This window comes from Brevundimonas sp. EU05-FHT14B11 (assembly GCF_058790835.1).
Genome location: NZ_JBYTCY010000002.1, coordinates 218,772 through 441,151 on the forward strand (window position 1 = coordinate 218,772; position 222,380 = coordinate 441,151).

218 protein-coding genes and 6 tRNA genes (2 of these 224 cut by a window edge) are annotated in these 222,380 nt (G+C 69.3%); 156 read left to right on the plus strand and 68 right to left on the minus strand.

From position 1 onward, the window contains the following. Positions 1-758, plus strand: partial view of a LytR/AlgR family response regulator transcription factor gene (locus AC3WRV_RS08495; protein ID WP_492312900.1) — the 3' portion only. 676 nt of this gene lie to the left of the window's left edge; only the last 758 of its 1,434 coding nucleotides appear in the window; the start codon falls outside the window, past its left edge; the stop codon is at positions 756-758. A gap of 21 nt (positions 759-779) precedes the next feature. Here the strand turns inward: AC3WRV_RS08495 and AC3WRV_RS08500 are convergent, their stop codons facing one another. After that, entirely contained in the window at positions 780-2,258 is a 1,479-nt protein-coding gene (locus tag AC3WRV_RS08500; protein ID WP_492312901.1) for a S41 family peptidase, read from the minus strand. 183 nt (positions 2,259-2,441) lie between these two features. On the opposite strand from AC3WRV_RS08500, the gene AC3WRV_RS08505 reads away from it, so the two are divergent. The 5 genes from AC3WRV_RS08505 (at position 2,442) to gmk (ending at position 7,367) form a co-directional block, all read left to right on the plus strand. Next, entirely contained in the window at positions 2,442-3,332 is an 891-nt protein-coding gene (locus AC3WRV_RS08505) for a dihydrodipicolinate synthase family protein (RefSeq protein ID WP_492312902.1), read from the plus strand. A 102-nt stretch (positions 3,333-3,434) separates the two neighbouring features. After that, positions 3,435-4,715 carry a beta-ketoacyl-ACP synthase II gene (fabF, locus tag AC3WRV_RS08510; RefSeq protein ID WP_492312903.1) on the plus strand — a complete coding sequence of 427 codons (1,281 nt, stop codon included), beginning with the start codon at positions 3,435-3,437 and terminating at the stop codon, positions 4,713-4,715. Beyond that, entirely contained in the window at positions 4,716-5,855 is a 1,140-nt protein-coding gene (mltG, locus tag AC3WRV_RS08515) for an endolytic transglycosylase MltG (protein WP_492312904.1), read from the plus strand. A 14-nt stretch (positions 5,856-5,869) separates the two neighbouring features. Continuing rightward, positions 5,870-6,736, plus strand: a complete 867-nt coding sequence (locus tag AC3WRV_RS08520; protein WP_492313594.1) for a YicC/YloC family endoribonuclease — start codon at positions 5,870-5,872, stop codon at positions 6,734-6,736. Next, on the plus strand, positions 6,726-7,367 hold the full coding sequence (gene gmk, locus AC3WRV_RS08525; RefSeq protein WP_492312905.1) for a guanylate kinase: 642 nt from the start codon (positions 6,726-6,728) through the stop codon (positions 7,365-7,367). Before AC3WRV_RS08520 ends, gmk begins: the two co-directional genes overlap by 11 nt. A 3-nt stretch (positions 7,368-7,370) precedes the next feature. Here the strand turns inward: gmk and AC3WRV_RS08530 are convergent, their stop codons facing one another. Both AC3WRV_RS08530 and AC3WRV_RS08535 read right to left on the minus strand, forming a co-directional pair. Beyond that, a complete protein-coding gene (locus AC3WRV_RS08530; protein ID WP_291837319.1) occupies positions 7,371-9,032 on the minus strand; it encodes a response regulator in 1,662 nt (553 codons plus the stop codon). Between the two features lie 32 nt (positions 9,033-9,064). Then, positions 9,065-10,564, minus strand: a complete 1,500-nt coding sequence (locus AC3WRV_RS08535; RefSeq protein ID WP_492312906.1) for an ATPase domain-containing protein — start codon at positions 10,562-10,564, stop codon at positions 9,065-9,067. Between the two features lie 521 nt (positions 10,565-11,085). On the opposite strand from AC3WRV_RS08535, the gene AC3WRV_RS08540 reads away from it, so the two are divergent. Next, positions 11,086-12,048, plus strand: coding sequence for a TraB/GumN family protein (locus AC3WRV_RS08540; protein ID WP_492312907.1), 963 nt, complete (start codon positions 11,086-11,088; stop codon positions 12,046-12,048). A 47-nt stretch (positions 12,049-12,095) separates the two neighbouring features. On the opposite strand, the gene rsmA is transcribed toward AC3WRV_RS08540, so the two are convergent. After that, on the minus strand, positions 12,096-12,974 hold the full coding sequence (rsmA, locus tag AC3WRV_RS08545; RefSeq protein WP_492312908.1) for a 16S rRNA (adenine(1518)-N(6)/adenine(1519)-N(6))-dimethyltransferase RsmA: 879 nt from the start codon (positions 12,972-12,974) through the stop codon (positions 12,096-12,098). Positions 12,975-13,078: 104 nt separating this feature from the next. On the opposite strand from rsmA, the gene AC3WRV_RS08550 reads away from it, so the two are divergent. Beyond that, positions 13,079-14,842, plus strand: coding sequence for a response regulator (locus AC3WRV_RS08550; RefSeq protein ID WP_492312909.1), 1,764 nt, complete (start codon positions 13,079-13,081; stop codon positions 14,840-14,842). A 4-nt stretch (positions 14,843-14,846) separates the two neighbouring features. On the opposite strand, the gene pdxA is transcribed toward AC3WRV_RS08550, so the two are convergent. The 5 genes from pdxA to AC3WRV_RS08575 form a co-directional block, all read right to left on the minus strand. Continuing rightward, positions 14,847-15,851, minus strand: coding sequence for a 4-hydroxythreonine-4-phosphate dehydrogenase PdxA (gene pdxA / locus AC3WRV_RS08555; RefSeq protein ID WP_291837327.1), 1,005 nt, complete (start codon positions 15,849-15,851; stop codon positions 14,847-14,849). Further along, positions 15,848-17,191 (minus strand): peptidylprolyl isomerase, encoded by a 1,344-nt coding sequence (locus AC3WRV_RS08560; protein ID WP_291837329.1) that lies wholly within the window; start codon positions 17,189-17,191, stop codon positions 15,848-15,850. Before AC3WRV_RS08560 ends, pdxA begins: the two co-directional genes overlap by 4 nt. A gap of 81 nt (positions 17,192-17,272) precedes the next feature. Then, positions 17,273-19,717, minus strand: a complete 2,445-nt coding sequence (locus AC3WRV_RS08565; RefSeq protein ID WP_492312910.1) for an LPS-assembly protein LptD — start codon at positions 19,715-19,717, stop codon at positions 17,273-17,275. Between the two features lie 46 nt (positions 19,718-19,763). After that, positions 19,764-20,894, minus strand: a complete 1,131-nt coding sequence (gene lptG, locus AC3WRV_RS08570; RefSeq protein WP_291836871.1) for an LPS export ABC transporter permease LptG — start codon at positions 20,892-20,894, stop codon at positions 19,764-19,766. Beyond that, positions 20,891-21,979 carry an LptF/LptG family permease gene (locus AC3WRV_RS08575; protein WP_492312911.1) on the minus strand — a complete coding sequence of 363 codons (1,089 nt, stop codon included), beginning with the start codon at positions 21,977-21,979 and terminating at the stop codon, positions 20,891-20,893. Before AC3WRV_RS08575 ends, lptG begins: the two co-directional genes overlap by 4 nt. 178 nt (positions 21,980-22,157) lie before the next feature. On the opposite strand from AC3WRV_RS08575, the gene AC3WRV_RS08580 reads away from it, so the two are divergent. The 6 genes from AC3WRV_RS08580 to AC3WRV_RS08605 all read left to right on the plus strand — a co-directional run bounded on the left by AC3WRV_RS08580 (position 22,158) and on the right by AC3WRV_RS08605 (position 26,881). After that, the gene (locus tag AC3WRV_RS08580; RefSeq protein WP_291836875.1) at positions 22,158-23,633 is read left to right on the plus strand and encodes a leucyl aminopeptidase; all 1,476 of its coding nucleotides are present in this window, start codon (positions 22,158-22,160) and stop codon (positions 23,631-23,633) included. A 121-nt stretch (positions 23,634-23,754) separates the two neighbouring features. Beyond that, a complete protein-coding gene (locus AC3WRV_RS08585) occupies positions 23,755-24,213 on the plus strand; it encodes a DNA polymerase III subunit chi (RefSeq protein WP_291836876.1) in 459 nt (152 codons plus the stop codon). Then, a complete protein-coding gene (locus tag AC3WRV_RS08590) occupies positions 24,171-24,530 on the plus strand; it encodes a hypothetical protein (RefSeq protein ID WP_492312912.1) in 360 nt (119 codons plus the stop codon). The genes AC3WRV_RS08585 and AC3WRV_RS08590 overlap by 43 nt, the downstream gene beginning before the upstream one ends. Before the next feature lie 26 nt (positions 24,531-24,556). Continuing rightward, on the plus strand, positions 24,557-24,847 hold the full coding sequence (locus tag AC3WRV_RS08595; protein ID WP_492312913.1) for an I78 family peptidase inhibitor: 291 nt from the start codon (positions 24,557-24,559) through the stop codon (positions 24,845-24,847). Next, positions 24,838-25,116 carry a peptidase inhibitor I78 gene (locus tag AC3WRV_RS08600; protein ID WP_291836882.1) on the plus strand — a complete coding sequence of 93 codons (279 nt, stop codon included), beginning with the start codon at positions 24,838-24,840 and terminating at the stop codon, positions 25,114-25,116. Before AC3WRV_RS08595 ends, AC3WRV_RS08600 begins: the two co-directional genes overlap by 10 nt. Before the next feature lie 67 nt (positions 25,117-25,183). Continuing rightward, positions 25,184-26,881, plus strand: a complete 1,698-nt coding sequence (locus tag AC3WRV_RS08605) for a hypothetical protein (RefSeq protein WP_492312914.1) — start codon at positions 25,184-25,186, stop codon at positions 26,879-26,881. Between the two features lie 3 nt (positions 26,882-26,884). Here the strand turns inward: AC3WRV_RS08605 and AC3WRV_RS08610 are convergent, their stop codons facing one another. The 3 genes from AC3WRV_RS08610 to AC3WRV_RS08620 all read right to left on the minus strand — a co-directional run bounded on the left by AC3WRV_RS08610 (position 26,885) and on the right by AC3WRV_RS08620 (position 31,848). Next, on the minus strand, positions 26,885-27,673 hold the full coding sequence (locus AC3WRV_RS08610; protein WP_291836885.1) for a DsbA family protein: 789 nt from the start codon (positions 27,671-27,673) through the stop codon (positions 26,885-26,887). A 22-nt stretch (positions 27,674-27,695) separates the two neighbouring features. Further along, on the minus strand, positions 27,696-29,105 hold the full coding sequence (locus AC3WRV_RS08615; protein ID WP_492312915.1) for a M48 family metalloprotease: 1,410 nt from the start codon (positions 29,103-29,105) through the stop codon (positions 27,696-27,698). 64 nt (positions 29,106-29,169) lie between these two features. After that, on the minus strand, positions 29,170-31,848 hold the full coding sequence (locus AC3WRV_RS08620; RefSeq protein WP_492312916.1) for an Rne/Rng family ribonuclease: 2,679 nt from the start codon (positions 31,846-31,848) through the stop codon (positions 29,170-29,172). A 522-nt stretch (positions 31,849-32,370) separates the two neighbouring features. Between AC3WRV_RS08620 and AC3WRV_RS08625 the strand changes: the two genes are divergently transcribed. From AC3WRV_RS08625 to prfB, 4 genes are all read left to right on the plus strand, one after another. Beyond that, a complete protein-coding gene (locus tag AC3WRV_RS08625; protein WP_492312917.1) occupies positions 32,371-33,534 on the plus strand; it encodes an N-acetylmuramoyl-L-alanine amidase family protein in 1,164 nt (387 codons plus the stop codon). A gap of 44 nt (positions 33,535-33,578) precedes the next feature. Next, positions 33,579-34,313 carry an exonuclease domain-containing protein gene (locus AC3WRV_RS08630; protein WP_492312918.1) on the plus strand — a complete coding sequence of 245 codons (735 nt, stop codon included), beginning with the start codon at positions 33,579-33,581 and terminating at the stop codon, positions 34,311-34,313. Positions 34,314-34,322: 9 nt separating this feature from the next. After that, positions 34,323-36,773 (plus strand): penicillin-binding protein 1A, encoded by a 2,451-nt coding sequence (locus tag AC3WRV_RS08635; protein WP_492312919.1) that lies wholly within the window; start codon positions 34,323-34,325, stop codon positions 36,771-36,773. Positions 36,774-36,992: 219 nt separating this feature from the next. Continuing rightward, a protein-coding gene (gene prfB, locus AC3WRV_RS08640) for a peptide chain release factor 2 (protein WP_492312920.1) occupies positions 36,993-38,115 on the plus strand; the annotation gives its coding sequence in 2 pieces (ribosomal slippage) (positions 36,993-37,061 and positions 37,063-38,115; 1,122 coding nt in all). A gap of 127 nt (positions 38,116-38,242) precedes the next feature. Here prfB and AC3WRV_RS08645 read toward each other — a convergent pair. The 4 genes from AC3WRV_RS08645 to tyrS all read right to left on the minus strand — a co-directional run bounded on the left by AC3WRV_RS08645 (position 38,243) and on the right by tyrS (position 41,847). After that, positions 38,243-38,791: a bactofilin family protein gene (locus tag AC3WRV_RS08645; RefSeq protein ID WP_291837163.1), complete on the minus strand. Its 549-nt coding sequence runs from the start codon at positions 38,789-38,791 to the stop codon at positions 38,243-38,245. Beyond that, complete coding sequence (locus AC3WRV_RS08650) at positions 38,775-39,926, minus strand: M23 family metallopeptidase (protein ID WP_492312921.1); 1,152 nt, start codon at positions 39,924-39,926, stop codon at positions 38,775-38,777. Before AC3WRV_RS08650 ends, AC3WRV_RS08645 begins: the two co-directional genes overlap by 17 nt. A 197-nt stretch (positions 39,927-40,123) precedes the next feature. Beyond that, the gene (locus tag AC3WRV_RS08655; RefSeq protein WP_492312922.1) at positions 40,124-40,591 is read right to left on the minus strand and encodes a peroxiredoxin; all 468 of its coding nucleotides are present in this window, start codon (positions 40,589-40,591) and stop codon (positions 40,124-40,126) included. Continuing rightward, positions 40,591-41,847 (minus strand): tyrosine--tRNA ligase, encoded by a 1,257-nt coding sequence (gene tyrS, locus AC3WRV_RS08660; RefSeq protein WP_492312923.1) that lies wholly within the window; start codon positions 41,845-41,847, stop codon positions 40,591-40,593. The genes AC3WRV_RS08655 and tyrS overlap by 1 nt, the downstream gene beginning before the upstream one ends. A gap of 228 nt (positions 41,848-42,075) precedes the next feature. On the opposite strand from tyrS, the gene AC3WRV_RS08665 reads away from it, so the two are divergent. From AC3WRV_RS08665 to AC3WRV_RS08675, 3 genes are read left to right on the plus strand one after another with little or no spacing between them, the layout of a single operon-like run. After that, positions 42,076-42,609: a DOMON-like domain-containing protein gene (locus AC3WRV_RS08665; RefSeq protein WP_492312924.1), complete on the plus strand. Its 534-nt coding sequence runs from the start codon at positions 42,076-42,078 to the stop codon at positions 42,607-42,609. Then, the gene (locus tag AC3WRV_RS08670; RefSeq protein ID WP_492312925.1) at positions 42,606-43,811 is read left to right on the plus strand and encodes an exo-beta-N-acetylmuramidase NamZ family protein; all 1,206 of its coding nucleotides are present in this window, start codon (positions 42,606-42,608) and stop codon (positions 43,809-43,811) included. Before AC3WRV_RS08665 ends, AC3WRV_RS08670 begins: the two co-directional genes overlap by 4 nt. Then, complete coding sequence (locus AC3WRV_RS08675; protein WP_492312926.1) at positions 43,808-44,764, plus strand: DMT family transporter; 957 nt, start codon at positions 43,808-43,810, stop codon at positions 44,762-44,764. Before AC3WRV_RS08670 ends, AC3WRV_RS08675 begins: the two co-directional genes overlap by 4 nt. Positions 44,765-45,016: 252 nt before the next feature. Here the strand turns inward: AC3WRV_RS08675 and AC3WRV_RS08680 are convergent, their stop codons facing one another. Continuing rightward, entirely contained in the window at positions 45,017-45,667 is a 651-nt protein-coding gene (locus AC3WRV_RS08680) for an alpha/beta hydrolase (RefSeq protein WP_291839330.1), read from the minus strand. A 161-nt stretch (positions 45,668-45,828) separates the two neighbouring features. On the opposite strand from AC3WRV_RS08680, the gene AC3WRV_RS08685 reads away from it, so the two are divergent. From AC3WRV_RS08685 to AC3WRV_RS08740, 12 genes are all read left to right on the plus strand, one after another. Further along, on the plus strand, positions 45,829-46,305 hold the full coding sequence (locus AC3WRV_RS08685; protein ID WP_291839328.1) for an Rrf2 family transcriptional regulator: 477 nt from the start codon (positions 45,829-45,831) through the stop codon (positions 46,303-46,305). Beyond that, positions 46,302-47,438: a cysteine desulfurase family protein gene (locus AC3WRV_RS08690; RefSeq protein WP_492312927.1), complete on the plus strand. Its 1,137-nt coding sequence runs from the start codon at positions 46,302-46,304 to the stop codon at positions 47,436-47,438. Before AC3WRV_RS08685 ends, AC3WRV_RS08690 begins: the two co-directional genes overlap by 4 nt. A 3-nt stretch (positions 47,439-47,441) precedes the next feature. Next, the gene (gene sufB, locus AC3WRV_RS08695; RefSeq protein ID WP_492312928.1) at positions 47,442-48,908 is read left to right on the plus strand and encodes a Fe-S cluster assembly protein SufB; all 1,467 of its coding nucleotides are present in this window, start codon (positions 47,442-47,444) and stop codon (positions 48,906-48,908) included. A 104-nt stretch (positions 48,909-49,012) separates the two neighbouring features. Beyond that, positions 49,013-49,231 (plus strand): hypothetical protein, encoded by a 219-nt coding sequence (locus tag AC3WRV_RS08700; RefSeq protein WP_492312929.1) that lies wholly within the window; start codon positions 49,013-49,015, stop codon positions 49,229-49,231. Continuing rightward, positions 49,231-49,980, plus strand: a complete 750-nt coding sequence (gene sufC, locus AC3WRV_RS08705) for a Fe-S cluster assembly ATPase SufC (RefSeq protein WP_492312930.1) — start codon at positions 49,231-49,233, stop codon at positions 49,978-49,980. Before AC3WRV_RS08700 ends, sufC begins: the two co-directional genes overlap by 1 nt. Next, a complete protein-coding gene (gene sufD / locus AC3WRV_RS08710; RefSeq protein ID WP_492312931.1) occupies positions 49,977-51,131 on the plus strand; it encodes a Fe-S cluster assembly protein SufD in 1,155 nt (384 codons plus the stop codon). Before sufC ends, sufD begins: the two co-directional genes overlap by 4 nt. Further along, positions 51,110-52,348, plus strand: a complete 1,239-nt coding sequence (locus AC3WRV_RS08715; RefSeq protein WP_492312932.1) for an aminotransferase class V-fold PLP-dependent enzyme — start codon at positions 51,110-51,112, stop codon at positions 52,346-52,348. Before sufD ends, AC3WRV_RS08715 begins: the two co-directional genes overlap by 22 nt. Then, positions 52,345-52,743 (plus strand): SUF system Fe-S cluster assembly protein, encoded by a 399-nt coding sequence (locus AC3WRV_RS08720; RefSeq protein WP_291837950.1) that lies wholly within the window; start codon positions 52,345-52,347, stop codon positions 52,741-52,743. The genes AC3WRV_RS08715 and AC3WRV_RS08720 overlap by 4 nt, the downstream gene beginning before the upstream one ends. A 7-nt stretch (positions 52,744-52,750) precedes the next feature. Beyond that, entirely contained in the window at positions 52,751-53,140 is a 390-nt protein-coding gene (locus AC3WRV_RS08725; RefSeq protein WP_291837948.1) for a HesB/IscA family protein, read from the plus strand. A 1-nt stretch (position 53,141) separates the two neighbouring features. After that, positions 53,142-54,146 (plus strand): methionine ABC transporter ATP-binding protein, encoded by a 1,005-nt coding sequence (locus AC3WRV_RS08730; RefSeq protein WP_492312933.1) that lies wholly within the window; start codon positions 53,142-53,144, stop codon positions 54,144-54,146. Further along, positions 54,146-54,802: a methionine ABC transporter permease gene (locus tag AC3WRV_RS08735; RefSeq protein WP_492312934.1), complete on the plus strand. Its 657-nt coding sequence runs from the start codon at positions 54,146-54,148 to the stop codon at positions 54,800-54,802. Before AC3WRV_RS08730 ends, AC3WRV_RS08735 begins: the two co-directional genes overlap by 1 nt. A gap of 24 nt (positions 54,803-54,826) precedes the next feature. Further along, positions 54,827-55,633 carry a MetQ/NlpA family ABC transporter substrate-binding protein gene (locus tag AC3WRV_RS08740; protein WP_492312935.1) on the plus strand — a complete coding sequence of 269 codons (807 nt, stop codon included), beginning with the start codon at positions 54,827-54,829 and terminating at the stop codon, positions 55,631-55,633. An 18-nt stretch (positions 55,634-55,651) separates the two neighbouring features. On the opposite strand, the gene AC3WRV_RS08745 is transcribed toward AC3WRV_RS08740, so the two are convergent. From AC3WRV_RS08745 to AC3WRV_RS08760, 4 genes are all read right to left on the minus strand, one after another. Beyond that, positions 55,652-55,825: a hypothetical protein gene (locus tag AC3WRV_RS08745; RefSeq protein ID WP_492312936.1), complete on the minus strand. Its 174-nt coding sequence runs from the start codon at positions 55,823-55,825 to the stop codon at positions 55,652-55,654. A 56-nt stretch (positions 55,826-55,881) separates the two neighbouring features. Next, on the minus strand, positions 55,882-56,673 hold the full coding sequence (locus AC3WRV_RS08750; protein ID WP_492312937.1) for a lysophospholipid acyltransferase family protein: 792 nt from the start codon (positions 56,671-56,673) through the stop codon (positions 55,882-55,884). 38 nt (positions 56,674-56,711) lie between these two features. Then, entirely contained in the window at positions 56,712-57,767 is a 1,056-nt protein-coding gene (locus AC3WRV_RS08755; RefSeq protein WP_492312938.1) for a GGDEF domain-containing protein, read from the minus strand. Positions 57,768-57,880: 113 nt separating this feature from the next. After that, positions 57,881-59,515 carry a DEAD/DEAH box helicase gene (locus AC3WRV_RS08760; RefSeq protein WP_492312939.1) on the minus strand — a complete coding sequence of 545 codons (1,635 nt, stop codon included), beginning with the start codon at positions 59,513-59,515 and terminating at the stop codon, positions 57,881-57,883. A gap of 239 nt (positions 59,516-59,754) precedes the next feature. Here AC3WRV_RS08760 and AC3WRV_RS08765 point away from each other — a divergent pair, with 239 nt between their 5' ends. Beyond that, entirely contained in the window at positions 59,755-60,114 is a 360-nt protein-coding gene (locus AC3WRV_RS08765; protein ID WP_492312940.1) for a hypothetical protein, read from the plus strand. A gap of 119 nt (positions 60,115-60,233) precedes the next feature. Here AC3WRV_RS08765 and AC3WRV_RS08770 read toward each other — a convergent pair. After that, positions 60,234-60,310: transfer RNA gene (locus AC3WRV_RS08770), tRNA-Asp, on the minus strand. A gap of 95 nt (positions 60,311-60,405) precedes the next feature. Beyond that, entirely contained in the window at positions 60,406-62,037 is a 1,632-nt protein-coding gene (locus AC3WRV_RS08775) for an AbgT family transporter (RefSeq protein WP_492312941.1), read from the minus strand. A 209-nt stretch (positions 62,038-62,246) separates the two neighbouring features. Between AC3WRV_RS08775 and AC3WRV_RS08780 the strand changes: the two genes are divergently transcribed. The 39 genes from AC3WRV_RS08780 (at position 62,247) to AC3WRV_RS08970 (ending at position 97,018) form a co-directional block, all read left to right on the plus strand. Further along, complete coding sequence (locus AC3WRV_RS08780; protein WP_492312942.1) at positions 62,247-62,624, plus strand: NADH-quinone oxidoreductase subunit A; 378 nt, start codon at positions 62,247-62,249, stop codon at positions 62,622-62,624. Then, positions 62,594-63,247 carry a NuoB/complex I 20 kDa subunit family protein gene (locus tag AC3WRV_RS08785; RefSeq protein ID WP_492312943.1) on the plus strand — a complete coding sequence of 218 codons (654 nt, stop codon included), beginning with the start codon at positions 62,594-62,596 and terminating at the stop codon, positions 63,245-63,247. Before AC3WRV_RS08780 ends, AC3WRV_RS08785 begins: the two co-directional genes overlap by 31 nt. Further along, positions 63,244-63,867 carry an NADH-quinone oxidoreductase subunit C gene (locus AC3WRV_RS08790; protein ID WP_492312944.1) on the plus strand — a complete coding sequence of 208 codons (624 nt, stop codon included), beginning with the start codon at positions 63,244-63,246 and terminating at the stop codon, positions 63,865-63,867. Before AC3WRV_RS08785 ends, AC3WRV_RS08790 begins: the two co-directional genes overlap by 4 nt. An 89-nt stretch (positions 63,868-63,956) precedes the next feature. Next, positions 63,957-65,135 carry an NADH-quinone oxidoreductase subunit D gene (locus AC3WRV_RS08795; RefSeq protein WP_291839461.1) on the plus strand — a complete coding sequence of 393 codons (1,179 nt, stop codon included), beginning with the start codon at positions 63,957-63,959 and terminating at the stop codon, positions 65,133-65,135. Further along, positions 65,132-65,794: an NADH-quinone oxidoreductase subunit NuoE gene (nuoE, locus tag AC3WRV_RS08800; RefSeq protein WP_492312945.1), complete on the plus strand. Its 663-nt coding sequence runs from the start codon at positions 65,132-65,134 to the stop codon at positions 65,792-65,794. The genes AC3WRV_RS08795 and nuoE overlap by 4 nt, the downstream gene beginning before the upstream one ends. Further along, complete coding sequence (locus AC3WRV_RS08805) at positions 65,791-65,970, plus strand: hypothetical protein (protein ID WP_492312946.1); 180 nt, start codon at positions 65,791-65,793, stop codon at positions 65,968-65,970. The genes nuoE and AC3WRV_RS08805 overlap by 4 nt, the downstream gene beginning before the upstream one ends. Next, positions 65,967-66,236 carry a hypothetical protein gene (locus AC3WRV_RS08810; RefSeq protein WP_492312947.1) on the plus strand — a complete coding sequence of 90 codons (270 nt, stop codon included), beginning with the start codon at positions 65,967-65,969 and terminating at the stop codon, positions 66,234-66,236. Before AC3WRV_RS08805 ends, AC3WRV_RS08810 begins: the two co-directional genes overlap by 4 nt. Before the next feature lie 76 nt (positions 66,237-66,312). Then, positions 66,313-67,626 carry an NADH-quinone oxidoreductase subunit NuoF gene (gene nuoF / locus AC3WRV_RS08815; RefSeq protein ID WP_492312948.1) on the plus strand — a complete coding sequence of 438 codons (1,314 nt, stop codon included), beginning with the start codon at positions 66,313-66,315 and terminating at the stop codon, positions 67,624-67,626. 6 nt (positions 67,627-67,632) lie between these two features. After that, the gene (locus AC3WRV_RS08820; RefSeq protein ID WP_492312949.1) at positions 67,633-68,118 is read left to right on the plus strand and encodes a hypothetical protein; all 486 of its coding nucleotides are present in this window, start codon (positions 67,633-67,635) and stop codon (positions 68,116-68,118) included. Positions 68,119-68,138: 20 nt separating this feature from the next. Further along, positions 68,139-68,612: a hypothetical protein gene (locus tag AC3WRV_RS08825; RefSeq protein ID WP_492312950.1), complete on the plus strand. Its 474-nt coding sequence runs from the start codon at positions 68,139-68,141 to the stop codon at positions 68,610-68,612. Further along, on the plus strand, positions 68,612-70,657 hold the full coding sequence (nuoG, locus tag AC3WRV_RS08830; RefSeq protein WP_492312951.1) for an NADH-quinone oxidoreductase subunit NuoG: 2,046 nt from the start codon (positions 68,612-68,614) through the stop codon (positions 70,655-70,657). Before AC3WRV_RS08825 ends, nuoG begins: the two co-directional genes overlap by 1 nt. A 3-nt stretch (positions 70,658-70,660) precedes the next feature. Continuing rightward, the gene (nuoH, locus tag AC3WRV_RS08835; RefSeq protein WP_492312952.1) at positions 70,661-71,851 is read left to right on the plus strand and encodes an NADH-quinone oxidoreductase subunit NuoH; all 1,191 of its coding nucleotides are present in this window, start codon (positions 70,661-70,663) and stop codon (positions 71,849-71,851) included. Beyond that, a complete protein-coding gene (locus AC3WRV_RS08840; protein ID WP_492312953.1) occupies positions 71,848-72,093 on the plus strand; it encodes a hypothetical protein in 246 nt (81 codons plus the stop codon). The genes nuoH and AC3WRV_RS08840 overlap by 4 nt, the downstream gene beginning before the upstream one ends. Further along, entirely contained in the window at positions 72,090-72,305 is a 216-nt protein-coding gene (locus tag AC3WRV_RS08845; protein WP_492312954.1) for a hypothetical protein, read from the plus strand. The genes AC3WRV_RS08840 and AC3WRV_RS08845 overlap by 4 nt, the downstream gene beginning before the upstream one ends. Beyond that, a complete protein-coding gene (nuoI, locus tag AC3WRV_RS08850; RefSeq protein ID WP_492312955.1) occupies positions 72,305-72,796 on the plus strand; it encodes an NADH-quinone oxidoreductase subunit NuoI in 492 nt (163 codons plus the stop codon). The genes AC3WRV_RS08845 and nuoI overlap by 1 nt, the downstream gene beginning before the upstream one ends. Before the next feature lie 74 nt (positions 72,797-72,870). Continuing rightward, entirely contained in the window at positions 72,871-73,497 is a 627-nt protein-coding gene (locus tag AC3WRV_RS08855; RefSeq protein WP_492312956.1) for an NADH-quinone oxidoreductase subunit J, read from the plus strand. Further along, positions 73,497-73,805, plus strand: coding sequence for an NADH-quinone oxidoreductase subunit NuoK (gene nuoK, locus AC3WRV_RS08860; RefSeq protein ID WP_291839400.1), 309 nt, complete (start codon positions 73,497-73,499; stop codon positions 73,803-73,805). The genes AC3WRV_RS08855 and nuoK overlap by 1 nt, the downstream gene beginning before the upstream one ends. An 8-nt stretch (positions 73,806-73,813) precedes the next feature. After that, the gene (nuoL, locus tag AC3WRV_RS08865; RefSeq protein WP_492313595.1) at positions 73,814-75,898 is read left to right on the plus strand and encodes an NADH-quinone oxidoreductase subunit L; all 2,085 of its coding nucleotides are present in this window, start codon (positions 73,814-73,816) and stop codon (positions 75,896-75,898) included. A gap of 2 nt (positions 75,899-75,900) precedes the next feature. Beyond that, complete coding sequence (locus AC3WRV_RS08870) at positions 75,901-77,388, plus strand: NADH-quinone oxidoreductase subunit M (protein ID WP_492312957.1); 1,488 nt, start codon at positions 75,901-75,903, stop codon at positions 77,386-77,388. Positions 77,389-77,395: 7 nt separating this feature from the next. Then, positions 77,396-78,841: an NADH-quinone oxidoreductase subunit NuoN gene (gene nuoN, locus AC3WRV_RS08875; protein ID WP_492312958.1), complete on the plus strand. Its 1,446-nt coding sequence runs from the start codon at positions 77,396-77,398 to the stop codon at positions 78,839-78,841. A gap of 2 nt (positions 78,842-78,843) precedes the next feature. Further along, positions 78,844-79,593 carry a biotin--[acetyl-CoA-carboxylase] ligase gene (locus AC3WRV_RS08880; RefSeq protein ID WP_492312959.1) on the plus strand — a complete coding sequence of 250 codons (750 nt, stop codon included), beginning with the start codon at positions 78,844-78,846 and terminating at the stop codon, positions 79,591-79,593. Beyond that, a complete protein-coding gene (locus AC3WRV_RS08885; protein WP_492312960.1) occupies positions 79,594-80,373 on the plus strand; it encodes a type III pantothenate kinase in 780 nt (259 codons plus the stop codon). It abuts the gene before it with no gap. Further along, positions 80,370-82,043, plus strand: a complete 1,674-nt coding sequence (locus tag AC3WRV_RS08890; protein WP_492312961.1) for a ribonuclease J — start codon at positions 80,370-80,372, stop codon at positions 82,041-82,043. Before AC3WRV_RS08885 ends, AC3WRV_RS08890 begins: the two co-directional genes overlap by 4 nt. Positions 82,044-82,149: 106 nt before the next feature. Next, on the plus strand, positions 82,150-82,893 hold the full coding sequence (gene pyrH / locus AC3WRV_RS08895; RefSeq protein WP_291840567.1) for a UMP kinase: 744 nt from the start codon (positions 82,150-82,152) through the stop codon (positions 82,891-82,893). 30 nt (positions 82,894-82,923) lie between these two features. Then, entirely contained in the window at positions 82,924-83,481 is a 558-nt protein-coding gene (gene frr / locus AC3WRV_RS08900; RefSeq protein ID WP_291840570.1) for a ribosome recycling factor, read from the plus strand. A 30-nt stretch (positions 83,482-83,511) separates the two neighbouring features. Next, positions 83,512-84,270, plus strand: a complete 759-nt coding sequence (uppS, locus tag AC3WRV_RS08905) for a polyprenyl diphosphate synthase (RefSeq protein WP_492312962.1) — start codon at positions 83,512-83,514, stop codon at positions 84,268-84,270. Further along, positions 84,270-85,097 carry a phosphatidate cytidylyltransferase gene (locus tag AC3WRV_RS08910; RefSeq protein ID WP_492312963.1) on the plus strand — a complete coding sequence of 276 codons (828 nt, stop codon included), beginning with the start codon at positions 84,270-84,272 and terminating at the stop codon, positions 85,095-85,097. Before uppS ends, AC3WRV_RS08910 begins: the two co-directional genes overlap by 1 nt. Continuing rightward, a complete protein-coding gene (gene dxr, locus AC3WRV_RS08915) occupies positions 85,094-86,290 on the plus strand; it encodes a 1-deoxy-D-xylulose-5-phosphate reductoisomerase (protein WP_492312964.1) in 1,197 nt (398 codons plus the stop codon). The genes AC3WRV_RS08910 and dxr overlap by 4 nt, the downstream gene beginning before the upstream one ends. Before the next feature lie 22 nt (positions 86,291-86,312). Then, complete coding sequence (locus tag AC3WRV_RS08920) at positions 86,313-87,527, plus strand: M50 family metallopeptidase (protein WP_492312965.1); 1,215 nt, start codon at positions 86,313-86,315, stop codon at positions 87,525-87,527. A gap of 32 nt (positions 87,528-87,559) precedes the next feature. After that, positions 87,560-90,007, plus strand: a complete 2,448-nt coding sequence (gene bamA, locus AC3WRV_RS08925) for an outer membrane protein assembly factor BamA (protein WP_492312966.1) — start codon at positions 87,560-87,562, stop codon at positions 90,005-90,007. A 34-nt stretch (positions 90,008-90,041) separates the two neighbouring features. After that, complete coding sequence (locus AC3WRV_RS08930; RefSeq protein ID WP_291837274.1) at positions 90,042-90,635, plus strand: OmpH/Skp family outer membrane protein; 594 nt, start codon at positions 90,042-90,044, stop codon at positions 90,633-90,635. Positions 90,636-90,649: 14 nt separating this feature from the next. Continuing rightward, positions 90,650-91,660 (plus strand): UDP-3-O-(3-hydroxymyristoyl)glucosamine N-acyltransferase, encoded by a 1,011-nt coding sequence (lpxD, locus tag AC3WRV_RS08935; protein WP_492312967.1) that lies wholly within the window; start codon positions 90,650-90,652, stop codon positions 91,658-91,660. Positions 91,661-91,664: 4 nt separating this feature from the next. Beyond that, complete coding sequence (fabZ, locus tag AC3WRV_RS08940) at positions 91,665-92,132, plus strand: 3-hydroxyacyl-ACP dehydratase FabZ (protein WP_291837278.1); 468 nt, start codon at positions 91,665-91,667, stop codon at positions 92,130-92,132. Further along, entirely contained in the window at positions 92,132-92,920 is a 789-nt protein-coding gene (gene lpxA / locus AC3WRV_RS08945; protein WP_492312968.1) for an acyl-ACP--UDP-N-acetylglucosamine O-acyltransferase, read from the plus strand. The genes fabZ and lpxA overlap by 1 nt, the downstream gene beginning before the upstream one ends. Further along, positions 92,917-93,750 carry a UDP-2,3-diacylglucosamine diphosphatase gene (gene lpxI / locus AC3WRV_RS08950; RefSeq protein ID WP_492312969.1) on the plus strand — a complete coding sequence of 278 codons (834 nt, stop codon included), beginning with the start codon at positions 92,917-92,919 and terminating at the stop codon, positions 93,748-93,750. The genes lpxA and lpxI overlap by 4 nt, the downstream gene beginning before the upstream one ends. Then, complete coding sequence (gene lpxB, locus AC3WRV_RS08955) at positions 93,747-94,916, plus strand: lipid-A-disaccharide synthase (protein WP_492312970.1); 1,170 nt, start codon at positions 93,747-93,749, stop codon at positions 94,914-94,916. Before lpxI ends, lpxB begins: the two co-directional genes overlap by 4 nt. Positions 94,917-94,920: 4 nt before the next feature. Further along, entirely contained in the window at positions 94,921-95,616 is a 696-nt protein-coding gene (locus AC3WRV_RS08960; protein ID WP_492312971.1) for an alpha/beta fold hydrolase, read from the plus strand. Between the two features lie 2 nt (positions 95,617-95,618). After that, positions 95,619-96,611, plus strand: a complete 993-nt coding sequence (locus AC3WRV_RS08965; protein ID WP_492312972.1) for an FUSC family protein — start codon at positions 95,619-95,621, stop codon at positions 96,609-96,611. Positions 96,612-96,682: 71 nt separating this feature from the next. Further along, positions 96,683-97,018 carry an EF-hand domain-containing protein gene (locus AC3WRV_RS08970; protein ID WP_291837290.1) on the plus strand — a complete coding sequence of 112 codons (336 nt, stop codon included), beginning with the start codon at positions 96,683-96,685 and terminating at the stop codon, positions 97,016-97,018. Positions 97,019-97,023: 5 nt separating this feature from the next. Here AC3WRV_RS08970 and lepB read toward each other — a convergent pair whose 3' ends face one another. The 3 genes from lepB to gltX all read right to left on the minus strand — a co-directional run bounded on the left by lepB (position 97,024) and on the right by gltX (position 100,709). After that, on the minus strand, positions 97,024-97,791 hold the full coding sequence (lepB, locus tag AC3WRV_RS08975) for a signal peptidase I (RefSeq protein WP_492312973.1): 768 nt from the start codon (positions 97,789-97,791) through the stop codon (positions 97,024-97,026). Between the two features lie 127 nt (positions 97,792-97,918). Next, positions 97,919-99,220 (minus strand): citrate synthase, encoded by a 1,302-nt coding sequence (gene gltA / locus AC3WRV_RS08980; RefSeq protein ID WP_492312974.1) that lies wholly within the window; start codon positions 99,218-99,220, stop codon positions 97,919-97,921. Positions 99,221-99,284: 64 nt separating this feature from the next. Next, on the minus strand, positions 99,285-100,709 hold the full coding sequence (gltX, locus tag AC3WRV_RS08985) for a glutamate--tRNA ligase (RefSeq protein WP_492312975.1): 1,425 nt from the start codon (positions 100,707-100,709) through the stop codon (positions 99,285-99,287). A gap of 61 nt (positions 100,710-100,770) precedes the next feature. On the opposite strand from gltX, the gene AC3WRV_RS08990 reads away from it, so the two are divergent. After that, positions 100,771-102,885, plus strand: coding sequence for a ComEC/Rec2 family competence protein (locus tag AC3WRV_RS08990; protein ID WP_492312976.1), 2,115 nt, complete (start codon positions 100,771-100,773; stop codon positions 102,883-102,885). On the opposite strand, the gene lexA is transcribed toward AC3WRV_RS08990, so the two are convergent. Beyond that, a complete protein-coding gene (lexA, locus tag AC3WRV_RS08995; RefSeq protein WP_291839955.1) occupies positions 102,866-103,558 on the minus strand; it encodes a transcriptional repressor LexA in 693 nt (230 codons plus the stop codon). The genes AC3WRV_RS08990 and lexA overlap by 20 nt on opposite strands. A gap of 161 nt (positions 103,559-103,719) precedes the next feature. Between lexA and AC3WRV_RS09000 the strand changes: the two genes are divergently transcribed. After that, positions 103,720-104,217 (plus strand): DUF805 domain-containing protein, encoded by a 498-nt coding sequence (locus AC3WRV_RS09000; RefSeq protein ID WP_492312977.1) that lies wholly within the window; start codon positions 103,720-103,722, stop codon positions 104,215-104,217. Here AC3WRV_RS09000 and trpC read toward each other — a convergent pair. From trpC to AC3WRV_RS09015, 3 genes are read right to left on the minus strand one after another with little or no spacing between them, the layout of a single operon-like run. Next, on the minus strand, positions 104,214-105,005 hold the full coding sequence (gene trpC / locus AC3WRV_RS09005; RefSeq protein WP_492312978.1) for an indole-3-glycerol phosphate synthase TrpC: 792 nt from the start codon (positions 105,003-105,005) through the stop codon (positions 104,214-104,216). The two genes, AC3WRV_RS09000 and trpC, sit on opposite strands and share 4 nt — an antisense overlap. Next, entirely contained in the window at positions 105,002-106,039 is a 1,038-nt protein-coding gene (gene trpD / locus AC3WRV_RS09010) for an anthranilate phosphoribosyltransferase (RefSeq protein WP_492312979.1), read from the minus strand. The genes trpC and trpD overlap by 4 nt, the downstream gene beginning before the upstream one ends. 1 nt (position 106,040) lies before the next feature. Then, positions 106,041-106,631, minus strand: a complete 591-nt coding sequence (locus AC3WRV_RS09015; RefSeq protein ID WP_492312980.1) for an anthranilate synthase component II — start codon at positions 106,629-106,631, stop codon at positions 106,041-106,043. A gap of 119 nt (positions 106,632-106,750) precedes the next feature. Between AC3WRV_RS09015 and AC3WRV_RS09020 the strand changes: the two genes are divergently transcribed. After that, complete coding sequence (locus tag AC3WRV_RS09020) at positions 106,751-106,948, plus strand: peptidoglycan-binding protein (protein WP_291839937.1); 198 nt, start codon at positions 106,751-106,753, stop codon at positions 106,946-106,948. Here the strand turns inward: AC3WRV_RS09020 and trpE are convergent. After that, on the minus strand, positions 106,924-108,444 hold the full coding sequence (gene trpE / locus AC3WRV_RS09025) for an anthranilate synthase component I (RefSeq protein ID WP_492312981.1): 1,521 nt from the start codon (positions 108,442-108,444) through the stop codon (positions 106,924-106,926). The two genes, AC3WRV_RS09020 and trpE, sit on opposite strands and share 25 nt — an antisense overlap. After that, a complete protein-coding gene (locus tag AC3WRV_RS09030) occupies positions 108,441-110,399 on the minus strand; it encodes a peptidylprolyl isomerase (RefSeq protein WP_492312982.1) in 1,959 nt (652 codons plus the stop codon). The genes trpE and AC3WRV_RS09030 overlap by 4 nt, the downstream gene beginning before the upstream one ends. A 140-nt stretch (positions 110,400-110,539) precedes the next feature. On the opposite strand from AC3WRV_RS09030, the gene tpiA reads away from it, so the two are divergent. The 3 genes from tpiA to pyrG all read left to right on the plus strand — a co-directional run bounded on the left by tpiA (position 110,540) and on the right by pyrG (position 113,674). Continuing rightward, complete coding sequence (gene tpiA / locus AC3WRV_RS09035) at positions 110,540-111,289, plus strand: triose-phosphate isomerase (RefSeq protein ID WP_492312983.1); 750 nt, start codon at positions 110,540-110,542, stop codon at positions 111,287-111,289. Between the two features lie 157 nt (positions 111,290-111,446). Continuing rightward, positions 111,447-111,875, plus strand: coding sequence for a preprotein translocase subunit SecG (gene secG, locus AC3WRV_RS09040; protein WP_492312984.1), 429 nt, complete (start codon positions 111,447-111,449; stop codon positions 111,873-111,875). A gap of 146 nt (positions 111,876-112,021) precedes the next feature. Beyond that, the gene (pyrG, locus tag AC3WRV_RS09045) at positions 112,022-113,674 is read left to right on the plus strand and encodes a CTP synthase (RefSeq protein ID WP_492312985.1); all 1,653 of its coding nucleotides are present in this window, start codon (positions 112,022-112,024) and stop codon (positions 113,672-113,674) included. On the opposite strand, the gene AC3WRV_RS09050 is transcribed toward pyrG, so the two are convergent. The 6 genes from AC3WRV_RS09050 to AC3WRV_RS09075 all read right to left on the minus strand — a co-directional run bounded on the left by AC3WRV_RS09050 (position 113,671) and on the right by AC3WRV_RS09075 (position 121,006). Beyond that, entirely contained in the window at positions 113,671-113,838 is a 168-nt protein-coding gene (locus AC3WRV_RS09050; protein WP_492312986.1) for a hypothetical protein, read from the minus strand. The genes pyrG and AC3WRV_RS09050 overlap by 4 nt on opposite strands. An 89-nt stretch (positions 113,839-113,927) precedes the next feature. After that, the gene (locus AC3WRV_RS09055) at positions 113,928-114,935 is read right to left on the minus strand and encodes a DUF2891 domain-containing protein (protein ID WP_492312987.1); all 1,008 of its coding nucleotides are present in this window, start codon (positions 114,933-114,935) and stop codon (positions 113,928-113,930) included. Between the two features lies 1 nt (position 114,936). After that, on the minus strand, positions 114,937-115,902 hold the full coding sequence (locus AC3WRV_RS09060) for a DUF979 domain-containing protein (protein ID WP_492312988.1): 966 nt from the start codon (positions 115,900-115,902) through the stop codon (positions 114,937-114,939). Then, entirely contained in the window at positions 115,899-116,630 is a 732-nt protein-coding gene (locus tag AC3WRV_RS09065) for a DUF969 domain-containing protein (protein WP_492312989.1), read from the minus strand. The genes AC3WRV_RS09060 and AC3WRV_RS09065 overlap by 4 nt, the downstream gene beginning before the upstream one ends. A 61-nt stretch (positions 116,631-116,691) precedes the next feature. After that, positions 116,692-120,321 (minus strand): hydantoinase B/oxoprolinase family protein, encoded by a 3,630-nt coding sequence (locus AC3WRV_RS09070; protein ID WP_492312990.1) that lies wholly within the window; start codon positions 120,319-120,321, stop codon positions 116,692-116,694. Between the two features lie 34 nt (positions 120,322-120,355). After that, positions 120,356-121,006 carry a prepilin peptidase gene (locus tag AC3WRV_RS09075; protein ID WP_492312991.1) on the minus strand — a complete coding sequence of 217 codons (651 nt, stop codon included), beginning with the start codon at positions 121,004-121,006 and terminating at the stop codon, positions 120,356-120,358. A 294-nt stretch (positions 121,007-121,300) separates the two neighbouring features. Between AC3WRV_RS09075 and AC3WRV_RS09080 the strand changes: the two genes are divergently transcribed. From AC3WRV_RS09080 to AC3WRV_RS09140, 13 genes are all read left to right on the plus strand, one after another. Next, positions 121,301-122,839 (plus strand): beta-helix domain-containing protein, encoded by a 1,539-nt coding sequence (locus AC3WRV_RS09080; RefSeq protein WP_492312992.1) that lies wholly within the window; start codon positions 121,301-121,303, stop codon positions 122,837-122,839. A 78-nt stretch (positions 122,840-122,917) separates the two neighbouring features. Further along, entirely contained in the window at positions 122,918-125,551 is a 2,634-nt protein-coding gene (locus AC3WRV_RS09085; RefSeq protein WP_492312993.1) for a TonB-dependent receptor domain-containing protein, read from the plus strand. Between the two features lie 193 nt (positions 125,552-125,744). Continuing rightward, positions 125,745-126,608 carry a type II secretion system protein N gene (locus AC3WRV_RS09090; RefSeq protein ID WP_492312994.1) on the plus strand — a complete coding sequence of 288 codons (864 nt, stop codon included), beginning with the start codon at positions 125,745-125,747 and terminating at the stop codon, positions 126,606-126,608. Between the two features lie 5 nt (positions 126,609-126,613). After that, a complete protein-coding gene (gspD, locus tag AC3WRV_RS09095; RefSeq protein WP_492312995.1) occupies positions 126,614-128,686 on the plus strand; it encodes a type II secretion system secretin GspD in 2,073 nt (690 codons plus the stop codon). Positions 128,687-128,693: 7 nt separating this feature from the next. After that, on the plus strand, positions 128,694-130,205 hold the full coding sequence (gene gspE / locus AC3WRV_RS09100; protein WP_492312996.1) for a type II secretion system ATPase GspE: 1,512 nt from the start codon (positions 128,694-128,696) through the stop codon (positions 130,203-130,205). Beyond that, complete coding sequence (gspF, locus tag AC3WRV_RS09105; protein WP_492312997.1) at positions 130,205-131,419, plus strand: type II secretion system inner membrane protein GspF; 1,215 nt, start codon at positions 130,205-130,207, stop codon at positions 131,417-131,419. Before gspE ends, gspF begins: the two co-directional genes overlap by 1 nt. 14 nt (positions 131,420-131,433) lie before the next feature. Next, positions 131,434-131,928, plus strand: a complete 495-nt coding sequence (gspG, locus tag AC3WRV_RS09110) for a type II secretion system major pseudopilin GspG (RefSeq protein ID WP_492312998.1) — start codon at positions 131,434-131,436, stop codon at positions 131,926-131,928. After that, the gene (locus tag AC3WRV_RS09115) at positions 131,897-132,364 is read left to right on the plus strand and encodes a GspH/FimT family pseudopilin (RefSeq protein ID WP_291833816.1); all 468 of its coding nucleotides are present in this window, start codon (positions 131,897-131,899) and stop codon (positions 132,362-132,364) included. Before gspG ends, AC3WRV_RS09115 begins: the two co-directional genes overlap by 32 nt. After that, positions 132,357-132,713 (plus strand): type II secretion system minor pseudopilin GspI, encoded by a 357-nt coding sequence (gspI, locus tag AC3WRV_RS09120; RefSeq protein ID WP_492312999.1) that lies wholly within the window; start codon positions 132,357-132,359, stop codon positions 132,711-132,713. The genes AC3WRV_RS09115 and gspI overlap by 8 nt, the downstream gene beginning before the upstream one ends. Then, positions 132,710-133,297 (plus strand): type II secretion system minor pseudopilin GspJ, encoded by a 588-nt coding sequence (gene gspJ, locus AC3WRV_RS09125; protein WP_291833810.1) that lies wholly within the window; start codon positions 132,710-132,712, stop codon positions 133,295-133,297. Before gspI ends, gspJ begins: the two co-directional genes overlap by 4 nt. Continuing rightward, positions 133,294-134,277 (plus strand): type II secretion system minor pseudopilin GspK, encoded by a 984-nt coding sequence (gene gspK, locus AC3WRV_RS09130; RefSeq protein ID WP_291833807.1) that lies wholly within the window; start codon positions 133,294-133,296, stop codon positions 134,275-134,277. Before gspJ ends, gspK begins: the two co-directional genes overlap by 4 nt. Continuing rightward, on the plus strand, positions 134,274-135,377 hold the full coding sequence (gspL, locus tag AC3WRV_RS09135; protein ID WP_492313000.1) for a type II secretion system protein GspL: 1,104 nt from the start codon (positions 134,274-134,276) through the stop codon (positions 135,375-135,377). The genes gspK and gspL overlap by 4 nt, the downstream gene beginning before the upstream one ends. Then, positions 135,374-135,871: a type II secretion system protein M gene (locus AC3WRV_RS09140; RefSeq protein ID WP_492313001.1), complete on the plus strand. Its 498-nt coding sequence runs from the start codon at positions 135,374-135,376 to the stop codon at positions 135,869-135,871. The genes gspL and AC3WRV_RS09140 overlap by 4 nt, the downstream gene beginning before the upstream one ends. 9 nt (positions 135,872-135,880) lie before the next feature. On the opposite strand, the gene AC3WRV_RS09145 is transcribed toward AC3WRV_RS09140, so the two are convergent. The 3 genes from AC3WRV_RS09145 to AC3WRV_RS09155 all read right to left on the minus strand — a co-directional run bounded on the left by AC3WRV_RS09145 (position 135,881) and on the right by AC3WRV_RS09155 (position 139,637). After that, positions 135,881-136,984 (minus strand): DUF2855 family protein, encoded by a 1,104-nt coding sequence (locus tag AC3WRV_RS09145; protein WP_492313002.1) that lies wholly within the window; start codon positions 136,982-136,984, stop codon positions 135,881-135,883. Between the two features lie 102 nt (positions 136,985-137,086). Then, a complete protein-coding gene (locus tag AC3WRV_RS09150; protein ID WP_492313003.1) occupies positions 137,087-138,937 on the minus strand; it encodes an LVIVD repeat-containing protein in 1,851 nt (616 codons plus the stop codon). A gap of 40 nt (positions 138,938-138,977) precedes the next feature. Next, complete coding sequence (locus AC3WRV_RS09155) at positions 138,978-139,637, minus strand: DUF305 domain-containing protein (RefSeq protein ID WP_492313004.1); 660 nt, start codon at positions 139,635-139,637, stop codon at positions 138,978-138,980. Between the two features lie 368 nt (positions 139,638-140,005). Here AC3WRV_RS09155 and AC3WRV_RS09160 point away from each other — a divergent pair, with 368 nt between their 5' ends. Further along, positions 140,006-140,626: a helix-turn-helix transcriptional regulator gene (locus tag AC3WRV_RS09160; RefSeq protein WP_492313005.1), complete on the plus strand. Its 621-nt coding sequence runs from the start codon at positions 140,006-140,008 to the stop codon at positions 140,624-140,626. Positions 140,627-140,742: 116 nt separating this feature from the next. Here AC3WRV_RS09160 and AC3WRV_RS09165 read toward each other — a convergent pair whose 3' ends face one another. Both AC3WRV_RS09165 and AC3WRV_RS09170 read right to left on the minus strand, forming a co-directional pair. Further along, positions 140,743-142,386, minus strand: a complete 1,644-nt coding sequence (locus tag AC3WRV_RS09165) for a hypothetical protein (RefSeq protein WP_492313006.1) — start codon at positions 142,384-142,386, stop codon at positions 140,743-140,745. A gap of 73 nt (positions 142,387-142,459) precedes the next feature. Continuing rightward, positions 142,460-142,549, minus strand: a tRNA-Ser gene (locus AC3WRV_RS09170). Positions 142,550-142,646: 97 nt separating this feature from the next. On the opposite strand from AC3WRV_RS09170, the gene AC3WRV_RS09175 reads away from it, so the two are divergent. The 6 genes from AC3WRV_RS09175 to AC3WRV_RS09200 are packed head-to-tail and all read left to right on the plus strand — an operon-like array spanning position 142,647 to position 147,763. Continuing rightward, positions 142,647-143,444 (plus strand): septal ring lytic transglycosylase RlpA family protein, encoded by a 798-nt coding sequence (locus tag AC3WRV_RS09175; RefSeq protein ID WP_492313007.1) that lies wholly within the window; start codon positions 142,647-142,649, stop codon positions 143,442-143,444. A gap of 37 nt (positions 143,445-143,481) precedes the next feature. Then, positions 143,482-144,108, plus strand: coding sequence for a dTMP kinase (gene tmk, locus AC3WRV_RS09180; protein ID WP_492313008.1), 627 nt, complete (start codon positions 143,482-143,484; stop codon positions 144,106-144,108). Further along, complete coding sequence (locus AC3WRV_RS09185; protein WP_492313009.1) at positions 144,105-145,085, plus strand: DNA polymerase III subunit delta'; 981 nt, start codon at positions 144,105-144,107, stop codon at positions 145,083-145,085. The genes tmk and AC3WRV_RS09185 overlap by 4 nt, the downstream gene beginning before the upstream one ends. Next, positions 145,082-145,870, plus strand: a complete 789-nt coding sequence (locus AC3WRV_RS09190) for a TatD family hydrolase (RefSeq protein ID WP_492313010.1) — start codon at positions 145,082-145,084, stop codon at positions 145,868-145,870. Before AC3WRV_RS09185 ends, AC3WRV_RS09190 begins: the two co-directional genes overlap by 4 nt. After that, positions 145,867-146,670 carry an MBL fold metallo-hydrolase gene (locus tag AC3WRV_RS09195; RefSeq protein WP_492313011.1) on the plus strand — a complete coding sequence of 268 codons (804 nt, stop codon included), beginning with the start codon at positions 145,867-145,869 and terminating at the stop codon, positions 146,668-146,670. Before AC3WRV_RS09190 ends, AC3WRV_RS09195 begins: the two co-directional genes overlap by 4 nt. A gap of 16 nt (positions 146,671-146,686) precedes the next feature. Further along, complete coding sequence (locus AC3WRV_RS09200; RefSeq protein WP_492313012.1) at positions 146,687-147,763, plus strand: alpha/beta fold hydrolase; 1,077 nt, start codon at positions 146,687-146,689, stop codon at positions 147,761-147,763. Here the strand turns inward: AC3WRV_RS09200 and AC3WRV_RS09205 are convergent. From AC3WRV_RS09205 to AC3WRV_RS09220, 4 genes are all read right to left on the minus strand, one after another. After that, on the minus strand, positions 147,760-148,608 hold the full coding sequence (locus tag AC3WRV_RS09205; protein WP_492313013.1) for a carbonic anhydrase: 849 nt from the start codon (positions 148,606-148,608) through the stop codon (positions 147,760-147,762). The two genes, AC3WRV_RS09200 and AC3WRV_RS09205, sit on opposite strands and share 4 nt — an antisense overlap. A 95-nt stretch (positions 148,609-148,703) precedes the next feature. Beyond that, positions 148,704-149,708, minus strand: a complete 1,005-nt coding sequence (gene hemB / locus AC3WRV_RS09210) for a porphobilinogen synthase (protein WP_291836010.1) — start codon at positions 149,706-149,708, stop codon at positions 148,704-148,706. Between the two features lie 99 nt (positions 149,709-149,807). Next, positions 149,808-150,230, minus strand: a complete 423-nt coding sequence (locus AC3WRV_RS09215) for a hypothetical protein (protein ID WP_492313014.1) — start codon at positions 150,228-150,230, stop codon at positions 149,808-149,810. A gap of 1 nt (position 150,231) precedes the next feature. Then, positions 150,232-151,011, minus strand: a complete 780-nt coding sequence (locus AC3WRV_RS09220) for a hypothetical protein (protein ID WP_492313015.1) — start codon at positions 151,009-151,011, stop codon at positions 150,232-150,234. Between the two features lie 109 nt (positions 151,012-151,120). On the opposite strand from AC3WRV_RS09220, the gene AC3WRV_RS09225 reads away from it, so the two are divergent. The 20 genes from AC3WRV_RS09225 to AC3WRV_RS09320 all read left to right on the plus strand — a co-directional run bounded on the left by AC3WRV_RS09225 (position 151,121) and on the right by AC3WRV_RS09320 (position 168,146). Beyond that, on the plus strand, positions 151,121-152,260 hold the full coding sequence (locus AC3WRV_RS09225; protein WP_492313016.1) for an isobutyryl-CoA dehydrogenase: 1,140 nt from the start codon (positions 151,121-151,123) through the stop codon (positions 152,258-152,260). Positions 152,261-152,267: 7 nt separating this feature from the next. Next, on the plus strand, positions 152,268-152,726 hold the full coding sequence (locus AC3WRV_RS09230) for a hypothetical protein (protein WP_492313017.1): 459 nt from the start codon (positions 152,268-152,270) through the stop codon (positions 152,724-152,726). An 83-nt stretch (positions 152,727-152,809) separates the two neighbouring features. Next, complete coding sequence (locus AC3WRV_RS09235; RefSeq protein ID WP_492313018.1) at positions 152,810-153,211, plus strand: hypothetical protein; 402 nt, start codon at positions 152,810-152,812, stop codon at positions 153,209-153,211. Between the two features lie 10 nt (positions 153,212-153,221). Continuing rightward, positions 153,222-154,274: an enoyl-CoA hydratase/isomerase family protein gene (locus tag AC3WRV_RS09240; RefSeq protein ID WP_492313019.1), complete on the plus strand. Its 1,053-nt coding sequence runs from the start codon at positions 153,222-153,224 to the stop codon at positions 154,272-154,274. A 64-nt stretch (positions 154,275-154,338) separates the two neighbouring features. Then, positions 154,339-155,130: a class I SAM-dependent methyltransferase gene (locus AC3WRV_RS09245; RefSeq protein ID WP_492313020.1), complete on the plus strand. Its 792-nt coding sequence runs from the start codon at positions 154,339-154,341 to the stop codon at positions 155,128-155,130. 26 nt (positions 155,131-155,156) lie between these two features. Further along, on the plus strand, positions 155,157-155,930 hold the full coding sequence (locus tag AC3WRV_RS09250) for a class I SAM-dependent methyltransferase (protein WP_492313021.1): 774 nt from the start codon (positions 155,157-155,159) through the stop codon (positions 155,928-155,930). A 56-nt stretch (positions 155,931-155,986) separates the two neighbouring features. Continuing rightward, entirely contained in the window at positions 155,987-156,910 is a 924-nt protein-coding gene (mmsB, locus tag AC3WRV_RS09255; protein ID WP_492313596.1) for a 3-hydroxyisobutyrate dehydrogenase, read from the plus strand. A gap of 172 nt (positions 156,911-157,082) precedes the next feature. Then, positions 157,083-158,324 (plus strand): 5-aminolevulinate synthase, encoded by a 1,242-nt coding sequence (hemA, locus tag AC3WRV_RS09260; RefSeq protein ID WP_492313022.1) that lies wholly within the window; start codon positions 157,083-157,085, stop codon positions 158,322-158,324. 27 nt (positions 158,325-158,351) lie between these two features. Continuing rightward, positions 158,352-158,534 (plus strand): DUF6898 family protein, encoded by a 183-nt coding sequence (locus tag AC3WRV_RS09265; protein WP_291835669.1) that lies wholly within the window; start codon positions 158,352-158,354, stop codon positions 158,532-158,534. A gap of 98 nt (positions 158,535-158,632) precedes the next feature. Continuing rightward, the gene (locus AC3WRV_RS09270) at positions 158,633-159,034 is read left to right on the plus strand and encodes a GFA family protein (RefSeq protein WP_492313023.1); all 402 of its coding nucleotides are present in this window, start codon (positions 158,633-158,635) and stop codon (positions 159,032-159,034) included. 108 nt (positions 159,035-159,142) lie between these two features. Then, positions 159,143-160,426 carry a serine hydroxymethyltransferase gene (gene glyA, locus AC3WRV_RS09275; RefSeq protein ID WP_492313024.1) on the plus strand — a complete coding sequence of 428 codons (1,284 nt, stop codon included), beginning with the start codon at positions 159,143-159,145 and terminating at the stop codon, positions 160,424-160,426. 7 nt (positions 160,427-160,433) lie between these two features. Continuing rightward, positions 160,434-160,904, plus strand: a complete 471-nt coding sequence (gene nrdR / locus AC3WRV_RS09280; protein ID WP_291835677.1) for a transcriptional regulator NrdR — start codon at positions 160,434-160,436, stop codon at positions 160,902-160,904. Beyond that, positions 160,904-161,551 (plus strand): RibD family protein, encoded by a 648-nt coding sequence (locus tag AC3WRV_RS09285; protein WP_492313025.1) that lies wholly within the window; start codon positions 160,904-160,906, stop codon positions 161,549-161,551. The genes nrdR and AC3WRV_RS09285 overlap by 1 nt, the downstream gene beginning before the upstream one ends. 103 nt (positions 161,552-161,654) lie before the next feature. Continuing rightward, the gene (locus AC3WRV_RS09290; protein ID WP_291835684.1) at positions 161,655-162,245 is read left to right on the plus strand and encodes a riboflavin synthase; all 591 of its coding nucleotides are present in this window, start codon (positions 161,655-161,657) and stop codon (positions 162,243-162,245) included. Next, positions 162,245-163,378 carry a 3,4-dihydroxy-2-butanone-4-phosphate synthase gene (ribB, locus tag AC3WRV_RS09295; protein WP_291835686.1) on the plus strand — a complete coding sequence of 378 codons (1,134 nt, stop codon included), beginning with the start codon at positions 162,245-162,247 and terminating at the stop codon, positions 163,376-163,378. The genes AC3WRV_RS09290 and ribB overlap by 1 nt, the downstream gene beginning before the upstream one ends. Next, the gene (ribH, locus tag AC3WRV_RS09300; protein WP_291835706.1) at positions 163,372-163,836 is read left to right on the plus strand and encodes a 6,7-dimethyl-8-ribityllumazine synthase; all 465 of its coding nucleotides are present in this window, start codon (positions 163,372-163,374) and stop codon (positions 163,834-163,836) included. The genes ribB and ribH overlap by 7 nt, the downstream gene beginning before the upstream one ends. Next, entirely contained in the window at positions 163,833-164,357 is a 525-nt protein-coding gene (nusB, locus tag AC3WRV_RS09305) for a transcription antitermination factor NusB (RefSeq protein WP_492313026.1), read from the plus strand. Before ribH ends, nusB begins: the two co-directional genes overlap by 4 nt. A gap of 4 nt (positions 164,358-164,361) precedes the next feature. Continuing rightward, positions 164,362-165,351, plus strand: coding sequence for a thiamine-phosphate kinase (thiL, locus tag AC3WRV_RS09310; protein ID WP_492313027.1), 990 nt, complete (start codon positions 164,362-164,364; stop codon positions 165,349-165,351). A 37-nt stretch (positions 165,352-165,388) separates the two neighbouring features. After that, positions 165,389-165,817, plus strand: a complete 429-nt coding sequence (locus tag AC3WRV_RS09315) for a hypothetical protein (protein ID WP_492313028.1) — start codon at positions 165,389-165,391, stop codon at positions 165,815-165,817. Between the two features lie 178 nt (positions 165,818-165,995). Further along, positions 165,996-168,146 carry a sodium-translocating pyrophosphatase gene (locus AC3WRV_RS09320; protein WP_492313029.1) on the plus strand — a complete coding sequence of 717 codons (2,151 nt, stop codon included), beginning with the start codon at positions 165,996-165,998 and terminating at the stop codon, positions 168,144-168,146. A gap of 233 nt (positions 168,147-168,379) precedes the next feature. Here the strand turns inward: AC3WRV_RS09320 and bamE are convergent, their stop codons facing one another. Further along, on the minus strand, positions 168,380-168,856 hold the full coding sequence (gene bamE / locus AC3WRV_RS09325) for an outer membrane protein assembly factor BamE domain-containing protein (protein ID WP_291837731.1): 477 nt from the start codon (positions 168,854-168,856) through the stop codon (positions 168,380-168,382). Between the two features lie 87 nt (positions 168,857-168,943). Between bamE and AC3WRV_RS09330 the strand changes: the two genes are divergently transcribed. The 7 genes from AC3WRV_RS09330 to AC3WRV_RS09360 all read left to right on the plus strand — a co-directional run bounded on the left by AC3WRV_RS09330 (position 168,944) and on the right by AC3WRV_RS09360 (position 173,072). Next, on the plus strand, positions 168,944-169,474 hold the full coding sequence (locus tag AC3WRV_RS09330; RefSeq protein ID WP_492313030.1) for a ubiquinol-cytochrome C chaperone family protein: 531 nt from the start codon (positions 168,944-168,946) through the stop codon (positions 169,472-169,474). Continuing rightward, on the plus strand, positions 169,471-169,983 hold the full coding sequence (locus tag AC3WRV_RS09335) for a YceD family protein (RefSeq protein WP_291837737.1): 513 nt from the start codon (positions 169,471-169,473) through the stop codon (positions 169,981-169,983). The genes AC3WRV_RS09330 and AC3WRV_RS09335 overlap by 4 nt, the downstream gene beginning before the upstream one ends. A gap of 126 nt (positions 169,984-170,109) precedes the next feature. Next, on the plus strand, positions 170,110-171,156 hold the full coding sequence (plsX, locus tag AC3WRV_RS09340) for a phosphate acyltransferase PlsX (protein WP_492313597.1): 1,047 nt from the start codon (positions 170,110-170,112) through the stop codon (positions 171,154-171,156). Further along, entirely contained in the window at positions 171,153-172,130 is a 978-nt protein-coding gene (locus AC3WRV_RS09345) for a beta-ketoacyl-ACP synthase III (protein ID WP_291837743.1), read from the plus strand. Before plsX ends, AC3WRV_RS09345 begins: the two co-directional genes overlap by 4 nt. 73 nt (positions 172,131-172,203) lie before the next feature. Then, positions 172,204-172,506 (plus strand): integration host factor subunit alpha, encoded by a 303-nt coding sequence (locus AC3WRV_RS09350; RefSeq protein ID WP_291837746.1) that lies wholly within the window; start codon positions 172,204-172,206, stop codon positions 172,504-172,506. Positions 172,507-172,514: 8 nt separating this feature from the next. After that, positions 172,515-172,940: a MerR family transcriptional regulator gene (locus tag AC3WRV_RS09355; protein ID WP_291837748.1), complete on the plus strand. Its 426-nt coding sequence runs from the start codon at positions 172,515-172,517 to the stop codon at positions 172,938-172,940. 55 nt (positions 172,941-172,995) lie between these two features. Further along, positions 172,996-173,072, plus strand: a tRNA-Pro gene (locus AC3WRV_RS09360). Positions 173,073-173,140: 68 nt separating this feature from the next. Here AC3WRV_RS09360 and AC3WRV_RS09365 read toward each other — a convergent pair. Further along, complete coding sequence (locus AC3WRV_RS09365; protein ID WP_291837750.1) at positions 173,141-173,341, minus strand: DUF2842 domain-containing protein; 201 nt, start codon at positions 173,339-173,341, stop codon at positions 173,141-173,143. After that, a complete protein-coding gene (locus tag AC3WRV_RS09370; RefSeq protein ID WP_291837753.1) occupies positions 173,341-173,592 on the minus strand; it encodes a transglycosylase in 252 nt (83 codons plus the stop codon). Before AC3WRV_RS09370 ends, AC3WRV_RS09365 begins: the two co-directional genes overlap by 1 nt. 137 nt (positions 173,593-173,729) lie before the next feature. On the opposite strand from AC3WRV_RS09370, the gene AC3WRV_RS09375 reads away from it, so the two are divergent. Then, a complete protein-coding gene (locus AC3WRV_RS09375; RefSeq protein WP_492313031.1) occupies positions 173,730-174,800 on the plus strand; it encodes a COX15/CtaA family protein in 1,071 nt (356 codons plus the stop codon). On the opposite strand, the gene AC3WRV_RS09380 is transcribed toward AC3WRV_RS09375, so the two are convergent. Further along, a complete protein-coding gene (locus AC3WRV_RS09380) occupies positions 174,801-176,213 on the minus strand; it encodes an alkaline phosphatase PhoX (protein WP_492313032.1) in 1,413 nt (470 codons plus the stop codon). It lies immediately after the preceding gene. A gap of 304 nt (positions 176,214-176,517) precedes the next feature. Here AC3WRV_RS09380 and rplM point away from each other — a divergent pair, with 304 nt between their 5' ends. The 5 genes from rplM (at position 176,518) to msrB (ending at position 179,409) form a co-directional block, all read left to right on the plus strand. After that, complete coding sequence (gene rplM / locus AC3WRV_RS09385) at positions 176,518-176,994, plus strand: 50S ribosomal protein L13 (protein WP_291840623.1); 477 nt, start codon at positions 176,518-176,520, stop codon at positions 176,992-176,994. Positions 176,995-176,996: 2 nt separating this feature from the next. Continuing rightward, a complete protein-coding gene (rpsI, locus tag AC3WRV_RS09390) occupies positions 176,997-177,491 on the plus strand; it encodes a 30S ribosomal protein S9 (RefSeq protein WP_291840627.1) in 495 nt (164 codons plus the stop codon). 79 nt (positions 177,492-177,570) lie between these two features. Then, positions 177,571-177,939, plus strand: a complete 369-nt coding sequence (locus AC3WRV_RS09395) for a hypothetical protein (RefSeq protein WP_492313033.1) — start codon at positions 177,571-177,573, stop codon at positions 177,937-177,939. After that, on the plus strand, positions 177,936-178,868 hold the full coding sequence (argC, locus tag AC3WRV_RS09400; RefSeq protein ID WP_291840633.1) for an N-acetyl-gamma-glutamyl-phosphate reductase: 933 nt from the start codon (positions 177,936-177,938) through the stop codon (positions 178,866-178,868). Before AC3WRV_RS09395 ends, argC begins: the two co-directional genes overlap by 4 nt. A 49-nt stretch (positions 178,869-178,917) precedes the next feature. Then, the gene (msrB, locus tag AC3WRV_RS09405) at positions 178,918-179,409 is read left to right on the plus strand and encodes a peptide-methionine (R)-S-oxide reductase MsrB (protein ID WP_492313034.1); all 492 of its coding nucleotides are present in this window, start codon (positions 178,918-178,920) and stop codon (positions 179,407-179,409) included. 109 nt (positions 179,410-179,518) lie between these two features. Here the strand turns inward: msrB and AC3WRV_RS09410 are convergent, their stop codons facing one another. The 3 genes from AC3WRV_RS09410 to phaC are packed head-to-tail and all read right to left on the minus strand — an operon-like array spanning position 179,519 to position 183,082. Then, positions 179,519-180,679 (minus strand): serine hydrolase domain-containing protein, encoded by a 1,161-nt coding sequence (locus tag AC3WRV_RS09410; protein ID WP_492313035.1) that lies wholly within the window; start codon positions 180,677-180,679, stop codon positions 179,519-179,521. A gap of 31 nt (positions 180,680-180,710) precedes the next feature. Next, the gene (locus AC3WRV_RS09415; protein WP_291841128.1) at positions 180,711-181,091 is read right to left on the minus strand and encodes a hypothetical protein; all 381 of its coding nucleotides are present in this window, start codon (positions 181,089-181,091) and stop codon (positions 180,711-180,713) included. Continuing rightward, on the minus strand, positions 181,088-183,082 hold the full coding sequence (phaC, locus tag AC3WRV_RS09420) for a class I poly(R)-hydroxyalkanoic acid synthase (RefSeq protein WP_492313036.1): 1,995 nt from the start codon (positions 183,080-183,082) through the stop codon (positions 181,088-181,090). The genes AC3WRV_RS09415 and phaC overlap by 4 nt, the downstream gene beginning before the upstream one ends. 90 nt (positions 183,083-183,172) lie before the next feature. Between phaC and AC3WRV_RS09425 the strand changes: the two genes are divergently transcribed. The 7 genes from AC3WRV_RS09425 to AC3WRV_RS09455 all read left to right on the plus strand — a co-directional run bounded on the left by AC3WRV_RS09425 (position 183,173) and on the right by AC3WRV_RS09455 (position 188,257). Then, a complete protein-coding gene (locus AC3WRV_RS09425) occupies positions 183,173-183,613 on the plus strand; it encodes a hypothetical protein (RefSeq protein WP_492313037.1) in 441 nt (146 codons plus the stop codon). Positions 183,614-183,673: 60 nt separating this feature from the next. Continuing rightward, positions 183,674-184,633, plus strand: coding sequence for a class II fructose-bisphosphatase (glpX, locus tag AC3WRV_RS09430; RefSeq protein ID WP_492313038.1), 960 nt, complete (start codon positions 183,674-183,676; stop codon positions 184,631-184,633). Then, positions 184,633-186,453: a single-stranded-DNA-specific exonuclease RecJ gene (gene recJ, locus AC3WRV_RS09435; RefSeq protein WP_492313039.1), complete on the plus strand. Its 1,821-nt coding sequence runs from the start codon at positions 184,633-184,635 to the stop codon at positions 186,451-186,453. Before glpX ends, recJ begins: the two co-directional genes overlap by 1 nt. A gap of 77 nt (positions 186,454-186,530) precedes the next feature. Next, a tRNA-Glu gene (locus AC3WRV_RS09440) sits at positions 186,531-186,605 on the plus strand. A 457-nt stretch (positions 186,606-187,062) separates the two neighbouring features. Further along, positions 187,063-187,626, plus strand: a complete 564-nt coding sequence (locus AC3WRV_RS09445; protein ID WP_492313040.1) for a cold-shock protein — start codon at positions 187,063-187,065, stop codon at positions 187,624-187,626. A 33-nt stretch (positions 187,627-187,659) separates the two neighbouring features. Further along, positions 187,660-188,130 carry a DUF192 domain-containing protein gene (locus tag AC3WRV_RS09450; protein ID WP_291832448.1) on the plus strand — a complete coding sequence of 157 codons (471 nt, stop codon included), beginning with the start codon at positions 187,660-187,662 and terminating at the stop codon, positions 188,128-188,130. Between the two features lie 50 nt (positions 188,131-188,180). After that, positions 188,181-188,257: transfer RNA gene (locus AC3WRV_RS09455), tRNA-Pro, on the plus strand. Between the two features lie 370 nt (positions 188,258-188,627). On the opposite strand, the gene AC3WRV_RS09460 is transcribed toward AC3WRV_RS09455, so the two are convergent. Then, on the minus strand, positions 188,628-188,957 hold the full coding sequence (locus AC3WRV_RS09460; protein WP_492313041.1) for a hypothetical protein: 330 nt from the start codon (positions 188,955-188,957) through the stop codon (positions 188,628-188,630). Between the two features lie 144 nt (positions 188,958-189,101). Between AC3WRV_RS09460 and AC3WRV_RS09465 the strand changes: the two genes are divergently transcribed. Further along, a complete protein-coding gene (locus AC3WRV_RS09465) occupies positions 189,102-189,410 on the plus strand; it encodes an ETC complex I subunit (protein WP_291832445.1) in 309 nt (102 codons plus the stop codon). 126 nt (positions 189,411-189,536) lie between these two features. Next, positions 189,537-189,613, plus strand: a tRNA-Arg gene (locus AC3WRV_RS09470). A 6-nt stretch (positions 189,614-189,619) separates the two neighbouring features. Here the strand turns inward: AC3WRV_RS09470 and AC3WRV_RS09475 are convergent. After that, positions 189,620-189,865 carry a hypothetical protein gene (locus AC3WRV_RS09475; RefSeq protein WP_492313042.1) on the minus strand — a complete coding sequence of 82 codons (246 nt, stop codon included), beginning with the start codon at positions 189,863-189,865 and terminating at the stop codon, positions 189,620-189,622. A 115-nt stretch (positions 189,866-189,980) separates the two neighbouring features. Beyond that, positions 189,981-191,162 carry a cystathionine beta-lyase gene (gene metC, locus AC3WRV_RS09480; protein ID WP_492313043.1) on the minus strand — a complete coding sequence of 394 codons (1,182 nt, stop codon included), beginning with the start codon at positions 191,160-191,162 and terminating at the stop codon, positions 189,981-189,983. An 86-nt stretch (positions 191,163-191,248) separates the two neighbouring features. Here metC and AC3WRV_RS09485 point away from each other — a divergent pair, with 86 nt between their 5' ends. Together AC3WRV_RS09485 and AC3WRV_RS09490 are read left to right on the plus strand one after the other, a co-directional pair. Beyond that, positions 191,249-192,367 (plus strand): amino acid ABC transporter substrate-binding protein, encoded by a 1,119-nt coding sequence (locus tag AC3WRV_RS09485; RefSeq protein WP_492313044.1) that lies wholly within the window; start codon positions 191,249-191,251, stop codon positions 192,365-192,367. 32 nt (positions 192,368-192,399) lie between these two features. Next, positions 192,400-193,713: a dicarboxylate/amino acid:cation symporter gene (locus AC3WRV_RS09490; RefSeq protein WP_291832441.1), complete on the plus strand. Its 1,314-nt coding sequence runs from the start codon at positions 192,400-192,402 to the stop codon at positions 193,711-193,713. Positions 193,714-193,768: 55 nt separating this feature from the next. Here the strand turns inward: AC3WRV_RS09490 and sseA are convergent, their stop codons facing one another. Genes sseA through AC3WRV_RS09505 form a run of 3 tightly spaced genes read right to left on the minus strand, consistent with a single transcriptional unit; the run spans position 193,769 to position 197,339 of the window. After that, on the minus strand, positions 193,769-194,602 hold the full coding sequence (sseA, locus tag AC3WRV_RS09495) for a 3-mercaptopyruvate sulfurtransferase (RefSeq protein WP_492313045.1): 834 nt from the start codon (positions 194,600-194,602) through the stop codon (positions 193,769-193,771). A gap of 22 nt (positions 194,603-194,624) precedes the next feature. Continuing rightward, entirely contained in the window at positions 194,625-195,845 is a 1,221-nt protein-coding gene (locus tag AC3WRV_RS09500; protein WP_291832439.1) for an SAM-dependent methyltransferase, read from the minus strand. Between the two features lie 33 nt (positions 195,846-195,878). Further along, complete coding sequence (locus tag AC3WRV_RS09505; RefSeq protein ID WP_492313046.1) at positions 195,879-197,339, minus strand: cryptochrome/photolyase family protein; 1,461 nt, start codon at positions 197,337-197,339, stop codon at positions 195,879-195,881. A gap of 110 nt (positions 197,340-197,449) precedes the next feature. Here AC3WRV_RS09505 and kdsA point away from each other — a divergent pair, with 110 nt between their 5' ends. From kdsA to AC3WRV_RS09525, 4 genes are read left to right on the plus strand one after another with little or no spacing between them, the layout of a single operon-like run. After that, positions 197,450-198,310, plus strand: coding sequence for a 3-deoxy-8-phosphooctulonate synthase (gene kdsA, locus AC3WRV_RS09510; RefSeq protein ID WP_291832437.1), 861 nt, complete (start codon positions 197,450-197,452; stop codon positions 198,308-198,310). An 18-nt stretch (positions 198,311-198,328) separates the two neighbouring features. Beyond that, complete coding sequence (gene rfaE2, locus AC3WRV_RS09515) at positions 198,329-199,780, plus strand: D-glycero-beta-D-manno-heptose 1-phosphate adenylyltransferase (RefSeq protein ID WP_492313047.1); 1,452 nt, start codon at positions 198,329-198,331, stop codon at positions 199,778-199,780. Then, positions 199,780-200,781, plus strand: a complete 1,002-nt coding sequence (rfaD, locus tag AC3WRV_RS09520) for an ADP-glyceromanno-heptose 6-epimerase (RefSeq protein ID WP_492313048.1) — start codon at positions 199,780-199,782, stop codon at positions 200,779-200,781. Before rfaE2 ends, rfaD begins: the two co-directional genes overlap by 1 nt. Continuing rightward, positions 200,778-201,887 carry a DUF3089 domain-containing protein gene (locus tag AC3WRV_RS09525; protein ID WP_492313049.1) on the plus strand — a complete coding sequence of 370 codons (1,110 nt, stop codon included), beginning with the start codon at positions 200,778-200,780 and terminating at the stop codon, positions 201,885-201,887. Before rfaD ends, AC3WRV_RS09525 begins: the two co-directional genes overlap by 4 nt. Here the strand turns inward: AC3WRV_RS09525 and recG are convergent. Beyond that, a complete protein-coding gene (gene recG / locus AC3WRV_RS09530; protein ID WP_492313050.1) occupies positions 201,884-203,971 on the minus strand; it encodes an ATP-dependent DNA helicase RecG in 2,088 nt (695 codons plus the stop codon). The two genes, AC3WRV_RS09525 and recG, sit on opposite strands and share 4 nt — an antisense overlap. A gap of 84 nt (positions 203,972-204,055) precedes the next feature. Between recG and AC3WRV_RS09535 the strand changes: the two genes are divergently transcribed. The 3 genes from AC3WRV_RS09535 to AC3WRV_RS09545 are packed head-to-tail and all read left to right on the plus strand — an operon-like array spanning position 204,056 to position 208,313. After that, the gene (locus AC3WRV_RS09535) at positions 204,056-204,373 is read left to right on the plus strand and encodes an FAD assembly factor SdhE (protein WP_291832429.1); all 318 of its coding nucleotides are present in this window, start codon (positions 204,056-204,058) and stop codon (positions 204,371-204,373) included. Further along, positions 204,373-207,822, plus strand: a complete 3,450-nt coding sequence (gene mfd / locus AC3WRV_RS09540) for a transcription-repair coupling factor (protein WP_492313051.1) — start codon at positions 204,373-204,375, stop codon at positions 207,820-207,822. Before AC3WRV_RS09535 ends, mfd begins: the two co-directional genes overlap by 1 nt. Beyond that, positions 207,819-208,313 carry a GNAT family N-acetyltransferase gene (locus AC3WRV_RS09545; protein ID WP_492313052.1) on the plus strand — a complete coding sequence of 165 codons (495 nt, stop codon included), beginning with the start codon at positions 207,819-207,821 and terminating at the stop codon, positions 208,311-208,313. The genes mfd and AC3WRV_RS09545 overlap by 4 nt, the downstream gene beginning before the upstream one ends. 7 nt (positions 208,314-208,320) lie before the next feature. On the opposite strand, the gene AC3WRV_RS09550 is transcribed toward AC3WRV_RS09545, so the two are convergent. From AC3WRV_RS09550 to AC3WRV_RS09565, 4 genes are read right to left on the minus strand one after another with little or no spacing between them, the layout of a single operon-like run. After that, a complete protein-coding gene (locus tag AC3WRV_RS09550; RefSeq protein ID WP_492313053.1) occupies positions 208,321-208,860 on the minus strand; it encodes a GNAT family N-acetyltransferase in 540 nt (179 codons plus the stop codon). Between the two features lies 1 nt (position 208,861). After that, positions 208,862-209,590 (minus strand): hypothetical protein, encoded by a 729-nt coding sequence (locus AC3WRV_RS09555; protein WP_492313054.1) that lies wholly within the window; start codon positions 209,588-209,590, stop codon positions 208,862-208,864. A gap of 5 nt (positions 209,591-209,595) precedes the next feature. Continuing rightward, a complete protein-coding gene (locus AC3WRV_RS09560; RefSeq protein ID WP_492313055.1) occupies positions 209,596-210,192 on the minus strand; it encodes an ArsR/SmtB family transcription factor in 597 nt (198 codons plus the stop codon). A gap of 36 nt (positions 210,193-210,228) precedes the next feature. Beyond that, the gene (locus AC3WRV_RS09565) at positions 210,229-211,545 is read right to left on the minus strand and encodes a diguanylate cyclase domain-containing protein (protein ID WP_492313056.1); all 1,317 of its coding nucleotides are present in this window, start codon (positions 211,543-211,545) and stop codon (positions 210,229-210,231) included. Positions 211,546-211,743: 198 nt separating this feature from the next. Between AC3WRV_RS09565 and AC3WRV_RS09570 the strand changes: the two genes are divergently transcribed. Further along, entirely contained in the window at positions 211,744-212,682 is a 939-nt protein-coding gene (locus AC3WRV_RS09570) for a YihY/virulence factor BrkB family protein (RefSeq protein WP_291832414.1), read from the plus strand. On the opposite strand, the gene AC3WRV_RS09575 is transcribed toward AC3WRV_RS09570, so the two are convergent. Further along, positions 212,645-212,878 (minus strand): sulfurtransferase TusA family protein, encoded by a 234-nt coding sequence (locus AC3WRV_RS09575; RefSeq protein ID WP_291832412.1) that lies wholly within the window; start codon positions 212,876-212,878, stop codon positions 212,645-212,647. The genes AC3WRV_RS09570 and AC3WRV_RS09575 overlap by 38 nt on opposite strands. Continuing rightward, the gene (locus AC3WRV_RS09580; RefSeq protein WP_291832410.1) at positions 212,875-213,366 is read right to left on the minus strand and encodes a CinA family protein; all 492 of its coding nucleotides are present in this window, start codon (positions 213,364-213,366) and stop codon (positions 212,875-212,877) included. The genes AC3WRV_RS09575 and AC3WRV_RS09580 overlap by 4 nt, the downstream gene beginning before the upstream one ends. A 74-nt stretch (positions 213,367-213,440) precedes the next feature. Here AC3WRV_RS09580 and AC3WRV_RS09585 point away from each other — a divergent pair, with 74 nt between their 5' ends. After that, a complete protein-coding gene (locus tag AC3WRV_RS09585) occupies positions 213,441-215,735 on the plus strand; it encodes a fused MFS/spermidine synthase (protein WP_492313057.1) in 2,295 nt (764 codons plus the stop codon). Here AC3WRV_RS09585 and AC3WRV_RS09590 read toward each other — a convergent pair. Then, positions 215,732-216,886: a bifunctional 2-C-methyl-D-erythritol 4-phosphate cytidylyltransferase/2-C-methyl-D-erythritol 2,4-cyclodiphosphate synthase gene (locus AC3WRV_RS09590; RefSeq protein WP_492313058.1), complete on the minus strand. Its 1,155-nt coding sequence runs from the start codon at positions 216,884-216,886 to the stop codon at positions 215,732-215,734. The genes AC3WRV_RS09585 and AC3WRV_RS09590 overlap by 4 nt on opposite strands. Before the next feature lie 64 nt (positions 216,887-216,950). Between AC3WRV_RS09590 and dusB the strand changes: the two genes are divergently transcribed. The 4 genes in view from dusB to AC3WRV_RS09610 are tightly spaced (at most 10 nt apart) and all read left to right on the plus strand, a layout consistent with a single transcriptional unit that may run on beyond the window. Then, on the plus strand, positions 216,951-218,003 hold the full coding sequence (gene dusB, locus AC3WRV_RS09595) for a tRNA dihydrouridine synthase DusB (protein ID WP_492313598.1): 1,053 nt from the start codon (positions 216,951-216,953) through the stop codon (positions 218,001-218,003). Then, positions 218,000-220,288 carry a sensor histidine kinase gene (locus tag AC3WRV_RS09600; protein ID WP_492313059.1) on the plus strand — a complete coding sequence of 763 codons (2,289 nt, stop codon included), beginning with the start codon at positions 218,000-218,002 and terminating at the stop codon, positions 220,286-220,288. The genes dusB and AC3WRV_RS09600 overlap by 4 nt, the downstream gene beginning before the upstream one ends. Positions 220,289-220,298: 10 nt before the next feature. Then, a complete protein-coding gene (gene ntrX / locus AC3WRV_RS09605) occupies positions 220,299-221,714 on the plus strand; it encodes a nitrogen assimilation response regulator NtrX (RefSeq protein WP_492313060.1) in 1,416 nt (471 codons plus the stop codon). Beyond that, positions 221,711-222,380: the 5' portion of a D-amino-acid transaminase gene (locus tag AC3WRV_RS09610; RefSeq protein ID WP_492313061.1), read on the plus strand. Its footprint extends 194 nt past the window's final position; 670 of the gene's 864 nt are visible here — the first part of the coding sequence; the start codon lies at positions 221,711-221,713; the stop codon falls past the right edge of the window. The genes ntrX and AC3WRV_RS09610 overlap by 4 nt, the downstream gene beginning before the upstream one ends.

A 222,380-nucleotide genomic window follows, 5' to 3' on the forward strand; every position in this document is an offset into this window, starting at 1 on the left:
GGCTGGTCGGCATCTGGGTTCTGACCGCCGTCTTCGCGGTGCTGCTGGCGACCTATGTGGTGTCGCGCTTCCAGCCCCAGGCGCGGCGCCCGGTGGTCGCTCTGGCGATGGCGGCGGTGGCGGCGACCTGCTTTGCTCCCGGATTCGACAGCAAGACCATGCTGGCCCTGATGGCCGGGGTGGTGCTGTCCACCGCGGTGGCCGCTTTCGCGGTCTACCGCCGCATGCCGGGGGCGCGCCTGACCCTGGCCTATCTCGCCGTCTTCCTGGCGATCTGCGCGCTGTTCCCCGGCTGGGTCGTCGACCTGTCCTACTTCCTGTTCGCCGTCGGTCTGGTGCTGACGCTGCTGATGACCGAGGTCGTGCGGCTCGGCCGCGACGATCAGGAGCGGGAGGTCGCGCTGACCCGCGCCGCCGCCCGCCCGAACTGCCTGACGGTGGCGTCGTCACGCGGTGTCGAGCGGGTGCCGCTGGAGGACATCGTGGCCATCGTCGGGGCGGACGACTATGTCGAACTGCGGCTGACGGGCGGCCGGCGGTTGCTGCACGCCGCCCGCCTCGACCGGCTGGAAGAGGACCTGCCGGCCAGCTTCCTGCGGGTCCACCGCTCGGTGATCGCCAACCTGGCCCATGTCCGCGGCTTCGAGCGGGACGGCGGCCGGAGCCGGCTACTGATGGACGAAAGCACGCCCCTGCCCATCAGCCGAAACCGCCTCCCGACCGTCCGCGAGGCGCTGGACGAACCTGAATTGCTCTAGGTCGACCAGGCCAGCGGCGCCTCAATCCTGGCCGGCCAGCTGTGCGATCCAGCGCTCGAGGCCGGCGGTGTCGGTCAGGGCGCCTGTCCAGGCGTGTCGGGGAACGGCGGTCTGATTATTGGCGCGCGCGCGGTTCCGATAGACCTTCATCGGCACATAGGCGGTGGCGCGTCCGCTGGGCAGCGGCACGTAGCGGATCTCCATGTACAGGGTGTCGGCGGAAGTCTCCTGTCCGACCTGAACCGCGCCCAGAGCGGTCAGGGTGTCGACCGCGTCCAGGCAGGCGGAGGCGCAGCCGTAGTCCGTCAGCACATAGACCTTCCCCGCGACCGGGTTCGCGGGCGCCGCTCCGCGCTTGGGTTCGGCATCGTCCGCTTCATGGAACAGGGGGCTGCCGGCGGCCATCGCCGCCGACATGCCGTCGATGAGCCGGTTCACATAGGCCAGGGTGTCGGGCTGGCTGCTGAACTGGGTCCGATACTCTTCCAGCTTGGCCAGGTTATCCGGCGAGGCGCGCCAGTCGATGCTGGAGGAGTCCGCGGTGTGCGCGTCGGCGTAGTCCGCCCCCCAGATCGTCCGCGCCAGGGTGCTGAGCCAGGTCGAGGATCCGCCGTTGTTGCCGCGCAGGTCGAAGACCAGGACGGGCGCGGCGCGCAGATCGGCGACCCGCGTCTCGGCCTCCGCGAGCAACGCCGTCAGCTTCTGGCCTTCGGGCGTGCGCGGGTCGGCGCCGAAATCGCCCAGTTCGATCCAGAGCCCGGCGTCCCATGGCCGGAGCGCCGTGGAGGCCGTGAACCTCTGGCCGCTCGCGGCTGCGATTCCGGCGTCGCGGTCGGCGGGGTCGAGCGGACGCCAGGACAGGGCATGGCGCGTGGTCCGGCCGTTGACGGTGAAGTCGCACCGCTCAGGGCGCCGGACATAGGGGTTGCCCGTATCGACCAGACTCCAGACCGCATGGCTGACCCGCGTAGAGCGCAGGGACCAGCGGCCTGCCTCGCGTCCGATCATTTCCTGGGCGAGGGCCTCGGCCGGGCGGCCGTCGCAGGAGACCAGCACCGCACCGACCGGGGGCGCGGCTGGATCGCGATTGAACGCCACCTCATAGTGATCGCCGCCGGGCGCCGACCGCAGTCCGACCAGGAAACCGGGCCAGTTGATGGGCGCCGGCGCCGGGTTGTCCTTGATGTCCTTCAGGCCCAGATGGCCGTCATTGAAGGCAGCCGCGTACTCGGCCAGCGCGGCGCGCCAGGCGGAATAGCTGTCGGCGGTGCGGGCGCGGTCGAGGGCGAGGGCCAGCCCTTCTTCCAGCGAGGCGTTGAAGGTCGGGTTCTGGTCGTCGACCGGTCCCGGGTGGTTTTCGGCGACCAGATCGTGGAACGCCTTGGCGTCCTCGCGCAAGGCCTGGCCCCATGAGGCGGGCTCCGTTCCATCCTGCGCCAAGGTCGACTGGGGCGCCGCGAGGTCGAGCCCGAACAGGATGGTTATGATCGCAAGTCGCATGAACGCCCCTCAACTGAGGTCAAAGGGTGAAACGGCGATGGTGGCTGGGCTACTTAACTTTCGGTCATGCCGCGGCGAAGGTGCCAGCCTTCATCGACTTCGGTCGTCACAAATCGAAGCCAAGCCTGATTTGAGACTCGCGGCGAACCCGGCTTCACCAGAGCGGCGTTCTGGAGGTGAAACATGGCGTTGTTTTCGGGGCTTTCGGCCTTTCCCATCACACCGATGACGCCGGAGGGCGGCGTCATCGTCCCCGATCTTCAGCGGCTCGTGCGCCGGATCGAGGCGGGCGGGGCCGATTCCATCGGCCTGTTGGGCAGCACGGGGACCTATATGTTCCTCAGCCGCAATGAGCGGCGTCGGGCCGTGGCGGCGGCCGTCGAAGCGGCGGCGTCGATCCCCGTCATGGTGGGGGTGGGCGCGCTGCGGACGGATGAGGCGGAAGCCGTTGCACGCGACGCGGCCGCGGAAGGGGCCGCGGGCCTCCTGCTGGCGCCGGTCAGCTACAACCCGCTCACGGAGGAGGAGGTCTTCCAGCATTTCGTCGCCGTGGCCATGGCCAGCGATCTGCCGCTCTGCATCTACAGCAACCCGGGAACCACGAACTTCACCTTCAGTCCCGAATTCGTCGCGAGACTGACGGCGATTCCCGCTGTGGCCGCCATCAAGCTTCCCCTCCCGTCGTCCCGCGACATGGCGGCGGACCTGGCGGTTTTCCGCCAGGCGGCGCCGGGCCTGTCCGTGGGCTACAGCGGTGACTGGGGGTGCAAGGAGGCGCTGCTGGCGGGAGCGGACTGCTGGTACAGCGTGGCCGCCGGCCTGTTTTCGGAGCCTGTCGCGGCCTTGGCGGCGGCGGCGATGAGGGGCGATCGCGCGGTCGCGGAGCGTTGCGACGCCGACTTCGCCGGCCTGTGGGACCTGTTCCGCGCGCATGGCGGCCTCAGGGTGATGTACGCCGCAGCGAACATGCTGGGGCTCACCGAGGCGCAGCCGCCGCGACCGCTGCTCCCGCTGATGGAGGACGTGAAGAGACGGCTGGCCTCGACGCTGCCTGCCGGAGCCGCCGACGTCTGACGGCGCGCGGCCGCTCCGGTCAACCAATTCCTTCCCCGCCTAGCGGTGCAGCCTTCGCCTCACTATTGTCCTGCGCGAGATTCACTGTGAAGGAACGCAGGAATGCGTCGTGTCGTCGTTACCGGCCTTGGCCTCCTGACCCCGCTCGGCTGGGGTGTAGAGCACACCTGGAAAGGGATCGTGGAAGGCCGGTCCGGCATCGGGCCCATCACGGCGTTCGACACCGAGGGGTACGGCTGCACCATCGCCGGCGAGATTCCGTCGGTGGACGGGCGCGGCGGCGGCGTGGCGGGCGAGCCCGGCGTCTTCGACCATGAGAAGATCATGTCGCCCAAGGATCGCAAGCGGGTCGACGATTTCATCGTCTACGCCATCGCCGCGGCCGACGAGGCGCTGGCCGACGCGAACTGGAAGCCGGAAACCGACGAGCAGAAAGAGCGGACCGGGGTGATGGTCGGCTCGGGCATCGGCGGCCTGGGTCCCATCGCGGACACCGCCATCATCCTGAAGGAACAGGGCCCGCGCCGGGTCAGCCCCTTCTTCATCCCGATGTCGCTGATCAACCTGACCTCAGGCCAGATCTCGATCCGCCACGGACTGAAGGGGCCGAACCACTCGGTGGTGACGGCCTGCGCCACCGGCGCCCACGCCATCGGCGACGCGGCCCGCATGATCGCCCTGGACGACGCCGACGTGATGGTCGCGGGCGGGGCGGAAAGCTCCATCGTGCCCATCGGCATCGCCGGCTTCCTGGCGTGTAAAGCGCTGTGCACCGCCTTCAACGACACGCCCGAGAAGGCCAGCCGTCCCTACGACAAGGACCACGCCGGCTTCATCATGGGCGAAGGCGCCGGCATCATGGTGCTGGAGGAGTACGAGCACGCCAAGGCGCGCGGCGCGAAGATCTACGCCGAGGTCGTGGGCTACGGCATGAGCGGCGACGCCTATCACATTACAGCCCCGTCCGAGGACGGGGAGGGCGGCCTGCGGGCCATGAAGGCGGCGCTGAAGCGCGCGGGCTTGCAGCCCTCGGACCTCGACTACGTCAACGCCCACGGCACCTCGACCATGGCGGACTGGATCGAGCTGAAGGCCATCGAGGGTCTGGTCGGCGATCACGCCAAGGATCTGGCGGTGTCCTCGACCAAGTCGATGACCGGCCACCTGCTGGGCGCCGCGGGCGCCATCGAGAGCATCTTCTCGGTGCTGGCCATCCGCGACCAGATCGCGCCGCCGACCATCAATCTGGACAATCCGGAGATGGAGACGCCCATCGACCTGGTGCCGCACAAGGGCAAGCCGATGAAGATCGATGTCGCCATGTCCAACAGCTTCGGCTTCGGCGGCACCAACGCCTCGGTCATCTTCAAGAAGGTGTCCTGAGTGTTCCGTCGGGGGGTGGAGAAGGGATCACCGGGCCGCAAGACGGCCTTCCTGGCCGCCTCGGCGACCTTCAGCCTGTTCCTGATCGCGGCCTTGGTGGCGGCGTGGAGCGTCTTCTACGCCCCCGGGCCGACGGCGCGGGAAGGGGATACGACCGTCGTGACCCTGCCCAGCGGGGCCGGGGTCAGCGCCATCGCCGCCAATCTGAAGGCGGCGGGGGTGATCCGCTCGACCGACATGTTCAAGGCCGCCGCCAGCCTGACCGGCGCCGACCGCCGCCTGCGCGCGGGAGAGTATGAGGTGCCGTCCAGGGCCTCGCTGCGCTCGGTCCTGACCCTGCTGGTCTCGGGCAAGGTGGTGCGCCACTACGTGACCCTGCCCGAAGGCTGGAGTTCGGCCCAGGCGGTCGACATCCTGATGCGTCAGCTGATCCTCGACGGCGCCGTGGACGCCGTGCCCGAGGAGGGCAGTCTGTGGCCCGACACCTATGAGGTCTCGCGCGGCGAGACCCGGGCCTCGGTGATCGCGCGCATGCAGCGGGCGCACGACGACAACATGACCCGGCTGTGGGCCACGCGCGGTCCCAACAGCGTGGTCCGCACCCCGGAAGAGGCGTTGATCCTGGCCTCCATCGTCGAGAAGGAGACCGGCGTCGCGGCCGAACGGCCCCGTGTCGCGGCGGTGTTCTCGAACCGTCTGCGAGCCGGCATGCGGCTGGAGAGCGACCCGACCATCGTCTACGGCATCACCAAGGGCCGTCCGCTGGGCCGCGGCCTGCGCCGGTCCGAGATCGACCAGCACACCGACTGGAACACCTACCAGATCGACGGTCTGCCCCCGACGCCCATCGCCAATCCGGGCCGTGACGCCATCGCAGCGGTGCTGAACCCGCCACAGAGCGGCGACCTGTTCTTCGTCGCCGACGGCAGCGGCGGACACGCCTTCGCCCGGACCTATGACGAGCATCTGGCCAATGTCGCCCGCTGGCGCGCCATCGAACGCCGCCGTCAGGGCCTGCCGCCCGAGCCGGCGGCGCCGGTGCTGCCGCACGCCACGCCCAACGGCCTGCCCCCGGGCGTCAAGGTCCCGCCCGGCGCCCAGGTGATCCGCGTGCCCCAGCAACCGGCGGCCGCTCAGTGAGCCGCCTTTCCGGCATGACCGGCTTCGGCCGCGCCGATGGGGCGGAGGGGGATTGGAGCTGGTCGGTCGAGGCCCGCTCGGTCAACGGCCGCAATCTGGAGGTCCGCTTCCGCGGCCCCCCGGGCTTCGACAATCTGGAACGTCTGGCCAAGGCTTCGGGTCAGGCGCGCCTCAACCGGGGTCAGGTCACCCTGGGCGTGCAGGTCAAACGGGCCGAGCCCGGCGCCGCCGCGCTGAAGGTCAACGAGGACATCCTGGCCCGCTATCTGCAGCTGGCCAATCAGCTGGCCGAGGACGGCGCCACGCCCCCTTCGGCCGACGGCCTGCTCAGCCTGCGCGGCGTGCTGGAGGCCCCTGAGGAGGCCGACGACGCCGAGGCCCGCACGGCGGTGGAGGCGAAGATCGCCGCTAGCATCGACGCCGCCATCGACGCCCTGAAGCTGTCACGCGAGCGGGAGGGCGAACAGCTCGCCCCGGTCATCACCGGCTTCATCGACCGCATCGAGACCCTCGTCACCGAGGCCGAGACCGAGGCCGGCGCCCAGGTGGCGGCCATCCGCGAGCGGTTCACCCGCCGCATCACCGAACTGGCTCCCGACGCTCCGGGGCTTGAGGACCGCATCTTCCTGGAAGCCGCCGCCCTGGCGACCAAGGCGGACGTGCGCGAGGAGCTGGACCGGCTGGCCGCCCACGTCGCCTCGGCCCGCACCCTGTTGCAGCAACCCCCCGCCGGGCGGAAACTCGACTTCCTGATGCAGGAATTCATGAGGGAGGCGAACACCCTCTGCTCGAAATCGGCTACCACGCCGCTCACCGGAATCGGCCTTGAGCTGAAGGCGGTGATCGAACAGCTCCGCGAACAGGTCCAGAATGTCGAATGAACGTACGCCCCGTCGGGGTGTCCTCCTGATCGTCGCCAGCCCCTCGGGCGCCGGCAAGACGTCGCTCTGCCGCCGGCTGATGGCGGATCACAAGGGGCTGGAGCTGTCGGTCTCGATGACCACACGCGGCATCCGTCCGGGCGAGGTCGCGGACCGCGACTACCACTTCGTCGACGACGCCGAGTTCCAGCGCCTGATCGACGCCGACGCCTTCCTGGAATGGGCCGACGTCCACGGCGCCCGCTACGGCAGCCCGCGCGGCCCCATCGACCGCGCCCTGGCGGAGGGTCGCGACGTGCTGTTCGACATCGACTGGCAGGGCGCCCGCGACATCGCCGAGAAATGCCCCGGCGACGCCGTCCGCGTCTTCATCCTGCCGCCCAGCCTGGAAGAACTGCGCCGCCGCCTGGTGACCCGCTCGCAGGACGCCGAGGAAGTCATCGAGCGCCGCATCCAGAACGCCAAGGGCGAGATCGAGCACTGCGGCCAGTTCGACTACGTCTTCGTCAACGACGACTTCGACCGGTCCTATGCGGAACTGGCGCATATCTACCACGCCGAACGCAGCAAGCGCGGCCGCAACACCTGGGTCGAGGCCTACAAGGACGCCCTGCTGAACGAGGCGGTTTGAGCCTCAGGCGCTGACGGCCTGGCTGGGCGTCACCAGCATGTTCGACAGTTTCTCGGCCAATTCCGCCTGTTCGAACGGCTTGAGGATCAGTCTGTCTTCCGGCGCCGAGGCGAGGGCGTCGGCGTCGGCGTAGCCGGTGGCGAACAGGATCGGCACGCCGGGGCGGCGGCTCTGCATCTCCCGGGCGAGGTCCGCGCCGTTGAGGCCGGGCATGGCGAAGTCCAGAACCACGGCGTCGATGTCCTCGCGATGCTCGAAAATCTCCAGCGCCGCGCCGCCGCTGCCCGCTTCGATGGCGGTGTAGCCGAGGTCTTCCAGATAGCCCGAGGTCACCTCGCGCACGGCCTCGTCGTCATCGACGACCAGAATGACGACGTGGTCGGCGTGGGCCGCGGTCAGGTCCAGGTATCGGGACACGTGGGGGACGGGCGCGGAATCGGCGCGTGGCAGGAAGATCTTGATGGTCGTGCCTTGGCCCACCGCCGTCTCGATGGCGACGCCGCCGCCGGACTGTTTGGCGAGACCGAAGACCTGACTGAGCCCCAGGCCCGAACCCTTTCCGACGTCCTTGGTCGTGAAAAAGGGCTCGAACGCCCGGGCCAGCACCTCGTCGGTCATGCCGGAGCCGTTGTCGGTCACCGAGACCATGACGAACTGTCCCGCCGGGGGCGCTTCCGGAGATGTCGAGGCGGTGGTCTCCACATTCTCCGTCCGGATCAGCAGGGTGCCGCCGACATTCATGGCGTCGCGGGCGTTGATGGCCAGGTTCAGGATCACCAGCTCGAGCTGGGTCGGGTCGATCATGGCCGGCCACAGGCTGTCGGCCAGTTCGGGCTCGAGGATCTGGACGCTGCCGCCGATGGTGCTCTGGAGCAAATCCCTCATGCTCCGGACCGTGTCGTTCAGATCGACGGCGCGCGGCTCGAGTTTCTGACGCCGCGAGAAGGCCAGCATCTGCGCGGTCAGTCGGGCGCCGCGGCGCGAGGCCTCGCCCATCATGTCCAGGCGGCGGATCAGGGCCGGATCGCTGACCCGTTTCTGCATCTGCTCCACATTGCCAATGACGACGGTCAGCAGGTTGTTGAAGTCGTGGGCGACGCCCGAGGTCAGCTGGCCGACGGCTTCCAGGCGTTGCGCCTGACGCAGGGCGGTCTCGACCTTTTCGCGCTCCGTGATCTGCGAGGCCAGTTGCCGGTTCGCCGCCTCGAGTTCGGCCGTACGTTCAGCGACCCGGCGCTCCAGCAAGGATTCGCCCTGCCGAATGGCGGCGATGAGTTCTCGCGCCTCATACTGTCTCAGTCGCCCTCGCAACGCGGTACGCACGGCGCTGACGAGGGTGGTGGGGTGGAAGGGGCGCTCCAGAAAGCTGACGTTGCCGAGCGCCTCCGACAATCGCCGGGCCGCCGGATTGCGCTCGACGCTGCCGCCCCGCTGGGTCAGCAGCAGGAAGGGAAAGTCCGACCACGAGGGTTGCCGGTCGACCCAGTTGGACAGCGGGGCGATGTCGCTGTTGCGCAGGGCCTCATCGGCGATGACCGCCAGGCCCGCGCCTTCCTCCATGCGCTGCTGAAGCGTCGCGAGGTCGGGACAGGCGACGGCCGGCACTCCGGCCTCTTCCAGGATCGCGGCGGCGATGGCCCCGTCGCGCCCGTTGGGCGCGAGCACCAGGGCTCTTTGGGAAAGGTCGCCGCCACCACTCATGCAGCGGATTCGCCCAGCAGGCCGCTGCCCTGACCGACGAAGTTCGGAACGCCGCGCAGGACGCCCTGGAACCCGGTCAGGGGCTCGCCCAAGGTCAGCCCGTCTTCACCGATATTGTACTCGCGAATGGTCTTCTCGTGGCGGCCGGACCGTTTCTTGATCACCGAGACCGCGCGGCGGACATTGCCCAGGGCCTCGAAATAACGAAGCAGGATTACCGTGTCGGCGAGGTAGGTGACGTCGACCGGCGCCTTCATTTCCCCCACCAGCCCGTGTTGGGCGACGGTCAGGAAGGTCGAGGCGCCCTGGCGGTTGAGATACTGCAGCAGCTCGTGGATGTGCAGGACCAGGAACTGCTCCTGCGGCATGGCCGCCTGATAGCCGTTCAGGCTGTCGATCACGACGGTCTGGATCTTCTGGTCCGACACGCAACGCCGGACCCGGGCGGCGAATTCGCCCGGCGAGAGCTCGGCCGCGTCGATCTGCTCGATGATCAGCCGGCCCTCATCGCGCATGACTTCAAGTTCGATGCCTAGCTGCTTCATCCGGTCGAACAGAAGGCCCAGTTCCTCGTCGAAGATGAACAGGGCGGCGCGCTCGCCACGATGGACGGCGGCCATGGCGAAGTTGATCGCGAAGAGGGATTTTCCGGTGCCGGCGGGGCCGAGAATCAAGGCGCTGGACCCCCGTTCCACCCCGCCGCCCAGAAGCGCATCGAGTTCGGTGACGCCGCTGGACACCGGCGTGCGGTCGAAGGTGGTGCGATGCTCGGACGCGATGATGCGCGGATAGACCTCGAGCCCGCCGGTCTTGATGGTGAAGTCGTGGTAGCCGCCCCGGAAGCGTCGGCCGCGATATTTGATGACCCGGACCCGGCGGCGCTCGGCGCCGTATTCGGGGGCCAGTTCCTGCAGCTGGATCACGCCGTGCGCCACGCTGTGCACTGTCTTGTCATTGATCTCGGTGGTCAGGTCATCGAGCAGCAGAACGGTGGCGCTGTTCTTGGCGAAGTAGTGCTTCAACGCCAGGACCTGGCGGCGGTAGCGAAGCGAGCTTTGCGCCAGCAGCCGGATTTCCGAGAGACTGTCGATCACTACGCGCCGGGGCTTCCTGGCCTCCACGGCTTCGAAGATCATCCGGGTGGTCTCGCCCAGTTCCAGGTCGGACGAATAGAGCAGGCTCTGCTGCTGCTGCTCGTCGAGAAGGCTCTCGGGCGGCACGAGTTCGAAAATGTCCATGCCGTCCAGCGACCAGCCGTGCGAACGCGCGGTCGCGCGGAGCTCATCCTCCGTTTCGGACAGGGTGATGTAGAGTACGCCCTCTCCGAGGCGCGCGCCTTCCAGCAGGAAGCTCATGGCTGCGGTGGTCTTGCCGGTGCCCGGCGCGCCTTCGAGCAGGTAGACGCGATCGCGCTCCAGCCCTCCGGCCAGGATGTCGTCGAGGCCCTGAAGGCCGAATGCGGCTTGCGTAGACCCGTCGGCGCTATGGTCGACCATCACTCTCCTCATGCGTTAGCTGGGCCGTAACGCGCCGACGAGGACTTGGTTACATGCGGACGATTTTTGCGAACGTCTTGAAAGTATGGGGGCGATCCCCAAATCGAGTCTGCTGTTTCAACAATCGAAAGGAGGTGTCGAATGTCTCATTGTCTCACGCCGTATACGGCCCGGATGAACGCGACTTACGCCCTCTCGGGGGTTCGCGCCTGATCCAGCCGACAGGCTGAACAATGGAAGGGCCGCTCCGGAAGGGGCGGCCCTTTTTGCTGGCTGGCGGGCGGCCTCCGTCGGCCTGGTGGAAAGTTTCATTGTCCGAATGTAAAAGGTGCTTGACGTCTCCGGAACCTGAGAAGTAAAGGTTGCTTGTCACAAAGACATAGGAGCTTGTCATGACCGGACGCGCCGACCCCTCGGTCGAGACTGTTTTCGCCCTCTGATCCCGACCGGTCGCCGACCGGTTCTCGCCGGCGCCGCATTCCGCGGCCCCGGATGCAGCCTTCCTCAAAAGGATATCGACCATGACTCTCCAGGCCGTTCTGGGGCGCGCCGCCTCGCGCCTTGAATCCACCGCCGCCGGCATCGCCCTGAGCCTGGCCGCCTGCGCCGTGCTGTTCGCCGGCGACGCCCATGCGACCGAGGCGCAGGCCGCCGCTCCGCCGCCCATCGCCCGCGCCGCCGGCGACGGTCCGCCCCTCTGGGTCGTTCGCGACGCGGATTCGACCATCTATCTGTACGGCACGGTGCACATGCTGAAGCCGGGCACGGCCTGGGGCTCGGACAAAGTTGACGCCGCCTTCGACAGCGCCTCGGACCTCTGGCTCGAGATCGCCGATCCGAACGACCAGAGCGAACTGGGGCCGTTGATCCGACAGTACGGCGTCCAGCCCGGCCAGCCGCTGTCCAGCTGGCTGACCCCCGAGGAGAAGACGGCGCTCGACGCCGCCGTGCGCGCCACCAGCATGGAGCCCGCGCAGATCGATCCATTCCGTCCGTGGTTCGCCGCCCTGATGATCGCCACCGGTCCGTTGACCGCGGCGGGCTTTGATCCGGCGCTGGGCGTCGAACTGAACCTGCGCGCCCGGGCCATGGCGGCGGGCAAGCCGATCCACGGCCTCGAGACGGTGGGCCAGCAGATGCGCGGCCTCGCGCTGATGAGCGACGACAATCAGAAGGTCTATCTGCGTCACTATCTGAAGACCTGGAACGCCGTCGCGGGCGATCTCGATCGCCTCGTCGCCGGTTGGATCGCGGGAGACGAGACCGCCCTGGCGGAGTTCGCGCTGGAGAACGGTCGTGCGATCTCGGAAGAGACGCACCAGACCTTCCTAGCCCGCCGCAATGCCGACTGGGCCGGTCAGATCGAGACCCTGCTCAAGGGTTCGGGCGTCAGCTTCATCGCCGTGGGAGCGGGACACCTGGCCGGCGACGACAGCGTGCAGGAGATGCTGGCCGCGCGCGGTGTGACCGTGACGCGCGAATAGGAGCGGACGTCAGGGCGGGGCCGTTCCGGTACGAGCGGCCCTTTCGCCTAGGCGCGTTTGCGCCGCGCCAGCGTGGCGCCGCCGTCCGTCGGCGGTGTCAGTTGCGTCTGTCCGGAGGCGGCGCGGGCCAGGCGCAGGAAGCCGTCCAGGTCGATGACCTCGGCGCGGTCCTCGGGGCTGATGCCGGCGGCTTCGCACAGGTCGGCGCCGCCCAGCGGCTTCAGGCTGGAGCGCAGCATCTTGCGGCGCTGACCGAAGGCGGCGGCGGTGACCCGTTCCAGCGCCTTCAGCAGAGCGGCGTCGGGGCGATCGGCCCTGGGGACCAGATGCACCACGGCGCTGGCGACCTTGGGCGGCGGGGTAAAGGCGGCGGCGGGCAGGTGCATGACCAGCTTGGCCTCGGCCACCGCCTGCGAGATCACCGCCAGCCGGCCGTAGGCGTCCTCGCCGGGCTTCGCCACCACGCGCTCGGCGACCTCCTTCTGGAACATCAGGGTCAGGGACAGCGGCGTCCACGGCCCGGTCAGCCATTTGATCAGCAGCGGCGTGCCGACGTTGTAGGGCAGGTTGGAGACCAGGTGGGCGGGGCCGTCGACCAGTTCGGCCTCCTTCACCTTCAGCGCATCGGCCTCGACGATCGTCAGGCGGCCGTCGCCGTCTTCCAGTTCGTTCAGCAGGGGGATGAAGCGGGGATCCTTCTCGACCAGCACCACCTTGCCGGCGTCGCTCTCCAGCAGGGCGCGGGTCAGGCCGCCGGGCCCTGGCCCGACCTCGATCACCGCGCGGCCCTCGAACGGTCCGGCCAGCCGCACGATCTTGCGCGTCACATTGAGGTCGAGCAGGAAATGCTGGCCGAAGCTCTTCTTCGCCGCGAGGCCGTGCGCGTCGAGGTGTTCGCGGAGGGAAGGAAGGTCGTCGGGCGTCATCGGCCCTTCTTACGTGACCTTGGCCGCGCCGTCATGCGGAGCGAGGACCATCCGCCGCTGGCGGCGGGCTCGCGCGGAGGTTATGCATCGGGAGCGGGGGAGTTATGACGAGCCGAATCCTGGTCGTTGACGATATCGAGGCTAACGTTCGTCTGCTCGAGGCGAAGCTGACGCTCGAGTACTACGAGGTCGTGGGCGCTCAGGACGGCCTCTCCGGCATTGAGGTCGCGCAATCCGGCAAGACCGATCTCATATTCCTCGATGTGATGATGCCCGGCATCGATGGTTTCGAGACCTGCCGTCGATTGAAGGCGGATCCCCGAACCCGGGATATTCCCGTGATCCTGATTTCCGCCCTGGATGGGCGGGAGGATCGCATTCAGGGCCTGCAGGCGGGCGCCGACGACTTCATCACCAAGCCGATAGACGACGTGATCATGTTCGCGAAGATCAAGAGCCGTCTGCGGGGGAAGTCCTTGATGGACACTCTTCGCATCGGCCGGCCCGCGACGGTCCAGGCCGCAGGCGGTCCGCGACCCGGGCAGGTGGTCATTATCGATGATGACGAGCGGCAGGTGGAGAGTTGGCGAAGCCTTCTCGGCGACCGGAATGTCGTGGTGGTTCCCGAGGCGGGGCGGGTGGGCGGCGACGCCCGCGCGGACCTGTTCATCGTCAATGGGTCGTCCGGGGCGTTCGACGGCCTCAGGGCGCTGTCCCAACTGAAGTCGGGGGAAAGGACCGCGCGGACGCCGGTCCTCATGGCGGTGGATCCGGCGGACCGGTCGCGCCTGATCAAGGCTTTGGATTTGGGGGCGGACGATCTGATCGCCCGCCCGATCGATCCGGAGGAAGCTGGGATCCGGGCAGCCCGCCTGATTGAACGCAAACGGACCATGGACGGGTTGCTCGCGCCGTTCGGCGCCGCGCCGGCGCTGACCCCCTCCGGCGATCCGGAAGAGCTCGCGCAACGACCGGCGCCGCATCGCTTCTCTTGGGACGGGAGTCAGATCCGGAGTGCGCCGACGCTGGCGGACCCGTCTCGACCCGAAGTCACCGAAGAAGTGCTCGATGAACTGCGGGGCAAGGTTCAGACCGCCCTGGAGGGGCTGGTGGGCAACCACGCGGACCCTCGTCTCGAACGCTCTATGGAGGCGTTCAAGGAGGTCATATCGGCGCCGGCGGGGAAGGTCCGCAGCGGACGCCTGTTGATGCGCTACCGAAGCCTCCAGGCGGATGTCGAGGCCTATGGAGACCCGATCTCGGAGCGGGACTGGACGGTCAAGGCCCTGGTCGAAGACGTGTCGGCCAGCGCCTCGGACCTGATCGTTCTATACCCGGACCTGCGGGCGATCGAGGACGCGAGGTTGTCGCTTGAGCTGTCCAGCGTCGCCGGGGTGAGAGAAGAGTTGGCGGCGATCGCTGATGCGGCCGGTCAGTCGCCGGTCGTGAGCGCCGAGGTGATCGAGGCGCTCACGGAGATGACGGCGGAGAGCGATGCTGCGGCCTTCGACGCGCCGCTGACCCTCGAGCCGTCGTGGCGACGGGCGCAAGAGAAGAGGTCCACGGTTTCGATCGGCCTGCAGCTGCTGACGGTTCGAAACTTCTGCGCGGCCGCGCTCAAATCGATCAGCCGGGAGGTCGGCAGCCTGGCGGCGGATTCCGCGCGGGAAGCGCGTGCGGCCATTCCTCGGGGAGTCGGCGCCGGGGTGGAGCGTGTGGTGTCCGGCTCGATCGTTCTCGCCCTTGTGACGATGGTTGCGGCGCTGGCGGGGCCGCTGGCCGGGTTGGCCGCCATGGCCGTGACCTTCCGGCCGCTGGCCGAACGCGCGAAAAAAATCCGCGACGCGATCGAGCCGGAGGCGAACTAGCCCTTCAGCCCGCCGCGCGCGCCGCCGCCATCATTCCGGCGAGGCGGATGGCGGCGATCAGGCTGTCGGCGCGGGCGACGCCCTTGCCGGCGATCTCGAAACCGGTGCCGTGATCGGGAGAGGTGCGGACCACGGGCAGGCCCAGCGTCGCATTCACCCCGCCCCAGAAGTCCAGCGTCTTCACCGGGATCAGGGCCTGGTCGTGATACATGCAGATGGCTGCGTCATAGGCGGCGCGGGCCTCGTCATGGAACATGGTGTCGGCGGGCAGGGGGCCGGCCACGTCCATCCCCTCGGCCCGCAGGATCTGGATCGCCGGGGCGATGACCTCGATCTCCTGCAGCCCCAGGGCGCCGCCTTCGCCCGCGTGCGGGTTCAGGGCGGCGACGGCCAGGCGCGGGCGGGCGATGCCGAAGTCGCGCTTCATCGACTCGTGGACCACCCGCGCGGTGCGCAGGATGCGTTCGGCGGTGACCAGCTCGGGCGCCTCGGCCAGGGGCACGTGGATCGTCACCAGGCAGACGCGAAGGTCGGCCGCCGTCAGCATCATGACCGGGCCGCGCGTGCCGGCGTAGGGCGCGTCGGCGGTCAACTCGGCGATGAACTCGGTGTGGCCGGGGAAGCGGAAGCCGGCGGCGTACAGCGGCGCCTTGGCGATGGGGGCGGTGACCACGCCCGAGGCTTCGCCGGACAGGGCCAGGTTGACCGCCTGCTCGATCCAGTCGGCGACGGGACCGGCGTTGGCGGGCTCGGGCCGGCCGGGGCTGACCGGAGCGGGCAGGGGCTGGTCCAGCACCGGGACGGCGCGAGCGAAGACGGCGGCGGCCTCGCTGAGGTGTGGAATCGACTGGACCGGCTGCCCCTGCGCCCGCAGCAGGGCGGCGTCGCCGATGACGGCGAAGACCGGCCCCGTCTCGCGCAGGGCGGCCCAGGCGCGCGCGATGATCTCGGGCCCCACGCCCGCCGGTTCTCCCATCGAGAGAGCCAGCGGCGCGGGCGCCGCGGTCACTGCTTGTACTCGATCAGGGCGTCGTTGCGCAGGTCGCGCATGTAGCGTCGGCCCAGGGTGGCGATGTTCTGGCGGAAGATCTGGTTCTCGACCGTCCGGGCGTCGGGCGCCTCGCTGCCGCCCACGCGACGGCCGCAGACGGCCAGCAGGTGAACGCCCAGCGGGGTGCGCACCGGCGAGCTGATCGTGCCGATTTCGGCCGAGCGGGCGACCTGCTGGAACTGCGGCGCCAGGTTCTGGACATCGGATTCGCCCAGATCGGAGCCCAGCAGACCCTGTTCCGAGCTCGCCCGGGCCTGGATGTTGTCGCAGGTCAGCTGGCCGCGGATGGCCTCCAGCCGTTGCGTCGCGGCGGCCACGTCGGCCTCCGACGCCGTTTCCGGCAGTTCGATCATGATCTGCTTCATGGCGACCAGGCTGGTCGAGGCGCCGTCGCGCTTGTCACGCATGTAGATGATGTAGACGCCGCCCTCGACCGGGATGGGACGCGACAGCTGTCCGGCGTCCAGCTGGTCGAGCGCCTGCTGCAGGGCGGGCTGGACAGTGCCCTCGACGACCCAGCCGGCGTCGCCGCCGCGGGTGGCCGACGGGGCGGCCGAGAACTGCTGGGCGACGTTCTGGAAGGGCGCGCCCTGGACCATCTGGGCCACCAGCTGGTTGGCGCCGTTGAGCGCGGCCTGCTGACCGCCGACGCGGCTGGCCTCGATGTAGATCTCACCGATCAGATACTGCTTCTTGGCCGCGGCCTCGTTGACCTGACGCAGGGCCGCGTCGATGGCGGCGCGGCTGGCGCGGGCGCGGCTCTGGAAACGACCGCCGACCAGCCGGGACCACCCGATCTGGGTGCGGAGCTGGTCACGGAAGGTCGAGGTGCGGATGCCGCCCTGGGCCAGATACTGGAGGTAGTTTTCGGGCGTGGTGCCGACTTCCCGCGCCATGTCCGCGATCTCGGAGTCCACGTCCGCGTCGGGGACCTTCAGGTCCTCGTACTTGGCCAGTTCCTGATTCTGCAGGCGTTCGTCGATCAGGACGCTCATGGCCTGCTGCTGGATCGCCGGAAGGTTTTCGGCGGTCGGCTGCACCTGGGTCATGGCGATCAGCAGCAGCATGCGCTGGCGCAGATCGAAGCCGGTGATGACGCTGTCGTTGACCGTGACCAGAATGCCGTCGGCGAGCTGGAACTGCGGCGCGGCGGCCGGAGCGGCCGGCGGAGCCTGCTCGGCCGCTGGATTCAGCGTGCCCGCGGCGGCGGGGGCCTGTCCCGGAGCGGTCTGGGCCACGGCCGAACCGGCCAGCAGGGCGGCCAAAGCCACGCCCGTCAAATAACGCTGCAAACGCATGTCAGTCCTGGTTCCTCAAGCGGCGCCGTCCGGTTCGACCGCGGGAATTGCACGCTTCGCGCAGCCCGAGTCGCGCGTCGGTCAGCGCCCGTCGCCCTGTCCATAACCTGTACCGCCGAAAGTGGCGAGGTTTAGGCGGATATAGATGCCCTCGGACGGTCCGCTCGGCCGTACGCTCGTGTTGTCGCGGCGCCACCCGATCTCGAAACGGAAGCAATCGTCGTCGAACAGCAGGCCGACTTCGGACCGTGTGATGATGTTGCGCTCCAGATCGGCGACGCCAGCGGCGGCCACCCCCCAGTTGCCGTAGACGAACTGCTGCCCCGCGACCTGAACGAATTCGTAGTTCCGGTTCTCGGGTCCCGCGAGCGGGTTGGAGCGATCGACGACGTAGCTCATCGTCCCCTGGTTGCGCAGGCCCCAGCGGCCGTCGACGGCCAGTTCGGCGCGGCGGATGTCGCCTGAGGAATCGACGGTGGCGTGGCCCCAGCCGCGAATGCGGTCCGACGGCGAGAAGCTGCCCTGCACGACCCAGTCCGAGGTATCGGCCGACAGACCGGTGGGGTCATAGAGGCGGGTCGGCGCGTCCGGCACCGGGACCAGGAATTCCGTCTGTTCGCCGTCCCGGAAGCTGCGGCCGACGAACAGGCTGGCCTGGCGGCTGTCGCCCCAGCGCACGGTGGCCTTGGCGCCGGTGGTCAGGCGCAGGCCGCCCTCCACCAGGTCGTAGCCGGGGAAGCGGTCGATCCGGAACAGCGAGCTTTCATCCAGCTCCACGGTCGCGCTGTCCTCGTTGGGAATGCGGACGTCGAGGTCGGGATCGGTCGACATCGACAGCTGGGCCATCGGCTCGATGATCAGGTCGGCGCCCGGCCCCAGGCGGCGGATCAGCGGATAGGAGACGTCCAGCCCCACGGTGGCGCGCGTCCGGCTGATGGTGTCGCCCTCGATGCCCAGCACCGGCGGCAGGTCGCTGACCGAATAGACATCGGCGCGCACGTCGACGAAGGGCTCCCAGCGCAGGCCGATCGGCGAGATCAGGACCCGGCGCCATTCGGCCTGGCCGGAGATCCGGCGGCTGTCGACGCCGGGATAGCCGAGGGTTGGGCCGGCCGGGATGACGCCGGGGCGCAGGACCGGGCTGCCGATATAGTCGTCGCGCGACAGGGACACGGCCGAACCGCGCAGGCGCAGGCGTCCGCCCAGCACCGGACCGTCAGGCTCCCACCGGGCTTCGATCAGCGGCGCCACATAAGGCAGGTCGCCGTCGCTCTCGAACACGTTCAGCGCCGGCGTGATGAGGCTGAATTCCTTCACCCGCAGGCTCTGGATCGAGAAGGCGGCGATGGACAGGTAGGACCGCTCGGTCTGATGCTCGGCGTAGATCTGCGAGATCAGGCGGCGTTCGTCGCCGTAGTAGAGACCGTTGTCCTGATAGGGCGAGCGGACGTCGTAGCGGTCGAACAAGGTCTTGTCCGAGGTGCGCTCGGCCGTGAAGCCCCACCGCCAAGGACCCGCCGGGTCGAAGGCGCCGTAGCCCAGGAAGTAGCTGCGGCTGGTCAGGTCGCCGAAGCGCACGTCGTTCTCGACGGTCCCGTCGCCGTCGAGGTCGAAATTGCCGAAATTGCGCTCGTAGGTGTAGCCGCCGCGCAGGACCAGCGTGCCGTCAGCGAAACGGCGGCGCCATTGCAGGTTCACGAACGGTGCGACGTCGGTGTTGAACTGCGGGCTGATCAACCAGTCTTCGGACGGCGATATGACCTGCAGATAGGGAACCTCGACGCTGACGCCCCGGCCTTCGTCATAGCTGGGGATCGGGACCAGGAAGCCCGAGGCGCGGTCGACCGTCGGGTCGGGGTGCGAGAAGACGGGCAGGTAGAAGACCGGCACCCCGCCGATCCGGAACACGGCGTTGCGGTACAGGATGGCGCGCAGGGCTTCGTCCTGGACGACCTTCTCGGCCTGGATCGAGATGCTGGGCTGTTTGGTGTTCCCCTCGGCGTCGCAGATCGGGCAGGGGGTGAAGATGGCGTAGTTGAGCTCGTTGACGTTCTGGCTGCGGCGCACCGCCGTGGCCGCCATCAGGCTGGCCCCGTTGCGGAAGCGGGTGGCGAAATCGACGGCGACGCCCGCACGCAGGTCCGAATCCATCTGAAGCTGGCTGGCGTAGACGATGTTGCCGTCGGGGTCGGTGAATTCGACCCGGTCGCGCGCGCTGCCGACGCCGAGTTTCAGGTCGTAGCTGATCTCGCCGGCCCGCACGGTGGTGTTGCGGAACCGGGCCAGCACCCGCTCCGGGCTGCCGGTGGCGGTGATGACGTCGCCGGTCCGCGTGGTCGAATCGGATTCGATATAGATGGCGTCAGGGATCAGGCCGTCGGGGCCGGGCTGCTGGGTCGGCTGCGGAGCAGGGGCCTGCTGGGCGAAGGCCGCGCCGCCCGAGGCGGCCAGCGCCACCGCGCCCGCCCCGGCGAGGAGCCGGCGGCGCAGGACTGCGGTACGGGGCCAGCGGCGGTCACGCTGCATGCAAGCTCACTTCAAGAAAAGGCCGGGCAGGGGGGCGACGGATCGCTTAGCCGTCCTCGGTATAGAACAGCAAGGTGAACGCGGCGAGCGCCGTCAACAACGGCGGCAGCCAGGCGGCGAGCCACGGCGGGATGACCTCGGCCGAACCGAAGGCGGAGGCGGCCTGGTTGACGAAGAAGAAGCCGAATCCCAGCACGACGGCGGCGGCGCTCATGCGGGCCAGATCGCCCAGCCGCATCAGCCTCAGCGAGAAGGCGGCGGCGAGAATCGACATGGCCGCGAACATCAGCGGCGTCGCCAGAAGCTGCTGCAGGCGCAGGTCGTAGGCGGTGGCCGAGAAACCTGCGTTCTTGACCCGGGCGATCTGGGCCGGAAGGGACCAGAAGGGCGTCGATTGCGGGCGGGCGAAGCGCTCGAACGCCTCTTCGTCGGCCAGGCTGGAGGGCAGGTCGAGGGTGGCGTAGCGCACGGCGCGCTGGCCGATCTGGGCCCCGACCGCGTCGATCAGGCGCCAGCGCCCGGCGCTGAGCGAGGCCGAAGCGGCGTCGATTCGCTCGGAGAAGCTGCGCAGGCCCTCCCCGTCGTTGGTGTAGATGAAGAAGGTCACGCCCAGCAGGCGGCCGCCCGCGCGGTCCTGCCGGTCGGCGCGGATGACCATCTGGCGGCTGTCGTCGCCTTCGCGGATCCAGACGGCTTCGGGCGCGCTCGATCCGGCGACGGACCCGGACAGGCGGCTGCGCTCGCGCTGGAACAGGCCGTCGGCGGCCGACGCCGCGGGTCCCAGCGCCGTCACCGTCAGGACGCCAAACAGGAAGGCCGCGCCGGCCGCGGGCAGGACGAAGCGCCAGGCGGAGACCCCGGCCGCCCGCATCGCGATCAGCTCGCTGCGCCGGTTCAGGCCGACGAAGGCCGCCAGGGTGCCGAACAGGAAGACGAACGGCAGCAGCTGGATGATCACCTGCGGCGACTTCAGCAGCATCAGCCCGAGGATGCGCAGGCCCGACAGGTCCACATCGGACCCGACGCCGCGCGAAATCTCGACGAAGTCGATCAGCATGATCAGGGCCGCGATGACCCCCAGCGCGATGGCCAGGGCGCGGGCCTGCTGGACCAGGATGTAGCGTTCGATGCGGCCGAGGCGCAGCCAGGGGGCGCGCAGGGAGGTGCGGCTGGTCATGCGAACCTCGCCTTCAGCCGGTCCAGCACCGGCCAGCGGCGCCGGCGGCGCGGCTTGAGCGCCCGGAACAGGACGCGAAGGGCGATGGCCGTGGCGAGGATGGGCAGAATATACTGCAGGATGTTGAGCCAGCCGTTCCAGGCGCTGGCGGCGACGACGCCATAGCCGATGATGCGGACGATCAGGAAGGCCGCGGCGGCCTTGGCGATGCGCAGGCCGTAGCCGGTGCGGCTGAACGAACCGCCCATCAGCGCGGCCAGGGCCATGGCCATGGCGGCCAGCGCATACAGGGGGGCGGACAGGCGCGAATGGCCCTCAGCGGCCAGTTGGCCCGCGGATCCGACGCGTTCGAGATCGCGCGGAGACGGATTGAACAGCTGGGGCAGATAGAGGTCGGACGGCTTGTACCGGACGGTCTCGTTCACATCGATATATTGCGCGAGCGGCAGGTCCTGACGGCCGAACGACAGATACTCCAGCACCCCGCGGGACGAGAACCGCTGCCAGGATCCGTTCAGAAGGGTCAGGTAGGGCTGGCCGTCGATACGGCTGAAACGGGCCTCGGCGGCGTCCCAGGTCGTCGTCTTGTCGCCGTCCTGAACATAGACGAACAGGTTCTTGAGCAGGCCGTTCTGCTCAATCTGCTGCACATAGACGGTCAGGCCCTTGGGTCCTTGGACGAAGCGGCCCTCCTCGACCAGCAGGGCGGCCAGGTCGGTGCGGACGGCGAAGGTCTCGTTGCGTGCCTGCCGCTGGGCCCAAGGCTGGGCCACCGTGGTGATGAACAGGGTCAGTACGGCGGCGATGACCGCCAGCCGCACGGCGGGCCGGATCGCCTGCCAGCGCGTCACGCCCGAGGCGAAGACCGCGGTCAGCTCCTGCTCGCGCTGCAGGCGGGTCAGGGCCGTCAGGGCGCCGACGAATAGGCCGATGGGAATGATGACGGCCAGCAGCTGCGGCAGCGCCAGCAGGGTCAGCTTGACCATCACCCAGACGCTCTGGCCGCGTTCGACGATGAACTCCAGCTGGTCGAGGCTCTGGCTAAGAATGCCGATTCCGGCCAGCGCGGCGCACGCAGCCAACACGGGGCGGCCGATCTGCCGGAAAAGGTAGCCTTGGATCAACGTCATAAGGGAACGGAAATCGCCCGTTGCAGCCGGAGGCGAGGGAGAGCATCTAATACACACCCGTTTGCACCGGTGAAACCGCGCGAACAATCCCACTCGCACAAGACCGGGGCGTACATCCCGGCGGGAGCAGTAAATGAAGATCGAATTCGTCGCCTCGGCCGACGCCGCCGAGGTTTTGGCCGTTCTCGTCCACGATGGGCGCGCCTTCGCCGGCAATGGCCAAGCTGTGGATAACGCCACCTCCGGCGCCCTGACGAAGGCCATGACGGCTAGCCGCTTCACCGGCGGATCGAACAGCACCCTGATCGTCGCCGCCCCCGCGGGCGTGAGCGCCGGGACCATCGTCCTGACGGGCGCGGGCGATCCCGCCAAGTTCGACGACCTGGCGCTGGAAGCCGCCGCCGGCGCCGCTTATCACGCGGTGAAGCTGTCGGGCGCGGCCTCGATCACCATCGACGTCAGCTACCTGTCGGCCGACCAGGCCGCCCGCGCGGCCTTCGCCGCCCGTCTGGCCGCCTACCGCTTCCTGAAATACCGCACCACGCTGAAGCCGGAGAAGACCCCGTCGATCGAGACGATCAAGGTCGTCGCCGCCGACGTGAAGGCCGCCCAGGCCGCCTATGAAACCTATTCGGCCGTGGCCGGGGCGGTCGAGTTCGCGCGCGACCTGGTCGCCGAACCGGCCAACGTCCTGTACCCGGAAGAGTACGCCAAGCGCGTCAAGGCGCTGGAGAAGCTGGGCCTGGAGGTCGAGGTTCTGGGCGAGAAGGAGCTTGAGAAGCTGGGCTTCCGCACCCTGCTGGCCGTCGGCCAGGGCAGCGTGCGCGACAGCCAGGTCGTCATCATGAAGTGGAACGGCGGCGCCAAGGGCGAACAGCCGATCGCCTTCGTGGGCAAGGGCGTCTGCTTCGACACCGGCGGCATCTCCCTCAAGCCGGCCGACGGCATGGAAGACATGAAGTGGGACATGGGCGGCTCGGCCGCCGTGGTCGGGCTCATGCACGCGCTGGCGGGCCGCAAGGCCAAGGTCAACGCCATCGGCGTCATCGGCCTGGTCGAGAACATGCCGGACGGCAACGCCCAGCGTCCGGGCGACGTGGTCGTGTCGCTGTCGGGCCAGACGGTCGAGGTGCTCAACACCGACGCCGAGGGCCGCCTCGTTCTGGCGGACTGCCTCTGGTACACCCAGGAGCGCTTCAAGCCGAAATTCATGCTGGATCTGGCCACCCTCACGGGCGCCATGATCGTGGCTCTGGGCCTGGAATACGCTGGCGTCTTCTCCAACTCGGACGAGCTGGCGAACAACTTCCTGGCCGCCGGTCCCAAGGTCGGCGAGAACGCCTGGCGGATGCCGATCCCGGCCTTCTACGAGCGTCACATCGACACCCCGATCGCCGATGTGAAGAACACCGGCAACGGCCGCGCCGGCGGCTCGATCACCGCAGCCCTGTTCCTGCAGCGCTTCACCAACGGTACGCCGTGGGCGCACATCGACATCGCGCCGACCGCCTGGGTCAAGGACAGCCGCAACCCGACCGTGCCGGACGGCGCCGTCGGCTGGGGCGTGCGCACCCTCGACCGGATGGTGAAGGACTCGTACGAGTCCTGAACCTCGCCGTGACCCTGCCCCGGCGACGGGGAGGGGGCGCTCGGCTCATATTCTCTTCAAACTCGACGACCCCGTCCGCTGTCACTGGATAAGCGGGCGGGGTTTCGTCATTCTGGCCGACATGACCACAGGTCCCGAAATCTGGTTCTACCACCTCGAGCGGTCGAGCCTGGGGCAGGTGCTGCCCGGGCTGCTGGAGAAGACGCGCGAGCGGGGCTGGAAGGCCGTCGTGCGCGCCTCCAGCCCGGGCCTGCTGGACGATATCGACGATCACCTGTGGACCTACCGGGACGACAGCTTCCTGGCCCACGGTCGGGCGTCGGAGCCGAACGCGGACCGTCAGCCGGTGCTCCTGACCGAATCGCTTGAGAACCCGAACGCCGCTCAGGCGCTGTTCATCCTGGACGACGCAGAGCTTGGCGATACGAAGGGCCTGGAACGATGCTTCATCATCTTCGACGGACGCGACGAGGCGTCGCTGACCGGCGCGCGGGGGCGATGGAAGGCGTTGAAGGACGCCGGGGCCAACCTGGCCTATTGGAAACAGTCGCCCGAGGGACGCTGGGAAAAGGCGGCCTGATCGCTGTCTCCCTGCTGGCGGCCTGTTCGTCGACGCCGGCCGGCGACGTTCCGGCGGCGCGTGCGGTCGAAGCCGCGCAACTGAACCAGCCGGTCGGCAGCCGCAATCCGCAGAACCCCACGGCCGACCTGTGCCGCGCCGGCGATCTGCAGTACCTCGTGGGCAAGCCGAAGACGGACATTCCCGTCCCGGTCGACGTGGTGAACCGGCGCGTGACCTGCACCACCTGTCCGGTGACCGAGGACTTTTCGCCTTACCGCCTGAACATCTTCTTCAACGAGCGGACCCAGATCGTCGAACAGGTCCGTTGCGGCTGAACCGAATTTCCAAGGGAGAGACGCCGATGAAAATCCTGATGCTGAGCCTGGCCGCCGCCGGACTGCTGTCCGCCTGCGCGCCGACCAGCGGGAGCGATCCCGCGACCCCGCCGATGGACGGTCTGCGCGCCTGCAAGGCCGACCAGTACCAGCGGCTGGTGGGGACCAACCGGTCGCAGCTGCCGGCGGCTCCGGCGGGCGAGACCTGGCGCGTGACCTGCACCACCTGTCCGATGACCATGGACTACAATCCCCGCCGCCTGAACATCACGTTCGATCAGGCCAGCGGCGTGATCCGCGAGGTCAAATGCGGCTGACGGCGGCGGCGGTCGCCGCCGTAACGGTGCTGGCCGGAGCGTGCGCTCCGGTCACGCCGCCCACCGGGCCCGGCGCCCCGCAGCGCTGCGACGCCGCCAACGCCCGCTCGCTGATCGGCAAGCATGTCGGCGCGGTGGACTATGCGGCCGGGGCCAATGTGCGCATCGTCTGCACCACCTGCGCCGTGACCTTCGACCACCGGCCCGACCGGCTGAACATCCGCTTCGACGAGGCGACGGGGATCATCAAGAGCGTCGACTGCGGATAGGCGCTCCCCCGCCCGGCTTGGCGAAGCCGGTTCGACCGGTCAGGATGCGTGGAACGGGGAGACGACCATGAAACGCATTCTGCTGGCGGGCGCGACGCTGGGCGCGATGATGTTCGGCCCGGCGGCCGTGGCCGATGCGACCGCGGACAGGGCGGTGCGCGACGCCATCGAGCGGCCGCAGGTCTGCGGACCGGCGACCTCGGCCCTGTCCGGCACGCCGGTGGCCGACATGGTCATGGTCGACGGCTTCGGGACCGGCGGCTTCGCCATCGAGACGGTCAATCCCGAGGCCCAGGCCTGGTTCAACCACGGCGTTCGTCTGCGCTGGGCGTTCGAGCACAAGGAATCGGCGCGAGCCTTCAGGAAGGCGCGGCTGCTGGATCCCAGCTGCGCCATGTGCGCCTGGGGCGAGGCCTGGGCCCTGGGGCCGAACCTGAACGGCGGCGGCAATGACGACGAGAGCCAGGCGGCGGCGCTGAAGGCGGCGCGCGACGCCCGCCGCATGGCCCGCCGCGCCACGCCGATGCAGCGCCAGATGATCGACGCCCTGGTGCAGCGCTATTCCGGCGCCAAGGCCACCCGCGAGCGCCGCTTCGCCCAGGCGATGGACCGCATCGCCCGCCGCAATCCGCAGGACGTCACCGTTGCGGCCATCACCGCCGACGCCTGGATGTTGAAGGCCGACCGCTGGTGGGACGAGGACGGCAAGGCCGCGGATCCGGCCATCACCCGCGCCCTCGGCATTCTGGAGCAGACGCTGGCCTTCGCGCCCGACGATCCCGGCGCCATCCACCTCTACATCCACCTGACCGAATGGTCAGACGATCCGCACAAGGCGATCCCGTATGGCGAACGGCTGGCCGCCCTGGCGCCGGGCGCCAGCCATCTGGTGCATATGCCGTCGCACACCTTCTACCGGGTGGGACGCTACCGCGACGCCATGATGTCCAACGTCAACGCCGTGGCGCTGGATCGGCGCTACGACGGGCTGGCGCGGCCGCCCGGCGGCGTGCCGGGCATGCCGCTGCACGGGCACAACATCCATTTCGGCATGGGCGGCGCCCTGATGGCGGGCGGGGGCGAGCAGGGGCTGCTGCTGGCCGACTGGTTCCTGGCTACCTGTCCGGACATCGAGGCGACCAACGTCTGGCGCCAGATCGTGGCCAACAACGCCTACGCCATCTACGGCCGCTTCGGGACGCCGGAGCAGGTGACGGCGCTGAAAGAGCCCGGCGCCGACCGTCCGATGCTGCGCGTCAGCTGGCGCTACGCCCGGGGCGAGGCGGCGGCGCGGGCCGGCGACGCCGCGGCCGTTCGCGCCGAGGCCGAGGCGATCAAGGCGATCCGCGAGGCCGACAGCTTCAAGGCCGGGCCGATGGCCAAGCGGCGCAACGACTTCACCGAACTGTCCCAGAGGGTGCTGGAAGGCCGGGCCGCCATGCTTGAGGGCAATGCGGACGCCGCCGTGGCGGCCTTCACCCGCGCGGCCGAGATCCAGGCGCAGGGCGACGAGGGCGGCGATCCGCCCGCCATCTGGTATCCGACCCGCCGCAGCCTGGCCGCCGCCCTGCTGGCCGGCGGCGACGCCGCCGGAGCCAAGGCCAAGGTGCTGGAGCTGCTCGAGGACTGGCCGAACGACCCCTACAGCTACTTCGTGCTGTCGCGGGCCGAGGCGGCGCTGGGCGACACGGCGGCGGCGGCCGAAGCCCTCCGCCGCGCGCAGGTCGAATGGATCGGCGGCGCCATGGACCTGAAGCTGGCCTGAGGTCTAGCGGCTCTTGGCTTCCCGGATCGCCGCTTCCAGCGCGGCGGGCTGGATGCTGGCCACGGCGCGCCCGTTGATGATGAAGGTCGGCGTGCCCTGAAGGCCCAGGGCCGAGGCGGCCGTGTGGGTGTCGGTCAGGTGCCGGGTCATCTCGGGGCTGCCGATGGCGGCGTGGGCGGCTTCAAGGGTGACGCCGTTGGCGACCATGATGGCGTCCACCGACTCGGGCGTCAGGTCGCCTTCGGACATCAGGGCGCGGAACACCGGCAGGTATTTGCCCTGGTCATGGGCGGCCTGGGCGGCGCGCGCGGCGTAGTGGGACGGACCGGCGGGATCGCCGCGATCCAGGATCGGCCAGTCCTTGAACACGAAGCGCACGTCCGGATGGGCCTGCATCATGCGCAGGACCTCGGGCGCGGTCTGTTTGCAGCCAGGGCAGCGGAAGTCGAAGAATTCGATCACCGTCACCTTGGCGTCGACCGGGCCGAACGCGGGGTCGCGGGCGTCGACGGTCAGCAGGGACGGGCTGGCGGCGGCGCGGCGCGTGATGCTGTCGGCCAGTTGGGAATCGGACTTGATCTGCAGGGCGGTGCTCATCTCCTGCATCACTTCGGGATTGTTGAGCAGGTAGGCGCGGATGCGGGCGTCCGAGGTCCCGCCGCCGAAATAGGGGAAGGCCGCCAGCGCCAGGGCCACCACCGAGACCGCGAGGGCCGCCTTTCCGGTGCTCAGGCCGCTCAGGAACGGGCGCGGCGCGGGGACTTCGGCCTGGGGCTCGGGCGTATCGGTCATGCGGTCTTCCGTGAGAAAAGAATCAGCCGGCGGCGGGAACGACGACCGGGCGGTTGCGGCTGTTGCGGCGGTCGACGTCATCGACGTCGTCCTGGGTGGCGCCCGAGGCGAAGACGATGTCCATCGCCCGGGTCCATTCGTTGCTGCCCGGCGTTAGCATGTCGCGCGCGCGCAGGGCGAACTGGGTCGCCTGCGTCTTGGCGCCGAGGGCGAAATACATCTCGGCCGATGCCAGGCGGGCCTCGCCCTCCTTGCCCTGGCTGGCGTAGGCCTGGGACAGCAGGCGCCAGCCCATGGAGTTGTCGCTCTCCAGCGCGGTGGCGCGCTTCAGCTGGTCGACGGCGAGCTCGATCTGGGCCGGGTCCCGGGTCTCGAGCATGGCGTGGGCCAGGTTGATGCGGAGCAGGGGGGCGTCGGGCTTCAGATCGACCGCGCGCTGGTGGGCGCCGATGGCCTCGGCCGGGCGGCCTTCCTCGAACAGGATCTGGCCCTTCAGCTCCCAGAAATAGGGGTTCTGGGGCTGTTCGGTCAGCAGGACGTCGACCGCGGTCAGCGCCTTCTCGGTCTGACCGTCGCGATACCAGGCGATGACGCGGGCGTAGCGACCCGGCAGGCTTTCGTCGGTTTCGGGATAGGCGCGCAGGGTCGTGTTGGGCGCATCCATGAAGGCGTGGATCTTGGCCAGGATCAGGGCGTGCTGGGCGACGCGCTCGGGGCTGTCCTGATGGTTGTAGTGGGGCTGTTCGGCGACCAGGCGGCGCAGGTTCTCGATCCGGTCCGACGACAACGGGTGGCTGCGGAAATAGGGATAGCGGCGGGCATCGGAGAAGACTTCCTGCGAGCGGAAATTCTCGAAGAAGGTCAGCAGCCCCCGGCCCGATTCGCCGGCCCGTTCCAGCGCGCGGGCCCCGCTGTTGTCGGCCTCGCCTTCCTGGTGGGTCATGTAGCGCAGGGCGCTGAGGGTGCCGAAATACTGGCTGTTGCCCAGCAGGACCGCGCCCGCGTCCGGCGCGCCCGCGGCGATGGCCAGGGCGCCCAGGGCCATGGTCATCAGCATCGGCTGCATGCCCGCGTTCTGGGCGCCGTCCCGCAGGGTGTGGCGGTTCTTCACGTGCCCGGCTTCGTGGGCGATCACGCCCAGCAGCTCATTGGCGTTGCGGGTGCGCAGGATCAGGCCGGTGTTGACGCCGATGATCCGCCCGCGCGTGGCGAAGGCGTTCAGGTCGTTCTCGTTGATCAGCAGGATCTCGACCTCGTCCGGCTCCAGCCCCATGGCCGTGAACACGGGGGCGGACCAGTCGTGGATGATCGCCTCGATCTCGGTGTCGCGAATGGCGCTCTGGGCGGCGGCGGGGGAGGCCGCCGTCAGCACGAGGCCGACGGCGGTCGCTGCGCCGATCAGGCGGGCGGCGTTTCGGGACAGCCAGGACATGGCGAACTCCTCAAGACCCGGACGCCCCCGTCCGTTGTGATGCTCACAATCTAATCGCGGCCTTTCAGCGGCGCCACCATCCACGCTTCGGCTTTTCGGGCGGAGCCGCGATCTGGGCGGGATCTTCCGCGATCAGGGCGGCCACATCGACTTCGGGCTTGGGCGGTTCGACGCGTTCGACGACCGGGGCCGGAACCGGCTCGGGCGCGGCGACCGGCTCGGGGGTGACGATCGGCGCGTCCGGCTCGATGTCGAGAACGGCGGGTTCGCCTTCCGGCTCGGCCTCGTTCGGCTCGACGGCCGAGACCGGCGCGACGTCCGAATGCTCGGTGGCCGAGGCGGAGACCTTGCGGCGCACGCGACGGCGCTTGGGCTCTTCCGGGATGGCGACCGGCGCGACCTCGGCCTCGATCTCGGCGTCCGGGATGATCACGGCCGACGGGGTGTCGGGCGAACCGTCGGCGGGCATGCCTTCGTTGGTGGCGCGGGTCTCGACCTTCACCTCGTGGGTCAGGCCGGCTTCCGAACCGCGATCCCGGCCGCGGCCGCGGCCGCGACGACGACGCGAACGTCCGCCGCGCTCGCCGCCGATTTCGCCCTCGGGACGTTCACCGACCACTTCGTCGACGTCGGAGGCCTCGGTTTCAGCGCCCGAATCCTCGGTGCGCGGCGCGCGCTCGGGGTTGATGGGGTCGAACCAGACATAGGGGTCGTCCAGCGACGGCGTGCGGCCGCGAACCCAGAAGAAGGAGTCGCGCTCGGCGGCGGCGCCGCCTTCCTCGCGCATCCGGCGACCGCCGCGGCGGCCGCGGCGGCGGCGGCGTCCGCCCTCGCCGTCGTCCTCGTCATCGGCCAGGGCGACCGGCGCGCCGTCTTCGGCGTCAGCGGCGGCGGGGGCGTCGGCCTCGTCACGGCGACCGCCGCGACGGCGGCGGCCACGGCCGCGGCCGCGCTCGCCGTCGTGGCGCTCGGCGCGCTCGCGCGGCTCGTCGTCGTCGCTGTCCTCGCGGTCCAGGTCTTCGGCGTCGTCATCGTCCTCGATGATCTCGTCGTCGTCCTCGTCCTCATCGGCGTAGGCGCTGTCGTCGAAATCGTCGTCCAGGTCGATGAAGGGCTCGGCGCCTTCCGGCGGCGAGAAGTCCTCGTTGGTCTCGGTCCGCTCGATCGTGCTTTCGCCCTGGCCCAGGGTGTCGTCGATCAGGATCACGACGTTCAGGCCGCGCTGGATCAGCAGGCTCTGCAGATAGTCGCGCTTGTGGTTCAGGATGTAGAGGGCGACCGCGGTGCAGACGCGCAGGTTCACCGAACCCGCGCCGTTCTTGCCGGCCTCGATGTCGACGGCGCGCAGGGTGACCAGCGCGGCGCTCTCAGCCGAGCGGATGCGGCCGGCGCCCTGGCAGTGCGGGCAGACTTCGGTCGCGCCCTCGATCACGCCGAGGCGGCGACGCTGGCGGCTGATCTCCATCAGGCCGAAGCCCGAGATGCGGCCCATCTGGATGCGGGCGCGGTCCTTGGCCAGCGCGTCCTTCAGCACCTTCTCGACGGCGCGGTTGTTCTTCGACTCCTCCATATCGATGAAGTCGATGACGATCAGGCCGGCGAGGTCGCGCAGGCGTAGCTGGCGGGCGGCCTCGGCGGCGGCCTCCATGTTCGTCTTGAAGGCGGTGGCCTCGACGTTGCGCTCCTTGGTGGCGCGGCCGGAGTTGACGTCGATGGCGACCAGCGCCTCGGTCTGGTTGATCACCAGATAGCCGCCCGACTTCAGCGGCACGGTCGGCTGGTGGATCTGGGTCAGCATCTCCTCGATGCCGTTCGAGGCGAACAGCGGACGCGAGCCCTGGTACAGGTGCACCTTCTTGGCCTGCGAGGGCATCAGCACCCGCATGAAGTCGCGCGCTTCCTTGAAGCCCTGCACGCCCTCGACCTGGATGCCGTCGAAGTCCTTGTCGAACATGTCGCGCACGGCGCGGCGGACGAGGTTCTCTTCCTCGTAGATCAGGGCCGGGGCGTTGGAGGCCAGGGTGGTCTCGCGGATCGTCTCCCACAGGCGCAGCAGGTACTCATAGTCGCGCTTGATCTCGGCCTTGGTGCGCTTGGCGCCGGCGGTGCGGATGATCAGGCCCATGCCCTGCGGCACGTGCAGGGCGGCCGCGGCGGCCTTCAGGCGCTTGCGGTCCGACGCCTGGGTGATCTTGCGGCTGATGCCGCCGCCCTTGCCGGTGTTGGGCATCAGCACGCAGTAGCGGCCGGCCAGCGACAGCCAGGTGGTCAGGGCCGCGCCCTTGCCGCCGCGCTCGTCTTTCACGACCTGCACCAGCAGGATCTGGCGGCGCTTGATGACGTCCTGGATCTTGTAGCGGCGCATCAGGCGGCGCTTCAGGCGCTCCTCGTCGGCCAGACCGCCTTCGTGGTCGCCGTCGTCGCTGTCGCGGCCCAGGTCGTCGTGGTCGTCATCGTCCGAGTGGGCCTCGGCCATGATGGCTTCACGGTCGGCGACCGGGATCTGGTAATAGTCGGGGTGGATCTCGTTGAAGGCCAGGAAGCCGTGGCGGTTGCCGCCGTATTCGACGAACGCCGCCTGCAGGCTTGGCTCTACGCGGGTGACCTTGGCGAGATAGATGTTGCCCCGAAGCTGACGCTTCGAGCGGGATTCAAAGTCGAATTCCTCGACCTGGCGGCCCTCGACGATCGCGACGCGCGTTTCTTCCGCGTGCGCCGCGTCGATCAACATGGTCTTTGACATCAGTAGTCTCTCTCTGGCGCGCTCGGGCCGGTCCGGTCAGCGCGTGGCTGAGGGACGCGGCGGCTCGCCGAATGGGTAGGGGGAGGGGGGCGCAGGCAGGCGCAGCCTCGTCGCCACGGCGGACGCCGCGGGCGAAGTCGGTCGATGCTGACCGGAGGTTGAGGCTGGCGTATGCGCCCATGGGTCGGTTCGGTCCTGGACCCTTCCGCGCCTGTCTATAAGGCGGCGATGCGGATCCGGTTCGTCGGGTCGTCGGCGCCTTGTGGCCGGGCGACCCTCGGATTCAGTGAAAGCAGCGCTGTGAGGAGGGCGCATCCCGGTTCCGTCAAACGGGGGGACGCGATCATTTCGCCAGCGCACAGAGCATAGTCACTGGAAATGTGAATTAAAAGCGGACTTCGCCTTAACCCGTTGGCGACGACGTTCGTGCATGGTCACGGCAACCATAATGGTGGGTCATTCGTCGCAATGGGCGCTTTCGCGCGTATCAGGCTGTCGCAGTGGGGCGTCCGCGAGTGGGCCATGACGGCGCTCGCCTTCGTCGTCTTCTGCGCCGCCGTGCTGATCGCCGGGCGCGGCCTGGCGTCGGGCGCCGTGGGTGAAGTGATGCGCGTCCGCTTCGGCGGCGACGCCGAACGCACCCGCGTGGTCGTGGATCTGGACCGCACCTCGCGCGGCGAAGTGATCCGGCCGGGCGGCGACGGGCGGGTGATCGTGGCCCTGTCGGGCGTGGCGCCGCAACGCGGCCTGTCCGGGACCGGCGTGGGCCTGGTGCGCGGCTATCGCGTGGCGGGCTCCGGCGCCTCCTCGCGCGTCGAGCTGGACCTGGCCGTCAGCGCCGAGATCGAACGCCGCTTCCTGCTGCCGCCCGGCGACGGGGTGCAGCACTATCGCTATGTCATCGACCTGAAGGCCACCGGCCGCGCCCCGACCGCGCCGCGCCGTGCAGCTCCCGCCGCGCCGCGTCCGGCAGAACGCCCCCTGATCTTCATCGACGCCGGCCACGGCGGCCGCGACCCCGGCGCGCGCGGCGCGCATGCCGAGGAAGCCGACGTGACCCTGGCCGCCGCCCTGGCCCTGAAGCAGGAGCTGGAGCGCTCGGGCCGCTATCGGGTGCGCATGACCCGGGACACCGATGTCTATGTGGGACTGAACCGCCGGGTGGCCATCGCCCGTCAGGCGGGGGCGGACCTGTTCATCTCCCTGCACGCCGACGCCCTGGCCGATCCGGCCACGCGCGGCGCCAGCGTCTACACCCTGTCGGAACAGGGCGCGGGCCGGGCCGTGCGCGAGATCACCCGCGACGAGAACTGGCACCGCAGCCTGAACCTGCCGGGCCGCGACGCCTCGGTGGACCGCATCCTGCTGGACATGACCCAGCGCGCCACCCAGAACCGCTCGGCCGTGCTGGCCCGCACCCTGCTGACCGAGATCGAGAGTTCGGACCGTCCGCTGCTGCGCCGCAGCCACCGCGACGCCGGCCTGGCCGTGCTGCTGGCCCCCGACGTGCCCGCCGTCCTGCTCGAGATGGGCTACATCACCAATCCCGAGGATGAGCGGCTGCTGACCGACGTCCGGGCGCGCCGCCGCCTGATGCGCGCCGTGGCGTCGGGCATCGACGCCTATTTCGCCGCTCCGACCGGCGCGCTGCAGGTCGCCTCGGCCAGCGAGGCCGGGCGACCCTGACGGCCAGGCTCGCGCCCGGGCGCTGAACCGACTATCTGGAATTCATGCGCCTGCGTGTCGTGGATCTGGAAACCTCCGGCGGAGACCGGACCGCCGAAATCATCGAGGTCGGCATCGTCGACGTCGTGCCGGACGGGGCGGAGTGGAAGGCCCTGCCGCCGGTGACGAAGCTGTTCCGGCCGCGGGGCGAGATCTCGGTGCACGCCATGGCGGTGCACCACATCACCCCCGACGACTTCCACGAGGCCGACCCGCACTGTGACGAGTACGCCCTGCGCGCGATGTTCGCCGAGCCGGCGGACGTCATGGTCGCCCATGCGGCCAATTTCGAACGCGGCTTCATCGCCGACACGGCCCACGGCGGCCTGCCGTGGATCTGCACAGTGCGCTCGGCCAAGGCGGTGTGGCCGCAGGCGCCGGGTCATTCCAACCAGGTGCTGCGCTACTGGCGGCAGCTGAAGCTGGACCCGGCGCTGGCCAATCCGGCCCACCGGGCGGGGCCGGACGCCTGGGTCACGGCGCATCTGCTGATCGATCTGCTGAAGGAGGCGACGGTCGAACAGATGATCCAGTGGACGCGCGAACCCCGCCGTCTGGACAAGATCCCGTTCGGCAAACATCGCGGGAGCCGCTGGACCGAGGCCCCCGCCGACTATCTGCGCTGGATGGCCGGGCAGTCGGACATGGACGCCGATGTCGTGGCCGCCGCGCGACAGGAACTGGAGCGTCGTGCAACGGCGGCGACGGGTGCTCTGGCGAACGCGACCGACGCGGGCTAAAGCGGTTTCATGCCGCAAGCGCGCTTTCCGAACATCACGGGCGTCAAGATCGCCGAACGCTGGTTCGTCCTGGCGGGCGTGGCCCTGCTGGGCGCGATCACGCTCGCGGGCCTGATCGTCACCGTCTACGCCGCCTGGCTGTTCCACGACCTGCCCGACGCGTCCGAACTGGCGGACTACCGCCCGGCCACGGCGACCCGGGTCTACGCCGGCGACGGCACCCTGATCGGCGAGTTCTCGGACGAGCGCCGCATCTATGTGCCCTATGAGCAGATCCCGCTGCCGGTGATCCAGGCCTTCCTGTCCGCCGAGGACAGCCGCTTCTTCGAACACGGCGGCATCGATGTGTCGGGTCTGGGCCGGGCGATGTTCAAGAACGTCTTCAACGCCGCCACCGGGCGGCGTCTGGAGGGCGGCTCGACCATCACCCAGCAGGTCGCCAAGAACGTCCTGTTGACCAACGAGAGCAGCATCAACCGCAAGGTCAAGGAAGCCATCCTGGCCAACCGGCTGGAAGCGACCCTGTCCAAGCAGCAGATCCTCGAGTTGTATCTGAACGAGATCTTCCTCGGCTATCGCTCCTATGGCGTGGCCGCGGCCGCCTACAACTACTTCGGCAAGTCGCTGGACCAGCTGACGCCGGACGAGGCGGCCTTCCTGGCTTCCCTGCCCAAGGGGCCGAACAACTACCATCCCAAGCGCCACCCCGGCGCGGCCAAGGGCCGCCGGGACTGGGTGCTGGGCGAGATGGGCGAAAACGGCTTCCTGACGCCGGAACAGGTGGCGACCGCCCGCGCCCGCCCGCTGGTCGCCCAGGACGCCCCGCGCCGGGCCCAGTACGCCGACGCCGACTTCTTCGTCGAGGAGGCGCGCCGCCAGGCTATCCGCCGCTTCGGCGCCGAGGAGGTCAACCGCGGCGGCTACTACCTGCGCACCACCCTGGATCCCAAGCTGCAGTCGGCGGCGCGCGACGCCCTGATGAAGGGGCTCGAGAACTACGACCGTCGCCACGGCTGGCGCGGCGCCTGGGGCACGACCGATTTCGCCGAGGGCTGGCAGCGCACGGCCCTGGCCGGCACCCGCCCGCCCGAGCGCCGCAGCTGGGAAGCCGCCGGGGTCGAGAATGTGGCCGGCAACAGCGTGCGCATCCGCAGCGCCAAGGACGACCGCGTCGGCTATCTGCTGACCGGCGACGCCGCCTGGGCCAACGCCAACCGCCCCCTGAAGCGCGGCGACCTGATCTTCGTCGAGCGCGAAGGCGGGCAGTACGCGCTCAAGCAGGTACCGCGGGTGAACGGCGCCCTGGTGGCCATCGAGCCGCAGTCGGGCCGGGTGCTGGCCATGGTCGGCGGCTATTCCTACGCCCTGTCCAGCTTCAACCGGGCGACCCAGGCCCGGCGTCAGCCGGGTTCGGCCTTCAAGCCCTTCGTCTATGCGACGGCGCTGGAGGGGGACTACACCCCGGTCTCGATCGTGCTGGACGCGCCGATCAGCTTCGCCGGCGGCCCCAACGGCACCCGCTGGAGCCCCGAGAACTACAGCCGCGAGTACTATGGCCCGCAGACCCTGCGCCGCGGCCTGGAGCTGTCGCGCAACGTCATGACCGTGCGCCTGGCGCAGGACATCGGCATGAAGAACGTCGTCTCGCTGGCCGAGAAGATGGGCGTGGCCGACGACCTGCAGCCGAACCTGTCGGTGTCGCTGGGGGCGGGGGAGACCACGCCCTACAACCTCACCGCCGCCTACGCCGCCTTCGTCAACGGCGGGCGCCGGGTCAATCCCTACCTGATCGAGCTGGTCCAGAACCGGGACGGCGAGACCATCTTCCGCGCCGACGACCGCCGCTGCCGCGAATGCGGACGGGCGTTCAGCGGGCAGGAATCGCCGCGGCTGGAAGCGCGGGGCGAGCAGGTCATCGACCCGATCACCGCCTATCAGGTGAGCTCCATGCTCGAAGGCGTGGTCCAGCGCGGCACCGGCGCCGCCGCGCGCGGCCTGGGGCGCTGGGTCGGCGGCAAGACCGGCACGACCAACGAGTACCGCTCGGCCTGGTTCGTCGGCTTCTCGTCGGACATCGTGGTCGGCGTCTTCATCGGCTTCGACGACAACCGGCCGCTGGGCTCGGGCGAGACCGGCGCGACCGGCCCTGTGCCGGTGTTCACCGACTTCATGCAGGTGGCCCTGCGCGAGCGTCCGGCGCGGCCTTTCGTGCGGCCCAAGAACGCCATCTTCCGCACCGTGAACGGCATCGAGGAAGCCTTCCGCCCCGGCACCGAGCGCCGCCGCGAGGAGGAACAGGCCCCCGCTCCGGAGATCCCGCTCGGCCCGCAGAACTACAACGAGGTGCTGCGCCGCGAGCAGGAGGAGGCCGCCGGCCTGCCGCCGCCCACCACGCCCCAGGCCACCATTCCGCCGCCGCCCAAGAAGGAACCGGCGCAGGATCTGGATGGGCTGTACTGAGCGGTGGCGCCGGAACGACGAGTGGTTAGTGGATAGTGATTAGTGGGTGGCTGGGGCCGCCGTCAGTTCTTCCCTGGTGAGCGCTGCTATCGCCGCGAGCGATCCACTAATCACTATCCACTAACCCCTTCCACAGGCCGCCGCCTGTCGTTAGCCCCTAGCCACAGTGCGCGACGCGCTCTATGTCCGCGCCTCACTTTTGGATCGCAGGAGATTGCGATGAGACCGGATGTCGAGGCCATGAAGGCCGACATCGAGCAGAGCATCGCTCTGCTCAGGAGGCGTCTTTGACTGGGATGTCGCGCTTCGAAAGCTCGATGAGCTGAACGCCCGCGTCGAGGATCCGACGCTGTGGGACAATCCCGAACAGGCCCAGGCCGTCAGCCGCGACCGCTCGCGCCTGGAAGCCCAGATCAATACCGTCAAGGAGATGGAGCAGGGCCTCGAGGACGGGGTCATGCTGGCTGACATGGCCGACGAGGAAGGCGACGAGGCCGCCCTGGACGGCGCGCGCGCCGACCTGAAGGCGATCAAGGACCGCGCCGCCCGCGCCGAGCTGGAAGCCCTGCTGTCCGGAGAGGCCGACGGCAACGACGCCTATCTGGAAGTGAACTCCGGCGCCGGCGGCACCGAGTCCAACGACTGGGCCGGCATGCTGCTGCGCATGTACAGCCGCTGGGCCAAGGCGCACGGCTACGAGGTCGAGATCGAGGCCGAGGAATCGGGCGAACAGGCGGGCATCAAGTCCGCCACCATCCTGATCACCGGACCGAACGCCTATGGCTGGCTGAAGTCGGAATCGGGCGTCCACCGGCTGGTGCGCATCAGCCCCTATGACGCCGCCGCCAAGCGCCACACCTCCTTCGCCTCGATCGGGGTGTCGCCGGTGGTGGACGACGCCATCGAGATCGACATCAATCCGTCGGACGTGCGTACCGACACCTACCGCGCCTCGGGCGCGGGCGGTCAGCACATCAACAAGACCGACTCCGCCGTCCGCCTGACCCACATCCCGACCAACACGGTCGTGGCCTGTCAGGCCGGGCGCTCGCAGCACCAGAATCGCGAACAGGCGTGGAAGATGCTGCGCGCCCGCCTGTACGAGCTGGAGCTGCAGAAGCGCGAAGCCGCCGCCCAGGCGCTGGCCGACGCCAAGACCGACATCGGCTGGGGCCACCAGATCCGCTCGTACGTGCTGCAGCCGTACCAGATGGTGAAGGACCTGCGGACCAACGTCGAAACCTCGGACACCCAAGGGGTGCTGGACGGGGACCTCGACGACTTCATGGGGGCCGCCCTGGCGGCTCGCGTGGGTGAGACGCGGGGCAGCACGGTCGAGTAGGGGCCGTGCGGCCGGCGGACTGCCGGGAAGTGGTTAGTGGCTGGGCGCCGCCGTTCGTGGCGGCCCGCCAAAGCAAAAGGCCCCGGAGCGATCCGGGGCCTTTCGTCTTTCAGAACCTTGAGGCGCCTCAGGCGGCCGGCGGCTTCATGTCGATGATGTGCGGCGCGGGCTCGACCGGGCGCGGGGCCGGAGCCGGTGCGGTGGCCTGCGGGGCTTCGCGGCGGCCTTGCAGGACGCGGCCCTGGAAGTAGGCGCCGATATCGATCGACAGCTGCTCGGCGGTGATGTCGCCGTCCACATAGGCGGTGGCGATCAGCTTGACCTGCTTGCCCGAGACGGCGCCGACGACGCGGCCGCGCACCTCGACATAGTCGGCGGCGACATTGCCTTCGACCGCGCCGGTCTCGCCGACGATCAGACGACCGACCTTCACGTCGCCCTTCACCTGACCGTCGATCTGCAGGTCGCCGGCGCCGCCGACGTTGCCTTCGAACTGCAGGTCCGACGACAGGGTCGACAGGCCGCGCGAGGCGACGGCCGGCGCTGCGGGCCGCGGCGCGGCGGCCGCGGCGGACGAACCGCCCGGCGCGGGCAGGTCGGGCAGCGGCGGAATGGAGGAACCGCTGTCCGAACGCGACAGGGGCTGCGGGGCGGGGGATTTAGTCTTGTTGAACAAGTTGGTCTCCGGCTCTCATGAAGCGGGCTGGGTTTTGCGGGCGGCCGTTCATCCACACCTCATAGTGCAGGTGAACGCCGGTGGAGCGTCCTGTCGTTCCCATGGCGCCGATGCGTTGGCCAAGCGCGACACGCTGGCCCGCTTGCACGGCCATGGAGTTCAGATGAGCGAAACGGGTCTTGAAACCGCGACCGTGGTCTATCTCAACGACGTTGCCATACCCTGAACGGATACCGACAAAAGACACGATTCCGGGAGCGGTGGCGTAGATGGGGCTGTTCAGGGGCGCGGCGAAATCCTGGCCCTGGTGCAGGGCGGGGCGGCCGTTGAAGGGGTCGAAGCGGACGCCGTAGCCCGAGGTGGTCCGCGCGCTGGTGGGACGGCGGAACGGCAGCCCCTGGGCCGCGTCGGCCAGCTGGCGCATGTCGGACAGGTTGTCGGCCGCGTTGCGGATGCGGACGGCGAAGGCCTCGTCCACGTCCAGCACGGCCCCCAGCGCGCGGGGATCGCCGGCGTCGACCAGCGGCCCGCCCAGGGCGGCGTTGTGCGGGGCGTAGGCGGCGGGGTTCAGGCCGGCGAGGCGGAAGGCCAGGCGCAGCCGTTCGGCGCGGGTGCTGGCCACGCTTTCGGCGCGGGCGATCAGCCGCTCCTGGTCCATGCGCACGGCGATCATGCGCTGGACGGGGGTGTTGCGGTCGGCGTTCAGGGCCGGGGCGGGGGCCAGGGCGGCGGGAGCGCCCTCGACGCCGCGGAACATGGTCATGACCCGGGTCAGGGCGGCGTGGCGGCGCTCGACCATCTCGGCCATTTCATCCAGCGAGCCGGTGGTGGCGGTCATGCGCACCACGGCGCTGTCCAGGCGGGCCTGCAGGTCGGCGTTCAGGCGTTGGGCCTCGGCGCGGCTACGGGCCACGGTGCGGTCGGCGTTGCTCTGGCGGACCATGTCCAGGGCGAAGCCGCCCGAGGCGACCAGGAACCAGCCGCCGATCAGGACGGCGCCGGCGGCGCCCAGGATTTGACGGCCGGGCGTCAGCGCCCAGGCTTTCACGTCGTCGCCGTCGCGAAGATAGAGGTAGCGCGTCGGGAACCAGCGCCCGATCAGCGACCGTCTGACTTCAGCCTCGTGCTCGGCCATACTCAAACGCCCCCACGCCCGGCTGGGTATGAGCCACGACTGGGGGACGACGGCAAGTCTCTTTACGTCTCGTTAACCACGCCGAAGCGTCTTCAGGCGAAGAACGACGGTAATCGCGTCTGATTTTCGCCTGTCAGGCGTATGCGCGAACCTTGGAAGGCCCGCCCGAATCTGGTTTCGGGCGTTTTGATCCGTGGTCAGAGCGACTTTGCGGCCGCGAGAACTTCGGCCGCGTGGCCCTTGACAGAAACCTTGCGCCAGACCCGGCGGACGACGCCCTGGCCGTCGATCAGGAAGGTGGCGCGCTCGATGCCCATGTATTCGCGGCCATAGAGCTTCTTCTGGACCCAGACGCCCCAGGCCAGGGTGACGTCCTCCGGCTCGTCCGAGGCCAGCACGACCTTGAGGTCGTACTTGGCCTGGAAGCGGGCCAGCTTCTTCACCGGATCGCGCGAGACGCCGATGACCACGGCGTTGGCCGCGTCGAACTCGCCGGTCAGGGCCGAGAAGTCCTGGCCCTCGCTGGTACAGCCGGGGGTGTCGGCCTTGGGATAGAAGTAGAGGACGACCGTCTTGCCCTTCAGCGCCGCCAGCGTGGTCCGGCCGCCGTCGGCGGTGGCCATGTCGAAGGCGGGGGCCTTCATGCCTTCGGTGATCTCGGTCATCAGACGGGCCTCACCAGCACGATCTTCTTCTTGCCCGCCGCCAGCTTCAGCACGCCGTCGGCGTTGACGTCCGAGGCCTCGATCAGGCGGGCGCCGTCGGCGATCGCCTCGTCGTTCAGGCGCAGGCCGCCGCCCTGGGCCAGGCGCCGGGCCTCGCCGTTGGACGCGGTCAGGCCGGCCTTGGTCGTGACCGCGGCGACCATCGCGCCGATGACCTCAGCGGTCGGCAGTTCGACGGTGGGCAGATCGGCGGACAGGGTGCCGCGCTCGAACGCGCCCTCGGCGGCCGCACGGGCGGTCGCGGCGGCTTCTGCGCCGTGCAGCATGGTGGTGGCGGCGTCGGCGAGGGCCTTCTTGGCGTCGTTGATCCGGGCGCCTTCCAGCGCTTCGAGCGCGGCGATCTCGTCCAGCGACAGGTCGGTGAACAGGCGCAGGAACCTGCCCACGTCGGCGTCGTCGGCGTTCCGCCAGAACTGCCAGTAGTCGTAGGGGCTGAGCTGGTCGGCGTTCAGCCAGATGGCGCCCTGCGCCGTCTTGCCCATCTTGCCGCCCGAGGCGGTGGTCAGCAGCGGCGTGGTCAGGCCGAAGGCGGCCTTCTGGTCCACGCGGCGGACCAGGTCGACGCCCGAGGTGATGTTCCCCCACTGGTCCGAACCGCCCATCTGGAGCGTGACGTTGCGGGCGCGGTTCAGCTCCAGGAAGTCCACCGACTGCATCAGCATGTAGTTGAACTCGAGGAAGGTCATCGGCTGCTCGCGCTCGAGGCGCAGCTTGACCGAGTCGAACGCCAGCATCCGGTTCACGGTGAAGTGGGTGCCGAAGTCGCGCAGGAATTGGATGTAGCCGAACTGGGACAGCCATTCGTCATTGTTGACCATGACGGCGTCGGTCGGGCCGTCGCCGAAGGTCAGGAATTTGGCGAAGACCTGCTGGATGCCGTCGATGTTGGCCTGGATGTCGGCGTCGGTCAGCTGGGGGCGCGAGGCGTCCTTGCCGGTCGGGTCGCCGACCTTGGTCGTGCCGCCGCCCATCAGGACGACCGGCTTGTGCCCGGCCTGCTGGAGGCGGCGCAGCATCATGATCTGGATCAGGCTGCCGACGTGGAGCGAGGGCGCCGTGGCGTCGAAGCCGATGTAGGCCGTCACCACGCCGGTGGACGCCGCCTCGTCCAGTTCGACGGGGTGGGTGATCTGATGGATGTAGCCGCGGTCCCGCAGGGTGCGCAGGAAGTCGGACTTGAAATCTTGGTCGCTCATAGGCGGCTCCGTTAGCAGGGAAGCCGGCGGGCGTCTTGGGGGTTTGCGCGCCGGGGAAGGGGCGGCGCAGGGGTTCGCTGGCCGCTCGTCAGATCGAGAGGCGGTAATACAGGCCGGTGCGGGGCGTGCGGGCGAACATGGCGTCTGGATAGGCTGTTCGCCGTGGAAGGGTCAAGGCGACCTGGAGCGCCAAGTGCAATCCGGCGACAAATCGGGCTATCGACAGACATGATCTTCCAGCGCGCGCTTGTCCCATATTCCGCCACCGGAGCCGCCCGGGGGCGGATCGACGTTGAGGTCGACTGGGAGGGGCGGAGCTGGATCCATGTCGTGTTCCGAGCCTCGGGTTTCGGCTCGACGATCATTCTCCCGACCGGAGAGGGCGGTCGCCGGGACGAGCTGTGGAAGCACACCTGCTGCGAGGTATTCGGGCTGCGGACCGAAGGCGGCTATGTCGAGTTCAACCTGTCGCCGTCCAGCGCCTGGGCGGCCTATGCCTTCACGGGCTACCGGACCGGCATGGCCGATCTGGAGGCGCCGGAGCCGCGGATTTCCTGCCTGGCCACCGAGGACGGCTTTGAGCTGACGGCGATCCTGTACGGGTCGGAATGGCCCCATCTGGAGGCATTGGGCGCGTCGGTGGTCATCGAGACCACGGACGGCGAGAAAACCTATTGGGCACTGGCCCATCCCTCGGATAAGCCGGACTTCCACCATCCGGAATCGTTCACGCTGCGGTCGCCCGCGCTGGAGCTGCCATGAAGTTCGGTCTCGACCGCCTGCTGTCCGATCCCTCCTTGAGCGCGCCGCTGAAGGGGCGGCGCGCAGCGCTGGTGGCCCATCCGGCGTCGACGACGCAGGACCTGACCCATGCGGTGGACGCCCTGGCGGCGCATCCGGACATCCAGCTGACGGCCGCCTTCGGCCCGCAGCACGGGATGAAGGGCGACCTGCAGGACAACATGATGGAGAGCCCGGACTATACGGATCCGGTGCACGGCATCCCCGTCTTCAGCCTGTACGGCGAGGTGCGCCGGCCGCACGGGCAGTGGATGAGCACCTTCGACGTGGTGCTGATCGACCTGCAGGACGTGGGCTGCCGCATCTACACCTTCGTGACGACGCTTCTGTACATGCTCGAGGCCGCCGCCGAGCACGGCAAGGAGGTCTGGGTGCTGGACCGGCCCAACCCCGCCGGGCGGCCCGTGGAAGGGACCATCCTTCGCGAGGGCTGGGAGAGCTTCGTGGGCGCCGGGCCGATGCCGATGCGCCATGGTCTGACCCTGGGCGAGATGGGCCTGTGGTTCATCGACCACTTCAAGCTGGATGTGGCCTACCGCGTCATCGAGATGGAGGGCTGGAAGCCCGCCGAGGGCCCGGGATACGGCTGGCCGCTGAGCCAGCGCAGCTGGATCAACCCCAGCCCCAATGCGCCCAATGTCTCGATGACGCGGGCCTACGCCGGGACGGTGATGCTGGAGGGGGCGACCCTGTCGGAAGGGCGGGGGACGACCCGGCCGCTGGAGCTGTTCGGGGCGCCCGACATCGACGCCCGCGCCGTGATCGCCGAGATGAAGGCCTTCGCGCCGCAGTGGCTGAAGGGTTGCGTGCTGCGCGACATGTGGTTCGAGCCGACCTTCCACAAACACGTGGGCAAGCTGTGCGCGGGCGTTCAGATCCACGTCGACGACCCGGCCTACGACCATGAGGCGTTCCAGCCGTGGCGGGTGCAGGCGCTGGGCTTCAAGGCGATCCGGCGGCTGTATCCCGACTACGACCTGTGGCGCGACTTCCCGTACGAATACGCCTTCGGCAAGCTGCCGATCGACGTGATCAACGGCGGGCCGGAGCTGCGCCAATGGGTCGATGATCCGGCTTCGACGCCGGACGCCCTGGACGCCCTGACCCGGCCCGACGAGCAGGCCTGGCTGGACACCCGCCGGCCCTTCCTGCTGTACCGGTGAGCGCGTCCCGGGACCGCCTGATCGGGGTCGCCTGCGGCCTGGGGGCCGGGGCCATGTGGGGGCTGGTCTTCCTGGCGCCCAAGGTCGCACCCGACGCCTCGCCCATGCTGATGAGCGCGGGCCGCTACCTGGCTTACGGGATCATCGCCGCCCTGTTGCTGGCGCCGCGCTGGAAGCGGGTCGCGGCCCTGCTGGACGCCAGGGCGTGGCGGGCGCTGGCCTGGCTGAGCCTGGCGGGGAACATCGTCTACTACCTGTTCCTGGTGGTCAGCGTGCATTTCGCCGGGGTCGCGGCCTCGGCCCTGATCGTGGGCATGGTGCCGGTGGTCGTGGCGGTCTGGGGCCTGCGCGATCCGGACGCGCCGCCGCTGAGGAAGGTCGGGCCGCCGATCCTGCTGGCGGCCTTCGCCGTGGCCCTGATCGGCTGGGAGAGCCTGTCGCGGGACGCCGCCGCCGGGCGGGACGCGGTCTCGGTGCTGATCGGACTGGGCTGTGGCCTGGCGGCCCTGCTGTGCTGGTCGGCCTATGCGGTCGGAAACAGCCGCTGGATGGCGCGGCTGCCGCAGGTGGGGGCGCATGACTGGTCGCTGCTGACCGGCGTGGTGACCGGCGCCTTCGCCCTGTTGCTGGCGGTGCCGGCTCTGCTGGGCGCGGGCGAAGCGACGGCGGAACAGTGGGCGCGGCTGGCGGCGGTCAGCGTCGGGGTGGCGGTTCTGGCCTCCATCGTCGGCAACGCCTTCTGGAACCAGGCCAGCCGCCTGCTGCCGCTGTCGATGCTGGGCCAGATGATCGTGTTCGAGACCCTGTTCGCCTTCCTGTACGGCTATCTGTGGGAAGGGCGCGGGCCGACGGTGGTGGAGATCGTGGCCATGATCCTGATGATCGTCAGCGTGGTCTGGTGCCTTCGGGCGCACCGGACATCCGCCGTAGCGGTAGTGGAAGGCGACCACTGACACGCGTCAGGCGGGAAAAAGTGCACTCCGAAAAAATGGAGTGCACATCGTGCACTTTTTCTCGTGTGGCGGGGTGGCGGCGAGCGGGTTCTACCGCAGGCGAGCGAGACGGACGGCGATGTCAAAGACCGGGATCAGTCTGGCACGGGCGTGCGTCAGAAACGGACGTGACGCCTGGGGTCCGGAACGGGAAACGCCGCCGGGCGGACCCGGCGGCGTTTGATTGTTCGATGATCCGTGATCCGTTCGAGATCAGGCCGGCTTCTCTTCCAGGCGCTTGTCCAGATAGGCGCCGACGCGGCGTTCGACGGCGCCGATGTGGTCCTGCCAAAAGTGGGTCGCGCCCTCTTCCAGTTCGTAGTCGATGATGATGCCCTTCTGGGTGCGCAGCTTGTTGACCACGCGCTCAACCTCGACCGGCGGGACGATGGTGTCGGCGGTGCCGTGCAGGAACAGGCCCGAGGCCGGGCAGGGGGCCAGGAAGCTGAAGTCGTACATGTTCGACGGCGGCGAGACCGAGATGAAGCCGTCCGTTTCCGGGCGGCGCATGAGCAACTGCATGCCGATGTAGGCGCCGAACTGGTAGCCGGCGACCCAGGTCTGGGTGGCGGCGGGATTGTTGGCCTGGAGCCAGTCCAGGGCGGTGGCCGCGTCGGCCAGCTCGCCGATGCCCGAGTCGAACTCGCCCTGCGACTTGCCCACACCGCGGCTGTTGTAGCGCAGGGTCGCGAAGCCGCGCTTCACGAAGAGCTGGTACAGGGTCACCGCCACCGGGTTGTTCATATGCCCGCCCGCCTTGGGGTGCGGGTGCAGGATCAGGGCGATGGGGGCGTTCGGACGCTTGCCCGGGGAATAACGGCCTTCGATGCGGCCAGATGCGCCGGGCAGGATGACTTCAGGCATGGGCGGAGCGAATTCCCGTGTTCAAACATCATTTCGCAGCTGCGTAATACTTGACCACGGGGGTAGGACTTTCTAAGTCCGCCTTGCGTGCCGCCGCTTTTGCGAAGGCGCGGGTTCTAGCACAGGACCCTCGTAAAGCGCGCAAATTTTGAAGGTGCGCGATGCGACTGTCGACCAAGGGACGTTACGCCGTGATGGCGATGGCCGATCTGGCCCGGAACGGACGCGCCGTGAGCGGCGAGACGCGGGCCGTTTCGCTGGCCGAAATCGCCACTCGGCAGGAGATTTCACTCAGCTATCTGGAGCAGCTGTTCGCGCGCCTGCGCAAGAGCGGGCTGGTGCAGAGCGTGCGCGGTCCGGGCGGCGGCTACCGCCTGGCGCGGGGCCCCGAGGCGACCATGGTGGCCGAGATCGTGCTGGCCGTGGACGAGCCGATCCGGGCCACGCGCTGTTCGGGCCTGGGCACGCCGCGCGGCTGCATGATGGGCGGCGAGCGCTGCATCACCCACAATCTGTGGGAAGACCTGGGCGCCGAGATCCACGCCTATCTGGCGGCGGTGTCGCTGGAGGACGTGGTCCTGAACCGCACCGGCGCGCGCCGCCGGTCGCAGGCCCCGGGCATGGAGGCGGCGGCGTGAGCGTCTATCTGGACTACAACGCCTCGGGCCTGGTGCGTCCGGAAGTGCAGGAGGCCATGGCCAAGGCCCTGGCCGACAACGGCAATCCGTCGGCGGTGCACGCCGCCGGACGCCGGGCGCGGGCGCGGATCGAGACGGCCCGGGCCCAGGTGGCCGATCTGGTCGGGGCCGATCCGACGGCGGTCATCTTCTCGTCGGGCGGCACGGAATCCAATGCGCAGGCCATCGTCAGCGCGCTGGCGGGCGGCTGCGAGCGGCTGATCGTCGGCGCGACCGAGCATCCCTGCGTGGCCGAGGCCGTCATGGCCTCTGGCGCGCCGGTCGAGGTGCTGCCGGTCGATGCGGACGGCGTGGTCGACCTGGCCTGGCTGGCCGAGGCGCTGGCGCGGCCGGGCAGGGCCGTGGTGGCCATTCATCATGCGAACAACGAAAGCGGCGTGATCCAGCCGATCGCCGAGGCGGCGAAGCTGGTGCGGGCCGCCGGCGGCTGGCTGCATGTCGACGCCATCCAGTCGGCAGGCAAGATTCCGGTCGACATGCGCGCCCTGGACGCGGACACCCTGACCCTGTCGGCGCACAAGCTGGGCGGACCGCAGGGCGTCGGCGCCCTGGTGCTGAAGCCGGGCCGCGAGGGCGTGCGCATCCTGCACGGCGCCGGACAGGAGCGCGGCCTGCGCGCGGGCACCGAGAATGTGCCGGGCCTGACCGGCTTCGGCGTCGCGGCCGACTGCGCCGCGCGCGACCTGGACGACGCCATCGCCCACGTCAGCTGGCGCGACGCCGCCGAGGCGCGGGTGAAGGCCGCCGGCGCGACCATCATCGGCGGCGCCGTGGCGCGCCTGCCCAACACCCTGTTCATGGCCGTCGAGGGCTGGGACAGCCCGCAGCAACTGATCACCCTGGATCTGGCGGGCGTGATGATCTCGGCGGGCAGCGCCTGCTCGTCGGGCAAGACCAAGCCGTCCAAGACCATCAGCGCCATGGGGCTGGATCACCTCGCCACGGGCGGGGTGCGCGTCTCGGGCGGCTGGGGCACCACCGAACAGGACTGGATCCGTTTCGCCGACGCCTGGATCGCGGCGTACGAAAAGCATGTCGCCCGCGTCAGTGAGCGGGCGAGGGAAGTCGCGTAAATCATGGCCGCCGTTCAGGAAACCATCGACGCCGTCGCCGCTCTCGAGAAGTACGAGCACGGCTTCAGCTCGGACATCGAACAGGAGTTCGCGCCCAAGGGCCTGAACGCCGATATCGTGCGCTTCATCTCCGAGAAGAAGGGCGAGCCGGAGTGGATGCTGGAATGGCGGCTGGCCGCCTTCGAGCGCTGGCAGGCGATGGAAGAGCCGACCTGGGCGGCGGTGAAGTACACGCCGGTCGACTATCAGGACCTGTATTATTACGCCGCGCCGAAGACCAAGGAGGGGCCCAGGAGCCTGGACGAGGTCGATCCGGAGCTGCTGGCCGTCTACGCCAAGCTGGGCATCCCGCTGAAGGAGCAGGAGGTGCTGGCGGGGGTGCAGGGCGCGCCGCGGGTGGCGGTGGACGCGGTGTTCGACAGCGTCAGCGTGGTGACGACCTTCAAGGCCGAGCTGGCCAAGGTCGGCGTGATTTTCATGCCGATTTCCGAGGCCTTGCGCGAACATCCTGAGCTGGTTCGCAAATACCTGGGCTCGGTCGTGCCGGTCTCGGACAACTATTTCGCGGCGCTGAACAGTGCGGTCTTCAGCGACGGGTCGTTCGTCTACATCCCGCCGGGCGTGAAATGCCCGATGGAGCTGTCGACCTATTTCCGCATCAACGCGAGCCAGACGGGCCAGTTCGAGCGGACCCTGATCATCGCCGACAAGGGCAGCTACGTCTCGTACCTCGAGGGCTGCACCGCCCCGATGCGCGACGAGAACCAGCTGCATGCGGCGGTGGTGGAGATCGTGGCGCTGGACGACGCCGAGGTGAAATACTCGACCGTCCAGAACTGGTACCCCGGCGACGCCGAGGGCAAGGGCGGCATCTACAACTTCGTCACCAAGCGCGCCGACTGCCGGGGCGACCGGTCGAAGGTGTCGTGGACGCAGGTGGAGACCGGCTCGGCCGTCACCTGGAAATACCCTTCCTGCATCCTGAAGGGCGAGGAGAGCTCGGGCGAGTTCTATTCCATCGCCATCACCAACGGACATCAGCAGGCCGACACCGGCACCAAGATGATCCACCTGGGCAAGAACTCGAAGAGCCGGATCATCGCCAAGGCGGTGTCGGCGGGCAAGTCGGACTCGACCTATCGCGGCCTGGTGTCTGTGCACCCGAAGGCGACGGGCGTGCGCAACTTCACCCAGTGCGACAGCCTGCTGATCGGCAAGGAGTGCGGCTCGCACACCATCCCCTACATCGAGGCCCGCAACGGCTCGGCCCAGCTGGAGCACGAGGCGACGACGACGCGGCTGAGCGACGACCAGATGTTCTACGCCCAGCAGCGCGGGCTGTCGCAGGAAGAGGCGGTGGCCCTGCTGGTCAACGGCTTCGTGCGCGACGTGCTGCAGCAGCTGCCGATGGAGTTCGCCGTCGAGGCGCAGAAGCTGGTGGCGATCAGTCTGGAAGGGAGCGTGGGGTGAGCGCCGCTACACGCGATCAGCTTGTCGGACGGGCTCGTACGATCCCCCGAGACATCTCCGGAGCGGCGTCGGTCGTCGGATTCCTGTTGTCGATCCTGGGACTGGTGCTGCTGATCGCCAGCCTGCCCGGCCTGTCCGGAACCCTTCGGCCCGACTGGCGCCTGGCCCTGGTCCTTCTGGTCGCCGGCGCCGCCTTGATGTGGTGGGGCGGGAGCGTCATCCAGCGCCGCTTCTCAGCCGCGGCGACGGCCGCTGGTTTCTCGCCTGTTCAAATCCGCGAAATTGAAGATGAGGCCGAGCGCCTCAACGAAGAAGAAGACTGATGCTCTCCATCTCCAACCTCCACGTCTCCGTCGGCGACAAGCCGATCCTCAAGGGGCTGACGCTCGACGTTCCCGCCGGTGAGGTGCACGCCATCATGGGGCCGAACGGGGCCGGCAAGTCGACGCTGGGCTACGCCCTGTCGGGCCGGCCGGGCTATGAGGCGACCGAGGGCGCCGTGGCGTGGAAGGGCGACGACCTGCTGACGCTGGACCCCGCCGAGCGGGCGGCCAAGGGCGTCTTCCTGTCGTTCCAGTATCCGCTGGAGATCCCCGGCGTGCCGGCGATGACCTTCATCCGCACCGCCCTGAACGCCCAGAAGCGGGCACGCGGCGAGGAGGAGGTCTCGGCCCCCGCCTTCCTGAAGCTGGTCCGGGCGGCGTCGGCGGCGCTGAAGATGGATTTCGACATGCTCAAGCGGCCGCTGAACGTCGGCTTCTCGGGCGGCGAGAAGAAGCGGATGGAGATCCTGCAGATGGCCCTGCTGGAGCCGTCGCTGCTGATCCTGGACGAGACGGATTCGGGCCTGGACATCGACGCCCTGCGCATCGTCGCCGACGGGGTCAACGCCATGCGCTCGCCGGAACGGTCGATGCTGGTGATCACCCACTACCAGCGCCTGCTGGACTACATCAAACCCGACCGCGTCCACGTGCTGGTCGGCGGCCGCATCGTCGCCTCGGGCGGCCCGGAGCTGGCGCACCAGCTCGAGGCGGACGGCTACGACCAGTATATGGTGCAGGCGGCGTGAACGCCCCGGTGCGCATCGACCTGAAGGCTGTCGAGACGATCCCGTCGCGGCGGACCGAGGCGTGGAAATATTCCGACCTGCGCCGCTGGCTGCGGGACGAGCCGCCGCTGTCGCCCGCCTTGCCCGAAGGCGAGCCCAATGCCGGGCCGTTCAAGGCGTTGACGCGCAATGAGGTGCTGATCGCCAACGGCCGCCTGAACTGGTGGTCGGAAGGCGAGATGGAGCCGGGCATCGAGGTCAGCCACCACGCCGGCCCGGACGCGCCGCGGATGGCCGACGAGATGCCGATGGGCGCGCTGGCCGCGGCCAAGGCGCTGGAAGGCGTCTACATCATCTCGTTCAAGGCCGGCGCGCCTCGCACCCTGGCACTGCGTCTGCTCAGCGACGCGGTGAAGACCGGCCACCACGCCCGGATCGGGGTGGTGGTCGAGGCCGGCGCCCACGCCACCCTGCTGGAATCCCACGAAGGCTGGGGCGAGGCCTATCTGTCCAACACCCTGCTGGAGATCACGGTCGAGGAGAGTGCGACGCTGGAGCGGGTCGTCCTGGTCGACGAGCCGCACGACGCGATTTCGGTGGCGTCAGTCGAGGTGCGGCTGTCGAAGCAGGCGGCCTATCACCAGACCATCGCCGCCTCGGGCGCGAAGCTGCAGCGTCTGGAGACCCGCATCGCCCACGCGGGCGAGGGCGCGACGGTGCGTATGGACGGTCTCTACGCCCTGTCCGGCGACCGCCACACCGACCTGACCAGCGTGGTCGATCACCTGGGCCCCGACGGCCTGACCAGCCAGCTGACCAAGGGGGTGGTGCGCGACACCGCGCGCGGGGTCTTCCAGGGCAAGATCATCGTCGAGCGCGGGGCCGACGGCACCGACGCCCGCATGGGCCACCACGCCCTGATCCTGGGCGAGCGCGGCGAGATCGACGCCAAGCCGGAGCTGATCATCTACGCCGACGACGTGCAGTGCGCGCACGGCAATACGGTTGGCAATCTGGACGAGAGCGCCCTGTTCTACATGCAGCAGCGCGGCATTCCGGCCGAGGAGGCGCGGGCGCTGCTGACCCAGGCCTTCCTGATCGAGGTGGTGGACCGCATCGCGCACGAGGGCGCGAGAGAGGTGGCGAGGACGTGGCTGACGGAACGCTTGTGAAGACCTTCGACGCCTACGCCGCCCGCGCCCAGTTCCCGATCCTGTCGCGGACGGTGAACGGCAAGCCGCTGGTCTATCTGGACTCGGCCGCCTCGGCGCAGAAGCCGCGGGCGGTGATCGACGCCCTGACGGCGGCGATGGAGGGCAGCTACGCCAACGTCCACCGCGGCCTGCACACCCTAGCCAATGAGACGACCGAGGCGTTCGAGGCCGCGCGCGAGAGCGTGGCGCGGTTCCTGAACGCCGAAAGCCCCGACAACATCGTCTGGACCAAGGGCGGCACCGAGGCGATCAACCTGGTCGCCAACGGGATCGGCCAGTCGATCCAGCCGGGCGACGAGATCATCGTCAGCCAGATGGAGCACCACTCCAACATCGTGCCGTGGCACCTGCTGCGCGAGCGGCGCGGGGCGGTGCTGAAGTGGATTCCGCTGCTGGACGACGGGTCGCTGGACATGGCGGCCTACGCCGATCTGCTGGGACCCAGGACGAAGGTCGTGGCCGTCACCCACATGTCCAATGTGCTGGGCACCATCAATCCGGTGGCCGAGATCACCCGCATGGCCCACGCGGTCGGCGCCAAGGTGCTGATCGACGGTTGCCAGGGCGCGGTGCATGGCCTGCCGGACGTGCAGGCCATCGGCTGCGACTTCTACGCCTTCACCGGCCACAAGCTGTACGGCCCCACCGGCATCGGCGCCCTGTACGGCAGGACGGATGCGCTGGAGGCCATGCCGCCCTACCAGGGCGGGGGCGAGATGATCGAGACGGTCGAGATGGACCGGGTGACCTACGCCAAGCCGCCGCACCGGTTCGAGGCGGGCACGCCGCCGATCCTGGAGGCCATCGGCCTGGGCGCGGCGATCGAGTGGCTGAGCCAGTATGACAAGGCGGCCATCGACGCCCACGAGCGGGCGCTGTACGCCCACGCCCGGGCGCGGCTGGACGGCGTGAACTGGCTGAAGGTGATCGGCGAGGCGGAAGGGAAGGGGGCCATCCTGACCTTCACCGTCGAGGGCGCCCACGCCCATGACATCGCCCAGGTGATGGACCGCTACGGCGTCGCCGTGCGCGCGGGCCTGCACTGCGCCGAGCCGCTGGCGAAAAGGTTCGGCCTGACGTCGAGCGCCCGGGCCAGCTTCGCCCTATATAATACGACCGAGGACGCCGACGCGTTCGCCGACGCCCTCATCAAGGCGCGTGAGTTCTTTGCATGACCGACCCGATGACCTCTGAAGCCCCGACACCGGACGATGACGGCGGCCGCGCCGCCGCGGTGGAATCCGGCAAGATCAGCCAGCAGGAACTGGACAAGCTGACCGACGACATCATCGAGGCGCTGAAGACGGTGTTCGACCCGGAAATCCCGGTCGACATCTATGAGCTGGGCCTGATCTACAAGGTCGACCTGTCGGACGAGCGCGATGTGCAGGTCGAGATGACCCTGACCGCCCCCGGCTGTCCCGTGGCCGGAGAGATGCCGATCTGGGTCGAGCAGGCGGTGATGAAGGTCGACGGCATCCGCTCGGCCCGCGCCGACATCGTCTTCGACCCGCCGTGGGATCCCTCCAAGATGAGCGACGAGGCCAAACTCGCGCTCAACATGTTCTGAGGACCGGATGAGCGAACTTTCGACCACCACCCGTCCGCGCCGTCCCCGTCCCAAGGCGATCAGCCTGACGGACGCCGCCGCCGCGCGCGTGAAGGACCTGATGGCCTCGGCCGAGGGCTCGGTCGTGGGCCTGCGCGTCGGCATCAAGAACGGCGGCTGCGCGGGTCAGGAATACACCTTCGCCTTCGCCGACAGCATCCAGCCGCTGGACGAGGTGGTCGAGGACAAGGGCGCCACCGTGCTGATCGACGGCAAGGCGGTGCTGTATCTGATCGGTTCGGAGCTGGACTTCGAGACCTCGAAGCTGGCCTCCAAATTCGTGTTCCGGAACCCGAACCAGACGGACGCCTGCGGTTGCGGCGAGAGCGTCACCATCGTTCCGGTAAAGGCCGACTGAGATGATCCGCCTTGAGGGGGTGACCCGGCGCTATCGCAGCGCGGCGGGCGAGCGCGTGGCGCTGGACAGCGCCGACCTGCATGTCGCCAAGGGCGAAGTGTTCGGCGTGGTCGGCCGCTCGGGCGCCGGCAAGTCGACCCTGATCCGCACCATCAACCGGCTGGAGACGCCGGACGCCGGCAAGGTGTTCGTGGACGGGCAGGAGATCACCGCCCTGAACCCGGCCGAGCTGCGCGCGGCACGGCGTCGGATCGGCATGATCTTCCAGCATTTCAACCTGCTGAACGCCAAGACGATCGCCGAGAACGTGGCCTTTCCGCTGCGGCTGGAAGGGCGGCCCGAGGCGGAGGTGAAGGCGCGGACGGCGGAGCTGCTGGAGCAGCTGGGCCTGTCCGAGCACGCGAACAAGCATCCGGCCCAGCTTTCGGGCGGCCAGAAGCAGCGCGTCGGCATCGCCCGCGCCCTGGCCTGCGGCCCCGGCGTCCTGCTGTGCGACGAGGCGACCAGCGCCCTGGATCCCGAGACGACCGAGGAGATCCTGACCCTGCTGGACGGGCTGAACCGCGACCTGGGCCTGACCATCGTGCTGATCACCCACCAGATGGAGGTGGTGCGCCGCGTCTGCGACCGGGTGGCGGTGCTGAAGGACGGCCGGATCGTGGAGCAGGGCGCGACGGCCGACGTCTTCCTGCATCCGCAGCATCCGGTGACCCGCGCCATGCTGGCCGAGGGCGAGGAGGCGTTCGACGCCTCGGTCGTGCCCGCCGGGGCGCGGCTGGCCAAGCTGACCTTCCGCGGCGCCTCGACCTATGAGCCCGAGCTGAGCCGCGTCGCGCGCTCGGTGGGCGTGGACTATTCGATCCTGTCGGGCCGCATCAGCCGCATCCGGGGCGAGCCCTACGGCCAGCTGGTGGTCGCCTTCACCGGCGGCGACGCCGAGGCGGCGGTGGCGCAACTGACGGCGCGCGGCGTTTCGGTTGAAAGCGTCCTGGGGGAGGCCGCCTGATGTTCGACAACGTCGACTGGAGCGAGATCGGCCGCGCCACCGTGGACACCCTGCTGATGCTGGGTGGGTCGCTGGTGCTGACGGTGATCCTGGGCGTGCCGCTGGGCGTGCTGCTGTACCTGTCGGGCAAGGGGCGGCTGGCGGCCAATCCGGTGCTGAACGCCGTGCTGTCCTTCGTGGTCAATGTGCTGCGCTCGGTACCCTTCATCATCCTGCTGATCGTCATGCTGCCGGTGACGGTGCTGCTGGTCGGGACCTCGCTGGGCGTGGCCGGGGCCATCCCGCCGCTGGTCGTGGGCGCGGCCCCCTTCTATGCGCGCCTGGTCGAGACGGCCCTGCGCGAGGTGGACAAGGGCGTGGTCGAGGCGACCCAGGCCATGGGCGGCTCCACCTTCCAGATCGTCACCCGAGCCCTGCTGCCCGAAGCCCTGCCAGGCGTCATCGCCGGCGCGACCGTCACGGCCATCGCCCTGGTCAGCTACACCGCCATGGCGGGGGTGGTCGGGGCCGGCGGCCTGGGCGACCTGGCCGTGCGTTTCGGCTATCAGCGCTTCCAGACGGATGTCATGGTCGTGACCGTCGTCCTGCTGCTGGTGCTGGTGCAAATCCTCCAGATGATCGGCGACCGCGTGGTCGCCGCCGTCTCCCACCGCTGATCGCTCCCCCCGAAAGGCCCTGCCATGATCCGTCGTTCGCTCCTGCTTTCCGCCGCCGCCGTCCTGACGCTCGCAGCCTGCGGCGCGGGCGGGGAGAAGAAGGGCGCCGAGGGCGGCCCGCTGATGGTCGGCGCGACCGCCGTGCCGCACGCCGAGATCCTGGAGGTCGTCAAGCCGATCCTGGCCGCCGAGGGCGTGCCGATCGAGATCAAGGTGTTCAACGACTACGTCCAGCCGAACGTGCAGCTGGCCGAGCGCCGGCTGGACGTGAACTATTTCCAGACCAAGCCCTATCTGGACGAGTTCAACGCCGCGCGCGGGACCAGCCTGATCACCGTGGCGGGCGTGCACGTCGAGCCGCTGGGCCTGTACTCGCGCAAGCATACCGCGCTGGCCGCCCTGCCTACGGGAGCGCAGGTGATCCTGCCCAATGACGCGTCCAACACCGGCCGCTCGCTGCTGCTGCTGCAGTCGGCGGGTCTGATCACCCTGCGCGACGGCCAGAACCCGCTGCAGACGGTGCGCGACATCACCGGCAACCCGAAGGGCCTGGTCTTCCGTGAGGTCGAGGCGGCGACCATCCCGCGCATCCTGCCGCAGGTCGATGCGGCGGTGATCAACACCAACTACGCGCTCGACGCAGGCCTGAAGCCGCGCGCCGACGCCCTGGTGCTGGAGGGGGCGAACAGCCCCTACGTCAACTATCTGGTCGCGCGCCCCGACAACCAGAACGACCCGCGCGTGCAGGCCCTGGCCCGCGCCCTGCGCAGCCAGGCGGTGAAGGACTTCATCGCGCAGAAGTACGAAGGCGCGGTGATTCCGGCGGCGTGAGGGGCGAGGGAGTAGGGCTTAGGAACTAGGGGGGAGGCGACGCTTCCCCTCGCTGATCAGCCACTCCACCACCTCAAGCGGGATTTCAGGTTCGAAGGCCGAGAAGGTCATCGAGCCGTCCCGGTCGCTGCGGAAGACCTCGGCGATCGAGTTCTCGTGCTCGTGCCCGTCGTAGAAGAGTTCGAGATACATCCCGTCTCGCGGGACATCTGAGCCCATCGTAACAGCTATGGTTCGACCACGGAGCTTCATGCGGCGGCGGCCTTCGCCGCCGCCTCAGCCTTCTTCACCTCGTCCGGCGTCGGCACCTGAACCGCCGGCGTCACGGGATTGCCCGTGGCCTCGGCGATCAGTTCGGCGGTGCGGCCTTCGACGGCGGCCTCCAGCCGGGCCAGGAACTCGTCTTTCGGCAGGCCGGTGGGGATGGGGTCGAGGAACTCCAGCGTGGCCGTGCCCGGGTTCTTGCGGAACGCCTCCTGCGGCCAGAACAGGCCCAGGTTGGTCGCGACCGGCACCACCGGCATGTCGAAGTCGCGGTACATGTGCCAGACGCCCGAGCGGTAGCGATACTTCTCGCCGACCTTGGCCAGGTTGCCTTCCGGATAGATCAGGATCTTGCGGCCCTCGGCGTGGGCGTCGGCGGCGCGGTGCTTGAGAGCGTCGCGCGCGGCGCGGCCGCCGCAGTTGTTGACCACGATAGCACCCAGCTTGCGCAGCACTGTGCCGAGCAGCGGAAACTTCTCCAGGTGGTCGCCGGTGACGAAGGCCAGGTCCTGGAAGCGGTCGTAGGTGGCGAAGCCGTCGCCCCAGCTCTGGTGCTTGGAGGCGATGATGAAGGCGCCCTGCGGCAGCCGGTCCTCGCCGCGATACTGGATGCGGATGCCCGCCAGCACGCGCATGGCCTGCACCATCCGCTTCACATAGCGGCGGATGATCCAGCCGGTGGCCCCGCGGCCGGGCGCCAGGGCCGCGATACAGGCGGCCAGGGTGTAGACGATGGACAGCGACCAGTAGGCGATCGCGAAGGCGAAGCTGCGCATGGGGGGACTATGCCCTGTTCTGACGGCAGGCCAACCGATCAGGCGGCGATGTCGAGCGATTCGGCCGAGGTGACCCGGTTCCGCCCGGTCCGCTTGGAGGCGTAGAGGGCCGCGTCGGCGCGTTCCAGCAGGGTCGAGCCCGTCTCGCCCGGACGGCGCACCGCGAAGCCGGCGGAGATGGTCACCGCGCCCAGTTCGTCATTGGTGGAGCGGCGTCGCAGCGAGCGCGACGCGATCTCCTTGCGGATGGCCTCCAGCGCGACCTCGACCTGCTTGCTGCTCTCGCGCGGGAAGATGATGGCGAACTCCTCGCCGCCGTAGCGGGCGGCGATGCGGGGCAACTGGCCGTAGCGGCCGATGACGCTGGCGACATAGCGCAGGACCTGGTCGCCGGTCTGGTGGCCCCAGGTGTCGTTGAAGCGCTTGAAGTGATCGACGTCGAGGACGGCCAGGACCATCGGTTCGCCGTCGGCCTCGACCTGCTGGCAGGCGGCGGCCAGATGTTCGTCGAAGGCCTTGCGGTTGGCCAGGTTGGTCAGGGCGTCCGTCATCGCGTCGCGGCGCACCTGTTCCAGGTGTTCGCGCAGGCGGGCGACCTCCTTGGTGGAGGCGTCGAGCTTCTTCTCCAGCGTCTCGTTCTCGCGCTGGACCCGGCGGGTGGCGGTGCTCAGGCCGCCGACGATGGTCTTCAGGGTCTCGCCGTCGCCGGCGGCGTCGATGCTGCTGGCAGCCTTGTCCAGGGTCTGGCCGTAGGCGGCCTGGGACCTGTGGGCCCGGGATATGGCGTCGGCGACGCTGGACAACTCGCGGTCCAGCACCCGGCCGGCGTCGCGGATCTCTTCGGTCAGGCGTCCGCGCGGCAGGTATTCGGCCGCCAGCATGTCGGCGGTGGCCTCGGTGAACGGCTCTTCGGCGGCCAGGATGCGCTGGATCTCACGGCCCAGGGCCCCATCGGGGTCCCCGAGATAGTGGAGCCACAATTCGAAATTCAGCGGGGTGGGCCAGACGCCCGCCGCCTCCATCTCATCGATCACCCGACGCGACAGGCTATAGGCTTCCGGTCCCCGGAGCGTGGTCTCGACCGACGAGGTCATGCGGAATTCTTCCCCATGCATCCGCCCCTGACGAACGGATACAGCGGCAAGACGCTAGAACGCCGATCGGTAACGCCGGGTTAAGCGTAACCGTAAGAAGGCCGGAAAAACCGTTAGTTTTTGATCGTCACCGGGCGGCGCAGGAAGGCCGGGATATCGGCCTCGCCGAACGGACGGCCGTTGCCGGCGCGCGCGTCGTCCGCCGGAGCGGCCTCGCGGCGGTCGGCGTTGCGGTCCCGATCACGATCCCGGCCACGACCCCGCTCGCGGCGCGGTTCGCGGGGTTCGCGAGGTTCGGAAACGGGGGCGGCTTCGGCCACGGGCGCGACGGCGTCCGGCGCGGCCTCAGTGACCGGGGCGGCCTCGACCGGCGCATCCACGGCGGGCTTGGCGCCGCGACGGCTGCGGGTGCGGCGGGCGGGAGCGGCTTCTTCGGCGGCGGGCGCGGCGACTTCAGCGGCGGGCTGTTCGACCGCGGCCTCGACCGATGCGTCCTCGGAGCGGGCGCGGGCAGGGCGTTCGCTGCGGGTGCGGCCGCGCTTGTCGCCGCGGCCCCCATCACGACCACTGTCACGACCGCCGTCACGGCGCGGCTGGTCCTTGATGGCGGCGAAGTCGATGCCGTCCAGCGTCAGCTCCTGCGGGTCCATCTTGATCAGCTTGAGCACCTTATCCAGCGACTTGTCGTCGGAGGGGGTGACGATCATGAAGGCCTGGCCCAGCTTGCCGGCCCGGCCGGTGCGGCCGATGCGGTGCACATAGTCGTCGGCGTGGTGCGAGACGTCGTAGTTGAAGACGTGGCTGACGTCCGGGATGTCCAGGCCGCGCGCGGCGACGTCGGAGGCCACCAGGATCTTCAGCGCGCCCGAGCGGAAGTCCGCCAGGGTCTTGGTGCGCAGGGATTGGTCCAGGTCGCCGTGGATCGGCGCGGCGTCGAAGCCGTGCAGCTTGAGCGACTTGGCGACGATGTCGACTTCCGACTTGCGGTTACAGAAGACGATGCCGTTCTTCACGTCGTCGCGGCCGACCAGGGCGCGCAGGGCGGTGCGCTTGGCCTTGGGGTCCGAGGTCGGGATGCGGACGATGTACTGGGTGATGGTGTCGGCGGTCATGGCCGGACGCGAGGCCTCGATCCGGGTCGGATCCTTGAGGAACTGCGTGGTCAGGCGCGTGATCTCGGGCGGCATGGTGGCCGAGAAGAACAGGGTCTGGCGCTTGGGCGGCGTCAGTTTGAAGATCTTCTCGATGTCCGGGATGAAGCCCATGTCCAGCATGCGGTCGGCTTCGTCGACGACCATGATCTCGACGCCGTTCAGCATCATCTTGCCGCGCTCGAACAGGTCGATCAGGCGGCCCGGGGTGGCGATCAGCACGTCCACGCCCTTGTTCAGGGCGGCGACCTGGTCGCCCATCGACACGCCGCCGATCAGCAGCACCCAGTTCAGCTTGGTGCCCTTGGCGTATTTGGCGAAGCTTTCAGCGACCTGGTCGGCCAGCTCGCGGGTCGGGGCCAGCACCAGGGCGCGCGGCATGCGGGCGCGGGCGCGGCCGGACTGCAGCCGGTCGATCAGGGGCAGGGTGAAGGCGGCGGTCTTGCCGGTGCCGGTCTGGGCGATGCCCAGGACGTCGCGGCCGGCGAGGGCCACCGGGATGGCGGCGGCCTGAATGGGGGTGGCGGTCGTATAGCCGGTATCGGCGACCGCTTGCAGGGTCGTGGGCGAGAGGCCCAGTTGCGAGAATTCTGTCATGGGTCCTTGGGACTGTGGAAGGACGCCCCGCGCATCGGGCCGTCGTGCGATGTCTCGGAACCGCCCTGTGCCGTGGGCGAGCGGGCGGCGCGAATTCGCCAGTCCTGTCCCGTAACGTGGGCCGCATATAGAAGCCCCTGCGCGATAGTCAACTATTCGTGTGACGGCGTTCGGGGGTTGGCAGAACCTTACACGATGTTAATGTCCGTCTCGGGAAGGGTCTTTGTGAGGGTATCTGTATGCTGCGTGCGCTAGCCGTGGCGACCGTTGCGGTCGCCTGTCTCGCCGCCGGCCCGGGTCGGGCCGATATGAATTCCGCCTTCGGCAACACCGTCATGTCCCGGTATCCGGACGGCGGCTGGGTCAAGCACTGGTTCAATCCGGACGGCAGCTACGCCGCCCAGTTCTCGGACGGCCGCCGCCTGGCCGCGCGCTGGAGCGTGCAGGGCGAGCGAATCTGCCTGACGAACATGCGCCCCAACATGCTGATCCCGCGCTTCTGCACGGCGCTGATCGAGGCCGATGTCGGCGACACCTGGCAGTCGCGCGATCCGCTGGGCCGCCGCGTCCAGAACGTGCTGCTCGCCGGACGGCAGTAGGGCCGCTCAACCCGCCGCCTGAGGCGCAAAGACAAACGGCCGCTCCGAAGGGAGCGGCCGTTTTGTTGTCATCGGTATCGATGGAGGGGGGCGGTGCGCCATCCCTTCAGAAGAAGGAATGGCGCGAGTGACGGGGCTCGAACCCGCGACCTCCGGCGTGACAGGCCGGCACTCTAACCAACTGAGCTACACCCGCGTTTCCCGACCGAAGCGCTGGTGCGCCGCGGCGAGGGGCGTCGTTTAGGCGGGCTCGCCGGGCGCGTCAAGCACGTCGGATGAGGAAAATCCGGATCAGCGGTTGGCGACCCCCGGACCCGCCACCGCGGCGGCTTCCGGAGGCGCGACGGGGCCCGCCACGCCGCCGTCCGCGGGCAGCTGGGCGGCCACGGCGGGCGGGGGTGGTTCATAGTGGACGCCGACGCCGGGGCCGACCGGCAGGTCGAAGGCGACCCAGGCGGCGACCATGGCCAGCCCGGCGACCAGGAAGGCCCCCGCGTAGGGCAGCATGGTCGACATCAGCGATCCCAGGCCGAATTTCGGGTCCCAGCGCTGGGCGAAGGTCAGAATCAGCGGGAAGTAGCTCATCAGCGGCGTGGCGATGTTGGTGACGGAATCACCCATGCGGTAGGCGGCGGTGGTCATCTCCGGGCTGATGCCCAGCAGCATGAACATGGGCACCACGATGGGCGCCAGCGCGGACCATTTGGCCGAGGCCGAGCCGATGAACAGGTCGAAGAAGCAGGACACCAGGACCACGCTGATGAGCAGCAGCGGGGCGGGCAGGTTGATCTGCTGCAGGCCGGCCGCCGCGTTGATGGCCAGAATCGGTCCCAGCCCCGACCAGTTGAACATGGCTACGAAGTGGGCGGCGAAGAAGGCCAGCACGAGGTAGGGCGCCAGCTGGGAGATGCCCTCGCGCATCATGCGCACCAGGTCGCGATGGTTGGTCACGGTGCGCGAGCCGACGCCAAAGGCCGCGCCGGTGACGAAGAAGGTGACGGCGAAGAAGGCGGCCAGCGACTTGTAGAGCGGGTTGAAACGCTGGGCGGCCTCGGCGTCCGGATCGACGAAGGGCGAGCCGGGCAGGAGGGTGATCAGGGTCCACAGGGCGATCATGCCCAGCACCGTCAGGCCGGCGAAGCGCAGGCCGCGCTTTTCGTCGGCGGTCAGCGGCGTCTTCTCGTCCGCGGCGGGCGCGTTGACGCCGGCGGCGGGCTTCCACGGCCCCAGGCGCGGCTCGATGACCCGATCGGTCAGGAACCAGACGATGGGGGTGAAGACGGCGACGACGCCGATGATGAAGAACCAGTTGCCCGCGATGTTCACCGAATAGGACGGATCGATCAGGTGGGCGGCCGGCTCGGTGATGCCCAGGATTAGGGCGTCGCTGGCGCCGGGGAACAGATTGCCGGCGTAGCCGCCCGAGACGGCCGCGAAGCCGGCGGCGAGACCCGCCAGCGGGTGACGGCCCGCCGCGGCGAAGATGACCGCGGCCAGCGGGATGACCACGACGTAGGAGGCGTCCGAGGCGTGGTGCGAGACCATGCCGGTGATCACCACGATGGGCGTCAGGATGGATTTGGGGGCGTTCAGCAGGGCGCTGCGGATGGCGGTGGAGAACAGTCCGCTGCGCTCCGCGACCGAGGCGCCGTAGATGATGGTGATGACGATGCCCAGCGGCGGGAACTCCGCCAGGGTGCGCGGCATGCCGATGATCAGCCGCTCCAGATTCTCGGGCGCGAGCAGGCTGACCGCCTTCAGGGTGTCGCCGGTGACCGGATTGACCGCCGCCCAGCCCAGGCCCGAGCCGATCAGGCTGAGCACGATCAGCCCGCCGATGAGCCAGAGGAAGAGGAAGACCGGGTCGGGCAGGCGGTTGCCCACCCGTTCGACGGCGTTCAGGACCCGTGCGCCAATGGCCATCCGCGTATCTCCCCCGGATTGTTTCGCGAACTTCCATAGGCGTGAAGCGGCGGTTCGGGACAAGACGCGGGCCCTGCGACATGTCGCCCGCAAATCTGCGAACCGTTCGCAAGAAAAACCTTTCACCATATGGGTTTGAACCCCGGCAGTTCCGGGGCTAGAAAGCGCCGAATCCGCCCCTCCCTCTGTGGCGGACGAGGTCCCTCCGGATGAATGCATTCCTTCTCGAATATCTGCCGATCGTGATCTTTCTCGGGATCGCGGCGGTGCTCGGGCTCGGCTTCATGCTGGCCGCCTGGGTGCTGGCCCCCAAGAACCCCGACTCGGAGAAGCTGTCCGCCTATGAGTGCGGGTTCAACGCGTTCGACGACGCGCGCATGAAGTTCGACGTGCGCTTCTACCTGGTGTCGATCCTCTTCATCATCTTCGACCTGGAAGTGGCCTTCCTGTTCCCGTGGGCGGTGTCGATGTTCGACCTGTCGCACGCGGGCATGATCTTCGCCTTCTGGTCGATGATGGTGTTCCTCGGCGTGCTGACCGTCGGCTTCATCTACGAATGGAAGAAGGGCGCGCTCGAATGGGAGTGACGACCAACAACGTGCCGCTGATCGGCATGGGCAACTCCGGCGCGTCGCCGGTGGGGCCGGGCGCCTCGTCGCCCGTCGCTTTCGGGATGGGCGCGCGCTCGACCGTCGAGGGCTATGACCCGGCGATCCACGACAAATTCTTCGAGGCCGTGAACGCCGAACTGGGCGAGCGGGGCTTCATCACGACCTCGCTGGACGACGTCATCAACTGGGCGCGCACCGGCTCGCTGATGTGGATGACCTTCGGTCTGGCCTGCTGCGCCGTGGAGATGATGCAGGCCTCGATGCCGCGCTTCGACATGGAGCGCTTCGGCATGGCCCCGCGCGCCAGCCCGCGTCAGTCCGACCTGATGATCGTGGCCGGCACCCTGACCAACAAGATGGCTCCGGCCCTGCGCAAGGTCTACGACCAGATGCCGGACCCGCGCTATGTGCTGTCCATGGGCAGCTGCGCCAACGGCGGCGGCTATTATCACTACAGCTACAGCGTTGTTCGTGGTTGTGACCGGGTGGTCCCGGTCGACGCCTATGTGCCGGGCTGCCCGCCGACGGCGGAGGCGCTGCTGTACGGGCTGCTGCAGCTGCAGAAGAAGATCCGCCGCACGGGGACCATCGACCGATGACCTCTCTGGTGAAGCAACAGGAACTCGAGACCGCCCTGACGCCGCTGGGCGCCGAGATGGTGGCCGAGCTGGGCGTGCAGGCGCAGGTGGCCTTCGGCGAGCTGACGCTGGTCGCGGACCGCGAGAAGATCGTCGAGGTCCTGACGGTGCTGAAGGACCGCTTCGGCTTCCAGCAGCTGCTGGATCTGTGCGGCGTGGACTTCCCGGACCGGGAAGAGCGGTTCGAGTTGGTCTATCACCTGCTGTCGCTGACCCGGAACGCGCGCATCCGCGTGAAGGTGACGACGGACGAGGTCCAGCCGGTGCCGAGCGCCGTGTCGGTCTTCCCCTGCGCCGACTGGTTCGAGCGTGAGGCGTTCGACATGTACGGCATGCTGTTCGAGGGCCATCCGGACCTGCGCCGGCTGCTGACCGACTACGGCTTCCAGGGACATCCGCTGCGCAAGGACTTCCCGATGACCGGCTATGTCGAGGTCCGGTACGACGAGGAGCAGAAGCGGGTGGTCTACGAACCCGTCAAGCTGACCCAGGAGTTCCGCAACTTCGACTTCCTGTCGCCGTGGGAAGGCGCTGAGTATCCCGCCCCGGTCCTGCCGGGCGACGAGAAGGTGAAGGGCTGATGGCTGATTCCAACACCATCCCGGCCCCTGTCGGCACCGACGTGTTCGACGACCTGCCGCACGACGGGCGGACCGACCACGCCCGGGCGATGGACGACCGCAAATTCACCATCAACTTCGGCCCGCAGCACCCGGCCGCGCACGGCGTGCTGCGCCTGGTGCTGGAGCTGGACGGCGAGCTGGTCACCCGCGTCGATCCGCACATCGGCCTGCTGCACCGCGGCACCGAGAAGCTGATGGAGGCGCGCACCTATCTGCAGAACGTGCCGTACCTGGATCGCCTCGACTACGTCGCGCCGATGAACCAGGAGCACGCCTTCTGCCTGGCGATCGAGAAGCTGCTCGGCGTCGAGGTGCCCTACCGCGCCCAGCTGATCCGCGTCCTGTACTCGGAAATCGGCCGCATCCTCTCCCATCTTCTGAACGTGACGACCCAGGCCATGGACGTCGGCGCCCTGACGCCGCCGCTCTGGGGCTTCGAGGAACGCGAGAAGCTGATGGTGTTCTACGAGCGCGCCTGCGGGGCGCGTCTGCACGCCAACTACTTCCGCCCGGGCGGCGTCCACCAGGACCTGCCCAGCGACCTGATCGACGACATCGGCCGCTGGTGCCAGACTTTCCCGGCGGCGCTGAAGGACATCGAGAGCCTCGTCACCGAGAACCGCATCTTCAAGCAGCGCAACGTCGACATCGGCGTGGTGTCGAAGCAGCAGGCCCTCGACTGGGGCTTCACCGGCGTGATGATCCGCGGCTCGGACATCCCGTGGGACCTGCGCAAGTCGCAGCCGTACGAGTGCTATGCCGACCTGGAGTTCGACATCGCCGTCGGCAAGAACGGCGACTGCTGGGACCGCTACCTGTGCCGCATCGAGGAGATGAAGCAGTCGGTGCGGATCATGGAGCAGTGCATCCACAAGCTGCGCAACTGCCCCGGCGAGCCGGTGATGATCGAGGACAACAAGATCGTCCCGCCCAAGCGTGGTGAGATGAAGCGCTCGATGGAAGCGCTGATCCACCACTTCAAGCTCTACACCGAGGGCTTCAAGACGCCCGAGGGCGAGGTCTACGCCTCGGTCGAGGCGCCCAAGGGCGAGTTCGGCATCTATCTGGTGTCGGACGGCACCAACAAACCCTATCGCGTGAAGATCTCGGCGCCGGGCTTCCGCTCGCTGCAGGCGATGGACTGGATGAACCGCGGCCACATGCTGGCCGACGTGTCCGCCATCCTCGGTTCGCTCGACATCGTTTTCGGAGAAGTGGACCGATGAGCGTTCGTCGTCTCGCCAAGGAACAGCCGGCCTCGTTCGCCTTCTCGAAGGCGACCAAGACCAAGTGCGACTGGTGGATCGCCAAATATCCCGAGAACCGTCGCCAGTCGGCGGTGATCCCGATCCTGTGGCTGGTCCAGAAGCAGGAGGGCTGGGTCTCCGAGCCCGCCATCCGCGCCATCGCCGAACTGCTGGGCATGCCCTTCATCCGGGTGCTGGAGGTCGCGACCTTCTACACCATGTTCATGCTGGAGCCGGTCGGCTCGGCGGCCCTGATCCAGGTGTGCGGCACGACGCCCTGCATGCTGCGCGGCGCCGGCGACCTGATGGACGTCTGCAAGAAGAAGATCGGGCCCAAGCAGACCCTGAGCGCCGACGGCCGCTTCACCTGGGAAGAGGTCGAGTGCCTGGGCGCCTGCGCCAATGCGCCGATGGCGATGATCAACGACTACTATTTCGAAGACCTGACCGCCGAGAACATGGCGCAGATCATCGACGACTTCGCCGCCGGCAAGAAGCCCAAGCCCGGCTCGCGCGTCGGCCGCGCCAGCTCGGAGCCGGAAGGCGGGGCCCTGACCCTGACCGACGCCAAGCTGTATGACGGCTCGGCGGCCAAGCCGATCAAGAAGCTGCCCAACAGCGATCCGGTGACGGCATGACCCACAAGCCGACTCTCAGCCCCCAAGTCGCCTCGGGCCTGTTCATCGCCGCGGGTGCGATGTGGTGCCTGGCTGCCTGGATGGGTAAAGAGGCGGCGTTCTACGGCGTCGGCGCGATGTTCGTGCTTCTCGGGATCGCCAACCTGGCGCGGGCGCGCAGGGGCGGGGCGTCATGAGCCTGCCGGATCTCGACACCGAGGAAGGCCGCGCGGCCTACCGCAAGGAACTGATGGCCGTGGGCCGTCCGTACCGGCTGGGCGGGCTGGCGCTGGTCGTGGCCGGCGCCGGCTATGTCCTGGGCACCCGTTACGCCGGCCTGCCCGCCGATCAGACGCTGACGGTGGTCGCCTTCGGCGCCGTGGCCGCCGGCTGGGTGCTGTTCCTGGCCGGCCGGTTCATGCGCACCCAGCACCACAAGCGCCGCCTGAGGGAGGGCCTGTGATGGCCGGGCAGTATCCCAAGACGTCGGGAAACCAATTGAGCAACGCCGGTGGCCGGCGTGGAGATCTGAACTGACCATGGTCGGAATCCTCGAAGACAAGGATCGCATCTTCACCAACCTCTATGGTCTCCAGGATTGGGGCCTTGAGGGCGCGAAGAAACGCGGCGCGTGGAACGCGACGAAGGACATGCTCGACCTGGGTCGGGACTGGATCATCACCAACGTCAAGAACTCGGGCCTGCGCGGACGCGGCGGCGCCGGCTTCTCGACCGGCCTGAAGTGGTCCTTCATGCCCAAGGAGGTGAAGGATCGTCCTCACTACCTGGTGGTCAACGCCGACGAATCCGAGCCCGGGACCGCCAAGGACCGGGAGATCATGCGCCACGATCCGCAGCTGCTGATCGAGGGCTGCCTGATCGCCAGCTTCGCGATGCAGGCGCACGCCTGCTACATCTACCTGCGCGGCGAATATGTGCTGGAGCGCGAGCGCATGGAGGCGGCGGTCAAGCAGGCCTACGAGGCCAAGCTGATCGGCAAGAACAACGTCCACGGCTGGGACTTCGACGTCTACATCCACCATGGCGCGGGCGCTTACATCTGCGGCGAAGAGACCGCCCTGCTGGAGAGCCTGGAAGGCAAGAAGGGCCAGCCGCGCCTGAAGCCGCCGTTCCCGGCCGGCGCGGGCCTATACGGCTGCCCGACCACGGTGAACAACGTCGAGTCGATCGCGGTCGTCGGCACCATCCTGCGCCGCGGGGCCGAGTGGTTCGCCGGCTTCGGCCGGCCGAACAACACGGGCACCAAGCTGATGACCATCAGCGGCCACGTGAACCGGCCGTGCAATGTCGAAGAGGCGATGTCGATCCCGCTGAAGCAGCTGCTGGAAGAGCACTGCGGCGGCGTGCGCGGCGGCTGGGACAATCTGAAGGCCGTGATCCCGGGCGGCTCTTCCGTGCCGCTGATCACGCGCGAGATGTCCGAGACGGCGCTGATGGACTTCGACTCCCTGCGCGATATGCGCTCGGGTCTGGGGACCGCGGCGGTCATCGTCATGGACGAGTCGACCGACCTGGTGAAGGCGATCGCCCGCATCAGCTATTTCTACAAGCACGAGAGCTGCGGCCAGTGCACGCCGTGCCGTGAAGGCACCGGCTGGATGTGGCGCGTGCTGGAGCGGATGGCGATCGGCGATGCCGACCCGTCCGAGATCGACCTGCTGCTGGACGTGGCCGGCCAGGTGGAAGGTCACACCATCTGCGCCCTGGGCGACGCCGCGGCGTGGCCGGTGCAGGGGCTGATCCGCCACTTCCGCCATGAGATCGAGGACCGCATCGCCCAATACCGCAGCCGCCGCGCGAACTTCGCCGGCCATGCGATCGCGGCGGAGTAGGGGAAGATGTCCACGCGTCTTTCAATCCTGATGCTGTCGGCGGCGGCGCTGGTCGCCTGCTCGCTCAAGCCCGCCGAGGCTCCGGCCAAGGCCGAGACCCCCGCGCCTGCGGCCGCTCCCGCCGAGCCGGCCGCCCCGGCTGCTGCGCCCGCGACGTCGGACGTGACGCCCAAGGCCGGTGAAAGCTACTGGACCGTGCGCGCCCGGCTGGTCGCAGCAGGCTTCACGCCCGTGGACACCAATGACGAGGAGTTCACGGTCTGTCCGGACGCGATGCAGCAGCAGCGCGAGATTTCCGTCCGCGAATGCCCCAGCACCGTCGAGGTGCTGCCGGAAGTGAACAGCTGCGCCGGGACCGGTATGGGCAACTGCCTGACCAACTGGCGCAGCCCGGACGGCCGTTTCCTGAAGATCTTCACCGTCGACGGCCCCCAGCCGGGCGTCGTGCAGTCCATCGAATGGTCCAACACCCGCCCCGCGTTCGAAGAGTGAAACACGCTGTCGCGCCTTTGATGCTGATCCTCTCCCTCGCCGCCTGCGGCGAGCGGACGGACGCGCCTGCCGCGACGCCGGCGGAGAAGGTCTCGGCCGTGAACCCCGCGTCGGACGCCGAGGCCAGCGTGCCGGCCGTGCTGACCGCCGCCGACCTGCGCCGCGTCTGTCAGGCCGGTCTGGCCGCGATCCACGGACAGGACTTGTCGGCCATCCAGATCGACGGGCTGGAAGGCCCGGTGGTCAACGCGTCGTGGCGTGCGCCGGTCGACGGCGGACGTCGTCGGGCGCAATGCCGGGTCGACGGCGACATGGTCACCTGGAAGCCGGTCGATGCGAGCAATCCCGAACAGAACCGCTGGATGAACCAGTCCGGCGACCCGGCGGTGCGCTTCGTCCTTGACGGCGACGCCATCACCATCAACACGACGCTCCCGGATGGGAGCACAGCCACGGAACGGTATTCCGTCGCTGCTGAGCAAGAGGCCCGCTGATGCCCGTCGCCAAGGTCAACGGCGTAGAAACCGAGTTCGAGCCCGGGATGACCGTGCTCCAGGTCGCCGAAAAGGCCGGCCATGAGATCCCGCGTTTCTGCTACCACGAGCGCCTGTCCATCGCCGGCAACTGCCGGATGTGCCTGGTCGAGGTGAAGCCCGGACCGCCGAAGCCGCAGGCGTCGTGCGCCCTGCCGGCCGCCGAGGGCCAGGAGATCTTCACCGACACGCCGATGGTGAAGAAGGCCCGCGAAGGGGTGATGGAGTTCCTGCTCATCAACCACCCGCTGGACTGCCCGATCTGCGACCAGGGCGGCGAATGCGACCTGCAGGACCAGGCCGTCGGCTACGGCCGTGACGGCTCGCGCTACGCCGAGAACAAGCGCGCGGTCGAAGAAAAGAACATGGGTCCGACGGTGAAGACCTTCATGACGCGGTGCATTCAGTGCACGCGTTGCGTCCGCTTCATCACCGAAGTCGCCGGCGTGCCGGACATCGGCATGATCTCGCGCGGCGAAGACGCCGAGATCACCACCTATCTGGAAAAGAACATCGACAGCGAGCTGTCGGGCAACGTCAACGACCTGTGCCCGGTGGGCGCCCTGACGCACCGCCCGTGGCAGTACCACTACCGCCCGTGGGAGCTGAAGAAGACCGAGACCATCGACGTCATGGACGCGCTGGGCTCGAACATCCGCGCCGACTTCAAGGGCTCGGAAGTCATGCGCGTGCTGCCGCGCGTGAACGAGGGCATCAACGAGGAATGGCTGTCGGACGTGAGCCGCTACGCCGTCGACGGCCTGCAACGCCAGCGCCTGGACCGCCCCTATGTGCGTGAGAACGGCCGCCTGCGCGCCGCCTCGTGGGACGAGGCCCTGGGTGTCGTGGCCGCCAAGCTGAACGCCGCGCCGGCCGATCGCATCGGCCTGGTCGGCGGCGACCTGCAGGACGCGGAATCGATGAAGGCGGCGCTGGACCTGTTCCGCGCCCTGGGTTCGGCCCACACCGACTGCCGCCAGGACGGCGCCGCCCTGGGCGTCGGTCCGCGCGAAGGCTGGCTGTTCAACACCGGCCTGCAAGGCATTGAAAACGCGGACGCCGTCCTGATCGTGGGGGCCAACCCGCGCACCGAGGCGCCGCTGCTGAACGCCCGCCTGCGCAAGGGCTGGCTGGCCGGCAAGAGCGAGATCGGCCTGATCGGCGAACAGGCCGCCCTGACCTTCGACTACAGCTGGCTGGGCGCCGGCTCCAAGACCCTGGCCAAGCTGCCCAAGGCGGCGATGGACTTCCTGACCAAGGCCGAGCGTCCGGCGATCATCGTCGGCTCGGGCGCCCTGACCGGCGCGAACGGCCCGGCCGTGCTGAACGCCCTGGGCGCGCTGGCCAAGAAGGTCGGCGTGGTCACCGAAGGCTGGAACGGCTTCAACGTCCTGCACACCGCCGCCTCGCGCGTGGGCGGCCTGGACATGGGCTTCGTCCCGGGCGAGGGCGGCAAGACCGTCGCCGAGATGATCAAGCCGGGCGCGCTGGACGTGCTGTTCCTGCTGGGCGCCGACGAGATCGAACTGGGCGGCTCGGACGCCTTCCGCGTCTACCTGGGTTCACACGGCGACCGGGGAGCCCACGGCGCCGACGTGATCCTGCCGGGCGCCGCCTACACCGAGAAGTCGGGCCTGTATGTGAACACCGAAGGCCGGGTGCAGATGGCCGAACGCGTCGTCTTCCCCAAGGGACAGGCCAAGGAAGACTGGGCCGTCCTGCGCGCCCTGTCGGCCCTGGTCGGCCAGACCCTGCCGTACGACACGCTGGACGCGCTGCGCGCCAAGCTGATGGCGGACCATCCGACCTTCGGCCGCATCGACTACCTGCCGACGCCGGCGTCGTTCGACGTGGCGGCGCTGGGCAAGAAGGGCGACCTGGGCGACGTGGCCTTCGCCTCGACGGTGCGCGACCCCTACCTGAACAACCCGATCACGCGCGCCAGCGTGACGATGGCCGAGCTGTCCGCCCAGCGGATCGCCCCGGTCGCGATGGCGGCGGAGTAACCGATGACCGACGTCGTTTCCCCCAAGTCCAAGCCGAACGTCCTGGCGGTGCTGTTTCTGACCGTCGTCGGTCTGGCCGTCGCCGCGGGCCTCGTCGCCCTGGCCGTCTGGGCCTGGGGCCTGATCCCGCCGGCCTTCTGGGCCGGTCCGGTGGGCTGGACCCTGATCACCGCGGGCGGGATCCTGCTGGTCACCGTCGGGATCCTGATCTCGCTGGCCTTCCTGCTGCTGGCCGACCGCAAGATCTGGGCGGGCGTGCAGATGCGCAAAGGCCCGAACGTGGTGGGCCCGTTCGGCCTGCTGCAGTCGTTCGCCGACTTCTTCAAATTCGTGCTGAAGGAAATCGTCGTCCCGGCCGGCGCCGACAAGGTCGTCTTCCTGCTGGCGCCGCTGCTGACCTTCATCCTGGCCTTCATCGCGTGGGCGGCCATTCCGTTCGCGCCGGGCTGGGTCGTCTCCGACCTGAACGTCGGCATCCTGTACATCTTCGCGATCAGCTCGCTGGGCGTGTACGGCATCATCATGGGTGGCTGGGCTTCGAACTCGAAGTATCCGTTCCTCGGCTCGCTGCGGTCCGCCGCGCAGATGGTTTCGTACGAAGTCTCCATCGGCCTGGTGATCATCAACGTCATCCTGCTGGCCGGGACGATGAACCTGACCTCGATCGTCACCCAGCAGCAGGGCATGATCTGGAACTGGTTCGCCTTCGGCGGCGGGGCAGGGACCTGGCCGACGATCCTGGTGATGTTCCCGATGGCGATCATCTTCTTCGTCTCGGCCCTGGCCGAGACCAACCGCCCGCCGTTCGACCTGCCCGAGGCGGAGTCCGAACTGGTGGCCGGCTATCAGGTCGAATACTCCTCGACCCCGTACCTGCTGTTCATGATCGGCGAGTACGCCAACATCGTCTTCATGTGCGCCATGATCAGCCTGCTGTTCTTCGGCGGCTGGAACCCGGGCGTGCCGCAGGACTGGCTGGACGCCCTGCCGGGCTGGCTGGAGCAGGCGGTCTATCTGGTCACCTTCCTGGCCAAGATCGTCTTCTGGTTCTGCATGATCGCGCTGGTGAAGGCCTTCGTGCCCCGCTACCGCTACGATCAGCTGATGCGCCTGGGCTGGAAGATCTTCCTGCCGACCTCGCTGGTCTGCGTGGTCGCCGTCGCCGCCTGGCGCGTGTTCGCGGTGGGTTCATGATCCGCACCCTCGCCCTTTCCGGACTGATGCTGGCGGCGCTGGTCGCCGGCGGCTGCCAGACGGTCTTCAAGCCGATCCAGCCCGAGGTGATCTCGCCGATCGACCGCATGGATCGCGCCGAGGGCGCCCGCCAGCGCGGCGCCCAGACACATCCGGACTGCAGGATCGAGCCTCGGGGCGGAAGCCAGGAGGACCAGCGGCGCCGGCGCGAGGCCTGCGAGCGGATGGAGCGCGGCCAATGATGCGCGTCCTGACCCTTCTCGTGGCCGCGGCCACGCTGACCGCCTGCGCGGGCCAGCCCTACGAACCCCTGCCGGTGTCGCCCCATCAGTGGCAGCAGCGCCAGGAACGCATCCAGCGTCAGGAGGCCGAGCGCCTCCAGCGTTGCGAGGCGATGGATAAACAGAGCGAGCGTTACGCCCGCGAGTGCCCGCGTACCGGAGGCGCGCAATAATGCTGAACCGTCTCGTCCAGGCCGCGAAAGGCGCTCTGCTGCTCGACGCCGTCGGCGCCATCGGCCTGTCGCTGAAATACATGGCCCGACCCAAGGCCACGGTGAACTATCCGTTCGAGCGCAATCCGCAGTCGCCGCGCTTCCGCGGGGAGCATGCGCTGCGCCGCTATCCGAACGGCGAGGAACGCTGCATCGCCTGCAAGCTGTGCGAAGCCATCTGCCCGGCCCAGGCCATCACCATTGAGGCCGAACCGCGCGCCGACGGCAGCCGCCGCACGACCCGCTACGACATCGACATGGTCAAATGCATCTACTGCGGCCTGTGCCAGGAGGCCTGCCCGGTGGACGCCATCGTGGAAGGTCCGAACTCGGAGTTCACCACCGAGACCCGCGAAGAACTGCTCTATGACAAGGATCGCCTGCTGGCGAACGGCGACCGCTGGGAACGGCTGATCGCCAAGAATCTGGAACTCGACGCGCCTTACCGCTAAGGCGCAATCGCTGAACGGGGAGGACGATTCCACCAGGGATCGCCGCCCATAACCGAAAGGGGCTGAGGCCTCCGATGTTGCAAGGCATTGCCTTCTATCTGCTGTCGACGGTGGCCGTCGTGGCCGGCCTTCTGGTCGTCACGGCGAAGAACCCCGTGCACAGCGTGCTGTGGCTGATCCTGGCCTTCTTCTCGTCGGCGGGGCTGTTCGTCCTGCTGGGGGCGGAGTTCCTGGCCATGCTTCTGATCGTGGTCTACGTCGGCGCCGTGGCGGTGCTGTTCCTGTTCGTCGTCATGATGCTGGACGTCGACTTCCTGCGGCTGCGCGAAGGCTTCGCGCAGTACCTGCCGCTGGCGGTGATCGTCGCGGGTGTCCTGCTGGCCGAGATGGTCATGATCTCGCTGACCGTGGTGAACCGCGGCGCCGCCGCGGACGCGGCCTCGCCGATGGTCGCGACGGCGGACGCCTCGAACGTCGAGACGATCGGCCGGGTGCTCTATACGGACTTCGTCTACTTCTTCCAGGCCGCAGGCATCGTGCTGCTGATCGCCATGATCGGCGCCATCGTCCTGACCCTGCGCCACAAGCCCCACATCAAGCGCCAGAACGTCGCCGACCAGGTCGGTCGCGACGCCAAGACGGCCATGGAAGTGAAGTCGGTCACCACCGGCGCGGGCGTCACCCCCGAGGATCTGGTCTGATGGTCGTCACCCTGCAGCACTATCTGGCGGTCGCCGCCATTCTGTTCACCATCGGGGTGTTCGGCATCTTCGTGAACCGCAAGAACGTCATCATCATCCTGATGTCGATCGAGCTGATCCTGCTGGCCGTGAACATCAATTTCGTCGCCTTCTCGAGCTACCTCAACGACGTGTCGGGGCAGATCATGGCCATGTTCGTGCTGACCGTGGCCGCCGCCGAGGCGGCCGTGGGCCTGGCCATCCTGGTGACCTTCTTCCGTAACCGCGGCGACATCGCCGTGGACGACGCCTCGGTCATGAAGGGCTGATCGTGAATATCCAGCTCCTCGTCACTCTCGGGATCTTCGCCCCGCTTCTGGGCGCGACCATCGTCGGCCTGTCGGGCCGCCGACTGGGCAACGTCGTCTCCCAGGCCATCACCACGGGCCTGCTGTTCTTCTCGTGCGTCATCGCCTGGATCGTGTTCAGCCAGTGGACCTGGGGCCATCTGGAGCCGTTCACGCTCACCCTGGCGCCCTTCATCCACGTCGGCGACTTCGTCTCCAACTGGTCGATCCGCATCGACGCCCTGTCGGCCACGATGCTGGTGGTCGTGACCAGCGTGTCGTCGCTGGTTCACCTGTATTCCTGGGGCTACATGGCCGAGGACCCGGACAAGCCGCGGTTCTTCGCCTACCTGTCGCTGTTCACCTTCGCCATGCTGGCGCTGGTCACCGCCGCCGACTTCATGCAGCTGTTCTTCGGCTGGGAAGGGGTGGGCTTGGCGTCCTATCTGCTGATCGGCTTCTGGTACAAGAAACCCACCGCCAGCGCCGCCGCCATCAAGGCCTTCGTGGTCAACCGGGTCGGCGACTTCGGCTTCGCCCTGGGCATCTTCACCGTCTTCTGGATGTTCGGCACTATCCAGTTCGCCGAGTTCTTCCCGATGATCGCCGCCAAGGCCGGCACGGGCTGGGAGTTCCTGGGCCACACCTGGTCGGGGCTCGATCTGGCGGCCTTCCTGCTGTTCATCGGCGCCATGGGCAAGTCGGCCCAGTTCTTCCTGCACACCTGGCTTCCGGACGCGATGGAAGGCCCGACCCCGGTGTCGGCCCTGATCCACGCGGCGACCATGGTCACCGCCGGCGTCTACATGGTCTGCCTGCTGTCGCCGCTGTTCGAGTACGCGCCGACCGCTTCGGCCATCGTCGCCACCATCGGCGCGGTCACGGCCCTGTTCGCCGCGACCGTCGGCCTGGCCCAGAACGACATCAAGCGGGTCATCGCCTATTCGACCTGTTCGCAGCTGGGCTACATGTTCTTCGCCGCGGGCGTGGGCGCCTATGAGGCGGCCATGTTCCACCTGTTCACCCACGCCTTCTTCAAGGCGCTGCTGTTCCTGGGCGCCGGCTCGGTGATCCACGGCATGCACCACGAGCAGGACATGCGGAAGATGGGCGGCCTGTGGAAGCTGCTGCCCGTGACCTATGCGGTCATGACCATCGGCACCATCGCCATCACCGGCCTGGGCATCCCCGGGATCGGCGGCCTGGCCGGCTTCTATTCCAAGGACGCCATCATCGAGAGCGCCTTCGCCGCCGCGGCGTCGGGCCACTCGCCGATCGGCCTGTTCGCCTTCTTCGTCGGCATCTTCGCCGCCGGCCTGACCGCCTACTATTCGTGGCGCCTGGTGTTCATGACCTTCCACAACAAGCCGGTGTGGAAGGACGAGCACCACGACGATCATGCGCACGCGCATGACGACCACGCCTCGCACGCCCAGCTGGAGACCCACTCCGAGCCGGACGCGCATGACGATCACGCTCATGACGACCATGGCCACCACGGCCCGCTGAAGCCGCACGAGAGCCCGTGGATCATGCTGGTTCCGCTGCTGGCCCTGTCGGTCGGCGCCGTGGCCGCCGGTTTCGTCTTCGCGCCCTTCTTCATCGGGCACCACGAGGGCGAGTTCTGGAAGGCCGCGATCTTCTCGGGCCCGCACAACCACGTCCTGCACGACGCCCACTCGGTTCCGACCTGGGTGAAGTGGTCGCCGCTGGTCATGACCCTGGTCGGCACCTTCGCCGCCTTCTGGCTCTATGTCCTCAAGGAGGGCATGGCGCGCCGGATGGCCGATCGTGGCGGCGTGGTTCACGCCTTCCTGTACAACAAGTGGTACTTCGACGAGCTGTACCAGTTCGTGTTCGTCAAGGGCGCCAAGGCGCTGGGCGACTTCTTCTGGAAGATCGGCGACGTGAAGATCATCGACGGAGGAGGGCCGAACGGCTTCGCCTGGCTGTCGCGTAAGTTCGCCGGCGGGCTCGCCCGCTTCCAGTCCGGCTATGTCTACTTCTATGCGTTCGTGATGCTCATCGGTCTCTGCCTGTTCCTGGCCTTCGCCATCTCCGCGTGGGGAGCCTGATCATGCCTCAGATCCCCTACATCCTGAGCGTCGTCACCTTCCTGCCGCTGGTCGGCGCGGGCCTGCTGTTGCTGACCCGCCTGCTGGGCAAGGGTTCGGTGGACAGCGCCGCGCGCTGGATCGCCCTGGTCACCACCCTGGTGACGCTGGCCGTCTCGGTCGTGCTGGTCGCGAACTTCGACCAGTCCAGCGCCGCCTATCAGTTCGTCGAACGCTACGTCTGGTTCGCGGGCGCGCAGTATCACCTGGGGGTGGACGGGATCTCGATCCTGTTCGTCCTGCTGACCGCCTTCCTGATGCCGATCTGCATCCTGGCCAGCTGGAACTCGATCAAGGACCGCGTCAGCGACTATATGATCGCCTTCCTGGTGCTGGAGACGCTGGTCATCGGCGTGTTCACGTCGCTGGACCTGTTCCTGTTCTACATCTTCTTCGAAGGCACCCTGGTCCCGATGTTCATCATCATCGGGGTGTGGGGCGGGGCGAACCGCATCTACGCGGCGTACAAATTCTTCCTGTACACCCTGCTGGGATCGGTCCTGATGTTCCTGGCCATGCTGTGGATGGCGCATACCGCCGGCACCACCAGCATCCCGGCGCTCAAGGAATTCGCCTTCTCGCCGACCGCGCAGCCGATCCTGTGGCTGGCCTTCTTCGCCTCGTTCGCGGTGAAGATGCCGATGTGGCCGGTGCACACCTGGCTGCCCGACGCCCACGTTCAGGCGCCGACGGCGGGCTCGGTCATCCTGGCCGGCATCCTGCTGAAGCTGGGCGGTTACGGGTTCATCCTGTTCAACCTGCCGATGTTCCCGGACGCGTCCAAGATGTTCGCGCCGCTGGTCTTCACCCTGTCGGCCATCGCCATCGTCTACACCTCGCTGGTCGCCTTCCGTCAGACCGACATCAAGAAGCTGATCGCCTATTCGTCGGTCGCGCACATGGGCTTCGTGACCATGGGCATCTTCGCCGGCAACGATCAGGGCGTGCAGGGCGCGGTCTTCCAGATGCTGAGCCACGGCCTGATCTCGGGCGCGCTCTTCCTCTGCGTCGGCGTGGTCTATGACCGGATGCACACCCGCGAGATCGCCTTCTACGGCGGTCTGACCAGCCGGATGCCATGGTTCGCCGCCATCTTCCTGATGTTCACCATGGCCAACGTCGGCCTGCCGGGGACCTCGGGCTTCATCGGCGAGATCCTGACCATGACCGGCGTCTACCAGGTCTCCACCTGGACGGCCCTGTTCGCCGCCTCGGGCGTGATCTTCTCGGCGGTCTACGCCCTGACGCTGTACCGCAACGTCATGTTCGGCGAGATCACCAATCCGAAGCTCAAGGACATCCTGGATATCGACAAGCGCGAGCTTCTGATCTTCACGCCGCTGATCGTCGGCACCCTGCTGCTGGGCGTCCAGCCCGGGCTGGTGCTGGACTACACCAACGCCTCGGTCGGGGCCCTGACGTCCGCCTATCAACTCGCGATCGGTGGCTGAGACCATGATGCCTGATCTGATTTCCGCCCTCCAACTCTCGGCCCCCGAGATCACGCTCGCCGTCGGCGGCCTTGTGCTGCTGATGGTCGGCGCCTTCTCGGGCGAGCGCAGCGCCGGCCTGGTGTCCTGGCTGTCGGTGCTGCTGCTGATCGCCGCCACCGCCGTCACCGTGACGGGTCCGCTGGGCCAGGCGTTCAACGGCGCCTATGTGGCCGATCCGCTGGCCGTCTACGGCAAGGCCGTGATCTTCCTGTCCAGCGCCGCCGCCATCGTCTTGGGCAACGGCTGGATGCACCGGTCCAAGATCGCGCGCTTCGAATTCCCGGTCCTGATCGTGCTGGCCTCGGCCGGCATGGGCATGATGGCCTCGTCGGGCGACCTGATCTCGCTCTACGTCGGCATCGAGCTGCACTCGCTGGCCCTGTATGTGCTGGCCGCCTTCCACCGTGACGACCTGAAGGCGTCCGAGGCGGGCCTGAAGTATTTCGTCCTGGGCGCCCTGTCGTCGGGCCTGCTGCTGTACGGCGCCAGCCTGATCTACGGCTTCACCGGCTCGATGCGGTTCGAGGACATCGCCGCCTACGCCGCGGCCAATCCGTCGACCGGTCTGATCTTCGGCCTGGTGTTCCTGATCTCGGGCCTGGCCTTCAAGGTCTCGGCCGCGCCGTTCCACATGTGGACGCCGGACGTCTACGAAGGCGCCCCGACCCCGGTCGTGTCCCTGTTCGCCACGGCCCCCAAGGTCGCGGCCATGATCCTGATCGCCCGCACCCTGGAAGGCGGCTTCGCCGGCTCGCATGACCAGTGGTCGCAGGTGCTGATCCTGATCTCGCTGATCAGCTTCGCGGTGGGCGCCTTCGGCGGCCTGGCGCAGAAGGACCTGCAGCGCCTGCTGGCCTATTCGTCGATCGCCAACATCGGCTACGCCCTGCTGGGCATCGCCGTGGGCACGACCCTAGGCATCCAGGCCATGCTGATGTTCATGACCCTGTACGTCATCGACCAGTTCGGTTTCTTCGCCATCCTGCTGTCGCTGAGCCGCGGCGGCCGTCCGATCCGCAAGATCGCCGACCTGGCGGGCCTGCGGAAGGAGCGTCCGCTGACCACGATCGCGCTGACCGTCCTGTCGCTGTCGGTGCTGGGCATGCCGCCGCTGTCGGGCTTCTGGGCCAAGTACTACGTCTTCGGCGCCGCCGCCGAGGCGGGCTACTGGATGGTCGGCGCCGCCGGTCTGGTGGCTTCGGTCGTGGCCGGCTTCTACTATCTGCGCATCATCAAGCTGATGTGGTTCGATCCGGCTCCGGAAGGCACCGCGCCGACCGACGCCGCGCCGGTCGAGGCCCGCACCATCGCCATGGCCTGCGCGGCCTTCAGCTTCCCCGTGGTCATCGTGGCCTTGCCGTGGCTGGTTCCGCTGGCCGCTCGCGCCGCGGCGGGCTTCGGGGTCGGATAGGGGTGGCGACCGCCCCCGTCCTGCTGCTCGACCACACCGATTCCACCAATGCGGAGGCCCGTCGCCGGGCCGAGGCCGGCGAGGCCGGACCGCTGTGGATCGCCGCGCGCCGTCAGACCGCCGGCCGCGGTCGGCGGGGGCGGGCGTGGGAAGCCAACACGGGCAATCTGTTCACGACCCTGCTGACGACCACCCGCAAGCCGCCCGCCGAGGCGGCGCAGGTGACCTTCATCGCCGCCCTGGCCGTCGCCGACCTGCTGGACCGGTATGCGCCGCCGTCGCTGGTGACGATCAAATGGCCCAATGACGTGATGCTGGCGGGCCGGAAGGCCTGCGGCATCCTCGTGGAATCCGGCGCCCATGCGAGCGGCGGCCTGTGGCTGGCCGTGGGCATCGGGGTCAATCTGGCCGAGGCGCCGGCGGGGACTGAGCGTCCCGCAGCCGCCCTGTCGCACCATCTGTCCGCCGAACATATCGCCCCGCCGAAGGTGGAGGTCGCGGCCGAGCAACTGGCCGAGACCTTCGGGGTCTGGATCGACCGCTGGGAGACGCTGGGCTTCCAGCCGATCCTCGACGCCTGGGCGGCGCGGACGCCGGGCCTGGACGGACCCGCCGTCGCCCGGCTGGGCCACGAGACCGTCGAGGGCCGCGCCGAGGGCGTGGAGGCGGACGGGGCGCTGCGGCTGAGACTGGCGGACGGGAGCCTGCGCCTTATCTCGGCGGGTGACGTGTTCTTCGGGGAGGGCGGCTGAATGTTGCTGGCGATCGAACAGGGCAACACCAACACGCTCTTCGCGGTGCATGACGGCGCCGACTGGATCGCCCAGTGGCGCGCGGCGACCGATTCCCAGCGCACGGCGGACGAATACGCCGTGTGGCTGACCCAGCTTCTGACCATGCGCGGCCTGACCCTGGGCCAGCTGGACGGCTGCATCATCTCCAGCGTGGTGCCGCAGTCGATCTTCAACCTGCGCAACCTGTCGCGGCGCTATCTGAACGTCGAGCCGATGGTGATCGGCGACAATGTCGAACTGGGCATTCCGGTGCGCATCCTGAAGCCCAGCGAGGCGGGCGCCGACCGGCTGGTCAACGCCATGGGCGCGCACCTGATGTATCCGGGCGACCTGATCGTCATCGACAGCGGCACGGCCACGACCTTCGACGTCATCGCGGCGGACGGCGCGTTCGAGGGCGGCGTGATCGCGCCCGGCGTGAACCTCAGCCTGCAGGCGCTGCACGAGGCGGCGGCCATGCTGCCGCGCATCGCCATCCAGAAGCCCGGCAAGGTGATCGGCAAGGACACCGTCACCAACATGCAGTCCGGCGTGTTCTGGGGATATATCGCCCTGATCGAAGGCCTGGTGGCCCGGATCAAGGCCGAGTGGGGCAAGCCCATGACCGTCATCGGAACCGGGGGCGTGGTCTCCCTGTTCGAAGGCGCGACCGACAGCATCGACCGGTTCGATCCGGACCTGACCATCCGCGGCCTGCTCGAAATCTGGCGGCGGAACACCCATCTCAAGGACAAATGAAAAAACAAGCTGACGACGAATTCGTCTTCCTGCCGCTAGGCGGGTCGGGCGAAATCGGCATGAACCTGAACCTGTACGGCTACGGCCCCGAGCGTGATCGCCAATGGCTGATCGTGGACGTGGGCGTGACCTTCGGCGACCTGTCGACGCCCGGCGTCGATGTGATCGTGCCCGATCCGGCCTTCCTGGAAGGCGAGAAGATCCGCGGCATCGTCCTGACCCATGCGCACGAGGACCATATCGGCGCGCTGGGCTGGCTGTGGACGCGGATGAAGGCTCCGCTCTACGCCACGCCGTTCACCGCCTATCTGATCCGCGAGAAGCTGCGCGAGGCGGGCATCCTGGACCAGGTCGAACTGATCGAGGTGCCGCTGGGCGGCTCGATCAACCTGGGGCCGTTCGACGTCACCTTCGTCACCATGACCCACTCGATCGCCGAGCCGAACGGCCTGGCGATCAAGACGCCGCTGGGCACGGTGCTGCACACCGGCGACTGGAAGATCGACGACGATCCCATCATCGGCGGCGTCACCGACGCCAAGGCCATCAGCCAGCTGGGCGACGACGGCGTCCTGGCCATGGTCTGCGACTCGACCAACGTCTTCGTCGAGGGTTCGGCCGGGTCCGAGGGCGGGGTGCGCGACGCCCTGACCGAGTTGATCGGCGGGCTGAAGGGCCGCATCGCCGTGGGCTGTTTCGCGTCCAACGTGGCCCGGATGGACAGCGTGATCCGCGCCGCCGAGGCCGCGGGACGCCGCGTGTCGCTGGCCGGCCGGTCGATGCACCGCATCACCGCGGCGGCCAAGCACGTGGGCATGCTGCACGACATCAAGCCGTTCCTGAGCGAGCAGGAGGCCCGCATCTGGCCGGCCGATGAGATCCTGTACCTGTGCACCGGCAGCCAGGGCGAGGTTCGCGCCGCCCTGTCCCGGGTCGCCGAGGGCACCCACCCCTATGTGAAGCTGAGCAACGGCGACCACTGCATCTTCTCGTCGCGGGTCATCCCGGGCAACGAGCTGTCGGTCGGGCGTCTGCAGGACAAGCTCGCGGACCGCGGGGTGCGCCTCTACACCGAGAAGGATCACCGCGGCATCCACGTCTCGGGCCACCCGTGCCGGGACGAACTGAAGCAGATGTACGAATGGGCGCGGCCGAAGATCGCCGTGCCGACCCACGGCATGCGCCGCCACCTGGCCGAACACGCCAACCTGGCCAAGGACATGGGCGTTCCGGAAACGGTGACGCCGCGCAACGGCGACATGGTGCGCCTGGCCCCCGGACCCGCCGCCATCATCGACGAAGTGCCCTCGGGCCGCCTGTACGTCGACGGCGGGCGTCTGGTGACCGAACAGGGCGAGGCCCTGCACGAGCGGCGTCACGCCTCGACCAACGGCGTGCTGATCGTCAGCTTCGCCATGGACCGGCGCGGCAAGATCGTCAGCGACATCGACGTGCGGGCCATCGGCCTGCCGGGCGATGAAGAGGCGCCGCTGGGCGACGCCCTGGACGATTTGGCCGAACGGGTCGAGCAGACGGTCCTGAAGCTCAAGGGCCCGGCGCTGGAGGACGAAATGGTCATCGAGCAGGCCATCTCGCGCGTGCTGAAGAAGGCCAGCCAGCAGATCTGGGACCGCCGTCCGATCGTCGAGACGATCATCCTGCGGCTCTAGGAAGCGGGCCGGAACCGCGATCATCCGGGGTCTGTATGTCGCCGGGGCTTTGAAGCGGGCGGTGAGGTTCCTATAAGGAGCCGAATCCCCCGCCCAAGGTCTGCCCATGCCCGACGTTCCGTCCGAGTTCCGCTACAAACGCGTCCTGCTCAAGGTGTCGGGCGAGGTGCTGATGGGCGATCAGGGCTACGGCATCGACATGAAGACCGTGGCCTCGGTGGCCGGGGCCATCGCCGACGTGGCCCGCGAGGGCGTCGAAATCTGCCTGGTCATCGGCGGCGGCAACATCTTCCGCGGCCTGTCCAAGGCGGCGGGCGACATGGATCGCGCCTCGGCCGACTACATGGGCATGCTGGCGACGGTCATGAACGCCCTGGCCATGCAGGCCGCGCTGGAGAAGATCGGGGTCCAGACCCGGGTGCAGAGCGCCCTGACCATGAACGCGGTGGCCGAGCCCTATGTGCGCCGCCGCGCCCTGCGCCACCTTGAGAAGGGACGTGTGGTGATCTTCGCCGCCGGTGTCGGCGCGCCCTTCTTCACCACCGACTCGGGCGCCGCCCTGCGCGCCGCCGAAATGGGCTGCGACGCCCTACTGAAGGGCACCAGCGTGGACGGCGTCTACACCGCCGACCCGAAGAAGGACCCGACGGCGACCCGCTACGACACCCTGACCTACCACGACGTCCTGGCGCGCGACCTGAAGGTCATGGACGCCTCGGCCGTGGCCCTTATGCGTGACTCGGGCATTCCGATCGTGGTCTTCTCCATCCGGGAAGACGGGTCGTTCCGGAACGCCCTGACCGGGAAGGGCCACTTCACCGTCATAAGCGCCGACGGCAAGGCCGCCTGACAACCTTATAAGAAGACGAGAGAAACGATCATGGCCAAGCCCGATCTGAAGACCTACCGCGATCGCATGGACAAGGCGGTCGCCGCCCTGAAGGAAGAGTTCAACGGCCTGCGCACCGGCCGCGCCCACGCCGGCCTGCTGGATCCGGTGCAGGTGGAAGCCTACGGCTCGACCTCGCCGCTGAACGCCGTCGCCGCCATCAGCGTGCCCGAGCCGCGCCTGCTGTCGGTCAGCGTCTGGGACAAGGGAATGGTCGTCGCGGTCGAGAAGGCCATCCGCTCCGCCGGCCTGGGCCTGAACCCGATCCTGGACGGCCAGATGCTGCGCATCCCGATCCCGCCGCTGACCGAGGAACGCCGCAAGGAGTTCGCCAAGCTGGCCGGCAAATACGCCGAGCAGCAGAAGATCGCCGTCCGCAACGTGCGCCGCGACGCCAACGACGACCTGAAGAAGGCCGAGAAGGCGGGCGACATCAGCCAGGACGAGCAGAAGAAGATGGAAGCCGAGGTCCAGAAGGACACGGACGCGGCCATCAAGCGTGTCGACGAGGCCTTGAAGGCCAAGGAAGTTGAGATCATGCAGGTCTGATGGCGCGATCTGCCATAGGATAGCCGACGCATGAGCGCCGAACCTCTCAGTCCTGAGCCCCCAAGTCCTGCGTCTCCGGGGCCGCGCCATGTCGCGTTGATCATGGACGGCAACGGCCGCTGGGCCGAGGCGCGGGGCCTGCCGCGCGCCCTCGGGCATCGGGAGGGCGTGCAGGCGCTCAAGCGCACCATCCAGGCCGCGCCCGCGCTGGGCATCACCTGCCTGACGGTGTTCGGCTTCTCGACCGAGAACTGGCAGCGCCCGGCCGAGGAGGTCTCGGACCTCATGGGGCTGGTGCGCACCTATGTCGGCAGCGACCTGAAGCGGCTGGAGCGGGAAGGGGTGCGCCTGCGCATCCTGGGCCGCCGGCAGGGCCTGCCCGCCGACATCGCCGAGATCGTCGACCGCGCCGAGGCGACGACGGCCCACAACACCAAATTCACCCTGCAGGTCGCCTTCAACTATGGCGGCCGGGCCGACATCGTCGACGCCGCGCAGCGCTACGTTGACCGGGTCAGGGCGGGCGAGGCCGTCGAACCGCTGGACGAGGCCGCGCTGGGCGCAGGCCTGTCGACCGCGGGAGGACCGCCGGTGGATGTGATCGTGCGCACCTCGGGCGAATACCGGCTGTCGAACTTCCTGTTGTGGGAAGCCGCCTACGCCGAGCTGATCTACCAGGACATCCTGTGGCCCGACTACGGCGAGGCCGCCCTGGCTGACGTGGTCGCGCAGTTCCGCAGCCGTGATCGCCGTTTCGGCGGTCGTCCCGCCGCCCGCGTGGCCGGCTGATGGCGGTTCGGGCCGGCGACATCGGACTGAGAGCCGCTTCGGCCCTGGTGCTGGCGCCCGCCGCCGTCCTGGCCATCTGGGCGGGTGGCCTGTGGTTCCTGGGCCTGATGCTGCTTGCCTGCGTCCTGCTGTCGATCGAATGGGCGATGATGAGCGCCGCGGCCGCCTGGCGGCTGATGGCGGGCGCCGTCGGCTTCGGCCTGTTCGCGGCGGTGATCTCGGCCCACGTCGGCCAATTGTCCCTGGCCCTGGTGATGCTGGTGTTCTGCGCCGCCGCGGCCGGGATGTTCGCCCGCAGCCGCGGGCAGGAGGCGCTGGATGCCGCCTATGGGGTGCTCTACCTCGGCTGGCCCGCCGTTCTGCTGATCTGGCTGCGCGGTGCGGACACCGAGGCGGGACCGCATGTCGGCCTGTACTGGACCGTCTTCGCCTTCGCCGTGGCCTGGGCCTCGGACATCATGGCCTATCTGGCCGGCTCGACCATTGGCGGGCCCAAGCTGTGGCCGCGCTTCTCGCCCAACAAGACCTGGTCGGGCTTCATCGGAGGACTGGCCGCGGGGACCGTGGCCGGCGCCCTGATGGGCGTCTACCTGGACATGGGCATCGGCCTGTGGGGCGGCCTGCTGGGGCTGGCGGCCGCGATCGCCACCATGGCCGGGGACCTGTGGGAGTCCGCCCTCAAGCGCCGCTACGGGGTCAAGGACGCGGGCAATCTGATTCCCGGACACGGCGGCCTGCTGGATCGGGTGGACGGCCTGATGTTCGCCGCGGTGGTGGTGGCCTGCGGACGTCTGATCGCCGTCATGATGGGCGGAGGCGGAGCATGATCCGTCGCCGCATCACGGTGCTGGGCTCCACCGGCTCGGTCGGCTGCTCGACCCTGGACCTGATGGAACAGGCCGAAGCGGGCGGGGCGGGGGCCTTCGAGGTCGAGGCCCTGACCGGCGGCGCCAACATCGCCCGGCTGGCTGAACAGGCCCGCCGCTGGAAGCCGAAGGTTGCGGTGACCGCCGACCCGGCTCGCCTGGATGAATTGCGCGACGCCCTCTCCGGCAGCGGCGTCGAGGCCGCCGCGGGCGAGGCGGCGATCACCGAGGCGGCCTCGCGGCCCGCCGACTGGGTGATGGCCTCGATCGTCGGCGCGGCGGGGCTGAAGTCGGCCTGGGCCGCCGCCTCGACCGGGGCGACGCTGGCCCTGGCCAACAAGGAAAGCCTGGTCTGCTGCGGTCCGGCCCTGATCGAGCGGGTGCGCCGGTCCGGCGGACGTCTGATCCCGGTCGATTCGGAGCATTCGGCCATCTTCCAGGTCTTCCCGCACGACGCGCCGGAACAGGTCTTGAAACTGACCCTGACCGCGTCGGGCGGCCCGTTCCGCACCACCCGCGCCGCCGACATGGCCGCGATCACGCCGGAACAGGCGGTGGCTCACCCCAATTGGAGCATGGGCGCAAAGATTTCCGTCGACAGCGCCAGCATGGCAAACAAGGGCCTGGAGATGATCGAGGCGGCCTATCTGTTCGACATGCCGGCCGAGCGGATCGACGTCGTCGTGCACCCGGAATCGATCATTCACAGCTTGGTCGAATACATCGACGGCTCGACCCTGGCCCAGATGGGGCCGCCGGACATGAAGACGCCGATCGCCTGCGCCCTGGCCTGGCCTGACCGGATCGCCTGGCCGGCGCCGCGGCTGGACCTGGCCGCGCTGGGTCGGCTGACCTTCGAGGCGCCCGACGAGGCGCGCTTCCCGTTGCTGGGGCTGGCGCGCCGGTCGCTGCAGGCGGGCGGTGCGGCCCCGATCGTATTCAACGCCGCCAACGAGGTCGCGGCCCTGGCTTTCCTTGACCGCCGACTGGGCTTTCTCAATATTGCCGCAGTCGTCGCCGACACCTTGTCGCGCATAACGGCTTCGGGGGTGGATTCCGGTTCCCATAACGCTTGTGACGCGGCCCTGGCCGTGGACGCGGAGGCGCGACGGGTGGCGGAATCGATCGTTCGGGGTCTCGCGGCGGCGGCCTGAACGGCGGAGGACCCTTTTCGGCATGACGGGCTTTTTAGGCCAGGCGCTTATCTACATCGTGCCATTCCTGCTGGTGCTGACGTTCATCGTCACCATCCATGAGCTGGGCCATTTCCTTGTCGCGCGCGCCTTCGGCGTGAAGATCGACCGGTTTTCGATCGGCTTTGGCCGTTCACTGCTGAGCCGCGTCGATCGCCGGGGCGTCGAATGGCGCCTGGGCTGGATGCCGCTGGGCGGCTACGTGAAGTTCTCGGGCGATCTGGACGCGTCCAGCGTGCCGGACCAGGCCGGACTGGCCGAGCTTAAGTCGCGGGTGATCGCGGAGCATGGTCCGGGAGCCGAGCGCGACTATTTCCATTTCAAGCCGGTCTGGCAGCGCGCCCTGATCGTGGCGGCGGGCCCGGCGGCGAACTTCGCGCTGGCGTTGGTGCTTCTGACCCTGCTGTTCAGCGTGGTGGGCGAGCAGATCGCCGCGCCGCGCGTCGCCGAGGTGGAGCCCGGCGGCCCCGCCGCCGCCGCCGGTTTCCAGCGGCTCGACCTGATCACGGCCATCGACGGACGCCCGATCCGGGACAGCGGGGAAGTCACGCGCACCATCGTGCTGTCGGCCAATGACGCCCTGACCTTCACCGTGGAGCGGGGCGGGCGGACGCTGCAGCTGACCGCCACGCCCCTGCGCCGCCTGGAGAACGATCCCATCGCCGGCCGGATCTGGGTGGCGCGCACCGGGATGACGCTGTCCTCGCTGCCGCAGGACATCCACTACAACCGCCTGAATCCGATCGAGGCCGTGGGCAAGGGCGCCGACACCATGGTGTCTGTGGTCAGCAGCACCTTCCGCTACATCGGCCGGATATTCTCCGGCAAGGAATCCGGCGACCTGCTGAACGGTCCGCTGGGCATCGCCAAGGCCGCCGGGGGCGTGACCCAGCAGGCTGTCGCCTATGAGGCGCCGCCCGCCATCCTGATGCTGAATCTGATGCTGACCTATTTGCAGTTCGCCGCCATAGTTTCGATCGGAATGGGTATTGTTAATCTGTTGCCGATTCCCGTTCTGGATGGGGGCCACCTGGTGTTCTACGGCTATGAGGCTGTGGCGCGCCGGCCAGTCCCCGCCCGTGTTCAGGAGGTCGGCTACAGGGTCGGTCTTGCTTTGCTGGCGGGATTGATGTTGTTCGCAACCTGGAACGATCTCCAGAAACTGAGTTTGTTCAAATTCCTCGGCGGGCTCGCCTGATGAGCCAACGCCAGCCCCCGATGGTTCCCCGTATGATCCGACAAGACGCGTCCGCCCTTCGTTTCGCTCGCGCCGCGAGCCCCAGCCTGCTGGTGCTGGCGATCGCCGCCGGCCTGGCGGGACCGGCGCTGGCCCAGAGCGCGCCGCCCGCCGCGCCGGTCCTCCAGCCGGGCCCTCCGATCGAGGCCGCGCCCGCCGCCGCCCAGGCCGCCCCGGCGGCTCCGGCTCCCGCGGACCGGGTGCAGGTTTCCCGCATCCTGGTGCGCGGCAACCAGCGGATCGACCAGACGACGGTCCTGTCCTACCTGCCGATCCAGCCGGGCGACGTCGTCGACGCCGCCGTGCTGGACGTGGCGGTCCGGACCCTGACCCGCACCCAGTTGTTCGCCGACGTCCAGTTGGGCGTCCAGCCGAACGGCGACCTGATCGTCGAGATCGTCGAGAACCCGATCATCAACCAGGTGGTGTTCGAGGGAAACAGCGCGCTCGGCCAGGAGAAGCTGACCGAGGAAGTCACCCTGAAGCCGCGCGGCATCTACACCCGCGCCCGCATTCAGGAAGACGTCGGCAAGATCGTCGAGCTGTACCGCCTGTCGGGCCGTATCGGCGCGACCGTCACGCCCAAGATCGTCCAGCTTGAACAGAACCGCGTCGACGTGGTGTTCGAGATCAACGAAGGCCCCGAAACGGGCGTGCGCGCGATCACCTTCCTGGGCAACCAGGCCTTCTCGGACAACGACCTGCGCGAGGTCATGATCACCAAGCAGTCGCAGTGGTGGCGCCTGTTCTCCAGCACGGACAACTACGATCCGAACCGCCTGGACTACGATCGTGAGCAGCTGCGGAAATTCTACACCAACCGCGGCTACTACGACTTCCGCGTCCTTTCGGCGGTCAGCGAGCTGACGCCGGACGACTCCAACTTCGGCATCACCATGACGGTGGACGAGGGCGACCGGTACAATTTCGGGACGATCAACATCGTCACCGAGAACGACCGCCTGAACCCCGAATTCCTGCAGCTGCTGCTGCCGATCCACGAAGGCGACCTCTACGAGAGCGACAAGATCGAGACGGCCGTCGACGCCCTGACGTTCGCCGCCGGTTCGGCCGGCTACGCCTTCGTCGAGATCGAGCCCGAGTACCGCGCCAATCCGGAGACCGACAAGGTCGACGTGACCTTCAACATCAAGGAAGGCCAGCGCGTCTACGTCGACCGGATCAACGTGGTCGGCAACACCCGGACCCTCGACAACGTCATTCGCCGCGAAATGATGCTGAGCGAAGGCGACGCCTTCAACCGCACCCTGCTGGAGCGGTCGCGCAACAATCTGCGCGCCCTGGGCTTCTTCAAGGACGTGACCGTCGAGGAAGCCCGCGGCTCGGCTCCGGACCGGTCGATCGTCAACGTCACCGTGCAGGAACAGCCCACCGGCGAACTGTCGGTCGGCGCCGGCTTCAGCTCGGTCGACTCCTTCGTGCTGAACCTGGGCATCACCGAGCGCAACTTCCGCGGACGCGGCCAGAACGTGGTCGCCCGTCTGGAGTGGGGCTCGCTGCGCCAGCAGATCGACTTCCGCTTCACCGAGCCGAAATTCCTCGGTCGTGACCTGCGCGCCGGCTTCGACGCCTTCCACTCGCGCTACGACCTGAGCGAATATTCGTCGTACGACTACCGCTCGACCGGCGGCGGCGTGCGCCTGTCCTATCCGCTGAACGGCTTCACCCTGCTCAGCACCCGCTACTTCCTGAAGTCGGACGAGATCATCGTTCCGTCGGGCTATTGCAGCAGCAGCGGCTCGGGCTCGAACGCCCTGTGCGACCAGGTCGGCTCGTACATCAACTCCTCGGCCGGCTACACCATCCTGGTCGACCGCCGGAACGACCCGGTCCGCCCCACGCGCGGCTGGACGGGCACCCTGCGTCAGGACTTCGCCGGCATCGGCGGCGACGTGAACTATGTGAAGACCGAAGCTGAAGTGTCGGCCTACTGGGGCTTCTCCCCCGCCTGGATCGTCACGGCCCAGGCCTCGACCGGCTATGTCGCCGGCTGGGGCGGGGATCCGATCCGGATCAACGACCGCTTCTTCAAGGGCGGCAACAGCTTCCGCGGCTTCGAAACCGCGGGCATCGGTCCGCGCGACCTGAACACCACCGACGCGCTGGGCGGCAATTTCTACGTCATCGGCACGCTGGAGCTGACGGTTCCCAACTATCTTCCGGAAGAATACGGCATCCGGACCTCGCTGTTCACCGATGTGGGCACCCTGGGCGCGCTGGATGATCGTTACACGGTCACCTCGGCGGGGCTTCCCGACGCCAAGATCGTGGACGAGCTCGAACTGCGTGCGTCGGCCGGCATCAGCATCCACTGGCGTTCGCCGATGGGTCCGATCCGCTTCGACCTCAGCAAGATTATCGGCCAGGAAGACTACGACAAAACCGAAACCTTCCGCTTCTCGACTTCAACCCAGTTCTAACCGCGGGACGACGTCCCGCTCCAAAGGCCTGACCATGAAACTGTTCGCTATCGGCGCCTTCGCCGTCGCCACCCTCGCCGCCGGAACCGCCTCGGCCCAAGCCCAGGCCCAGCAGCCGGCTCCGCTCACGCACGGACCGGTCCTGGCGGGCGTCTGCATGTACAGCCCGCAAGCCCTGATCACGAACAGCACCGCCGGCCGTTCGCTGGCCACCGGCCTGCAACGCCTCGGTGAAGAAGTGCGTGGCGAGCTGGCCCCGTACGCCGCGACCCTGGAAACCGAAGCCACGGCGCTGCAACAGGGCGGCCAGGCCGCCGATCCGGACGGCTCGCGCGGCCGCGCCTGGCAGACCCGTCTGCAGGAAGCCCAGCAGCTGGAAGAGACCCGCACCAACGAGCTGCGCTACACCGAGCGTCTGCAAACCCAGACGATCGTCAACGCCGCCCGCCCGATCATCACCGCCCTTTATCAGGAGAAGGGCTGCAGCATCCTGCTGGACGGCGGTTCGGTTCTGGCCGTGAACCCGCAGATGGATCTGACCGAAGCCGCGATCCAGCGCCTGAACCAGGCCCTGCCGTCGCTGCCGCAGTTCACGCGCAGCGCCGTGCCGGTCCAGCCGCAGCAATAAGCCTGCGATCCGGAATGCCTGACCCGCGATTTTTCGAGAGCCTGCCGACGCTGGACGTCGCCGGGCTGGCCGAACGGATCGGGGCCGAAGTCTCGCGCGGCGGGGACCGAAAGGTCTCCGCCGTTGCGCCTTTGGGGACCGCCGGTTCGACCGAGGTCGCCTTTCTCGGCGACCGCAAATTCGCTGAACAGCTGAAGGCCACCGCGGCCGGCTGCGTGATCGTTCCGGCCGCCGCCGCCGACCTGGCGCCGGCCTCCGCCGCCGTGCTGGTGTCATCGACGCCCCAGGCCGCCTGGGCGGCGGCGTCACTGCTGTTCCACCGCCCGCATGCGCTCGACAAGGCCGCCGACCCTGTCTTCGCCGTCGAGGACGAGACGGTAGTGCTGGAGCCCGGCGTGGTGCTGGGTCACGGCGCCCGCATCGGCCGCGGCACCCGCGTCGGCGCCAATACGGTGATCGGCCCGGGCGTGCAGATCGGCCGCGACTGTCACATCGGTTCCAACGTCACCATCGGCTTCGCCCTGATCGGCGACCGGGTGAAACTGTATTCCGGCGTTCGCATCGGCGAGCCGGGCTTCGGCGCGGCCGGATCGCGCGTCGGACCGGTCGATGTGCCCCAGCTGGGCCGGGTCGTCATCCAGGACGGAGTCACGGTGGGCGCGAACACCTGCATCGACCGCGGCGCCTATGACGACACGGTCATCGGCGAGAACACCAAGATCGATAATCTGGTCATGATCGCGCACAATTGCACGATCGGCCGCAACTGCCTGATCGCCGCCCACACGGGGATTTCCGGGTCGGTGACGGTCGGCGACGGCGTCATGTTCGGCGGCAAGGCCGGCATCGGCGACCACCTGGCCATCGGCGAAGGCGCCCGGGTCGCGGGCGGCGCCGGGGTGCTGGCGAACATCCCGGCGGGGGAGACCTGGTCCGGTTATCCAGCGAAACCCATTCGACAATTCTTGCGCGAAACGATCTGGGTGTCCAAACAGGCGTCGAAGAAAAAGGACGACAGGGAGTAGAGCCATGGCCGACGAGAACGGCAGCATCGATTACGCCGAGGTGATGCGGCGGCTCCCCCACCGATATCCCTTCCTGCTCGTCGACAAGGCCGAGAATTTCGTGCCCGCGACCTCGATCACCGGGATCAAGAACGTCACGCATAACGAGCCGTTCTTCCCGGGGCATTTCCCGATCGATCCGGTCATGCCGGGCGTGCTGATCGTCGAGGCGATGGCCCAGACGGGCGCCTTGCTGATGTCCAAGACCATGGATGTCGCGGTGGCCGACAAGGTCATCATGTTCATGTCGATCGACGGCGTGCGCTTCCGCAAACCGGCCCGGCCGGGCGACCAGCTGCGCATGGAGGTCAGGGTGACCCGCGCCCGCGGCGACGCCTACAAGTTCCGGGGCGAGACCTTCATCGACGGCAAGCTGGCCGCTGAGGCCGAGTTCATGGCGATGGTCGTGACCGTCGATCAGCCGGCGACCTGATGGCCATCCACCCCACAGCCCAGGTCGATGCGTCGGCCAGACTGGCCGATGGCGTCGATATCGGCCCGTGGAGCATCATCGGGCCGAACGTCGTGCTGGCCGAGGGCGTGCGCGTCGCCAGTCACGTGGTGATCCAGCAGGACACCGCGATCGGCGCCGGCACGACGATCCACCCGTTCTGCGTCATGGGCGGGGACCCTCAGCACGGCGGCTACAAGGGTGAGCCGGTTGCGCTGGAGATCGGCGAGAACAACACGATCCGCGAGCACGCGACCTTCAACCGGGGCACGCCGGGCGACCGCAAGCTGACCACCATCGGCTCGAACAACCTGTTCATGACCGGTGCCCACGTCGGGCACGACTGCATCGTGGGCAGCAACGTGACCTTCGCCAACAACGCCACCCTGGGCGGTCACGCCCGGGTCGGCGACAAGGTCTTCCTCGGCGGACTGGCGGCGGTGCACCAGTTCGGGCGGATCGGGCAGGGCGCCATCGTCGGCGGCCTGTCGGCGGTGACGCGCGACGTGATCCCCTACGGCTCGGCCTGGGGCAATCACGTGCGCCTGCACGGGCTGAACCTGATCGGCCTGAAACGGAAGGGCTACGGCAAGGACGCCATTCGCCGCCTGCTGGCCGCCTATCGCGACATCTTCGAGGGCGAGGGCCTGTTCTCCGAGCGCCTGACCGAGGCGGCGGCGACCTATGCCGACCTGCCGGAGATCCAGGAGATCGTCGCCTTCATCCGCGAGGACACGCGGCGACCGGTCGCTCTTCCGGAACGCGGATGAGCGGCAAGCTGGCCCTGATCGCCGGAGGCGGGGCCTTGCCCGTCTCGGTGGCGGCGCGCTGCGAGGCCGAGGGCCGGCCGGTGTTCGTGATCCGGCTGGCGGGCTTCGCCGACCCGCATCTGGCCCACTATCCGGGCATCGACGCGGGCATGGCCGAGATCGGCAAGATCCTGTCGGCGATGAAGAAGGCCGGCTGCAAGGCGGTCTGCCTGGCCGGGACGGTCAGCCGGCCCGATTTCAAGACCCTGAAGCCTGACTTCAAGGGCGCGACCGTCCTGCCGGGCATCATCGCCGCCGCGACCAAGGGCGACGACGCCCTGCTGCGCAAGATCCTGTCGGTGTTCGAGGCCGACGGCTACCTGGTCGAGGGCGCCGACGACATCCTGGGCGGAGAGACCCTTCCGGCCGGAGCGCTGGGCCGGGTCCAGCCGAGCGAAGACCAGCTGACCGATCTGCGGAAGGCGCTGTACGTCGCCGAGAAGTCGGGCGAACTGGATATCGGCCAGGGCGCGGTCGTCTGCGACGGCCTGGTGCTGGCCGTGGAGGCCCAGGAGGGCACGGACGCCATGCTGATGCGCGTCGCCAGCCTGCCCGCCGACCTGCGCGGCTCGGCCTCCATCCGCAAGGGGGCGCTGGGCAAGGCGCCCAAGCCGATCCAGGACCTGCGCGTCGACATGCCGGTCATGGGCGCGCACACCATCGAGATGGCCGCCGCCGCCGGTCTGGCGGGCGTCGGCGGGGTGGCGGGCAAGCTGATCGTCATCGACCGTCCGTCCCTGATCGAGGCCGCCGACCGGCTGGGGCTCTATGTCTGGGGCGAGGACCGATGAGCCGTCCGCTGAAGATCATGCTGGTCGCCGCCGAGGCGTCTGGAGACGCGCTGGGCGCCGGTCTGGCGCAGGCGCTGAAGACCCGGCTGGGCGCGGACATCACCTTCGTCGGCGTGGGCGGGCCCAAGATGGCCGCCGAGGGGGTGGTCAGCCCCTTCGACATCGCCGAACTGTCCATCCTCGGCTGGATCGAAGGCCTGAAGGCCTATGGCGTGGTCAAGAAGCGGGTAGCCGACACCGTGGCCCATGCCGTGGCGGAGAAGCCCGACGCGGTCGTGCTGATCGACAGCTGGGGCTTCACCATCCGGGTGGCCAAGGCGCTGAAAGAGGCGCTGCCGGGCGTGCCCCTGATCAAATACGTCGGGCCGCAGGTCTGGGCCTCGCGGCCTGGCCGGGCCAAGACCCTGGCGCAGTCCGTGGATCACCTGCTGGCGCTGTACGCCTTTGACGCGCCGTGGTTCGAGCGCGAGGGGCTGGCGACGACGGTCGTCGGCTCGCAGGCCCTGCATGTGGACATGAGCGCGGCGGACCCCGCCGCCTTCCGCGCCCGCCGGGGCATTGCGCCGGACGCCGACCTGCTGCTGGTCCTGCCGGGCAGCCGCCCGTCCGAGATCCGGCTGATGACGCCTGTCTATGAGGGCGCGGTGGGGCGGGTGAAGCGCCAGAATCCGGCGCTGGAAGTCGCCGTGGTCGCCGCCGGCACCGTCGCCGAGGACGTGACCGGACGGATCGCCGCCTGGCCCTTCCGCGTGCACCTGGTGTCCGAGGCCGAGAAGTACGATGCGATGAAGGCCGCCACGGTGGCGCTGGCGACCAGCGGCACGGTCTCGACCGAGCTGGCGCTGGCCGGCGCGCCCATGGTCATCGGCTATCGCTTCCAGCCGCTCAGCTACGCGATCATGAAGCCCTTCTTCACGGGCAAGTACGCGACCCTGTTCAATCACGCGGCGGACGAGGAGATCGCCCGCGAGCTGATCCAGAACGACGCCACGCCGGAGAAGGTCGCCGCAGAGGTGGAGCGGCTGCTGGCCGATCCCGAGGCGCGCCGGACGCAGGCCGAGCGGCAGACGGCGGCGCTGGATCTGATGGGTCGCAATGCACCGGACCCGTCCAGCCTGGCGGCCGATGCGGTGCTGCGCGTCATCGCGGCCAGGGCGGGACGCTGAGACCGTGTCGCCGGCGCCCCTGATCCTGATCCCGGGGCTGCTGAACGACGCGGACCTGTGGCGGGACCAGGTCGCCGCCCTGTCGCCGCGCTTCGACGTGCGGGTCGCGGACATCACCCGGGGCGAGACGATGGCGGCGCTGGTCGAGGCCGTCTTCGCGCTGGCCGAGGGACCGGTCGCGGTCGCGGGCTTCTCGATGGGCGGCTATGTGGCCCAGGCCATGCTGATGCACCGTCCGGAGCGGATCGAGCGGCTGGCCCTGCTGGACACCGGGATTCGTCCCGACACGCCCGAGCGCGCCGCCGAGCGGGCGACGCAGACCCGGTTGGCGACGGCGTCCGGCCGGTTCGTCGGGATCGGGGACCGTCTGCTGAGGACCTATATGGCCCCCGACCATGTCGCGAACCCGGACATGGCCGAGCGGGTCAAGGCGATGACCCAGCGGCTGGGAGCCGAGGTCTTCATCCGCCAGAGCGCCATCGTTCGCGGGGACGGCGAGGCGGCGCTGCGGGCGTATCGCGGGCCGACGCTGGTGTTGTGCGGGGAGGTGGACCAGATCACCCCGCCGGCGGGTCACCGCGAGATCGCCGGGCTGGTCCCGGACGCCGAACTGGTCATCGCGCCGGGTTGCGGCCACCTGACGCCGATCGAGGCGCCGGAGCTGGTCAGCGGGGCGCTGGCCCACTGGATGGAGCGCTGAGCATGGCGCGCGCGCTCAGCCCCCGCCGGGCGGCCGAGGTGCGCGCCGCCGTGCAGATGGCGGTCGGGGCCGCCGCGGCCTTCTATCTGGCCACCGCGCTGGGCCTGCCGCATCCCTACTGGAGCGTGATCTCGGCCATCGTGGTCATCCAGACCAGCGTCGGCGGCGGGGTGGTGGCCGTGGCGCGCGACCGGACCGTCGGCACCATCGTCGGGGCCCTGATCGGCGGAGCGGTGGCCTTCGTGCGGCCCGAGGGCGTCAGCGCCATGGTCGGAGCCCTGGCCCTGTCGACGGCGGGCCTGGCCTTCTTCGCCGCGGGTCGGCCCTGGCTGAAGATCGCGCCGGTGACGGCCGCCATCGTCATCGCCGGCGGCGCGGGGCCCGAGGGACCCGCCTCGCTGGCGCTGGACCGGGTGATGGAGATCCTGACCGGCAGCGGGGTCGGCGTCATCGCCATCCTGCTGCTGTTTCCCCGGCATGCGCGCCAGACCTTCCGGCTGCAGGCGCGGGAGGCGGCGGGCAAGGCCGCGGCCCTGCTGGCGCTGGTCATGCGCGGGGACGCCGCCGACGCGGGCGACCTGGCCCGCAGCCACGCGGACATGAAGAAGCGGCTCGATGCGCTGGGGCAGGCGGCGACCAATGTCATCGACCTGCCGGGCAGCCAGAAGGAGACCGCCGACCGCGCGGCCCTGGTGCGGGCCTTCTGGCGGGTGCGCAGCGACATCGTCATCCTGGGGCGCGGCTTCCAGGCCTCCGGGGCGCTGGACCGTCTGGAGCCGTGGATTCACGCCGCCACGGCCGCGGTGGTCCGTCTGGAGGCGCTGTCGCGGGGCGAGGCGGGGGAGCCGCTGGGCGATCCCGATCCGGTGCTGGCGCTGGGCGGCGGCGAGTCCGACGGCGATCTGGCCCGAGGAGCGGCGGCCATCGGCCTGGCCCACATGCACCGCGACCTCGACGACCTGGGCGAACGTTTCCGCGACCTGCGTCTGGTCTAGACGCGGCGGGGCCGAGGCCACATTCTGGTCCGGAGATCGGGGCTTGCTGAGCCCTCGAAGAGGATTGAGCGATGACCCGCCAGAAAGCCCCCAAGAAGAGCGAGACCATCGAGGTGCGCGTGCCCTACGGCGCCAAGACCGCCTTCGCCGAGCGCTGCCGCGAGAACGGCCAGACGGTCAGCGAAGCCGTACGGGCCTTCATGGAGCGCGAGATCGGCGGCGAGAGGCGGTCGGGGCGGGGTCGGACCCGCCTGTGGCACGCGGTCGCGGCGCTGGCGGCGGGACTGGCCCTGGGCTCCATCGCCGCTCCGTCGCTGGCCCAGAGCGCGCCTGCGTCCCGCGCCGCCTTCGAGCGGCTGGACCGTAACCACGACGGCGTCGTCAGCTATGACGAGTTCCGCCGCTAACGGGTCTAGCGGACCGGCTTGAAGAGCCGTCCGCCGCGCAGGTTCAGCCAGGTCCAGGGCTTGAACAGGCCGGCGCCGGGCTTCCACGACGCGACCACGATCTCGGCCTTGCCGACGATATTCTCGGCCGGCAGCAGGCCGACGCCGACATCGCCGGGCCAGCGGCTGTCCAGCGAGTTGTCGCGGTTGTCGCCCATCATGAAATACTGGCCCTCGGGCACGACATAGACGCCGGTGTCGTCGCCCGGCAGGCCGGACCCGCGGTCATAGGTGAGGTACTGGCGCCCCTCCGGCGTGGTCTCGCGCACTCGCAGCACCTGGACGCCGGAATCATCCTGGTCCTGGACCAGGTTCAGCGGCGTGCGGGGGATGGCGCTGCCGTTCACGAACACCGTTCCGCCCATGACCTGCACCCGGTCGCCCGGCAGGCCGATGACGCGCTTGACCCAGGTCTGCTGCGGCGCGCTGGGGCGGCGGAAGACGACCACGTCGCCCCGCTCGGCCGTACGTCCGAACAGGCGGCCGTCCGGCAGCGGCGGGTTAAAGGGCAGGGAGGCCCGGCTCCAGCCGTAGGCGAATTTCGACACCACCACATAGTCGCCGATCACCAGCCCCGGCTCCATCGAGGACGAGGGGATGGTGAAGGGCTGGTACAGGGTCGTCTGGATGGCGGTGGCGGCCAGCAGGCCGATCGCGACCACGCGGACGGTGTCGATCAGTTCGCGGACAGGCCCCTGGGAGGGGCGGGGAGCGGTTTTGGCGTGTTGGGTCATGGGCTCAGCAGACGGCGCCCCACGGGCGGCTTCAACGGCGAAGGCGTCCGGACGCCGGGAAATCGTGTCCGGACAAAGAAAAACGCCGGGGCGCGGGGCCCCGGCGTTCTGTCCGGTCGGGCGTGGATCAGCCGCGGTTTTCGATCGGCACGTAATCGCGCTCGGTCGGGCCGGTGTACAGCTGGCGCGGACGGCCGATCTTCTGGCCCGGGTCGGCCATCATTTCCTGCCACTGGGCGATCCAGCCGACGGTGCGGGCCAGGGCGAACAGCACGGTGAACATCGAGGTCGGGAAGCCCATCGCCGACAGGGTGATGCCCGAATAGAAGTCCACGTTCGGGAACAGCTTGCGCGAGGTGAAATACTCGTCCTGCAGGGCGACCTTCTCCAGCTCCTTGGCGACGACGAACAGCGGATCGTTCTCGCGGCCCGTGGCGGCCAGCACTTCGTAGGCCGACTGCTGCATGACCTTCGCGCGCGGATCGTAGTTCTTGTAGACCCGGTGGCCGAAGCCCATCAGCTTGAATTTGCGGTCCTTCACGCCCTGGATGAACTCCGGGATCTTGTCCGGGGTGCCGATCTCCTTGAGCATGTTCAGCGCCTCTTCGTTGGCGCCGCCATGCGACGGGCCCCACAGGCAGGCGATGCCGGCGGCGATACAGGCGAAGGGATTGGCGCCCGACGAGCCGGCCAGACGGACGGTCGAGGTCGAGGCGTTCTGCTCGTGGTCGGCGTGCAGGGTGAAGATGCGGTCCATGGCGCGAACCAGGCGCGGATCGACGTGATAGTCCTCGGCCGGAACGGCGAAGCACATGCGCAGGAAGTTCTCGGCGTACGACAGGTCGTTGCGCGGCGAGATGAAGGGCTGGCCGACGTGGTACTTGTACGCACGGGCCGCGATGGTCGGCATCTTGGCGATCAGACGGATGGCCGAGATATTGCGCTGCACCGGATCATGGATGTCCAGGCTGTCGTGGTAGAAGGCCGACAAGGCGCCGACGGTGCCGACCATGATCGCCATCGGGTGGGCGTCGCGGCGGAAGCCTTCGAAGAAGCGGTCGAACTGGGCATGCAGCATGGTGTGCATGGTGATGTTGCGCTCGAAGGCCTCGTATTCCGCGGCCGTCGGCAGTTCGCCGTGCAGCAGCAGGTGGCAGACCTCGATGAAGTTCGACTGCGAGGCCAGCTGGTCGATCGGATAGCCGCGGTGCAGCAGCACGCCGGCGTCGCCGTCGATGAAGGTCAGGGCCGACTCGCAGGCCGCGGTCGAGGTGAAGCCCGGGTCGTAGGTGAAAGCGTCCGTGCCCGCATAGAGCTTGCGGATGTCGATGACGTCGGGGCCGGTCGAACCCGACAGCACCGGCAGATCCACGGTCTTGCCGGCGTAGTTGAGGGTCGCCGTCCCGGCGGGTTTGGCTTGTTCGGTCATTTCAGCCCCTTGTCAGCGGCAGCCTCGCGCGGGGAGGCGGCGGGCCGCGTTTTGTTTGTAAACGTCACTTAGTCTGTTGCAGCGCATCATCCAAGCGCCCGAGGCTTTCTTCGCGTCCCAGAGCCCCCAACGTTTTCGCGATGTCGGGCGATGCGGCCCCGCCGGTCAGGGCCGCGCGCGTGGCCGGACCGATCTTTCCGAAGCCCACGGCCTCTTCCTCGGCGAAGGCCTTCAACTCGGCCTCAAGGGCGAAAACGTCCCAGCTCGCGAATAGCTTCAGCCGGTCGCGCAGGCGTCCGATGCGCTCGCCGGACTCGCCGGACAGCAGGCCTTGGCCCTTTTCGTCGATGGCGAGGGGGCGGGTCTTCAGCACGAAGGCGGTCTGGTCGGCCAGCTCCAGCGTGGTTCTGGCGCGGTCCTTCACGAAGGGCATGGCGCGCAGCAGGCGGACTTCGTCATCGGGGCCGAGCGTGTGGCCGCGCGACAGGTGGACGTCCAGGGTCAGCTTGGCCAGCCGGTCGTCCTGGGCGAGCCGGATCCAGTGGCTGTTGACGTGGGCCAGCTTGTCGAAGTCCAGCCGCGCGGGCGCCTTGCCGACGCCGCCCAGGTCGAACCAGGCCTGGGCCTGTTCATCGGAGAACAGCTCGTCGTCGCCGTGGGCCCAGCCGAGGCGGGCCAGGTAGTTGCGCATGGCCTCGGGCAGATAGCCCATCTCGGCGTATTCGTGCACCGCCTGGGCCCCGTGCCGTTTGGACAGCTTGGCGCCGTCCGGGCCGTGGATCAGGGGGATGTGGGCGAAGGTCGGCCGGGTCCAGCCCAGGGCGTCATAGATCAACGATTGACGAGCGGCGTTGTTGAGGTGGTCGTCGCCGCGGATGACGTGGGTCACGCCCATGTCGTGGTCATCGACCACCACGGCCAGGTTGTACGTCGGGGCGCCGTCCGACCGCAGGATGACCAGATCGTCCAGCGATGCTGTCTCCCAGCGCACCGAACCCTGCACCGCGTCGTCCACGACGACGGGCGCGTCCGCCGGGCGGCGGAAGCGGACGGTGTGCGGCTTCAACAGGTCATCGACCGTGGGCGTCCGGTCGCGCCACGGCGACTCGAAGGGGCGGCCCTCGGCCTTGGCCTGGTCACGCAGGGCGCCGGTCTCTTCGGCGGTCAGGAAATCCCGGTAGGCGTGGCCGGTCTCCAGCAGGATGTTGGCGACCTCGCGGTGACGGTCGGCGCGCGCGAACTGAAACACCGGCTCCTCGTCGGCGAACAGCTCCAGCCAGGCCATGCCGTCGAAAATGGCCTTCACGGCCTCGTCGGTCGAGCGCTCGCGGTCGGTGTCCTCGACGCGCACGAGAAACTTCCCGTTGTGTCGCCGTGCATACAAATAGTTGAAAAGCGCCGTCCGGGCGCCCCCTATGTGCAGGAAGCCGGTGGGCGAGGGGGCGAAGCGGGTGACCACTTCGGAAGTCGGGGCGGAAGAGGAGGTCATTTCAGGTCGGTCCGATCGGGCCGCCCTTATACCCCCGCCTGCCGCAAAGCCTAGCGCCCGGGTGAGGATCGCGGGTTTCCTGCGCGCCCAGATCAAGGCGCAGACCCTGCGCTGGCGACTGTGGACGCCGGTGGCGTTCGGCGCGGGCTGCGCGACCTATTTCGCCTTCAAGGCCGAGCCGCCGCTGTGGCCGCTTCTGGCCTTCGCGGGTCTGGCTTCGCTGGCTTGGCTCATGGGGCGGCGGCTGCATGCGGCGCGGGTGGTCAGCCTGTGCCTGCTGATGCTGGCCTGTTTCGCCCTCGGACTGGCGGCCGCCAAGCTGCGCACCGACGCCGTCAGCGCGCCCATAGCGCCCGCCATGGACGGGCCGACGGTGATCGAGGGCTGGGTGGTGGATGTCGACAGCCCCGGTGCGGCGGGCCCGCGCATCATCGTCGCCCCGGTGCGCATCCGTGGGCTTGAGCCGGAGCAGACGCCCGTGCGCATCCGCGCGACGGTGAAGGGCGTGGCGCCCGAGCCCGGCGAGGCCGTGCGCCTGTTCGCCATCCTCAATCCGCCGCCCGCGCCCGCCAGCCCCGGGGCCTATGATTTCGGCCGCACGGCCTTCTTCCAGCGGATCGGCGGGGTGGCGTTCGCGCTCGGCGAGACGCGGACGGCGGTCCTGTCCGAGGCCCCGTGGCGGCTGCGCCTGGTGATGTGGGTCAACGCCATGCGCTTCGACCTGGCCCAGCGGCTCGTGGCCCGGCAGGGCGAGCGCGCGGGCGGGGTGGCGGCGGCCATGACCACGGGCCACGAGGCCTGGCTGGATCCCGCCGAAGTCGACGTCATGCGCGATTCCGGGCTGGCGCACATCCTGTCGATCTCGGGCCTGCACATGGCGGTGGTGGGCGGCTTCACCTTCTTTCTGGTGCGGCTGCTGATCGCGGCCTGGCCGTGGCTGGCGCTGCGCGTGCCGGGCAAGAAGGCGGCGGCCGTCGCGGGCCTGCTGGCGGTCGGGACCTATCTGGTGGTGTCCGGCGCGCCGCCGCCGGCGGAGCGGGCCGCGGTGACCGCCTCCATCGCTTTCCTGGCGGTCCTGCTGGACCGGCAGGCGATCACCATGCACGCGCTGGCGGTGGCGGCCCTGGTGGTCCTGCTGCTCCAGCCCGAGGCCATCGTCACGCCCGGCTTCCAGATGTCCTTCGCGGCCACGGCGGCGCTGGTCGCCCTCGTGGAGGCCTGGCCGCACCGTCCCAGGGAGATATCGACGCCATGGCCGATCCTGATGGTGCAGCGGACGGGCGCCTGGGTCGGGGCGGCGGTGCTGGCCAGTCTGGTGGCGGGCGCGGCGACGGGACCGTTCGCCATGCAGCATTTCAACCGCTCGGCCATGTACGGGCTGGCGGCCAATCTGGCGACGGCGCCGCTGTCGGACTTCCTGATCATGCCCGCCCTGGCCCTGGGCGCCCTGCTGGAGTCGATCGGGCTGGGCGCGCCCTTCCTGTGGCTGGCGGCGCGGGGCATCGACCTGATGCTGGCCATCGGTGAACGGGTTGCGGGTTTGCCGGGCGCAGTGCGGACCATCGCCAGCGCGCCGGACATCGTCCTGCCCATCGCCTTCCTCGGGGTGCTGTTCTGCTGTCTCTGGAGAGGGCCGCTGCGGTGGCTGGGCCTGCCGTTGGCCTGCGCGGTGCTGATCTGGCCGCGCGACCCGGCGCCGGACCTGTGGATCGGCGACGCCGGCACGCAGGCGGCCTTTGTTCAGGACCGGCAGGCTGTGATCGTCCGGCCCGGCGTGCGCCAGTTCGCGGTCGATGTCTGGACCCGGCGGCGGGGGCTGCAGGCGGTGGATCGGCCCGCGGAACGCTGGACCTGCGGCCGGTTCTCCTGCGCGCCGGAGACCTCCGGTCCCGTAGCCTTGTGGTGGGGCCGCCGCGCGCCGTCGGCGGAGCAACTGGACTCCCTGTGCCGGTCAGCGCCGGTCGTCAGCGTGCGGGGCGAACTGGCCGCGCTTCCGCCGTCCTGCGAAGGGCGGCTGGTGCTGGACGGGCTGGACTACGCCCGGGGCGGGGCGGTGGAGCTGAAACGCGAAGGGCCCGCCGCGGCGAACCGCTGGCGAGCCCTGTGGGTGTCAGATGTGCGTGGCGATCGGCCGTGGAGCCGGTTCGGCGACGCGCTTAGTGATACCGGCGGATGAGGCCGACCAGCTTGCCTTGCACGGCGACCTGGTCCGAGCCGTAGATCTTGGTCTCGTAGTTGCGGTTGGCGGGCTCCAGCGCGATGGAGGCGCCCTTCTTGCGCAGGCGCTTCAGCGTGGCCTGTTCGCCTTCGACCAGGGCCACGACGATCTCGCCGGACGAGGCGTTCTCGGTCGATTTGATGATCACCAGATCGCCGTTGAGGATGCCGGCCTCGATCATCGAGTCGCCCTCGATCTCGAGCAGATAATGCTCGCCAGAGCCCAGCATGGCCTCCGGCACCGGATAGCGGGCGGTCTCGTGCTCGATGGCGTCGATGGGCGTACCCGCCGCAATCTTGCCCATCAGCGACAGTTCGCGGGTGTCGTTGGCCGGTTCGGCGGCCTGCGGACGGCCGCCGCCCTCGATCACGCCCGGCTTGAAGCCCGCGTGGCCGCGCGGGGCGCCCTGCGTCGCCTGTTCCGGCAGCTTGGTGACCTCCAGCGCCCGCGCCCGGTGGGCCAGGCGACGGATGAAGCCGCGTTCCTCCAGCGCCGTGATCAGGCGGTGGATGCCCGACTTGGACGCCAAATCCAGCGCCTCCTTCATCTCGTCGAACGAAGGAGACACGCCGGTCTCCTGAATCCGCTCGTGGATGAACATGAGCAGTTCGTGCTGTTTGCGCGTGAGCATGACGTCCTCGAGGCGAATCCGGTTTCCAGAACGCTAGCGGAACAAACCGCAAACGTCCAGAAACTGTTCCTGAGGTGTTCCGGTTAAGGCAGGGTTACCGTCAAGCCGGCGTTGCCCGCGAAACGATGGGACGTCATGGTGCGGACAAGAGGGAGGACGGCTTGGACACATTGCTCGCGGGGGTCGGCGACCGGCTCAAGGCTCTGGCCGGCGAACTGGTCAGCTTCAGCGGCCGCGCGAGGATCGTGGATGTGATCTACATCTACATCCTGCTCTTGATCCCGTCGCTCCTGCTGAGAATTCCGCTCAACGCCCTGCAGTGGGACGCTGAATGGTACGGTCGGGCGTTCGTGGACGTCGCTTTGTGCGTTCCATTCGCCGCCCTGTTCGTCCGACGCCTCCATGACCAGGGCCTGTCGGGATGGTGGGCCCTGTTGGTGCCGCCGTTCCCCGTGATGAACCTCTACGAGTCATATCGGGTGGTCTTCGCGGTGCGGAATCCCGAATGGCTGTTTCAGCCTGACCCGCTGGAGTCGTGGAAGGTGCTTCTGTTTCCGGTCGCCTTGATCGTCCTGGTGCTGCTCCTGCGCCCTGGCCAGCAGGGGCCAAACCGCTACGGGCCTGATCCGCGGGCCGCCGTTGCGGTGGTCCCGGCCTAGGCCAGCAGCGCCCGCGTCGCCGCTTCCACGTCATCCTGACGCATCAGGCTTTCGCCGACGAGGATGGCCTGGGCGTGGGCGTCGGAGACCTGTTGCACGTCGTCCGGGGTGAAGATGCCGCTCTCGGCCACCAGCAGGGCGCGGACGGGGCTGAGCATGGCGAGGCGTTCGGTGGTCTCCAGATCGACCTCGAAGGTGCGCAGGGAGCGGTTGTTCACCCCGACCAGATCGCCGCCCAGCTTGCAGGCGCGGGCCATCTCGGCCTCGTCGTGAGTTTCGATCAGGGCGTCCATGCCGAAGCGCTCGGCCTCCGACAGCAGTTCGGCGGCCAGCCTGTCGTCGATCATGGCCAGGATGACCAGGATGCAGTCGGCGCCCAGGGCCCGGCTCTCGGCCACCTGCCACGGATCGACAAGGAAGTCCTTGCGCAGGCAGGGCAGGGCGACCGCGTCGCGGGCGGCGGCCAGATAGGCGTCGTCGCCCTGGAAGCTGGGGCCGTCGGTCAGCACGGACAGGCAGGTCGCACCGCCGCGCTCATAGGCCTTCGCCAGCGCCGGCGGATCGAAATCGGCGCGGATCAGGCCCTTGGACGGGCTGGCCTTCTTGATCTCGGCGATCAGGGCCGGTCGGCCGGTCTCCACGACGTGGTTGTCCAGCGCGGCGCGGAAGCCGCGCGGGGCGGAGGCCAGGGCGGCGCGCGCCTCGACCGCGTCCTGTGACAGGGCCGCCTTGCGGGCGGCGACGTCCTCGCGCTTGTAGGCGGCGATGCGGTCCAGCACGTCGGTCACGCCGGCTCCTCTTCCTCGATGGGGGTGTTGGTGGCGGCGACCAGTTCGGCCAAGGCCCTGGCGGCGCGTCCGTCGTCGATGACGGCGGCGGCCTGGGCCGCGCCCTCGGCCAGGTCGGCGGCCTTGTCGGCCACCACCAGCCCGGCGGCGGCGTTCAGCAGCACCACGTCGCGATAGGCGCCCTTCGCTCCGTCCAGTAGGGCGGTCAGGGCGGCGGCGTTCGCCTCGGCGTCGCCGCCGCGGATGGCAGAGAGGTCGTGGCGGGCCAGTCCGGCGTCCTCGGGCGTGACGGTGAAGCGGCGCACGGCGCCGTCCTTCCATTCGGCCACCTCGGTCTCGCCGGTGACGGTCAGTTCGTCCAGGCCCTGGCCGTGTACGGTCCAGGCCCGCACGGCGCCCAGGCGGCCCAGCACCTCGGCCAGCGGCTCCAGCAGGCGGGGATCGTAGACGCCCATCACCTGCCGCTTCGCCTGGGCCGGATTGGACAGCGGGCCCAGCAGGTTGAACACGGTGCGGAAGCCGATCTCGGCCCGCACCGGCCCGACGTGGCGCATGGCGCCGTGGTAGGAGGGGGCGAACAGGAAGGCGATCCCCGCCCGGTCCAGCGCGCGCAACTGCTGGGCCTGGCCGGCCTGTAGATTGACCCCCAGCACCGCCAGCACGTCGGAGGAGCCGGACTTCGAGCTCAGCGCCCGGTTGCCGTGCTTGGCGACCTTCAGGCCCGCGCCCGCCAGCACCAGCGCCGCCGCCGTGGATATGTTAAAGGTGTGTTGGCCGTCGCCGCCGGTGCCGCAGGTGTCGATGACGTCCCACGGATGGTCCAGCGTCAAGGCCGCCTCGCGCATGGCGGTGGCGAAGGCCGCGATCTCGCCCACCGTCTCGCCGCGGATGCGCAGGGCGGTGACGGCGGCGGCGACCTGGGCCGGGGTCGGCTCGCCGCGCAGGCAGGCGGCGAAGAAGGCGTGCGCCTCGGCGTCCGACAGGGTCTTGCCGTCGACCAGCTTGGCCAGCAGGGGCTTGAAGGTGTCCGCCACCTCAGACCATCGCCCGGCGCTTCACGCCCGCGAGGTCCAGGAAGTTGGCCAGCAGGTCGTGGCCGTGCTCGGTGGCGATCGATTCCGGATGGAACTGCACACCGTGGATGGGGCGGGTCTTGTGGGCCAGGCCCATGATCTCGCCGTCGGCGGTCCAGGCGGTGACCTCCAGCACGTCCGGCAGGGTCTCCCGCTTCACCGCCAGCGAGTGGTAGCGCGTGGCCGTGAACGGCGAGGGCAGGCCGCGGAACACGCTCTTGCCCTCGTGAAGGATCGGCGAGGTCTTGCCGTGCATCAGGGCCTTGGCGCGGATCACATCGCCGCCGAACGCCTGACCCATCGCCTGATGGCCCAGGCAGACGCCGAAGATCGGCATGTCCAGCGGCGCGGTGTCGAGCAGGGCCAGGCAGACGCCGGCCTCGTTGGGCGTGCACGGACCGGGCGACAGCAGCACGGCCTCGGGCTTCAGCGCCCAGGCCTCCGCGGCGGTCAGGTCGTCGTTGCGCACGACGCGCGTCTCCGCGCCCAACTCCGCCAGGTAGTGGACGAGGTTGTAGGTAAAGCTGTCGTAGTTATCGACGACGAGGATCATGACTTGGCTTCTAGGGACTACGGCCCGCCGCGCCAAGCGCCCAAGGCGTCTCAGGAGGCCGGTAAGACTGCGTTAACCGTATTGGATCGAATTGGGACTCTTCGAACGGGGAGGCTCGAATGGCCGACGGCATCCAGAAGGCGCGTATCCTGCTGACCGATCCCGCGGCGACGCGGAGCAGCCCATGGCCCGCGCTCGGCGCGGCGGCCCTGGCCGCGACGGCGGCGGTGCTGATGGCCGGGGTGATGATCCTCGGGCCGGGCGTCCGCTTCCAGGACGCGCCGCCGATCGATCAGGCCCTGTTGCCGAACGGATAGCGCCAGGCTTCGTCCGCCGCCCGCATGGGCGCGCGCGCCTTGGCCCGGGTTTCGGCATATTCCGCCGCCGGATCGCTGTCGGCGACGACGCCGGCGCCCGCCTGCACATGGATCTGGCCGTCGGCGAACAGGGCGGTGCGCAGGACGATGCAGATGTCCGCCTCGCCGCCCGCCGAAATATAGCCCACGCCGCCGCCGTAGCCGACGCCGCGCTTCACCTCTTCCAGCTCGTCGATGATCTCCATCGCCCGCACCTTCGGCGCGCCCGACAGGGTGCCGGCGGGCAGGGCGGCCAGCAGGGTGTCGACCGCGTCCAGTTTGGGATCCGCCATGCCCTGCACATCCGAGACGATGTGCATGACCGAGCTGTAGCGTTCGACCTTGAAGCTCTCGGTGACCTCCACGGTGCCCGGCGCGGACACGCGGCCCACGTCGTTGCGGCCCAGATCCAGCAGCATCAGGTGCTCGGCCCGCTCCTTGGGATCGGCCAGCAGCTCGGCCTCCAGCGCCCGGTCGGCCTCGGGCGTCTCGCCGCGCGGACGGGTGCCGGCCAGCGGACGGATGGTCACCCGGCCGTCCTTCAGCCGGACCAGGATCTCCGGGCTGGACCCGGCCAGCTGGAAGTCGCCGAAGTCGAGGAAGAACAGATAGGGCGAGGGGTTCTGACGCCGCAGGGCGCGGTAGAAGGCCAGCGGGTCCGCGTCCCACGGCGCCGAGAAGCGGTGGCTGAGTACGACCTGGAAGATGTCGCCGGCGGCGATGTACTCCTTAGCCCGGGCGACCATAACGCCGAAGGCCGCCTCGTCGACCGGCGAGACGAAGGCGGGGCCGGCGGCCTCGACCGGCGCGGGCAGGGCGGGCAGGGGCGTGCGCAGGTCGGCCTCGAACCGGTCCAGACGTTCGACGGCGGCGTCCCAGGCGGCGCGGGCGTCCTGTCCGCTGTCCGGATAGGCGGCCGAGACCAGGACGATCTCGTGCTTCACCGAATCGAAGATGCCGACGATGGCGGGACGGGTCAGGACCGCGTCGGGCAGGTCCAGCGGGTCCGGATTGGGCGCGCCCAGCGGCTCCAGCAGGCGGACCATGTCGTAGCCGAACACCCCGAACAGGCCCGCGGCCATGGGCGGCAGGTCCTCGGGCAGTTCAAAGCGCGAGGCGGCCATCAGGGCGCGCAGCGAGGCCAGCGGATCCTCGCCGTCGGAAGCGTAGCGGTCGGCCGCGATATCCGCGCCGCGGGCCGTCTCCGGCCGGCGGTCGCGGCAGCGCCAGACGACGTCGGGCTCACGCGTGATGATCGAGTAACGGCCGTTGACGGCGCCGCCCTCGACCGACTCCAGCAGGAAGGCGTGGGACCGGCCCCGCCCGACCTTCAGAAAGGCGGAGACGGGAGTCTCCAGATCATCGACCAGCCGGCGGACGACCACCTGCGGCCGGCCCGAGGACCAGCCGTCGCGGAAGTCGGAGAAGGCGGCGGCGGAGAGGTCCGCCGTCGTCATTGCGCCGGGGCGGGGGCCGGACCGCGCGGAGCGGCGGCTCCAGCGGCGCCGCCGGCCGGGGTCGCCGGGGCGACTTCCGACAGGCCCAGGGCCAGGCGGGCCTGCGGTTCGCTGAAGGTGGCGTTCACGCGGGCCGCGGCGGCCTTGATGGCGGCCTCGCCGACGGCGTTCAGGTTGTCCCCGGCCATACGGGCCCGGAACTGGTCCGCGGGGCCGGCGGCCAGGGTCGGGTTGGGCGCCGTGATCGCGTCGGTACGGCCGATGACGAAGCTGTCGGCGGCCTGCTGCTGGGAGAAGACCTGGCCGCGCGGCGTGGAGAACAGGCCCTGGACGACGCCCTGGCCCGCGGACTGGTCCTGGGCGCCGATGTTGGCGGCGGTCTGCAGCGTGGCGCCGGCCGAGCGGGCGACGGCGGCCATATCCTCGCCGCCGCGGATGCGGCCGGCCAGGGCGTTGGCGCGGGCGTTGAGCAGGCGGTTGTTCTCGCGGGCGATCCAGTTGGCGGCCAGTTCGGAGCGGAAGCTGGGGTTGCTCAGCGAGGGCAGGGCCGGGGGCACGATCTCGTTGATCCGGACGACGAAATATTCGCCCTGACCGGCTTCCATGACTTCGCTCTCGCCGTTGCGGCCGAGCTTCCACATCGCTTCCAGCAGTTGGGGCGGCGCGCGGAAGTTCGGCTGCTGAATGCTGCGGCCGTCCTGGGTCACCTGCGGCACGGCGAGGATGCGGGCGCCGACCTCGGTGACCGCGGCTTCCAGCGTCTTGCCGTCCTTGCGCGCCTTGTCATAGGCCTCGACGCGCCGATAGACGGCGGCGCGGCGGTCTTCCTGGCGCAGTTCCTCGACGACCTGGGCGCGGACGTCCGCGAGCGTCGAGGGGCGGCCCGGCTTCACGCCGGTCAGCTTGGCGACGACGAAGCCGACGCGCGCCTGGACGGGGTCGGACACCTGGTCCGGGGTCATGCCGAACACGGCGGCGGCCACGGCCGGATCGGTCACGGCCGTGCGCGGGCGATCGGTGAAGGCCGAGGGCGCCAGGTTGTTCGCCTGGCCGACGGCTTCCGGCGTCTGGCCGGCGCGCAGGGCGGCGGCGATACGGTCGGCCACGGCCTTGTTCGGCGCCGTCAGGGTCACGAAGGTGCGGGTTTCCGGTTGCGACAGGGCGTCGCGGCGGAAGTTGAAGCGTTCCTGGATACGGGCGTCGGTGATCTCGCCCTGACCGTCGGCCGGGCTGTCGAACAGCACCACCGAGGCGCTGCGGAATTCCGGCAGGCGCAGCTGGGCGGCGTTCTGCTGGATGAAGGTGTTGAGCTGGGCGTCGGTCGGCGCGGCGGCCGAGCCGGCCATGGCCTGGGTCACGGCGAACCAGCGACCGTCGCGGGTCTCCAGCGCCTGGTTGGCCAGGACGGCGCCGTAGATGCGCGGCAGGCGCACGCCGGCGCCGATGGCCGAGCCGTAGTGGCGGGTCACGATCTCGTCGCGCATCTCGTTCTCGAAGCGCTCGGGCGTGGCGTTGTTCTGCTGCAGGGCGGCGACGTAAGCGCCCTGGTCGAAGCGGCCGGTGACCGAATCGAAGAAGGCGGGGACCTGACGAATCTGACGCAGGACCAGTTCCTTGCCGGGGCGGATGCCGACCTTGTCAGCCCACGACATGAAGCCGAGGCGCTCGGACTGCTGGGCCAGATAGGCCGGGAGCTGCCCGCCGCCGACCAGGTCCTCGAACGTCAGGGGGCGACCGGCCTGTTCCTGGGCCTGATTGCGGATGCGGTCCAGGTCGGCGCGGAACTCCGGCGCGTCGATGCTGCGCTCGCCCGCCGAAATCACATGCTTGGGCCCGAAGCTGGACAGCAGGTCCGGCATCTGCGAGCCGCCAGTGACCAGCAGGCCCACACCCAGCAGGACGAGCAGGCCGATGGCCCACTTGGACTTGGCGAATTTGCGGAACGCGGTGAGCATGGTCGGTCCTGAACGGAAGGGCGGCGAGAATGGCCACCTCGGCCTATAGGGCGTGAGGGGCCAGCACGGCAAGACGATGGCGACGCTTCGTCTGTTCGCGCATCTTGGCTTGGCCGCCGTCCCCGCCTAGAGAAGCGCGCATGAAACAATCCGTGAAGCTGGTCGCAGGAAACTGGAAGATGAACGGGCTGGGCGCGAGCCTGGCCGAGGCGGAGGCCCTGCGCAGCGCGCTGGAGGCCGAACCGGCGGCCTGCCGGGTCGCCCTGTGTCCGCCCGCCACCCTGGTCGATCGCCTGGCCGCCGTCTGTGCAGGCGGCCCCGTCGAGGTCGGCGGACAGGACTGCCGCGCCGAGACCTCCGGCGCCTACACCGGCGACATTTCCGCCGCCATGCTGAAGGACGCCGGCGCGAGCCTGGTCATTCTCGGCCACTCCGAACGCCGTCAAGGCCATGGAGAGACCGACGCCCTGGTGCTGGCCAAGGCCGAGGCGGCGCTGGCCGCTGGCCTGTCGCCGATCGTGTGCGTCGGCGAGACCCTGCAACAGCGCGAGGCGGGGCAGGCGGTCGCGGTCGTGCGCGACCAGGTCATCCATTCCCTGCCGCTGGCGCTGGCCGGTCAGGCGTTCGCTGTAGCCTATGAGCCCGTCTGGGCCATCGGCACCGGCCTGACCCCGACGCTGGAGCAGATCGAGGAGGTCCACCGGGCCGTCCGCGCCGCGATGATCGAACGCCTGGGCCTGGCCGCCGCCACGCCGCCGATCCTGTACGGCGGCTCGGTCAAGCCGGACAACGCCCGCGACATCCTGTCGACGCCCGAGGTCGGCGGCGCCCTGGTCGGCGGCGCCTCGCTGAAGGCCGCGGACTTCCTGGGCATCATCCGCGCCGCCTGACTGGAGGCGGGTGATCAGCGGGCGGCTGCGGCCATCGGCGAACCCCTCGTCCCTGGCCACCAACCCCATCCCTCGCGCCGTCGTTGCCCACCGCACACAACGATGATAGACGCCGCCGCTTGATCGGCGCGGGTTTGCGCCACACATATCGGCTGCCATGCTCCAGATCATTCTCCTCGTCGTCATGATCCTCATCTCGCTCGCGCTCGCGGGCGTGGTCCTGCTGCAGCGCTCCGAAGGCGGCGCGCTGGGCATGGGCGGAGGTCCCTCGGGCTTCATGACCGCGCGCGGAGCAGGCAATCTGCTGACCAAGACCACCTGGGTCCTGGCCTTCCTGTTCTTCCTCTGCGCCCTGTCGCTGACGATCCTGGGCAATGTCGAACGGTCGAACCGGTCGATCGTGGACGCCGACGCCGTCGGCGAACTGGCGGCTCCGCCGCCGTCGGCCACGCCGGGCGCCGCCGCCGCCGATCCGGCGACCCCGGCCCAACCGGCCGCCCCGTCGATGCAGGACCTCGAGTCGAGCCTGTCCGGCGCTTCGGCGGCCCCGGCTCCCGCCCCGGCCCAGCCGGCGCCCGCTCAGTAAGGATGGGCGGGGACCTTCTCCCCGCCTTCCTCTCCCGCCCTCAAAGTCTTCGCAGTTCAGGGTCGCGTTTCGCGCGACCCTTCTTCCACATGTTTGCGCGGTCGCCGCTGATCCGGCGGACCGAATCAGCGGTAAGGTGATCTCCCATGGCCCGTTACGTGTTCATCACTGGCGGCGTGGTTTCCTCCTTGGGAAAAGGCCTCGCTTCCGCCGCTCTCGGCGCGCTTCTGCAAGCGCGCGGCTACAAGGTTCGCCTTCGTAAGCTCGACCCCTATCTGAACGTCGATCCGGGCACGATGAGCCCGTATCAGCACGGCGAGGTCTTCGTGACCGACGACGGGGCCGAGACCGATCTCGACCTGGGCCACTATGAGCGCTTCACCGGGGTGTCGGCCGCCCGGTCCGACAACATCACGACCGGCCGCATCTATTCGACCATCCTCGAGAAGGAGCGCCGTGGAGACTACCTAGGCGCTACGGTGCAGGTGATCCCGCACGTCACCGACCAGATCAAATCCTTCTGCCTGACGCCGGCCGTGACCGATGACGGCGAGGATGTGGACTTCGTGCTGGTCGAGATCGGCGGCACGGTCGGCGACATCGAGGGCCTGCCGTTCTTCGAGGCCATCCGCCAGCTGGGCCAGGACCTGCCGCGCGGCCAGTCGTGCTTCGTGCACCTGACCCTGCTGCCCTTCATCAAGACCGCCGGCGAGATGAAGACCAAGCCGACGCAGCACTCGGTCAAGGAGCTGCGCTCGATCGGCATCCAACCCGACATCCTGCTGTGCCGCTGCGAATTCCCCATTCCGGCCGAGGAAAAGCGCAAGATCGGCCTGTTCTGCAACGTGCGCGAAAGCGGCGTCATCCAGGCCATGGACTCGGCCGACATCTACGCCGTGCCGCTGGACTATCACCGCGAGGGGCTGGACGCGGAAGTCCTGGCCCACTTCGGCATCACCGACGCCCCGGCGCCCGACCTGTCGCGCTGGCAGGAGATCGCCCGTCGCCGGCTGCAGCCCGACGGCGAGGTCACCGTGGCCGTGGTCGGCAAGTACACGGTCCTGAAGGACGCCTACAAATCCCTGATCGAGGCGCTGCACCACGGCGGCGTGGCCAACAACGTCAAGGTCAACATCGACTGGGTCGAGGCCGACACCTTCGAGGGCGACCCTGAGGCCTGCGAGGCCCGGCTGCAGGGCGCGCATGCGGTGCTGGTGCCCGGCGGCTTCGGCGAACGTGGCTCGGAAGGCAAGATCGAGGCGGCCCGCTTCGCGCGGGTGCGCAACATCCCCTATTTCGGCATCTGTTTCGGCATGCAGATGGCGGTGATCGAGGCGGCGCGGAACCTCGCCGGCTATCCCAAGGCCTCCTCTACCGAGTTCGGCCCCACGACCGAGCCCGTCGTCGGCCTGATGACCGAATGGACCCAGGGCAACCAGCGCGTCCTGCGCCAGCAGGGCGGCGACCTGGGCGGCACCATGCGCCTGGGCGCCTATGAATCGACGCTCAAGCCGGGATCGAAGATCGCGGAGATGTATGGTTCGACCACCATCAGCGAACGGCACCGCCACCGCTATGAGGTCAACATCAACTACCGCGAGGCGATCGAGCAGAAGGCCGGCCTGGTCTTCGCCGGCCTGTCGCCGGACGGCGTCCTGCCCGAGACCGTCGAGCGCACCGACCACCCGTGGTTCATCGGCGTCCAGTATCACCCGGAGCTGAAGAGCCGGCCGTTCGCGCCGCACCCCCTGTTCGCCGGCTTCATCGCCGCGGCTGTGGTGCAGAGCCGGCTGGTCTAGGCGTCGGACCGATCCAGCGGCGCCGGACCTTCGGCGGAGGCGGCCAGCTTCAGGCTCTCAAACGGCTGGCGGACGCGGCAACGGATGCAGGTCTGCATGCCGGGCAGCGCGCGGCTGTCGACGAAGATGTGACCCCTGATCCTGCAGCGTAGCGACTGGAACATGCTCTATCCCGGATTGGGATAACCATGTTTCGTCCGATGCGGAGCTACAAGAAAAACATAGATTTCAGACACTTATAGGTCGAATCTCGTCAAGCCTGCAACGCCAGGAGGGCGAAGCTGGCCAGCCAGTGCTCGCCCATGTAGTCGCCGGTGACGTGGGGCAGGGCGGCGTCCAGGTGGGTCGCGGCGGCCCGACCGGCGATGACGGCGCGGATGTCGTCTTCAGGAAGGGCCGAGGCGATCTCGCGCCAGCACCAGGCCCGGCTCAGGTTCAGTCCGTCCAGGTGGGCGATCTTCCCGTCCGACCGGTCGCTGACGCTGGCGGGCGTGAAGAGGGTCGCCGGCTTCTGTGATCCGACCTTCGGCAGGAAGGCGTTGAACCAGTCCCGGAAAGCCTCGGGCGCCATCACCCGCCGCATCAGGGCGGCCTCCATGAGGGCCGGGGACAGGAACTCGTCCTGCGACGGCTCCCACGCCTGACAGTCGCGGTCGTCCGCATGCCAGGCCAGCGCCTTCTCGCGGCACAGGGCCGCCAGCGCCGGATCGTTGGTCTCGGCCCAGTCCAGCGTCAGCCGCAAGGCGAAGGCGGTGTTGTAGTGGGTCCCGACCCGCACCGGATAGCCGGCGAGCGGCAGGAAGGCGTGGAAGCGGTCGGCGAAGGCCCGCGCCAGCGGACGCAGGGTGGCGGCGCGGCGGCGGCCGTCCTCGCTGTCGTGCCGGTCCATCTCGGCGGCCAGCATCAGCAGCCAGCCCCAGCCGTAGGGACGCTCGAAGCCCCGGCTGGACGGCTGGGCCAGATAGGCGACCTCGGCGGCGACGTTGTCCGGCGTGAACAGCTCGTTCGCCAGCGCCCAGATGCGCGGGGCCTCGGGATTGTTCGGGTACAGCCGCAGCAGGGTGAACAGGGTCCACCAGCCGTGGACGCAGGAATGCCAGTCGAAGCTGCCGAAGAAGATCGGGTGCAGGTCGCGTGGACCTCGCACGTCGCGCCTGCCGGTCATCACGTGATCCAGCTTGTTCGGATACTCGAGGGTGACGTGCCCCAGCGCGGCGGAGGCGAAGCGGGAGGCGGTGGCGGCGTCGAGGGTGTGAGTCATCTCAGAACCGGAAGGCGAGCGCATACATCAGCCCGATATTGACGATCAGCATGAGCAGGGCAGTGGGAAGCTGGGCCCGGATCACCCCGTTCAGGGCGGCGTTGCGGTCGGGCAGCTCCAGCAGGTTGGCGGGCACCACGTTGAAGTTGGCGGCCATGGGCGTCATCAGCGTCCCGCAGAAGCCGGCCAGCATGCCGATGGCGCAGACGATGGCCGGATTGCCCCCGAACTGGTGCACCACGATGGGCAGGCCGATGGCGGCGGTCATCACCGGGAAGGCGGCGAAGGCGTTGCCCATGACCACGGTGAACAGCGCCATGCCCAGGCAGTAGGCGATCACCGCCAGCAGGGGCGTGGTCAGGGGGACCGTCTGGCTGACCAGCTGACCGACCACTCCACCCACATCGGCGGCCAGGAAGACCGCGCCCAGCGAGGCCAGCATCTGGGGCAGCAGGGTCGCCCAGCCGATGGAGTCCATCAGCCGGCGGCCTTCCTGCACCGGGGCCAGGACCGGCGGACGGAACCAGGCCATGGCCGCGAACAGGGCGATGACGCAGCCGAGCCCCAGGGCGATCAGGGTCGTCTGGGTCGAGGAGATCAGCCAGGCCCCGGCGCCCGTGTACTTGGCCAGAAGCGTGCCGCCGACGGCGACCAGCGGGATGATCAGCGCCGGGATGAACAGGGCGTTTCCGCGCCGGGTCGCGCCCTCGCGCCGCTCCTCCAGGGTGGTGGTCGCGGGCCGGCCGACGCCCATCTTTCCAACGGCGCCGACGATCACCAGCGCCACGACCAGCAGGCCGTTGCCCAGTCCGCCCAGCAGATCGCCGAACAGCAGGGAGGCCGCGATCAGGCCCCAGAACAGGGTGTTGCGGATACGGGTCGGGTGGGTCCGGTCCGTGGCCGTGAAGACGGCGAAGGCCAGGAACATCAGCCCGACGAGGATGTAGGCGTGCTGCAGGGTGATCATTGCGCCGCCTCCGCATCGGCGGCGGCGGGCGTGGCCAGGTCGCGCTTCAGCGACCGGTCGAACAGCCACAGCCTGACGCCGTGCACGAGGAAGGCCGCGATCGCGGTGGGGATGGCCCACAGGGAGATGTGCAGGGCCTCGACCCGGATGCCCGCCTGTTCGAGGAAGCCGACCATCAGCACGATGGAGCCGATGGCGATGAAGATGTCCTCGCCGAAGAACAGGCCGACGTTGTCGGTGGCGGCGGACATGCCCCGGATGCGGAAGCGGACCTTGTCGGGCAGGGGACCGTGTTCGGCCTCCGCCGCGCCCTCGGCCATGGGGGCCACCAGCGGTCGGACCATCTGGGGATGCCCGCCCAGCGAGGTCAGGCCCAACGCCGAGGTCGCCTGACGGACCAGCAGATAGACCAGCAGCAGCCGCCCCGCGGTGGCGGCCCGCACCTGGGCGATCAGCTGGCGCGCCCGCTCCTGCAGCCCGGCGCGCTCCAGCACGCCGATGACCGGCAGGATCAGCCAGGTGATGTGGAAGTAGCGGTTGTCGTTGAAGGCCTCGCCCAGCCGGGCCAGCGTCGCCACGCCGGCGTCGAACAGGGCTCGAGGATCCGCCCCTGTCGTCACCGCCGCCAATACGCCCGTAACGACGGCGGCGATCAATATGACCAGCAGCGGATTGATCCGGGCGATGAAGCCCGCGACCACGACCGCAATTCCCAGCAGCACCAGCATCCGCCGTCCCCCTTTTCGTCCCCGGGCGGAGAGTTGCGCGGTTCGCGGGGTTGGGGAAGCCCTAGGCCCTCCCGAACCCGCCGCCGCCCGGAGTCTCGATCACGAACACGTCCCCGGCCGCCATCTCGACCTCCGCCGTGGCGCCCAGTGTCTCCGCCGTTCCGTCCGCCCGCTCGACGCGGTTCACGCCGACCGCGCCCGGCTCGCCACCCGCCGCGCCGAAGGGCGGGGTGCGGCGATGGTTGGACAGGATGGCGGCGGTCAGGGGTTCGAGGAAGCGCACACGACGGATCGCCCCGTCGCCGCCCCGGTTCGCACCCGCCCCGCCCGAGCCGGGGCGGATGGCGAAGGCTTCCAGCAGGACCGGGAAGCGGGTCTCCAGCACCTCGGGGTCGGTCAGGCGGCTGTTGGTCATGTGGGTCTGCACCGCCGCCGCGCCGTCGAAGCCGGGCCCGGCGCCCGAGCCGCCGGCGATGGTCTCGTAGTACTGGCGGGTCGCGTCGCCGAAGGTGAAGTTGTTCATCGTCCCCTGGCTGGCCGCGAGCACCCCCAAGGCCCCGTACAGGGCGTCCACGACGGCTTGGCTGGTCTCGACATTCCCGGCCACGACGGCGGCGGGATAGCGGGGGTTCAGCATCGATCCCTCGGGCACGATCAGTTCGATCGGCTTCAGGCAGCCCTCGTTCAGCGGGATGGCGTCGTCCACCAGGGTCCGGAAGACATACAGGGTCGCGGCCCGGGTGATCGACAGCGGCGCGTTGAAGTTGTTGGGCCGCTGGGCGCTGGTCCCCGTGAAGTCCACGACCGCGCTGCGGGCCTCCGGATCCACGTCAATCCGTACACGGATGATCGCGCCGTCATCCATCTCCAGATCGAAGGATCCGGGCTTCAGGGCGGCGATGGCGCGGCGGACCGCCTCCTCGGCGTTGTCCTGGATATGGCCCATGTAGGCGGCGACCACGTCGCGCCCGAACTCGGCCACCATGCGGGCCAGCTCGTCGGCGCCGCGCGCGCAGGAGGCGACCTGGGCCTTCAGGTCGGCCATGTTCTGGTCGACGTTGCGCGACGGATGAGGCCCGGAGGCGAACAGGGCGCGGGTTTCGGCGTCCCTCAGCGTCCCGGCGTCGACCAGCAGGAAGTCGTCGATCAGCACCCCTTCGTCCTCGACCGTCTTCGAGGTCGGCGGCATGGAGCCGGGGGTGATGCCGCCCACGTCCGCATGGTGTCCGCGCGCGGCGACGAAGAAGGCCGGCGCCTCATCCGCATCCAGGAAGACAGGCATGATGACGGTGATGTCCGGCAGGTGCGTCCCGCCGTTGTAGGGGGCGTTCAGCATATAGACGTCGCCGCGCCTCATGCCGCGTCCATCCCGGGCCTGCCCGCGGGCGCCACCGCGCGAGGCGATCACGGTGCGGATGCTTTCGCCCATCGAACCCAGGTGCACCGGGATGTGCGGCGCGTTTGCGATCAGGGCGCCGCCCGCGTCGAAGACGGCGCAGGAGAAGTCCAGCCGCTCTTTGATGTTCACCGAATAGGCCGTGGCCCGCAGCGCCTCGCCCATCTGTTCGGCGGCGGCCATGAAGCGGCTGTTGAACACCTCCAGCAGGATCGGATCGGCGTGGGCGCCGATGGCCGTGCGGGCGGGCAGGGGAACGACCCGCTCCAGGATCAGGTTCAGCCCCGCGTCGGCGGCGGCGCGCCAGCCCGGTTCGACCACGGTGGTGCCGGTGTCCTCCAGGATCACCGCCGGGCCGTCGACGGCGGCGCCGGGTCCGAAGTCCTCGCGGCGATAGACGGGGGCGTCGCGGCTTTCCCCGGCCATCCAGACCGGGGTGCGGGTCACGGCCTCTGGCGTCCGCTCGCGCGGGTCGCCATCGGTCGCGGCGGTCTGGCCCGAGGCGCCGGTGGCCTCGGCCTCCAGCGTTTCGACGACCAGCGCCTTGCCCTCGGCGAAGAAGCCGAAGCGACGGCGATGCAGGGCCTCGAAGGCGGACCTCATGTCGTCAGCGGGACCGAAGGGCACGCTCAGGGGCGTGTCCGACCCCGCGAACTTGATCTCGGCCCGGGCCGTCACCGTGATCCGGTCGTCGGCGAAGCCCTGCGCCGCCAGTTCGGCCCGCGCCTGTTGGGCCAATTCGCCCACCCGCGCCGCCATTTCGGCGTCGGCGGCGGTCTCCAGCGGGATCGCCGCCGTCGCCTGCCGGATCGCCCGCACCTCGGCCAGGCCCATGCCGTAGGCCGACAGCACGCCCGCGAACGGGTGCAGCATCACCGTCGTCATGCCCAGGGCGTCGGCCACCAGACAGGCGTGCTGCCCTCCCGCGCCGCCGAAGCAGTTCAGGACATAGCGGGTGACGTCATAGCCGCGCTGGATCGAGATCGACTTGATCGCCTCGGCCATGTTCTGCACGGCGATGGTGACGAAGCCCTCGGCCAGGGCTTCGGGCGTGGTGGCGCGGCCCGTCGCCGCCTCGACCTCGGCGGCCAGTTCGGCGAAGCCCGCGCGCACGGCGTCGGCGTCCAGCGGCTGGTTCGCGCCCGGTCCGAAGACGGCGGGGAAGAGCTCCGGCTTCAGCTTGCCCAGCAACACATTGCAGTCGGTGACCGTTAGTGGCCCGCCCCGGCGATAGGCGCGGGGCCCCGGCACGGCGCCCGCCGATTCCGGTCCGACCCGCAGCCTCGCGCCGTCGAAACGGCAGATCGAGCCGCCGCCCGCCGCCACCGTGTGGATCGAGAGCATGGGCGCCCGCAGTCGCACCCCGGCGACCACGGCGTCGGAAGTGCGCTCATACTCGCCCGCGAAGTGGGACACGTCGGTCGAGGTGCCGCCCATGTCGAAGCCGATCACGCGGTCGAACCCCGCGACCTTCGCGGTTTCCGCCATGCCGACCACGCCGCCCGCCGGACCGGACAGGATGGCGTCCTTGCCCCGAAAAACGCCCGCCGCCGTCAGCCCGCCGTTCGACTGCATGAACAGCAGGGGCGTGGCCTCGCCCAGTTCGCCGCCGACCTTATCCACATAGGCGCGCAGGATGGGCGACAGATAGGCGTCGGCCACGGTGGTGTCGCCGCGCCCGATCAGCTTGATCAGCGCCCCGACCTCATGGCTGACCGAGATCTGCTCGAAGCCCAGCTCGCGGGCGATCCCGGCCACCTGCCGCTCGTGGTCGGTGAAGCGCCAGCCATGCACCAGGGCGATGGCGACGGCCCGGAAGCCGGCGTCGCGCGCGGCCTTCAGTCCACGCCTTGTCCCCTCGATATCCACAGGTCTGTCCACAGCCCCGTCGGCGCGGACGCGCTCGTCGATCTCGACCACCCGTTCATAGAGCTGGTCGTTCAGGCGGATGTGGCGGGCGAACAGGTCGGGGCGGCTTTGCCAGCCGATGCGCAGGGCGTCGCCGAAGCCTCTGGTGATCGCCAGCACGGTCGGCTCGCCCTTGCGTTCCAGCAGGGCGTTGGTCGCCACGGTGGTGCCCATCCGCACGGCCTCGACCAGGCCGGCGGGCAGGGGACCCGGTCCCGCTCCCAGCACCCGGCGCACGCCCTCGACGGCGGCGTCGGCGTACTGCTCGGGATTGACCGACAGCAGCTTGCGGGTCGTCAGAGTTCCGTCCGGCGCGCGGGCCACCACATCGGTGAAGGTGCCGCCCCGGTCGATCCAGAAGCGCCAGCCGCTCGGGGCCTGATCCATTCCGCTGCTCCGACTCATCCGGCCTCCATTGTGCTCAGAGGCCGAGCGGGCCGAACAGCCAGGTCATCCAGATTCCGACCGCGAGGAAGACGCCGAAGGCCAGCCGGTCGTCTCCGGCCATGGGCTTCTTCATGAGCGCGCGCGCGAGCACGAGGCTGAGTCCCGCCGCCGCTGACCACAGCAGCACGGTCGGCAGGCCGATCCATCCGACCCAGGCGCCGCCCGCCGCCAGCAGGAAGGGATCGCCGCCGCCCAGGCCGTCCCGTCCCCTCAGGCGCCGATAGGCGAACGCCAGCAGCCAGAGGGCGGCGAATCCCGTCGCGGCGCCGATCGCGGCGTTCAGCAGCCCTGTCCCCCCGGGGAGCAGGGCGGCGCCCAGGCCGGCGGCGGCCAGGGGCAGGGTCAGCTCGTCCGGCAACCAGAAATGTTCGGCGTCGACGACGGCGATCAGCAGCAGCATCCATCCCAGAATCGCCGTCAGCAGGGTGGCGGACACCGAGGCCTGCGAGAGCCCGGCCCAGGCGCCGATCGCGGCGGCCGCCAGGGCGAAGGCGGACAGTCTCAGCGGCCAATGCGCGCCGGACCGCGGCCTCGATCCGGGAAGACGGACGCTGATCCAGGCCAGGGCGAGGCCGATCATGGACCCCGCGGCGGCGAAAACGACTGTGACAGTGACGACGTCCACGATCCCTCCGACCGGCTCCGCGACCGTTGCGATAGGCGGCTCGTCCAAGCGCCGCAAGGCCGATGGGGTCGGACCTATTGTGACGGTTACGCCGTATCATGACGGTGTTTCATCAAGCTGCGACGACATCTTCACGCAAGGGCGACCGAACCGTCACGGTTCGGCGGCCCCGCTGTCATATCCGGCTCCTAACCACGGACAGGGCAGGCGGGGGCGATGCTTCGTCAGGATCGGGCGCATGGGCGCGCGGTCTCACCTGCCGTGAGTTCCTCTGGACCAGACACGGTGAAAACGATGACCGGCTTCAAACTGACCACCCTGCTGGCCCTGTCGGCCAGCGCCCTGACCCTCGCCGCCTGCGGTTCGTCTGAAGTGGCTTCGCCCGGCGAAGGCGACTTCGGCGGCGGCACGGGCGGCGGCGGCGGCGGCGTGACGCCCCCGGCTCCGGGAACCCCGGCCGCCGACTGCCCCACCGGCTTCGCCAACGTCGGCGTCGTCGCCGCGGGCACGCTGCGCGCCTGCCAACTGCCGACCACCATCACCGGCAACCTGACCGTGCCGCTGCGCGCCGGCACCATCTATTCGATCTCGGGTCGCACGGAAGTCGGCAACGACCGCGGCGCCGATCCGGCCGCTCCGGTCGCCGGCACCCAGCAAGGCATCCTGACCATCGAAGCCGGCGTGCGCCTGTACGGATCGGGTGGCTCGGACTACCTGCTGGTCAACCGCGGTTCGCAGATCTTCGCCGAAGGCACCGCGACCAACCCGATCATCTTCACCAGCCGCGCCAACGTCGAAGGCACCACCACCGAGAACTCGCAAGGCCAGTGGGGCGGCGTCGTCATCGCCGGCCGCGCCCCGACGGCGGTCTGCCCGGTCGGCGTCACCGCGCCGAACATCGCGTGCGTGGGTCAGATCGAAGGCACCAGCGCTAACTACGGCGGCAACAGCCCGACCGATAACTCGGGCCGTCTGCGCTACGTCCAGATCCGCTACTCTGGCTTCGAAATCTCGCCGAACAACGAGCTGCAGGCCCTGACCCTGGCCGGCGTCGGTTCCGGCACCGTGATCGACCACGTCCAGGCCTACAACAGCTCGGACGACGGCATCGAAATCTTCGGCGGCACCGTCAACCTGAGCCACATCGTGATCAACGGCGCCGACGACGACGGCCTGGACACCGACACCGGCTGGCGCGGCGGCGCCCAGTTCGGCATCGTCACCCAGCGCGCCACGGCCGTGACCAACGGCAGCCGCGGCTTCGAATGGTCGGCCGCCCCGTCGGGCACCGCCTTCTACGCCCAGCCCAAGGTCTCGAACTGGACCATCGTCGGCCGTAACGCGGCCGTGGCCGCCGACGCCCTGCTGACGCTGAACACCGGCACCCAGCCGACGATCATCAACTCGGTGATCACCAACCCCTCGACCTCGGCCGCGGCCTGCCTGGACATCGACGACGCCCAGACGGTCACCAACGCTCCGGTGTTCCGTTCGGTCTTCTTCGCCTGCAACCGCCCCTACGAGAACGACTCGAACGTCAACGCGGTCGCCACTGAAGCGGTGTTCATCAACGCCACGAACGTCGGCAACACCGCGACGGGCGTCTCGTCGATGACGGCTCCGGCCGGCGCCACCCTGACGGCCCAGAGCCTGGCCTTCATCAACGGCGCCAACGAGACTGCCGTGACCCCGGCCAACGCCCCGGCGATCTACAGCTTCTTCACCGCGGTGACCTACGTCGGCGCCGTGCGGAACGCGGCGGACACCTGGTACCAGGGTTGGACCTGCGGCCTGCAGGCGGCGAACGCCGCGGCCCCCAGCCTGACCTGCTGACGACGGATGGACGGGCGGCGGCTTCCCGCCGCCGCCCGGCTACCGAACCCTTCCGTTGATCCCTTCGAGGCGCAGACCATGAAGACCGTGAAAATGTCCCTTGGCGGGCTTCTGCTCGCCACCACCGCCCTGGTCGCGCCGGGCGTCGCCCTGGCCCAGACCGCCCCGACGACCCAGACGCCGGCCGCGCAGGCCGAGCCGCCGGTCGACACGGAGACCGACCTCGGCGAGGTCGTCGTTCTGGGCCGCTACATCCCGCAGCCGAACCGCGAGAGCCCCGAGGTCGCCGCCTTCGTGACCGCCGAAGACCTGCAGCGCACCGGCGACGCCGACGCCGCCCAGGCCCTGTCGCGTGTCACCGGCCTGTCGATCGTCGAGGGTCGCTTCATCTATGTGCGCGGTCTCGGCGAGCGTTATTCGTCGGCCCTGCTGAACGGCTCGCCGCTGCCCAGCCCCGAGCCGCTGCAACGCGTCGTCCCGCTGGACCTGTTCCCGTCGGAAGTGCTGGCGGGCCTGACGGTCCAGAAGACCTATTCGGTGTCCTTCCCCGGCGAGTTCGGCGGCGGCGTCGTCGACCTGCACACCATCGACACGCCGGGCCAGCCGTTCTTCAGCATGCAGGCCTCGATCGGCGGCAACACGGAGACGACGAACAAGGAATCGCTGATCTATTACGGCTCGCGCACCGACTTCACGAGCTTCGACGACGGCACCCGCGATGTCCCGGGCGCGCTCCAGCTCGGCTTCGGCAGCGGCAAGCGCATCTCGGCGGCCAACTTCACCGCTACCGAACTGCGCCACATGGGCCAGTCGCTGGTCAACGCGCCGCTGCGCCTGCTGCAGCGTGAGACCACGCCCGCCAATTTCGGCCTGCGCTTCACCGGCGGCACGAACATGGAAACCGGCATGGGGACGCTGGGCGGCGTCTTCGTGGCCTCGTACGACAACAAGTGGAGCGGCCGTCGCGGCGTGCGCCAGACGGGCCGTATCGACAGCGGCCAGCTGGTCACCGCCAACGACTTCGACTTCCAGTCGAACCAGAACGACCTGACCCTGAACTTCCTCGGCGCCCTGAGCCTGACCAGCGACACCAACACGCTGAAGTGGACCAACCTCTACGTCCGCAACGTCACCAAGGAAGCGCGTTCGGAAGCGGGCTTCGATGACGGCTCGGGCGGTCAGCGCCGCACCGACAACACCGAATGGTTCGTGCGTCAGCTGTTCTCGACCCAGCTGGCCGGCGAGCACACCTTCGGCGGCGCCGGCGAGTGGGAGTTCGACTGGCGGGCGGCCTACGCCAAAACCTCGCGTGACGCGCCGTACGAGAGCCGCTTCGGCTACGGCCAGAACGTGGCCGGCGACTGGATCCACGACATCGAGACCAACGCCATCTCGTTCAGCGAACTGGACGACGACATCGTCTCGGGCGGCGCGGACGTCAGCTACACCCTGCCGCTCTCCGACGCCCGCGAAGCCGTCTTCTCCTTCGGCGTCGCCTATTCGGACAACAACCGGGAATCCGAGCAGCGCACCCTGCGCTTCATCGCCCCGAACGGCCTGAGCGCCGATCAGCTGGAGTCGCGCGTCGACTTCCTGTTCGCGGACATCAACATCGGGCCGTACCTCCAGATCGAGGAGATCACCGGGACCAACGGCGCCGCCGCCTTCGACGGCCAGCTGACGGTCAAGGCCGCCTACGCCCAGGTGGCGGCGGAGATCATCCCGCTGGTCAACCTGAACATCGGCGTCCGCGCCGAGCAGGGCGAGCAGACCGTGACCCCGCGCGACCTGTTCGGCGGCACGACCGGCTTCCTGCCGACCCGGATCGAGGAAGAGTACATCCTGCCGGCGGGCACCATCACCTGGAACTTCGCCGAGGACATGCAGCTCCGCTTCGGCGCGTCCAAGACGATCGGCCGCCCCCAGTTCCGCGAACTGGCGCCGCAGCAGTACACGGACGTCGAGAGCGACCGGACCTTCATCGGCAACCCCTACCTGGTCGATACCGAGATCCTGAACATCGACGCGCGCTGGGAATGGTACTTCGCCCGCGATCAGTATGTGACGGCCGGTCTCTTCTACAAGGACCTGGACAAGCCCATCGAGTCGAGCGTCGTCGACCAGGGCTCGTCGATCTCGCAGACCTTCCTCAACGCGCCGAACGCGACCATCCAGGGCGCCGAGGTCGAGGTGAAGAAGTATTTCGAGTTCGGCTCGGAGATGGACTTCATCGCCAACAAGCGGTGGCTGATCCAGGCCAACTACACCTACTCCAAGTCCGAAGTGAACGTCGGGTCGGGCGACACCGTCATCACCCAGAACAGCCTGGGCGTCGCCCAGCCGGCCTCGTTCTACGTGGTCGACGGCAGCCGCCTGCAAGGCCAGTCCGAGCACGTCGCCAACCTGCAACTGGGCTGGGAAGACGACACGGCCCGCTCGCAGGCGACCCTGATCGCCAACTTCGTGTCGGAGCGCACCTCGGCGCGCGGCCGTCCGGGCGAACCTGACCTGATCCAGGAGCCGGGCGTCCAGCTCGACTTCGTCTTCCGCAAGGATTTCGACTACGCGGGCCGCGAATACGGCGTGGCGGTCGAGCTGCGGAACCTGCTGGGCGAGGAATTCCTCGAATACCAGGAGCTCGGAAACCGGGTCGTCATCAACGGCTACGAACTGGGAACCAGCGGCTCGGTCAGCCTGACCGCCCGCTTCTGATCCTGCCGAAAATGGAAAGGCCGGCTCCATCCGGGGCCGGCCTTTTCTGTGCAGGCTGTGTGGAGATTTTGTCCGGAAACGGCTGGGTTGTCATAACAAGTTCGCGTCGCCGTCATGAGCGCGTGAAGCCCGAACCCGGACGATTGAGCTAGGACTGTTCCGGGCCGTCGGGGGCCATGACGGGCGTCCTCTCGTGATCGCTGTTCTTCGCAACTGGACCACCTCGGCCCGCGCGTTCGCGCAGGATGTCGCGGCGCGTCCGGTCCGGCTCCGGCCCCTCGTCGAGGGCCTGCTGGTCGCCGTCCTGCTGGTGCAGGCCGGGCGTCTGGTCTGGCTGTTCGTCGAGCCGCCGCCGGTCGCCTCGGCGGAGGCGCCGGCGGCGAACCGCTCCGCCGACACCTCCATCTTCCAGCGTTTCGACGCCTTCTTCCGCACCGGCGGCCAGTCCAGCATGGCGGAAGCCACCGCCGCGGGCAGCAGCCAGATGCGCCTGTTCGGCGTCCGCGCCGACGGCGCCGGCGGCGGCTCGGCCATCATCGGCCTGGCCGACGGCCGCCAGATCTCCGTCGGGGTCGGCGAGGAGGTCGAGCCCGGCCTGACGCTGCAGTCGGTCGGCGCGGACCATGTCGTCCTGTCGCGTAACGGCGCGCTCAGCCGCCTGATCTTCGCCGAGACCCCGGTCGGCGCCGCCGCGCCGCCGCCGCCGCCCGCCACGCCGCAGGTGGTCGCCCCGCCGGCCCCCGCCGCCGCTCCGGCCGCCGCCGCCGAGGCCGCCGTGGTCGACCCGGCCCGGCTGATGGCCCAGGCCTCGCTGCGCCCCCGCATGCGCGGGCTGGGGATCAACGGCTTCACGGTCTCCGCCGCCGGCGACGGCGCCGCGCTGAAGGCCGCCGGCCTGCAGTCGGGCGACGTCATCCTGGCCGTCAACGGCACCGAACTGAACAGTCTGGACCGTATCGCGGACCTGCGCCGCGACCTCGCCAACAGCCCCACCGCCGAGATCCGCTACGAGCGCGGCGGGCAGGTGCGCACCACCACCATAAGGACCGCCCGGTGAACCGCATGAGCCGAAACGCCGTCTGCGCCGTGCTGGCCGGGCTGATGATCGCCCAGGGCCCGCTGGCCGCCGCGCCCGCCATGGCCCAGCCGGGCGCGCAGGCCGGCGCGCGCCAGACCCTGAACGTGCAGGGCGCCGACATCCGCGCCTTTATCCAGGACGTGGCCCGCATGACGGGCCGCACCTTCATCGTCGATCCGGCCGTCAGCGGCACGGTGACCGTGACCAGCGAGCGCGCCCTGTCGCGGACGGAACTGTTCGAGGTCTTCCTGTCGACCCTGCGCGCCAACGGCCTGGTGGTGACCCAGACCGGTTCGGGCGCCTATCGCATCAGCCCGGCCCAGGGCGCGGCGCAGGGACCGGCCACCGTGGGCGCCGAGCGCTTCACGACCGAGGTCTTCCAGCTGCGCAACATCGACGCCGCCTCGGCCGCCGAGACCATCCGTCCGCTGGTCGGCGCGCAGGGGCAGGTGCTGGCCAACCCGGGCGCCAACAGCGTCGTCGTGGCCGATTTCGCCGACAATCTGGGCCGCATTCGCGCCCTGATCCGCCGCATCGACGTGGACCGCGCCAGCTTCGAGGTCATCACGCTGGAGAACTCCTCCGCGCGCGAGATCGCCGCCGTGCTGCAGTCGGTCCTGGCGCCTCCGGGCGGCCAGCCGGGGCAGGGGATGGTCTCGGTCACCCCGGTCGACAGCTCCAACTCCCTGGTCCTGCGCGGCGATGCCTCCGCCGTCGCCCGGGTGCGCCCGCTGGTCGAGGATCTGGACCGCCGCGCCCAGTCGGCCGACGACATCAAGGTCATCTTCCTGGAGCACGCCAACGCCGAGCAGCTCCTGCCCGTGCTGCAGCAGATCGTCGGCCAGCCGATCACCGCGGCCCAGGCCAACGCCACCCCCGCCGTCGGCGCCGACGGCGCGCCCGCGGCGACGACGGCCGCGCCGGTAGCGCCCGCCGCCCCGGGCCAGCGCGCCACCATCGCCCGCTTCCCCGGCGCCAACGCCCTGGTCATCTCGGCCTCGGCCGACACCCAGCGCATGCTGGCCGAGGTCGTCCGCCAACTCGACCAGCGCCGCCAGCAGGTGCTGATCGAGGCTATCGTGGTCGAGCTGAGCGACACCGCGGTGCGCGAACTGGGGGTCCAGTGGCTGCTCGCCGGGCAGGACGGCAATCCGATCGGCCTGACCAACTACAGCGACAGCGCCACGCCCCTGCTGCCCATCGTGGGCGGCGCGGCGGCCAGCCGGCTGGAGCCCACCGACCCGATGCGCGCGCGGCTTCAGAACCTCGCGCTGAACTCCCTGCTGGGCGCCAACGGTTTCGTGGGCGGGGGCGGGGTCTCCATCGGCGACGGCTTGTTCGGCTTCATCATCAATGCGGCCAAGTCGGACGACGGCTCCAACCTGCTGCAGACCCCGTCGCTGATGACCCTCGACAACGAGGAGGCCACCATCCTGGTCGGTCAGGAAGTGCCGATCACCACGGGCGAGGCGCTGCTGGATGGCAATTCCAACCCCTTCCGCACGACCCAGCGGCAGGACATCGGGGTGAAGCTGGTGGTCCGGCCCCAGATCAACGCGGGCGGCTCCATCACCCTGCACCTGCGGCAGGAGGTGTCCAGCATCAACGGCGTCCTGACCAGCTCGGCGAGCGACCTGGTGCTGAACAAGCGCGAGCTGGAGACCACCCTGGTGGTCGACGACGGCGACATCGCCGTGGCCGGCGGCCTGCTGGACCAGAACGACCGGATGTCGGTCGACAAGGTGCCGGGGCTGGGCGACATCCCGGGCATCGGCGCCCTGTTCCGCTCGACCAGCCGCCAGCGCGGACGCACCAATCTGATGATCTTCCTGCGCCCGACCATCATCCGCTCGCCCGCCGACGCCCAGCGCCTGAGCGCCGACCGCTGGGGCTATATGCGCAACCAGCAACTGCTCAACGATCCGACCCGCGAGCCCAGCCTGGACGAGATGCTGCGCGACTACATGCGCACCCAGCCGCCGGTCGCCCCGGGTCCCGAACTGGTCCCCGGCGAGGTGGTGATCTCGCCCCTGCCGCCCGCGGCTCCGCAGGAGTGACCGGGCGGTGATCACCCTGATCAATCCGACGCTGCCCTACGGCTTCGCCAAGCGGCACGGCGTGATCCTGCTGGACGCCGGCGAGATCGCCGTGATCGGCCTGCGCGAGGGCGCCGACCCCTCGGCCCTGATCGAGACGCGCCGCGTGCTGGGCCGCCCGCTGCGCATCGAGCCGCTGGGCCAGGCCGCCTTCGACCGCCAGCTGTCGGAAGTCTATGCGGGCGATCACCTGAACGCAGCCGACGGCGACGACCTGGACATGCCCGCCGGGCTCGAGGGGCTGATCGACGACATCCCCGCCGCCGCCGACCTGCTGGACACCGCCGACGACGCCCCGGTCATCCGCCTGATCAACGGCGTCATCGCCGAGGCGGTGCGCACCGGCGCCTCGGACATCCACCTGGAGCCGTTCGAGACGGCCCTGATCGTGCGCATGCGCGTGGACGGCGTCCTGCGCGAGGCGCTGACGCTCAGCCCGCGCATCACCCCGCTGCTGGTCTCGCGCATCAAGGTCATGGCCCGGCTCGATATCGCCGAGAAGCGGGTGCCTCAGGACGGGCGCATCCCGCTGGCCCTGGGCGGCAAGACCCTGGATGTCCGCGTCTCGACCCTGCCGTCGCGGGCGGGCGAGCGGGTGGTGCTGCGCATCCTCGACAAGGACCAGGCCGGGCTGACGCTGGATCGCCTCGGCATGTCGCCGGACGCCTTCGACGCCTTCCGCGGCGCGCTGAAGGAGCCCAACGGCATCATCCTGGTCACCGGACCCACCGGTTCGGGCAAGACCACCTCGCTGTACGCCGGCCTCAGCCTGCTGAACGACGCGACGCGCAACATCCTGACGGTCGAGGATCCGGTCGAATACGCCATCGACGGCATCGGCCAGACCCAGGTGAACACCAAGGTCGGCATGACCTTCGCCGCCGGCCTGCGCGCTATCCTGCGCCAGGACCCGGACGTGGTCATGGTCGGTGAAATCCGCGACGTCGAGACGGCGGGCATCGCCGTGCAGGCCGCCCTGACCGGCCACCTCGTCCTCTCGACCGTGCACACCAATGACGCCGTAGGCGCTGTCACCCGTCTGCGCGACATGGGCGTCGAGCCCTTCCTGCTGGCCTCGACCCTGCGCCTGATCGTGGCCCAGCGCCTCGTGCGCCGCCTGTGCGGCGAGTGCCGGGTGGCCGAGCCCGCCGACAAGGCCACCGCGAAACTGGCGGGAATCAGGAAGGGCGAGACCGTCTGGCGTCCGCAAGGCTGCGCCCACTGCCAGAACACCGGCTACGTCGGCCGCGTCGGCCTGTATGAGGTCATCCGCGTCGACGACCGCATCCGCCGCCTGATCGCGGCCGAGACTGGTGAGGACGCCATCGTCGCCGCCGCCTTCGAGACCGGCGGAACGCTGTCGCAGCGCGCGCGCGAGCTGGTGCTGGAAGGCGTCACCTCGGTCGAGGAGGCCGTGCGCGTCACCCGCCAGGAGACCGGCGAGGCGTACGATCCGGCGCCGTCCGAGGCTGCGGCCTGATGGCGGCCTTCGACTATGTGGCGGTGGACGCGGGCGGCCGGACCGTCTCCGGCGCCGTGACGGCGTCCGACGAGACGACGGCCCGCGCCCTGCTGGGCAAGCGCCGCCTGATGCCGCTGGAAGTCCTGCCCGCCCGCACCGGCGCTGCTCGCACGACCACACCCTTGGTCCGGGGCGGCAAGCTGGACGCCCGCACCCTGGCCCTGACCACGCGCCAGCTGGCCACGCTGGTCTCCGTCGCCCCCATCGAGGAGGCGCTGCGCACCATCGCGCTTCAGGCCGACCGGCCGGCCGTCCGCCGGGTGCTGGAAGGCGTCCACGCCGGGGTCATGGAGGGCCGCCGCCTGTCCGACGCCATGAGCCTGCAGGGCCAGGCCTTCCCGCCGCTGTATCGCGCCATGGTCTCGGCGGGCGAGGCCTCGGGCGCGCTGCAGCCCATTCTCGAACGCCTCGCCGACGGGCTGGAGCGCGACCAGCAGGTCCAGGGCAAGGTGATCACCGCGCTCGTCTATCCGGCGGTGCTGGCGGTCGTGGCGCTGGGCGTCATCACCGCCCTGATGGCCTTCGTGGTGCCCAAGGTGGTCGACCAGTTCGACAGCATGCACCAGACCCTGCCGCTGCTGACCCGGCTGGTCATCGGCGTGTCGCACCTGATGCGCGACTGGGGCTGGCTGATCATCCTGCTCCTCGTCGTCGGCGCCGCCCTCGGCGCCGCGGCCCTGCGCAATCCCGCCGTGCGCCTGCGCGCCGACACCCTGATCCTGAAGCTGCCGCTGATCGGCCGTCTGACCCGCGACCTGCACGGCGCGAAGATGGCGCGCACCCTGTCGACCATGATCGCGGCGGGCCTGCCCGTGCTGGAGGGCCTGACCATCACCGCGCGCACGGTCTCGAACCGCCGCCTGCGGCTGGCCACCGAGACCATGGCCGAGGCGGTGCGGGAAGGGGGCGGCCTGTCCGCCGCCATGCGCCGCGCCGACGTCTTCCCGCCGATCCTCGTCTACATGACCGCCTCGGGCGAAAGCAGCGGCCGTCTGGAGCCGATGATGGAGCGCGCCGCCGACTATCTGGAGCGCGAGTTCTCCACCTTCACCGCCGTGATGCTGAGCCTGCTCGAGCCGGCCATCATCGTGGTCATGGGCGGGGTCGTGGCCCTGATCGTCCTGTCGATCCTTCTGCCGATCCTGCAGATCAACACCCTCGCGATGGGTTGAAGATGAGTTGTGAGATGACTGAATCTGAAAAGAAAACCGCTCAACACCGCCTTCGCGCTCAAGCAGCGTCGCGCCGCGCGCGACGCGTTAGCGCCAAAAGGAGAGCGGGCTTCACGCTCGTCGAGCTGATGGTGGTCATCGTGATCATCGGCCTGCTGGCGACCGTGGTCGCGATCAACGTCCTGCCCAGCCAGGACAAGGCCATGGTCGGCAAGGCCAGGGCCGACATCGCGACGCTGGAGCAAGCCATCGAGACCTACCGTCTCGACAACCTGGCCTTCCCGGATTCGCTGCAGGCCCTGGCGACCGCCCCCGCCGGCCTGACCAATCCGGAACGCTACCGCGAGGGCGGCTACGTCCGTCGCCTGCCCAAGGATCCGTGGGGCAATGACTACCAGTTCCGTCGTCCCAGCCAGCATGGCGGCCAGTTCGATGTCTGGTCGTTCGGCGCCGACGGTCGCGAAGGGGGCGAGGGCAATGACGCCGACCTCGGCAACTGGAGAGTCTAGGCGCAGCCGTTCCGGCTTCACGCTCGTCGAGCTCTTGATGGTCGTCGCCATCATCGGCTTGGCCGCCGGGGCTGTCGTTCTGTCTGTGCCCAATCCCAAGCCCGCCGTTGCGGCGGAGGCCGAGCGTTTCGCCGCCCGGCTGGTCCGCGCGCGGGAGGAGGCCATCCTCGGCAACCGCCCCGTGGCCGTCGAGGCGACGGCGCGCGGCTACGCCTTCTCGACCTTCGACGGCGCGGAGTGGACGCCGCTGGCCGACGGCCCGTTCGGACCGGAGACCTGGACCGAAGGCTCGACCGTGTCGCCGTCCGACACCCCCGTGCGGGTGGTGTTCGATCCCTCCGGCGTGGCCGATCCGGCGACCCTGACGCTGGCCCGCGACGGGCGCAGCCGCCGCATCGCCGTGGACGGGGCGGGCGAGGTGCGCATCGATGGCTGAGCGCGACGGCTTCACCCTGATCGAGATGCTGGTGGCGCTGGCGGTGTTCAGCCTGGCCGCCATGGCCCTGCTCAATCTGTCGGGCGAGAGCACCCGCTCGGCCCAGCGGGTCGAGGTGCGGACCCTCGGCGGCATGGTGGCCGAGAATGTCGCCGTCGAGGCCGCCGTTTCGCCGGCGCTCGGCGAAGGGGAGAGCTCCGGCCAGTCCGACCTGGGCGGTCGCCGCTGGGCGTGGAGCCGGGCCGTGACCGCGACTGCCGACCCCGACCTGCTGCGCATCGATGTCCACGTTCGCGACGAGGAAGGCCAGGCCGCCGACCGCACCCTGTTCCGCAGGCGGGCGCCGTGAACCGGTCCGGCTTCACCCTGGTCGAGGTGCTGGTCTCGCTGCTGATCTTCGCCATGCTGGCGGCGGCGGGGGCGGCGGTGCTGGGCGTCACCATCGACAACCGCTTCGCCGTGAAGGCCCAGAGCGACCGTGTCGGCGACCTGCAACGCATGCGCAGCCTGCTGCGCGCCGACCTGGGTCAGGCCACCGCCCGCCGTGCGCGCGGCCCCAGCGGCCGCCCGGCGCCCCAGGCCATGACCGGGCCCATGAGCCCGGCCGATCCCGTCCTGACCCTGACGCGCTCAGGCTGGAGCAATCCCGGCGAACAGGCGCGGCCTTCGTTGCAGCGGGTCGAGTACCGGCTGGTGGACAACCGCCTCGAACGCCGGGTCGCCGGTCAGCTGGACGGCGCCCGGCCGGGACCGCCCCAGGTGCTGTACCGGGGCGTGCGCGACGTGACCGTGGCCTTCCTCCGGGACGGGGAGGCGGCGCCCGCCTTCACCTCGACCCTCGACCGGCCGCTGCCCGACGCGGTGCGCATCACCATGACGCTGGACGGCTATGGACCGGTCGAGCAACTGTTCCTGGTCGGAGGCGGCCGATGAGGCGCCGCGCCGACCGCGAGGGCATGGCCCTGCTGACCGTCCTGCTGTTGGTGGCGGTGATGTCGGTCGTGGCCGTGGCCCTGCTGGACGACGTGCGCTTCTCAGTGCGCCGCGCCACCAACGCCGAGATCGGCGGGCAGGCGCAGTGGCTGGCCTCGGGCGCCGAGCTGCTGGCGCGCAACCGCATCAAGCGGCTGATCCAGATCAATCCGTCCCGCACGCCGCTGCAGCCCGAGTGGAACGGCCGCCGCCTCGACTTCCCGGTCGACAACGGCGCCATCAGCGCCACGGTCACCGACGGACAGGCCTGCTTCAACCTGAACAGCGTGGTGCTGGGCGTGGGCGAGGATCTGGTCGCCCGGCCGCTGGGCGCGACGCAGTTCCGGGCGCTGGGCCGGGCCGTGGGCGTGCCCGACAGCCGCATGCGCGCCATCGCCGACGCCTTGACCGACTGGCTGGACGCCGACAATCAGGCCCTGCCGCTGGGCGCCGAGGACGGGGCCTATGCGGGCCTCGCCAGTCCCTACCGCACCGCCGGGGTCATGCTGGCCGAGGTCAGCGAGCTGCGCGCCGTGAAGGGGGTGGACGCCGACGCCTACCGCCGCCTGCGCCCCTATGTCTGCGCCCTGCCGACCAGCCAGCTCTCGCCGCTCAACGTCAACACCCTGACGCCCGCCCAGGCGCCCCTCATCACCATGCTGACCGCCGGCGTGGTCGGGCCCGAACGCGCCCGCGCCGTGATCGCCCGCCGCCCCCGCGACGGCTGGGGCAGCAGCGAGGCCTTCTGGAGCCAGTCCGAACTGCAGGGCTTCACGCCCGACGACGAGACCCGGGCCCAGGCCACGGTTCTGACCCGCTTCTTCCGCCTGCGGGTGGACGTCGACTACGCCGGCGTCCGCGCCGTCCGCACCGCCCTGCTGGAGGCCCGTCCCGACGGCGCCGTCCGCACCGTCATCCAGCGCTGGACCCCCGAAGAATGAAGCCCACACGCCTGATCCTGATCCCCGCGCTGGCGGGCGATCCCGCGCCCTACCTGATCATCGGGGCGGGCGGCTATGTTCTTGAGCGCGGGCAGCTGGCCATGGACGCGGTCGAGCGGCCCGAGCCGATGCGCACCGTCGCCGTCGCGCCGGGCGCCGATGTGCTGGTCCGCTGGCTTGACCTGCCGCCGGGCAGCGCGGCCCAGCAGCGGACGGCGGCCCTGTGGGCGCTGAAGGACGATCTGGCCGTCGCGCCGGACCGGCTGTCGGTCGCCCTCGGACCGGTCCCGGCGGCGGGCGAGCCGCGGCTGGCCGCCGTGGTCGGCCTGTCCCTGCTGGACGCCTGGACCGACTATCTGGCCGGGCTCGGCGTGCGCGCCGACGTGCTGGTCCCCGATGTCCTCACCCTGACCGAGCCGTCCGACGACAGCCTGACCGCCGTCGCCTTCGGAACCTCGATCGCGCTCCGCGGCCGCCGTTTCGCCGCCTCGGTCCAGCCCGATCTGGTCGATCTGGTCGCGCATGGCCGGTCGGTGGAGCCCGTCGACGATCCCGCCTCGGTCGAGCGGGCGCTGGTGCAGGCCGGGCTCAACCCGCCGATCGACCTGACGCCCGCCCGTGTCCGCGAGAAGGCCGAGAGCCGCCGGGGCTGGAACCGCGCCGCCGCCCTGGCCGCCGCGGTCGTTGTCTCGCCCCTGGTGCTGATGATCGCCGGAGCCGGCCGCGACGAGATGGCCGCCGCCCGCGCCGACGATCAGGCCCGCGCCGAGATCGCCCGCGTCGATCCCGAACTGGCCCGCACGCCGGACCCCGTCGCCGCCCTGCGTGGACGGGTCCGCGCCGCGCCGCCGCCCGGCGGCGTCATGGCCGCCACCGCCGCCCTGTTCACCGCCGTCGAGGGCGTGCCGGACGCCGAGCTGGACATGCTGGTGGTCGATCCCGAGGACGGGATGAAGGCCAGCGTCACCCATCCCGACTATGGCGATGTGAAGCTGATCGACAGCGCCATGCGCGCCTCGGGCCTGACCGTCACCGAGACCGGAACCGAGGACGACGCCGGACGCGTGGTCAGCGACATCACGATCGGAGCCGCCCGATGACCGCTCTTCTCGCCCGCGCCCATGGCTGGTGGGACGGCCGCACGGCGCGCGAACGCCGTCTGCTGGCGGTCATGGCCGTGCTCGTCGCCGCCGTGCTGGTCTGGCTCCTGGTCGTGCGCCCGGTGCAGGCCTGGCAGGCCGGCGCCGCCGACCGCCGCTTCGAGGCCGAGCAGACCCTGGCCGAGGTCCGCAGCGGCCTTCGCATCGTCGCCCCGGAGACAGCGCCCGCCGTCGTCTCGACCGAGGGCCTTGAGCCGCTGGTGCGACGCACCGCCGAGACCGCGGGCCTGACGGTGGTCACCACCATGGCGCGGGGCGGCGGTCTGGGCATCCAGATGTCGCAGGCGCCGGGCCGAGAGACCTTCGCCTGGCTGGCCGCGCTGGAGGCGGACCACGGGATCAAGGTCTGCAGCCTCGGCGTCATGGAGAACGCCGACGCCACCCTGAACATCGATGGGGCGCTGGGGCAGGGGGGCTGCGCGCCCGCCGGCTGAAGCGGCGCGTCAGCGCGCGATGCGGACGACGGCCCCTTCGGCCGGATCGGACGCGCCGTCCGCCAGGGCGCGCACCATGCCCGCCGCCGCGTCCAGACCCTGGTGCTCGACGATGCGGATCCATGGCGAGGCCGGATCGACGACCCGTTCGAAGAAGGTCTTCTGGTCGGCCAGGAAGCGCTCGTAGAAGGCGTGCAGCGTGCCGCGCTCGCGGTGCTGATCCAGACAGGTGGCGGCGAAGAAGAAGACCGGCTTCGGCCCCCTCAGCTCCGGATCGGCGCCGGTGAAGTTGTCGCTCTGGGTCGAGCCGACCAGGCAGTCGTAGGTCAGGCGCTCGCCGAAGTGGGCGTGCACCCGCCGCCGCAGCGCCGGGTCGCCCGCCAGATCCAGATACAGGGTCGGCGCGTCGGTCGGCAGCGCCTCGACATCATCGTAGCCGTGGACGGCGTCATAGGCGCCCAACCCTTCGACGAAGGCCCGATTGCGCGCGCCGGTCAGGGCGATCACCTCGACATCGTCGTCTTTCAAACACCAGGCCGAGCCGTAGGCCGTCTTGCTCGACGCGCTGGACACCACGATCCGTTTGGCGCCGAAGAAGCCATTGTCGCGCAGGAAATCGACCGCCGTATAGGAGGTGATGAACAGGGGCCGGAACAGGGCCTCGCTGTTCTCCAGCGCGGGATCATAGTGGCGGTCCGCCGCGCACAGGACATAGCGGTTGTAGATGTCCGGCACCGCCTTGCGCCACGGCGAGGCGTCGGCGAAGCCGCCGCGGGTGATCTTCTCGGCCTGCACCACCAGGGCATCGGCCATGGGGAAGTAGCCGAACACCCGCGCCCCGACCTCGACCCCTTCGGCCCGCGACTGTGTCACGTCGGCGAAGCCCCAGACCGGCATCATGCCGTAGTCGTCGCGGCCTGTCGGGAAGACCTTCCAGTAGCCGATGGCGTCGCCATAGGCGGCGTAGGTGATGTTGTTGGTGGTCAGCGAGAACCGGTCCGGCGCCAGCACCGCCTCGCCCTCGGCCAGCGGGCCGTGATCCGGGATCGCCGCCTTCAGCGTGTCACCGACGTCGGCCTTGCGGGTCATCAGGCGTTGGTTTGCGTCGGACACGGCGTCTCTCCTGTCTGGCTGTTGCGCCAGCCTATCAGGAACGCCGGTTGACGCAGGAGAAGGATCGGGGCGGCCCGTCAGGCGCGCCGCCCCGTCCGTTCGTCAGGCCGACACGCGCCCGAACAGGTCCGCCAGGGCGGTCAGGCGCGCCTTGCCGGCCCCGGTCGCCTTTTCGGCGGCGGCGCGCAGGGGGGCGACCAACCGGCCGGCGGCCCGCTTGTCGACGGATCCTCCGCGCCAGCCCGTGATCGCCGTGCCGGCGCGGCCGGCCAGGTCGGCCTCGATCCCGTTTCCGCGCGTCAGCTGGTCCAGATAGGACTGGGCCACGTCGGGGGTGTCGCTCCAGGTGATGCGGGTCTGCAGCTGCGGATTGATCTCCGCGGCCGTGATGGCCTCGGCCGCCGCGATCTCGGCCGCCGACAGCGTGTCGCTCGGAACCAGACGCAGGACGTCCAGGCCGCGCGCGATCTCGCTGGAGTAGATGCGGCCGTTCAGCCAGTAGGCCGACCATGAACCGCCGACGTACAGACGCTCGGCGCTGATCGGACCCCGGTCGAAGTGGGCGATCTCGACGGGTTTGGTCGGGTCGGTGAAGTCCATGATCGAGACGCCGCCCTGGTACCAGGCCTGCACCATCAGGTCGCGGCCCGGAACCGGGATGATGTTGCCGTTGTGGGCCACGCAGTTCTCGGTCGCGCCCTGCGCCGAGGGCAGCTTGTGGAAGCTCTTGCCGGTCAGGGTGCGGTTCTCGATCGTGGCGATCATGTTGGCGCCCCAGGTCGCCGGATCCTCGGCCCGGCAGCGCGCACCGATCCCGCCGCCCCACTCGTCGGTGAAGACCACCTTGTCGCCGGCGTTGTTGAAGGTCGCCGAGTGCCAGTAGGCCATGTCCGGATCGAAGATGTCCGACACCCGCGTCGGGTGCTCCGGATCGGCGATGTCCAGCAGGATGCCGTTGCCGCTGCAGGCGCCGCCCGCCAGGCCGATCTCCGGATAGACGGTGATGTCGTGGCACTGGTTGGTCTGGGCGGTGTTCTGGCTGGCGACGCCGGCCCGGCCGCCGCGCCACAGGCCCGCCACGCGGCCCGTCGTTCCGTCGGCGAAGATGCGCGGCCGGTTGACCACGGCGGCGTCCTGCGGATGGCTCAGATCGACCTTGATCACATCGATCGAGAACAGGGCCGTTTCGGGGTTCGCGTCAGGCTCTCCGTCGGTGCACATCGCCAGTTCGCCGGTCTTGCGAACGCTCGAGGTGCCCTGGCCGTAGACGTACAGCACATTGGCGTCGGTCGGGTGCGGCACCAGCGTATGGGTGTGCGAACCGCGGCAGGTCTGGACGGCGGCGATCTGGCGCGGCGCGTTCAGGTCGCTGATGTCGAAGATGCGCACGCCGCGGAAACGCTCGGGGCTGATTTCGTCCGTCGTGGTCGCGGGACCGCAGTCCAGGCGGCCGCGGCCTTCCTCGACCGACATGAACAGCAGGTTGCCGTGCACCGAGACGTCGCCCTGGCCGCCCGGGCAGACCACCGACATCACCAGCCGCGGCTCCGCGCCGGGGGTGGAGATGTCATAGGCGTTGAAGCCGTTGAAGTTGCCGACGAACAGCTTGCCGTTTGAGACGGCCAGGTCCGTGTTGGCCATGCCCAGCACGCTGAAGTTGGGATTGGCGTGGGCCCGGGCCATCAGGGCCTCGCCCTCGGCCCGGCTGGTCGGCGGCGAGAAGCCGATGTCCGGATCGACGAACCCCGGCGGCTTGCCGATCGTGTGCTCCAGAACCATTCCGGACGCTGACTGGCCGGCGTCATTCAGGCCCGGCGTCAGCGCGCTGCGGACATCGGCGGTGATGGTCTGGGTCTGGCCGGGGCCTGAGGCCTGCTGCGCCGACACGGCGGTCGCGCCCAGCAGGACGGCCAGGGCGGCGGCGGAGGTAAGCAAGGTGCTGCGAACGTTCATGGCCGGTCTTTCCAAGAGGGAAGGGATTGGGTTTCGAGGTTCAGAGATCGGAGAGCAGGGACTGCATGCGCAGGATTTCGGTCGACTGGTCCGCGACGACCGAGGTGGTGAAGTCCGACAGCATCGTGTCCTGGGCGGCGTTCGGGTGCTCGAGCAGCTCGGCGACCATGTCCAGCGCGCCCTGGTGGTGCTGGATCATGCCGGTCAGGAACAGGCGGTCGAAATCGGCGCCCTGCGCCGCCGCGAGCCGCTGCATCTGTGCGGGCGAAAGCATGCCGGTCATCAGCGGCGTCTCGGACGCGGGCATGGCGTGACCCATGTGGGCGGAGTGATCCATGCCGCCGTGTCCGGCGTGCATGTCCGGCATGTCGGTCGATTGTCCCCGCTCGGTCAGCCAGTCGCGCATCAGGGCCATCTCGGCCTCCTGCGACAGGGCGATGCGGCGGCCCAGCAGCTTCACGCGCGGGTTCGCGCCGCGCGTCTCCAGCAGGCCGACCATTTCCACCGCCTGGGCGTGGTGGACGATCATGTGCTGCATGAAGCCGACGTCGTTTTCGGTGAAGCTGGTGCGGGCCAGCTCCAGCGCCTCGCCGGCGGTGATCACCCGGGACGGCGCGCCGGGCGCGCCGGGCTGGAAGATGGGCACGGTCTGCGGCGCGCAGGACAGGGCGACGGCGATCAGTCCGGCAACAAGCAACACGCCTACGTCTCCCCCGGTCGCCCCTCCGACCGAAGGCCAGACTAGGGTCCGGGATCGAACCGACGCAAGCGGCAAAGGCCGGTCTTCCGTGACAAAGCGTCCATCATCGGATGATCCGGCGCCGGATCGAGTGACGGGGTGGGTTCCAGTCGGAGGCGGAAGAGGCCGCCGCTGCGGCCTTTCGTCCGGGCGCTGGGACGCCGGTGCGCCATTCTGGGACGGGTGGGCGTGGCGCGGTCCCGGCCATTCGAACTAACAGTCATTTTTGGGGATGCTCCAGGTTGAGCGCTCCATTAACTCCAGGGTCGGCCGCGTCTCGGCCCCCATGGAGGCGTATCGCGAGGAGGGGGCGCAAGCCCGAGGGGACAATGATTGCCGAATGCGTTTGCCCCCCGGTCGCCGACGACCCGGAGACGATCAACGAAAAGACCGCGCCGGAGCGTTATCTGTCCGCCTGGGCGGAAAGCCATTCCGCGCCCCTGGCCCTCGTCTCGCTCGACCAGAAGCTGATCTGGGCGAACAGTCTCGCCGCGGCGGTCTTCGCGGCCGGCGAGCCCTTTGTCGTCCGGGACGGCGTCCTGACCGCCGCCGACAAGGTGCAGGCCGCGGCCCTGCGCGGCTTCTTCGAAAGGCTGGGCGAAACCAGCGAGGCCTGGATCATCAAGTCCGGGTCCGGGGCGCCGACGATCGTGCGCGCCCATGTCCTTCGCGCCGAGGACGGCGCCCGGGCCATCGCGATCAACCTGTTCTCGACCGAGCCGGCCCAGCGCTATGTCTGGACCAATTTCGGCGAGGCCTTCCGGCTCACCCGCGCCGAGGTCGAGGTCGCCAAACGCATCCTCGAGGGGTCGGCGGCCGATGAGGCGGCCGAGGGGCTGGGGGTCTCGGTCGAGACCGTACGGACCCATATCCGCAGCCTGTACGGCAAGCTGTCGATCAACAGCCGCGAACGCCTCTTCGCCCTGATCTCGCCCTTCCGCATCGGCTGACGGATCAGGCGGCGCGGCCGCAAGGGCTACGGCGCAAGACTTGGCGGCCCGCTGTGCAGCGCAATCGCCACGGTGCCGCTCTAGTCACGGACGGGGCGGGCGTGACCGGTTTGTTTCTAATCGTTTGCGCCAACGTCTTGCTTTGGAGCTTCGGCAATATCGAGGGCAACGAGGTCGCCGCTATCGGTGGTGAGGACAATGGTTCCGCTATCGTCACTATCGGGTTCGTAACTCAGCAGCGCCTTGCCCGGCTCTACTGCTCGACGTCGAGCCCAGTCGATCTCGGCACGGGCGATGGCGTGAGCATCATCCTTCGCGTGAGCAATAACCCCCCTCAGGAGGCGACCCTCCGCAGTTTGATAATCGGCCTGTCCCCCTTGTCGTCGCGCCTCCAGTACTTTTCGCTCGAATATGGCGACGAAGACGAAGTCGCCCATTCGGAGCATCCACGGCAGGATGAGGTGGGTCGCTGACTCCATCTCTTCGCGCCAATCAAGCTCACCTACGGCTCGGATCGTGCAGGGTTCAGGTCCAAGCCAGCTTGCGAACTGAGTTAGCGAGGCGAGCCGCTTGAACACATCATCGAGCGAGATCAGGAGTTCTGCTGGCCGCCGTTCGGGTGGAGCGATCGCGCACAAGGCCCGTACGGCGGTCGCCAACTCCCGCCATGTTTCAAGTTCCTTCCGTTTCTCGAAATCCAGACGATCAACCGTCACCCTGCGTCCCTCAGACCAGACGGAGACATCCACCTCCTCGTCTGTGGAGAGCCAGCTGCGCGCCTCGGCTGACCGCCTCAAGTCTTCAAGCGTGAGGGGCTCATCCATGGCTTGCTTCCAGGTGACGGTGGTTGTTCCGGCAGACCTGATGAGAACTTGCATGGGACCTGCGGCTGCACGCACGCGGCCATGTTTAGGATTCTCTCCGGCCAGATAGTCCGAATAGATTCGACCTGGCCACGAGAGCTCCTCGCCGGATCGCCGGTGTTCCAAGGACACCACGCATTTGGGTCGCTCGTGAACCAGAGAAAGGAGTCCGGCGCCTTTGAATACCGGTGGCGCGGCGAAGCCAAAGCGCTTGTCGACAAACCTCAAATTCTCGATGGCGATGCTGTCCTTCAAGCCCAGCAAGAGGTCTTTGAAATCTGGCATGCCCAAGTTTGCGCCAAGCTCAAAAGTGGCTTCTCCCCCGCCAGCCTCGTAACCGACGCCCTCCGAGATTTTTCGCTTCTGCTCGCCGTATCGAGCGCCAATCTCGTCGATCGCCGCGATCACGGCCTCGGCGGTCAGCTCGTCCTTTCGATCCGACTTCTCAAACTTGATCGGCATCCTGAGCCGATTGAGTTGCTGGTGCCTCAGGCCCGCCTGGCGCGCGGCGGAAAGCGCTTGTGCGATCAAAGGGGTCCAGAAATGGCGAAGGTAAATGGCGTCGGGCTTGGCGCCGCGCGCCGGATAGCTCACCAGCGCGACGAAACAGGGGAGCGTGTCCTTTGCAAACTTAACCCCATTGGAAAGTTTGACCGCGGTACGCGGCTGACCGCTTCGGGTGGATTTCACCTGGATCAAACAGCGACGAATGGCCGGCTGTTGATCAGGAGATCCGTCAACCTTCCGCGCTGGAAACTCCACCATGAGATCCCAGCCGTGTTGATCGTCTTCTACCCGGTGACACGTTCCGCCAAGTTCGAAGCAGAGGTCCTCAATCACGCGTTCCGCGAGCTTGTCGAGCCGCGCGTCGGGGCGCTTACTGCTTTCTGGAAGCATGACTAGGGGTTGCTCACATTCAACGACATCAGCGCGCACTTGGATGGTGATGTGATTTATCAACCAAGGGCGCTGGCGGACAGGGTGGGATTCGAACCCACGGTAGGCTCACACCTACGGCGGTTTTCAAGACCGCTGCCTTAAACCACTCGGCCACCTGTCCGTGTCCCGCGAGCGGAGACGCCGCATACCCTCAAATCTCCCGTTAACCAAAGCGGAAATGTCTGCGGGGCATGAAGGCCGTCTCAAGGATCGGGGCGATGACGGCAAGATTTCTCAAGGGCGCATGTATCGTCGCGCTGCTGCCGCTGATGGCGGCCTGCGCCACGGCGGCGCGGCCCGGCGGCGGGCGCATTCCCGTGGTCGCCGATCCGGCGCCGATCGTGTCCGGGACCATGCGGCCCTATCAGGTCCGCGGCCGCTGGTACCGCCCGGCCGAGCAGCCGAACTATGACGAGACCGGCATGGCCTCCTGGTACGGCGACCAGTTCAACGGCCGTCCGACCGCGACCGGCGAGCGCTTCGACATGTACGCCCTGAGCGCCGCCCACAAGACCCTGCCGCTGCCCGGCCTGGTCGAGGTCACCAACCTGGCCAACGGGCGCAGCGTCGTGGTGCGGGTCAACGACCGGGGGCCCTTCGTCGACGGCCGCATCATCGACCTGTCGCGCGGCGCCGCCGACGCCCTGGGCATGCTGCAGCGGGGCGTGGGCGAGGTGCGGGTGCGCTACCTGGGCCCCGCGCCGCGCCTCGGCTCGGCCCAGCCGATGCAGTACGCCGCCGCGGTCGCCCCGGCCCCCGCGCCGCCGCGGCCCCAGCTCGCCGCCGAGACCGGCCGCTACTGGATCCAGGCCGGGTCCTTCGAGGACCGCCGCGCGGCTCGCCGGGCCGCCGACCGTCTGGGCGACCGCGCCACCGTCGATGTGGCGGGGCAGGGCGATTCGGCCCTGTACCGCGTCCTCGTCGGCCCCTGGCCCGATCCGAACGCCGCCGAGCACGCCCGTCAGGCCGTGGTCGCGCGCGGCTACGCCGACGCCCTGTTGATATCGGCCCAGTAAAGCTTGCGCCCCAAGCCGGCGCCGCCATTGTGCGCCGGTGACCTACGGCAGATTCATTACATTCGAAGGCGGCGAAGGCGCCGGCAAGTCGACGCAGGTCGGCCGGCTGCTCGAGCGGCTGCGCGCGCTCGACATCGACGTCATGAAGACCCGTGAGCCGGGCGGCTCGGAAGGCGCCGAGGAGATCCGCAACATCGCCCTGAACGGCGACGCGGGCCGCTGGTCGCCCCTGACCGAGACGATGCTGATGTTCGCCGCCCGCTGCGACCATCTGGAGAAGACCATCCGCCCTGCGCTCGACGCGGGACGCTGGGTCGTCTGCGACCGCTTCGCCGATTCCAGCCGCGCCTATCAGGGCGCCGGCGGCGGCGCGCCCGCCGAATTCATCGAGACCCTGGACGCCGCCATCGTCGGCGCGACCCAGCCGGACCTGACCCTGATCTTCGACCTGCCGGTCGAGGTCGGGCTGGAGCGGGCCTTCGGCCGCGGCCTGTTCGAGACCCGGTTCGAATCCAAGGGGCTTGAGTTCCACGAGCGGCTGCGCCGGCGCTTCCTCGAGATCGCCGAGGAGAAAGCCGACCGCTGCGTGATCATCGACGCCGTCGGCGACGAGGAGACGGTCGCCGCCCGGGTCTGGGCCGCCGTCGAGGGCCGGCTGCTGTGAGCGAGCATCCGCGGGACCGTTTCGACCTGATCCCGGACGCCGCCGCCGAGGCCGCCTTCATCGACGCCCAGGCGCGGGGCCGCCTGCACCACGCCTGGCTGCTGTGCGGGGTCGAGGGCTCGGGCAAGGCCACCTTCGCCTACCGCGCGGCCCGCCGCCTGCTGGGCGCCGCGCCCGACCCGTCGCGCGGGCCTCTGGGCGCCGACCCCTACGACCCGGTGTCGCGCCAGATCGCGGCCCAGTCCCATCCCGACCTGCTGGTGCTGGAGCGCGCCGTCGAGGGCGGCAAGACCAAGAAGTCCATCTCGGTCGACCAGGCCCGCGACCTGCCGGAGTTCTTCTCCAAGAGCCCGTCCCAGGCCCACTACCGCGTCGCCATCATCGACGCCGCCGACGACCTGAACCTGAACGCCGCCAACGCCTTGCTGAAGGTTCTTGAGGAACCGCCCGAGCGGGGCGTGCTGTTCCTCGTCACCCATGCGCCCGGCCGCCTGCTGGCCACCATCCGCTCGCGCTGCCGCCGGCTGGCCTTCCCGGTCTGGCCCCAGCATGCGCTGGAGGAATTGGTCCGCGACCGCACCGGCGTGCCGTCCGCCGAGGCCGCGCGCATCGCCGCCATGGCCGGCGGCTCGCCCGGTCAGGCCCTGGCCCTGGCCTCCGGCGCGACGCTGGAGGCCGACCAGATCGCCCAGGCCTGGGTCGCCGCCGACCAGATCGACCGCGCCGAGGCCCTGTCCCTGGCGGACAAGTTTCGGGGTACGGAGGGGCAGGAGCGGTTCGAGACGCTGATGGACCGCCTGATCGCCGCCGTGAAGGTCCGCGCGCTGGAGGAGGGGGCGTCCGGCGCCAAATGGGCCGAGCTGTGGACCCGCCTGTCCGAACTGCCGGACCGCACCGCCGCCATCAACCTGGATCGCGGCGACGTCCTGGCCGGGGCCCTGGCCGACCTGCAACGCACCAAGGCCGCGCGCGGATGATCATCGACAGCCACGTCAACCTGCACGCCCCCCAGTTCGACGAGGACCGCGACGCGGTCATCGCCCGCGCCCGCGAGGCCGGGGTCGGGCTGATGGTCGAGATTTCGGACAAGCTGTCGACCTTCGAGGCCACCCATGGGCTGGCCATGGCCCACGACGACATCTGGTGCACCGTCGGCGCCCACCCGCACGAGGCCAAGGATCACGCCGATCTGACCGCCGCCCAGCTGGCCGAGCTGGCCGGCCGTCCGCGCGTGATCGGCATCGGCGAGTGCGGGCTGGACTTCCACTATGACCTCAGCCCGCGCGACGTGCAGGCCGCCGTCTTCCGCCAGCATATCGAGGCGTCGCGCCTGACCGGCCTGCCGCTGGTGGTCCACACCCGCGAGGCCGACGACGTCATGGCCGCCATCCTTGAGGAGGAACAGGCCAGGGCGCCGTTCAAATTCCTCATGCACTGCTACACTAGTGGCCCAGAACTGGCGGAAAAAGCGGCGAAACTCGGGGCGTGGTTCTCGGTTTCCGGCATCGCCACCTTCCGGGCGGCGCAGGACGTGCGCGACATCATCGCCGTCATGCCCGCCGACCGGATCATCGTCGAGACCGACTGCCCTTACCTGGCTCCCATCCCGCATCGGGGCCGCCGCAACGAGCCGGCCTATGTCGGCCATGTGCTGGACAAGCTGGCCGAGATCCGGGGCTGGTCCCGCGCCGAGGCCGAGGCGCGCACCACGGACGCCTTCTTCGCCCTGTTCGACCGCATTCCGAGACCCCAGGGGGCATGATGGACGCGCTGGAGGTCGTCATCCTGGGCAGCGGCTCCTCCGGGGGCGTGCCGCGCGGCGACGGCGACTGGGGCGCCTGCGACCCGGCCGAGCCCCGGAACCGCCGCACCCGCTGCTCGGCCCTGATCCGCCGCCACGGCTCGGAGGGGATCACCAGCGTCCTGATCGACACCTCGCCTGACCTGCGCGCCCAGATGCTGGCGGCCCAGGTGAAGTCCGTCGACGCCGTCCTCTACACCCACGACCACGCCGACCAGACCCACGGCATCGACGACCTGCGCGTCTTCGCCATGCGCGCCCGGCGGCGCATCCCGGCCTTCATGGACGCCGCCACGCGCGCGGCGCTGGAGGGGCGGTTTCATTATATCTTTGAAAGTGTCGAGGGTTATCCGGCGATCCTCGACCCGCATGACATCCCCCCGCACGGCGCGCCCTGGGCCGTGCCGGGGCCGGGCGGCGAGGTTCCGGTCGTCACCTTCGACCAGGCCCATGGCCCGATCCGCTCGGTCGGCTATCGCTGCGGGCCCGTCGCCTATTCCAGCGACGTGTCGGATCTGGATGAGGCGGCGATCGAGGCGGTGGCCGGCTGCGACCTCTGGATCATCGACGCCCTGCGCTGGACCGCCCATCCCACCCACGCCCATGTCGACAAGACGCTGGACTGGATCGCCCGGTCCGGCGTCAAGCGCGCGGTGCTGACGAACCTGCATATCGATCTGGATTACAATGTCTTGTCGGCTGTTGTTCCGCCAAACGTCGAAGTCGCCTACGACGGCTGGAGCACCCGCCTGTCCCTTTGATCTGGAGTCCGAGACGATGAAACGGCTTCTTCCGGCCCTCTGCGGCGCCTTGGCGCTGGCCCTGTCGTCTCCGGCCCTGGCCCAGACGTTCACCCCCGCCGAGGGCGACTTCACCGCCGCCGGTTTCGCCGTCGCCGGCCAGACCCTGCCGGAGCTGAAGATCCACTACCGCACGCTGGGCCAGCCCCAGCGCGGCGCGGACGGCAAGATCGCCAACGCCGTCCTGCTGCTGCACGGCACCGGCGGCACGGGCGCCCAGTTCCTGTCGCCCCCGTTCGCGACGGAGCTGTTCGGCCCCGGCCAGCCGCTCGACGTGACCCGCTACTACGTCATCATGCCCGACAACCTGGGCCACGGCGCCTCGTCCAAGCCGTCCGACGGCCTGCGCGCCCGCTTCCCCGAGTACGGCTACGCCGACATGGTCGAGGCCCAGCGTCGCCTGCTGGTCGACGGCCTCGGCGTCGATCACCTGCGGCTGATCCTCGGCACCTCGATGGGCTGTATGCACGCCTTCATCTGGGGCGAGACGCATCCCGGCTTCGCCGACGCCCTGATGCCGCTGGCCTGCCAGCCGACGGCCATCGTCGGCCGCAACCGCCTGTGGCGCGCCATGCTGCAGGACGCCATCCGCGCCGATCCCGCCTGGCGGGGCGGCGACTACCAGAGCCAGCCCGAGCAGGGGCTGCGGACGGCCGTCGACCTGCTGATCCTGGCGGGCGGCGCGCCCGTTCCGCTGCAGGATCAGCTCCCGACCCGGGCCGCCGCCGACGCATGGCTGCAGGGCCAGATCGCCCGCCGCCTCGCGCCGCTGGACGCCAACGACCTCTGGTACCAGGTCAACGCCTCATGGGACTACGATCCGTCCGCCAACCTGGAGGCCATCACCGTCCCGGTGACCTGGATCAACTCGGCCGACGACTTCATCAACCCGCCGGAGCTGGGCCTGTCCGAGCGGTTCGCGCCGCGTCTGCGCCGCGGCGTCTACCGCCTGATCCCCAACAGCCCCGAGGGCAAGGGTCACGGGACGCACACCTGGGCGCGCTTCTGGAAGCAGGACCTGATCGACCTCCTGGCCCGCTCGGAACGCCGCTAGGCGTGCGCGTGGGCGTGCGCGTGCTCATGAGAGTCCGCATGCCCGTCGTCGGCCGCGGCCTGGGCCTCGGGCTCTGACGCCGGCGGCGCCTCGTCCAGGAAGTCGACCCGGCCGGTGGCCATGTCCTTCACGGCGGCCACCACCATGATCTGGCCGGTACGGACAGCCTCGGCCAGGGCGGTGTCGGCGGTCAGCAGCCGGGCCACCACGCGGCGGGCGTTCTCCTCGACCGCCCGCCGCGCCTGGTCGGGCCCGCCGATCTTCCGGGCCGACAGCACCGCCGGCAGGATCGGCACGATCATCTCCTCCAGCGACGGATCCAGCTCGGCGCGGCCGTCGACCACCGCCTCGGCGGCGGCCACGGCGCCGCAGCCGGTATGGCCCATCACCACCACCAGCGGGCAGTGCAGGTGCTTCACCGCATAGACGATGGACGCCAGCCCGCGCCGGTCCACGGTGTTCCCGGCCACCCGGATGATGAACAGCCGGCCCAGGCCCTGGTTGAACAGGATGGTCGGCGGCGTCCGGCTGTCGGCGCAGCCCACGATGGTGGCGATCGGATGCTGGCCGCCCTGCAGCGCGTCCAGGTCCTGGGCGGTCACGTGGCCCAGCCGGGTGTCGCCGCTCAGGAAGGCGGCGTTGCCGGCCTTCAGCAGGTCCAGCGCCTCGGCGGGCGTCGGCGGGAGTTCAGGTTCGGGCTCGGGATGCGGCGCGTGGACTTCCTCCGCGACGGCGGCGTGGGCCTCGATCGCCGGCGTTTCGTCCGCGGGGGTCTCGACGACGGACTCCGCCGCGGGCGAAATCCGCGCAGGCGTCTTCTTGCGACCGAACCACAGAAAGCCCATCGCCCGTCCCCCGAAATCGCGACCACCCCGTTAACCTTTCTGGAGAACGCGGGTCTCTGCCGTCAATCGGCTTCAGGTGAAGCTTTGATGAAGTTTCAGGCCCCCAGCAGCCGCGCGGCCTGCGGGGCGAAATAGCTCAGCACCCCGGCGGCGCCCGCGCGCTTGAAGGCGTGCAGGCTTTCCAGAATCGCCCGGTCCTCGTCCAGCCAGCCGTTGGCCATGGAGGCGCGCATCATCGAATACTCGCCGGACACCTGGTAGGCGAAGGTCGGCAGGTGGAAGGTCTCGGACACGCGCCGCACGATGTCGAGGTACAGCATGCCCGGCTTGACCATCACCGCGTCGGCGCCCTCGGCGATGTCCATCGCCACCTCGCGCAGGGCCTCCTCGGTGTTGGCGTAGTCCATCTGATAGGTCTTCTTGTCGCCGCGCAGCTGCTTGGCCGAGCCGACGGCGTCGCGGTACGGGCCATAGAAGGCCGAGGCGTATTTGGCCGCATAGCTCAGGATCAGCGTGTCCTGATAACCGTTGGCCTCCAGCGCCTCGCGGATCGCCTGCACCCGGCCGTCCATCATGTCCGAGGGGGCGACGATGTCGGCCCCGGCGTGGGCGTGGATGAAGGCCTGTTCGGCCAGCCGCTCCAGCGACGCGTCGTTGACGATCCGGTCGCCCTCGACCACCCCGTCGTGGCCGTGGTCGGTGTAACAGTCCAGCGCCACGTCGGTCATGACGCCGATCTCGGGCGCGGCGTCCTTGATGGCCTTGATGCAGTCGGGGATCAGCCCGTCCGGATCGGTCGCCCCGGTCCCGACGCCGTCCTTGATCGCCCCGTCGACATTGGGGAACAGCGCCACCAGCGGAATGCCCAGGTCGCGGGCTTCCTTGGCGGCCTCGGCCGCCGCCTTGGGCGACAGGCGCGACACGCCCGGCATCGACGCCACCGGAACCCGGTCCTCCTTGCCGTCATGCACGATCAGCGGCCAGACCAGGTCGGCGGGCGTCAGCGTGGTCTCGGCCACCAGCCGGCGCACCCATGGGCTGGAACGCAGGCGGCGCGGGCGGGCGTAGGGGAAGGCGGCGGGCGGGAAGGGCTGGGTCATGGCGGCTCCATAGACCCCTTCTTCCGGCGGGAGAAGGTGGCGGAGCGCCTCGGTCGCCCGCCGGTCGATAGGAGGCTGGCGGGGTTGCGATGCGAGGGATCAACGCATCCGGAGGAAGGTCGTCAGGTCCATCGTTCCCCGCGGTCGGGGATCGCCGCAAACGATGCGGAGTTGCGCGGCGACCGCCGGGCTCTGCGAAGCCGATGTCGCCAAGGGCGGTCGATAGACCGTCTTCACCGGATCACGGAAGCCGCTGAATTCCTCGCGGATATGCACAGACCGTGACCGGGCTTCACAGTCGTAGGTCGCTGCAAGCAGGGCGTACCGTCGCTGGCGCGTTGGGCGGTCGGCGACCTCATAGAGGACGGTTTGAACCTGCCCCGCGTCGGTCCGGGAGGTGTTCCCAAGATCGATTGCGAACAAGGTTCGCCCCTCCCGGCCGGCGGGCTCCAGATTCTGGGCCGCCGCCGGTCCCGCGATCAGGGCCGATAACAGTGCGGTGTAGAAGACTATGCGACCCATCTCAGAGTTCGTTTGCCGGACAAGGCTTCGCATCTGGGTTGACCCATGCCGGCTCATAGTTCGGATCCTCAACTTTCTCTTTATCAGAAAGGGGGGCTACAGACACGCGATTCTCTCCTTCTTGGCCGGTGCCTCGCGAATACGTGCCGATAACGTAGGCGCTCAGTCTTGCCGGATTGGCATTCGCCTCGCTCACCAGCCGCTCCAGATAACCCATATCGCCTGGAGAGGGTCTGGGGTTGCCTGACATGTGTGTGTGCACAAACCCTACGGGCGTTCCAGCTCCACACCCCGACGGTGGAATATCGACCGTTCCTTGGCCGCCGATTGGGGGGCCGACGAATGGCCCGGCGATGATCGGTCCCAATTCGATTGAACCGCCGCTCATCTCACACAGAAGCGCGCCGTACTCGCGATTGAGGAAGTTCGTTTCGCCAAAACGATCCCGAGCGGCCTCGACAAACTTGGCCACTGCTTCGACTGCTTTCGCATCCTTGTTCCATTCCCGTCGGCTGTCAGGATCCGCGCACTGCAACGTTTCGTCGCTGAGGGGCGCGCCGCCGGTGTTGGGATCCCCTTCGCTCGTCTCCAGCGGCTCTTCAGGCATGATGTTGCCTCTGGTAGGCCAGCTTAGAGCGGCAAATGGAGACTGCGCACGCGCGCGCTGGCCCTTCACAATCCAATCTGGCAGTTCAAATGGATCAGTCATTGCAACCTCAGATTGTGAAGAAGAAACTTTAAGTTGATCGACCCATGTCGAGATGTCAACGCCCGGTGTCAAAGCCTCGCTTCAACGTGAACTCTGCCGTTGGGGCGTTCAAGACGCCAACCCCTCCCATCGGGAGAGGGGAGTGCTAGAAGCCCGCGAAAGACTCGAGGAAACACTGCCCATGGACTTCGCCCTTACCGACGACCAGCGCGCCATCCAGGACGCCGCCCGCGCCTTCGCCGAGGCCGAGCTGGCCCCGCACAGCGCCGAGTGGGACGAGACCAAGACCTTCCCGGTCGACGTCATGCGCCACGCGGCCGAGATGGGCTTCTGCGGCATCTATACGGGCGAGGAGCACGGCGGCATGGCCCTGGGTCGCGTCGAGGCGGCGCTGATCTTCGAGGAGCTGTCGCGCGGCGACGTCTCCACCGCCGCCTTCATCTCGATCCACAACATGGCGACCTGGATGATCGACAGCTTCGGCTCAGCCGATCTGCGCGCCCGCTACGTCCCGTCGCTGGTGACGATGGAGAAGATCGCCAGCTACTGCCTGACCGAGCCGGGCTCCGGCTCCGACGCCGCGGCCATGCGCACCACGGCCGTCCGCGACGGCGACCACTATGTACTGAACGGCTCCAAGGCCTTCATCTCCGGCGCCGGGACCTCGGACGTCTATGTCGTCATGGCCCGCACCGGCGAGCCGGGCGCCAAGGGCATCTCGGCCTTCGTCGTTGACCTGGGCACGCCGGGCCTGTCGTTCGGCGCGCAGGAGAAGAAGATGGGCTGGAACTCCCAGCCCACCGCCATCGTCAGCTTCGACGACTGCCGCATCCCGGCGGCCAACCTGCTGGGCAAGGAAGGCGACGGCTTCCGCTACGCCATGATGGGTCTGGACGGCGGCCGCCTGAACATCGCCGCCTGCTCGCTGGGCGGCGCCCGTCTGGCCCTGGAAACGGCCCAGGACTACGTCTCGACCCGCAAGCAGTTCGGCAAGGCCCTAGCCGAGTTCCAGAACACCCAGTTCAAGCTCGCCGACATGGCCACCCAGCTGGACGCCTGCCGCCTCATGGTGCTGCGGGGCGCCTGGGCCGTCGACACCGGCCACCCCGAGAAGACCAAGTGGTGCGCCATGGCCAAGCGGTTCACCACCGACGCCTGCTTCCAGATCGCCGACGAGGCGCTGCAGCTGCACGGCGGCTACGGCTATCTGAAGGACTATCCGCTGGAGCGCATCGTCCGCGACCTGCGCGTCCACCGCATCCTTGAAGGCACCAACGAGATCATGCGCGTGATCACGGCGCGTGAGATGATGCGGCAGTAGTCCGGTGATGGGCGAGACGACGAGAGTTTACTACCGCCCCCTTATTGTCCTCAGGGACTTTGTCGTCATGGCCGTGATGGTCGTGGGGTTGTGGAACTACGAAACTCTTCCGACGACCTACTATCAGGCCCTGAAAGCGCCGCCGGGCCTGTGGTTCGTCTACGCTCTCTGCGCGCTTGTCGTGGTCGTGATGCTGTGGAGGCTGCCCCGAGTCTGGCTGACGATCCTGCGTAAGCCCGCTGTGGAATTCGACGGAAGGACCCTGACCGTGCGGAACTTCAGCACGCGCCGGTTCGAGGTCTCCACAACGGACATCCGATACTCGATATCCAGGGAGGGAGGCCCGATCATCATTCGGGCAGGCGGCGCCGAGGTGGCTCGCTTTCACCCCTCGCGCATAGACGGCGCTCTCACGCTGACCCGTCTGCTGGACCATCTCGGTCAGACTGCTCCGGAAAGTGCATGATCTCGAGCGAACCGAGTTGACCAAGCGCCTCGACCCGTGCCCAGCTTCGCCGGTTCCAGGAAACCGGGGCGAGGGGGCAGGTCATGTTGAGCGTTCTGTTGCTGGCGTCGCTGATGGGACTGCAGGAGCCGCCGGCCGAGCCTCGGCACTGGAGCGCCGTCACCTTCTCCACCCCGCCTCACGTCTCCTATCCCGACGGGGAGCGGGGCGTGCCCATGGTTCGGCTGAAGTGCGGGGTCGCGGAGGGCGGCCGCCCCGTCGACTGCGAGGTCGAGCGCCGTCTGCCCGAGGGGACGCGGCTGGGCGGCCGCCTGCTGCGCGCGATGGCCGGCGCCCGGCTGGCGGATCCCGGCGTCCGGCCCGGCGACACCTTCAGCCTGGACGTCTGGGTCTGCCCGCCGACCGCCAGGCCGAGCCCGACGCCGTGCCCCCGCCCGGACTGGCCCGCGGACAGCCCGGTGGACGGCGCGGTCACAGCCGACTAAGTCGGCCCGCATGACCACCGAGCCTGAAATCCTCACCCGCGTCGCCTCCGGCGTCGGCGTCATCACCCTGAACCGGCCCAAGGCCCTGCACGCGCTGAATCGCGCCATGTGCGACGCCATGATCGCGGCGCTCTTGGCGTGGCGCGAGGACGAGGCGGTCCAGTCGGTGCTGATCGACCATTCGGGCGAGCGCGGCTTCTGCGCCGGCGGCGACATCCGCATGATCGCCGAAAGCGGGGCAGGGGACGCCTCGGAGGCCAAGGCCTTCTTCAAGGCCGAATACCAGCTGAACCATCTGCTGTTCGACTATCCCAAGCCGGTGACGGCCATCGTGGACGGCATCGTCATGGGCGGCGGCGTCGGGATCTCCGAGCCGGCCACGGTCCGCATCGCCACCGAGCGCACCACCTACGCCATGCCCGAGACCGGCATCGGCCTGTTCCCCGACGTGGGCGGCGGCTGGTTCCTGCCGCGCCTGCCGGGTCAGACGGGCGTCTGGCTGGCGCTGACCGGCGCGCGGCTGAAAGCGGCGGACACCGTCTTCCTGGGCATTCACACCCACTATCTGCCGACCGACGCCCTGGAGGCCTTCCGCGCCATCCTGTCCGTCGATCCGGCCTATCCCATCGATGTCGCCGACGGGCTGGAGGACGACGCGGGCGAGGCGCCCATCGAGGCCCATCTGGAGGCCATCGACCGCCTGTTCGCCTTCGACACGGTCGAGCAGATCTTCGCCGCGCTCGAGGCCGACGGCTCGGACTGGGCCCTGGCCCAGCTGGCCATCCTGAAGACCAAGTCGCCCCAGTCGCTCAAGGTCTCGCTGCGCCAGCTGCGCGCCGGTGCGGCGCTGGAGACCTTCGCCGAGAACATGGCCATGGAATACGCCCTGGGCGGCCGCGTGGTTCGCACCCACGATTTCCAGGAAGGCGTCCGCGCCGTCATCGTCGACAAGGACAACGCCCCGAAATGGTCGCCCGCCGACCTGTCGGGCGTCACCGACGCCGCCCTGGACGCCCTGTTCGCGCCGTTGCCTGCGGGTGAAGAGTGGACGCCGCTGCCCTGAGTAGATGAGCCCTTGCATCGGGCCGGGTGAAGCGTAGCTTCCGCTGCGCAAAACAGGGGTCCCCATGCTGAGAACCGTCGTCCTCGCCACCGTCTGCGCCATGGCCCTGTCGGGCTGCGTCATCATCGCCAACGAGAGCAGCGATGAGACGGTGGTGCACGCCACCCCGGCCGCTTCGTCCGTGTCGCCGGAGGCGCGCTACGCCGACGCCCTGTCCGATACCCGCCGCCTGCCCGAGGAGGTCGCCCGCGACCCGCTGCGCAAGCCGGCCGACATGCTGGCCCTGATGAACCTGCGGCCGGGCCACGTCATCGCCGACATCCGTCCGGAGGAGGGCTATTTCACCCGCCTGTTCGCGCCCGTCGTCGGCGCCGGCGGCCACGTCTACGCCTTCGTGCCCAATCAGACGGCGACCCGCGAGAACGCCTTCGCCGACACCCTGGCCTCGACCTACACCAACACCAGCCGCGTCACCGGCGCGCTCGAGACCATGACCTTCGACCAGCCGCTGGACGTCGTCTTCATGGGCGAGGAGTACCACGACTTCACCATCCCCCGCTTCGGCGTGGACGTGGCGGCGATGAACCGCCGGGTGTTCGAGGTGCTGAAGCCGGGCGGCCTCTACGTCATCCTCGACCACCAGGCCGCCAACGGCGCCGGCATTTCGGTCTCGGGCAGCCTGCACCGCATCGAGGCCGCCGAACTGCGTCGTCAGGTCGAGGCCGCCGGCTTCGTCTTCGACGGCGAAAGCAGCGCCGTCCGCGTCCCCGGCGACGACCATACGCTGACCGTCTTCGATCCCACGATCCGCGGCCGCACCGACCGCTTCGTCTACCGTTTCAGAAAGCCCGGCTGAGACCGGGTCTCACAGGAGGATAGTCCATGCGTCGCTCCCTGATCCCGGCGCTCGCCGCCGCCCTGCTGCTGACCGGCGCCGTCGCGGCCCAGGCCGGCTCCGCGCCGGTCGTCGCGGCCGTCCAGTCGCCCGACTACGCCGCTGTCCTCGCTTCGCCGGTCCGCACGGATGAGGATCGCGCCCGCGACACGGCCCGCCACACCGCCGAGACCCTGGCCTTCACCGGCGTCCGGCCGGGCTGGAAGGTCGCCGACATGATCATCGGCGGCGGCTATTTCACCCGCGTCTTCTCCGCCGCCGTGGGACCGTCGGGCCACGTCACGGCCTGGCAGCCGGACGAGTTCATCGGCTTCCAGGCCTCCTATGGCGAGGCCGTCACCGCCGCCGACGCCCTGCCGAACGTGGATGGCGTCCACTCGGCCATCGGCGCGCCGGTCTTCCCGTCGGGGCTGGACCTGATCTTCACGGCCCAGAACTATCACGATCTGCACCTGCGCCCGTTCGCGACGGACACGGCGGCCAAGGTCAATGCGGCGGCCTTCGCGGCGCTCAAGCCGGGCGGCGTCTACGTCATCATCGACCACGACGCGGTCGCCGGCTCGGACCTGACCGTGCCCCACACCCTGCACCGCATCGACCGCGCGACCCTGATCGCCGAGGTCGAGGCCGCGGGCTTCGTGCTGGACGGGTCCAGCGACATCCTGGCCAATCCCGCCGACCCCCGCACGGCCAACGTCTTCGACCCGGCGATCCGCGGCCACACCAGCCAGTTCCTGCTGCGGTTCAAGAAGCCGGGGTGAGCACACCACACTCGTGACTGGCCTTCTCCCTCCGCCCCGGCTAACCCGTCGGCAAAATCAAAGGGAGACGCGCCATGACCACCACCATCGCCTTCATCGGCCTGGGCAACATGGGCGGCGGCATGGCCGCCAACCAGGCCAAGGCGGGGCACAAGGTGCTGGCCTTCGACCTGTCGCAGGCCGCGCTGGACCGCGCCGCCGCCGCCGGCTGCACCCCGGCCGCCAGCGTCACCGAGGCGGTGAAGGCCGCCGACATCGTCATCACCATGCTGCCCGCCGGTCCGCATGTGCTGAAGGTCTATTCCGAGCAGATCATCGGCGCCGCGCCGTCCTCGGCCCTGCTGCTGGACTGCTCGACCATCGACGTGGACACCGCCCGCAAGGTCGCCGGCCTGGCCAGGGAGGCGGGCTACGCCTTCGCCGACGCCCCGGTCTCGGGCGGCGTCATGGCGGCCGACGCCGGCACCCTGGCCTTCATGGTCGGCTGCGATGAGCCCGACTTCGCCCGCATCGAGGCGGCGCTGGAGCCGATGAGCCGCGCCACGTTCCGCGCTGGCGACCACGGGGCGGGGCAGGCGGCCAAGATCTGCAACAACATGATCCTCGGCATCACCATGCTGGGCACCTGCGAAGCCATCGGCCTGGCCGAGAAGCTGGGTCTGGACCCGGTCAAGATGTTCGACATCGTCGCCAAGTCCTCGGGCCAGAGCTGGTCGACCACCACCTACTATCCGTGGCCCGGCCCGGTCCCGACCGCCCCGTCCAACCGCAACTACGAGGGCGGGTTCGCCGCCGCCATGATGCTCAAGGACCTCAAGCTGGCCCAGGACGCGGCGGCCAAGTCCGGCGCCTCCACCCCGCTCGGCGCCCAGACCGAGGCCCTGTTCCAGATGTTCAACGGCCTCGGTTACGGCGACAAGGACTTCTCCGCCATCCTGCAGCTGCTGCGCGGCAAGCTGGACGAACTGCCCCGGACCTGATCCGGGGCTTGATCCACCTCAATGCGGCGCACGGTCCTTCCGCCGATGCTCGTTCATGCGCACGAACGAAACTGAGAACCGTTATCAATTAGCGAGTTGCGACGATTTAGCCGCCTCCGCTGATAGACTTTCACCCGCACGGGGCGCACATACGCGCCGAACCGACAAGACCATGCGAGTGACAGGGTTGTTCGACTACAAGGCCGCATTCCAGACCGCTGTTGAGCAGGTGAAGAGCGAGGGGCGCTACCGCGTCTTCGCCGATCTGAAGCGCGTGCGCGGTCAGTTCCCGCTGGCCAAGCGCCGCCGCGCCGACGGCTCCGAACAGGACGTCGTGGTCTGGTGCTCGAACGACTACCTCGGCATGGGCCAGCATCCGGTGGTGCTGGAGGCCATGCAGGCCGAGATCGACCAGGTCGGCGCCGGCGCCGGCGGCACCCGCAACATTTCCGGCACGACTCGTTCGGCGGTCGACCTCGAGGCCGAGCTGGCCTCGTGGCACCAGAAGGAAGCGGCGCTTCTCTTCACCTCGGGCTACGTCGCCAACGAGGCGACCCTGACCACGCTGCAGCGCATCCTGCCGGGCCTGATCACCTTCTCCGACTCGCTGAACCACGCCTCGATGATCGCGGGCATCCGCAACGGCGGCGGCGAGCGGCACATCTTCGCCCACAACGACCTGACCCATCTGGAGGCCCTGCTGGCCGCGGCCCCGGCCGACGCGCCCAAGCTGATCGCCTTCGAGAGCGTCTATTCGATGGACGGCGACATCGCCGACCTGGCCGGCACCATCGCGCTGGCGAAAAAGTACAACGCCCTGACCTACCTCGACGAAGTCCATGCGGTCGGCCTGTACGGCGCGACCGGCGCGGGCGTGGCCGAGCGCGACGGCGTGCTGGACGGCATCGACATCGTCGAATGCACCCTGGGCAAGGCCATCGGCGTCATGGGCGGCTACATCGCCGCCGACGCCGTGATCGTGGACGCGGTCCGCAGCTGGGCCTCGGGCTTCATCTTCACCACCAGCCTGCCGCCCGCCCTGACCGCCGGCGCGCTCGCCTCGGTCCGTCACCTGAAGGCCCACCCGGAACTGCGCCACGCCCATCAGGAGCGCGCCGCGACGCTCAAGGCCCGCCTCGCCGCGGCCGGCATTCCGGTCATGGAGTCGGAAAGCCACATCGTCCCGGTCTTCGTGGGCGATCCGGTGCACACCAAGATGATCTCGGACATGCTGCTCGAGCAGCACGGGGTCTACGTCCAGCCGATCAACTATCCGACCGTCCCCAAGGGCACCGAGCGCCTGCGCTTCACCCCGTCGCCGAACCACACCGACGCGATGATGGACGATCTGGTCAAGGCGATGGACGCCCTGTGGACCCACTGCAACGTGGCGCGCCTGCCCGCGGTGGCCTGACCTTTCTGACCCGGGGAGGGAGGTGACATGACTTCCGACGATCCCGGCGAAGTCATCTTCGAGCTGACCCGCAACGGCGCCTATCTGAAATGCTCGGCGATCCACGTCGCCACCGGCCGCGAGGTCTCGGCCATGGGCCCGGTGCACGAGCCGGAGGGGCTGAAGCGCGTCGCGCTGGCCAAGCTGAAGCGGGCGCTGGCCCAGGGCTGATCCCGTTCGCCACCGGATCGATCCCTCCTGACAGACTGCTGCCATTTCCTGACAGTCGGGTGGGCTACAACAGCGTTGAAACCGAGGAGGAGCTTGCCATGACCCTGACCGCATCCTGCCACTGCGGCGCTATCAAGATCGAGGTTCCGGGCCTCCCGGCCGAGGCCAAGGAGTGCAACTGCACCTACTGCCACCGCACGGGCGCGGTCTGGGGCTACTACGCGCCCGAGGACCTGCGGATCACGACCGCTGGCGAGCCGGCTCGCGACTACGCGCCCAGCGGCATGAACCACCATCATTTCTGCGGCCAGTGCGGCGGCAACACCCACGGCTTCAGCCCGGACTGGGCGTCCCTGTACAACAACGACGGCACGCTGAAGCCCGGGATGAAGGAGGGGATTCCCGAACGTCAGAACGCGGCGATCAACCTGCGCATGATCGACGATCTGGACCTGTCCACGCTGGCGATCATCAAGGTCGACGGCCGCAACAGCTGGTAGGCGTTCGCGGCCCCCGTTCCGAAGCGGGACACTAGATGTTGTGGTCGGCGGCGCCGGGGCCTAGATAGGTCGGCATCCAGACCACCACTCTAGTATTCGGGGACGCGAGTGACCGCCTTCACCCACGCTGACTATTTCTCGAAGTCCCTCGCGGACGCCGATCCGGAGATCTTCAAGGGGATTCGGGGCGAGCTGGGCCGTCAGCAGGAGCAGATCGAGCTCATCGCGTCCGAGAACATCGTCTCCCAGGCGGTGCTGGAGGCGCAGGGCTCGGTCCTGACCAACAAATACGCCGAGGGTTATCCCGGCCGCCGCTACTATGGCGGCTGCGAGTTCGTCGACGTCACCGAGAACCTGGCCCGCGAGCGCGCCAAGGCGCTGTTCGGCGCCGCCTTCGCCAACGTCCAGCCGCACTCGGGCGCCCAGGCCAACCAGGCGGTCTTCTTCACCCTGCTGCAGCCCGGCGACACCTTCCTGGGCATGGACCTGGCCTGCGGCGGCCACCTGACCCACGGTTCGCCCGCCAACCAGTCGGGCAAGTGGTTCCGCCCGGTGACCTACAAGGTCAATGAGGACGATCACCTGATCGACTACGACCACGTCGCCGAGATGGCCCAGAAGGAGAAGCCCAGGCTGATCCTCGCCGGCGCCAGCGCCTATTCGCGCCACATCGACTTCAAGCGCTTCCGCGAGATCGCGGACTCGGTCGGCGCCTATCTGATGGTCGACATGGCCCACTACGCCGGCCTGATCGCCGGCGGCGTCTATCCGGACCCGATCCCGCACGCCCACGTGGTCACCACCACCACGCACAAGACCCTGCGCGGTCCGCGCGGCGGCATGATCCTGTCCAACGACATCGAGCTGGGCAAGAAGATCAACTCGGCGGTCTTCCCCGGCTTGCAGGGCGGCCCGCTTGAGCACGTCATCGCCGCCAAGGCCGTGGCCTTCGGCGAGGCGCTGAAGCCCGAGTTCAAGCTCTACGCCCAGCAGGTCGTGAAGAACGCCCAGGCCCTGTCGGCCGTGCTGATCGACCGCGGCCTGGCCATCGTCTCGGGCGGCACCGACAGCCACTTGGCGCTGGTCGACCTGCGGCCCAAGGGCGTCACCGGCAAGGCCACCGAGCACCAGCTCGAGATGGCGCTGATGACCTGCAACAAGAACGGCGTGCCGTTCGACACCGCGCCCTTCACCGTCACCTCGGGCGTCCGCCTGGGCACTCCGGCGGGCACCACGCGCGGCTTCGGCGAGGCCGAGTTCCAGCAGATCGGCCACTGGATCGCCGACGTCGTCTCCTCGATGAACGGCGGGGACGAAGCCGATCCGGCCGTGGTCGCGGCCGTCGCCGCCCAGGTGCGCGACCTCACGCACCGCTTCCCGATCTACGGATAAGCGCGCGATGAAGTGCCCCTTCTGCGGAAACCCGGACACCCAGGTGAAGGACAGCCGCCCGTCGGATGACGGCGCGGCCATCCGCCGCCGGCGGTCCTGCCCGCAGTGCAACGGGCGCTTCACCACCTTCGAACGGGTCCAGCTGCGCGAGCTGATGATCCTCAAGCGCAACGGCCGCCGCACGCCCTTCGACCGCGACAAGCTGGAACGCTCGCTGGGCATCGCCCTGCGCAAGCGCCCGGTTCAGCCCGAGCAGATCGAACAGCTGGTCAGCCGCATCACCCGCCAGCTGGAAAGCCTGGGCGAGACCGAGATCCCGTCCTCGACCGTCGGCGACTTCATCATGAAGGCGCTCAAGGGCGTCGATGAGGTCGCCTACGTCCGCTACGCCTCGGTCTACAAGGACTTCCGCCACACCGGCGATTTCGCCCGCTTCCTCGGCGACGAGGGTCTGGACGACGAGTCCGGGTCGCGCTGATGCGCCCCGCGTCCACGACGATGAGGGTCACCCTGAAGCTGGCGACCTCCCTCGACGGTCGCATCGCCACCGCCTCCGGTGAATCCAAATGGATCACCGGCGAAGCGGCGCGGCTGCAGGGACACCGCCTGCGCGCCGCCCATGACGCCATCCTCGTCGGCGTCGGGACCGTCCTGGCCGACGACCCCGAGCTGACCGCCCGCCTGCCGGGCCGCCCGGTGGACCAGCCCCTGCGCGTGGTCCTCGACAGCCGCCTGCGCACGCCCCCGACCGCCAGGGTGGCGGAAGGAGTCGGTACCCTGATCCTGACGGCGTCCGAACCGGCGCCCATCGGCTCCGCCACGGTCGAACAGGTCGAGACCCTGGACGGCCGTCCGGCTCCCGCCGCTGTCCTCGCCGCCCTCCGCCGCAAGGGCGTGGGCTCGGTCCTGATCGAGGGCGGCGGGCAGGTCGCCGCGTCCTTCCTGCGCGCCGGACTGGTCGACCGCATCGAGTGGTTCCGCGCGCCCGTCCTGCTGGGCGGCGACGGACGGCCCTGCGTCGCCGCCCTGGCGCTTGCAAACCTGGCCGACGCCCCCAAGTTCCGGCGTCTGTCCGCCGAACCCGTCGGCGACGACCTGTGGGAACGCTATGACGCCCTCCGCTGAGTTCGCGCCGGTCCATCCGGACGCTTCGGACGCATCGGACGGTGTTTTTCCGGGTCCGATCCGCACTGTTCGCACCCTGTTTTTTCCGTCCAAGGCCGCCTGAATGTTCACCGGAATCGTCACCGACATCGGCCGCGTCCGTAAGGTCGAGCAAACCGCGCGCGACCGCCGCTACGAGATCGAGACCGTCTGGGACACCGCCGGCATCGACCTGGGCGCCTCGATCAGCCACGCGGGCTGCTGCCTGACGGTCACCGAGAAAGGCCCCGGCTGGTTCGCGGTCGAGGTCTCGGGCGAGACCCTGTCCAAGACCAACCTGGGCGACTGGACCGAGGGCCATCGGGTCAATCTGGAACGCGCGGCCCGGCTGGGCGACGAGATGGGCGGCCACGTCGTCTCGGGCCACGTCGACGGGCTGGGCAAGGTCGTCTCGATCACGCCGGATGGCGGCTCGCACCGCATCGAGATCGAGGCCCCGGCGCCGCTGCACCGCTTCATCGCCTCCAAGGGCTCGATCACCGTCGACGGCGTCTCTCTGACCGTGAACGCGGTCGAGGGGCGCGTTTTCGTACTTAATCTTATACCCCACACCTGGGACGTGACGACGCTCGGCCAACTGAAAATCGGCGACGACGTGAATCTCGAGATCGACATGCTGGCGCGATACCTCGCGCGGTGGCAGGAGACGGCGTAATGCAACTGGCCGCGAACATGAACGACAGCCCCATCAGCCCCATCGAGGACATCCTCGAGGACGCCCGCAACGGGCGACCCTACATCCTCGTCGACGCCGAGGATCGCGAGAACGAGGGCGACATCATCATCCCGGCCCAGTTCGCCACGCCGGACCAGATCAACTTCATGATCAAACAGGCCCGCGGCCTGGTCTGTCTGGCCATGACCGCCGACCGCGCCCGCCAGCTGCGCCTGCCGCCGATGGCCGCCGACAATCGCGAAAGCATGACCACCGCCTTCACCGTCTCGATCGAGGCCAAGGACGGGGTCACCACGGGCATTTCCGCCGCCGACCGCTCGCGCACCATCCATGTCGCGACCGACCCGTCCAAGGGCGTGGACGACATCGTCTCGCCGGGCCACATCTTCCCGCTGGTCGCCCGCGACGGCGGCGTCCTGGTCCGCGCCGGCCACACCGAGGCGGCCGTGGACATCAGCCGCATGGCCGGCCTGAACCCCTCGGGCGTCATCTGCGAGATCATCAAGGACGACGGCGAGATGGCCCGCATGCCGGACCTGATCGCCTTCGCCCAGCTGCACGGCCTCAAGATCGGCACCATCGCCGACCTCATCGCCTACCGCCGCCGCACCGAGCGCTTCGTCGAGCGGATCATGGACACGCCGTTCGAGAGCGTCCACGGCGGCCCGTTCCGGCTGATGCTGTACAAGAACACCATCGAGGGCAACGAGCACGTCGCCCTGGTCCACGGTCGGATCGAGCCGGGCAAGCCGACCCTCGTGCGCATGCACCAGGTCGACTTCGCCGCCGACCTGCTGGGCCATGTCGAGGCCCGCCAGTGCTACATCCCGCAGGCGCTGAAGGCGATCAGCGACCATGACGGCGCCGGCGTCACCGTCTTCCTGCGCGACCCCGACCTGCACGGCCTGGCCGAACGCCTGGCCGGCGTCGAGAGGCCCAAGGCGGTCGATCGCTCGCTGCGCAACTACGGCGTCGGCGCCCAGATCCTGCTGGATCTCGGCGTGCGCGACATGATCGTGATGAGCTCGACGCGCCCCAATCCCACCGCGCTGGAAGGCTACGGCCTGCGTATCGTCGGCTGGCGCGACATGGACGGAGAAGACCAATCGTAAGCGATCCCATCCGCGTCCTCATCGTCGAGGCGCGCTTCTATGACGACCTGGCCGACGCCCTGCTGGAAGGGGCGAAGGACGCCCTGCGCGAACAGGGGGTCCAGTTCGACGTGATCTCCGTTCCGGGCGCGCTGGAAGTGCCGACCGCGATCGCCCTGGCCGTCGAGGCCGGGCGCTATCCGACCGCGCCGCGCTATGACGGCTTCGTCGCCCTGGGGACGGTGATCCGCGGCGAGACCTATCATTTCGAGATCGTCTCGGATCAGTCGGCCGCCGGCATCACCCAGCTGGGCCTGAACGGCGTGGTGGTCGGCAACGGCATCCTGACGACCGAGGACGAGGACCAGGCCTGGGCCCGCGCCCGTCGCAGCGAGGGCGACAAGGGCGGCGGCGCCGCGCGCGCCGCGCTCGACCTCATTGCCTTGCGCAAGCGGCTGCGCGTAGGACTGGGCGCGTGACCGAACCCAACAGCCTCAAGTCCGTCCTCGAGCAACTCGCCGAGGCCGAGAAGTCCCGCGCCGAACCGGCCCTGACCTCGCGTCAGCGCCGGGCCCGCACCGTCGCCCGCCTCGCCGCCGTCCAGGCGCTTTACCAGATGGAGCTGGCCGGGGAGGGGGTGGACACCGTCATCACCGAGTTCTCGAACCACCGCTTCGACGCCGACATCGAGGGCGAACCCCTCGCCGAGGCCGATGAGGCCTATTTCGCCGCCATCGTGCGCGGCGTGGTCGGCCACCAGCGCGCCATCGACGATTCGGTGAAGGCCCGCCTGGCGTCCAACTGGCGTCTGGAGCGGCTGGACTCGACCCTGCGCGCCCTGCTGCGCGCCGGCGGCTGGGAGCTGCGCGAAAGCCGCGACGTGCCCAAGGAGATCGTCATCGACGAATACGTCGAGCTGGCCAAGGCCTTCTTCGACGACTCCGAGGCCAAGTTCGTCAACGCGGCGCTCGACGGCGTCGCCCGGGACGTGCGCGGCTGATCCCATGCCGGCAATCGACGTCGCCGGTGAGTTCGAGACGATCCGGCGGCTGTTCGCCCCGCTGGCCCATCCCGAATGGGGCAGGGGCCTGCTGGACGACGTCGCCGTGGTTCCGTCCCGGCCCGGCTTCGACTTGGTCCTGACCAAGGACACTATCGTCGAGGGCGTCCACTTCCTGCCGACCGATCCGCTCGATACGGTGGCCCAGAAGCTGCTGCGGGTGAACCTGTCCGACCTCGCCGCCAAGGGCGCCGAGCCCTTCGGCTACCTGCTATCCTGCGGCTGGTCCGAGCGCTGCGGCTGGCCCGAGCGGCAGGCCTTCGCCAAGGGACTGGCCGACGATCAGAAGGCCTTCGGCGTCGCCCTGCTGGGCGGCGACACGGTGGTCACGCCCGGTCCCGCGACGTTCTCGGCCACCCTGATGGGCTGGTCGCCCAAGGGGAAGACGGTCAGCCGCGCCGGCGCCCGTCCCGGGGACCTGGTCTTCGTCACCGGCTTCATCGGCGACGGCTGGCTGGGCCTGCAAGCCGCGCGGGAGAAGCTGGGACTCGCGCCCGAGCGCCTCGCCGCCCTCGTCGAGCACTATCGCCGCCCGATCCCCCGCCTGATCTTCGCCGACGCCATCCGCGACATGGCCACGGCCTCCGTGGACGTCTCCGACGGCCTGATCGCCGACCTGGGCCACATCGCCGGGGCTAGCCGCGTCGGCCTGGACATCGATCTGGAGGTCACGCCCCTGTCCCCGGCCGGGCAGGCCTGGTTCGCCGGGCGGGTGGACGAGCAGGCGGCGCTGGAGACCCTGGCCACCGGCGGTGACGACTATGAGATCGCCTTCACCGCCGCCGCCAGGGACGAGCCCGCCCTGCGCCGCGAGGCCGAGCGCCGCCACATCTGGCTGACCCGCCTGGGCCGGGTCGTCGAGGGCAAGGGCGTCACCGCCCGCTTCGCCGGCCAGCCGGTCCAGATTGCGGCGTCGGGTTTCACCCACGGCTGACAACGAAATCTCAAGGCGTCTGGGGCAGGGTGTCCCCATGCGCCGTCGTGACCTCCTCTCTGCCGCCGCCGTCCTGCCCGCCGCGGCTGTCGCCTCGACGGCCGCCGCCGGCGACGCCCCCCGCTCGTCCGGCGGGGCGACGGTCAACATCTCAGGCGTCGGACTGCCGGTCATCGCCGAGGGCCGGCTGCGCAACTACGTCTTCGTCTCCATGCGCCTGCACCTGGGCGGTTCGGCCACCGTGGAATCGATGCGCGGCAAGGAGGCCTACCTCCGCGACGCCCTGGTCCGCGCCGGGCACCGCACGCCCTTCATCGTGCCCAACGACTGGACCCGCATCGACACTGACCTGATGTCGGCCAGCCTGATGCGCGCCGCCGCCGCCATCGTCGGACGCGGCTCGATCGCGCGCGTCGAGATCATCAGCCAGGCCCCGCGCTGGCGGACCGGCCTGCGGGCCGGCTGAACACCGTTCACCATCCCCTGTTGCGTCACTCCGACGCATTTGGCACGCTTCCCCCGTTATCCCGAGTGGTCGCCCCTGACGCGACCGTTGCGCACGGGGGGACCGGAAGGCGGAGAGAGGCGAAAACGCCCGCCGCGCCAAGGGTCCGGGCGCCCTACACACAGGGTTTGGAAACGCCATGTCTAACTATCTGTGGCTTGTCATAGCCGCGGGCGGTCTCGGAATTCTCTACGGAGCGATCCAGACGGCCGCCTTGATGAAAGCTCCCACCGGCAACGACCGCATGCGCGAGATCGCGGCCGCCATCCAGGAGGGGGCCTCCGCCTATCTGCGCCGCCAGTACATGACCATCGGCGCCGTCGGCGTCGTCATCCTGATCGCCGCCTACCTGCTGATCGGCCAATGGGCCGCCCTCGGCTTCCTGATCGGCGCCGTGCTCTCGGGCGCGGCCGGGTTCGCCGGCATGCTGATCTCGGTCCGGGCCAACGTCCGCACCGCCCAGGCGGCCTCCGAGAGCCTGTCCAAGGGGCTGGACCTCGCCTTCCGCTCGGGAGCCATCACCGGCATGTTCGTGGCCGGCGGCGCCCTGCTGGGCGTGGCGGGCTACTACGCCTTCCTGACCGCGGGCCTCGGGCTCGAGAACACCAGCCGCGAGGTCATCGACGGCCTGGTCGCGCTGGGCTTCGGCGCCTCGCTGATCTCCATCTTCGCGCGACTGGGCGGCGGCATCTTCACCAAGGGCGCCGACGTCGGCGGCGACATGGTGGGCAAGGTCGAGGCCGGCATCCCCGAGGATGACCCCCGCAACGCCGCCACCATCGCCGACAACGTGGGCGACAACGTCGGCGACTGCGCCGGCATGGCCGCCGACCTGTTCGAGACCTACGCCGTCTCGACCGTGGCGACGATGGTGCTGGCCGCCATCTTCTTCCGCGGCACGGAGTATGTCGGCGCGATGATGCTGCTGCCGCTGGCCATCTGCGCCATCTGCATCGTCACCTCGATCATCGGCAGCTTCTTCGTCCGCCTGGGCAAGAGCCAGAACATCATGGGCGCCCTCTATCAGGGCCTCATCGTCACCGGCGTCCTGTCGATCGGCGCGGTCTGGTGGATCATCGACCAGGTGGCTCCGGCCACGGTCAGCACCTCGGGCGGGCTGGTCATCACCTCGATGCAGCTGTTCTGGTCCGGCGTGGTCGGCCTGGTCGTCACCGCCGCCATCGTGGTCATCACCGAATACTACACCGGCTCCAACTTCCGTCCGGTCCGTTCGGTGGCCAACGCCTCCGTCTCGGGCCACGGCACCAATGTGATCCAGGGCCTGGCCGTTTCGCTGGAGGCCACCGCGCTTCCGGCCCTGGCCATCATCGTCGGCATCGTCGTCAGCTTCCAGCTGGCGGGCCTGTTCGGCATCGCCATCGCCACCACGACCATGCTGGGCGTGGCGGGGATGATCGTCGCGCTGGACGCCTTCGGTCCGGTCACCGACAACGCCGGCGGCATCGCCGAGATGGCGGGCCTTCCGCCGGAAGTGCGCCACTCGACCGACGCTCTGGACGCGGTGGGCAACACCACCAAGGCCGTGACCAAGGGCTACGCCATCGGTTCGGCCGGCCTGGGCGCCCTGGTGCTGTTCGCCGCCTATACCGAGGACCTCAAATACTTCGCCGAGACCGCCCTGCCGGGCAGCTTCTTCGAAGGCCTCGGGACGGTCGCCTTCGACCTGACCAACCCCTACGTCGTGGTCGGCCTGCTGTTCGGGGGGCTGCTGCCCTTCCTGTTCGGCGGCATGTCGATGACCGCCGTGGGCCGGGCGGCCGAATCGGTCGTCGCCGAGGTGCGCCGTCAGTTCCGCGAGAACCCGGGCATCATGACCGGCGAGGTGAAGCCCGAATACGGCAAGGCGGTCGACATCCTGACCTCGGCGGCGATCAAGGAGATGATCGTGCCGTCGCTGCTGCCGGTGCTGTCGCCGATCGTGCTGTTCGTCGTCGTGCTGTTCATCCAGCCGGAGAAGGCCAACGCCTTCGCCGCCCTGGGCGCCATGCTGATGGGCGTCATCGTGACCGGCCTGTTCGTGGCCATCTCGATGACCTCGGGCGGCGGCGCCTGGGACAACGCCAAGAAGGTCATCGAAGAGGGCTTCACCGACAAGAACGGCGTGGTCCACGGCAAGGGGTCGGAGGCTCACAAGGCCGCCGTCACCGGCGACACGGTGGGCGATCCCTACAAGGACACCTCCGGTCCGGCGGTGAACCCGATGATCAAGATCACCAACATCGTCGCCCTGCTTCTGCTGGCGGTGCTGGCGAGCGGGAAGATCGGCTAACGGTGGGGGTGGCGTCGGTTACGGCGTCACCCCTTTTGCCGCCGGTGGCCGGCAAGTGGTGAGTGGTTGGTGATTAGTGGCTCGATGCCGCCGGCAGGAGGCCCTCTGACGAAGAACCTTCTCCGGCCCAGCCACTAATCACTAACCACTAACTTGGCGCCACAACGAGAAACGCCCCGGAGAGCCATCTCCGGGGCGTTTCGGTGAGCAGAGAGCGCTGTAGACGCCGAACCCTAGTCCGGGCGGCGCTGGCCGGGGGCGTCTTCCTCGGTGCGGGGCAGCTGGCCGCGGGCGACGTTGCCCAGCAGCTGCTCCAGGATGGTCAGCTGACGGCCGCGGGTCGGGGTCTCGCGACCGTTCATCGAGATGCGCTCGCCGTCGTCGAGGCCCAGGGTGCGCACGCCCGCGACCTGGCCGCCGGCGTTGAAGGTGATCTCGGTCACGCTGCGCTGGGTCACCTGCGGGCGGTTGTAGGTGTATTTCTCGGTCGTCTGGCTGACGTAGTACCAGATCGTGTCGCTCTCGAAGGCCGAGGTCGTCGACGGCGAGCCCAGCTTGGTCAGCACCGTCTGGCGCGTGTCCGTGCCGGCGACGATGTCGGTGGGCTTGGCGTCGATGGCCTGGAAGCCGTTCTGGCCCACGACGGGGGCGCAGGCCGTGGTCAGCGCGGCGAGCGACAGGGCCGCGATCAGGAGTTTCGTACGGAGCATTTGCGGCGCCTGCGACAGAACAAGGTCTTTGACCTAACCGGACCCGAGCCTTAGTTCAACGGCGCGGCGGAAAAGGGGCCGTGAAACATGCTGCAGAATCTCTTCCGAACCCTCCGCCGCGAACGCTTCGGCGACGGGCTTTATGAAATCGCCGTCCGTCAGGCCCGCGACCCGCGCTTCTACACCGCGCTGGGCGTCGCGGACCGCATCGACGCGCGGTTCGAGCTGTACACCCTGCACGTCCTGCTGCTGACCATGCGGCTGAAGGACGAGGGGACCGAGCGCGGCGGCGACGCCGGCCAGCAGCTGTTCGACACCTATGTGTCGGCGCTGGACCACACCCTGCGGGAGCTGGGCGTCGGCGACATTTCGGTCGGCAAGAAAATGCGCAAGCTGGGCGAGTCGCTCTACGGGCGCATGACCACCTATGAGCAGCCGCTGCGGGACGGGGACGCCGATACGCTGGCGGCCGGCCTGGCGCGCAACGTGCTGGAAAGCGAGACGCCTGCTGACGGGGCGGCCCTGGCGGCCTATGCCCTGTCCAGCCGCGCCCGGCTGGCGGCCCAGCCGTTCGACGACGTTCTGAAAGCCCCCGCGTGGGCGGAGGTGAAGGCATGAGCACTCCCCAGCTGCCCTACAGCGAGCCTGTCCGCCTGCACCAGATCGGGTCCGGCGTGAAACGCACCCTGACGCCCGACGCCGCCGCCCGCGCCCGAATCGCCCGGGCGCTGGACCTGGCGTCGCTGGACGCGGTCGAGGCCGAGGTGAACCTGGTCCCCACCGCCGCGGGCTGGACCCTGTCCGGCCGCGTCCGGGCCGAGCTGGCCCAGACCTGCGGAATCACCCTGGAGCCGCTGCCGCTGACGATCGACGAGGCCTTCTCGGTCCAGCTGGCCGAGCCGGTGGACGAGGAATCCGACGAGATCATCATCACGCTGGAGGACGAATCGCCCGACGTGGTCGAGGACGGCCAGATCGATCTGGGCCAGTACGTCGTGGAACAGCTGGCCCTGCATCTGGACCCGTTCCCCCGCAAGCCGGGCGCGGAGTTCGTCCAGCCGCCGGAACCCACCGAAATCTCGCCTTTCGCGGTCCTGAAGCAACTTCGGCCCTCCGACGAAGGTTGACGCCGGGTCCACCTGGTTGCATCCCCCTTGTGCGGCGTTATCGTCGCCGCCTGACCAGCGCCGCTAACGTCGGCGCGACGGAGTCGAAACGGCTTGCCATCCCCCATTCTGATCTCGCTTGACGCCATGGGCGGGGATCACGGCCCGCCGGTCGTGGTCGGCGGCATATGCGACTACCGCACGCGGCACGGCGGCGAGGGCGTGCGCTTCCTCCTGAACGGCGACGAGGCCGCGATCCGCGCCGAAATGGCCCGTTGCGGCCTGGGCGACGACGTCTGCGACGTCCGCCACACCGACAAGGTCGTGGCCATGGACGAGAAGCCCGCCACGGCGATGCGCCGCGGCAAGGGCTCCAGCCTGTGGAACGCCATCGAGGCGGTGAAGACCGGGGAGGCCGCCGCAATCGTCTCGGCCGGCAACACCGGCGCCCTTATGGCCATCTCCAAACTGATCCTGCGCATGTCCGCGCCGGGCCTTGAACGTCCCGCCATCGTCGCCAGCTGGCCGACCTTCCGGGGCGTCACAGCCGTGCTGGACGTCGGCGCCAACGTCGAGAGCGACGCAGCCCAGCTGGTCGAGTTCGCCATCATGGGCGAGGCCTTCATGACCGCCGTGCACGGGGTCGCCAGCCCTACCGTCGGCATTCTGAACGTCGGGTCCGAGGACATGAAGGGCCACGAGGAGGTCCGCGAGGCCGCGCGCCTGCTGCGCGAGGGCGGCTTCGGTCTGGCCTATCACGGCTTCGTCGAGGGCGACGACATCGCCAAGGGCACGGTCGATGTGGTCGTCACCGACGGCTTCACCGGCAACATCGCCCTGAAGACCGCCGAGGGCGTGGCCAAATTCATCGGCGCCCTGACCCGCGAGGCCCTGACCTCCAGCCTGATGGCCAAGGCCGGGGCGGCGCTGGCCTATCCGGCGCTGAAGAAGATGAGCGCAAAGATCGATCCCAACGCCATCAACGGCGGCCCGCTGCTGGGCCTGAACGGCATTGTGGTGAAGAGCCACGGCGGCGCGACCGCGGGCGGCTTCGGCGCCGCGATCCGCATCGCTGTCGATCTGGCGCGCAGTGACTATATGACCAAGGTCGGGGCCAGCCTGCAGAAGCTGACCGCCGTACTGGAACAGCCGCCCGCGCAGCCTTCGGATGCGGCCATGGAGACTACCAAGTGAGCGTCATGCGAAGCGCCGTGACCGGCGTCGGTTCGTATCTTCCGGAACAGATCGTCACCAACGCCGATCTGGCCGCCATCGTGGACACCTCGGACGAGTGGATCCAGGAGCGGACCGGCATCAAGCAGCGGCACAAGGCGCGCGATGACGAGCCCACCAGCGATCTGGCGGTCGAGGCCGCCCGTCGCGCCCTGATCGATGCGGGCAAGACGGCGGCGGACGTGGACCTGATCGTGGTGGCGACCACCACCCCGGACATGACCTTCCCGGCCACGGCCTCGATCGTGCAGCGCAAGCTGGGCGCGCCCGTCGGCATCGCCTTCGACGTCCAGGCCGTGTGCTCGGGCTTCGTCTATGCGCTCAGCGTCGCCGACGGCTTCGTGGCCCGGGGCCTGGCCAAATGCGCCCTGGTGATCGGCGCCGAGGAGATGACCCGGCTGCTGGACTGGAACGACCGGTCCACCTGCGTGCTGTTCGGCGACGGCGCCGGGGCCGTGGTGGTAGAGCCGCGTGAGGGGCAGGGGACCAAGGCCGATCAGGGCCTGCTGGGCTTTGCCCTGCGCTGCGACGGCTCCAAGACCGACCTGCTGTATGTGGACGGCGGCCCGGCCACGACCGGCTCGGTCGGGCATCTGCGCATGGCGGGCAATCAGGTGTTCCGCCACGCGGTCATCAATATCGCGGAGGCCATCACCGCCGCCTGCGAAGCCTCAGGCATCGAAGTGCCCGAGGTCGACTGGTTCGTGCCGCACCAGGCCAACCAGCGCATCATCCGCGGCGTCGGCGACCGGCTGGGCCTGGACGAGGAGAAGGTCATCTCGACCGTCGCCACCCACGCCAACACCTCGGCCGCCTCCATCCCCCTCGCGCTGGACGCCGCCATCAAGGACGGGCGCATCAAGCGCGGCGATCTGGTGGTCATGGAGGCCATGGGCGGGGGGCTGACCTGGGGCGCCTGCGCGATTCGTCTGTAAAGCGCATTTCGCCTTTTCATTTCAGGGCGCTTGCCCTTTTATGCGACCCACTGACGATTGAGGGGAGTGACCGGTGACGCAGACCCTGACGCGGGCCGATCTTTGCGAGGCTGTCCACGAGGAAGTGGGCCTTTCGCGGCAGGAATGCTCCCAGATGGTCGAGCGCACCCTCGAACTGATCGTCGAGTCGCTGGAGCGCGGCGAGACCGTCAAGCTGTCGGGCTTCGGCGTCTTCCAGGTTCGCGAGAAGCGCGCCCGCATGGGCCGCAATCCCAAGACCGGCGAACCGGCGGCGATCAACCCGCGCCGGGTGATCAGCTTCCGCGCCTCGCAGATCATGAAGGGCCGGGTGCACGACGCTGTCGTGACCGCCTGATCTGACGCATGGCCAAGAGCCCTCAAGCGTTCCGGACGATCTCGGAGGCCGCCGACGAGGTCGGCGCGCCCCAGCACGTCCTGCGCTTCTGGGAGACCAAATTCACCTTCGTCGCGCCGTTGAAGCGCGCGGGCGGCCGCCGGTTCTACCGGCCGCAGGACATCGTGCTGCTGAAGGCCGTCAAGCGGCTGCTGCATGACGAGGGCCTGACCATCAAGGGGGTGCAGCGCCTGTTCCGTGAACAGGGCCTCAAGCGCATCGCCGCCTGGGGCGACCCCGAAGGCCTGGTGGCGTTCGAGCCCGAGGGCGCGACGCCGGAGCCCGCGCCCGCGCCGGCGCCCGCGGCCGTATCGTCGGTCCGGCTGCGTCAGGTTCTGGCGGAACTGGAAGGCGCGCGCGCTCGTCTGGAAGCCGCCCTGTCGCGATCCGCCTGAAGACCTCTTTTTTGGGTTTGCGCGCGGCGCGACCCCGTCTATAGGGAGCGCCTCTCGGAGCGTGGCGCAGCCTGGTAGCGCACTTGACTGGGGGTCAAGGGGTCGCAGGTTCGAATCCTGTCGCTCCGACCATTTTCGAAAGAAAATCGGTTGGTTGAAGGGGTCGTCTTCGGACGGCCCCTTCGCAATTCCGGCCTGCGTCAGTCCTTGCCGCTCTCGGCCCATTTGAACAGCGGATACAGCGGCACGCCCCAGCCGATGCCGCCGACGGCGAAGAACAGCAGGTCCAGCAGCATGTTGGGGCCGAACAGGCCGCGCAGGGCGATGACGCCCCAGATCCACACGACCAGGAAGACCAGCACGGCGATCATGGCGATGAAGCGCCGGGTGCGGCCGCCCATCAGCGCTTGCTGCGGAACAGGAAGAAGGCGGCCAGGGCGACGGCCGAGGCGATCATCGACCACAGGACCCAGCCCCACTGGTCCATGGTCGAGACGGCGAAGACGCGGACGGCCAGGAAGGCGCCCGCGATCGCGCCGACGCCCGAGACCAGCCCGGTCGCGAACAGGCCGCGGCGGCCAGTGAGCAGATCGGCCAGCCAGGCCAGCACGAAGGCGCCGAGAACGGCGGTGACGATGTCGGCGTACTGCAAACGGCCTCTCCAGCATGCGGCGACAGGGCGCCGAAAAGCGACTCGATCTCGCCCTCATGCGCGGGCATACCGCACAGGTCCGGGCGCGGCGAGTAGCGCGCGAGCGGCAGTGTAACGGGCGGAACGGCAGGCGTCGAATGAAGCGTTTGGGCGGTGGCGATCAAAGCCGGTCGGTGGCGATCTGGCTGTGGGCGGTGGCGGCGTTGGTCTTCGTCATGGTCGTGGTGGGCGGCGTGACCCGCCTGACCGGCTCGGGCCTGTCGATCACCGAGTGGAAGCCGATCATGGGCGCCCTGCCGCCGATGAACCACGCCCAGTGGATGGACGCCTTCGAGAAGTACAAGGCCATCCCGCAATACCAGCAGATCAACGCCGGGATGAGCCTGGCCGAGTTCCAGGGCATCTTCTTCTGGGAGTGGCTCCACCGCCTGCTGGGGCGGCTGATCGGGGTGGCCTTCGCCGTGCCGTTCGCGGTCCTGCTGCTGATGCGCAAGGTGCAGCGCCGGCTGATCTCGCGCTGCGTAGTCCTGCTGGGGCTGGGCGGGCTGCAGGGGCTGATCGGCTGGTGGATGGTGACCAGCGGCCTGAGCGAGCGGGTCGACGTGGCCCCCGAGCGCCTGGCGACCCACCTGGGCCTCGCCCTCATCATCTTCATGGGCCTGATCTGGACCGGGCTGGAGGCCTGGAACGGCGAGGAGCGTTCGCGCTCGCCGGGAGGCTGGAGCCGCGGCGCGGCCGTTCTGCTCGGCGCGGTCTTCATCCAGTGCCTGCTGGGCGGGCTGGTGGCCGGGGCCAAGGCGGGGTTCGTCTACACCGACTGGCCGCTGATGAACGGCGCGGTCTTCCCGCCGGTCGAGTGGGGCAAGGGGGCGCTGGCCTTCCTGCACGACCAGGCGCTGGTCCAGTTCAATCACCGCATCTGGGCCTACGGCCTGCTGATCGGCGGCACGGTCTATGCGGTGCAGGCGTGGCGCTGGCGGCTGGCCGAGGGGCTGGGCGCGAGCGGCTTTGTCGTCGCCGCCGCCCTGTGGCTGCAGGCCCTGCTGGGCGTCGTCACCCTGATGCACGCCGTGCCCCTGTGGCTGGGCGCCCTGCATCAGGCGGGGGCGGCGCTGGTGCTGGCGACGGCGACCGTGAACCTGTGGCTGGTCCGCCGGTCGCAGCCGCGGCTGTTCGTGTCGGGTCCGAGGTCGCGCGGGCTGTTCTGACTACGCCCGCACAGTATCCCAGGGCCCCGTGATCGCCAGGGTCACGCCCGGGTACTGGATGTTGACGAACAGCACCTCGCCGTCCGGAGAGAAGACGCAGCCGCAGAGCTCTGAGTTGCCCTGGAAGACGTTGCGGCCCAGCGTGTAGAGCTTGCCGTCCGGGGTCACGCCCTTCAGGTGGTTGCGGATCGCCGCGGAATAGTTGTCCTCGCACACGATCAGGTGGCCCCAGGGCGCGACCGTCAGGTTGTCGGCCATGTTCATGGCCCTTTCGTCCAGGCTCTCGACGAACAGCTGGATGCGGCCGGGGCGGGCGCGTTCGCCGTCCTGTCCCTCGTCGGGCGAGGGGACGTAGCGCAGGATCTGGCCGCGCTCGATCGGGCCGCCCGAGGTGGCGGTCAGATACAGTTCATTGTCGCCCCAGTGGATGCCTTCACCGCGCGCCACCAGCGCCGCGCCGTCGGCGTGGCCGCGCTTGCGCAAGTCGCCGTTGGGGCTTTCGACGTCGTCCAGATCGATCCAGTCGACCTCTTTCCAGTCGCCGACGCTCCAGAAGCGCGCGCCGTTGTGGTTGGCGGTGTCCGCGCCCGGGGAGCCGCGCACGACCATGGCCTGCAGCCGCCCGCCGTCGACCAGCTTGCCCGGGGTGGTGGGGATGAAGCGGTAGAAGAGGCCGTCGCCCTGGTCCTCGGTCTGGTAGAGGATGCCGGTGCGGGGATCGACGCAGACCGCCTCGTGGTCGAAGCGGCCCATGGCCTTCAGCGGCACGGCCTGGACCAGGCCGTCGGCGTCGGCGGGGACCTCGAAGATATAGCCGTGCGCCTTCATCACGTCGGCGGTGGCGGGCGTCTCCTCGGTCTCCTCGCAGGTCAGCCAGCTGCCCCAGGGGGTCATGCCGCCGCAGCAGTTGGTCGAGGTGCCGGCCAGGCTCATGAACTGGCGCACGGTCTCGCCGGTCTTGAGGTCGTAGACGACGGTGGTCGTGCCGCCGGGCAGGACCTGGCCGTTCTTGTAGGTGTCATAGGCCTTGGAGGCGTCGACCCGGCCCAGACGCTCCTGCCGGTAGCCGCCGGGGCCCCAGTTGCGGTGCGCCCGCGACGAGCCCTTGAGCTCGTGGTTTCGGACCAGCGCCACCTGCGTGCCGGACAGGGCGAAACAGCCCATGCCGTCGAACTGGCCGGGGACCAGCAGGCCGTCGTCCATGGTCTCGCCGCCTTGGGAGACGACGGTGTAGGAGAAGCCCTCGGGCAGGTCGAACAGGCCGTTCGGATCGGGCCGCAGCGGACCATAGCCCTCGACCTCGTTGACATAGGTCTCGGCGGTCGCCGCCTGGGCCGAGGCCTGACGGGCCAGGCCGGTGAAGGCGAGGGCGGCGGCGCCCGTGGTCAGGACGCCGCGACGGTCGATAGGCATGGGGCCGGCACTCCGGTGACAGGAACTGCCGCGCTTATGCCGGGCGTCGGTCAGGGTTCTGTGACAGCGAGCGCGGCGGATCGTCCCGGCGGTCATCCGGGCCGACAAACGGCGGCAAAGGTCGCGCATTGATGCGGTATTTTAATACCGTTTAAGTTTTCTCATTATTTTACAATGAGATGATGCGATGTGGGTGCACAAACCGGCATTGACCCCGCGCCGGGCTTCCTCTATCAGCGCGCCTTCCGTTCACCGGTCCCGCCGGAGAACACCCGTTTCGCCCGTCTCCCAAGGACTCCTCGTTATGCTGAAGAGCACTACGGCTTCGCTGAAGCCGGCCGAGGTCACGAAGAAATGGATCCACATCGACGCTGAAGGCGTCGTGGTGGGCCGTCTCGCGACCTTCATCGCCAACCGTCTGCGCGGCAAGCACCGCGGTGACTACACCCCGCACGTCGATTGCGGCGACTATGTCATCGTGACCAACGTCGACAAGGTCGTCTTCACCGGCAAGAAGAACACCGACAAGATCTACTACCGCCACACCGGTCACCCGGGCGGCGTCAAGTCGACGACCCCGGAGAAGGTTCTGGGCGGCCGCTTCCCCGAGCGCGTGCTCGAGAAGGCCGTCGAGCGCATGCTGCCGAAGGAAAGCCCGCTGGCCCGCAAGCAGATGACGCACCTGCGTCTGTTCGCCGGCGCCGCGCACAGCCACGAAGCCCAGTCGCCCGAGACGATCGACTTCGCGTCGGCCTCTCCCAAGAACACCCGGAGCGTCTGAGCATGACCGACGTCACCAACGACACCGCCACCGGCTTCGACGCCCTGAAGGGCCTCGGCACTCCGGGCGTGGGCGAAGAGCACCCCGTCTACGTCCAGAAGCTGGACGCCCAGGGCCGCGCCTATTCGACCGGCAAGCGCAAGAACGCGATCGCCCGCGTCTGGGTGAAGCCGGGCACCGGCAAGTTCACCATCAACGGCAAGGACCAGGAGCAGTACTTCGCTCGTCCGGTTCTGCGCATGATGATCGCCCAGCCGCTGGTCGTCACCGAGCGTGAAACCCAGTTCGACGTGGTCTGCACCGTCGAAGGTTCGGGCCTGTCGGGCCAGGCCGGCGCCATCCGCCACGGCCTGTCGCACGCCCTGACGCACTACGAGCCGGAACTGCGCAAGGTCCTGAAGCCGCACGGCTTCCTGACCCGCGACAGCCGCGTCGTCGAGCGCAAGAAGTACGGCCGCGCCAAGGCTCGCCGTTCGTTCCAGTTCTCGAAGCGCTAAGCCGTTTCATTACGGGTTGGATGGGGGCGCTTCGGGAAACCGGAGCGCCCTTTTTCTTTGGGACTCGCTGGAGAGCGCCATGTACGCCTTCCCCTCTGCAGACAGACTGGCTTTTCTAATCGAAGGGCCCGCGCGGCTGATTCAGATCGCCGTCAACGCGACCTCGTTGCGCTTCGTTTTCGACAACGGGTGTTATGTCGATGCCGGTTTGAACGTCGGCTATGTCAGGCCCGATGGCTCAAGCGTTGCGTACGACAAGGAATGGTTCGTCGAGAAGCCGATCGAATTCCATGCGCTGATCGACCAGAAAGCTGTTTCGATGGAGGCAAGCGACCTCGAAATGCGGATCGGGTTCGGGAACGGCGCGGCGCTGCTTATCTACACTGACATCGGCCCCTATGAGGCGGTCGCCGTGATCAAGCGCGGCGGCCCGGAGTTCTATCTGTGACCCACACCATCTTCATCGACGGCGAGGCGGGCACCACGGGGCTCGAGATCCGCGAGCGGTTGGAAACGCGCCCGGATCTGGACTTGATCCTGCTGGGCGACCGCCGCCGGGACGTCGAGGCGCGGCGCGAGGCGCTGAACGGCGCCGACGCGGTGATCCTGTGCCTGCCCGACGACGCGGCCATCGAGGCGGTGTCGATGATCGAGAACCCTGCGGTGCGGGTGATCGACGCTTCGACCGCCTACCGGGTCGATCCCGACTGGACCTATGGCTTCGCCGAGATGGCGCCGGGCCAGCGCGAGGCCATCGCCGCCTCGACGCGGGTGTCGAACCCGGGCTGCTATCCGACCGGCCTGATCGGCCTGGTGCGTCCGCTGGTGTCGGCGGGGATCGTGCCGGCGGGCTGGCCGGTGACGGTCAATGCGGTCAGCGGCTACTCCGGCGGCGGCAAGGCCATGATCGCCGAGTTCGAGGGCGGCGGGGCCGAGGCCTATCGCGCCTATGGCCTGACGCTGAAGCACAAGCATGTACCGGAGATGACCAGGCATACCGGGCTGGAGCGCAAGGTGCTGTTCGCGCCCGCCGTCGGGTCGTACCGGCAGGGGATGCTGGTCGAGGTTCCGCTGCACCTGTCGGCCCTGCCGGGCTCGCCCTCCGTCGAGGTGGTGCACGGCGCCCTGGTCGAGGCCTATGCCGGTCAACGCTTCGTCGAAGTCGCCTCGCTGGAAGAGACCGAGGCCATGACCGGGATCGACCCGGAGGGGCTGAACGGCACCAACCGCATGCGGCTGCATGTGTTCGGCGACCGGGGGGGAGAGCAGGCGCGACTGGTGGCTCTGCTGGACAACCTCGGCAAGGGCGCGTCCGGCGCGGCGGTGCAGAACCTGAACCTGATGCTGGGACTGGATGAAGCCGCCGGGCTGACCTGACGTGGGGGAGGGGTTGCATCTGCGTCGGGCCTCCCGACGTATCAATGTCATGACCCAGACCCGCAGAGCCCTGTTCCTGACCGCCGGCGCGGCGGCGCTGAGCGCGTGCGCACCGGAAGTCGCCGATGCCTCGGAGGCGCAGTACGCCAACTCGCCCTTCCGGCGGATCACCGACGCCCAGTGGCGGGCGCGGCTGCCGGCGCTCAGCTATCAGGTGCTGCGCCATGAGGGCACCGAGCGGCCGGGGACCAGTCCGCTGAACGCGGAGCACCGGCGCGGGACCTTCGTCTGCCGCGGCTGCGAACTGCCGCTGTTCCGCTCGGAGTGGAAGTTCGACAGCGGCACCGGCTGGCCCAGCTTCACCCGGGTGATGGCCGCCAATGTCGGGATCAAGCGGGACTATGCGCTGGGCATCCCGCGCACCGAGTACCACTGCGCCCGCTGCCTGGGGCATCAGGGCCATGTGTTCGACGACGGCCCGGCGCCGACGGGCAAGCGCTACTGCAACAACGGCGTGTCGCTGATCTTCCAGCCCGCCTAGAGCGAAATCGGTTGAGCTGGACGCAGTCCGGCTCGGCTCAGATTTCGCTCCAGTTTGATGCTGGACCATTTTTTGGATTCAGGTCGAAGCGACCTGAAGCAAAAATGGTCTAGTTCTGCGGGGCGGCGTCCACCGCCTCGACCACCTGGCGGATGAAGGCGCGGCGGGCGGCGCTGTGGGCCCGGCCCGTGGCCTCCGGCCAGGCGGACAGCAGGACGATGACCAGCCGGCGCTCGGGATCGACGCGGATCGTCTGGCCGAAGATGCCGTAGGCGGCGAAGATCCCGTCGTCCTGGGTCCACCACTGGAAGCCGTAGCCCTCGCCGGGATCGCCGGTCTCGGCCTGTTTGGTCACGGCCTGGGCGAACCAGTCGTCGGGAACGATGTGCTCGCCGCCCAGTTCGCCGCCGTCCAGCGCCATCAGGCCGATGCGGCCCCAGTCGCGCAGGGTGGCCGAGACGCAGCAGCCGCCCATCTCGCGCCCGCCCTGGTCCAGCGCCCAGAAGGCGTCCGCCTGCATGCCCGCGCGCGACCAGAGGCGCTCGGACAGAAGCTGGGCCAACGGACGACGCTCGGCGGCGGCGACCAGGGTTCCGATCAGATTGGTCTCGCCGGTGGAGTAGTTCCAGTGCGCGCCCGGAGGATGGGCGCGGGGCAGGCGGGCCATGTAGGTGACGACCGGATCGCGCCCGTCGAAGGCCGGTTCCTGCAGGAAGCGGGCGACGTCGGAGTTCGGATCCGAATAATCCTCGTCCCAGGCCACGCCCGAGGTCATGGTCAGCAGCTGGCGCACGGTCACGCCGTCATAGCCGCCGCCCGCCAGGCCCGGCAGGTAGCGGGTGACGGGATCCTCCAGCGAGCCGATGGCGCCGCTCTTCAGCGCCGTCCCGACCAGGGTCGAGGTCAGGCTCTTGGTCATGGAGAAGGAAACCCAGTGGTTCTGCGGTCCGATGCCGAGGCCGTAGCGCTCCAGCCGAATGCGGCCGTCCTGGATGACCAGCACCCCGGCGACCTTTTCGGCCTGCATGTAGGCGGTCGGGTCCAGCGCGATCGGCGTTCCCGCGGGCAGGGCGCGCACGGGCGTGTCGCCGCGCCGGACGGGCGCGTGCGGCATGATGGTGTCCATGGTGCGGAAGGCCCGCTCGCGGTCCGCGGGCGCCCAGAACAGCACTCCGGCGGGGTTGGTCTCCGGCGTCGGCTGCTGGGCCGAGGCGGGCGGGGCGCCGGCGAGCAGGACGGCGGCGGCGAGGCAGGCTGCGAGACGGTTCATGCGCCAGCTTAGCAGGGCGGCCGCCGCTGCGTCAGCCCGCGCGCCGCGCCTTGATCGCCGACTCCGCCGTCACGCCGAAGATCACCGCGGCGATGATGACCGCCAGTCCGTAATCCGGACCGGGGAAGAGCACGGGCAGCACGGCGATCGCCGTGACGATGGCCGGGAACAGGGCGGCCCAGACGGCCGTGCCGGGGCTGTCCGGATGGATCATCGGCGGGCGCGGCGGCTGACCCGTCATCTTCGCCAGTCGCGGACTCAGCAGAATGAAGCCGCCCGCGCAGATCACCGCCATCAGGAGGTTGCGCAACTGGATCGGCTGGGGCTCGGTCAGGCTGGTGGTGAGCAGGACGAGCAGCAGGCTCAGGCCGGTGGAGACGGCCAGCAGCAGATTGGGTTCGAAACGCTTCAAGACTTCACTTTCACATAGGCCCCGGGGGCCGGCTCGACCGGCGTCAGCGGGCCCGTCTTCGGATCGCGGGCGGGGACCTGGCCGCCGGACCGCTCACGCAGCCACGCCGCCCAGTGGTTCCACCAGCTTCCGGGATGTTCCTCGGCCTGCGCCTGCCATTCGGCCAGGGTCGCGGGCAGGGCGGGGTTGATCCAGTGCTGGTACTTGTTGGCCGAGGGCGGATTGACCACCCCGGCGATATGGCCCGACCCCGCCAGTGTCAGGGTCACGTCGGCGTTGGGGAAGGCCCGGGCCGAGCGGTAGACCGAGTTCATCGGTGCGATGTGGTCGTCGCGGCTGGCCTGGAAATAGAGCGGGATGGTCACCTTCGACAGGTCGATGGCCTGGCCGCCGATGCTGAAGTCGCCCTGGGTCAGGGCGTTCCTGCCGTACATGGAGCGCAGATAGTCCATGTGCAGGGCCTTGGGCATGCGCGTCTGGTCGGCGTTCCAGAACAGCAGGTCAAAGGCGGCCGGCGCCTTGCCCATCAGGTAGTTGCTGACGAAGAACGACCAGATCAGGTCGTTGGCGCGCAGGGCGTTGAAGGTCTCGGCCATGGCCGCGCCGGGCAGGACCCCGCCGGCGGCGTCCATCTGCTGCTCGATCTCGTTCAGCCAGTGGTCGTCGGTGAACAGCAGCAGGTCGCCCGCTTCGGCGAAGTCGTGCTGGGCGGCGAAGAAGGTGTTGGCCGAGACGCGCGCATCCTTGTTGGCCGCCATATGGGCCAGCGCCGCGCCCATCAGGGTCCCGCCGATGCAGTAGCCGACCGTGTTGACCGACTTGGCGCCCGACTGCTCCAGCACCTTCTCGATCGCACGATAGACGCCCTTCTGCAGATAGTCGTCGAAGCCGTAGCCGGCCTTGTCCCGGTCAGGATTGACCCAGGAGCAGACGAAAACAGTGAACCCCTGGGCCGACAGCCAGCGGATCATCGAGTTCTCGGGCTGCAGGTCCAGGATGTAGAATTTGTTGATCCAGGGCGGGAAGATCAGCAGCGGGATCTCATGCTGGGTCTCGGTCGCCGGGTCGTACTGCAGCAGTTCGAACAGGTCGTCGCGCCAGACCACCTGGCCGGGGGCGGTGGCGACGTTCACCCCGACCTCGAACTTGCCGTAGTCGGCCTGGCTGATCTTCAGCTTGCCCTGGCCGCGCTCCAGGTCGGCGGCGAAATTCTGCATCCCCTTGACCAGCGACTCGCCGTTGCTCTCGGCCAGGGCCTTCAGGGCGGCGGGGTTGGAGGCCAGGAAGTTGGACGGCGAGAAGGCGTCGGTCAGAAGCTTGGTGAAAAACTCGGCCCGGCGCTTGGTGCGCGGATCGACGTCCTCGACCGAAGACACCAGCCCGTTCATCCAGTCGGCGGTGACCAGATAGGACTGGCGCATGACGTCGAACATAGGGTTCTCGGACCAGGCCGGGTCCTTGAAACGCTTGTCCTTCGACGGCTCAGCGGCGGGCTCCTCGCCCGCGGCCCGACGGGCCGAAGAGGCCCACAGGTCCATGTAGCGGTTGAACAGGTCGGCCTGGGCGCTGAACAGCCGGTCGGGGCGCGAGACCAGGCTGGACATCACCGAGGTCATGGCCGGGCCAACGTTGAACGGATCGGGCGACAGGGCGGCGGGCCGGTCCGCCTGGCTGAGCGCGGCCTCGGCGATGGCCGTCTGGGCCGTCATGGCGGCCTTGGCCAGGTTCAGCGACAGGGTCTCCAGCATCTCGCGCTGCTCGGCGCCGAACGGAGCGGCGGCGGGTCCCGGCTCGGGTTCGGGCGCGGCGGCCTCGGGGCGAGGTTGGGATTGCGGCGCGGCTTCCGGCTCCGGCGCGGCGGCCGCGGCCGCGGCCTTGGCGGCGCGGGGGCGGGGCGGCTTGGCCGAGGTCGGGCGGCCGGCGCGGCGCGGCGCCTTCGCGGCCCCGGCGACGGGGGGCTCGGGCGGCGGGACGGTCGGGCGTCTGGCCATGCGGCGGTTCCTGCTGCGCGTCATTATTGGACGTAAAGGACTCGCGCCGCCCTTCCGCCTGTCACGATCATGGCGTAGACCGCCAGTGAAATGAACGCGCCGATCCGGAAAATTGCTGCGCTGTGCGTCGTCCTGACGGGGGCGGGCCTGCTTTCGGCCTGCGCCGGGGCCTTCTCGCCCCACACCGACACGGCTTCGCCCGTCGCCCCGCAGGTGCAGGCGCTGGTGGAAGCCAACCGCCGCTATCCCGCCTGGGAGGACTTCCCCAAGGCCACGCCCGCGCCCGAACCGGCCCAGATCGCCGCCCAGGTGAACACCCTGCGGGTCAGCGCCGGGGCGCTGGCGGGCGAGGCCTCGCGAATCGACTGGCAGACCGACGGCGACGCCGCGGCCTTCACCGAAGCCGTGCGGGCCCGCATCGCCGCCACCCCGATCGCGCCCGCTTCGGCCGAAACCCAGGCCGAGATCGACGCCCGCCTGCGCGCCGCCCGCGAACGCGGACGCGCCCCGCCGCCGGTCGACCGCCGCTAATCCCTTTCAGAATCGCCCGGGCGACAGAATCCGGGGATCATCGCCTCACGGAGAACGCTCATGGCCGACACGGCCCCCTACGCTTCGACCCTCGCCGCCGACGCCGCGCGCGTGACCGAGCTGGCCGCCATCGCCTCCTACGCCCAGATCGGGCGCGGCGACGAAAAGGCCGCCGACCAGCTGGCCGTCGACGCCATGCGCACGGCGCTGAACGCCCTGGATATCGACGGCAAGATCGTCATCGGCGAAGGCGAGCGCGACGAGGCCCCGATGCTCTACATCGGCGAGAAGGTCGGCACCGGCAAAGGCCCGGTCATCGACATCGCCCTGGACCCGCTGGAAGGCACCACCCTGACGGCCAAGGCCATGGCCAACGCCCTGTGCGTGCTGTCGATGTCGCCCGGCGGCGGCATGCTGCACGCGCCCGACACCTATATGGACAAGATCGCCGTCGGCCCGGGCTATCCCGCCGGCACGGTCGATCTGGACAACAGCCCGCAGGACAACGTCCGCAACCTCGCCAAGGCCAAGGGCGTCCCGGCCTCGGAAATCACCGTCTGCGTCATGGACCGTCCGCGTCACGCCGAGCTGATCGCCGCCCTGCGCGAGGTCGGCGCCAAGGTGGTGCTGATCACCGACGGCGACGTGGCCGGCGTGATCCACACCGCCGAGCCTGAAACCGGCATCGACATGTACCTGGGCTCGGGCGGCGCGCCGGAAGGCGTGCTGGCGGCCTCGGCCCTGAAATGCGTCGGCGGCTTCTTCCAGGGCCGCCTGATCTTCCGCAACGACGACGAGCGCGAGCGCGCCCGCCGCACCGGCGTGACCGACTTCGACCGCAAATACGACCTGCACGAGCTGGTCTCCAAGGACGCCATCTTCGCCGCCACCGGCGTGACCAAGGGCGCGATGCTGGACGGCGTCCATTTCCGTGACGGCTTCGTCACCACCCATACGCTGGTGATGGATTCCTCGACCCGCACCGTGCAGCGCATCCGCACCACGCGCCCGGTCGCCTGATGGCGGACGGCGGGAGCGCTCCGGCCTTTCTGGGCGTCTCCCGCTCGCTCTCCGGCCGCGTCTGGCGGCAAAGGCCCGCCGAGCCCGGCGTCATCCGCGCCCATATGCAGGCCCTGGGGCTGGACGAGCCGCTGGCCCGGGCGCTGGCGGCGCGGGGCGTGCGCGCCGACCAGGGGCAGGACTTCCTGACGCCGACGCTCAAGGCCCTGTTCCCGGACCCCTCCAGCTTCACCGACATGGATGCGGCCGCCACGGCCATCGTCGACGCCCTGCAGGCCGGGGCGTCGGTGCACGTCTTCGCCGACTACGACGTGGACGGCGCCTCCAGCGCGGCCCTGCTGGTGCGCTGGTTCCGGGCCATGGGCGCCGACCTGCCCATCTATGTCCCCGACCGCATCACCGAGGGCTATGGCCCCAGCGCCAAGGCCTTCGACACCCTGAAGGCCTCGGGCGCCGATCTGGTCGTCACCGTCGACTGCGGCGCGGCGGCCAATGAGGCGGTGGCCCATGCGGCCGCCATCGGCCTGAAGGTCGTGGTCATCGACCACCACATGATGCGCGAGCAGCCGCCGCAGTGCCTGGCCGTCGTCAATCCGAACCGGCCCGGCTGCAACTCGGGGCAGGGCAACCTGGCCGCCGCCGGGGTGGTCTTCGTCCTGCTGGCCGCCCTGAACCGCGAGGCGCGGGGCAGGGGGCTGTTCACTCCAGAATCTGGGGGCCGGGAGCAGCCCGACATCCGTCAGTGGCTGGACCTGGCGGCGATGGGCGCCATCTGCGACGTGACCGGCCTGACCGGCTTCAACCGGGCCCTGACCAGCCTCGGCCTCAAGGTCATGTCCGACTGGGGCAATCCGGGGCTGAAGGCCCTGCTGGCCGCCGCCGGGGCCGAGCCGGGGCCGGCCAAGGTCAATCACGCGGGCTTCATCCTGGGCCCGCGCATCAATGCGGGCGGACGGATCGGCAAGGCCGATCTCGGGGCAAGGCTGCTGTCCACCGACGATCCCGAAGAGGCCATGGCGCTGGCGCAGGAGCTGGACGCCCTGAACATCGCCCGCCGCGAGGTCGAGAAACAGGTCACCGACCAGGCCATGCGCCGGGTCGAGGCGACGGGCGCCCACGACGACGGCTCGGCCGTGGTGGTCATCGAGGGCGACGACTGGCACCCGGGCGTCGTCGGCATCGTGGCCGGACGGCTGCGCGAGCGCTGGCGCAAGCCCGTGGTGGTCATCGGCGTCGACGCCGTGAACGGGCTGGGCAAGGGCTCGGGCCGGTCACAGCCGGGCATGAACCTGGGCAAGGCCGTGCAGGCCGCATGGGAGGCGGGGATCCTGCTCGCCGGCGGCGGTCACGCCATGGCGGCGGGCCTGACGGTCAAGGCGGATCGCATCGGCGAGCTGCGCGACTTCCTCAACGGCCGGATGGCCGGCGAACAGGCGGCGGCCGAGGCGCTGGACGGGGTCGAGATCGACGCCCTGATCGAGCCCGTGGCGGCCACCCGCGCCCTGTTCGAGCAGTTCGACGCCCTGGCCCCCTTCGGCCCGGCCAATCCCGAACCCCTGTTCGCTATGGAGCATGTCTCGGTGCGCGAACCGGTGGCCATGAACGGCGGTCATGTGCGCTGCCGACTGGTCGGCGCCGACGGGGCCTCGGTGAAGGCCATCGCCTGGCGCTGCGCCGACCTGCCGACCGGCAAGGCCCTGCTGGCGGGGCAGGGGGGGCTGAGCGTCACGGGCCGTCTGAAGGCGGACGACTGGAACGGGCGTCGCGGCGTTCAATTCGAGATCGAGGACGTCGCCGATCCCCGCATGAGCCAGCTATAACCGCGATCTCAATTTTTCTGCGAAAAGGCGTTGCAGCCTGCGGAGTCGGCGGCTATATCGCCGCTTCCCCGCGCAGCGGTCCCTTCGTCTATCGGTTAGGACGTCAGGTTTTCAACCTGAAAAGAGGGGTTCGATTCCCCTAGGGACTGCCACGCGGGGCATTCCTCCTCCCCCTGAAATCGTCAGTCCCGCGCGAGCCTTTCCGGCGCGCGCCGCCACGCCGTTGAGCGTCGCCGTGATGGACGCCGGGCGCTGATCCGTGCGGGCGCACGGATCGATTTTCTTCTCATCGACATCGTCCGGTCCGGAACCCCGGCCGGGCCGCCGTGGGTGAGATTCTGCCGGAAGAGCCGTCCGCCTGACCGCGGGCCAGGACGCCGGCGTGGCCTCGCAGGCCAGTGGGCTAGGGCCCTTGCCCTTGATCTCAAAGCCCTATCGCCCCGGCGACCCGCCACGCCGTGTGAAACATCCGTGCTCCGGGCGATCCGGCAACGGTTGAACGAATTCGACTGCACAACCAACGAAAATGGGTGTTTTTCGCTTTTCAGGTGTTCAAAGAACCGTGTTAAATAAGACGTGCCCGTACAGATCCCGGGCAGGGGGAAAGTTGTGTCTGACTACGAGGGTGGGGAAACGGTGACCGCGGTGCGGATCGCCGGACGGGTCAAGTGGTTCGACCCCGGCAAGGGCTACGGGTTCATCGTACCTGACGACCCGGGCATGACCGACCTGAAGGACGTGCTGCTGCACATCTCCAGCCTGCGCGACAGCGGACACGAGACCGCGGCCGAGGGCGCGCCCATTTCCTGCGACTGCGTACGCCGCCCCAAGGGCTGGCAGGTGATCGAGATCGTCGACCTGGGCGAGGGCGATCCCGCCCTGGCCGTCCAGCAGCCGCGCCGTCCGACGGGCTATGAAGGCCTGCGCCAGTCCAGCGAGGCGGCGCCGCCCGTCCCCGGCGGTCCGCTCGAGCCGGCGGTGGTGAAATGGTTCAACCGCACCAAGGGCTACGGATTCGTGGTGCGCGACGGCCAACCCGGAGATATCTTCATCCATGTCGAAACGCTTCGGCGCTGCGGGCTGGACGATCTCCTGCCCGGAGAGTCGGTTTCGGTGCGGTTCGCCGATGGCCCCAAGGGGCTGGTGGTCGCTGAAATCAGGATGGGCGGATAGGACATCCGCTCCCTTTGCAAAGGGCGGATGCGAATGATTCATCGTCGTGGAATTCCGGCGCTCGTCGCCGGTGCGGTGCTGCTGGCCGGCTGCGCTCTCGGGACGCCCAAGGGGCCGGACGGCCAGCCGATGGAGCCGCTGACCATCACCACCTCGAGCGGCGCGCACAAATTCATGGTCGAGATCGCCGACGATGAAGCCGAGCGCCAGCGCGGCCTGATGGAGCGTCCGCCGCTCGCCGACGATCGCGGCATGCTGTTCCAGTTCCCCGACGTCGCCGAGCGCGGCTTCTGGATGCACAACACGCCCAGCCCGCTGGACATCATCTACATCGACCCGCACGGCCGTATCGTCTCGATCGTCAAGAACGCGGCGCCCAACAACGACCGGGTCCTGCCGTCGAACGGACCGGCCATGGGGGTGCTGGAACTGCGCGCGGGCCGGTCGGACGAGATCGGCGCCAAGCCGGGCGACAAGGTCGCGCATCCCTTCTTCGCCGAATAAGGTCGTCAGGCGCGTTGCGGCGGGACGACGAGTGTGTCAAATCCCGCCGCCGGAGTGTAGCGCAGCCTGGTAGCGCATCTGGTTTGGGACCAGAGGGTCGGAGGTTCGAATCCTCTCACTCCGACCATCACTAAAATCCAGAAGCGGATGGCCGGCCCCGCGACATCCTTTGCGATGCTGGCGCTTGACTCCAAACTGTCCCGATACTCTCATTGGTGGAATTGTTTGGAAGGCGACGCGGATGCGCTTCTTGGACAGCCCTCATCTGAGAGTGATAGGCGTCGTCCTGTTTCTGGCGGGAACGGTCGCTTACCTCGGCCTTCGCAGCCTGTTCCTCGATCACTGGATCGCTGTCGTCATGTTCGGCGCGACGGGGTGGATGACCGGAGCCGTATATGCCGCGCTCTGCATGGCTCTGACAGGCGGAGCGCTGTTTGTCTCAACCTTCCTGAGGCGACGCCGCCCTGTCTCATAGTGCGCTGGAGGCCTAGGCGGCCCTAGAAGACGCCCACCGCGGCGTCGGCCCAGATCAGCAGCACGACGCCCAGGATGACGACGGCTGAGATCAGCCGGCCGGTCAGGCTGCGGAATTTCCACGCCGCCAGTTCGAACAGGGCGCCCGCGCCGATCAGCAGGACGCCGGCGAAGGTGAAGTCCTCGGGCCCCCAGGCGACCTCGTGCGTGAACTGCATCGCCACGGCGGGCAGCAGCAGCAGGGCCGCGATCCCGCCCCACATCGCCACGCGCCAAAGCGGAAACCGCTGTCCGCCGTCGGTCTTGGTCATGCCCGTCATCTCGGCCTCGCCGTGAAAGTGATGACCCTTCATGCGCCGGTCGCCGCGCGGAGGCATGTGGAGATTTCAAGGATTTTTCACGCAAGGCCGGCGGCGGGCGGCTGCGAAGGGCGCGGTTTGGCGCTTGAGCGACGGCGAATGCGTTGTATTACGGCGGCAACCGTTCGAGAGACCGCCATGGCCATCGCCCGCATCTACCGCCCCGCCAAGACCGCCATGCAATCCGGCAAGGCCAAGTCGAGAGACTGGCGGCTGGAGTTCGAACCGGCCTCGGCGCGGACCATCGACCCGCTGATGGGCTGGACCTCATCGTCGGACATGAACGGCCAGGTCCGCCTGACCTTCGATTCCAAGGAAGAGGCCGTCGCCTACGCCGAACGCCACGGCATCGCCTTCCGCCTGCACGAGCCGCAGGAGCCGCCGGTGATCCTCAAGGCCTACGCCGACAATTTCGCCACCTACCGCAAGCAGTCCTGGACGCACTAGTCGCCTCTGGCGACTAGTGCTTTTAAGCGGCTTACCGCCCTTCGGGCTACTTGAGGCCGTTTCTCGCCTGTCGCTGGTGTCGCCATCATGCGATTTTGGCATGCAGCCCGCGTTCCGCCCCATCGGGCGCCCATAGCTCAACCGGATAGAGCACCCGCCTTCTAAGCGGACGGTTGCAGGTTCGAGTCCTGCTGGGCGCGCCACCTACATCAGTACAGCAGCTTTTCCTGTTCCGCGCGCGCGGCGGCCTGTCGGGCGTCCGCGGCGGCCTGGGCCTGATCCATGGCCGCGACGGCCTGGACCTGACGCGCTTCGAGAGCGGCCCTGTCGGCCGGATCGCCGCCCCGGGTCTGGTAGATGACGACGAACAGCAAGGTCATGACCGCCAGCGCGCCAAGGCAGGACCAGGCCGTCAGGGTCCAGCTTCTGCGGAAGATATAGGGATCGCGGGCCATCGAACGCTCCGGCCGAGGCGCGCGGCCGGGAGCCGCCCGGTCCGTCGGGACCACGGAAACGGATGCCGGGGGAAAAGGGTCCATCGCTCCCGGAGAAGACGTGGCGCGCGAAGCCCTAGAGCGCCGCCCGCCAGGCCGCGAGACCGGCCTCCAGGTCGGCGATCAGGTCCGCCGGAGCCTCCAGCCCGACATGCAGGCGCAGCAGTTGGCCCGCCGGCGCCGGCGGCGAGGCGCGCATCGACAGCTGGCCGGTCTCATGGGTGATCAGGCTTTCGAACCCGCCCCAGGAGTATCCGAGGCCGAACAGGTTCAGCGCCGCCATCAGGGCGTGGGCGGCGGCTTCGGTCCCGCCCTGCATCACGACCCCGAACAGGGAGGCGGCGCCGGTGTAGTCGCGTTTCCACAGGGCGTGGGCGGGCGAACCGGGCAGGGCGGGCCACAGCACCTCGGCGACCTCGGGCCGGGCCAGCAGCCAGTCGGCCACGACGCCTGCCGAACGGGCCTGTTCGGCATAGCGCAGGGGCAGGGTGCGCAGGCCCCTCAACGCCAGCCAGGCGTCGTCCGAGGTGACCCGCCAGCCGTTGTCCTCAAGGGTTTCGAAGATGGGCTTGCCGACGGCGTCGTCCGCCACGGCGATGGACCCCATCAGCAGGTCAGAGTGCCCCCCCGCATACTTGGTCAGGGCCTGGACGCTGACGTCGACGCCGTGCGCCAGCGGCTTGAAGGCCAGACCCGCGCCCCAGGTGTTGTCCATGACGGTCAGGACGCCTCGCGCCCGACAGGCGGCGGCGAGCGCCGGGACGTCGGCCATGTCGAAGGTCAGGGAGCCCGGCGATTCGATCAGCAGCACGCGGGTGCGGTCGGTCAGGGTGGACAGGATCCGGTCCGTGGAGGCGTCGGCGGCGTGGAAGGCGGTATCGATCCCGCGCGGCTTCAGGTGGCGGTGCAGGAAGCGGCGGCTGGGGCCGTACAGGGCGTCCGTGGTCAGGACCTGATCGCCGGGCCTCAGCAGGGCGGTCAGGGGCACGGTGACGGCGGCCAGCCCCGAGGGAACCAGCCAGACGTCCGACGCGCCCTCCAACTGGGCCAGGGCGGCGCGCAGTTCGCGGCCGGCGGTCAGGTCCTCGATGCCGTAGGTCGGCCCCAGCGAACCGTCCCGCATGGCCGCGGGCGAATCGTTGAGCAGGGTCGAGGCCCGCTCGATCGGCGGCGACACCGGTCGGCGTCCGGACGCGGGTCCCGGCGTGCGGCGCGTGGCCCCGGCGATCAGGCGCGTACGGTCGGAACGGTCGGTCATCGGCGGCTCGCGGGGTTGCGGTTCAGGCCTCAAAGGCCTCTAAACGCACCGGGGCGCAAGTCTGACAGGCACTGACGAGGCGCGGAATGCGGACAGGCAGGACAGGGGTTCGAAAGCAGGCGCTGGCGGGCGCGCTGGCGCTGCTGCTGACGCTGGCGGTCGCCGCCTGCGGCCAGGGCGCGCCCAGGGACGAGACGCCGGAAGACGCGGCCGCCCATCCGCCGACCGCCGCCCCGGCCTTCAACAGCCCGACCCTGCAGGCGATCAAGCGGCGCGGCCGGCTGAACTGCGGCGTGCACGAGGGGCTGGTCGGTTTCGCCTACACCGACAATCGCGGCCAGTGGCGCGGCTTCGACGCCGACTTCTGCCGCGCCCTGGCGGCGGCGGTGCTGGGCGATGCGAACGCGGTGCGCTTCGTGCCCCTGACCACCAGCCAGCGCTTCGAGGCCCTGCGCAGCGGCCGGGTCGACGTGCTGTGGCGCACCACCTCCTGGACCCTGTCGCGCGAGGCGCAGGAGGGAGTCCGGTTCGCCGGCATCAACTATTACGACGGCCAGGGCTTCCTGGTGCGGCGCTCGCTGACCCTGGCCAGCGCGACCGAGCTGAACGGCGCCCGGGTCTGCGTGCAGCGGGCCTCGACCAGCGAGCTGAACGTCGCCGACTGGTTCCGCGCCCGAGGCATCGAATACCGGCCCGTCGTCACCGCCAACGAGGAAGAGGCGCGCGAGGCCTATGCGCGCGAGGACTGTGACGCCTTCAGCGCCGACATCTCGGCCCTGGCCGCCGCCCGTACCCTGCTGCCCAATCCCGAACAGCACGCCATCCTGCCCGACGTCATCTCCAAGGAGCCGTTGGGCCCTGCGGTGAAGCGCGGCGACGAGGCCTGGACCTCGGTGGTCCGCTGGACCCTGAACGGGCTGATCCTGGCCGAGGAACTGGGCGTGACCCGACAGAACGCGGCCGCCATGGCCGACGACTCCCGCGATCCGCGCATCCGCCGCCTGCTGGGCGCCGAGGGCGACTTCGGCCCCATGCTGGGGCTGTCGAAGTCGTGGATGAAGGATGCGCTCGTCGCCGAAGGCAACTATGGAGAAATCTTCGCCCGCAATGTGGGCGCGGATTCTTCGCTCGACCTCGCCCGCGGGCTCAATGCACAATGGAACCAGCGGCCCGCCGGCTTGATCTACGGTCTGCCGATCCGATAACGACGCGGCTCTAAAGCCGGGGGAACTTCTTCATGGAAACGACCAAAAAGGGCGGGATCGCTCTTCACTGGCTGATGCTGGCCGGCTTTGTGATCGGCCTGGCGGGCGGCCTGTGGGCCAATTTCGCCCTGCAGCCCACGGCGGACTGGTGGCCCGTGGTGATCGCCGGGACGATCGGCCAGATCTTCCTGAAGCTCCTCTTCATGATGGTCATTCCGTTGCTCTTCTCGGCCCTGGTGATCGGGGTGGCGGAGATGGGCGACCTGAAGTCCCTGGGGCGCGCGGGGATCAAGACCCTGCTGCTGACCATCATCGTCTCGGGCGTCGCGGTGGTGATCGGCCTGGGCATGGTGAACTACTTCCGTCCGGGTGAGGGCGTTCCGGCCGATCTGGCCAAGCAGCTGCTGGCGCAGGGCGCGCAGGGCGCCAGCGAGATCGTCGAGAAGGCCCAGGGCGGCGTCCAGTTCGATCAGTTCTTCCTCGACCTGATCCCGTCCAACGTCGTCACGGCGGCGGCCGAGAACCAGATTCTGCCGGTGATGATCTTCGCCCTGTTCTTCGGGATCGGGCTGGTCATGGCCAAGTCGCCCCAGACCGACAATCTGCAGCGGACCGTCGAGGGCCTGCTGGAGGTCACGATGAAGCTGATCAACCTCTTCATCAAACTGGCTCCCATCGCCATCGCCTGCCTGATGTTCAAGCTGGCGGCGGTGTTCGGCTGGGACCTGCTGGTCCGTCTGGCCGCCTATGTCGGCGTGGCCGTGGGCGCGATGGCGATCCACATGTTCGTGGTCTACCCGCTGGTCGTCTGGATCGGGGGCGGCATGAATCCGCTGAAATTCTTCCGCGGCATCCGTGAGCCGATGGTGGTGGCCTTCTCGACCGCCTCGTCCAACGCCTCCCTGCCGGTGTCGCTGCGCGCCGCCGAGGAGCAGCTGGGCCTGCCGCGCAAGATCGCCCGCTTCGTGCTGACCGTCGGCGCCACCGCCAACCAGAACGGCACCGCCTTGTTCGAGGGGGTGACGGTCCTGTTCCTGGCCCAGTTCTTCGGCGTCGAGCTGTCGCTGACCCAGCAGGTCGTCGTCATGCTGGTCTGCATCCTGGGCGGCGTCGGCACCGCGGGCGTGCCGGCCGGCTCGCTGCCGGTGGTCGCCATGATCCTGGCCATGGTCCATGTGCCGGTGGAGGGGATCGGCCTGATCCTCGGCGTCGACCGCTTCCTCGACATGTGCCGCACCACGCTGAACGTCACCGGCGACCTGGTGCTGGCCACGGTGGTGTCGCGCGGCGAGACCGACGACGTTGTCCCCGACGACGCGCCCGAGCCGGTGGCTCCGGGCGCCTAGAGCCTGATCCGTTGAGGAGGAATCGCTTCGCGATTCCGTCTAAAACGATCAGGCTCTAGGGGCCGGTGACGACGGGGCCGCCTTCGGGCGAGCCCCATTCGCTCCAGCTGCCGTCATAGAGCCGCGCCGAACGGCCCAGCTCGGTCAGGCCAAGGATCAGGATGGCGGCGGTGACGCCCGAGCCGCAGGTGGTGACGACCGGACGCTCGATGTCCACGCTCGCGTCACGGAAGGCGGCTTCCAGGGCGTCGCCGCGCTTCATCGTTCCGTCCGGGGTCAGCAGCGAGCCATAGGGCAGGTTCAGCGCGCCGGGCATGTGTCCGGGCCGCACCCCGGGCCGGGGTTCGGACGCCTCGCCCCGGAAGCGGGCGGCTCCCCGGGCGTCAACCACCTGGGTCCCGTCGTCCAGGGCGGTCCGCACATCCTCCAGCGCGGCGACGGCGGACGCTTCGAAATCCGGGCTGAACACGGCGAAGTCCGGCCGGGGCGGCAGCCCGTCCTCGACCGGCAGGTCCCGCGCCCGCCAGGCGGGCAGGCCGCCGTCCAGCACCCGCACGTCGCGGGCGCCCATGATCTTCAGCATCCACCAGACGCGCGCCGCCGAGAACAGGCCCGTCGTGTCGTAGACGACGATGCGGTTCCGGTCCGACAGGCCCAGCACGCCCGCCGAGGCCGCGAAGGCCGCGGGCGCGGGCAGGGTGTGGGGCAGGGGGCTGTCCGGGTCGGACACGGCGTCCAGGTCCAGGAAGACCGCGCCCGGAATGTGCGCCTGCGCGAAGTCCGCGCGGGCGTCCCGGCCGTCCAGATGCCAGCTGGCGTCCACGATGCGCAGGTTCGGATCGCCCAGGCGGGCGGCGAGGTCGTCGGCGGAGATCAGGGGGGAGGTCATGGGACCGCCTATGCGCCTGGCGTCAGGCCTTTGCCAGCGCCAGCTGGACCACGTCCGTCCGGCGCGAGCGGAAGCCCGCCTCGCAATAGGCCAGATAGAAGCGCCACAGCCGGCGGAACCGCTCGTCGAACCCGGCCATGCGGCCGACTTCGCCCCAGGCCGCCTGGAACCGCTCGTCCCACAGCTTCAGGGTCTCGGCGTAGTCGAGCCCGAAGCGTTCGATCGCCTGCCAGCCCAGGCCCGCCTGTTCGATCACCGGCTTCAGGCTGGCCTCGGAGGGCAGCATGCCGCCCGGGAAGACGTATTTCTGGATGAAGTCCGTCCGCTTGGCGTAGCCCCCGAACAGGGCGTCATCGATGGTGATGATCTGCAGGCCCGCCCGGCCACCGGGCGCGAGGACCTCGTGGATCTTGCCGAAATAGGCGGGCCAGTATTCCTGCCCCACGGCCTCGAACATCTCGATGGAGGCGACCCGGTCGAACTGCCCGCGCACGTCGCGATAGTCGATCAGCTGGATGTCGGCCTTGTCCGACAGGCCGGCGTCGAACAGCCGCTGCTTGGCGAAATCGTACTGCTGCTGCGAGATGGTGATGCCGGTGACCGTGGCGCCGACCTCGCGCGCGGCGAATTCGGCGAAGCCGCCCCAGCCGCAACCGATCTCCAGCACGCTCTGGCCGGACCGCAGATCCATCAGCCGGGCCAGGGCGGCGTATTTCTCGCGCTGCGCCGCTTCCAGGGCCATGTCGGGCGCCGCGAATCGGGCCGACGAATAGGTCATCGAGGGGTCCAGCCACGCGGCGTAGAAGGCGTTGCCCAGGTCGTAGTGGGCATGAATGTTCTTGCGCGAGCCCGAGCGGCTGTTGCGGTTCATCCGGTGCGACAGCCAGTTGACCGCCTTCATCACCGGATGCCCATCGAACAGGCGGCGGATGCTGTCGTAGTTGTGGGCCAGCACCTCCAGCAGGGGCGCCAGGTGCGGCGTCTCCCACTCGGCGGCCATGTAGCCCTCGGCGAAACCGATGTCCCCGCTCGCCAGTACGCGGCGAGCGAAACGGTAGTCGCGAATGTCGAGGACGGCCGAGGGGCCGGGCTGTTCGCCCTCCAGCCGGTGCGTCTCGCCATTGGGCAGCAGGACCGTCAGCCGTCCGAAGGTCCAGTTGGCGCTCAGAAGGCGCAGGAACAGCGCGAACCCGCGTGGGGTGCGGGCGGTGATCTGATGCAGATCGGTAGTGACCGACGTCATGACTGAAGATGTTGGGTGGCCGACCCCCGCGCGTCAATGGCCTGGATCGTCGTGACGGGCAGCCGTGATCGTCCGTAGGGCCTCGAGCGCGCGGTCGCGGGCCTCCGCATGATCAAGGATCGGTCGGGGATAGTCGTGGCCGAGCCGAAGACCGATCCCGCGCATGATTTCCGGCGGAGCGGTCCAGGGCGCATGCAGCCACTTGTCGGGAAGCGCCGCGATCTCGGGGACCCAGCGGCGGACATATTGTCCCTTGGCATCGAACTTCGTCCCCTGGGTCACCGGATTGAACACTCTGAAATACGGCGCCGCGTCCGCTCCGGATGCCGCAACCCACTGCCAATTCTGAACATTGCTTGCCAGATCAGCGTCAACGAGAGTGTCGCGGAACCAGGCTTCGCCTTTCCGCCAATCAATCAGAAGGTCTTTCACCAGGAACGAGGCGACGATCATCCGGACGCGATTGTGCATCCAGCCGGTGGTCCACAGCTGCCGCATCCCGGCATCGACGATCGGATAGCCGGTCCGGCCTCTCCGCCAGGCCTCAAGCCCCTCCGGATCGTCGCGCCACGGCATGGCGTCGTACTCGGGTCTGAACGCCGTGTCCGTCATCTGCGGGAAGTGGTGCAACAGATGTGCGGAGAAATCGCGCCAGCCCAGCTCGGCGGTGAATTTGTCCGCTTCCGATGACGGCGCGCGACCATCGGCGGCGGCGGCGCGAACCTGCTGGATCGCCCGCCATGGATGGATCTCGCCGAAGTGCAGATGCGGGGACAGGCGGCTGCAGCCGGGCGCCGCCGGATAGTCACGGTCACGACTGTAGGCTTTCAGCCCGCCGTTGACGAAAGTTGAGAGCGCCGCCGACGCTCCGGCCTCGCCCGGCGTCCAGTCGAAGCCCGTTGACCAATCCGGTTTCGAAGGATGCAAACCCCAGCCGTCCAGGGATTCGCTCTTGATCCAGGCGGGGGTGTCCAGACGGCGCGGACCGGTCGTGTGCGCCGGGGGTTCGGCAGCGGCGAGCAGGCTTTTCAGAAACGGCGTGAAGACCTTGTAGGGCGACCCTGATCCGTTCAGCACGCCTCCGGGGCGGCACATCAGCGTACCGTTCCAGCCCCGCACCTCGACGTTTTCGGCCTTGAGCGAATGGGCGATATCCGCGTCGCGGGCGAACAGTTCAGGCTCGAACCGGCGGTTCAGGAAAACGGCTCCGGCGCCGGTTTCTCCGATCAGCCGACGCAGCTCGGCTTCCGAATCACCCGACCGCAGGATCAGTCTCGAACCCCGCGTCTGCAGGCTTTCGTCGAGGGCCCGCAGGGACTTGTCCAGCCACCAGAGCGACGCCGCCCCGCCCCGGTCCTGAACCGGGCCCCCATCGTGGATATAGAGCGGAATGACCGGCGCGCCGGTCTCCGCGGCGTGATTGAGGGCTGGATTGTCGGCCAGTCGAAGGTCGCGGCGAAACCAGAGGATCACGGGTGTCGGTCTGGTGGTCATGCGGTCGGCCTCCGTGGTAGCTTGCGAACCTCAACATCGAACGCCACCTGATCGCCGCATAGGTGCGGCAAGGGCCGTGCGTCGCCAAGCCGCTTCTTCGGGAATTCGCCGTGTCCAAGCCCAACGCCGTCATCGACATCAAGGGCGTCGCCCGTCCCGTCAGCATCGGCGGCAATCAGCGCATCGTCTTCATCGCCGGCCCCTGCCAGCTGGAGAGCCGCGATCACGCGCTGGAGATGGCGCATGCGCTCAAGGAGATCGGCGAGCGGCTGAACGTCGGCATCATCTACAAGACCAGCTTCGATAAGGCGAACCGCACCAGCGCCACCGCCGCGCGCGGTTTCGGCCTGGAGGGCTCGCTGCCGATCTTCGCTGAAATCCGCGAGAGCGTCGGCCTGCCGGTCCTGACCGATGTCCACACCGAGGAGCATTGCCGCATCGCCGCCGAGGTCGTCGATGTGCTGCAAATCCCGGCCTTCCTGAGCCGCCAGACCGACCTGCTGCTGGCCGCCGCCGCCACCGGCAAGGTCATCAACATCAAGAAGGGCCAGTTCCTGGCCCCGTGGGACATGAAGAACGTCATCGCCAAGGTCGTCGGCGCGGGCAATCCGAACGTCATGGCCTGCGAGCGCGGCGCCAGCTTCGGCTACAACACCCTGGTCAGCGATATGCGCGCCTTGCCGATCCTGCGCGAGATCGGCTGTCCGGTCGTCTTCGACGCCACCCATTCGGTCCAGCAGCCGGGCGGGCAGGGCACGTCGTCGGGCGGCCAGCGCGAGTTCGTGCCGGTCCTCGCCCGCGCCGCCGTGGCCGTCGGCGTCGACGCCGTCTTCATGGAAACCCACCAGGATCCGGACAACGCCCCCTCGGACGGCCCGAACATGGTGCCGCTGAACGAGTTCGAAGCCCTGGCCGCCGACCTGATCGCCTACGACGACCTGTCGAAGGCGCGCATGGCGAAGGTCGCGTGAATCCGATAGTTCGGTCGCATGGCTGAACGCACGCTCGATCTTGGGGAACTGCAGGCGCTTCTGGAGCGCGTGCGCGGGCTGAAGGTCGCTTGCGTCGGCGACCTGATGCTGGACCGCTACGTCTATGGCGAGGTCAGCCGTATCTCGCCCGAGGCGCCGATCCCGGTGCTCAAGACCAAACGGCGCATCGCCATGCCGGGCGGGGTGGGTAATGTCGCCCGCAACGTCGCCGCGCTGGGCGGGGTCGCCCGTCTCGGCGCGGTGGCCGGTCAGGATCCCGCCGGCGACGAACTGGCCGCGCTGATCGCGGCCGAGGACGGCATCGAGGACGCGATCGAGCGCCGCGCCGGCTCGGCCACCATCGTCAAGACCCGCTTCGTCGCCGCCGGCCAGCAACTGCTGCGGCTCGACGAGGAGGCGGCGCCTTTGATGGCGACAGAAAGCGAAGCTTTTACAGGAGCATCTGTCTATCTGTTGTCAGACTACGCCAAGGGCGCGGTAAGCGATTTGCTGATCGCCCAGGCGCTTTCGGCGGCCCGTGACAGCGGCGCGCCGGTGATCGTGGATCCCAAGGGTCGCGACTTCGCCCGCTATGGCGCGGTCGACCTGATCAAGCCCAACGCCAGCGAACTGGCCGGCGCCACCGGCCTGCCGGTCGACACCGACGCCGAGGTCGAGGCGGCGCTGACGGCCCTGCTGGACGCGACCACGGCCCGGGCCATCGTCGTCACCCGCGCCGGCAAGGGCATGAGTCTGATGAGGCGCGGCGGCGCGGCGAAGCATTTCCCCGGCCGCGCGCGCGAGGTGTTCGATGTCTCGGGCGCCGGCGACACCGGCCTGGCGGCGCTGGGGCTCGCCCTGGGCGCGGGCGTGTCGCTGGAGACGGCGGTCGAGTTCGCCATCCTCGCCTCGGGCGTGGTGGTCGGCAAGGCGGGCACCGCCGTGGTCAGCCCGGCCGAGCTGATCGACGCCGAGATGAGCCAGCACGCCTCGGGCGCCCACGCCAAGGTCATGCCGCTGGAGGAACTGGCGCACGTGGTCGAGGGCTGGAAGCGTCAGGGTCTGAGGGTCGGTTTCACCAACGGCTGTTTCGACATCCTGCACCGCGGCCACGTCGCCTATCTGGCGCAGGCCCGGTCGTGGTGCGACCGGCTGGTGGTGGCGCTGAACACCGACGCCTCGGTGCGCGCGCTCAAGGGCGAGGGCCGGCCGATCAACGATCTGGACAGCCGCGCCGTGGTCATCGGCGGCCTGCAGTCCGTGGACCGCGTCACCAGCTTCGACGAGTCCACGCCGCTGGCCCTGATCGAACGCTTGCGTCCCGACGTCCTGATCAAGGGCGCGGACTACACCCGCGAGGGCGTAGTCGGCGGCGATCTGGTCGAGAGCTGGGGCGGCGAGGTCAGGCTGGCCACGTTCGAGGACGGCTATTCCACCACCCGCACGATTGAAAAGATGAAGGCTGACTGATGGCGCGTCGGATGATCGTGGTGACCGGCGGCGCGGGCTTCATCGGCTCCAACATCGTCGCGCGCCTGTGCGCCGACGACCGCCGCGACATCGTCGTCTGCGACCGTATGGAAGAGGCGGCGCTGGGCAAGTGGAAGAACCTGGCCAAGCACCCGATCGCCGACTTCTGGCAGCCCGAGGAGCTGTTCGAACAGCTGGAGCGCCACGCGGACGCCGTCGAGGCCGTGGTCCACATGGGCGCCATCTCCTCGACGACCGAGGCCGACGCCGACCTGATCATGCGCACCAACTTCAGCCTGTCCCGCGACCTGTGGGACTGGTGCGCCCTGCGCGACGCGCGGCTGATCTACGCCTCCTCGGCGGCCACCTACGGCGACGGCGAGGGCGGGTTCGAGGACGATGATAGCCTTGAGGGTTTGTCTGCACTCAAGCCACTAAACGCCTACGGCTATTCGAAAATGCTGTTCGACCAGTATGCGGCGCGGCAGTCGGATCGCGGCCAGTCGCCGAGCCAGTGGGCGGGGCTGAAATTTTTCAACGTCTACGGCCCCAACGAGTACCACAAGGGCGGCATGAAGTCGGTCGTGGCCCAGATCTGGCCCAAGGTGCAGGCCGGAGAGCCGGTCACCCTGTTCCGCTCGCACAATCCGAACTACGCCGACGGCGGCCAACTGCGTGACTTCGTCTTCGTGGACGATGTGGTCGACATCATCGCCTGGCTGCTGGACACGCCGCACGTCTCGGGCGTGTTCAACGCCGGTTCGGGCCAGGCCCGCTCCTTCCTCGACCTGGCCAACGCCACCTTCGCGGCGGCGGGCAAGACGCCGGCGGTCGAGTATGTCGACACCCCGCTGTCGATCCGCGACAAGTATCAGTACTTCACCGAGGCCCGGATGGAGCGCGTCCGCGCCGCCGGCTACAGCGGCCAGTCGACGCCGCTGGAGGAGGGGGTCCGCCGCTATGTGCAGGACTTCCTGATGCAGCCGGACGCCTACCGGTGAGCGGTCGCGGGCCGACATTGCGCCAGTGTGTCGGCTATCTCGGCATCGGCTTCGTCGTCCTCATCGTCATCGCGCTCGTCGTCTTCCGTGGCGATATCCTGAAGGCGGGACTGGACCCCAAGGTGCCGTTCCAGACCTATGCGCCGCCGCCCGCGCCCGACTATCGCGCGCCCGCCGCCTGGGCCCTGCTGGAGGCGCGCGCGCCGGAGTCCGGGCCCGCGGCGGTCTTCTTCGTCCACTCCACCACCTATGACGGCGGCCGCGACTGGAACGGTCCGATCGGTGAGCCGCGCGGCGAACGCTGGCTGAAGGAGGTGGTCCTGCCCAACTACGCCGGGCCGTTCGCGCGCGCCGGCGCCGTCAGCGCGCCGCGCTACCGGCAGGGCAGCCTCTACACCCGCCTGACGCTGCGGGAGGACGCCCGCGAGGCTCGGGCCTTCGCCTATGTCGACGTGGCCGCGGCCTTTGAGGCCTGGCTGAAGCATCATCCTGCGGGGCCGCTGGTGCTGGCCGGGACCGAGCAGGGCGGCGAGCTGGTCGAACGGTTGGTGCGCGAGCGCGTGGCCGGAGACGCCGCGCTGCGCTCGCGCGTCGTCGCCGTCTATCTGATGGATGTGATCGCCGCGGCGGACGCCCTGTCGCCCGCCGTGCCGGCCTGCGCCCGCCGGGATCAGGTCGGCTGCATCGTCGGCTGGTCGCCGGTCGGCGAGAACAACGACGGCGCGGCGCGGCGCCGCCTGAACCGGGCCCTGGTCTGGGACGGGCGGGGCCGGCTGATCACCCTGGACGGCCGCCCGGCCCTTTGCGTCAACCCGATCACCGGCTCGACCGACCTGGCGCCGGTCGCCGCCCGGGCCCAGCGCGGCGTGACCAACGCCACCGGGCTGGAATGGGGCGCCCGCCCGGCCCTGATGGCGCGCGAAGTGGCCGCCCAGTGCCGCGAGGGCCTGCTGCGCCACACCGAGCCCAAGCTGGAGTCGCTGAAGCTGACCGGAAGCTGGGCGGACCGCAGAAAGTCTCGCCCGTACAATCTCTTCTACGGTGATGTTGAGGCGGACGTTCTGACGCGGCTGGCCGTCTGGCAGATGGCCCACCGGGTGAGCTAGTCCAGGCCGGACCGGTCGTTGCGCCAGTCGAACAGGGCCTCCAGCACCTTCACCGCCTCCCCGCGGGGCGACAGCAGGTCCGGGTCGCGGCCCAGCACCAGCCGCGCGTCGTCCGCCGCCGCAAGCATCAGCGAGCGATGCCGGATCGGATCGGCGAACCGATAGGCCGGGAAGCCGCTTTGCTTGAGTCCCAGCGGATCGCCGCCGCCGCGCAGCCGGAAATCCTCCTCGGCGATCTCGAACCCGTCCTCGGTGCGGCGCAGGGTCTCCAGCCGGGTCTTGGCCGTCTCTCCCAGTCCGTCGTCCCCGCCGCCGTACAGCAGCAGGCAGGTGCTCGCCTTGGACCCCCGTCCGACCCGGCCCCGAAGCTGGTGCAGCTGGGCCAGGCCGAAGCGGTCGGCGTGTTCGATGACCATGATCGAGGCGTTGGGCACGTCGACCCCGACCTCGACGACCGTGGTGGCGACCAGCAGGGGCGTGCGCCCGTCGGCGAAGTCGGCCATCACCGCCTCGCGCTCCGCGCCCGGCATCTGGCCGTGGGCCAGGCCCACCTCGATCTGCAGGATGCGGCGCAGGTCGGCGGCGCGGGCCTCGGCGGCGGCCAGATCGCTGGCCTCGCTCTCGGCCACCAGCGGACAGATCCAGTAGGCCTGCGCCCCGGAATCCAGCGCCGCCTTCAACCGCTTGGCCACCTCGCCGATGCGCGCCAGCGGCAGGACGGCGGTCGTCACCGGCGTTCGGCCCGGCGGCTTTTCGGTCAGGCGCGACACGTCCAGTTCGCCGTACTGGGTCAGCTCCAGGGTGCGCGGGATCGGCGTGGCCGACATGGTCAGCAGGTGGACGCCGCCGGTGCGCGGATCACCCTTGGCCTGCAGCCGCTGGCGCTCGTTGACCCCGAACCGGTGCTGCTCGTCGATCACCGCCAGCGCCAGCCGGTCAAAGCGCACGGCGTCCTGGAACAGGGCATGGGTGCCGATGGCCACCTTCGCTTCGCCTGAGGCCAGGGCGGCCAGGCGCGGACGGCGCTCGGCGGGGGTGTCGCGTCCGGTCAGCAGCACCGTCGGGACCCCGGCGGCCTCCAGCATCGGCGCCAGCCGCTGATAGTGCTGGCGGGCCAGGATCTCGGTCGGCGCCATCAGCGCGGCCTGGAAGCCGGACGCGGCCGCATCGGCCAGCGCCAGCGCCGCCACCGCCGTCTTGCCCGAGCCCACGTCGCCCTGCAGCAGCCGGCCCATCTGCTCGCCCGAGGCCAGGTCGCGGCGGATCTCGGCCACCGCCTGCGCTTGCGCGCCCGTCAGGGTGAAGGGCAGGGCGGCCAGCAGCCGTTCCGACGCCTCGCCCGGCGCGACGACGGGCGCGGGCGTGATCTGCCGCGCCCGTCGGCGCCGGGCCAGGGCCAGCTGGTGCGCGAACAGCTCGTCATAGGCCAGCCGCTCACGGGCCGGGGCGCCCGGGTCCAGGTCCGCTTCGCCGGTGGGCGCGTGCAGTCGTCCGATGGCCTCGCGCCAGCCGCTCCAGCGTTGCTTGGCCAGCCAGGCCGGGTCCTGCCATTCCGGCAGGTCCGGCGCCGAGGCCATCGCCGCCTGCACCAGCTTGCGCACCACGCGCGAAGTCAGGCCCTGCGTCGCCGGATAGACCGGCTCGACCGCCGCGATCTCATCGGCCTCGGTCGGCTTGAACACGTCCGGATGGACGATCTGGACCTCGTTGTTGAATCGTTCGACCTTGCCCGTGACCAGCCGCGTCTCGCCGCGCGGCAGCAGCCGGTCGATATGCTGGCCCGAGCCGCCGAACCAGATCAGGTGGACGAAGCCGGTTCCGTCGATGGCGCGCACCTTGATCGGCGCGCCGGGCTTGCCGGGCAGGATCAGCCGGTCGATCGTGACCTCGAAGATCCCGACCTGTCCCTCGACCGCGTCGATCGCCGTCATCGGGCGGCGGACCACCACTCCGGACGGCGGCAGGAACAGCAGGTCGCGGACCAGCGGCCCGGCCAGCTTCTGGACGAGCGGCAGCACCTTGGGCCCCACGCCCTTCAGGGTGGAGACCTCGGCGAACAGCGGAAAGAGAATCTGGGGCCGCATACGCCTCAGCATAGTTGGCGAAACGGCCTCTGGAACGCTATCTGCTGCGTCCTGTTTGAAGATATGGACCGGGCAAGGATTCTTGTGGCCGATACGAACGCGCGTCTGAACGAAGCCCAACGGACCCGGCTGGGCCGCATCGCCTTCCGGGCGTGGCGGCGCGGCTTCCGTGAGGCCGACCTGGTGCTGGGCCCGTTCGCCGACCAGGTGGGGCCGACGCTGACCGAGGCCGAACTGGATCTGTTCGAGGCCCTGCTGATGGAGGACGACGACCATGCCCTCTACGCCTGGATCATCCAGACCGCCCCCACGCCTGAAAAGTATGACGGAAGCCTGATGACGAAGATCCGCGCCTTCATGGCCGCGCACGTCGCCGCCGAAGTCGCCAAGGGCGCCGGTTGATGGACGCCGTGATCCCCAAACGCAGCGATCAGGAGCTGGGCGGCGCCCCTGAGGGCCTCGACGCCCTGACCGTGGCCGGACGCCTGCGCGCCGACGGCGGCGTCGGCCTGTTCGTGGCCCGCGACTACGCCCGCATGGGCGAGTTCGTTCAGGCCTTCCGCTTCTTCGCCGGCGACATCGAGGTGGTGGAGTTCCCCGCCTGGGACTGCCTGCCTTACGACCGGCTCAGCCCGACCTCTTCGGTCTCGGCCGAGCGGATGGCCGCCTTGACCAAGCTGGCCGGCCGCGACGCCGGCGACCGCCGCCCGACCCTGGTCGTCACCACCGTCGGCGGCGTCACCCAGCGCACCCCGCCGCGCGAGATCACCTGCGGCGCGGGCTTCGAGGCCACCGTCGGCCTCGACCTCGATACGGCGGCGCTGGAGCGCTATTTCGCGGCCAACGGCTACCTGCGCGCCTCCACCGTGTCCGAACGGGGCGAGTTCGCCGTGCGCGGCGGCGTGGTTGACGTGTATCCGCCGGGCTTCGAGGAGCCGGTGCGCCTGGACATGTTCGGCTCCGAGCTGGAATCGATCCGCACCTTCGACCCGGCCACCCAGCGCTCGACCGGCCAGATGCGCCACGTCTCGCTGGCCCCGGTGTCCGAGGCCCTTCTGACGCCGGAAGCCATCTCGCGCTTCCGCACCGGCTATCTGAACCTGTTCGGCGCCGGCGGCGACGACCCCCTCTATGTGGCGGTCAGCGAGGGCGCACGGCGTCAGGGCATGGAGCACTGGCTGCCCCTGTTCTACGAGCGGCTCGAGACCCTGTTCGACTATCTGCCGGACGACGCCCCGGTCTTCCTCGACAACCAGGCCGAGGCCGCGCGGGCCGAGCGCTGGACCCTGACCGCCGACGCCTGGGAAGCGCGCCGCGACGCCTCGCGCAGCAAGGGTGGGGCCGCCAACAGGGCCCTGCCGCCCGAGCGCCTCTATCTGCCGGACGCCGACTGGAACAGCGCGCTGGCGGGCCGCACCGTGCGCCGGCTGTCCCCCTTCGCCGCCGCCGGCGAGGATGCGGGCGGCCGCCTGGGCCGCAGCTTCGCGGCTGAGCGGGCGCAGGACAGCATCAATCTTTTTGAGGCCGTCGCCCGCCACGCCCAGGCGCTGAAGGACGGCGGCAAGCGCGTCCTGTTCGCCTCCTGGACCGAGGGCTCGTCCGAACGCCTGGCCTCCATGCTGGCCGACCACGGGCTGGAGCACGTCGTCGCCGTGCGCGACTGGGCCGACGTCCAGAAGGCGCCGGACGGCCTCTACCTGCGCGGCGTCCTGCCGGTCGAACACGGCTTCGAGACGGACGCCATCGCCGTCATCTCCGAGACCGACATCCTCGGCGATCGACTGGCGCGGCCGCGCAAGAAGCGCCGGGCCTCCAACTTCCTGGCCGAGGCTTCGGCCCTGACCACGGGCGACCTCGTCGTCCACCTCGACCACGGCATCGGCCGCTACGAGGGGCTGAAGACGCTGGAGATCCAGGACGCCCCGCACGACTGTCTGGAGCTGATGTACGCGGGCGAGAGCAAGCTCTACCTGCCGGTCGAGAACATCGACCTGCTGACCCGCTACGGCTCGGACACCGACGGCGCCCAGCTGGACCGGCTGGGGGGCGCGGGCTGGCAGGCGCGCAAGGCCAAGGCCAAGCAGCGCCTGCGCGACATGGCCGAAGGGCTCATCGCCCTGGCCGCCAAGCGCGCCCTGCGCACCTCCGAGGCCATCACCCCGCCGCAGGGCCTGTTCGACGAATTCTGCGCCCGCTTCCCCTATGAAGAGACGGACGACCAGCTCAACGCCATCGGCGACGTGCTGGAGGATCTGGGCAAGGGCACGCCGATGGATCGCCTGATCTGCGGCGACGTCGGCTTCGGCAAGACCGAGGTGGCCCTGCGCGCCGCCTTCGTGGTGGCCATGAGCGGCCAGCAGGTCGCGGTCGTCTGCCCGACGACCCTACTGGCCCGCCAGCACTTCAAGACCTTCTCGGAGCGGTTCGCCGGCTGGCCGATCACCGTGCGCCACCTGTCTCGCATGGTCACCGCCAAGGACGCGTCGGAAACCCGCGCGGGCCTGAAGGACGGGACCTTCGAGATCGTCGTCGGCACCCATGCGGTGCTCAGCGAACAGGTCGGGTTCAAGGACCTGGGCCTGGTGATCGTCGACGAGGAGCAGCACTTCGGGGTCAAGCACAAGGAGAAGCTCAAGTCGCTTCGCGCCGACGTGCACCTGCTGACCCTGACCGCCACCCCGATCCCGCGCACCCTGCAGATGGCCCTGTCGGGCATCCGCGAGATGTCGATCATCGCTACCCCGCCGGTCGATCGCCTGGCGGTGCGCACCTACGTCACGCCGTGGGATCCGGTGCTGGTCCGCGAAGCCCTGCTGCGCGAGAAATACCGCGGCGGCCAGGCCTACTATGTCGTGCCGCGCCTCAACGACCTGCCGGACATCGAGAAATTCCTGCGTGAGCAGGTGCCGGAGATCAAGTTCGTGGTCGGCCACGGCCAGATGTCGCCGACCCGGCTCGAGGAGGTGATGAGCGCCTTCTATGACGGCACTTACGACCTGCTGCTGTCGACCACGATCGTTGAGTCCGGACTTGATGTTCCGACAGCCAACACCTTGATCGTGCACAGGGCGGACATGTTCGGCCTGGCCCAGCTTCACCAGATCCGCGGCCGCATCGGCCGGGCCAAGGCGCGCGCCTTCGCCTATCTGACCACGGACGCCAGGAAGCCGCTGTCCCTGTCGTCGGAGCGCCGTCTGCAGGTGCTGCAGTCGCTGGACAACCTCGGCGCCGGCTTCCAGCTGGCCAGCCATGACCTGGACCAGCGCGGCGGCGGCAATCTGCTGGGCGACGAACAGTCGGGCCACATCCGCGAGGTCGGCGTCGAACTCTACCAGCAGATGCTGGAGGACGCCGTGGCCTCCCTGCGTGAAGCGGGCGAAGAGGTCGTCGACCGCGGCTGGTCTCCGGCCATCAATGTCGGCGCGGCTGTTTTGATTCCAGAGGATTACGTCCCTGATCTCAACGTTCGTCTCAGCCTGTATCGCCGTCTGTCGGACGCCGAGAACACCGAGGGCCGCGAGGCCCTGGCCGCCGAACTGATCGACCGCTTCGGCCCGCTGCCGGATGAGGCCAAGCAACTGCTGCGCATCGTCGGCATCAAGGCGAACTGCAAGATCGCCCATGTCGAACGCATCGATGTCGGGCCCAAGGGCGCCGTTCTGACCTTGAGGAATGGGAGTTTCCCGAACCCGATGGGTCTGGTCGGCCTGATCCAGAAGAACCACGCCTTCTGGAAGATCCGGCCCGACCAGAAGATCGTCGTGAAGGGCGATTGGGACACCGCCGAGGACCGGCTGAAGGTCGCCGAGCGCATCACCGCCGATCTGGCCCGGGTGGCGGGGGCGGCGTGACCGTGCGGGTGCGCGAGGCGACGGACGCCGACTGGCCGGCCATCTGGCCGATCGTCGAGGCCGTGGTGCGCGCGGGCGAGACCTACACCTACCCGCGCGACCTGACCGAGGCCGCCGGCCGGGCGATCTGGATGCAGACGCCGCCGGGCGTGACGCTGGTGGCGCTGGACGACGACGGCCGCGTTTTGGGAACGGCTAAGACCGGCCCCAACCAGATGGGGCCCGGCGCGCACGTGGCGACGGCCAGCTTCATGACCGCGCCCGAGGCCCGGGGACGGGGCGTCGGACGTGCGCTCGGCGAGGCGGTGATCGCGCATGCGAGCCGCAAGGGATTTCGCGCCATGCAGTTCAACGCCGTCGTCGAGGCGAACCACGGCGCGGTCCGCCTGTGGCGGGCGCTCGGCTTCGAAATCCTCGCCACCATCCCGGAGGCGTTCGATCATCCGACGGAAGGCCTCGTCGGTCTGCATGTCATGCATCGGCGGCTCTGACCGCCGGTCAGTCCGGCCGGTCGATGCGGTACAGGACGTGCGGGCGCAGCGGATGGCCGACGGGGACCGTGTCGTCCTCGAAGGCGGCGTCGGCGATCTCGGTCATTCCCGACTTCACCATGGCGCGGCGGGACGGCGTGTTGACGGCGGAGGTGTAGCCGATCACCGCGGTCGCGCCGAGCGCGGTCCAGGCGTGGTCGAACACGGCCTTCGAGATTTCGCCCGCATAGCCCTGGCCCCAGACGGCGCGGTCCAGGATCCAGCCGATCTCCAGCGGCCAGGCCCGCAGGGCGGCGGGCTCGGGCCGTGACAGGCCCGCGCCGCCGATCAGGACGCCGTCCGCCCTGCGCTCGACGGCCACGAAGCCGAAGCCGTCGCGCGCCAGGTCCCGGATCGCCTGATCGATCAGGTCGTCGGTCTCCGTCCGGTCCAGGACGGCCGGATAGTAGAAGCGCCGGATCTCCGGGTCGGCGTTGATCGCCGCGAAGGGCGCGCGGTCCCGATCCTCCCAGGGGCGCAGCAGCAACCGGTCGGTCTGCAGCCTCACCTCAACAGCCGGGGGCCTGGGTTTCGAACCGCTCGTCCCACCAGGCCTGCCAACGGGCCTGGAGGTCCGCGCGCGCGGCTTCGGACAGGTCGTAGGTCGTCAGGGTCAGCATGGTGAAGCCGTTCGGCTTCTTCTGGGTCGCGGGTTCGTCCACGACGACCAGAAGCCCGTCGCCCCAGGCGTCGACGGAGACGCCCAGCTGGTGGCGGGCGACGAACCACACCTGGCCCGAGGCGGCGTCCGGACCCAGCGGGCCTGACCACGGCTCGCCCGGCGCCGGCGCGGCGTCGAGGCCCAGCAGGGAGCGGCCCAGCCGGTCCGCGCGCGGGGCGCCCGAGAAGAAGATCGTGCGGCGTGGCTCCAGGTCGTGCCGGGCGAAGGCGAAGGCCAGCTGCCAGGTGAAGGAAATCCACCCCTCGATCATGCCGTCGAAGACGTCCGACCAGGACCCGGCGGGCGCGGACCGGACCACCCGGACGACGCTGGCGTCGCCGCGGGCTTCGACCTCATAGCGGTCATTGACGCCGACGAAGGTCACGGTCCGCGTCGCTTCGTCCGCCGCGGCGTGAGTGACGAAGATGAAGTCGATCTCGTCCTTCAGCCCGTCGGTCTCCCAGCCGAACCAGTGCTTGATCTTCTGCGGATCGCGCATGGCCGCCCAGACGGCGTCGGCGGGGGCGGGCACGGTGACTTCGACCAGGACGCGGTCTTCCATGGGCTGTTCGGTCATGGCGGTCAGTTCCTTGTGGGGGCGGGTTTGACGACGGCCGGATGGGCCGCGGCGGTCAGGCGGTAACGGCGACCCCCGGGGGCCGAATACTGGCGGGCGAGCCTGGCCACGGCGTCGGCGACGTCGCGGGAGAAGGCGTCGAAATCGGCGGGCGCGGCGAAGCTCATGTCGGCCTCGACCGTCAGGGTCAGCAGGCGCGATCCTTCCACGTCGGCGGCCTCGCGCATCCGGGCCACGTCCCGGACCATGGCCGAGGCCGTATTGATCAGGTGGCCGGCGGCGTGGCGGTCCTGCGCCTCGATCGCGTCCGGGTCGGGCAGGGCCTGCAGCAGGGCGGGGTCCAGCACATAGTTTTCGGCGGCCACGAACAGCCGTTCGGTGAAGCCGCGCTTCTTGCGCTCGCCCGCCAGCCGGACCAGGCCCGCGTCCTCCAGCGCCTTCAGGTGGTAGCCGATCTTCTGGCGCGGCATCTCAAGCCGCTCCGCCAGCCCGGCGGCCGAGGCGGGCTCGACCAGCGACGCCAGGATGCGGCGCCGGATCGGCGCCAGCGCCAGATGGGCGGCGTCCAGATCGTCGAGCAGGGAGGATGGCCGGGGCGTCATGCCCCGAACCTGCATTAGACAAATAAAGTTGTCAAATTAGCGTTGGGAAACGCCCACGTCGGCAGAGGCGCGCTCCAGCACCACGGCGGGGGACTCGCCCGGCATGACCTCGGCCACCCCGACCTCGAACTCGACCACGAAGGGCGAGCGGTCGGGACCGGCGTCGAAGGCGGTGCAGCTGATCACCGCCGCGATGCGGTCGGCGGCGATGCGGGCGGCCGGGCCCCGGGTGGCGGGCAGGGCCAGGGCGAAGACGTCGGCCGACAGGCGCGCGGCGGTGTCCTCGGTGCGGATCAGGCGAGAGACCATGGCCCCGATCTGGGGCAGGGCGCGGTCCAGCCAGCCGCCCTCGCGGGCGCTGACCACGGCCTCGGTCTCGGCCACCCGCAGGACGGCGACGGACAGCGGGCGGCGGCGCATGCGCGCGCCCTCGGCCACCCGCGCTAGGTGGCTGGCGAACAGTTCACGGGTGAACAGGCCGGTCGAGGGGTCGGTCAGGCCCGAGCCCCGCGCGCTCTCCAGCGCCCGGCGGATGGCGACATGGCGGCGGTGCGCCCGCGCCAGCGCCACGATCCGGCTGGCCGTCTCCTCCTCGGGCGTGTCGGCGGCGGCTACGTCGGCGAAGCCGCGATTGTACAGCTCGGCCAGATTGATCTCGCCGGAGCCGCGCAGATAGAGCACCGCGGGCACGTGATACAGGCGGGTGTTGCGCTTCATGCCCGAGGCGATGGACAGGGCCGGGGCGTGGTCCTCGGCGCCCCACAGCACGGCGGCGTCGAACGGGCGCTCATGCAGATAGTCGAAGGCGGTGTAGGGCGTCGGCGCGGCCACGACATCGCAGCCCAGCGCCGTCAGGGCGTTGGACAGGGCCAGGAAATACCGGTCCGGCTTGCCCGCCGCCAGCACGCGCAGCGGCGTGGCCTCGATCTCGGCCAGGGCCAGGGGCTCGCCGCGGGCGGCGAAGGTGGCCTCACGCAGGCTGACCTCTTCCTCGGCGATGGCGGTGCGCACCAGGTTTTCCAGCCGCAGGGCCGCCTGGGCCGCGTGCGGCGCGTGCGACATGGAGATATCGGACAGGCCCGGCTCCCAGTCGGCGGTCGCCGCGCCGATGGCCATCACCGGCAAACGGCGCGGCGAGACGGTCTGGCGCATGGCCCGGACGCCTTCCTGGGCGTCTGTCAGCGAGGCGTCCAGGATGACGGCCTCCAGCGGCCAGTCGATCAGCACCTGAACGGCGCCGGCCAGGGAGCGGGCGGTGACGGTGCGCCAGCCGAGGGCGTCCAGCCCCTGACACAGGGGGCCGACCAGGCCGTCGTCGGGTGCGACGACCAGAATGCGCGGATCAGATGCCAACGGATGGACTCTCCGGACCGCCTCCAACCCCCGGGGCGATCTCATTGGCGGGGACCATAGCGATGACCCCCGTCGGGAAGCAACGGGCGAGACAGCGGATTCTCCCCGCGCCCGTTCGCCCCGTTCCCATGTGGCCGAATTGAGGTAAACGTCGTCCCTTGGGCGGCTACGGGTACGGGTTTGCAGGCGAAATCTGAAATGGACGCGGCGGTGCGCTGGGCGACGCCGATGCTGTGGGGACGGCTCGCGGTCCGGGCCTTCACGCGCAGCTGGGGCCGCGACGTCATGCTCTACACGGGCGGGGTGTCCTTCTTCGCCCTGCTGGCCGTCTTCCCCGCCATCGCCATCCTGATCGGCTTCTACAAGGTCGTGCTGTCGATCGGCCAGGTCAGCGAGCAGGCCGCGGCCCTGGCCGACGTCATGCCCCATGCGGCCCGCGCCATCTTCCAGCAGGAGATCGAGCGGCTGGCCAGCGCCTCGGCCCGCACCGTCTCGGCGCAAAGCTTCTTCGCCCTCGTCATCGGCGGGTACGCCGCCCACCGCGGCTTCAAGGCCCTGCTGGCGGGCCTCAACCTGATCCACGACGAGACCGAGCCGCACGGCTTCTTCAAGTTCAATCTGCTGGCCTTCTTCGTGGCCCTGTTCGCCTTCGCCCTGTTCACCGTGGTGTCGGGCGCGGTCGTGACCTCGCGCCTGCTGGAGCACACCGGGCCGGGCGCGGCGCCGACCGGCGGCGGATGGCTGTCGCTTGATGGATTGTGGCCCGCCGTCGGCCTCGCGATCGGCCTGACCATGCTCTACCGCTACGCCATGTCCCACCGCACGCCGGTGGCCTGGGCGCCGTCGATCGCAGGCGGGCTGGTGGCGACGGTCATGTCGACCATCTCGTCCTGGCTGTGCGCCATCTATGTCGAGCAGATCGCGCCGCTGGGCGCGACCTACGGCTCGGTCGGCGCCGTCGTGGTGCTGCTGATCTGGCTGTCGTGGAACGTCAATGCCATCTTCTACGGCGGCGCCTTCACCACCGAGATGGAGATCGCCGCCCGCTCCATGGGCGCGCCGGACCTGGAGCCGGAGGGCGAGACCTCCGAGACCGTGGTCAGCCTGTCGGAGCGCCGGGCGTCTCGACCGCGATAGTCAGGACGCCGTCCGCCTCATCGATCGACACCACCCGCCCGCCGAGGTCCTGCATCAGGAAGGGCACGTCGATGCGCGCCATCGGATCGGTGGCCAGCAGGGTGATCCGGGTCCCCGGCGCCGCCGCGTGGAACGCCTTCTGAAGCTTCAGGCTGGGGGTCGGGCAGCGGTGGCCGCGCGCATCGACGACGGTCATGCGCCGATCCGGTCCAGCAGCAGGCCCAGCGCCACGCGCACGCTCTCCAGCCGCACCGCCTCGCGCCCGATGTCGCCGAAGCGGCGCTCGGCATGGATCACGCCCGCTGGTCCGGCGGCGGCGAAATGCACCAGTCCGACCGGCTTGTCGTCTGATCCGCCGCCCGGCCCGGCGATGCCGGTGACCGCCACCGACACCTGCGCCCGCGACCGCGCCACGGCGCCCGCGGCCATGGCCCGGGCCACCGGCTCGGACACCGCGCCATGGGCCTCGATCAGGGCGGCCGGCACGGCGACGAGATCGCTCTTGGCCTCGTTGCTGTACGTCACGAAGCCCCGGTCCACGACCGCCGACGATCCGGCGATGGCCGTCAGCGCCCCGGCGACCAGGCCGCCCGTGCAGCTTTCGGCCGTGGCGGCCATCAGCCCCCTGGCGGCGGCCTCGGTAATCACCTGTTGAGCAAGGGCGGCGATATCGTCGGGGAACATCAGGGCTTTCCGAAGCGGCGGCGAGTCGGGCTAGGGTGACCCGCGTCATACGGGCGCCAGCATACGGGGCGGGCATGAGCGACACCACCATCGACACGGCCGCGCCGCCCGCCGACCGCTTGACGCCCCTGCTGTTCGCGGTCGCGATCTTCACCTCGGCGTCGCTGGTCTTCGTGGTCCAGCCCATGGTGACCAAGCTGGTGCTGCCCATGCTGGGCGGCTCGCCGTCGGTGTGGAACACCGCCATGGTCTTCTTCCAGGCGGCGCTGCTGGCCGGCTACGGCTACGCCCACGCCGTGCAGAAGATCGGCTCGATCAAGCTGCAGGTCACCGTCCATCTGGTGCTGCTGACCTGCGCGGCCCTGTTCCTGCCGCTGCACATCAACGGCTGGCTGGGCGATCCCGACCCCGCCGCGCCCATCGGGTGGCTGCTGGGCACTCTGGCCCTGTCGGTGGGCGCGCCCTTCGCCATCCTGTCGGCCACCGCGCCCCTGCTTCAAGCCTGGTTCGCCCGGGTCCGCGCCGGTCATGCGGACGGCAAGAACCCCTATGTGCTGTACGCCGCCTCCAACCTCGGCAGCTTCCTGGCGCTGCTGTCCTATCCGGTTCTGATCGAGCCGCTGTCGACCCTGTCCGGCCAGCGTCTCGGCTGGAGCGGCGGCTACGCCGTCTTCATGATCCTGATCGCCCTGCTGGCCTTCGTGGTCTGGAGCCGCCGGGTCGACCGCGCCGCCGAGCCCGCGGCGCTGGAGAAGAGCGCGCCGATCCCGTGGCGCGAGAAGGGCGTGCTCGTCCTGCTCGCCGCCGCGCCGTCCAGCCTGATGCTGGGCGTCACCGCCCACCTGTCCACCGACGTTGCCTCTGCGCCCTTCCTGTGGGTCATCCCGCTGGCGCTCTACCTGCTGACCTTCGTCATCGCCTTCCAGAACAAGCCCTGGATCCCGCTGCCCATCACCCTGATCGTCCAGGGCGCGGTCGGGGCGGTCTGCGTGCTGCTGGTCGCCTTCCGCTCGGCCAACTGGGGTCTGGCGTTCGGCATCAACATCATCGCCTTCTTCTTCGCCGCCCTGATGTGCCACCAGCTGCTGGCCAAGCGGCGGCCCGCGCCGGATCGGCTGACCGAATTCTACCTGCTGATGTCGCTGGGCGGCGTGGTCGGCGGCGCCTTCACGGCCCTGCTGGCCCCCGTGATCTTCAACATGGTCTGGGAGTATCCGCTGGTCCTGGTTCTGGTCGGCCTGGCCCGTCCGTGGGGCAAGGGCGAGATCACCGGCAAGCTCCTGGGCGCCCTGATCGCCGCCGCCGCGGTGGCCGCCGCGCCGGTCCTGCTGTCGCTGTGGCTGGATTCCAACGACGAGGCGCGCCGGGCCTTCTACCAGTTCTTCCCGCTCGGCATGGGTCAGCTGGCGATGTTCATGCTGATCCCGGCGGCGATCTGCGCCTTCCTGGTCCGAGACCGGGCGCCGGTCTACACCGTCATCCTGGTGATGATCGCCCTGTCGTCGCAGTGGATCGCGCGGGGCTACGACTGGACCTTCTCGGAGCGCAGCTTCTTCGGCGTCATGCGGGTGGCCAATGTGCAGGACCCCCGGCTGGGCGGCGATGTCCATGTGCTGATGCACGGCACCACCCTGCACGGAGCGCAGGCGCGGCACGGGCACAACGAGTGCGCGCCGACCCTCTACTACAACGTCGCCACCCCCATCGGTCAGTCGGCCCTGATGGTGCAGCAGCGCGGGCCCGCCCGGATCGGCGTGGTGGGGCAGGGCTCGGGCGCCATGGCGGCCTACAAGCGCCCGGTCGACCGCATGACCTTCTTCGAGATCGATCCGGCGGTGGACCGGCTGTCGCGCGATCCCAAATGGTTCACCTACATCTCGAAATGCGCCGAGGGGCCGATCGACACCGTGCTGGGCGACGCGCGCCTGACGCTGAACCATCAGCCCGCGGGCAGCTACGATCTGTTGATCATCGACGCCTTCTCGTCGGACGCGGTGCCGACCCACCTGCTGACCGCCGAGGCGATCCAGGGCTATCTGCGCCTGCTGAAGCCGAACGGGGTGGTGTTGCTGCACCTGTCGAACCGCAACCTCGAGATCACCCTGCCGGCCATCGCCGCGGCCCAGCAGCTGGGCGTGCCGAGCCTGCACCAGATCTATTACGAGGGCACGGAGTCGCCCGACATGTCGGAAGCCTCGACCGAGGCCCTGATCCTGTCGCCGACCGCGCAAGGCCTGGCGGACTTCACCCGCGACCCGCGCTGGACGACGCCCGGCCGGACCTCGGTGCGGCCGTGGACGGACGACTACGTCAACCTGTTCGGGGCGCTGTGGCGCAGCCGCTTCCCGCCGCCGGAACGCCCGCTCTAGGGGGAGGGCAGTTCCAGCGTCGCCACGGCCTGGGCCGCCAGGCCCTCGCCGCGGCCGGTGAAGCCCAGACCCTCGGTCGTCGTCGCCTTCACGCTGACGGCGTCCAGCGGCAGGTTCAGGATCTCGGCCAGCCGCTCGCGCATGGCCTGCCGGTGCGGCTTCACCTTGGGCCGCTCGCAGATCAGGGTCACGTCCACGTTCGACAGCCGCCCGCCGCGCGCGCGGACCAGATCGGCCGCATGCTTCAGGAACAGGTCCGACGAGGCGCCTTTCCACCGCGGATCGGTGGGCGGGAAATGATCGCCGATGTCGCCTTCGCCCAGCGCGCCCAGGATGGCGTCGGTCAGGGCGTGCAGGCCGGCGTCGGCGTCCGAGTGCCCGATCAGGGTCTGGTCATGCGGCACTTCCAGCCCGCACAGCCACACCGACGATCCCGGGCCCCAGCGGTGCACGTCGTAGCCCTGGCCGACGCGGACGGTGCGGGGGATCAGGGCCTCGGCCATGGCGAAATCCTCGGGGAAGGTCAGTTTCATCAGGCGGGCGTCGCCCTCGACGATGCGGACGCGGCCGCCGGCGCGCTCGACCACGGTCGCCTCGTCCGTGGCGGTTTCGCTCTCGGGCCAGGCGGCGAAGGCCTCGGTCAGGGTCTTCAGGCGGAAGGCCTGGGGGGTCTGGGCGCGCCACAGGGCCTCGCGCTCCACCGCGCCGGACACCACCCCGTCCACGGCGCGGCGCAGGCTGTCGGCGACGGGCAGGGCGGGCAGGGCGCCGTCGGCGTCATCCAGCGCCTGGACGCAGCGGGCGATGACGGCCGCGGACAGGAAGGGGCGGGCGGCGTCATGCACCAGCACGGGGCGGTCGTCCGCTCCGCCCAGCGCCGCCAGTCCGGCCCGCACCGAGTCGGTCCGCGCGACGCCTCCGACGACCGCGCGCCAGCCGGTCAGGCCCGCCAGCGCTTCGGCGGCCTCGGCCTCCGCGCCCGGAGACACGACCACCACCAGGTCCTCGGCGCCCGCCTTCAGCAGGGCCTCGACCGACCAGCGGATCACCGGCTTTCCGCCCAGCGGGCGCCATTGCTTGGCCCCGCCGGCGCGCGATCCGGAGCCGGCGGCGACGACGACGGCGGCGAAGGCGGGGAGGGGCGAGGTCATGTCCGGCCTTCTAATGGCCGCCGTCATGCTTGACGAGAGCGCATTGAACGGCGGTAAGGAGCCGATGACCGCAGGCCTTCAGATCGGCGACGTGTGGGTGCCCGGGCGGGTGCTGACCGCGCCCATGACCGGGATCACCGATCTTCCCTTCCGCGTGCTCGCCTCGCGGCTGGGCGCCGCCTATGTCGCCACCGAGATGGTCGCCGCCGCCGAACTGGCGCGCGCCCGTCCCGACGTGGTCCGCCGCGCCGCCGTGGGCGAAGGCCTGCCCCTGACGGTGATCCAGCTGGTTGGCCGCGATCCTGTCGCGATGGCCGAGGGCGCGCGCATGGCCGAACAGGCCGGAGCCGACATCGTCGACCTGAATTTCGGCTGCCCCGCCAAGGAGGTCACCGGCGCCGCCTGCGGCTCGGCCCTGATGCGCACGCCGGACCTCGCCTGCCGCCTGATCGAGGCGGCGGTGGCCGCCACCACACGACCTGTGACGGTGAAGATGCGCCTCGGCTGGGACGACGCCAGCCGCAACGCCGCCCTGATCGCGCGCCGGGCCGAAGAGATCGGCGTCAAGGCGGTCACCGTCCACGGCCGCACGCGCCAGCAGTTCTACACCGGCAGGGCCGACTGGACCGCCGTCGCCGAGGTGAAGGCCGCGGTCTCCGTCCCGGTGGTCGTCAACGGCGACATCCTGACCGCCGAGGATGCGCGCAACGCCCTGGCGCAGTCGGGCGCGGACGCCCTGATGCTCGGACGGGGCGTCTACGGCCGTCCGTGGCTGGCGGCCCATCTGGAGCGGGCGCTGGCCGACGGGACCGTTCTGGAAGAGCCGGGCCGCGAGGAACGGCTGGCTATCGTCATCGAACACCTGCGGGCCTCCGCCGCCTTCTACGGCCTGCCGCTGGGGCTGAAGATGTTCCGCAAGCATCTGGGCTGGTACGTCGAGCAGGCGCCCTGGCCCGGCGATCCTCTGGACCGCCGCGCGGCCAAGAGCCGGCTGTGCCGTCTCGACAGCCCGGCCGAGGTCGAGGCGGCCTTGACCGAACTGTGGTCTCCGGTGACGCATTCCAGCAACTCTGTTGTTGATATTGCGCCACAGCTGGTTGAAGCTGGCGCGGCATGACGGACACACCCGCCGCCGACGTCGATCCCGCACCGACCGCCCCCCGCGGTCCGGCGCGCTGGTTCGCCGGCTGGTCGGAGGAACGCCGCCGCACGGTCTTCTTGGTCGCCTACGCCATCGCCCTGATCACCAATATCGCGGCCATCTGGCTGGTCGCCGTGGCCCCGGGCCTCGGCGGGGAAGGGGCCCGGGCCTCGGTCAGCCAGACGATGCTGCTGATCCTGATCGCCAACCTGCTGCTGATCGGCGGGCTCGCCGCGACCGTCGGCCGCCGCGCCTTCAGCCTGGTTCGCCGTCGCCGGGGCGACGCGGGCGCGCGCCTTCACCTGCGCTTCGTGATCCTGTTTTCGTCGGTGGCGCTGGTGCCCGCCGTCCTGATCGCCCTGGTCTTCGGGGTGCTGGTCAACCGCGGGGTGGACCAGTGGTTCAGCGACAACGTCCAGGCCGCCGTCGACAACGGGGCCGCGATCGGCCTGGCCTACACCAGCGACGTCTCCAGCGAGATCGACTCCGACATCACCGTCATCGGCGAGCAGCTGGAGGGCATCCGCCCACTGTTCAATAACCGCATCCAGTTCTCCGACGCCCTCAGCCAGGTCGGCCAGCTGTTCGGCTATCCGGCCGTCTATCTGCTGGACGAGAACGGCGAGGTGCTGGCCAGCGGGGAAGGGCCGAACGCTCCGCCCTACGTCGCTCCGTCCCGCGAGGCGCTGGAGGAGGCGCAGACGCAGGAACAGCCGTCCGTGCAGCAGCTCACGGAGGGGCCTGACGCCATTCGCGGCCTGCGCGCCTTCCCGGCCTACGGCGGCGCCTACCTTTATCTCGTCCGGCCCCTGCAGCCGGGCCTGATCGGACAGGTCGCCTCGGCCCGCGAGTCCATCGTGGCCTACAAGGAGGCCGAGGCCAGCCGGGCGCGCATCCAGGCCGTGTTCGCGCTCAGCTATGTCGAAACCGCGCTTCTGGTGCTGGTCGGCGCCGTCTGGCTGGGCATGTCGGCGGCCAACTCCATCTCGGCCCCGATCGGCCGTCTGGTCGTGGCGGCGGACGCCGTGGCGGGCGGCGATCTGTCAGCCCGGGTGGACGCGAACGACGGCCCCGGCGAGATCAAGACCCTGTCGGCCGCCTTCAACCGCATGACCGGCGACCTGGAGGCCCAGCAGGCCGCGCTCAGGACCGCCAGCGAGGAGGCCACGGGCCGCTCCCGCTTCATCGAGACCGTGCTGTCCGGCGTCTCCGCCGGCGTCATCGGCGTCGACCGCCAGCGCCGCGTCTCGGCCATCAACGACAGCGCCGTCGAACTGCTGGGCATTTCGGAAGACGACATCATCGGCCGTCCGCTGGGCGACGTCTCGCCCGAGCTCAGCGAGCTGGCCGGCCGCGCCGAGGCCCATATCGAGGAAGAGATCGACGTGGGCGGCGAGGCCGAGACCCGTCGCCTGCGTGTCCGCATCGAGGGCGGGGTCGGCGGCGAGATGGTGCTGACCTTCGACGACATCACCCGCCTGGTCACAGCCCAGCGCAACGCCGCCTGGCGCGACGTGGCGCGCCGCATCGCCCATGAGATCAAGAACCCCCTGACCCCGATCCAGCTCTCGGCCGAGCGTCTGCGTCGCCGCTACCGGAGCCGGGTCGAGGACGACGTCGAGGTCTTCGACCGCTGCACCGAGACCATCATCCGCCAGGTCGGCGACATCGGCCGCATGGTCGACGAGTTCTCGTCCTTCGCCCGCATGCCCGCGCCGCGCTTCACCGCCGAGAAGCCGGACGAGCTGTTGCGCGAGGCCGTGTTCGCCCAGCGGGTGGCCGCGCCCGACATCGGCGTGGACCTGATCGAGCCCCTGCCCAAGGTCACCTTCCACGCCGACCGCCAGATGGTCGGCCAGGCCCTGACCAACATCCTGAAGAACGCCGGCGAGGCGGTGGCGGCCCGCCGCGAAGCCCAGCCGCGTCCGGGCGACGATGCGACGCCCGGCATCTCGGCCCGGCTCATCGTCGAGGACAGCGTCGCCACCTTCGTCATCGAGGACGACGGCCCGGGCCTGCCCGCCAAGGACCGCGACCGCCTGACCGAACCCTATGTGACCACGCGCGAGAAGGGCACGGGCCTCGGCCTGGCCATCGTCAAGCGCATCTGCGAGGAGCACGGCGGCGAGCTGAAGCTGGCCGACGCCGAGACCCTGTCCGGCGCGCGCGTGTGCCTGATCTTCCCCCTGAAATCCCCAGTGAAGGCTCCGGGGCCGAAGGACGCGAAAGCGTCCGGCGGCATTATCCCGGCGGCCCAATAAGCGAGGCGATATGCGTTCCACCGGAGCCGATATCCTGGTTGTCGACGACGAGGCCGACATTCGCGAACTGGTCTCGGGCCTGCTCGAGGACGAGGGCCACGCCGTGCGCGTCGCCTCGAACTCCGACGAGGCCCTGGCCGCCATTCGCGCGCGCCGCCCGTCGCTGGCCCTGCTCGACATCTGGATGCAGGGCGGCGGCCTCGACGGCCTCGAACTGCTGGACCTGATCAAGGAGCTGGATCCCGACCTGCCGGTCGTCATGATCTCGGGCCACGGCAATATCGAAACCGCCGTCAGCGCCCTGCAGCGCGGCGCCTATGACTTCATCGAAAAGCCGTTCAAGTCCGACCGGCTGGTCGTCGTCGTCCAGCGCGCGCTGGAGGCCTCGCAGCTGAAGCGCGAGAACCGCCGCCTGCGCGCCCAGGTCGCCGCCCCGACCGGCCTGATCGGCAAGTCGGCGGCCGCCCAGACCCTGCGCTCGACCATCGCCAAGGTCGCCCCGGCCAACAGCCGTGTCCTGATCTCGGGTCCGCCCGGCTCGGGCAAGGAGCTGGTCGCCCGCCAGATCCACGAGGCCAGCGCCCGCGCCCGCGGCGAGTTCGTGGCCATCGCCGCCGCCGGCATGACCCCCGAACGCCTCGACCTGGAGCTGTTCGGCGAGGAGGGCGTCGATGGCCGGCCGCGCAAGATCGGCGTGTTCGAACGCGCCCACAACGGCACCCTCTACCTGGACGACGTCGGCGACATGCCGCGCGAGAGCCAGAGCCGCGTCCTGCGCGTCCTGGTCGAGCAGCGCTTCCGCCGCGTCGGCGGCGAGCAGGACGTGCAGGTCGACGTTCGCGTCGTCACCTCCACCTCGCGCGACCTCAAGACCGAGATCGCCGAGGGCCGCTTCCGCGAGGACCTGTTCCACCGCCTGAACGTGGTGCCGATCCGCGTGCCGGCGCTGTCCGAGCGCCGCGAGGACATCCAGGAGCTGGTCGACTACTTCATCGAAACTCTGGCGTCGTCGCAGGGGCTGCCGCGCCGCCGGCTGGGCGACGACGCCATCGCCGTGCTGCAGGTCCATCCCTGGCCGGGCAACGTCCGCCAGCTGCGCAACAACGTCGAGCGGCTGCTGATCCTCGCCACCGGCGACATCAACGATCCGATCGGCGCCGACGCCCTGCCGTCCGAGGCGACCAACGCCAACTCCACCGGCACCCTCGGCGCCGAACGCATCATCGCCCTGCCGCTGCGCGAGGCCCGCGAGGTGTTCGAGCGTGAATACCTGGCCGCCCAGATCATGCGCTTCGGCGGAAACATCTCGCGCACCGCCGCCTTCATCGGCATGGAGCGGTCCGCGCTGCACAGAAAGCTCAAGTCGTTGGGCGTCTCGCCGTCCCGCGGCGGCGAGGAAGAGGAAGAAGGGCCTGTCGAGGAATGAGCCGCGTCGCCTACGTCAACGGCCAGTACGTCCCGCACAACCGCGCCACCGTCCATGTCGAGGACCGCGGCTTCCAGTTCGCCGACGGCGTCTATGAGGTCTGGTCGGTCTTCGACGGCCGCATGGCCGATTTCGACGGCCACATGACCCGCCTTCACCGCAGTCTCAACGAGCTGCGCATCGACGTCCCCATGTCGCGCGAAAGCCTGACCCAGGTGCTGAAGGAAACCATCCGCCGCAACCGCGTCCGCAACGGCATCGTCTATCTTCAGGTCACGCGCGGCACGGCGCGCCGCGACCATCCGTTCCCGCCCGAGGGCACCCCGCCCAGCGTGGTGGTCACCTCCAAGTCCATCAACCCGATGAAGTCCGACGCGACCGCCGCCAACGGCGTGGCCGTGGTCACCACGCCGGACATCCGCTGGGGACGCTGCGACATCAAGACGGTCGGCCTGCTGGCCAATGTGCTGGCCAAGCAGCACGCCCGCGACCGCGGCGCCTATGAATGCTGGATGGTCGACGACATGGGCCTGGTGACCGAGGGCTCCTCGACCAACGCCTGGATCATCGACGAGCACGGCAAGCTGCGCACCCGCGACACCCAGGCCAACATCCTCAAGGGCTGCACCCGCACGACTCTGCTCGACATCCTCAAGGAAGAGGGCA

What these genes read in the sequence shown, in the direction of transcription:
- nuoK (WP_291839400.1), top strand. Translation starts at nt 73,497, where the DNA reads ATGGTCGTCACCCTGCAGCACTATCTGGCGGTCGCCGCCATTCTGTTC.
- secG (WP_492312984.1), top strand. Translation starts at nt 111,447, where the DNA reads ATGCTCCAGATCATTCTCCTCGTCGTCATGATCCTCATCTCGCTCGCG.
- AC3WRV_RS08845 (WP_492312954.1), top strand. Translation starts at nt 72,090, where the DNA reads ATGATGCGCGTCCTGACCCTTCTCGTGGCCGCGGCCACGCTGACCGCC.
- hemA (WP_492313022.1), top strand. Translation starts at nt 157,083, where the DNA reads ATGCGAGTGACAGGGTTGTTCGACTACAAGGCCGCATTCCAGACCGCT.
- AC3WRV_RS09160 (WP_492313005.1), top strand. Translation starts at nt 140,006, where the DNA reads ATGATTGCCGAATGCGTTTGCCCCCCGGTCGCCGACGACCCGGAGACG.
- AC3WRV_RS09190 (WP_492313010.1), top strand. Translation starts at nt 145,082, where the DNA reads ATGATCATCGACAGCCACGTCAACCTGCACGCCCCCCAGTTCGACGAG.
- gltA (WP_492312974.1), bottom strand. Translation starts at nt 99,220, where the DNA reads ATGACCGAACAAGCCAAACCCGCCGGGACGGCGACCCTCAACTACGCC.
- AC3WRV_RS08890 (WP_492312961.1), top strand. Translation starts at nt 80,370, where the DNA reads ATGAAAAAACAAGCTGACGACGAATTCGTCTTCCTGCCGCTAGGCGGG.
- bamE (WP_291837731.1), bottom strand. Translation starts at nt 168,856, where the DNA reads ATGCTCCGTACGAAACTCCTGATCGCGGCCCTGTCGCTCGCCGCGCTG.
- AC3WRV_RS08780 (WP_492312942.1), top strand. Translation starts at nt 62,247, where the DNA reads ATGAATGCATTCCTTCTCGAATATCTGCCGATCGTGATCTTTCTCGGG.
- metC (WP_492313043.1), bottom strand. Translation starts at nt 191,162, where the DNA reads ATGACCGACCGTTCCGACCGTACGCGCCTGATCGCCGGGGCCACGCGC.
- AC3WRV_RS09150 (WP_492313003.1), bottom strand. Translation starts at nt 138,937, where the DNA reads ATGAACGTTCGCAGCACCTTGCTTACCTCCGCCGCCGCCCTGGCCGTC.
- AC3WRV_RS09235 (WP_492313018.1), top strand. Translation starts at nt 152,810, where the DNA reads ATGTTGAGCGTTCTGTTGCTGGCGTCGCTGATGGGACTGCAGGAGCCG.
- nuoN (WP_492312958.1), top strand. Translation starts at nt 77,396, where the DNA reads ATGCCTGATCTGATTTCCGCCCTCCAACTCTCGGCCCCCGAGATCACG.
- AC3WRV_RS08595 (WP_492312913.1), top strand. Translation starts at nt 24,557, where the DNA reads ATGAAAATCCTGATGCTGAGCCTGGCCGCCGCCGGACTGCTGTCCGCC.
- tpiA (WP_492312983.1), top strand. Translation starts at nt 110,540, where the DNA reads ATGAAACAATCCGTGAAGCTGGTCGCAGGAAACTGGAAGATGAACGGG.
- AC3WRV_RS09015 (WP_492312980.1), bottom strand. Translation starts at nt 106,631, where the DNA reads ATGATCCTCGTCGTCGATAACTACGACAGCTTTACCTACAACCTCGTC.
- AC3WRV_RS09245 (WP_492313020.1), top strand. Translation starts at nt 154,339, where the DNA reads ATGCTGAGAACCGTCGTCCTCGCCACCGTCTGCGCCATGGCCCTGTCG.
- AC3WRV_RS08535 (WP_492312906.1), bottom strand. Translation starts at nt 10,564, where the DNA reads ATGGTCGACCATAGCGCCGACGGGTCTACGCAAGCCGCATTCGGCCTT.
- AC3WRV_RS09020 (WP_291839937.1), top strand. Translation starts at nt 106,751, where the DNA reads ATGGCCGACGGCATCCAGAAGGCGCGTATCCTGCTGACCGATCCCGCG.
- AC3WRV_RS09205 (WP_492313013.1), bottom strand. Translation starts at nt 148,608, where the DNA reads ATGGGCTTTCTGTGGTTCGGTCGCAAGAAGACGCCTGCGCGGATTTCG.
- bamA (WP_492312966.1), top strand. Translation starts at nt 87,560, where the DNA reads ATGATCCGACAAGACGCGTCCGCCCTTCGTTTCGCTCGCGCCGCGAGC.
- AC3WRV_RS08605 (WP_492312914.1), top strand. Translation starts at nt 25,184, where the DNA reads ATGAAACGCATTCTGCTGGCGGGCGCGACGCTGGGCGCGATGATGTTC.
- AC3WRV_RS09410 (WP_492313035.1), bottom strand. Translation starts at nt 180,679, where the DNA reads ATGAACCGTCTCGCAGCCTGCCTCGCCGCCGCCGTCCTGCTCGCCGGC.
- nrdR (WP_291835677.1), top strand. Translation starts at nt 160,434, where the DNA reads ATGAAGTGCCCCTTCTGCGGAAACCCGGACACCCAGGTGAAGGACAGC.
- rpsI (WP_291840627.1), top strand. Translation starts at nt 176,997, where the DNA reads ATGACCGACGTCACCAACGACACCGCCACCGGCTTCGACGCCCTGAAG.
- AC3WRV_RS09375 (WP_492313031.1), top strand. Translation starts at nt 173,730, where the DNA reads ATGAAGCGTTTGGGCGGTGGCGATCAAAGCCGGTCGGTGGCGATCTGG.
- AC3WRV_RS09580 (WP_291832410.1), bottom strand. Translation starts at nt 213,366, where the DNA reads ATGTTCCCCGACGATATCGCCGCCCTTGCTCAACAGGTGATTACCGAG.
- AC3WRV_RS09290 (WP_291835684.1), top strand. Translation starts at nt 161,655, where the DNA reads ATGTTCACCGGAATCGTCACCGACATCGGCCGCGTCCGTAAGGTCGAG.
- AC3WRV_RS09475 (WP_492313042.1), bottom strand. Translation starts at nt 189,865, where the DNA reads ATGGCCCGCGATCCCTATATCTTCCGCAGAAGCTGGACCCTGACGGCC.
- AC3WRV_RS08790 (WP_492312944.1), top strand. Translation starts at nt 63,244, where the DNA reads ATGACCTCTCTGGTGAAGCAACAGGAACTCGAGACCGCCCTGACGCCG.
- trpE (WP_492312981.1), bottom strand. Translation starts at nt 108,444, where the DNA reads ATGACGACGGCGGACCTCTCCGCCGCCGCCTTCTCCGACTTCCGCGAC.
- AC3WRV_RS09335 (WP_291837737.1), top strand. Translation starts at nt 169,471, where the DNA reads ATGAGCACTCCCCAGCTGCCCTACAGCGAGCCTGTCCGCCTGCACCAG.
- gspG (WP_492312998.1), top strand. Translation starts at nt 131,434, where the DNA reads ATGACTGAATCTGAAAAGAAAACCGCTCAACACCGCCTTCGCGCTCAA.
- AC3WRV_RS09330 (WP_492313030.1), top strand. Translation starts at nt 168,944, where the DNA reads ATGCTGCAGAATCTCTTCCGAACCCTCCGCCGCGAACGCTTCGGCGAC.
- AC3WRV_RS09285 (WP_492313025.1), top strand. Translation starts at nt 160,904, where the DNA reads ATGCGCCCCGCGTCCACGACGATGAGGGTCACCCTGAAGCTGGCGACC.
- AC3WRV_RS08745 (WP_492312936.1), bottom strand. Translation starts at nt 55,825, where the DNA reads ATGTATCTCGAACTCTTCTACGACGGGCACGAGCACGAGAACTCGATC.
- gspI (WP_492312999.1), top strand. Translation starts at nt 132,357, where the DNA reads ATGGCTGAGCGCGACGGCTTCACCCTGATCGAGATGCTGGTGGCGCTG.
- sufC (WP_492312930.1), top strand. Translation starts at nt 49,231, where the DNA reads ATGCTCTCCATCTCCAACCTCCACGTCTCCGTCGGCGACAAGCCGATC.
- AC3WRV_RS09060 (WP_492312988.1), bottom strand. Translation starts at nt 115,902, where the DNA reads ATGATCACCCTGCAGCACGCCTACATCCTCGTCGGGCTGATGTTCCTG.
- AC3WRV_RS08655 (WP_492312922.1), bottom strand. Translation starts at nt 40,591, where the DNA reads ATGACCGAGATCACCGAAGGCATGAAGGCCCCCGCCTTCGACATGGCC.
- AC3WRV_RS08930 (WP_291837274.1), top strand. Translation starts at nt 90,042, where the DNA reads ATGAAACTGTTCGCTATCGGCGCCTTCGCCGTCGCCACCCTCGCCGCC.
- pyrH (WP_291840567.1), top strand. Translation starts at nt 82,150, where the DNA reads ATGCCCGACGTTCCGTCCGAGTTCCGCTACAAACGCGTCCTGCTCAAG.
- AC3WRV_RS09055 (WP_492312987.1), bottom strand. Translation starts at nt 114,935, where the DNA reads ATGACTCACACCCTCGACGCCGCCACCGCCTCCCGCTTCGCCTCCGCC.
- AC3WRV_RS09395 (WP_492313033.1), top strand. Translation starts at nt 177,571, where the DNA reads ATGTACGCCTTCCCCTCTGCAGACAGACTGGCTTTTCTAATCGAAGGG.
- AC3WRV_RS09115 (WP_291833816.1), top strand. Translation starts at nt 131,897, where the DNA reads ATGACGCCGACCTCGGCAACTGGAGAGTCTAGGCGCAGCCGTTCCGGC.
- AC3WRV_RS08970 (WP_291837290.1), top strand. Translation starts at nt 96,683, where the DNA reads ATGACCCGCCAGAAAGCCCCCAAGAAGAGCGAGACCATCGAGGTGCGC.
- AC3WRV_RS08760 (WP_492312939.1), bottom strand. Translation starts at nt 59,515, where the DNA reads ATGACAGAATTCTCGCAACTGGGCCTCTCGCCCACGACCCTGCAAGCG.
- nuoH (WP_492312952.1), top strand. Translation starts at nt 70,661, where the DNA reads ATGACCGACGTCGTTTCCCCCAAGTCCAAGCCGAACGTCCTGGCGGTG.
- AC3WRV_RS08825 (WP_492312950.1), top strand. Translation starts at nt 68,139, where the DNA reads ATGCTGATCCTCTCCCTCGCCGCCTGCGGCGAGCGGACGGACGCGCCT.
- AC3WRV_RS08750 (WP_492312937.1), bottom strand. Translation starts at nt 56,673, where the DNA reads ATGCGCAGCTTCGCCTTCGCGATCGCCTACTGGTCGCTGTCCATCGTC.
- nuoF (WP_492312948.1), top strand. Translation starts at nt 66,313, where the DNA reads ATGGTCGGAATCCTCGAAGACAAGGATCGCATCTTCACCAACCTCTAT.
- AC3WRV_RS08650 (WP_492312921.1), bottom strand. Translation starts at nt 39,926, where the DNA reads ATGGCCGAGCACGAGGCTGAAGTCAGACGGTCGCTGATCGGGCGCTGG.
- AC3WRV_RS08730 (WP_492312933.1), top strand. Translation starts at nt 53,142, where the DNA reads ATGATCCGCCTTGAGGGGGTGACCCGGCGCTATCGCAGCGCGGCGGGC.
- AC3WRV_RS08635 (WP_492312919.1), top strand. Translation starts at nt 34,323, where the DNA reads ATGCCGCAAGCGCGCTTTCCGAACATCACGGGCGTCAAGATCGCCGAA.
- AC3WRV_RS08540 (WP_492312907.1), top strand. Translation starts at nt 11,086, where the DNA reads ATGACTCTCCAGGCCGTTCTGGGGCGCGCCGCCTCGCGCCTTGAATCC.
- hemB (WP_291836010.1), bottom strand. Translation starts at nt 149,708, where the DNA reads ATGACCCAGCCCTTCCCGCCCGCCGCCTTCCCCTACGCCCGCCCGCGC.
- AC3WRV_RS09215 (WP_492313014.1), bottom strand. Translation starts at nt 150,230, where the DNA reads ATGGGTCGCATAGTCTTCTACACCGCACTGTTATCGGCCCTGATCGCG.
- AC3WRV_RS09140 (WP_492313001.1), top strand. Translation starts at nt 135,374, where the DNA reads ATGACCGCTCTTCTCGCCCGCGCCCATGGCTGGTGGGACGGCCGCACG.
- fabZ (WP_291837278.1), top strand. Translation starts at nt 91,665, where the DNA reads ATGGCCGACGAGAACGGCAGCATCGATTACGCCGAGGTGATGCGGCGG.
- lexA (WP_291839955.1), bottom strand. Translation starts at nt 103,558, where the DNA reads ATGCTCACGCGCAAACAGCACGAACTGCTCATGTTCATCCACGAGCGG.
- AC3WRV_RS08840 (WP_492312953.1), top strand. Translation starts at nt 71,848, where the DNA reads ATGATCCGCACCCTCGCCCTTTCCGGACTGATGCTGGCGGCGCTGGTC.
- AC3WRV_RS08670 (WP_492312925.1), top strand. Translation starts at nt 42,606, where the DNA reads ATGAAGTTCGGTCTCGACCGCCTGCTGTCCGATCCCTCCTTGAGCGCG.
- AC3WRV_RS08920 (WP_492312965.1), top strand. Translation starts at nt 86,313, where the DNA reads ATGACGGGCTTTTTAGGCCAGGCGCTTATCTACATCGTGCCATTCCTG.
- gspF (WP_492312997.1), top strand. Translation starts at nt 130,205, where the DNA reads ATGGCGGCCTTCGACTATGTGGCGGTGGACGCGGGCGGCCGGACCGTC.
- AC3WRV_RS08805 (WP_492312946.1), top strand. Translation starts at nt 65,791, where the DNA reads ATGACCCACAAGCCGACTCTCAGCCCCCAAGTCGCCTCGGGCCTGTTC.
- pyrG (WP_492312985.1), top strand. Translation starts at nt 112,022, where the DNA reads ATGGCCCGTTACGTGTTCATCACTGGCGGCGTGGTTTCCTCCTTGGGA.
- sufB (WP_492312928.1), top strand. Translation starts at nt 47,442, where the DNA reads ATGGCCGCCGTTCAGGAAACCATCGACGCCGTCGCCGCTCTCGAGAAG.
- dxr (WP_492312964.1), top strand. Translation starts at nt 85,094, where the DNA reads ATGATCCGTCGCCGCATCACGGTGCTGGGCTCCACCGGCTCGGTCGGC.
- rplM (WP_291840623.1), top strand. Translation starts at nt 176,518, where the DNA reads ATGCTGAAGAGCACTACGGCTTCGCTGAAGCCGGCCGAGGTCACGAAG.
- AC3WRV_RS08885 (WP_492312960.1), top strand. Translation starts at nt 79,594, where the DNA reads ATGTTGCTGGCGATCGAACAGGGCAACACCAACACGCTCTTCGCGGTG.
- lpxI (WP_492312969.1), top strand. Translation starts at nt 92,917, where the DNA reads ATGAGCGGCAAGCTGGCCCTGATCGCCGGAGGCGGGGCCTTGCCCGTC.
- ribB (WP_291835686.1), top strand. Translation starts at nt 162,245, where the DNA reads ATGCAACTGGCCGCGAACATGAACGACAGCCCCATCAGCCCCATCGAG.
- AC3WRV_RS08505 (WP_492312902.1), top strand. Translation starts at nt 2,442, where the DNA reads ATGGCGTTGTTTTCGGGGCTTTCGGCCTTTCCCATCACACCGATGACG.
- lepB (WP_492312973.1), bottom strand. Translation starts at nt 97,791, where the DNA reads ATGACCCAACACGCCAAAACCGCTCCCCGCCCCTCCCAGGGGCCTGTC.
- sseA (WP_492313045.1), bottom strand. Translation starts at nt 194,602, where the DNA reads ATGACCTCCCCCCTGATCTCCGCCGACGACCTCGCCGCCCGCCTGGGC.
- AC3WRV_RS09465 (WP_291832445.1), top strand. Translation starts at nt 189,102, where the DNA reads ATGGCCATCGCCCGCATCTACCGCCCCGCCAAGACCGCCATGCAATCC.
- AC3WRV_RS08785 (WP_492312943.1), top strand. Translation starts at nt 62,594, where the DNA reads ATGGAAGAAGGGCGCGCTCGAATGGGAGTGACGACCAACAACGTGCCG.
- AC3WRV_RS08755 (WP_492312938.1), bottom strand. Translation starts at nt 57,767, where the DNA reads ATGACCTCGTCGGTCGAGACCACGCTCCGGGGACCGGAAGCCTATAGC.
- AC3WRV_RS09490 (WP_291832441.1), top strand. Translation starts at nt 192,400, where the DNA reads ATGGAAACGACCAAAAAGGGCGGGATCGCTCTTCACTGGCTGATGCTG.
- AC3WRV_RS08550 (WP_492312909.1), top strand. Translation starts at nt 13,079, where the DNA reads ATGACGAGCCGAATCCTGGTCGTTGACGATATCGAGGCTAACGTTCGT.
- AC3WRV_RS09355 (WP_291837748.1), top strand. Translation starts at nt 172,515, where the DNA reads ATGGCCAAGAGCCCTCAAGCGTTCCGGACGATCTCGGAGGCCGCCGAC.
- AC3WRV_RS08680 (WP_291839330.1), bottom strand. Translation starts at nt 45,667, where the DNA reads ATGCCTGAAGTCATCCTGCCCGGCGCATCTGGCCGCATCGAAGGCCGT.
- AC3WRV_RS09315 (WP_492313028.1), top strand. Translation starts at nt 165,389, where the DNA reads ATGCGCCGTCGTGACCTCCTCTCTGCCGCCGCCGTCCTGCCCGCCGCG.
- AC3WRV_RS09575 (WP_291832412.1), bottom strand. Translation starts at nt 212,878, where the DNA reads ATGACCGTCGTCGATGCGCGCGGCCACCGCTGCCCGACCCCCAGCCTG.
- gmk (WP_492312905.1), top strand. Translation starts at nt 6,726, where the DNA reads ATGTCGAATGAACGTACGCCCCGTCGGGGTGTCCTCCTGATCGTCGCC.
- AC3WRV_RS09380 (WP_492313032.1), bottom strand. Translation starts at nt 176,213, where the DNA reads ATGCCTATCGACCGTCGCGGCGTCCTGACCACGGGCGCCGCCGCCCTC.
- AC3WRV_RS08600 (WP_291836882.1), top strand. Translation starts at nt 24,838, where the DNA reads ATGCGGCTGACGGCGGCGGCGGTCGCCGCCGTAACGGTGCTGGCCGGA.
- AC3WRV_RS08855 (WP_492312956.1), top strand. Translation starts at nt 72,871, where the DNA reads ATGTTGCAAGGCATTGCCTTCTATCTGCTGTCGACGGTGGCCGTCGTG.
- AC3WRV_RS08610 (WP_291836885.1), bottom strand. Translation starts at nt 27,673, where the DNA reads ATGACCGATACGCCCGAGCCCCAGGCCGAAGTCCCCGCGCCGCGCCCG.
- AC3WRV_RS09225 (WP_492313016.1), top strand. Translation starts at nt 151,121, where the DNA reads ATGGACTTCGCCCTTACCGACGACCAGCGCGCCATCCAGGACGCCGCC.
- AC3WRV_RS09265 (WP_291835669.1), top strand. Translation starts at nt 158,352, where the DNA reads ATGACTTCCGACGATCCCGGCGAAGTCATCTTCGAGCTGACCCGCAAC.
- AC3WRV_RS09065 (WP_492312989.1), bottom strand. Translation starts at nt 116,630, where the DNA reads ATGCTGGTGCTGCTGGGAATTGCGGTCGTGGTCGCGGGCTTCATCGCC.
- msrB (WP_492313034.1), top strand. Translation starts at nt 178,918, where the DNA reads ATGACCCAGACCCGCAGAGCCCTGTTCCTGACCGCCGGCGCGGCGGCG.
- AC3WRV_RS09175 (WP_492313007.1), top strand. Translation starts at nt 142,647, where the DNA reads ATGACGGCAAGATTTCTCAAGGGCGCATGTATCGTCGCGCTGCTGCCG.
- AC3WRV_RS08665 (WP_492312924.1), top strand. Translation starts at nt 42,076, where the DNA reads ATGATCTTCCAGCGCGCGCTTGTCCCATATTCCGCCACCGGAGCCGCC.
- AC3WRV_RS09250 (WP_492313021.1), top strand. Translation starts at nt 155,157, where the DNA reads ATGCGTCGCTCCCTGATCCCGGCGCTCGCCGCCGCCCTGCTGCTGACC.
- gspL (WP_492313000.1), top strand. Translation starts at nt 134,274, where the DNA reads ATGAAGCCCACACGCCTGATCCTGATCCCCGCGCTGGCGGGCGATCCC.
- AC3WRV_RS08795 (WP_291839461.1), top strand. Translation starts at nt 63,957, where the DNA reads ATGGACGACCGCAAATTCACCATCAACTTCGGCCCGCAGCACCCGGCC.
- nuoI (WP_492312955.1), top strand. Translation starts at nt 72,305, where the DNA reads ATGCTGAACCGTCTCGTCCAGGCCGCGAAAGGCGCTCTGCTGCTCGAC.
- AC3WRV_RS09555 (WP_492313054.1), bottom strand. Translation starts at nt 209,590, where the DNA reads ATGACCGAACAGCCCATGGAAGACCGCGTCCTGGTCGAAGTCACCGTG.
- recJ (WP_492313039.1), top strand. Translation starts at nt 184,633, where the DNA reads ATGGCGGACGGCGGGAGCGCTCCGGCCTTTCTGGGCGTCTCCCGCTCG.
- rfaD (WP_492313048.1), top strand. Translation starts at nt 199,780, where the DNA reads ATGGCGCGTCGGATGATCGTGGTGACCGGCGGCGCGGGCTTCATCGGC.
- gspD (WP_492312995.1), top strand. Translation starts at nt 126,614, where the DNA reads ATGAGCCGAAACGCCGTCTGCGCCGTGCTGGCCGGGCTGATGATCGCC.
- AC3WRV_RS08560 (WP_291837329.1), bottom strand. Translation starts at nt 17,191, where the DNA reads ATGCGTTTGCAGCGTTATTTGACGGGCGTGGCTTTGGCCGCCCTGCTG.
- AC3WRV_RS09570 (WP_291832414.1), top strand. Translation starts at nt 211,744, where the DNA reads ATGGACGCGGCGGTGCGCTGGGCGACGCCGATGCTGTGGGGACGGCTC.
- AC3WRV_RS08965 (WP_492312972.1), top strand. Translation starts at nt 95,619, where the DNA reads ATGGCGCGCGCGCTCAGCCCCCGCCGGGCGGCCGAGGTGCGCGCCGCC.
- AC3WRV_RS09585 (WP_492313057.1), top strand. Translation starts at nt 213,441, where the DNA reads ATGAGCGACACCACCATCGACACGGCCGCGCCGCCCGCCGACCGCTTG.
- lptG (WP_291836871.1), bottom strand. Translation starts at nt 20,894, where the DNA reads ATGACCAGCCGCACCTCCCTGCGCGCCCCCTGGCTGCGCCTCGGCCGC.
- AC3WRV_RS09230 (WP_492313017.1), top strand. Translation starts at nt 152,268, where the DNA reads ATGGGCGAGACGACGAGAGTTTACTACCGCCCCCTTATTGTCCTCAGG.
- AC3WRV_RS09505 (WP_492313046.1), bottom strand. Translation starts at nt 197,339, where the DNA reads ATGACCACCAGACCGACACCCGTGATCCTCTGGTTTCGCCGCGACCTT.
- AC3WRV_RS08520 (WP_492313594.1), top strand. Translation starts at nt 5,870, where the DNA reads ATGACCGGCTTCGGCCGCGCCGATGGGGCGGAGGGGGATTGGAGCTGG.
- AC3WRV_RS08810 (WP_492312947.1), top strand. Translation starts at nt 65,967, where the DNA reads ATGAGCCTGCCGGATCTCGACACCGAGGAAGGCCGCGCGGCCTACCGC.
- AC3WRV_RS08720 (WP_291837950.1), top strand. Translation starts at nt 52,345, where the DNA reads ATGACCGACCCGATGACCTCTGAAGCCCCGACACCGGACGATGACGGC.
- AC3WRV_RS08620 (WP_492312916.1), bottom strand. Translation starts at nt 31,848, where the DNA reads ATGTCAAAGACCATGTTGATCGACGCGGCGCACGCGGAAGAAACGCGC.
- plsX (WP_492313597.1), top strand. Translation starts at nt 170,110, where the DNA reads ATGGGCGGGGATCACGGCCCGCCGGTCGTGGTCGGCGGCATATGCGAC.
- AC3WRV_RS09240 (WP_492313019.1), top strand. Translation starts at nt 153,222, where the DNA reads ATGACCACCGAGCCTGAAATCCTCACCCGCGTCGCCTCCGGCGTCGGC.
- AC3WRV_RS09270 (WP_492313023.1), top strand. Translation starts at nt 158,633, where the DNA reads ATGACCCTGACCGCATCCTGCCACTGCGGCGCTATCAAGATCGAGGTT.
- AC3WRV_RS09030 (WP_492312982.1), bottom strand. Translation starts at nt 110,399, where the DNA reads ATGCTCACCGCGTTCCGCAAATTCGCCAAGTCCAAGTGGGCCATCGGC.
- dusB (WP_492313598.1), top strand. Translation starts at nt 216,951, where the DNA reads ATGACCGCAGGCCTTCAGATCGGCGACGTGTGGGTGCCCGGGCGGGTG.
- AC3WRV_RS08870 (WP_492312957.1), top strand. Translation starts at nt 75,901, where the DNA reads ATGCCTCAGATCCCCTACATCCTGAGCGTCGTCACCTTCCTGCCGCTG.
- thiL (WP_492313027.1), top strand. Translation starts at nt 164,362, where the DNA reads ATGCCGGCAATCGACGTCGCCGGTGAGTTCGAGACGATCCGGCGGCTG.
- AC3WRV_RS08725 (WP_291837948.1), top strand. Translation starts at nt 52,751, where the DNA reads ATGAGCGAACTTTCGACCACCACCCGTCCGCGCCGTCCCCGTCCCAAG.
- gspK (WP_291833807.1), top strand. Translation starts at nt 133,294, where the DNA reads ATGAGGCGCCGCGCCGACCGCGAGGGCATGGCCCTGCTGACCGTCCTG.
- AC3WRV_RS09165 (WP_492313006.1), bottom strand. Translation starts at nt 142,386, where the DNA reads ATGCTTCCAGAAAGCAGTAAGCGCCCCGACGCGCGGCTCGACAAGCTC.
- nuoG (WP_492312951.1), top strand. Translation starts at nt 68,612, where the DNA reads ATGCCCGTCGCCAAGGTCAACGGCGTAGAAACCGAGTTCGAGCCCGGG.
- rsmA (WP_492312908.1), bottom strand. Translation starts at nt 12,974, where the DNA reads ATGACGCCCGACGACCTTCCTTCCCTCCGCGAACACCTCGACGCGCAC.
- fabF (WP_492312903.1), top strand. Translation starts at nt 3,435, where the DNA reads ATGCGTCGTGTCGTCGTTACCGGCCTTGGCCTCCTGACCCCGCTCGGC.
- nuoE (WP_492312945.1), top strand. Translation starts at nt 65,132, where the DNA reads ATGAGCGTTCGTCGTCTCGCCAAGGAACAGCCGGCCTCGTTCGCCTTC.
- glpX (WP_492313038.1), top strand. Translation starts at nt 183,674, where the DNA reads ATGGCCGACACGGCCCCCTACGCTTCGACCCTCGCCGCCGACGCCGCG.
- phaC (WP_492313036.1), bottom strand. Translation starts at nt 183,082, where the DNA reads ATGGCCAGACGCCCGACCGTCCCGCCGCCCGAGCCCCCCGTCGCCGGG.
- lpxB (WP_492312970.1), top strand. Translation starts at nt 93,747, where the DNA reads ATGAGCCGTCCGCTGAAGATCATGCTGGTCGCCGCCGAGGCGTCTGGA.
- AC3WRV_RS09485 (WP_492313044.1), top strand. Translation starts at nt 191,249, where the DNA reads ATGCGGACAGGCAGGACAGGGGTTCGAAAGCAGGCGCTGGCGGGCGCG.
- AC3WRV_RS08685 (WP_291839328.1), top strand. Translation starts at nt 45,829, where the DNA reads ATGCGACTGTCGACCAAGGGACGTTACGCCGTGATGGCGATGGCCGAT.
- AC3WRV_RS09560 (WP_492313055.1), bottom strand. Translation starts at nt 210,192, where the DNA reads ATGACGCCCCGGCCATCCTCCCTGCTCGACGATCTGGACGCCGCCCAT.
- AC3WRV_RS08585 (WP_291836876.1), top strand. Translation starts at nt 23,755, where the DNA reads ATGACCACAGGTCCCGAAATCTGGTTCTACCACCTCGAGCGGTCGAGC.
- AC3WRV_RS09500 (WP_291832439.1), bottom strand. Translation starts at nt 195,845, where the DNA reads ATGACGTCGGTCACTACCGATCTGCATCAGATCACCGCCCGCACCCCA.
- AC3WRV_RS08735 (WP_492312934.1), top strand. Translation starts at nt 54,146, where the DNA reads ATGTTCGACAACGTCGACTGGAGCGAGATCGGCCGCGCCACCGTGGAC.
- ntrX (WP_492313060.1), top strand. Translation starts at nt 220,299, where the DNA reads ATGCGTTCCACCGGAGCCGATATCCTGGTTGTCGACGACGAGGCCGAC.
- frr (WP_291840570.1), top strand. Translation starts at nt 82,924, where the DNA reads ATGGCCAAGCCCGATCTGAAGACCTACCGCGATCGCATGGACAAGGCG.
- AC3WRV_RS09195 (WP_492313011.1), top strand. Translation starts at nt 145,867, where the DNA reads ATGATGGACGCGCTGGAGGTCGTCATCCTGGGCAGCGGCTCCTCCGGG.
- AC3WRV_RS08775 (WP_492312941.1), bottom strand. Translation starts at nt 62,037, where the DNA reads ATGGCCATTGGCGCACGGGTCCTGAACGCCGTCGAACGGGTGGGCAAC.
- AC3WRV_RS09200 (WP_492313012.1), top strand. Translation starts at nt 146,687, where the DNA reads ATGAAACGGCTTCTTCCGGCCCTCTGCGGCGCCTTGGCGCTGGCCCTG.
- AC3WRV_RS08820 (WP_492312949.1), top strand. Translation starts at nt 67,633, where the DNA reads ATGTCCACGCGTCTTTCAATCCTGATGCTGTCGGCGGCGGCGCTGGTC.
- recG (WP_492313050.1), bottom strand. Translation starts at nt 203,971, where the DNA reads ATGCGGCCCCAGATTCTCTTTCCGCTGTTCGCCGAGGTCTCCACCCTG.
- AC3WRV_RS08910 (WP_492312963.1), top strand. Translation starts at nt 84,270, where the DNA reads ATGGCGGTTCGGGCCGGCGACATCGGACTGAGAGCCGCTTCGGCCCTG.
- mfd (WP_492313051.1), top strand. Translation starts at nt 204,373, where the DNA reads ATGGACGCCGTGATCCCCAAACGCAGCGATCAGGAGCTGGGCGGCGCC.
- AC3WRV_RS09050 (WP_492312986.1), bottom strand. Translation starts at nt 113,838, where the DNA reads ATGTTCCAGTCGCTACGCTGCAGGATCAGGGGTCACATCTTCGTCGAC.
- AC3WRV_RS09070 (WP_492312990.1), bottom strand. Translation starts at nt 120,321, where the DNA reads ATGGATCAGGCCCCGAGCGGCTGGCGCTTCTGGATCGACCGGGGCGGC.
- AC3WRV_RS08580 (WP_291836875.1), top strand. Translation starts at nt 22,158, where the DNA reads ATGAAGATCGAATTCGTCGCCTCGGCCGACGCCGCCGAGGTTTTGGCC.
- AC3WRV_RS09080 (WP_492312992.1), top strand. Translation starts at nt 121,301, where the DNA reads ATGACCGGCTTCAAACTGACCACCCTGCTGGCCCTGTCGGCCAGCGCC.
- AC3WRV_RS09460 (WP_492313041.1), bottom strand. Translation starts at nt 188,957, where the DNA reads ATGAAGGGTCATCACTTTCACGGCGAGGCCGAGATGACGGGCATGACC.
- AC3WRV_RS08740 (WP_492312935.1), top strand. Translation starts at nt 54,827, where the DNA reads ATGATCCGTCGTTCGCTCCTGCTTTCCGCCGCCGCCGTCCTGACGCTC.
- AC3WRV_RS09450 (WP_291832448.1), top strand. Translation starts at nt 187,660, where the DNA reads ATGATTCATCGTCGTGGAATTCCGGCGCTCGTCGCCGGTGCGGTGCTG.
- lpxD (WP_492312967.1), top strand. Translation starts at nt 90,650, where the DNA reads ATGCCTGACCCGCGATTTTTCGAGAGCCTGCCGACGCTGGACGTCGCC.
- AC3WRV_RS08500 (WP_492312901.1), bottom strand. Translation starts at nt 2,258, where the DNA reads ATGCGACTTGCGATCATAACCATCCTGTTCGGGCTCGACCTCGCGGCG.
- tyrS (WP_492312923.1), bottom strand. Translation starts at nt 41,847, where the DNA reads ATGAGCGACCAAGATTTCAAGTCCGACTTCCTGCGCACCCTGCGGGAC.
- AC3WRV_RS08565 (WP_492312910.1), bottom strand. Translation starts at nt 19,717, where the DNA reads ATGCAGCGTGACCGCCGCTGGCCCCGTACCGCAGTCCTGCGCCGCCGG.
- AC3WRV_RS08615 (WP_492312915.1), bottom strand. Translation starts at nt 29,105, where the DNA reads ATGTCCTGGCTGTCCCGAAACGCCGCCCGCCTGATCGGCGCAGCGACC.
- uppS (WP_492312962.1), top strand. Translation starts at nt 83,512, where the DNA reads ATGAGCGCCGAACCTCTCAGTCCTGAGCCCCCAAGTCCTGCGTCTCCG.
- lpxA (WP_492312968.1), top strand. Translation starts at nt 92,132, where the DNA reads ATGGCCATCCACCCCACAGCCCAGGTCGATGCGTCGGCCAGACTGGCC.
- AC3WRV_RS09320 (WP_492313029.1), top strand. Translation starts at nt 165,996, where the DNA reads ATGTCTAACTATCTGTGGCTTGTCATAGCCGCGGGCGGTCTCGGAATT.
- AC3WRV_RS09085 (WP_492312993.1), top strand. Translation starts at nt 122,918, where the DNA reads ATGAAGACCGTGAAAATGTCCCTTGGCGGGCTTCTGCTCGCCACCACC.
- AC3WRV_RS08765 (WP_492312940.1), top strand. Translation starts at nt 59,755, where the DNA reads ATGCTGCGTGCGCTAGCCGTGGCGACCGTTGCGGTCGCCTGTCTCGCC.
- AC3WRV_RS09590 (WP_492313058.1), bottom strand. Translation starts at nt 216,886, where the DNA reads ATGACCTCGCCCCTCCCCGCCTTCGCCGCCGTCGTCGTCGCCGCCGGC.
- gltX (WP_492312975.1), bottom strand. Translation starts at nt 100,709, where the DNA reads ATGACCTCCTCTTCCGCCCCGACTTCCGAAGTGGTCACCCGCTTCGCC.
- AC3WRV_RS08630 (WP_492312918.1), top strand. Translation starts at nt 33,579, where the DNA reads ATGCGCCTGCGTGTCGTGGATCTGGAAACCTCCGGCGGAGACCGGACC.
- AC3WRV_RS09425 (WP_492313037.1), top strand. Translation starts at nt 183,173, where the DNA reads ATGAACGCGCCGATCCGGAAAATTGCTGCGCTGTGCGTCGTCCTGACG.
- rfaE2 (WP_492313047.1), top strand. Translation starts at nt 198,329, where the DNA reads ATGGCTGAACGCACGCTCGATCTTGGGGAACTGCAGGCGCTTCTGGAG.
- AC3WRV_RS08625 (WP_492312917.1), top strand. Translation starts at nt 32,371, where the DNA reads ATGACGGCGCTCGCCTTCGTCGTCTTCTGCGCCGCCGTGCTGATCGCC.
- AC3WRV_RS09365 (WP_291837750.1), bottom strand. Translation starts at nt 173,341, where the DNA reads ATGGGCGGCCGCACCCGGCGCTTCATCGCCATGATCGCCGTGCTGGTC.
- AC3WRV_RS09600 (WP_492313059.1), top strand. Translation starts at nt 218,000, where the DNA reads ATGACGGACACACCCGCCGCCGACGTCGATCCCGCACCGACCGCCCCC.